The sequence below is a fragment of the Streptomyces sp. NPDC048278 genome, from assembly GCF_040652195.1.
Lineage (GTDB): Bacteria > Actinomycetota > Actinomycetes > Streptomycetales > Streptomycetaceae > Streptomyces.
In genome coordinates this window covers 136,342-332,323 of sequence record NZ_JBEZLP010000010.1, presented here as the reverse complement: position 1 = coordinate 332,323, position 195,982 = coordinate 136,342, and the positions used below count along the sequence as shown (strand labels likewise).

General features: G+C 71.1%; 159 protein-coding genes, 1 tRNA gene and 4 pseudogenes. 93 read left to right on the top strand and 71 right to left on the bottom strand.

Annotated elements, in window-relative coordinates:
* A pseudogene (locus AB0D74_RS20280) lies at window positions 1–247 on the top strand (hypothetical protein); the annotation flags it as partial.
* 24 nt (window positions 248–271) lie between these two features.
* Window positions 272–790 carry a DUF937 domain-containing protein gene (locus AB0D74_RS20275; protein ID WP_362588372.1) on the top strand — a complete coding sequence of 173 codons (519 nt, stop codon included), beginning with the start codon at window positions 272–274 and terminating at the stop codon, window positions 788–790.
* Between the two features lie 48 nt (window positions 791–838).
* Here AB0D74_RS20275 and AB0D74_RS20270 read toward each other — a convergent pair.
* The 7 genes and pseudogenes from AB0D74_RS20270 to AB0D74_RS20240 all read right to left on the bottom strand — a co-directional run.
* A pseudogene (locus tag AB0D74_RS20270) lies at window positions 839–940 on the bottom strand (DNA-binding response regulator); the annotation flags it as partial.
* Window positions 941–983: 43 nt separating this feature from the next.
* Window positions 984–1,109 (bottom strand): annotated as a pseudogene (locus AB0D74_RS20265) (sensor histidine kinase); the annotation flags it as partial.
* An 80-nt stretch (window positions 1,110–1,189) separates the two neighbouring features.
* A complete protein-coding gene (locus tag AB0D74_RS20260) occupies window positions 1,190–1,621 on the bottom strand; it encodes a tetratricopeptide repeat protein (protein ID WP_362588369.1) in 432 nt (143 codons plus the stop codon).
* Between the two features lie 38 nt (window positions 1,622–1,659).
* Window positions 1,660–2,766 (bottom strand): LLM class flavin-dependent oxidoreductase, encoded by a 1,107-nt coding sequence (locus AB0D74_RS20255; RefSeq protein ID WP_362588366.1) that lies wholly within the window; start codon window positions 2,764–2,766, stop codon window positions 1,660–1,662.
* Window positions 2,767–2,857: 91 nt separating this feature from the next.
* A complete protein-coding gene (locus AB0D74_RS20250) occupies window positions 2,858–3,262 on the bottom strand; it encodes a MarR family winged helix-turn-helix transcriptional regulator (RefSeq protein WP_362588363.1) in 405 nt (134 codons plus the stop codon).
* A 72-nt stretch (window positions 3,263–3,334) separates the two neighbouring features.
* Complete coding sequence (locus AB0D74_RS20245; protein WP_362588360.1) at window positions 3,335–3,673, bottom strand: GNAT family N-acetyltransferase; 339 nt, start codon at window positions 3,671–3,673, stop codon at window positions 3,335–3,337.
* Window positions 3,674–3,704: 31 nt separating this feature from the next.
* Window positions 3,705–4,649 carry a pirin family protein gene (locus tag AB0D74_RS20240; protein ID WP_362588357.1) on the bottom strand — a complete coding sequence of 315 codons (945 nt, stop codon included), beginning with the start codon at window positions 4,647–4,649 and terminating at the stop codon, window positions 3,705–3,707.
* 111 nt (window positions 4,650–4,760) lie between these two features.
* Between AB0D74_RS20240 and AB0D74_RS20235 the strand changes: the two genes are divergently transcribed.
* Window positions 4,761–5,249: a carboxymuconolactone decarboxylase family protein gene (locus AB0D74_RS20235; RefSeq protein ID WP_362588354.1), complete on the top strand. Its 489-nt coding sequence runs from the start codon at window positions 4,761–4,763 to the stop codon at window positions 5,247–5,249.
* Window positions 5,250–5,278: 29 nt separating this feature from the next.
* On the opposite strand, the gene AB0D74_RS20230 is transcribed toward AB0D74_RS20235, so the two are convergent.
* Together AB0D74_RS20230 and AB0D74_RS20225 are read right to left on the bottom strand one after the other, a co-directional pair.
* Window positions 5,279–5,746, bottom strand: coding sequence for a MarR family transcriptional regulator (locus AB0D74_RS20230; RefSeq protein WP_362588351.1), 468 nt, complete (start codon window positions 5,744–5,746; stop codon window positions 5,279–5,281).
* Between the two features lie 109 nt (window positions 5,747–5,855).
* Window positions 5,856–6,806 (bottom strand): NmrA/HSCARG family protein, encoded by a 951-nt coding sequence (locus AB0D74_RS20225; RefSeq protein ID WP_362588348.1) that lies wholly within the window; start codon window positions 6,804–6,806, stop codon window positions 5,856–5,858.
* Window positions 6,807–7,010: 204 nt separating this feature from the next.
* Between AB0D74_RS20225 and AB0D74_RS20220 the strand changes: the two genes are divergently transcribed.
* From AB0D74_RS20220 to AB0D74_RS20210, 3 genes are all read left to right on the top strand, one after another.
* Window positions 7,011–7,931, top strand: a complete 921-nt coding sequence (locus AB0D74_RS20220) for an NADP-dependent oxidoreductase (protein ID WP_362588345.1) — start codon at window positions 7,011–7,013, stop codon at window positions 7,929–7,931.
* Window positions 7,932–8,053: 122 nt separating this feature from the next.
* Window positions 8,054–9,079, top strand: a complete 1,026-nt coding sequence (locus AB0D74_RS20215; protein WP_362588342.1) for an LLM class flavin-dependent oxidoreductase — start codon at window positions 8,054–8,056, stop codon at window positions 9,077–9,079.
* Window positions 9,080–9,104: 25 nt separating this feature from the next.
* A complete protein-coding gene (locus AB0D74_RS20210) occupies window positions 9,105–9,806 on the top strand; it encodes an NAD(P)-binding domain-containing protein (RefSeq protein WP_362588339.1) in 702 nt (233 codons plus the stop codon).
* 107 nt (window positions 9,807–9,913) lie between these two features.
* Here the strand turns inward: AB0D74_RS20210 and AB0D74_RS20205 are convergent, their stop codons facing one another.
* The 4 genes from AB0D74_RS20205 to AB0D74_RS20190 form a co-directional block, all read right to left on the bottom strand.
* Window positions 9,914–10,471 (bottom strand): hypothetical protein, encoded by a 558-nt coding sequence (locus tag AB0D74_RS20205; RefSeq protein WP_362588336.1) that lies wholly within the window; start codon window positions 10,469–10,471, stop codon window positions 9,914–9,916.
* A 59-nt stretch (window positions 10,472–10,530) separates the two neighbouring features.
* Entirely contained in the window at window positions 10,531–10,911 is a 381-nt protein-coding gene (locus tag AB0D74_RS20200) for an SsgA family sporulation/cell division regulator (RefSeq protein WP_362588333.1), read from the bottom strand.
* A 158-nt stretch (window positions 10,912–11,069) separates the two neighbouring features.
* Window positions 11,070–13,922, bottom strand: a complete 2,853-nt coding sequence (locus AB0D74_RS20195; RefSeq protein ID WP_362588330.1) for an AAA family ATPase — start codon at window positions 13,920–13,922, stop codon at window positions 11,070–11,072.
* Between the two features lie 268 nt (window positions 13,923–14,190).
* The gene (locus tag AB0D74_RS20190) at window positions 14,191–15,930 is read right to left on the bottom strand and encodes a pyruvate dehydrogenase (RefSeq protein ID WP_362588327.1); all 1,740 of its coding nucleotides are present in this window, start codon (window positions 15,928–15,930) and stop codon (window positions 14,191–14,193) included.
* Between the two features lie 492 nt (window positions 15,931–16,422).
* Between AB0D74_RS20190 and AB0D74_RS20185 the strand changes: the two genes are divergently transcribed.
* From AB0D74_RS20185 to AB0D74_RS20165, 5 genes are all read left to right on the top strand, one after another.
* The gene (locus AB0D74_RS20185; RefSeq protein WP_362588323.1) at window positions 16,423–17,547 is read left to right on the top strand and encodes an MBL fold metallo-hydrolase; all 1,125 of its coding nucleotides are present in this window, start codon (window positions 16,423–16,425) and stop codon (window positions 17,545–17,547) included.
* 186 nt (window positions 17,548–17,733) lie between these two features.
* Window positions 17,734–18,921, top strand: coding sequence for a CE1758 family FMN-dependent luciferase-like monooxygenase (locus tag AB0D74_RS20180; RefSeq protein ID WP_362588320.1), 1,188 nt, complete (start codon window positions 17,734–17,736; stop codon window positions 18,919–18,921).
* 118 nt (window positions 18,922–19,039) lie between these two features.
* A complete protein-coding gene (locus tag AB0D74_RS20175) occupies window positions 19,040–19,768 on the top strand; it encodes a CE1759 family FMN reductase (protein WP_362588317.1) in 729 nt (242 codons plus the stop codon).
* Window positions 19,758–20,942 carry an NAD(P)-binding domain-containing protein gene (locus tag AB0D74_RS20170; RefSeq protein WP_362588314.1) on the top strand — a complete coding sequence of 395 codons (1,185 nt, stop codon included), beginning with the start codon at window positions 19,758–19,760 and terminating at the stop codon, window positions 20,940–20,942. The genes AB0D74_RS20175 and AB0D74_RS20170 overlap by 11 nt, the downstream gene beginning before the upstream one ends.
* Window positions 20,943–20,973: 31 nt before the next feature.
* The gene (locus tag AB0D74_RS20165) at window positions 20,974–22,110 is read left to right on the top strand and encodes an LLM class flavin-dependent oxidoreductase (protein ID WP_362588311.1); all 1,137 of its coding nucleotides are present in this window, start codon (window positions 20,974–20,976) and stop codon (window positions 22,108–22,110) included.
* Between the two features lie 179 nt (window positions 22,111–22,289).
* Here AB0D74_RS20165 and AB0D74_RS20160 read toward each other — a convergent pair whose 3' ends face one another.
* From AB0D74_RS20160 to AB0D74_RS20135, 6 genes are all read right to left on the bottom strand, one after another.
* Window positions 22,290–23,192, bottom strand: coding sequence for a sugar phosphate isomerase/epimerase (locus tag AB0D74_RS20160; RefSeq protein WP_362588308.1), 903 nt, complete (start codon window positions 23,190–23,192; stop codon window positions 22,290–22,292).
* 19 nt (window positions 23,193–23,211) lie between these two features.
* Window positions 23,212–23,472 carry a hypothetical protein gene (locus tag AB0D74_RS20155; RefSeq protein ID WP_362588305.1) on the bottom strand — a complete coding sequence of 87 codons (261 nt, stop codon included), beginning with the start codon at window positions 23,470–23,472 and terminating at the stop codon, window positions 23,212–23,214.
* A 365-nt stretch (window positions 23,473–23,837) separates the two neighbouring features.
* Window positions 23,838–24,938 (bottom strand): MBL fold metallo-hydrolase, encoded by a 1,101-nt coding sequence (locus AB0D74_RS20150; RefSeq protein ID WP_362588302.1) that lies wholly within the window; start codon window positions 24,936–24,938, stop codon window positions 23,838–23,840.
* A 177-nt stretch (window positions 24,939–25,115) separates the two neighbouring features.
* A complete protein-coding gene (locus AB0D74_RS20145; RefSeq protein WP_362588299.1) occupies window positions 25,116–26,456 on the bottom strand; it encodes an MFS transporter in 1,341 nt (446 codons plus the stop codon).
* Between the two features lie 117 nt (window positions 26,457–26,573).
* Window positions 26,574–27,353: a class II aldolase/adducin family protein gene (locus AB0D74_RS20140; protein ID WP_362588296.1), complete on the bottom strand. Its 780-nt coding sequence runs from the start codon at window positions 27,351–27,353 to the stop codon at window positions 26,574–26,576.
* Between the two features lie 136 nt (window positions 27,354–27,489).
* Complete coding sequence (locus AB0D74_RS20135; protein ID WP_362588293.1) at window positions 27,490–29,085, bottom strand: helix-turn-helix domain-containing protein; 1,596 nt, start codon at window positions 29,083–29,085, stop codon at window positions 27,490–27,492.
* 115 nt (window positions 29,086–29,200) lie between these two features.
* Between AB0D74_RS20135 and AB0D74_RS20130 the strand changes: the two genes are divergently transcribed.
* From AB0D74_RS20130 to AB0D74_RS20105, 6 genes are all read left to right on the top strand, one after another.
* Window positions 29,201–30,205, top strand: a complete 1,005-nt coding sequence (locus AB0D74_RS20130) for a 2-dehydropantoate 2-reductase (protein WP_362588290.1) — start codon at window positions 29,201–29,203, stop codon at window positions 30,203–30,205.
* Window positions 30,206–30,214: 9 nt separating this feature from the next.
* The gene (locus AB0D74_RS20125; RefSeq protein ID WP_362588287.1) at window positions 30,215–31,639 is read left to right on the top strand and encodes a fumarylacetoacetate hydrolase family protein; all 1,425 of its coding nucleotides are present in this window, start codon (window positions 30,215–30,217) and stop codon (window positions 31,637–31,639) included.
* A complete protein-coding gene (dapA, locus tag AB0D74_RS20120) occupies window positions 31,636–32,568 on the top strand; it encodes a 4-hydroxy-tetrahydrodipicolinate synthase (RefSeq protein WP_362588284.1) in 933 nt (310 codons plus the stop codon). Before AB0D74_RS20125 ends, dapA begins: the two co-directional genes overlap by 4 nt.
* A complete protein-coding gene (gene hpaE, locus AB0D74_RS20115; protein ID WP_362588281.1) occupies window positions 32,565–34,046 on the top strand; it encodes a 5-carboxymethyl-2-hydroxymuconate semialdehyde dehydrogenase in 1,482 nt (493 codons plus the stop codon). The genes dapA and hpaE overlap by 4 nt, the downstream gene beginning before the upstream one ends.
* Window positions 34,043–35,038, top strand: coding sequence for a 3,4-dihydroxyphenylacetate 2,3-dioxygenase (hpaD, locus tag AB0D74_RS20110; RefSeq protein WP_362588278.1), 996 nt, complete (start codon window positions 34,043–34,045; stop codon window positions 35,036–35,038). Before hpaE ends, hpaD begins: the two co-directional genes overlap by 4 nt.
* Before the next feature lie 256 nt (window positions 35,039–35,294).
* Entirely contained in the window at window positions 35,295–36,809 is a 1,515-nt protein-coding gene (locus AB0D74_RS20105; RefSeq protein WP_362588275.1) for a ferredoxin, read from the top strand.
* A gap of 131 nt (window positions 36,810–36,940) precedes the next feature.
* On the opposite strand, the gene AB0D74_RS20100 is transcribed toward AB0D74_RS20105, so the two are convergent.
* Window positions 36,941–39,856, bottom strand: coding sequence for an FAD-binding and (Fe-S)-binding domain-containing protein (locus AB0D74_RS20100; protein WP_362588273.1), 2,916 nt, complete (start codon window positions 39,854–39,856; stop codon window positions 36,941–36,943).
* A 459-nt stretch (window positions 39,857–40,315) separates the two neighbouring features.
* Between AB0D74_RS20100 and AB0D74_RS20095 the strand changes: the two genes are divergently transcribed.
* The 6 genes from AB0D74_RS20095 to AB0D74_RS20070 all read left to right on the top strand — a co-directional run bounded on the left by AB0D74_RS20095 (window position 40,316) and on the right by AB0D74_RS20070 (window position 46,725).
* Window positions 40,316–41,932: a helix-turn-helix domain-containing protein gene (locus AB0D74_RS20095; RefSeq protein WP_362588271.1), complete on the top strand. Its 1,617-nt coding sequence runs from the start codon at window positions 40,316–40,318 to the stop codon at window positions 41,930–41,932.
* Between the two features lie 244 nt (window positions 41,933–42,176).
* Entirely contained in the window at window positions 42,177–43,376 is a 1,200-nt protein-coding gene (locus AB0D74_RS20090) for an ABC transporter substrate-binding protein (protein WP_362588268.1), read from the top strand.
* Window positions 43,377–43,396: 20 nt separating this feature from the next.
* Window positions 43,397–44,170 (top strand): ABC transporter ATP-binding protein, encoded by a 774-nt coding sequence (locus AB0D74_RS20085; RefSeq protein WP_362588265.1) that lies wholly within the window; start codon window positions 43,397–43,399, stop codon window positions 44,168–44,170.
* Window positions 44,154–44,849, top strand: a complete 696-nt coding sequence (locus AB0D74_RS20080; RefSeq protein WP_362588262.1) for an ABC transporter ATP-binding protein — start codon at window positions 44,154–44,156, stop codon at window positions 44,847–44,849. Before AB0D74_RS20085 ends, AB0D74_RS20080 begins: the two co-directional genes overlap by 17 nt.
* On the top strand, window positions 44,846–45,706 hold the full coding sequence (locus AB0D74_RS20075; RefSeq protein ID WP_362588259.1) for a branched-chain amino acid ABC transporter permease: 861 nt from the start codon (window positions 44,846–44,848) through the stop codon (window positions 45,704–45,706). The genes AB0D74_RS20080 and AB0D74_RS20075 overlap by 4 nt, the downstream gene beginning before the upstream one ends.
* On the top strand, window positions 45,703–46,725 hold the full coding sequence (locus AB0D74_RS20070; RefSeq protein WP_362588255.1) for a branched-chain amino acid ABC transporter permease: 1,023 nt from the start codon (window positions 45,703–45,705) through the stop codon (window positions 46,723–46,725). Before AB0D74_RS20075 ends, AB0D74_RS20070 begins: the two co-directional genes overlap by 4 nt.
* Window positions 46,726–46,790: 65 nt before the next feature.
* On the opposite strand, the gene hppD is transcribed toward AB0D74_RS20070, so the two are convergent.
* The gene (gene hppD / locus AB0D74_RS20065) at window positions 46,791–47,996 is read right to left on the bottom strand and encodes a 4-hydroxyphenylpyruvate dioxygenase (protein ID WP_362588252.1); all 1,206 of its coding nucleotides are present in this window, start codon (window positions 47,994–47,996) and stop codon (window positions 46,791–46,793) included.
* Between the two features lie 165 nt (window positions 47,997–48,161).
* Between hppD and AB0D74_RS20060 the strand changes: the two genes are divergently transcribed.
* Window positions 48,162–48,677, top strand: a complete 516-nt coding sequence (locus AB0D74_RS20060) for an Lrp/AsnC family transcriptional regulator (RefSeq protein WP_362588249.1) — start codon at window positions 48,162–48,164, stop codon at window positions 48,675–48,677.
* A gap of 24 nt (window positions 48,678–48,701) precedes the next feature.
* Here AB0D74_RS20060 and AB0D74_RS20055 read toward each other — a convergent pair whose 3' ends face one another.
* Complete coding sequence (locus tag AB0D74_RS20055; RefSeq protein ID WP_362588246.1) at window positions 48,702–49,373, bottom strand: helix-turn-helix domain-containing protein; 672 nt, start codon at window positions 49,371–49,373, stop codon at window positions 48,702–48,704.
* Window positions 49,374–49,619: 246 nt separating this feature from the next.
* On the opposite strand from AB0D74_RS20055, the gene AB0D74_RS20050 reads away from it, so the two are divergent.
* The 5 genes from AB0D74_RS20050 to AB0D74_RS20030 are packed head-to-tail and all read left to right on the top strand — an operon-like array spanning window position 49,620 to window position 54,265.
* A complete protein-coding gene (locus AB0D74_RS20050; protein ID WP_362588243.1) occupies window positions 49,620–50,801 on the top strand; it encodes a homogentisate 1,2-dioxygenase in 1,182 nt (393 codons plus the stop codon).
* Entirely contained in the window at window positions 50,798–51,676 is an 879-nt protein-coding gene (locus AB0D74_RS20045; RefSeq protein WP_362588240.1) for a hypothetical protein, read from the top strand. The genes AB0D74_RS20050 and AB0D74_RS20045 overlap by 4 nt, the downstream gene beginning before the upstream one ends.
* Entirely contained in the window at window positions 51,673–52,869 is a 1,197-nt protein-coding gene (gene fahA, locus AB0D74_RS20040) for a fumarylacetoacetase (RefSeq protein ID WP_362588237.1), read from the top strand. Before AB0D74_RS20045 ends, fahA begins: the two co-directional genes overlap by 4 nt.
* Entirely contained in the window at window positions 52,869–53,624 is a 756-nt protein-coding gene (locus AB0D74_RS20035) for a CoA transferase subunit A (protein WP_362588234.1), read from the top strand. Before fahA ends, AB0D74_RS20035 begins: the two co-directional genes overlap by 1 nt.
* On the top strand, window positions 53,621–54,265 hold the full coding sequence (locus AB0D74_RS20030; RefSeq protein ID WP_362588231.1) for a CoA transferase subunit B: 645 nt from the start codon (window positions 53,621–53,623) through the stop codon (window positions 54,263–54,265). The genes AB0D74_RS20035 and AB0D74_RS20030 overlap by 4 nt, the downstream gene beginning before the upstream one ends.
* 48 nt (window positions 54,266–54,313) lie before the next feature.
* Here AB0D74_RS20030 and AB0D74_RS20025 read toward each other — a convergent pair whose 3' ends face one another.
* From AB0D74_RS20025 to AB0D74_RS20015, 3 genes are all read right to left on the bottom strand, one after another.
* Window positions 54,314–55,099: an MBL fold metallo-hydrolase gene (locus AB0D74_RS20025; RefSeq protein WP_362588228.1), complete on the bottom strand. Its 786-nt coding sequence runs from the start codon at window positions 55,097–55,099 to the stop codon at window positions 54,314–54,316.
* Between the two features lie 138 nt (window positions 55,100–55,237).
* Complete coding sequence (locus tag AB0D74_RS20020; RefSeq protein ID WP_362588225.1) at window positions 55,238–55,897, bottom strand: TetR/AcrR family transcriptional regulator C-terminal domain-containing protein; 660 nt, start codon at window positions 55,895–55,897, stop codon at window positions 55,238–55,240.
* Between the two features lie 284 nt (window positions 55,898–56,181).
* Window positions 56,182–56,877: a TetR/AcrR family transcriptional regulator C-terminal domain-containing protein gene (locus AB0D74_RS20015; protein WP_362588222.1), complete on the bottom strand. Its 696-nt coding sequence runs from the start codon at window positions 56,875–56,877 to the stop codon at window positions 56,182–56,184.
* A gap of 108 nt (window positions 56,878–56,985) precedes the next feature.
* Here AB0D74_RS20015 and AB0D74_RS20010 point away from each other — a divergent pair, with 108 nt between their 5' ends.
* From AB0D74_RS20010 to AB0D74_RS19990, 5 genes are read left to right on the top strand one after another with little or no spacing between them, the layout of a single operon-like run.
* Window positions 56,986–57,978 (top strand): zinc-binding dehydrogenase, encoded by a 993-nt coding sequence (locus AB0D74_RS20010; protein WP_362588219.1) that lies wholly within the window; start codon window positions 56,986–56,988, stop codon window positions 57,976–57,978.
* A gap of 53 nt (window positions 57,979–58,031) precedes the next feature.
* The gene (locus AB0D74_RS20005) at window positions 58,032–58,550 is read left to right on the top strand and encodes a VOC family protein (protein ID WP_362588216.1); all 519 of its coding nucleotides are present in this window, start codon (window positions 58,032–58,034) and stop codon (window positions 58,548–58,550) included.
* 23 nt (window positions 58,551–58,573) lie between these two features.
* Entirely contained in the window at window positions 58,574–59,083 is a 510-nt protein-coding gene (locus AB0D74_RS20000; RefSeq protein WP_362588213.1) for a carboxymuconolactone decarboxylase family protein, read from the top strand.
* A gap of 28 nt (window positions 59,084–59,111) precedes the next feature.
* Window positions 59,112–60,227 carry a hypothetical protein gene (locus tag AB0D74_RS19995; protein WP_362588210.1) on the top strand — a complete coding sequence of 372 codons (1,116 nt, stop codon included), beginning with the start codon at window positions 59,112–59,114 and terminating at the stop codon, window positions 60,225–60,227.
* Window positions 60,228–60,285: 58 nt separating this feature from the next.
* Window positions 60,286–60,951 (top strand): NAD(P)H-binding protein, encoded by a 666-nt coding sequence (locus AB0D74_RS19990; protein WP_362588207.1) that lies wholly within the window; start codon window positions 60,286–60,288, stop codon window positions 60,949–60,951.
* 42 nt (window positions 60,952–60,993) lie between these two features.
* Here AB0D74_RS19990 and AB0D74_RS19985 read toward each other — a convergent pair whose 3' ends face one another.
* Window positions 60,994–63,198 (bottom strand): 2Fe-2S iron-sulfur cluster-binding protein, encoded by a 2,205-nt coding sequence (locus tag AB0D74_RS19985; RefSeq protein ID WP_362588204.1) that lies wholly within the window; start codon window positions 63,196–63,198, stop codon window positions 60,994–60,996.
* Between the two features lie 165 nt (window positions 63,199–63,363).
* Here AB0D74_RS19985 and AB0D74_RS19980 point away from each other — a divergent pair, with 165 nt between their 5' ends.
* On the top strand, window positions 63,364–63,984 hold the full coding sequence (locus AB0D74_RS19980; protein ID WP_362588201.1) for a TetR/AcrR family transcriptional regulator: 621 nt from the start codon (window positions 63,364–63,366) through the stop codon (window positions 63,982–63,984).
* Between the two features lie 59 nt (window positions 63,985–64,043).
* On the opposite strand, the gene AB0D74_RS19975 is transcribed toward AB0D74_RS19980, so the two are convergent.
* From AB0D74_RS19975 to AB0D74_RS19950, 6 genes are all read right to left on the bottom strand, one after another.
* Entirely contained in the window at window positions 64,044–66,137 is a 2,094-nt protein-coding gene (locus AB0D74_RS19975; protein WP_362588198.1) for a SpoIIE family protein phosphatase, read from the bottom strand.
* Between the two features lie 184 nt (window positions 66,138–66,321).
* Complete coding sequence (locus AB0D74_RS19970) at window positions 66,322–67,263, bottom strand: LysR family transcriptional regulator (RefSeq protein WP_362588195.1); 942 nt, start codon at window positions 67,261–67,263, stop codon at window positions 66,322–66,324.
* Between the two features lie 4 nt (window positions 67,264–67,267).
* Window positions 67,268–68,629, bottom strand: a complete 1,362-nt coding sequence (locus tag AB0D74_RS19965) for an aminomethyl transferase family protein (protein WP_362588192.1) — start codon at window positions 68,627–68,629, stop codon at window positions 67,268–67,270.
* 234 nt (window positions 68,630–68,863) lie between these two features.
* On the bottom strand, window positions 68,864–69,790 hold the full coding sequence (locus AB0D74_RS19960; protein ID WP_362588189.1) for a LacI family DNA-binding transcriptional regulator: 927 nt from the start codon (window positions 69,788–69,790) through the stop codon (window positions 68,864–68,866).
* Between the two features lie 119 nt (window positions 69,791–69,909).
* Window positions 69,910–71,298, bottom strand: a complete 1,389-nt coding sequence (locus tag AB0D74_RS19955; RefSeq protein WP_362588186.1) for an NAD(P)-binding protein — start codon at window positions 71,296–71,298, stop codon at window positions 69,910–69,912.
* A 266-nt stretch (window positions 71,299–71,564) separates the two neighbouring features.
* Complete coding sequence (locus AB0D74_RS19950; RefSeq protein ID WP_362588183.1) at window positions 71,565–72,665, bottom strand: MBL fold metallo-hydrolase; 1,101 nt, start codon at window positions 72,663–72,665, stop codon at window positions 71,565–71,567.
* A 336-nt stretch (window positions 72,666–73,001) separates the two neighbouring features.
* Here AB0D74_RS19950 and AB0D74_RS19945 point away from each other — a divergent pair, with 336 nt between their 5' ends.
* Together AB0D74_RS19945 and AB0D74_RS19940 are read left to right on the top strand one after the other, a co-directional pair.
* Window positions 73,002–73,637: a TetR/AcrR family transcriptional regulator gene (locus AB0D74_RS19945; protein WP_362588180.1), complete on the top strand. Its 636-nt coding sequence runs from the start codon at window positions 73,002–73,004 to the stop codon at window positions 73,635–73,637.
* A gap of 141 nt (window positions 73,638–73,778) precedes the next feature.
* The gene (locus AB0D74_RS19940) at window positions 73,779–74,792 is read left to right on the top strand and encodes a cobalamin-independent methionine synthase II family protein (RefSeq protein ID WP_362588177.1); all 1,014 of its coding nucleotides are present in this window, start codon (window positions 73,779–73,781) and stop codon (window positions 74,790–74,792) included.
* On the opposite strand, the gene AB0D74_RS19935 is transcribed toward AB0D74_RS19940, so the two are convergent.
* The 6 genes from AB0D74_RS19935 to folP all read right to left on the bottom strand — a co-directional run bounded on the left by AB0D74_RS19935 (window position 74,680) and on the right by folP (window position 81,324).
* Complete coding sequence (locus AB0D74_RS19935) at window positions 74,680–75,879, bottom strand: chorismate-binding protein (RefSeq protein WP_362588174.1); 1,200 nt, start codon at window positions 75,877–75,879, stop codon at window positions 74,680–74,682. The genes AB0D74_RS19940 and AB0D74_RS19935 overlap by 113 nt on opposite strands.
* An 81-nt stretch (window positions 75,880–75,960) precedes the next feature.
* Window positions 75,961–76,824: a bifunctional 5,10-methylenetetrahydrofolate dehydrogenase/5,10-methenyltetrahydrofolate cyclohydrolase gene (locus AB0D74_RS19930; protein WP_362588171.1), complete on the bottom strand. Its 864-nt coding sequence runs from the start codon at window positions 76,822–76,824 to the stop codon at window positions 75,961–75,963.
* A gap of 252 nt (window positions 76,825–77,076) precedes the next feature.
* Window positions 77,077–77,985, bottom strand: a complete 909-nt coding sequence (gene purU, locus AB0D74_RS19925; RefSeq protein WP_362588168.1) for a formyltetrahydrofolate deformylase — start codon at window positions 77,983–77,985, stop codon at window positions 77,077–77,079.
* Window positions 77,982–78,854, bottom strand: coding sequence for a methylenetetrahydrofolate reductase (locus tag AB0D74_RS19920; RefSeq protein WP_362588165.1), 873 nt, complete (start codon window positions 78,852–78,854; stop codon window positions 77,982–77,984). The genes purU and AB0D74_RS19920 overlap by 4 nt, the downstream gene beginning before the upstream one ends.
* A gap of 83 nt (window positions 78,855–78,937) precedes the next feature.
* Window positions 78,938–80,284, bottom strand: coding sequence for an aminomethyl transferase family protein (locus tag AB0D74_RS19915; protein ID WP_362588162.1), 1,347 nt, complete (start codon window positions 80,282–80,284; stop codon window positions 78,938–78,940).
* Between the two features lie 149 nt (window positions 80,285–80,433).
* On the bottom strand, window positions 80,434–81,324 hold the full coding sequence (gene folP, locus AB0D74_RS19910; RefSeq protein ID WP_362588159.1) for a dihydropteroate synthase: 891 nt from the start codon (window positions 81,322–81,324) through the stop codon (window positions 80,434–80,436).
* 503 nt (window positions 81,325–81,827) lie between these two features.
* Between folP and AB0D74_RS19905 the strand changes: the two genes are divergently transcribed.
* The 10 genes from AB0D74_RS19905 to AB0D74_RS19860 all read left to right on the top strand — a co-directional run bounded on the left by AB0D74_RS19905 (window position 81,828) and on the right by AB0D74_RS19860 (window position 94,654).
* A complete protein-coding gene (locus AB0D74_RS19905; protein WP_362588156.1) occupies window positions 81,828–82,727 on the top strand; it encodes a LacI family DNA-binding transcriptional regulator in 900 nt (299 codons plus the stop codon).
* 437 nt (window positions 82,728–83,164) lie between these two features.
* Entirely contained in the window at window positions 83,165–84,511 is a 1,347-nt protein-coding gene (locus AB0D74_RS19900) for an aminomethyl transferase family protein (protein WP_362588153.1), read from the top strand.
* A 106-nt stretch (window positions 84,512–84,617) separates the two neighbouring features.
* Complete coding sequence (gene folE, locus AB0D74_RS19895) at window positions 84,618–85,223, top strand: GTP cyclohydrolase I FolE (RefSeq protein ID WP_362588150.1); 606 nt, start codon at window positions 84,618–84,620, stop codon at window positions 85,221–85,223.
* Between the two features lie 269 nt (window positions 85,224–85,492).
* A complete protein-coding gene (locus AB0D74_RS19890; protein WP_362588147.1) occupies window positions 85,493–86,992 on the top strand; it encodes an FAD-dependent oxidoreductase in 1,500 nt (499 codons plus the stop codon).
* 25 nt (window positions 86,993–87,017) lie between these two features.
* Window positions 87,018–88,058 carry an aminotransferase class I/II-fold pyridoxal phosphate-dependent enzyme gene (locus AB0D74_RS19885; RefSeq protein WP_362588144.1) on the top strand — a complete coding sequence of 347 codons (1,041 nt, stop codon included), beginning with the start codon at window positions 87,018–87,020 and terminating at the stop codon, window positions 88,056–88,058.
* 42 nt (window positions 88,059–88,100) lie between these two features.
* Entirely contained in the window at window positions 88,101–89,183 is a 1,083-nt protein-coding gene (locus tag AB0D74_RS19880) for a cupin domain-containing protein (RefSeq protein ID WP_362588141.1), read from the top strand.
* 26 nt (window positions 89,184–89,209) lie between these two features.
* Window positions 89,210–91,006, top strand: a complete 1,797-nt coding sequence (locus AB0D74_RS19875) for a pyridoxal-dependent decarboxylase (RefSeq protein WP_362588138.1) — start codon at window positions 89,210–89,212, stop codon at window positions 91,004–91,006.
* A 59-nt stretch (window positions 91,007–91,065) separates the two neighbouring features.
* The gene (locus AB0D74_RS19870) at window positions 91,066–91,896 is read left to right on the top strand and encodes a methyltransferase domain-containing protein (RefSeq protein WP_362588135.1); all 831 of its coding nucleotides are present in this window, start codon (window positions 91,066–91,068) and stop codon (window positions 91,894–91,896) included.
* A gap of 69 nt (window positions 91,897–91,965) precedes the next feature.
* Window positions 91,966–93,447, top strand: a complete 1,482-nt coding sequence (locus AB0D74_RS19865; RefSeq protein WP_362588132.1) for an APC family permease — start codon at window positions 91,966–91,968, stop codon at window positions 93,445–93,447.
* A 292-nt stretch (window positions 93,448–93,739) separates the two neighbouring features.
* Window positions 93,740–94,654 (top strand): helix-turn-helix domain-containing protein, encoded by a 915-nt coding sequence (locus AB0D74_RS19860; protein WP_362588129.1) that lies wholly within the window; start codon window positions 93,740–93,742, stop codon window positions 94,652–94,654.
* A 188-nt stretch (window positions 94,655–94,842) separates the two neighbouring features.
* Here AB0D74_RS19860 and AB0D74_RS19855 read toward each other — a convergent pair.
* Window positions 94,843–94,916 (bottom strand) — tRNA-Met (locus tag AB0D74_RS19855).
* A gap of 399 nt (window positions 94,917–95,315) precedes the next feature.
* On the opposite strand from AB0D74_RS19855, the gene AB0D74_RS19850 reads away from it, so the two are divergent.
* Together AB0D74_RS19850 and AB0D74_RS19845 are read left to right on the top strand one after the other, a co-directional pair.
* Entirely contained in the window at window positions 95,316–96,536 is a 1,221-nt protein-coding gene (locus tag AB0D74_RS19850; RefSeq protein WP_362588387.1) for a cytochrome P450, read from the top strand.
* Window positions 96,470–96,727 carry a ferredoxin gene (locus AB0D74_RS19845; protein WP_362588124.1) on the top strand — a complete coding sequence of 86 codons (258 nt, stop codon included), beginning with the start codon at window positions 96,470–96,472 and terminating at the stop codon, window positions 96,725–96,727. The genes AB0D74_RS19850 and AB0D74_RS19845 overlap by 67 nt, the downstream gene beginning before the upstream one ends.
* 208 nt (window positions 96,728–96,935) lie before the next feature.
* On the opposite strand, the gene AB0D74_RS19840 is transcribed toward AB0D74_RS19845, so the two are convergent.
* Window positions 96,936–97,268 carry a hypothetical protein gene (locus AB0D74_RS19840; protein ID WP_362588121.1) on the bottom strand — a complete coding sequence of 111 codons (333 nt, stop codon included), beginning with the start codon at window positions 97,266–97,268 and terminating at the stop codon, window positions 96,936–96,938.
* 302 nt (window positions 97,269–97,570) lie between these two features.
* Here AB0D74_RS19840 and AB0D74_RS19835 point away from each other — a divergent pair, with 302 nt between their 5' ends.
* The 7 genes from AB0D74_RS19835 (at window position 97,571) to AB0D74_RS19805 (ending at window position 106,684) form a co-directional block, all read left to right on the top strand.
* A complete protein-coding gene (locus AB0D74_RS19835) occupies window positions 97,571–98,779 on the top strand; it encodes an ROK family transcriptional regulator (RefSeq protein WP_362588118.1) in 1,209 nt (402 codons plus the stop codon).
* Between the two features lie 126 nt (window positions 98,780–98,905).
* Window positions 98,906–100,267 carry an extracellular solute-binding protein gene (locus AB0D74_RS19830; RefSeq protein ID WP_362588115.1) on the top strand — a complete coding sequence of 454 codons (1,362 nt, stop codon included), beginning with the start codon at window positions 98,906–98,908 and terminating at the stop codon, window positions 100,265–100,267.
* Between the two features lie 2 nt (window positions 100,268–100,269).
* Window positions 100,270–101,268, top strand: coding sequence for a sugar ABC transporter permease (locus tag AB0D74_RS19825; protein WP_362588112.1), 999 nt, complete (start codon window positions 100,270–100,272; stop codon window positions 101,266–101,268).
* Entirely contained in the window at window positions 101,265–102,122 is an 858-nt protein-coding gene (locus tag AB0D74_RS19820) for a carbohydrate ABC transporter permease (protein ID WP_362588109.1), read from the top strand. The genes AB0D74_RS19825 and AB0D74_RS19820 overlap by 4 nt, the downstream gene beginning before the upstream one ends.
* A gap of 27 nt (window positions 102,123–102,149) precedes the next feature.
* Entirely contained in the window at window positions 102,150–103,433 is a 1,284-nt protein-coding gene (locus AB0D74_RS19815; protein ID WP_362588105.1) for a 6-phospho-beta-glucosidase, read from the top strand.
* Window positions 103,426–104,427, top strand: a complete 1,002-nt coding sequence (locus AB0D74_RS19810; RefSeq protein WP_362588102.1) for a BadF/BadG/BcrA/BcrD ATPase family protein — start codon at window positions 103,426–103,428, stop codon at window positions 104,425–104,427. The genes AB0D74_RS19815 and AB0D74_RS19810 overlap by 8 nt, the downstream gene beginning before the upstream one ends.
* A 316-nt stretch (window positions 104,428–104,743) precedes the next feature.
* On the top strand, window positions 104,744–106,684 hold the full coding sequence (locus AB0D74_RS19805; protein WP_362588099.1) for an ABC transporter ATP-binding protein: 1,941 nt from the start codon (window positions 104,744–104,746) through the stop codon (window positions 106,682–106,684).
* A 49-nt stretch (window positions 106,685–106,733) separates the two neighbouring features.
* On the opposite strand, the gene AB0D74_RS19800 is transcribed toward AB0D74_RS19805, so the two are convergent.
* Entirely contained in the window at window positions 106,734–107,801 is a 1,068-nt protein-coding gene (locus AB0D74_RS19800; RefSeq protein WP_362588096.1) for a hypothetical protein, read from the bottom strand.
* 193 nt (window positions 107,802–107,994) lie between these two features.
* Here AB0D74_RS19800 and AB0D74_RS19795 point away from each other — a divergent pair, with 193 nt between their 5' ends.
* Window positions 107,995–111,081 (top strand): beta-N-acetylglucosaminidase domain-containing protein, encoded by a 3,087-nt coding sequence (locus AB0D74_RS19795; RefSeq protein ID WP_362588093.1) that lies wholly within the window; start codon window positions 107,995–107,997, stop codon window positions 111,079–111,081.
* Between the two features lie 64 nt (window positions 111,082–111,145).
* Here the strand turns inward: AB0D74_RS19795 and AB0D74_RS19790 are convergent, their stop codons facing one another.
* Window positions 111,146–111,910, bottom strand: a complete 765-nt coding sequence (locus AB0D74_RS19790) for an SIS domain-containing protein (protein ID WP_362588090.1) — start codon at window positions 111,908–111,910, stop codon at window positions 111,146–111,148.
* A 119-nt stretch (window positions 111,911–112,029) separates the two neighbouring features.
* Between AB0D74_RS19790 and AB0D74_RS19785 the strand changes: the two genes are divergently transcribed.
* The 6 genes from AB0D74_RS19785 to AB0D74_RS19760 all read left to right on the top strand — a co-directional run bounded on the left by AB0D74_RS19785 (window position 112,030) and on the right by AB0D74_RS19760 (window position 121,388).
* Entirely contained in the window at window positions 112,030–112,923 is an 894-nt protein-coding gene (locus tag AB0D74_RS19785; protein WP_362588087.1) for a MurR/RpiR family transcriptional regulator, read from the top strand.
* A 107-nt stretch (window positions 112,924–113,030) separates the two neighbouring features.
* Window positions 113,031–117,254 (top strand): NEW3 domain-containing protein, encoded by a 4,224-nt coding sequence (locus AB0D74_RS19780; RefSeq protein ID WP_362588084.1) that lies wholly within the window; start codon window positions 113,031–113,033, stop codon window positions 117,252–117,254.
* Window positions 117,247–117,963, top strand: coding sequence for a peptidyl-prolyl cis-trans isomerase (locus tag AB0D74_RS19775; protein ID WP_362588081.1), 717 nt, complete (start codon window positions 117,247–117,249; stop codon window positions 117,961–117,963). The genes AB0D74_RS19780 and AB0D74_RS19775 overlap by 8 nt, the downstream gene beginning before the upstream one ends.
* Before the next feature lie 154 nt (window positions 117,964–118,117).
* A complete protein-coding gene (locus tag AB0D74_RS19770; protein ID WP_362588078.1) occupies window positions 118,118–119,491 on the top strand; it encodes an extracellular solute-binding protein in 1,374 nt (457 codons plus the stop codon).
* A 2-nt stretch (window positions 119,492–119,493) separates the two neighbouring features.
* Entirely contained in the window at window positions 119,494–120,507 is a 1,014-nt protein-coding gene (locus AB0D74_RS19765; protein WP_362588075.1) for a sugar ABC transporter permease, read from the top strand.
* Window positions 120,504–121,388, top strand: coding sequence for a carbohydrate ABC transporter permease (locus AB0D74_RS19760; protein ID WP_362588072.1), 885 nt, complete (start codon window positions 120,504–120,506; stop codon window positions 121,386–121,388). The genes AB0D74_RS19765 and AB0D74_RS19760 overlap by 4 nt, the downstream gene beginning before the upstream one ends.
* Here AB0D74_RS19760 and AB0D74_RS19755 read toward each other — a convergent pair.
* Both AB0D74_RS19755 and AB0D74_RS19750 read right to left on the bottom strand, forming a co-directional pair.
* Window positions 121,378–123,630 carry a glycoside hydrolase family 3 N-terminal domain-containing protein gene (locus tag AB0D74_RS19755; RefSeq protein ID WP_362588069.1) on the bottom strand — a complete coding sequence of 751 codons (2,253 nt, stop codon included), beginning with the start codon at window positions 123,628–123,630 and terminating at the stop codon, window positions 121,378–121,380. The genes AB0D74_RS19760 and AB0D74_RS19755 overlap by 11 nt on opposite strands.
* Window positions 123,627–124,694 (bottom strand): BadF/BadG/BcrA/BcrD ATPase family protein, encoded by a 1,068-nt coding sequence (locus AB0D74_RS19750; RefSeq protein WP_362588065.1) that lies wholly within the window; start codon window positions 124,692–124,694, stop codon window positions 123,627–123,629. Before AB0D74_RS19750 ends, AB0D74_RS19755 begins: the two co-directional genes overlap by 4 nt.
* A gap of 100 nt (window positions 124,695–124,794) precedes the next feature.
* On the opposite strand from AB0D74_RS19750, the gene AB0D74_RS19745 reads away from it, so the two are divergent.
* The gene (locus tag AB0D74_RS19745) at window positions 124,795–126,009 is read left to right on the top strand and encodes a cellulase family glycosylhydrolase (RefSeq protein ID WP_362588062.1); all 1,215 of its coding nucleotides are present in this window, start codon (window positions 124,795–124,797) and stop codon (window positions 126,007–126,009) included.
* 52 nt (window positions 126,010–126,061) lie between these two features.
* On the opposite strand, the gene AB0D74_RS19740 is transcribed toward AB0D74_RS19745, so the two are convergent.
* Window positions 126,062–127,543, bottom strand: coding sequence for a glycoside hydrolase family 3 N-terminal domain-containing protein (locus AB0D74_RS19740; protein WP_362588059.1), 1,482 nt, complete (start codon window positions 127,541–127,543; stop codon window positions 126,062–126,064).
* 185 nt (window positions 127,544–127,728) lie between these two features.
* On the opposite strand from AB0D74_RS19740, the gene AB0D74_RS19735 reads away from it, so the two are divergent.
* Window positions 127,729–129,501, top strand: a complete 1,773-nt coding sequence (locus AB0D74_RS19735; RefSeq protein ID WP_362588056.1) for an ABC transporter ATP-binding protein — start codon at window positions 127,729–127,731, stop codon at window positions 129,499–129,501.
* 167 nt (window positions 129,502–129,668) lie between these two features.
* Window positions 129,669–132,668, top strand: coding sequence for a glycosyl hydrolase (locus AB0D74_RS19730; RefSeq protein WP_362588053.1), 3,000 nt, complete (start codon window positions 129,669–129,671; stop codon window positions 132,666–132,668).
* A gap of 22 nt (window positions 132,669–132,690) precedes the next feature.
* Here the strand turns inward: AB0D74_RS19730 and AB0D74_RS19725 are convergent, their stop codons facing one another.
* Window positions 132,691–133,272, bottom strand: a complete 582-nt coding sequence (locus AB0D74_RS19725) for a TetR family transcriptional regulator (protein WP_362588050.1) — start codon at window positions 133,270–133,272, stop codon at window positions 132,691–132,693.
* Window positions 133,273–133,377: 105 nt separating this feature from the next.
* Between AB0D74_RS19725 and AB0D74_RS19720 the strand changes: the two genes are divergently transcribed.
* The 7 genes from AB0D74_RS19720 (at window position 133,378) to AB0D74_RS19690 (ending at window position 142,309) form a co-directional block, all read left to right on the top strand.
* Window positions 133,378–134,574: an MFS transporter gene (locus tag AB0D74_RS19720; RefSeq protein ID WP_362588047.1), complete on the top strand. Its 1,197-nt coding sequence runs from the start codon at window positions 133,378–133,380 to the stop codon at window positions 134,572–134,574.
* A 328-nt stretch (window positions 134,575–134,902) separates the two neighbouring features.
* The gene (locus AB0D74_RS19715; RefSeq protein WP_362588044.1) at window positions 134,903–136,102 is read left to right on the top strand and encodes a substrate-binding domain-containing protein; all 1,200 of its coding nucleotides are present in this window, start codon (window positions 134,903–134,905) and stop codon (window positions 136,100–136,102) included.
* Window positions 136,103–136,206: 104 nt separating this feature from the next.
* Window positions 136,207–137,556: a sugar ABC transporter substrate-binding protein gene (locus AB0D74_RS19710; RefSeq protein WP_362588041.1), complete on the top strand. Its 1,350-nt coding sequence runs from the start codon at window positions 136,207–136,209 to the stop codon at window positions 137,554–137,556.
* Window positions 137,557–137,587: 31 nt separating this feature from the next.
* Window positions 137,588–138,568, top strand: coding sequence for a sugar ABC transporter permease (locus tag AB0D74_RS19705; RefSeq protein WP_362588038.1), 981 nt, complete (start codon window positions 137,588–137,590; stop codon window positions 138,566–138,568).
* Complete coding sequence (locus AB0D74_RS19700) at window positions 138,565–139,428, top strand: carbohydrate ABC transporter permease (protein ID WP_362588035.1); 864 nt, start codon at window positions 138,565–138,567, stop codon at window positions 139,426–139,428. The genes AB0D74_RS19705 and AB0D74_RS19700 overlap by 4 nt, the downstream gene beginning before the upstream one ends.
* A 23-nt stretch (window positions 139,429–139,451) precedes the next feature.
* Window positions 139,452–140,432 carry a hydroxyacid dehydrogenase gene (locus tag AB0D74_RS19695; RefSeq protein ID WP_362588384.1) on the top strand — a complete coding sequence of 327 codons (981 nt, stop codon included), beginning with the start codon at window positions 139,452–139,454 and terminating at the stop codon, window positions 140,430–140,432.
* Entirely contained in the window at window positions 140,429–142,309 is a 1,881-nt protein-coding gene (locus AB0D74_RS19690) for a DUF2264 domain-containing protein (protein ID WP_362588033.1), read from the top strand. The genes AB0D74_RS19695 and AB0D74_RS19690 overlap by 4 nt, the downstream gene beginning before the upstream one ends.
* Before the next feature lie 220 nt (window positions 142,310–142,529).
* On the opposite strand, the gene AB0D74_RS19685 is transcribed toward AB0D74_RS19690, so the two are convergent.
* The gene (locus tag AB0D74_RS19685; RefSeq protein WP_362588030.1) at window positions 142,530–143,765 is read right to left on the bottom strand and encodes a hypothetical protein; all 1,236 of its coding nucleotides are present in this window, start codon (window positions 143,763–143,765) and stop codon (window positions 142,530–142,532) included.
* Between the two features lie 263 nt (window positions 143,766–144,028).
* Between AB0D74_RS19685 and AB0D74_RS19680 the strand changes: the two genes are divergently transcribed.
* Window positions 144,029–144,856 (top strand): hypothetical protein, encoded by an 828-nt coding sequence (locus AB0D74_RS19680; RefSeq protein WP_362588027.1) that lies wholly within the window; start codon window positions 144,029–144,031, stop codon window positions 144,854–144,856.
* Between the two features lie 41 nt (window positions 144,857–144,897).
* Here AB0D74_RS19680 and AB0D74_RS19675 read toward each other — a convergent pair whose 3' ends face one another.
* Window positions 144,898–145,410 (bottom strand): hypothetical protein, encoded by a 513-nt coding sequence (locus AB0D74_RS19675; protein WP_362588024.1) that lies wholly within the window; start codon window positions 145,408–145,410, stop codon window positions 144,898–144,900.
* Between the two features lie 111 nt (window positions 145,411–145,521).
* Window positions 145,522–146,949 (bottom strand): MFS transporter, encoded by a 1,428-nt coding sequence (locus AB0D74_RS19670; RefSeq protein WP_362588021.1) that lies wholly within the window; start codon window positions 146,947–146,949, stop codon window positions 145,522–145,524.
* Between the two features lie 246 nt (window positions 146,950–147,195).
* Between AB0D74_RS19670 and AB0D74_RS19665 the strand changes: the two genes are divergently transcribed.
* The gene (locus tag AB0D74_RS19665; RefSeq protein ID WP_362588018.1) at window positions 147,196–148,569 is read left to right on the top strand and encodes a deoxyribodipyrimidine photo-lyase; all 1,374 of its coding nucleotides are present in this window, start codon (window positions 147,196–147,198) and stop codon (window positions 148,567–148,569) included.
* Complete coding sequence (locus AB0D74_RS19660; protein ID WP_362588015.1) at window positions 148,566–150,071, top strand: cryptochrome/photolyase family protein; 1,506 nt, start codon at window positions 148,566–148,568, stop codon at window positions 150,069–150,071. The genes AB0D74_RS19665 and AB0D74_RS19660 overlap by 4 nt, the downstream gene beginning before the upstream one ends.
* Window positions 150,072–150,090: 19 nt before the next feature.
* Here the strand turns inward: AB0D74_RS19660 and AB0D74_RS19655 are convergent, their stop codons facing one another.
* From AB0D74_RS19655 to AB0D74_RS19630, 6 genes are all read right to left on the bottom strand, one after another.
* A complete protein-coding gene (locus AB0D74_RS19655; protein ID WP_362588012.1) occupies window positions 150,091–151,083 on the bottom strand; it encodes a cobalamin B12-binding domain-containing protein in 993 nt (330 codons plus the stop codon).
* Complete coding sequence (locus AB0D74_RS19650) at window positions 151,080–151,694, bottom strand: sigma-70 family RNA polymerase sigma factor (protein WP_362588009.1); 615 nt, start codon at window positions 151,692–151,694, stop codon at window positions 151,080–151,082. Before AB0D74_RS19650 ends, AB0D74_RS19655 begins: the two co-directional genes overlap by 4 nt.
* A 142-nt stretch (window positions 151,695–151,836) precedes the next feature.
* Window positions 151,837–153,978 carry an MMPL family transporter gene (locus AB0D74_RS19645; protein ID WP_362588006.1) on the bottom strand — a complete coding sequence of 714 codons (2,142 nt, stop codon included), beginning with the start codon at window positions 153,976–153,978 and terminating at the stop codon, window positions 151,837–151,839.
* A gap of 177 nt (window positions 153,979–154,155) precedes the next feature.
* Complete coding sequence (locus tag AB0D74_RS19640; protein WP_362588003.1) at window positions 154,156–154,737, bottom strand: MarR family winged helix-turn-helix transcriptional regulator; 582 nt, start codon at window positions 154,735–154,737, stop codon at window positions 154,156–154,158.
* 96 nt (window positions 154,738–154,833) lie between these two features.
* Window positions 154,834–155,583, bottom strand: a complete 750-nt coding sequence (locus AB0D74_RS19635; RefSeq protein WP_362588000.1) for an SDR family oxidoreductase — start codon at window positions 155,581–155,583, stop codon at window positions 154,834–154,836.
* Between the two features lie 156 nt (window positions 155,584–155,739).
* The gene (locus AB0D74_RS19630; RefSeq protein ID WP_362587997.1) at window positions 155,740–156,645 is read right to left on the bottom strand and encodes an AraC family transcriptional regulator; all 906 of its coding nucleotides are present in this window, start codon (window positions 156,643–156,645) and stop codon (window positions 155,740–155,742) included.
* 142 nt (window positions 156,646–156,787) lie between these two features.
* Here AB0D74_RS19630 and AB0D74_RS19625 point away from each other — a divergent pair, with 142 nt between their 5' ends.
* The 3 genes from AB0D74_RS19625 to AB0D74_RS19615 all read left to right on the top strand — a co-directional run bounded on the left by AB0D74_RS19625 (window position 156,788) and on the right by AB0D74_RS19615 (window position 159,809).
* Window positions 156,788–157,105, top strand: a complete 318-nt coding sequence (locus tag AB0D74_RS19625) for an antibiotic biosynthesis monooxygenase (RefSeq protein WP_362587994.1) — start codon at window positions 156,788–156,790, stop codon at window positions 157,103–157,105.
* Between the two features lie 107 nt (window positions 157,106–157,212).
* Window positions 157,213–158,196: an alpha/beta hydrolase gene (locus tag AB0D74_RS19620; RefSeq protein ID WP_362587991.1), complete on the top strand. Its 984-nt coding sequence runs from the start codon at window positions 157,213–157,215 to the stop codon at window positions 158,194–158,196.
* Window positions 158,197–158,393: 197 nt separating this feature from the next.
* Complete coding sequence (locus AB0D74_RS19615) at window positions 158,394–159,809, top strand: glutamate decarboxylase (RefSeq protein ID WP_362587988.1); 1,416 nt, start codon at window positions 158,394–158,396, stop codon at window positions 159,807–159,809.
* Between the two features lie 102 nt (window positions 159,810–159,911).
* Here the strand turns inward: AB0D74_RS19615 and AB0D74_RS19610 are convergent, their stop codons facing one another.
* The 7 genes from AB0D74_RS19610 to AB0D74_RS19580 form a co-directional block, all read right to left on the bottom strand.
* Window positions 159,912–160,967 carry a cytochrome P450 gene (locus tag AB0D74_RS19610; RefSeq protein WP_362587985.1) on the bottom strand — a complete coding sequence of 352 codons (1,056 nt, stop codon included), beginning with the start codon at window positions 160,965–160,967 and terminating at the stop codon, window positions 159,912–159,914.
* Window positions 160,922–161,116 carry a hypothetical protein gene (locus AB0D74_RS19605; RefSeq protein WP_362587982.1) on the bottom strand — a complete coding sequence of 65 codons (195 nt, stop codon included), beginning with the start codon at window positions 161,114–161,116 and terminating at the stop codon, window positions 160,922–160,924. Before AB0D74_RS19605 ends, AB0D74_RS19610 begins: the two co-directional genes overlap by 46 nt.
* A gap of 48 nt (window positions 161,117–161,164) precedes the next feature.
* A complete protein-coding gene (locus AB0D74_RS19600; protein WP_362587979.1) occupies window positions 161,165–161,797 on the bottom strand; it encodes a hypothetical protein in 633 nt (210 codons plus the stop codon).
* A gap of 124 nt (window positions 161,798–161,921) precedes the next feature.
* A complete protein-coding gene (locus tag AB0D74_RS19595) occupies window positions 161,922–162,512 on the bottom strand; it encodes a TetR/AcrR family transcriptional regulator (protein WP_362587976.1) in 591 nt (196 codons plus the stop codon).
* A 15-nt stretch (window positions 162,513–162,527) separates the two neighbouring features.
* Entirely contained in the window at window positions 162,528–164,543 is a 2,016-nt protein-coding gene (locus AB0D74_RS19590) for a discoidin domain-containing protein (protein WP_362588381.1), read from the bottom strand.
* A gap of 253 nt (window positions 164,544–164,796) precedes the next feature.
* On the bottom strand, window positions 164,797–165,327 hold the full coding sequence (locus AB0D74_RS19585) for a hypothetical protein (protein WP_362587973.1): 531 nt from the start codon (window positions 165,325–165,327) through the stop codon (window positions 164,797–164,799).
* 619 nt (window positions 165,328–165,946) lie between these two features.
* On the bottom strand, window positions 165,947–166,579 hold the full coding sequence (locus AB0D74_RS19580; RefSeq protein ID WP_362587970.1) for a TetR family transcriptional regulator: 633 nt from the start codon (window positions 166,577–166,579) through the stop codon (window positions 165,947–165,949).
* A 260-nt stretch (window positions 166,580–166,839) separates the two neighbouring features.
* On the opposite strand from AB0D74_RS19580, the gene AB0D74_RS19575 reads away from it, so the two are divergent.
* From AB0D74_RS19575 to AB0D74_RS19565, 3 genes are all read left to right on the top strand, one after another.
* Entirely contained in the window at window positions 166,840–168,285 is a 1,446-nt protein-coding gene (locus AB0D74_RS19575; protein ID WP_362587967.1) for a cytosine permease, read from the top strand.
* Window positions 168,282–169,073 (top strand): MBL fold metallo-hydrolase, encoded by a 792-nt coding sequence (locus AB0D74_RS19570; protein ID WP_362587964.1) that lies wholly within the window; start codon window positions 168,282–168,284, stop codon window positions 169,071–169,073. The genes AB0D74_RS19575 and AB0D74_RS19570 overlap by 4 nt, the downstream gene beginning before the upstream one ends.
* A 77-nt stretch (window positions 169,074–169,150) precedes the next feature.
* The gene (locus AB0D74_RS19565) at window positions 169,151–170,416 is read left to right on the top strand and encodes an acyl-CoA dehydrogenase (RefSeq protein ID WP_362587961.1); all 1,266 of its coding nucleotides are present in this window, start codon (window positions 169,151–169,153) and stop codon (window positions 170,414–170,416) included.
* Between the two features lie 58 nt (window positions 170,417–170,474).
* On the opposite strand, the gene AB0D74_RS19560 is transcribed toward AB0D74_RS19565, so the two are convergent.
* Entirely contained in the window at window positions 170,475–170,981 is a 507-nt protein-coding gene (locus AB0D74_RS19560) for a MarR family transcriptional regulator (RefSeq protein ID WP_362587957.1), read from the bottom strand.
* A gap of 117 nt (window positions 170,982–171,098) precedes the next feature.
* Between AB0D74_RS19560 and AB0D74_RS19555 the strand changes: the two genes are divergently transcribed.
* Window positions 171,099–171,590, top strand: coding sequence for a cupin domain-containing protein (locus AB0D74_RS19555; RefSeq protein WP_362587954.1), 492 nt, complete (start codon window positions 171,099–171,101; stop codon window positions 171,588–171,590).
* A 31-nt stretch (window positions 171,591–171,621) separates the two neighbouring features.
* Complete coding sequence (locus AB0D74_RS19550; protein ID WP_362587951.1) at window positions 171,622–172,008, top strand: VOC family protein; 387 nt, start codon at window positions 171,622–171,624, stop codon at window positions 172,006–172,008.
* A gap of 87 nt (window positions 172,009–172,095) precedes the next feature.
* Here the strand turns inward: AB0D74_RS19550 and AB0D74_RS19545 are convergent.
* A pseudogene (locus AB0D74_RS19545) lies at window positions 172,096–172,302 on the bottom strand (mycodextranase); the annotation flags it as partial.
* A gap of 291 nt (window positions 172,303–172,593) precedes the next feature.
* Here AB0D74_RS19545 and AB0D74_RS19540 point away from each other — a divergent pair.
* From AB0D74_RS19540 to AB0D74_RS19520, 5 genes are all read left to right on the top strand, one after another.
* Window positions 172,594–172,908 carry a hypothetical protein gene (locus AB0D74_RS19540; protein WP_362587948.1) on the top strand — a complete coding sequence of 105 codons (315 nt, stop codon included), beginning with the start codon at window positions 172,594–172,596 and terminating at the stop codon, window positions 172,906–172,908.
* Window positions 172,909–173,047: 139 nt separating this feature from the next.
* Complete coding sequence (locus AB0D74_RS19535; RefSeq protein WP_362587945.1) at window positions 173,048–173,593, top strand: hypothetical protein; 546 nt, start codon at window positions 173,048–173,050, stop codon at window positions 173,591–173,593.
* A gap of 153 nt (window positions 173,594–173,746) precedes the next feature.
* Window positions 173,747–175,699: a hypothetical protein gene (locus AB0D74_RS19530; RefSeq protein ID WP_362587942.1), complete on the top strand. Its 1,953-nt coding sequence runs from the start codon at window positions 173,747–173,749 to the stop codon at window positions 175,697–175,699.
* A gap of 184 nt (window positions 175,700–175,883) precedes the next feature.
* Complete coding sequence (locus tag AB0D74_RS19525; protein ID WP_362587939.1) at window positions 175,884–176,783, top strand: NAD-dependent protein deacetylase; 900 nt, start codon at window positions 175,884–175,886, stop codon at window positions 176,781–176,783.
* A gap of 137 nt (window positions 176,784–176,920) precedes the next feature.
* Window positions 176,921–178,276, top strand: coding sequence for a mycothione reductase (locus AB0D74_RS19520; protein WP_362587936.1), 1,356 nt, complete (start codon window positions 176,921–176,923; stop codon window positions 178,274–178,276).
* Here the strand turns inward: AB0D74_RS19520 and AB0D74_RS19515 are convergent, their stop codons facing one another.
* Entirely contained in the window at window positions 178,277–179,296 is a 1,020-nt protein-coding gene (locus AB0D74_RS19515; protein WP_362587933.1) for an alcohol dehydrogenase catalytic domain-containing protein, read from the bottom strand.
* 181 nt (window positions 179,297–179,477) lie between these two features.
* Here AB0D74_RS19515 and AB0D74_RS19510 point away from each other — a divergent pair, with 181 nt between their 5' ends.
* Complete coding sequence (locus tag AB0D74_RS19510; protein WP_362587929.1) at window positions 179,478–180,050, top strand: TetR family transcriptional regulator C-terminal domain-containing protein; 573 nt, start codon at window positions 179,478–179,480, stop codon at window positions 180,048–180,050.
* A 148-nt stretch (window positions 180,051–180,198) separates the two neighbouring features.
* Complete coding sequence (locus AB0D74_RS19505) at window positions 180,199–181,521, top strand: epoxide hydrolase (RefSeq protein ID WP_362587926.1); 1,323 nt, start codon at window positions 180,199–180,201, stop codon at window positions 181,519–181,521.
* 33 nt (window positions 181,522–181,554) lie between these two features.
* Here the strand turns inward: AB0D74_RS19505 and AB0D74_RS19500 are convergent, their stop codons facing one another.
* From AB0D74_RS19500 to AB0D74_RS19475, 6 genes are all read right to left on the bottom strand, one after another.
* Window positions 181,555–184,710 carry a TIM-barrel domain-containing protein gene (locus tag AB0D74_RS19500; RefSeq protein ID WP_362588378.1) on the bottom strand — a complete coding sequence of 1,052 codons (3,156 nt, stop codon included), beginning with the start codon at window positions 184,708–184,710 and terminating at the stop codon, window positions 181,555–181,557.
* A 134-nt stretch (window positions 184,711–184,844) separates the two neighbouring features.
* Window positions 184,845–185,876, bottom strand: coding sequence for an ABC transporter permease (locus tag AB0D74_RS19495; protein WP_362587923.1), 1,032 nt, complete (start codon window positions 185,874–185,876; stop codon window positions 184,845–184,847).
* Window positions 185,873–186,835 (bottom strand): ABC transporter permease, encoded by a 963-nt coding sequence (locus AB0D74_RS19490; protein WP_362587920.1) that lies wholly within the window; start codon window positions 186,833–186,835, stop codon window positions 185,873–185,875. The genes AB0D74_RS19495 and AB0D74_RS19490 overlap by 4 nt, the downstream gene beginning before the upstream one ends.
* Window positions 186,828–188,345, bottom strand: coding sequence for a sugar ABC transporter ATP-binding protein (locus tag AB0D74_RS19485; RefSeq protein ID WP_362587917.1), 1,518 nt, complete (start codon window positions 188,343–188,345; stop codon window positions 186,828–186,830). The genes AB0D74_RS19490 and AB0D74_RS19485 overlap by 8 nt, the downstream gene beginning before the upstream one ends.
* Before the next feature lies 1 nt (window position 188,346).
* The gene (locus AB0D74_RS19480; RefSeq protein WP_362587914.1) at window positions 188,347–189,444 is read right to left on the bottom strand and encodes an ABC transporter substrate-binding protein; all 1,098 of its coding nucleotides are present in this window, start codon (window positions 189,442–189,444) and stop codon (window positions 188,347–188,349) included.
* 143 nt (window positions 189,445–189,587) lie between these two features.
* Window positions 189,588–190,601 carry a LacI family DNA-binding transcriptional regulator gene (locus tag AB0D74_RS19475; protein ID WP_362587911.1) on the bottom strand — a complete coding sequence of 338 codons (1,014 nt, stop codon included), beginning with the start codon at window positions 190,599–190,601 and terminating at the stop codon, window positions 189,588–189,590.
* Window positions 190,602–190,758: 157 nt separating this feature from the next.
* On the opposite strand from AB0D74_RS19475, the gene AB0D74_RS19470 reads away from it, so the two are divergent.
* Both AB0D74_RS19470 and AB0D74_RS19465 read left to right on the top strand, forming a co-directional pair.
* The gene (locus AB0D74_RS19470; protein ID WP_362587908.1) at window positions 190,759–193,365 is read left to right on the top strand and encodes a PA14 domain-containing protein; all 2,607 of its coding nucleotides are present in this window, start codon (window positions 190,759–190,761) and stop codon (window positions 193,363–193,365) included.
* A 266-nt stretch (window positions 193,366–193,631) separates the two neighbouring features.
* Window positions 193,632–195,982, top strand: a 2,351-nt coding sequence (locus AB0D74_RS19465) for a beta-L-arabinofuranosidase domain-containing protein (RefSeq protein ID WP_362587905.1), incomplete at its 3' end; no start/stop codon positions are given.

The window sequence follows — 195,982 nt, the reverse complement described above, 5'->3', positions numbered from 1 at the left end:
AGCGTGCCGTTGTGCCCCGCAAGCCGTCCTCGCCGCCCACGCCTCCGATCCCGCACTGGCGGCCATGCGCATCGGCTTCACCGACGCCCTGCGCCGCACCGCCCAGGTGACCGCGTCCGGCCTCCTCGCCCGCCAGGAGAACCCGAAGGCGACCGTGACCAGAGCGCGCTCCGGACGCCTCCCACCAGAGGGGCAGGCGCAGGCGCTCACCCACGGGCGATGCCCGGCGTGGCGCGGTATGTCATGAATGTGCCGCATTAGCGTTTGCGGCATGAGTGAATCTTCATTTCAGGACGACGTACTGGGCGAACTCGGCGACCAGGATCTGAACGAGATCGCCGGGCTCCTGGGCACCGACACCGACGGGGCCCGCCAGGCGGTGGCCGCGACCGCAGGCGCGATGAGCAGCCGGCTGCGGGAGCAGGCCGACGCGGACGACGAGGACGCCATGGAGGTACGCGAAGCCGTCGCAGAGGCCGCCGAACCTCCGCTGCAGGGCGTGGCCACCCTGGGCGGCGGGCTCGCCGGGGGCCTGATGGCCGGTCTGCTCGCCAAGATGAGCAGGCCCGTCGCGCAGGCGGTGTCGAAGAAGACCGGCATTCCCGCCGCGAACGTCGACCGGATCATCAGGGTGCTCATTCCCGTGGTGATGGCTGTCTTCGCCAAGCGTGCAGCCGCGGCCAAGGGGACCGCATCTGGGGATGCCCCCTCAAGCGGCACGGCTCCCGGCACAGGCCCGGGTGGCCTCGGTGAGCTGCTGGAGCAGCTCCTCGGCGGCGGCAAGAAGTAGTCGTTCCGGGCCGCGTCACGCGGTCGGAGGCCGGCCCGGATGCCCCCTCACCACGGCGTCGGCCCGCTCGGACGGGGCCAGTTGTACGGCTGACCGGCCGTCGGACGCCTCCGCGACTACCTTCATGTCCGGTTGTGCGTCGATGAGCAGCCGGAAGGTGCCGGGGACAGGGCAGTTCGGCGACGACGCGGAATCAGCACTTCGGCCGTGGACCGGCGGTGACGGTTCCGCCCACGGCCGTGGCGCGCTCGCGCATGCCGATGAGGCCGTGCCCGGTGCCAAGTCCCTTGGCCGCGTGGGGCGGACCGTCGTCCGTGACATGAGCCTGGCCCGGGATCCGTTTCAGGCTGATCGCAGGTGCGTGCGCATCCGCCGCTCGCACCTGCGCCGCCGCACGGCTCAGTCGTCGTCGGGGAACTCCCCGGCGAAGGCGGCGGCCATACGGAGCCAGGGCTGCGCCTCGTCGTGGCGGCCCTGGCGTTGCAGGGTCCGGCCCAGCAGCAGGTGGGCGTAGTGTTCCACCGGATCGCGCTCGACGATCTGACGCAACTGGTCTTCGGCGCGCCGCAGCTGCGCGGAGTGGTAGTAGGCGCGGGCCAGCAACAGCCTGGGGCCGGTCTGTTCCGGGACCTCCTGGACGACGTCGGTGAGCAGCCGTGCCGCGCCGATGTAGTCCCTGCCTTCGAACAGCAGCTGCGCCCGCTCCCAGCGCTCGGCGGTGCTCTCCTCGTGCGGTGCGCCGGCGCCGTTGTCGAACAGGTGCAGAGCGCTTGCCCACCGGTCGGGCGCCACTCCGTCGGTGGCCGGGTAGTCGTTGAAGCTGTCGGTCATCGTTTCCTCCGTTCCCGAGCTGCGTGCGCGGGGTGGTCTCAGACCGCCCGTGCGGTGGTCGGTGTGCCGGCCGCGTCGCGTGCGGCGAGGAGCGAGGCGTGGGTGGGGGCGTCGGGGACGCCGGCGGGCCGGTTCGCGGCGAATTCCTTCCGCAGCACCGGTACGACCTCCTCACCGAGCATGTCGATCTGTTCCAGGGCGGTCTTCAGCGGGATGCCGCCGCCGTCCACCATGAACAGCTGACGCTGGTAGTCCCCGGCGTACTCGCGGAAGCTGAGCGTCTTCTCGATGACCTGCTCCGGGGTGCCGACGGTCAGCGGGGTCTGCGCCATGTACTCCTCCATGGAGACTCCGCCGCCCATCACCGGTGAGTGGTCGAAGACCGGGCGGAACTCGCGTACGGCGTCCTGGGAGTTGCGGCGCATGAAGACGTGGCCGCCGAGGCCGACGATCGCCTGCTCGGGGCTGCCGTGTCCGTAGTGCGCGTAGCGCTGCCGGTACACGTCGATCAGCTTCTGCGTGTGCTCCCTGGGCCAGAAGATGTTGTTGTGGAAGAAGCCGTCACCGTAGTAGGCGGCCTGCTCGGCTATCTCGGGCGAGCGGATCGAGCCGTGCCAGACGAACGGCGGGACACCGTCCAGCGGGCGCGGGGTGGAGGTGAAGCCCTGCAGCGGCGTGCGGAACCGGCCCTCCCAGTCGACGACGTCCTCGCGCCACAGCCGGCGCAGCAGGGCGTAGTTCTCGACGGCGAGGTTGATGCCCTCGCGGATGTCCTTGCCGAACCACGGGTAGACCGGGCCGGTGTTGCCCCGGCCCATCATCAGGTCCACCCGGCCGTCGGCCAGGTGCTGGAGCATCGCGTAGTCCTCGGCGATCTTCACCGGGTCGTTGGTGGTGATCAGCGTGGTCGACGTGGACAGGATGATCCGCTCGGTACGGGCGGCGATCCAGCCCAGCATCGTGGTCGGGGAGGACGGCACGAACGGCCTGTTGTGGTGTTCACCGGCCGCGAAGACGTCGAGCCCCACCTCTTCGGCCTTCTGCGCGATGGCGACCATCGCCTTGATCCGTTCGTGCTCGGTCGGCGTACGGCCCGTGTTCGGGTCCGTGGCCACGTCACCGACGGTGAAGATGCCGAACTGCATCGTCTTCAGCCTTTCCATCTGGTTGACGCATCAACTACGCCATGGGAACACGGGCATCACGGCGCCTATTCCGCTGCCGCCGCGCGCAGCGCTACTCGTACCGCTTGTCCAACTGCTCGACGACACGGCCCGCAACCTTCGCGAGCGTGCCGAGCTCCTCCGGCGTGAGAAGGTCGACGAAGAGATCGCGGACCGTGGCCACATGGCCGGGCGCGGCCGACGCGATCATGTCCCGCCCTTGCGGGGTGACGACCACGAACGCGCCGCGCCCGTCCTCGGGGCACTCCACCCGGACGGCCAGCCCGCGCTTGACCATGCGGGAGATCTGGTGCGACATCCGGCTCTTCTCCCACTCCACCGCCTGGGCCAGGTCCGCGGAGCGCATACGGGCGCCGGGCGCCTCGGTGAGATGGACCAGCACGATGTAGTCGGCGGCGGACAGGCCGGAGTCCGCGTGCAGGCGGCGAGCCACCCGGCCGTGAAGTCTCTCCTGCATCCGGACCAGACTGCGCCAGGCATCGCACTCCGCGGGACCGAGGCGTCCCGGCGCCTCGTTCACCGGGACCACTCAGCCAAGCTGTGCCTCCAGCCACCGCAGGACGTCCGGTGTGACCGGGTCGGTGATGTCCGCGAACTCGGTGTGCCGCTTGAGGAACTTGGCGACGTAGGGGCAGACCGGGACGATCCGCATTCCGGACGCGCGTACGTCGGCGAGCGCCTGCTGGACCAGCTGCGCCCCCAGCCCCTGGCCGGCGAAGGCCTCGTCGATCTCCGTGTGGAAGAAGACACGCTGCGCACCCAGGTCGCGGTAGGCGGTCAGACCGGCGCGCCGGCCGTCGACCAGGATCACGTACCGGCGATCGGCGTCCGCACGCTCGACGACCGTGATGGTGGAGGACTCGCTCATGGTGGGCCTTTCGTAAGGGGGAGTCAGCGGGTCAGCGGGTCGGCGGGTTCCGGCGCGGTGTGAGCACGGCGTTCGGCAGGGCCGGTGCGGGGAGCCGGCCCCCGGGAAAGCCCTCGATGACGCCGAAGCGGTCGGAGGAGGCCTCCCAGTCCTCGCGGGCTTTCACGATGTCCTCGTGGCTGCGGCCGACGAAGTTCCACCACATGACGATCCCCTCCTCGAAAGGAGGGCCTCCGAGGAGGATGGTCCGCGCGGGGGCGTCGGTCTCGTTCACCAGCGTCAGGGCGTCCACGCCGCGGGGGACGTAGCCGAGTTCCGCGGGCCGCAGCAGGGTGTCGATCAGGCGGACGTCCCCGCTGTCCACGAGGAGGCCGTGCTCGAAGGTCTCGTCCACGGCGAGGGTGAGCGCCGCGTGCGGTGCGATGACCATCTGGGCGCCGAGCAGTGGCGTGAAGGCCCGGACCGGAGAGGTCCGGCCCGCAAGCGAACCCAGAAAGACCCTGATCTCGGCCCCGTCGACCTGCCCGGGTTCGGGCACGTAGTGCTGGAAGTCCCGGGCGGTGTCGCGGTGTTCCCCGGGCAGCGCGACCCACAACTGGACGCCGTGGACGACGGTGGTGTTCGGGGTGGAGACCTCCGAGTGGGCGATGCCGTATCCACCGGTCATGAGGTTCATCTCGCCGGGCCGGACCAGCGTGCGGGTGCCGAGGGTGTCGCGGTGCTCGACCTCGCCGCTGAACAGCCAGGTGACCGTCTGCAGGCCGGTGTGCGGATGCGGGGGCAGGTCCATGCCACCCGACTCGGCGACCCGGTGCGGGCCGTAGTGATCGGCGAAGCACCAGGCGCCGATGAGCGTGCGCTCCCGCTGGGGCAGCGTCCGCCGTACGTGCATCGCACGCGGACCGCCCAGCGGGACCTCACGTGCCGACAGGACGTCGACTTCCACGTTGCTCACCGAGAGCACCTCCCACACCATCTGGTTGTCACATCAACTATAATGCCATGGTGGTCGGCCGCTGACCACAACACCGTCCGAACACCGTCCGAACACCGGCCACTCCGAGCGTGGCCCGAAGGAGACCCCGACGTGAGCAACCGCCCCGGCAGCTCCCCGCCGCGCAGGATCTTCATCGACAAGCAGAGCCCCAAGGCCTTCCATGCGCTGGTACAGGCCGCCGAGACGGTCCGGGCAACAGCCGCCGAGGCCGGGCTCGACCGCACCACCGTGGAACTGATCAACCTCCGCGTGTCGCAACTCAACGGCTGCGCCTACTGCCTCGACGTACATACCCGGGCGGCCCTGCGCGCCGGCGAATCAACGCGGAGACTCGGAATCCTGAGCGCGTGGCGGGACACCGACCTGTTCACTCCCCAGGAGCGCGCCGCCCTGGCGCTGGCCGAGGCCACGACCGATCCGCTGAACACCGCGGCGCAGACATCCGCCTACGAGGCCGCGCGGCAGGCCCTCTCCGAGGACCAGATATCAGCCGCGATCTGGGTGGCGGTCACCATCAACGCGTTCAATCGCGTGTCGGTCATGAGCAGGCACCCGGTGCCGCCGGTTCAGGACGAGTAGACGAGTGGGGGCGGCCGGCGCTCGGCCCGTCAGGCCGGGTCCTCGTCCAGTTTCTCCACCACACGCTCGGAGACGCGGGCCAGCAACCGCAGCTCCGACGGCGTGACGTGGTCGAGGAAGAGCTCGCGCACCGCCTCCACATGGCGCGGGGCAGCGGCCTCGATCATCGCCCGCCCCTCGTCCGTGATCACCACGAACGCGCCTCGGCCGTCCTCGGGGCACTCGTCCCGCACCACCAGCCCGCGCTTCACCATCCGGGCGATGTGGTGGGACATCCGGCTCTTCTCCCACTCCAGCGCCCTGGCAAGATCGAGAAACCGCCGCCGCCCGTCCGGTACGTCCGTCAGCTCGACCAGGACGGCGAAGTCCGCAGGCGAGACGTTGGACTCCGCCTGCAACAAGCGGGACAGGCGGCCCATGAGCCTCTCATGCATGCGGACGAAGCTCCGCCAGGCATGCTGCTCCTCCGCCGTCAGCCAACGCACCGTCTGCTCCATGGAGCAAGTGTAAACGTAGTTGACAGTTCACCGAATAGGCGCCGGACACCAACCGCGTGCGCGCCCGCTTCAGCGGCACGCCGGCGTGCCGCTGAAGACGCGTGGCGGGTCAGCCCACCTGGATGTCCGCGGCGTTCTCGGCGAGCCAGTCGTCGAAGCTCTTCAGCGCCGGGTTGATCTCCCGCAGGAGATCAAGGTCACGGGCGCCGGTGAACTCCTGGTCGAAGTCGCCGTAGTACTGGAACATGTTGGCGATCTCGTCGCCCGCCGGTACGCCCAGGGAGCGGAAGACGTCGTAGGGCACCGACTGGAAGCGCACCGGCTCGCCGATCGCGGCGCCCAGCTTCTGCGCGTACTGGGCGCCGGTCAGGTGGTCGCCGGCGAGGCCGACGGTCCGGCCGACGAACCGGTCGCCGCCCTTGAGGATGGCGAGCGCGGTGCGGCCGATGTCGTTCACGTCCACACCCGCGAGCAGCTTGCCGTCCTCGAGCGGCAGGGTCAGGGTCAGCACGCCGTCCTCGGCGCGCTTGGGGCCCATCATCGACAGGAAGCCCTGGAAGAAGAAGGTGGTGTTCAGGAAGGTGGTCGGCACCCCGGCCCGCCGGAACAGCTCGTTGCCCTCGCCCTTGGCGTCGAAGTGCGGGACGTTGTACCTGTCCTGGAGGACGGGCATCCGCTCGTCCTCGAGCGGCAGCAGTTCGCGGGTGTCCTCCAGCGTGGACCACACCACGTGCCGCAGCCCGGTATTCTGCGCGGCCCGCGCCAGAACCCCGATCTCCTCCGTCTCCTTGGCCGCCGAACCGTGCGCCCAGAAGTTGGTGACGAGGAAGGCGCCGTAGGCTCCCGCGAACGCCTTGTGCACGGTCGGCTCGTCATGGAAGTCCGCCCGCACGACCTCGGCACCGAGCTCCGCGAGTTCCTTGGCCGCGGGCGAGTCGGGGTTCCGGGTGAGCGCACGCACCGTGAAACCCGAGTCCGGATCGGCCAGGATCGCCCGCGCGGTGCCGCCTCCCTGCGCACCGGCGGCTCCGGCGACCGCGATGACCTTCTGCTCACTCATGTCATTACCCCTGACGAAGGAGAGATCGTTGACACATCAACCGAAGCACATTCTGGTTGACGAATCAACTTGCGGGGTGGGATCCAGCCACGATCGACATGGAAGCCGCCCGAGCGGCGCAAGGTCGCGCGCCCAAGATGTTGATACATCACCCTCTTGCTAGCCTCGGACGGGCACATCCGCTGAAGAAGACGGAGCCACGAGATGTCCCTTGCAGTGCAGTTCTCCGAGTACGGCACCACGGAACGACTGCGTGTCGTCGACGTGACGCCCCCGGCTCCCGGGCCTGGCCAGGTACGGCTGGCCGTGCGCGCCGCCGGCGTCAACCCCGTCGACTGGAAGATCCTCCAGGGGGCGATGCGCGAGCAGATCCCGCTGACCCTGCCCGCGAGCCTGGGGTCCGACGTGGCCGGTGTGGTCGACGCCGTCGGCGAGGGAGTGACCGGGACCGAGGTCGGCGACGAGGTGCTCGGCACTTCGCTCACGCCCTCCTACGCCCAGTTCGCGCTGGCCGATCCCGCCGCGCTGGTCGCCAGGCCCGGAACGGTGCCGTGGCACGTGGCAGGCGTCCTCGCCGGCGCGGGCGGCACCGCATGGGCGGTCCTGGAACGGCTGAAGGTCACCGAGGGCGAGACGGTGCTGATCCACGCAGCCGCCGGCGGCGTCGGCACCTTCGCGGTCCAACTGGCCGTCGCCCGTGGCGCCCGCGTCATCGGCACGGCCGGCGAACCCCGTCACGGGCTGCTGCGCGAACTCGGCGCCCTGCCGGTCACCTACGGGCCCGGACTGGTGGAACGGGTCCTGGCCATCGCCCCCGGCGGCGTCGACGCCGTCGTCGACGCGTCCGGCCGCGGCGAGATCCCGGACTCGATCGAACTGGCGGGCGGCCCGGAGCGCGTTCTCACGCTGGTGGCATTCGATGCCGCCGGGACCGGTGTCCAGATCCATGCGGGCGGTGCGGCCGGACAGGGGGTTCGCGCCCTGAGGGAGATCCTGGGCCTGATCCAGGACGGCCGGCTGCGGGTGCCGGTCGCGCGCACCTACGGCCTCACGGAAGCAGCCGCCGCCCTGGAGGCGAGCCGCACCGGCCACGTGGCCGGCAAGATCGCCCTGGTGACGGAGTAGAGGTTCCGGGGTGGCGCCCACCCGGGCGCGCACGGTTGACGCCCCCACGGCCTTTGGTTGACACGTCACTCAAATATCCGGATGATTGACACCTCAACAATCGGCCTGCCCAGGAGCCCTCCATGTCTGATCTCGTCTTCGGTCTGGACACCTTCGGAGATGTGCCGGAGGACGACCTCGGCGCCCCGGTGTCCTACGCGAGGGCCATCCGCCAGGTGGTCGAGGAGGCCGTCCTCGCGGAGGAGACCGGCGTGGACGTCATCGCGCTCGGCGAACACCACCGCCCGGAGTTCGCGATCACCACCCCGGAGACCGTGCTCGCCGGCATCGCCACGCGCACCAGCCGGATCCGCCTGAGCTCCGGCGTCACCGTGCTCAGCTCCGACGATCCGGTCCGCGTGTTCCAGCGGTTCGCGACCGTGGACGCACTGTCCGACGGCCGGGCCGAAGTCATCCTCGGACGCGGTTCCTTCACCGAGTCGTTCCCCCTCTTCGGATACGACCTCGCCGACTACGACGTGCTGTTCGAGGAGAAGATCGAGCTCTTCGCCAGGCTGCTGGAGGAGAAGCCCGTCACCTGGAGCGGCAGCACCCGGGCTCCGCTGGAGAACGCCGACGTCTTCCCCAAGACCGAGTCCGGCCGCCTGAGGACCTGGGTGGGCGTCGGCGGCTCTCCCCAGTCGGTCATCCGCACCGCGCGCTACGGCTTCCCGCTGATGATCGCCATCATCGGCGGCAACCCGGAACGCTTCGCGCCCTTCATCGACCTCTACCGGCGCGCGACCGACCAGTTCGGCACCACCGCGCACCCGGTCGGCATGCACTCCCCCGGCTTCATCGCCGACACGGACGAGCAGGCCCGGGAACTGCACTGGCCGGGCTACAAGATCGTCCGGGACCGCATCGGCGCGCTGCGGGGCTGGCCGCCAGTGCGCAAGGAGGAGTACGACTCGGAGGTCGAGCACGGCTCCCTCTACGTCGGGTCGCCGGAGACCGTCGCCCGCAAGATGGCCCACGCCATCAAGGCACTCGGCGTAGGCCGCTTCGACCTCATCTACGGCAACCAGTCGATCAGCGCCCGGCTGCGTGCCGTCGAGCTGTACGGCACCAAGGTGCTCCCGATGGTCCACGAGATCCTGGCGGGCTGACACCGTGAACGGGCCCATCACCGCCGTGAACACCGTAGGCATCCTGGGTGCGGGCAAGGTCGGCACGGCGCTGGGGCGGCTGGCCCTGGCCGCCGGCTACCGGGTGCTCATCGCGGGTTCGGGCGAACCCGCCAGGATCGCGCTCACCGTCGAGGTCCTCACTCCTGGCGCGTCCGCGGTCACCTCGGCCCAGGCCGCGGCTGCGGCGGACGTCGTCGTCCTGGCGCTTCCACTCGGCAAGTACCGCGCTCTCCCCGTCGACGCGCTGCGCGGCAAGCTCGTGATCGACGCCATGAACTACTGGTGGGAAGTCGACGGCATCCGCGAGGACCTGACCGACCCGCTCACCTCCTCCAGCGAGATCGTTCAGGGCTACCTGGCGGATTCACGAGTGGTCAAGGCGTTCAACCACATGGGCTACCACGATCTGGAGGACGGAGCCCGACGCCCTGGAACACCCGGACGCAAGGCGATCGCGATCGCCGGCGACGATCCGAACGACCTCTCCACCGTCGCGCGCATCGTCGACACGGTCGGCTTCGACCCCGTCGTGGCCGGCCCCTTGGCCGAAGGGGTACGACTGGAACCGGGCACCGAGCCGTTCGGTGCCAACGTGGGCGCCGAAGAACTCCGTGCGATGCTCCTCCGCTTCCCGGAGTCGGAGCGCGGACGAGCCGTACTCGGCGCACGGGCCGCCGCCGCGAACTCGGCGGAGGACGCGGCCTGATCGGCCGATCCGACACTTTCGGCAGCCGGGCATCGGTCTACGACGGGGCCTCCCAGCGCGGCGACGCCGACTTCGAGCTCGCAGGCCTCCTGCTCCGGCTCCGGCTCCTACTCCGGCGGACGCCGGAACCGGCCCTCTGGTCCTTGGCAGGCGTTCGCCGCCTCCGCCCGTCGCTCCAGCGCCCACTCCGTGACCAGTACGGCCAGCAGGTCCACGGCACTGCGGGCGAGCCTGTCCCCTATCCGCGCCCTCCGGCACTCCGCCTCCGAGACGAGCGCGGTGAGGAAGCGGGCCACCCGCGCCCGCGCTCCCTCCGCGCAGGCCAGACGCATCCCGTGGATACGGCGCAGGTCGGATTCGGCGATGCCCAGGCTGCGCCGGGGAACGCGGAGGACGGTCATGGCGCACGAGTGGCCGCACCGGGTGACCTCCGACCGCTGCGGGTCGCAGAAGACGATGTCACCCGCGTGCGTGCAGGGCTCCTGTTGCCCCTCGCGAGCGGCAACCGAACCGTGACCGTGTATCGCCGCGTAGAGGGCGTCTGCGGCGTCGGGGTCGGATGCCCAGGGGGGAGCCGGGGCGGACCGGCCGTCCGAATGCAGAACATAGATCCTCAGGAAGCCGAGATCGTACGAACGCGTCGATGTATGTGTCACGAGTGGCATCGCAACTCCGAAAGGCAGGGGTTTCTTTTCGCAGAGGAAGGGCCGGACCGTACCGGAAGTCATTCGGCGCCTTCCAGAAGCTCGGCGACCGTGCGGTCCAGGTCCATATGGGCGCCCTCACTGCCCTCGGGCACCAGCGCGAAGGTCCGCAGAAGGAACGCCCTGACGATCGAGGTGCCCATGTCGACGGCCGCCTCCTGGGCACGCGACCGGAGCACGATGCGCACGCGGTCCTGTTGTCCGCGGTGCCGGGGGATCACCAGCACGTCTCCCGTGCCGGCCGACAGCCGCAGTCCCGTCGCGAGCAGACTGCGGGCGAAGAGCCAGTTGACCGGACTGGTGAGGGGCGCACCGAGTGAGAGGCACACGGCGTAGGGATCGGCGGTTCTGTAGCGCAGCTCCGCCGGGAGGAAAACCGCGGGCTCACCCCTGACGTTCACTTGAGCCGTCGTTCCGTACGCGACCGAGTGAATTGGCTTTCTCATTTCACCCCTCCGTCTATGGGGGTCTGACAGAGATGAGCGTGACATAACGGTGCGAATCGCCACATCACACGCCTTCTGGTCTGTTCCGCAGGCGAATGTGGGATACGGATCGGTTACTCCGTGTGTTCGCGCTCTCGCGCCAGCCGGGCCAGTTCGGCACGCGAGGTCAGACCGAGTTTCAGGAAGGCGTGCCGCAGGTGGGAACTGACGGTGTGCGGTGAGTTCACGAGGTGTTCGGCAACCTGCCGGTTGGTCATGCCCTGCGCCACCAGCCGCACCACGGCGACCTCTGACGCCGTCAGTTCCGGCCACGCGGTCACGGTGTCGGGGGGTGTCGTACGGCGTCGCGGTGCGCCCAGCGCCCGTAGCCGGCGGCGTACACGGGCGGCGTCGCGCTCGGCGCCCGCTTCGCTGTAGCGGTCGAGCGCCGCGCCGAGCACGGGTACCGCGTCGGTCGGGTGGGCGAGGGCCAGCTTTCGCCCGGCGTCCTCCAGGGCCGAGGCGCGTGGCAGGAGCCGTTCGATCCCGTCGTAGAGATCCACGGCGTGCAGCAGGTGCGCGGTGTCGTTGTCGAGCAGTCCCCGGGCGTGGGCGGCTGCCGCGGCGAGGACCGGGAAACCGGGGTTGCGGCCGGCTCGCCGCTCGGCGAGGGCGACCGCGGCGGCGGCGCGGTCCTGGGCACCCGCACGCAGCGCCATGCGTACGAAGACGGGGAGGTCGGCGGGGTCGTCGGGACTCGCCAGCGAGGGGCCCACCTGCTCGAACGTGGTGAACGACTCGTCGAGCAGTGCCATGGCCCGCTCCGGGCGGTCCTCCGCGTCGGCCGTGAGCGCCAGCAGCCAGGAACCCGCGTTGCGGACGAGTAGCGCCGGATCGTCGACCATGCGCCTGACCTCGGCCGCGTAGGCCTGCGCCGCGTCGCGGTCGCCGGTGTGCAGGGCGACCCGGAGCAGGGTGTGGAGAAGGGTCGCGTCGGCGAAGTTGCCCATGCCCAGTTCGTCGGCCATGGCTGTGCCCGCTTCCGCCTCCGCTCGGGCGTCGGACAGCCGGCCCGCGTCCAGCAGGACGCGGGAGCGGTTCATGAGCCACAGGCGCATCGCGGCGGCCTGGCCCTGCCGCTGTGTGTCCCTGATACCGGTCTCCGACTCGGCGAGCGACTCCGCCGTACGCCCTGCCGCGTTGAGCATGAAAGCCTTCCACAGCGCCTCGGGCACCCAAAGGGAGCGCGAGAAACCCGCTTCGGACGCGATGTTCTCGGCCTCGTCCGCACGTTCGAACGCCCGCGCCCAGTCGCACTGGTAGTAGAGCACGACCGAGTGGGCCGTCATGGCGGTGGCCAGCGCGGCCCTGTCCCCCACGTGCCGCGCGGACCGCAGCGCCTCGTCGACCGCGGCCCGGGCCGTGGCTCCGTAGTCCCCCACCAGTCCGAGATCGAGGCAGTGCAGGGCCAGAAGGTGAGCGCGCAGGCACTCCGGGATCCCCGGCAGGGCCGCTCCGATGCCGGCTTGGCGCGCTCCCTCCGTGAAGTCGTACTGGCTCGACACGCGCGCGAGGCTCAGGCGCACCCGCGCCTCCGCCTCGCGGGGCAGGGTGCCGGGCAGCGCCGTCGCACCGAGAGCGCGCGCCTGTGTGGCGCGCCCGGCGCGCCACAGGAGCACCATCGTCTCGGCGATGATCGTCGACCGCTCCGGTGCGTGGGCTGCGGTGAGGTCGAGTGCCTTGCGGCTCAGTTCTCCCGCCGCCGAAGGAGCGGTCTCCGCCAGCTCCGAGGCGGCGGCCCGCAGCAGTCGCACAGCGGACTGGTCGCCGGGTTCCGCGCTGTCCATGACGAGGGAGGCCGCCTCGCTCAGCGATGCTCCGCGGGCCAGGATGATCTCCGCCGCGTGGCGTCGCAGTGCCCTTCGTACGGACTCCGGAAGGCTGTCCGCCACGGCTTCGCGGATGAGGTCGTGGCGGAAGACCAGCCGGCCCTCGCGTTCGGTGAAGAGGTCGGAGTCGAGGGCCTCCTGCACCGGTGCGACCAGGGCGCCGACAGGCCGGTCGAGGAGCTCGGCGAGAAGCTCGACGGTGACGGTGTGTCCGATGGCGGAAGCCGCGCGGACGACTTCCCGGGTGGGCTCGGTGAGGCTGTAGAGACGCTGCCGGATGGAGGTCTGGAAGCGGGCCGGCAGGCGGTGGCCGACCAGGCGGGCGACGCCGTCCGTGACGACCACTCGGCCTTCGGCGGTCATGCCGTGCAGGAGCTCCACCAGGAGCAGGGGAACACCCTCGGCGCGCCGGACGACGTCCAGTGTCGCGGTGTCCGGAGGGGCCCCGAGAACGTCCTGGGTGATCTCCCTGACGGCGGCATCGGAGAGCGGGCCGAGGCCGACCCGGAAGGCGCCGTCCCGCTCCAGCCGGTCCAGTGTGGTGCGGACCTCCGGAGTGCTGCTGCCGCCCCGTACCGCCACCAGCCACAGGATGGCGTGGGCGGACAGCCGGGACGAGAGCGTGCGCAGGGCGAGGAGGGTCAGGTCGTCGCACCACTGGACGTCGTCCAGGATCACCACCAGGGGGCAGTCGAGGGCGGCCCGCTCCAGCTGGTCCTGGAGTTCCTGCAGGAGCCAGAAGCGCTGCTCGGGTGCGGTGGCCAGGGTGCGCAGCCGGACGGTGTCGAAGAGCGGTTTCCCGGCGGTGAGGGTGCCCTCCAGCAGCGGGGCCAGCGGTACGAACTGGCTGTCGGGGTCCGCGCCGCCCCGGAACACCTGGAACGCCCGCCGCCCGGCCGTCGAGCAGGCCTCCGTGAGGAGCCGGGTCTTGCCGCTGCCGGGCGGTCCCTCCAGGCAGAGGACCCCGCCGCGGCCCTGGGCCAGCGCGTCGAACCGGGTGCCGACCACGGCGCATTCCGCGAGCCGGCCCCGCACCGGGGGGCGACGACGCGCATCGTCGGCGGGGAACGGCGGGGGCTGCAGCCGGGTCGGTTTCACGGGCGGTCCTCGGGGCGGAAGCGAGGCGAGTCGCGTCACCTGAGGCTCGGGACGGCACACGTCCCATCAGGTGCATCCCAAAGTAATCGTCACAGGAGAACGCGACCACCGGCGCCCCCGCCACCAGGAAGGACCACCGGCACGCCCGCCACCAGGAGGAGCGCCTGCACCAGGCGGCGGCCGTGCACGGTCGGCGCGGCCCGCGGCGGGCACATGGCTGCTCACCGGGCGCGACCGGTGCGTCACCGGCCAGCCGGTGCCGGTGGTCTCAGGGGCGGGGGATGTTCCGCAGGTTGGCGCGGGCCAGGTCGAGCATCCTGCCGACACCGCCGTCGAGCACGGTCCGGCCCGCGGCGAAGGCGAATCCCTTGACCTGGGCGGCCGAGATGTGCGGCGGGATGGACAGCGCGTTGGGATCGGTCACCAGATCGACCAGGAACGGTCCGTCGTGGGCGAGCGCCCGCTTGAGTCCCTGGACGACGTCTCCGGGACGCTCGATGCGGATCGCCTCGATGCCCACGCCGCGGGCGATCGCCGCGTAGTCCACCGGCTCGTGGTCGGTCTCGTGCTCGGGCAGCCCCTCGACCAGCATCTCCAACTTCACCATGCCCAGGGAGGAGTTGTTGAAGACGATCGTCTTCACCGGCAGGTCGTGCAGCTTCACCGTGAGCAACTCGCCCATCAGCATGCCCAGTCCACCGTCACCCGACATCGAGACCACCTGGCGGCCGGGGTAGGCGAACTGCGCGCCGATGGCGTGCGGCAGCGCGTTGGCCATCGTGCCGTGCAGGAACGAACCGATCACCCGGCGCCGCCCGTTGGGGGTCAGATAGCGCGCCGCCCAGACGTTGGACATGCCGGTGTCGACGGTGAACACCGCGTCGTCGGCGGCGAGTTCGTCCAGAACCGAGGCCGCGTACTCGGGGTGGATCGGAGTGTGCCGCTCGACGTCGCGGGTGTAGGCGGAGACCACCGTCTCAAGGGACTTGGCGTGCTTGTGCAGCATCCGGTCCAGATAGGCACGGTCCCGCTCCGCCTCGACCAGCGGCAGCACGGCCCGCAGCGTCTCCCGGACGTCGCCGTGGACCCCGAGTTCCAGCACGGTGCGACGGCCGAGGCGGCCCGCGTCGTGGTCGATCTGCACGGTCCGCGCCTGCGGCAGGAAGTCGTTGTACGGGAAGTCGGTGCCGAGCAGGACGACCAGGTCGGCCTCGTGCATCGCGTCGAAGCAGGCGCCGTAGCCGAGCAGACCGCTCATGCCCACGTCGTACGGGTTGTCGAACTGGATCCACTCCTTGCCCCGCAGGGTGTGCCCGACGGGGGCGGCTGCCTTCTCGGCCAGCGCCATGACCTCGGTGTGCGCGTCCCGTACTCCCGCGCCGCAGAACAGCATCACCTTGCGTGCCGCGTTGAGCTTCTCGGCCAGCGCCCGTATCTGCGAGTCCGGCGCGAGGACCCGGCCGCGCTCGGTGACCAGGTCACTGCTGCCCGTCGGGTGGGTCGCCTCGTCGTGCGCGACATCGCCCGGTATCACCAGGACCGACACCGCGCTGTTGCCGAGGGCCCGCTGCATGGCGATCCGCAGGATCCTGGGCATCTGCTCGGGGGTGCTGATCATCTCGCAGTAGTCGCTGCACTCGGTGAACAGCCGCTCCGGGTGGGTCTCCTGGAAGAAACCGGTGCCGATCTGGCGGGACGGGATGTGCGAGGCGAGTGCCAGCACGGGCGCACCGGAGCGGTTCGCGTCGTACAGCCCCTGGATCAGATGCGTGTTCCCGGGGCCGCAACTGCCGGCGCACACCGCGAGCCTGCCGGTCAGCTGCGCCTCCGCTGCCGCGGCGAAGGCGGCGGCCTCCTCGTTCCGTACGTGCACCCACTCGATGCCGTCGGTACGGCGGACCGCGTCGACCACCGAGTTCAGGCTGTCACCCACCACGCCGTAGATCCGCTCCACGCCTGCCTGGCGCAGGATGTCCACCATCTGCTGGGCCACGGTCAGATTCCGCATCGCCGGACTTCTCCCCTCGGACTGCACACCGGTCTCATGTGACTCTCGACAGCCCCCAATGTAGTTGATGCATCCACCCTGGTGGCAGGGGCGCCCTTGCTCCCTCCTGGGGGCCGCGCAGGCGCCGGACCTCGGCGAGCCCCCGGAGCAGCATCACGCCGGTGCGCGGCCCATTCCCCTTGTCCTCAGCGGCAACTGACGCAATGTCGGATCGGACACCGCCGGAGCGCATTCGCTGTCGCCATCGATATTGGCCCGCGAGCGGCGTCACCCTCATGCTCCTGCACACCGAAGGCAGCGCCCCGCCCCCGTCGACACCCTGGGGCGACTGCCACGTCACAGGACCGGCCGGATCGCGCTCGGCCACAGCGCCTGATCGCCCGTCGACCGTCCTCGCATTCCTTTCCGTCAGCCCCCGAGCAGCACAACGGACGACCGCCGTCACCGCCCGAGGAAAACCCGAGACTCATCCACCAGCAAGGAGCCGCACGCATGAACGAGCCGCGAACCGAGAGCAACGAACCGGCAGCCCCCACGGAGCACGGATCCCTCACACGCCGCCGCTTCTGGCAGGTCGGCGCCGCCGCGGCGGTCACCGCCGGTGCCACGACGCTCCTTCCGGGGCACGCCGCCGGAGCCGCGACCGCCAGGCCTACGGGCAGGCCGTCCAGCACCCCCTCGATCACTCCCTCCAGCACCAGCAGCGGCGGCACGACGTCGCAGGACTACTTCGACCAGGCCACCGCACTGGCCGGCGACAACCCGATCCTGACGGACCTTGTCACCGCGCTCACCTCCGGTTTCACCCCGCCGCACCCCGACGCTCCGGACCCGACGATGATCTTCGACGACGTTGCGGTACTGAGCGTCGGCTGGGTGTCCGCCACGGCGATCCTCACCTCCGGGGGAATCATCCTGATCGACTCGCTCACCTCGCCCAGTGATGCCCAGAGCACCATCGTCCCCGGGCTGCAGGCCCTCGGGGCGGACCCGTCGACGATCAAGTACGTCGTCGTCACCCACGCCCACCCCGACCACTACGCGGGCGCGCAGTACCTCGCCGACACCTACGGCGCCCGCGTGCTGATGTCACCGACCGACTGGACCACCCTCGCCACCAGCTCGGGAGCCAACATCCCGACCCGGGACCTGGACATCACCGACGGCCAGCAACTCACCCTGGGCGGCACCACGGTCACCCTCCACTACACCCCGGGCCACACCCCCGGCACCGTCTCCCCGGTCTTCCCCGTCCACTGGCAGGGCACCGCACACACCGCCATGCTCTGGGGCGGCACCAACCCGCCCACCGCCACCACCGACAAACAGACCTACCTCGCCTCGGCGATCAGCTTCGCCTCGACGATGTCGCAGGCCGGAGTCGACATCGAGCTGAACAACCACCCGTTCAGCGACTACGGCCTGGAACGCATCGCAGAGCTGACCAGCACCGACAACCCGTTCATCGTGGGCACTTCCGACGCCCAGCTCTTCATGCAGGTCATGGAGGACATGCTGAACGGCCGCATCCTCCAGGACCAGGAGTCCTCCACCGCCACCACGGTCACCACGGCGGCGTACACGACAACGACCCACCAGGGGGGCTGCGGCTGCTGACGGAGAAGACCGCTGCCAGGGGCACGGCCGGTGCCGTCACACCGGCCGCGCCCGCGCGAGCAGGGCCCCCGGGAACGACACGGGCGGCGTGAGCAATGCCATAGCGGATTCACCCGGCCAGGGTTTATGTGACACGTCAACTTGATGAATCATGTGCACAGTCATGCAAACCCTAGGAGCCCCGCCATGCAGTTCGGCATTTTCAGCATCGGTGACATCTCACCGGACCCGACCAGTGGTCGGACCCAGAGCGAGGCCGAGCGGATCAGCAACATCGTCAAGATCGCCCGGCGCGCCGACGAGGTGGGCCTCGACGTGTTCGCGCTGGGGGAGCATCACAACCCGCCCTTCGTACCGTCCTCTCCTCCGGCCGTGCTCGCCCACATCGCGGCCCTGACGGAGCAGATCGTCCTCAGCACGGCGGTCACCCTGGTCACCACCAACGACCCGGTGAAGATCGCCGAGGACTACGCGATGGTGCAGCACCTGGCCAAGGGGCGCCTGGACCTGATGCTCGGGCGCGGGAACACCGTCCCGGTCTATCCCTGGTTCGGCAAGGACATCCGTGAGGGCGTGCCGCTCGCCCTGGAGAACTACAACCTGCTGCACCGGCTGTGGCGCGAGGACGTGGTCGACTGGGAAGGACGGTTCCGCACCCCGCTCCAGGGCTTCACCTCCACACCGCGCCCGCTGGACGACGTCCCGCCGTTCGTGTGGCACGGCTCGATCCGCAGCCCGGAGACCGCCGAGCAGGCGGCGTTCTACGGCAACGGGTTCTTCGCCAACCACATCCTGGCCCCGAACTTCCACTTCAAGCCGATCGTCGAGCTCTACCGCCGCCGCTACGAGCACTACGGCCACGGCACCGCCGAGCAGGCCATCGTCGGCCTCGGCGGCATGGCGTTCATCGCCCGGCGGTCCCAGGACGCGATCAACACCTACCGGCCCTACTTCGAGAGCCACTCGATGTTCCGCGGCATGAAGCTGGAGAACTACAGGGCCGCTACACCCATGACCGTCGGCAGCCCGCAGGAAGTGATCGACAAGGTCCTCACCTGGCAGGAGGGCTTCGGCGACTACCAGCGTCAACTCTTCGCGGTCGACTCCGGCGGCCTGCCGGTCGACATGGCACTGGAACAGGTCGAGTTGCTGGGCACCGAGGTGGTGCCGGTGCTGCGCAAGGAGATGGCTGCCCGCCGCAGGCCCCGCGTCCCCGACGCACCCACACACGCCTCACTGGTCAAGGCGAAGTACGGCGACGCCGAACCGCGCCAGCCGCGTCCGAACCCCAACCGGGGCGACAACCTGTCGGGTACCTCGCCGTACCAGGACAGCGCGCCGAACGTCGCGGCCGACTTCCCGGCGGCGTTCTGATGGCGGGCGTCGGCCGCGCACCCGCCCGGCATGTCACGGCCGCCGTGTCCTCGGCCCGCATCGCCGGGCCCACGCGGACGGCCACACCGACGACACGGAAGACGGCGAGGAACATCGCATGAGCGACCATCCGGCACCTGCCCCTGCGGTCACGCTCGTGATCGTCAACGCGGGTGTCAGCGACCCGTCGTCGACCCGGTTGCTCGCCGACCGGATCGCCCAGAAGACGATCGACGTCCTGCGGGCCGCGGGCACGACGGCGACCGTACGCTCGATCGATCTCGGTCCGCTCGCCGCGGACATCGCGCAGGGCATCGTGTCCGGCATGCTCACCCCGAAGGTCCAGTCGGTCATGGAGCTGCTGGCCGGTGCCGACGCGGTCATCGCCGCCACTCCGGTCTACAAGGCCGCCGTCAGCGGCCTGTTCAAGTCCTTCGTGGACCTGATCGACAACGACCTGCTGATCGCCAGGCCCGTCGTTCTCGCCGCGACAGGCGGCAGCGCACGACACGCCATGGTCGTCGACGAGCATCTCCGGCCCCTGTTCGCGTTCCTCCGGGCCCTGCCGATGCCCACCTCCCTGTACGCCACTCCCGAGGACTGGGGGTCGACCGACCTCGGCAAGCGCATCGCCCGTGCCGCACAGGAACTCGCCGTCCTGCTGCGCTCCGGAGCCGGCCGGCAGATCGCCGACAGCAACTGGGGCGGCTACCAGCACCAGTTCGGCGGGAACGCCACCGCCGCCGAGCGGTCCGTCGACGACGTCGACTTCGACACCGATCTCATGCGCCTGGCCACCGGAGGCGTCGCCCCCGTCCGCCGGCAGGAGCCGCGACATGACCTCTGACAAGGCAGGCCCCTACGGCTCGCAGTCCTCGCGGAGGGCCTCCGTCGTGGTCATCGGCGGAGGCCAGTCCGGGCTGTCGGCGGGCTACCACCTCAAGCGGCGCGGCTTCGTCAGCGCCCTGGACGAAGACGCCGCGTACGCGGACCGCACGTTCGTCGTACTCGACGGCGAACCCGCTCCCGGCGGGGCATGGCGCCACCGCTGGGAGTCGTTGCGCATGGCCACGGTCAACGGGATCTTCGATCTTCCTGGGTTCCCCAAGCCTCCGATCGAACCCCAGGAGCCCAGCCGTACCGCGGTACCGCGCTACTTCGCCGACTTCGAGCAGCGGATGGAACTGCCCATCCTGCGGCCGGTGCGGGTCACCACCGTACGTCGGGCCGACGCGGACCCCGACGGCGAACTGGTCGTCGAATCCGATCACGGCAGCTGGCTGACCCGGGTGGTCGTCAACGCGACCGGTACCTGGACCAATCCCGTCCTGCCCCACTACCCCGGGCAGGAGACGTTCACCGGACGTCAGCTGCACACCCACGACTACGTCAGGGCCGAGGACTTCACCGGCCTGCGGGTCGCCGTCGTGGGCGGTGGCATCTCCGCGCTCCAGCAACTGGAGGAGATCTCCCGGGTGGCGACCACCTTCTGGTACACCCGCCGCGAACCCTTCTTCCGGGACGGCGGGTTCAACCCGGAGGTCGAGGGCCGCGAGATCATCGCCAAGGTCCTCGCAGATGTCGAGGCGGGCAGCCCCACGGGCAGCGTCGTCTCCTACACCGGTCTGGCCTGGACCCCGTACGCGCTGGCGGCCAGGGAGCGCGGCGCGCTCGAACGCCACCCGATGTTCACGTCGATCGAGCCCGACGGCGTGCGCGAGGCGGACGGCTCCTTCACCGCCGTGGACGCGATCCTCTGGGCCACCGGCTTCAAGGCGGCACTCGCCCACCTCACTCCCCTGGTGCTCCGCAACGACCAGGGCGGCATCCGGATGGCCGGCACCCAGGTCGCAGGCGAACCCCGAGTGCACCTGGTCGGATTCGGGCCGTCCCAGTCCACCGTCGGCTCCAACCGCGCCGGCCGCAGCGCAGCAGTGGCGATCGCCAGGTACCTCGGCGGACAGCGGTCCACGCACCGTGCCGGGGCCGACGACGCCCCTGCCTCCGCGCAAGCCTCTTGAGCCGTCCGTCAGCCCACCATGGAGCAACCGCATGAGATTCCAGGTTCTTGACATCCTTCCGCATCTGACGAATCCGGTGTCCGGACGCCGGATCCGCACCGACGAGCGGTACGCCCAGGCACTGACGTCGGCCCGCTACGCCGAGCAGTTCGGATTCGACGCCGTCGCGCTCGGTGAGCGGCACGCGGGAGAATTCCTCAGCAGCGGTGTCACCGTGCTGCTGGGCGCGATCGCCGCGACCACCAGCCGGGTGCGGATCCAGACCGGCGTGTCCGTCCTGTCGATCCACGACCCACTGCGGGTGGCCGAGGACTACGCCACCGTCGACCAGCTCTCCCGGGGCCGCCTGGAACTGGTGATCGGCAAGGGCAACGAGATGCGCCAGCTGCCCATGTTCGGCATCGGGAACGGCGACCAGTGGGACGCGCTCGCGGAGAAGTACGAGCTGCTGCGGCGGCTGTGGCGTGAGGAGGAGGTCACCTGGGAGGGCCGCTTCCGGGGACCGCTCGACAAGGTCACCAGCCTGCCCCGCCCGTTCGCGGGCGCCCCCCGGATCTGGCACGGCTCGGCCACCACGCAGACCTCCGCCGAGCTGGCCGCCGAGTGGGGGGACCCGCTCTTCTCCGCCAACGCGATCCAGCCCCGCGACAACTACACGGTGCTCATCGACCACTACCGGCAGCAGTACGCGGCCCACGGCCACGACCCGCGGTTCGCCTACGTCGCGGCCGGCGCCGGATTCCTGTACCTGGCGGACACCACGCAGGAGGCCCGGGACGCCTTCGGCCCCACCTACGAGAAGATCGTCGCCTACTTCAACCAGGCCGGGAAGCACACGCCGGGCAACGAGATGACGTTCGGCACCATCGACGACGCGATCGCGCACGGGCCGGTGCTGGTCGGCAGCCCGCAGCAGGTCGCCGAGAAGATCCTGTGGTGGCACGAGGCGTTCGGCCACGACCTGCAGTCCTTCAGCCTGCCCACGATGATCCCGCACGAGCAGCAGCTCGACATGCTCGAACGCTTCGCGAGCGAGGTCATCCCGGTCGTCCGCAAGGCCGCCCCCACGGCCCTGTGGACCGACGCGGATCCCTACGGCGAACGCCCCGCGGTCCACGGCCGTAGCGTCGCCGACGCCGCGAGCGAGCTCGACAAGGCACGGCCCTGAGGCCGTGCACGAGCAACGGTTCGCGCAGCGCCCCGGCCTCCCGTTTCCCGGGACCGCTCGGCGCGTGACCCCAGGACGCCGACGGCCTCGGCACCGGGGTCGCGGGCTGCGCGCAGGTGCGCGGCCCGCGATCGTGCCGGTGCCGATGACCGCCATCCGGAGCGGTCAGGACCGAGCGCTCACCCGGCGCTCGCGGATCCGGCCGTGAAGTAGGGGTGCCGGCGCAGGAACTCCAGGGAGGCGGCGCTGCTCTCGGCGGGGGTGCCGAGGTTCGGCACGTCCACCTCGATGACGAACCAGCCGTCGAAGGCGTCGGGGAGCGCCGCGAGGACGGCGTCGAAGTCGATCGCGCCGCGTCCGGGTTCGGTCCACACCTTCGAGCCGCCGGTCGCCACCATGTAGTCCTCCCGGCGCTCTCGCGCGCCGTCCGCCGCCCGGGCGTCGACGTCCTTGAGATGGACGTCGAGCACGCGGTCGGCGTAGTCGGCGATCAGCTTCTCGGGTACGGCGCCCGCCCAGCGCAGGTGGCCGGTGTCCGGGCCGAACCGGAGTGCGCTGCCCGCGGTGGCGTCCAGCACCGTACGGACCTCCTGCTCGACTTCGACGGCCGTGCCGACGTGCGGGTGCAGGCCGTAGCGCACGCCCTCGGCGGCTGCCGCCTCGGCCGCGGCGGCGAGGCCCTCGGCCACGACCAGCGTGCGGTCGGCGTCCGCTCCGGCGCCGACGGCGGGCCGTGTCATGCGCTCGGGCAGCAGGTCGGCGGCGATGAAGGCGCTGTCGACGCCGAGTTCGAGATGGGCCTGGGCGTGCCGTTTGATCCCCTCGACGGCCTCGCGGTGGCGGTCGCGGTCGTGGAAGGCGGCGGAGAAGTACCCGGGCGCGGGTGCGAAGTCGTGGTCGGCCAGGAGCCTGCCGTACTCCGCGGGACTCGTCTCGGGCGGCAGTTCGATGGTGAGGTGCGTGTAGCCGACGGCGGACAGCTCGGTCATGGCGTCCGCCAGGACGGCGCGGTCGAGCCGGTATCCGGCCTCGCCCAGGATCCAGGGCAGCGGGTTGATCGCGGTACGGCGTGCGAGGGTCACGCGAAGAGTCCTTTCCGGGTCACCGGCTGGCCGGATCGCTCTGCTGGTCGTAGGGGTAGTCGACGAACGCGAAGGCCGAGCCGTCCGGGGCCCAGCTGGGCACGTTGATCGTGCCCTGGCCCCCTTCGAGCGCGACCAGTGTCGTGGGGTTTCGCCAGGCGCCGACCGACACCAGGCGCAGTTCGACGGGCAGGTCGGCGGGGTGTCCGGTGGTGCCCGGGGGGTAGCTGAGGTAGACGGCGACGTCACCGGTCGGGGCGATGTGCGGGAACCAGTTCACCCGCTCGTCGAAGGTGAGCTGCTCCAGGTCGCCGCCGTCGGGCCGGACCCGGGCGAGCTGGGCGTGACCGGGTTTCTCGCGCTCGGCCCGGCCACGCCTCTCAGCACCAGCGAGACAAGCTGACGGGACACCCCCAGATGGTCGGCGATGTCCTGCATCGTGGGCATCCGGCCGGAGCCCCTACCCTTCCTCTGGATCCGCGAACCCCCCACGCCGGTCGTCATACGCAACAGTCTCCCACGCGAGAGGACCGCGGCGGCCAGGCCGCTTCGGCACCCTGACCGGGGACGAGGCGAAACCCCGTGGGTCAGGTTCCGCCTCGGGACCAGGTCCCTCCCTGACGCAGGGTCAGAGAGCCCCGGCCGTCAGCAGTCGCAGCCGCCGGCCCGGCGCACGGTCGTCGCGGCCGACGCCACCACCGTGGTGGTGGCGGTGCCGGCAGCGGCGGAGTCGGCGAACTCCTGGTCCTGGAGGATGCGGCCGTTCACCATGGCCCGCATGACCTGCATGAAGAGCTGGGCGTCGGAAGTGCCCACGATGAACGGGTTGTCGGCGGCGTCCGGCGTGCTGATCAGCTCCTGCATGCGTTCCAGGCCGTAGTCGCAGAACGGGTGGTTGCTGAGTTCGACGTCGACACCGGCCCGCCTCATCAGGGAACCGAAGCTCTGGGCGGAGGCGAGGTAGGTCTGTTTGTCGGTGGTGGCGGTGGGCGGGTTGGTGCCGCCCCAGAGCATGGCGGTGTGTGCGGTGCCCTGCCAGTGGACGGGGAAGACCGGGGAGACGGTGCCGGGGGTGTGGCCCGGGGTGTAGTGGAGGGTGACCGTGGTGCCGCCCAGGGTGAGTTGCCGGCCGTCGGAGATGTCCAGGTCCCGGGTGGGGGCGTTGGCCGGGTTGGTGGTGGCGAGGGTGGTCCAGTCGGTCGGTGACATCAGCACGCGGGCGCCGTAGGTGTCGGCAAGGTACTGGGCACCGCCGAAGTGGTCGCCGTGGGCGTGGGTGACGACGACGTACTTGATCGTCGACGGGTCCGCCCCGAGGGCCCGCAGTCCGGGCACGATGGTGTTCTGGGCGTCGCCCGGGGAGGTGAGCGAGTCGATCAGGATGATTCCGCCGGAGGTGAGGATCGCCGTGGCGGACACCCAGCCGACGCTCAGCACCGCGACGTCGTCGAAGATCTTCATCGGGTTCGGTGCGGTGGGGTGCGGGACGGTGAAACCGGACGTGAGCGCGGTGATGAGGTCGGCGAGAATCGGGTTGTCGCCGGCCAGCTTGGCGGCACGGTCGAAGTAGTCCTGCGACGTGGTGGCGGTCGCGGCACCGGCGAACTGCCCCTGCAGGAGCGACGCCGCACCGGCGGAGACCGCTGCGGCGGCGCCGAACTGCCAGAGGCGGCGGCGTGTGAGGGACTTGTGACGGGGGCCTTCGGAGGGCGCCGGCGGGGGCGTGTCGGCCGTCGGATCGGTCATGAGGGGTGGCTCCTGGCTGGAGAGGGACGGGGATCGGGGGCCCATGCGGGGTGCGGAGAGGCGTTCCCCCCTCGGCCCGTTCGTCCGAGGGGGAAACACGTAGTTGATATATCACCTATGACTGTGGGGGCGGGCCTCCAGCTGCCCGGCGGAGTCCTCCGGGCGGTCAGCGGTCCCTCAGGCGGTGACGGTGGTCTGTTCGTCGTGCCGTTCGGCGGGCGCGTCGGAGGTGGTGAGGGGAGTGTCCCGGCGTTCCTTGAGGAAGAACGTGACGGTGAGACCGACGAGGGTGACGGCCGCGAGGTAGACGCCGACGGAGTAGACGGTGCCGGTGCTGGTCTGGAGGGCTTCGGCGATCATGGGGGCGAACGCACCGCCGAGGACGGCTCCCAGGGCATAGGACAGGGCGGCGCCGCTGTAGCGGACGGCGGTCGGATACAGCTCGGCGAACAGGGCGGACTGCGGGCCGTAGGTCAGGCCCAGGCCGATGCTGTAGAGGACGAGGCCGAGCACGATCAGGCCCGTGTTCGCGGTGTTGAGCAGTGCGAAGAACGGGAACATCCAGGCGAGCTGGATGAGGAACCCGATGCGGTAGACGCGGATGCGGCCGATCCGGTCCGACCAGATGCCGCCGGCCAGGGTGCTGGCCAGCCAGCCGACGGCGGCGATCATGACACAGATCAGGATGGTGGTGGGGTCGATCTTGAGGTGGTTGACCGAGTAGGCCTGCACGTAGCCGCCCGTGGTCATGTAGCCGACGGCGTTGTTGGCGGCGAACAGCAGGGCCCCGGCGACGACCAGGGGCCAGTGGTGGCGGAAGAGCGTGGCGAGCGGGGTGCGGGCGCGGTCGCCGGTGTCCTTCAGCTCCTGGTAGACGGGGCTCTCCTCGACCCGGCGGCGGATGACGAAGCCGGCGGCCACGAGGACGACGCTGAGCAGGAAGGGGATGCGCCACCCCCAGGAGAGGAACTGCTCGTCGGTGGTGAGGGCGGTGATCAGGGCGAGGACGCCGTTGGCGAGCAGCAGGCCGAGGGGCGCGCCGAGTTGGGGGAAGGCGCCGAACCTGCCGCGCTTGCCGGTGGGGGCGTGTTCCACGGAGATCAGCGCGGCGCCGCCCCACTCCCCGCCGGCGGACATGCCCTGCAGGATGCGCAGGAAGACCAGGATGACCGGGGCGGTCACACCGATGGAGTCCCGGGTGGGCACCAGGCCGATGAGGGTGGTGGACACGCCCATCAGCACCAGGGTGGCGATCAGCATCGCGCGGCGGCCCAGTCGGTCGCCGAGGTGGCCGGCCACAGCGGCGCCGACCGGACGGAAGAAGAAGCTGATGCCTATGGTGGCGAAGGAGATGATCAGCGAGTCCTCGCCGAATCCCGCGAAGAACACCTTGCCGAAGACCAGGCCGGTGCACAGGGCGTAGATGAAGAAGTCGTACCACTCGATGGTGGTGCCCGCCATGGCTGCCAGCGCGACCGTGCGGTGCTGGCGGCCTGTTGCCGTTGAGGGCTGGGACATGGCTGGTCCGATCGTCAGCGGGTCATCGTCGACCCGGAGCGGAGAGGGGAGCAGTGGGGGGTGGGGGTGGGGGGTGAGCAGTGGGGAGTGGGGATCGGGAAGGGTTCGGCTCCCGCGTCAGGCGGCGTAGTCCGGGGCGATCCGGTCGATACGCCGACGCAGCGCGGTGAACAGCGTCCGCCCCGCCTGGGTACGGTCGCCCATCTGGAAGGACTCCCTGGTCGAGCGCACCGCGGCCTCCGACGTCACCGGCATCAGCGGCTGTCCGGAGGACTGGGCGGCCAGCTGGATCTCGCAGGCCCGCTGCAGCGTCCACAGGGCGGAGAAGGCGGCCGGCAGGGTCGGGCCGAGTGCGAGCAGGCCGTGGTTGCGCAGGATCATCAGGTTGCGCTCGCCGAGGTCGGCCACCAGGCGTGGCTTCTCCTCGGGGTCCACGGTGACGCCCTCGAAGTCGTGGTAGGCGACCATGCCGTGCAGTTGGGCGGCGTAGAAGTTGTCCGGGTCCAGTCCGCCGCGCAGGCAGGCGACGCCCGTGCCCGCGGTGGTGTGGGTGTGCATGATGCAGTGGGCGTCGGGCCGGCCGGCGTGGATCACGGAGTGGATCAGGAGTCCCGCCTCGTTGACGGGCCAGTCGGAGTCGGACAGCAGGTTTCCGTCGAGATCGATCTTCACCAGGTTCGAGGCGGTGACCTCGTTGTACATCAGGCCGAACGGGTTGATGAGCAGGTGCCCGTCCTCGCCCGGCACCCGCACGGTGATGTGATTGAAGATCATCTCGACCCAGCCGAGGTGGTCGAAGATCCGGTAGCAGGCCGCCAGTTCGAGCCGCGTCTGCCACTCGGCCTCCTTCATGCCGGCAGGCTTCTTCGTGCTCGTGGGGAGGTCCAGAACGGTCACTGCCGTGCTCCTTGATCCATGGGTGTCGCCGCTGGGGGGAGGCGTACCTCGGTGTGCAGGAGCATGGGTGCGCGAGCCGTGGGCAGCCAATGTCGAGGCCGCCATCAAAAGCGCTCGCGCACTGTGCGATCCGACACTAAGGCTGGGTCAGCGCCGTCAGTTCCAGAGTCAGCAGGAGACGTCGCGTCGGGTCGGCGAGCCACACCCCGAAGAGTTCCTCGGCCCGGCGCAGCCGCAACCGCAGTGTGTTCTGGTGGATGTGCAGCGCACCGCTGGCCGCGACGACGTCACCGAAGTGCCGGAGATACGCGAGCAGGGTGGCCGCGTACTCGGTGGCGTGCTCGGCGTCGTGCGCCCGCAGCCGTTCCACGATGCCGGTGCGCAGTTCCCCGTCGTCGCGTACCGCGCGTACGAGCCGCCGCAGCACCAGCTCCGGCCGCAGGTCCTCGGTGCGGTACGCACCCGGATCCGCGCACCGCTCCCGGAGGTGGTCGAGGGCGGCGTCGATGTCGCGGCGGGCCCTGAGCAGGGGCGAGAGCGCGCCCACGGTCGGTGAGCCGACCGCGACGAACGAGCGGTGCAGGCTGTGCCGGGCCCGGTCGAGGAGGTGGTCCAGCAGCACACCGGTGGACACCCGCCCCGAACCGGCGGCGGGCAGCAGGACGTAGACATGCTCGCCGAGCAGGGCCGCCGCCGGTTCGTAGCCGAGGGAGCGGCTGTCGAGGACGGCGAGGTCGACGAGCCGCAGCAGAGCGGCGTGCCGCCGGGCCGCCGAGCCCGCGTCGCCTGTTTCGCCGCCTTCGCGGGCTGCCTCGCTCAGCCCCACCAGGACACCGGGGAGGCGGACGCCGCCGGGCAGGTCGCTCTGCCCCGACCGGCCTTCCAGCGCGGAGCGCAGGGCACGGTCCCGGCTCTCCTGCTCGGCGTCGACCTGGCGGCGCAGCGCCAGCATGTGTAAGGCCGCCACCCGGGCCGCCTCCTGCAAGGTGGGCCCGCAGTCCGGGACCGAGGTGTCGTCGGGGAACGCGGCCCACAGGGAGCCGAGCACGTCCTCGCCCGCCCGGATGACCACGGCCATGCGCGGCAGGCTTCCCGACCTCTGGTGGCGCACGACCGTTTCGCTCGTCCACACCTTGCGGTCCAGGTGATCGGCGATCGCGTCCTCGGGCACCCGGCGCCCCAGGATCCCCTGCCGCCGGATGTCGTCGATGGGCTGGTCGGGCAGGTTCGAGTAGGCGACGATGATCTGCTGCGTGTCCATGATCGCCACCGCTCCCCCGACGATGCCGGCGACCGCGTTGGCCAGGGAGAACAGATCACCTCCCGTCCGTGCGCCGTCGGGTTCGGAATCCACCGCACGCGCCGTCAGCACGGTGGTGACCAGGCGTTGGACACGCGTCCACGGCATCTGCGGATTGACGGCGAGTACGGGCACCCCGGTGGAGCGGATCCGGGCGAGCAGGGCGTCCCGCGCGGGAAGAGCGCACTTGACGGCGAGCGCGCACGACGTGTCCGCCGCCGTCCGAAGGGCGGTGTCCATCGCATCGGGATCCTCGATGTCCACGCCGACGCCGAGCAGCAGATGGCGGGAGGCGGTCGCCCGCACGACCTCGGGAGAGTCCAGCAACTCGACGCCGACAACCCGCGGTTCGGCCTCGGTACCCTCCGACAGCACGCTGACGACATCGTCCTGCAGTGCGACGACGAGCTGTTCGAGGAGCATGGCGGTCATACGGGGTCCTCCCGCACGTGAGAAATGAAGCGATGGCGGAATCTACATCAGAGGACGACCGCGAGTGTAGATACCGACATTGTCGTGGATGACGCCGCAGCGCATGCTCGCTGCCATGGGACAACGGATCACCATCGTCGGCCCGGGTGCCGTCGGCGCCGCCCTCGCCGGGGCGTTCGCCGCGTCGGACGCCGAGGTCTCCCTCCTCGGCAGGCCCGGCCCGCACTTCGACGCGATCGCCGCGCGGGGGCTCGCCCTGCGCGACCGGGTGGCGCGAACCGAGCACCGCCACTGGTTCCGCACGGCGTACGACGCCTGGCGGCTGCCCGTCCCGGATCTGGTGGTCCTGTCCGTCAAGAGCCAGCACCTGCTGTCGGCGGCCCGCTCCGTGCGGGCGTGGATCGATCGCGGTGCGGACGTCCTCGTCGTGGCCAACGGAGTGCCCTGGTGGCTGCTGTCCACTGTCGAGTACTCCAAGGCCGGCCATGTCCTGCGCTCGGTCGACCCCGACGGAGAGCTGCTGGCCCTGCGGCCCGCCGAGCGCGTGATGGCGGGGGTCGCGCACTTCAGCAGTGTCGTCGACAGCCCGGGCCGGGTGACCCGTGTCAGTGGTACGAGGCTGATCATCGGCGATCCCGCGGGGGGAGTCTCCAGCCGTGTCACACGGTGCGTCACCGCGCTGTCCGCGGGCTCCGTCCGCCCGGAACCCGCCGCGGACGTCCGCCGGGACATCTGGGAGAAGCTCCTCGGCAACGTCAACCTCAACCCCGTCAGCGCGCTCACCGGCGCCACCGTCCTGGACATCCTCGACGACCCCGACACACGCCGGCTGTGTGCCGTCATGTTCGAGGAGACGGCGGCCGTCGGCGCCGCGCTGGGCATAGACAGCGCCATGACGGCGGACGAGCGGCTGACCGTCGCCCGCGAGCTCGGCGCGTTCCGGACCTCGATGCTGCAGGACGCGGACCGCGGGCGCCCCCTCGAACTCGACGCCGTCGTGGGTGCCGTACGCGAACTCGCGCGTCACACCGGCGTCCCCTCCCCTTCCCTCGACACCGTGCACGGCCTGCTCGCCCTGCGCGAGCGCGTCCGCGGCCACGCCCGGACGCCCGGCACCTGAAGGAGTTCCGTGCCACACCCCCTGGGCACTCCCCCGTCGAAGATCATCGCCGTTCACCTGAACTACCCCAGCCGGGCCAGGGAACGCGGACGGGCCCCGGCCCACCCCTCCTACTTCCTCAAGCCGCCCTCGTCGCTGTCCGGCACGGGCGAGCCGATCGTCCGGCCGGACGGCTGCGAACTCCTGGGCTTCGAGGGCGAGATCGCCCTCGTCATCGGTTCCCGCGCACAGCACGTGGCGCCGGAGGACGGCTGGTCGCACGTCCGCTGGGTGACCGCCGCCAACGACGCGGGCGTGTACGACCTCCGGTACGCGGACCGCGGCTCCAACCTCCGCTCGAAGGGAGCGGACGGTTTCACGCCGATCGGGCCCCGTCTGCTGGACGCCGCCGCACTCGACCCCGCCGCCCTGCGGTTGCGGACCTGGGTCAACGGCGAGCTGGTCCAGGACGACACGACCGACACGCTGCTGTTCCCCTTCGGGCAGCTGGTCGCCGACCTCTCCCGGCTGGTCACGCTGGAACCCGGGGACGTGATCCTGACCGGTACCCCGGCCGGCGCCTCGGTGGTCTCACCCGGCGACACGGTCGACGTCGAGGTCACCGGGGGCGAGTTGTCGACCGGACGACTGGCCAACCCGGTCATCGCCGGGCCCTCGCTGGAGCCGTTCGGCGCGATGCCCCGGGTGGATCCGGCCGAGCGCGATGCCGCCTACGGCACCGCCCTCCCGTTGCTGGACCCGGCCCTCGGAGAAGGGCTCACCTCGGTGGCGGTCGCGACGCTCAGCGCCCAACTGCGCGCCCACGGGATGCCCCACATGTCCGTCGACGGTGTACGACCGCTGCGGCCGGCCTCGGCGAACCTGGTCGGCGTCGCCCACACCCTGCGGTATCTGCCGCTGCGCGAGGACCTGTTCGCACGGTACGGCACCGGCATGAACGCGCAGAAACGGGCGGTCGAGGAACTGCGCCCGGGCCACGTCCTCGTCATGGACGCGCGGCGCGACGCGACTGCGGGCACGCTCGGCGACATCCTCGCGCTGCGGGCGGCGATGCGGGGTGCCGCCGGGGTCGTCACCGACGGCGCGGTCCGGGACAGTGCCACCGTCGCCGACCTGGACCTGCCGGTCTACGCGGCCGGCGCCCATCCGTCCGTCCTCGGCCGCCGCCACGTGCCCTGGGACACCGGCGTGCCGATCGCCTGCGGCGGCGCCCTCGTCCAGCCCGGTGACCTGATCGTGGGCGACGCGGACGGCGTGGTCGTCGTACCCCCTGAGCTGGCCGCCGAGTTGGTCGCCGGCTGCCGGGAGCAGGAGCGGCAGGAGCGGTTCATCGCCGAGCAGGTGACCGCGGGCGAGAGCGTCGACGGTCTGTATCCGCTGGGTCCGGCCTGGCGGGACGCCTATGAGAACTGGTGCAAGGGAGACTCACAGTGAAGTTCCGCAGTGATCCGGCGGTCATCCGCGGGTCCATCGCCCCCGTCGTGACGCCGTTCACCGACGAGGGAGAAGTCGACCACGACAGCCTCGCCGCGTTGATCCGCTTCCAGCTGGACAACGGCTCGCACGGGATCTCCCTGGGCGGATCCACCGGTGAGCCGAGCGCGCAGAGCGTCACGGAGCGGATCGCCGGCATGCGCACGGCGGTGGAGGTGATCGGCGACCGCGTGCCGTTCCTGCCCGGAACCGGCTCCCACAAGCTCGGCGAGACCATGGAACTCACCGCCGCCGCCCACGAGTTGGGTGCCGATGCGGCCCTGGTCATCACGCCGTACTACGCGCGGCCCACCCAGGAGGCGCTGTACCAGTGGTACGCGACGGTGGCCCGGGAGTTCCGGGACCTGCCGATCGTCGCCTACAACGTGCCCTCGCGCACGGCCGTGGACATCGCCCCTGAGACGGTCAAGCGGCTGTTCACCGACTTCGACAACTTCGTCGGGGTGAAGGAGACCACCAAGGACTTCGAGCACTTCTCCCGCATCCTGCACGCCTGCGGACGCTCCCTTCTGGTGTGGTCCGGCATCGAGCTGCTGTGCCTGCCGCTGCTCGCCCTCGGCGGGGCCGGTTTCGTCTCCGCCGTCGCCAACCTGGCACCGGGCGCGGTGGCGCGGATGTACGAGCTCTGGGAGGCCGGGGACTTCGACGGAGCCCGTGACCTGCACTACCGGCTGCACCCGTTGGTGGACCTGCTGTTCGTCGAGACCAACCCGGCACCCGCCAAGTGGGTGCTCGCGCAGCAGGGCCGCATCTCCTCCCCGCACGTCCGCCCGCCGCTGACGACCCCCACCGACGCGGGCCTGACGAAGGTCCGCACGCTGCTCGCCGAAGGCGGCGACCTCACCGCACAGATCGGAGCCGGCCGGTGACCCCCGCGAACCTGCCCTCGGCCATCCGGCACTGGATCGGCGGCGACCTCGTCGACGCGGCCGACGGCCGCACGTTCGACGTCTCGGATCCGGTGTCCAACACCGTGTACGCACAGGCCGCGCGCGGTGCGGCGGCCGACGTCGACCGGGCCGTCACCGCCGCGCGGGCCGCCTTCCCGGCCTGGTCCCGTATCCCGAACCGCGAGCGCGCGGGCGTGCTGTACCGGATCGCGGACGCCGTCGAAGCCCGGCACAACCGGCTGGCCGCCTTCGAGACGTACGACACCGGGCTGCCCATCACCCAGGCGAAGGGCCAGGCGCGCCGGGCGGCGGAGAACTTCCGTTACTTCGCGGACGTGATCGTCGCGCTCGGCGAGGAGGCCTTCCGGCAGGGCGAAGAGCAGTTCTCCTACGTCGTGCGCACTCCGGTCGGGGTCGCCGGGCTGATCACGCCATGGAACACCCCGTTCATGCTGGAGAGTTGGAAGCTGGCCCCGGCGCTCGCCTCCGGCTGCACGCTCGTGCTCAAGCCCGCCGAGTGGACGCCGCTGTCCGCCTCCCTGTGGCCGGAGATCTTCGCGGAGGCAGGCGTGCCCGCGGGCGTGGTCAACATCGTCCACGGTATCGGCGAGGAGGCCGGCCAGGCCCTGGTCGACCATCCGGACGTGCCGCTGATCTCCTTCACCGGGTCCACCGACACCGGCCGGCACATCATCCGCTCCTCCGCCCAGCACCTGAAGACCACCTCGATGGAACTGGGCGGCAAGTCCCCGGCGGTCGTCTTCGCCGACGCCGACGTGGAAGCCGCCCTGGACTCCGTCGTGTTCGGGGTGTTCTCCCTCAACGGCGAGCGATGCACGGCCGGTTCACGAGTGCTCGTCGAGCGTCCGCTGTACGAGGAGTTCACCCGCCGGCTGGCCGAGCGGGCGGCGAACGTCCGGGTGGGCCTGCCCGCCGACCCGGCCACCGAGGTCGGCGCACTCGTCCATCCCGAGCACTACGAACGCGTCCTGAACTACGTCGAGATCGGCAAGAAGGAGGCGAAGCTGGTCGCCGGCGGAACCCGCCCCGGCCATCTCGCCAAGGGCAACTACCTCCAGCCGACGGTCTTCGCCGACGTCGAGCGCGAGGCCCGTATCTTCCAGGAGGAGATCTTCGGCCCGGTCGTCGCCGTCGCTCCCTTCGACAGCGAGGCCGAGGCGATCGAGCTGGCCAACGCCACCCGGTTCGGGCTGGCCGCGTACCTCTGGACCTCCGACCTCAAGCGCGGCCACCGCATCGCCCACGCCGTCGAGTCCGGCATGATCTGGCTCAACTCCCACAACGTGCGCGACCTGCGCACCCCGTTCGGCGGGGTCAAGGCGTCCGGCGTCGGCCGCGAGGGCGGCGCCCACTCCATCGACTTCTACACCGAGTCGAAGATCGTGCACGTGGCCCTCGGCCATGTGCACACCCCCCGCTTCGGGGCCGGCTCATGACCGCGCCCGATGTCGTCCGCTCCGTCTACGCCCAGCTGGCCGTCACCGATCTCGGCGCGGCCCGCTGGTTCTGGGTCGACATGCTCGGCTTCCACGTCCAGTACGAGGATCCCGGCACCCTCTGTCTGCGCGGCACCGACGAGCTCACCCACCACTCCCTGGTGTTGCGGCGGGGCGAGCAGGCCGCTCTCGACCACATCGCCTACCGGGTGCGCACCCCGGAGGACGTCGACAGGGCGGAGCAGTTCTTCACCGAACTGGACCGTCCGGTCAAACGCCTGAAGCGGGGCCAGGGCACACCCGGAATCGGTGACGCGGTGCGGGTGGTGGACCCGCTCGGCTTCCCGGTCGAGTTCTTCCACGACATCGAGCGCGCCGAACGCCTCATCCAGCGCTACGACCTGCGCCACGGCGCGGAGATAGCCCGCCTGGACCACTTCAACATCTGCACCCCCGACATCCCCGCCGCCTACGCCCACTACAAGTCCCTGGGCTTCGGCTGCTCGGAGACCATCGAGGGCGACGGGCACGAGCTGTACGCGGCCTGGATGTACCGCAAGCAGACCGTCCACGACGTCGCCTTCACCTGCGGCCCCGGACCCCGCCTGCACCACCTCGGCGTCGCCACCCACGAGTCCCACCAAGTCCTGCGCGCCGCGGACCTGTTCGGCTCGGTGCGCAAGGAGCACCACATCGAGCGCGGACCGGGCAGGCACGGCGTCTCCAACGCCTTCTACCTGTATCTGCGGGATCCGGACGGCCACCGCGTGGAGATCTACACCTCCGACTACTACACGGGCGACCCGGACCACGAGACGTACCGCTGGAACGTCCACGACGACCGCCGCCGCGACTTCTGGGGCAACGCCGTCATCGAGTCCTGGTACAAGGAGGCCACTCCGGTCCTCGGCCTGGACGGCGCTCTCCAGCCGGTGGCCGACGGTCTGCTCGACGAGTCGGCCGTACAGGTCGGCGCCGACGGTCTCGGCTGACGCCGGCCCGGCGGGCGGGCGGTGGTGCCTCCCCCACGCGCACCGCACCGCCGAGTCGGTTCCCACCACACCTGGGACATGTTCGTCCCGTTCTGCATGAAGGACCCCCCTTGCCCCTCCACGCCGTTGCGAGCGCACGGCTCCTGTGTCCCGTGGCGGCGGTGCCGCTCGCCGTCCCGTGCGATCGGCTCCTTGCCGGTCTCGGGGCACCGGCCTTGTTCCCGGACGCCGTCGAGGTGCCCCTGCCGTCCGCGTGGTGGCCCTGGTGACCCCGCCGTTCGCGCGGCGCCGCGCCCGGGCCGCCGCGCCTGATCCCGTCCCGGCCGTCCTCTCCCTGGGCCTCGACGCCACACGCCTGACCGCAGGCCTGCGGCCGAGACGCGCCCAAGACCGTCTGGACCACAGCGCCCACCTGACGGCACACGGCCCGCTCCCCGACCCTGGCGAGTTCGGACTTCACGATCTGCTCGCGCTCACCGAGCGGATCGCCCTGTGGGAGCGCGGCACTGCAGGCTCCCCCTTCCACCGGAAGCTGCGCGCCGTCATGGCCGCGGCCCGGCGAAGCGGACTGACCACGGCCGTCGTCGTCGACGCGGTGGAGGACGACCCGTCCTGCCGCAAGGACCAGGTGCTGCTCCGCCGCGCGCCCCATCTGGTCCTGGACGGCGCCCTGTTGACCGCGCAGGTGCTCGGCGCCCAGCAGGTGGTGATCGCGGTGTCCCACCCGGCGGCAGCGGCGGCGATGAAGGCCGCGGTCACCGAGCGGCAGCCGCGGCGACGCGCCCGGGGACCCGAGGTTCGGGTGACGCAGTCGCAGGAACGTTTCCCCGACGGAGTGGGGGACGCCCCATTAGGCGGCCTCGACGGGGTGCCGACGCTCCGCTCGAACACGGAGACATGGGCGCAACTCGCGGTCGCGGCCCGGATGGGCGCGGCGCGATTCGGCGCGATCGGGCAGCGGGACGAACCGGGAACCTTCCTCGCGACGGTGACCGCGCATGCGTCGGGCGCCAAGGGGCCCGCGCAGACGGTGGTGGAGGCGCCGCTCGGAGCGCCCCTGGCCACCCTGCTGGAACGCTGTGGAACGGACGCCGGACAAGGGGTGCTGCTCGGCGGCTACGCCGGAGCCTTCCTGACCCGCCGGGCGGCCGACACCGCGCTGATGTCGCGCCGCGGAATCGAGGCGGCGGGCGCCGTGTTCGGAGCGGGCTCCGTGACGCGGGTACCCGAGGAGACGTGCCCGCTGGGAGAGGTGGCGCGAGCGGCGCACTGGCTGGCTGCGGAGAGGGTCTCGCACTGCGTGCCCTGCTTCCGGGGGCTGTCGGCGCTCGCGACGGCCTTGGACGATGTCGTACACGACGGTGGTGCTCCGGTGCGGGACCGGCTGCGGGAGCAGGTGGCCGCGGTCCGGGGCCGGCCCGGGTGTTCGCATCCGGACAGGTCGGCGACGTTCGTCCTGTCGGCGCTGTCGACGTTCTCGGACGACCTGGCGGCGCATGCGCTGGGGAGCGGCTGCGGGCGGCGGGTGTGGGGCGCCTTGCCGTTGTCGAATGGGCCGCAGGCGGCGCAGACGGCCGAACGGTTCACGATGGACTGGACGCTGTGCGACGGACACGCGCTGTGCGCCGACGTGGTCCCGGAGTTGATCCGGATGGAGCAGGACGGCTATCCGGTTCTGTCCACCACGGCGGTCCCGCCACGTCTGGCCGCGCGAGCGCGACTCGCGGTGCGACGGTGCCCGACACTTGCCCTTCGGGTCGAAAGAGTCTGACAGGCGCAGCGCATCGGGGGGGTGCCCGGCCGCCCCGGATACCCCGCTCCGCGTCTCGCCCCTGCGGGAGCGATGGCCGCCGTACCCCTGCCGGGCAGCGTGTGCGCTGCCCGGCAGCGTGTGCTACCGCGTCAAACCGGCCGGGTGGCTCGCTCCAGCTGCTGGATGACCGAGGTGTACGCCGCCCCGGTGGCATGGTGGAGGCCGATCTCGCAGGTGCGGTTCGCGCTGAGATGGGCCTGGGCGTCGAGTTGCCCGACCTCTTCCGCCTCGGGTGCGGTCGCGCTCTCCGTCAGTTCCCGGTGCAGGAAGCCGCGGTCGCCGGCGAACCCGCAGCAGGACTCGGCGATCGGCTGGACAACGCTGTCGGCGACCGCCTGTGCGACGGCCTTCAGCGCCGAGCCGTGGTCGGTCTGCTGCATCGAGCAGGTGGTGTGGACCACCGCGGTCGGCACTCGTTCGGTGACCGTGAGATGCGGCAGCAGTTCCCGCTGCGCCCAGTCGACGGCGTCGTGGACGGACAGCCGGCTGTGGCGGTCCCGGTCGGCCGGGCTCAGGTGGGGCACCACGTCGCGCAGGGCGCCGAGCGAGCAGGAGGAGGCGTCCATGACGACCGGCACGCGTCCCTCGTCGCTCCACCGCCACAGCCGCTCCACGAGCACCCCCGCCATGGCGGCGTGCCCCTTCTCGTAGCCCTTGCTGTGCCAGATGGTGCCGCAGCAGGTGCCCGCCACGTCCGCGGGGATCCACAGTGGTCGGCCGGCCCGTTCCGCGAGCGTGACGAGGGCCTGCACCACCGTCGGCCCGCTCTCTCCCGAGGGGGCGCCGAAGATCCGGTTGACACAGGCGGGTACGTAGACGGCGTGCGCCTGCTGCCGGCGGGTGGCAGGGAACCGCTTCGGTGCGGCCTGCGGCATCTCGGGCAGCCAGGCGGGGATCAGTTCGGTGCCGAGCACGCCACGGGCGGCGGCGGTGACCGCGCGCAGCGGCGCGTCCCCCACGATGTCCGCGGTGCGCCGGGCGAGGCCTACGGCGACCCGGGCACCCCCTTCCAGACCTGCCCAGTGGCGTGCGGCCCAGGTGGCCGAGCGTTCGGCGAGGGGGCCGTGTCCGGCGTGCCGCAGCTTCTTCATCGCGGCGCCGGTGTCGATGTCGACCGGACAGCTCACCGCGCAGCTCGAATCCCCGGCGCAGGTGTCCACGGCGTCGTAGGCGTAGTCCCGGGTGAGGGAGAGCACGAGCGGGGAGTCGGCCCGGTGCCGGGCCATCTCCCTTTGCAGCACGATGCGTTGGCGGGGTGTCGTGGTCAGGTCGTGGCTGGGGCAGGCCGGTTCGCAGAAGCCGCACTCGATGCACGGGTCCAGGGCCGGATCGACCGGGGGCAGCGTCTTGAGGTTGCGGACGTTCGCGTCCGGGTCCTGGTCCAGGATCACGCCGGGGTTGAGGATGCCGCGCGGATCGAGGGCGGCCTTGAGCCGCCACATGAGTGCGACGGCGGTGCTTCCCCACTCCTGGGTGACGAACGGCGCCATGTTCCGTCCCGTGCCGTGCTCGCCCTTGAGGGCACCGTTGTAGGTGTTCAGCACCAGGTCGGCGAGAGCCTGCATGCAGGTGCGGTAACGGCGCACGTCCTCGGGTGCGGAGGGGTCGAGCATGAGCGGGAAGTGCAGGTTCCCCGCGGAGGCGTGCCCGGCGATGGGCGAGGCGAACCCGTGGTGCTGAAGGAGCAGGAACAGGTCGCGGGCGGCGTCGGCCACCCGGTCCGGGGGGACACAGACGTCCTCCACCAGCAGCACGGTGCCCGGGGGGCGGGTGCTGCCGACGGCGGCCAGCAGGCCCTTGCGGACCCGCCAGTAGGCGCCGGCGGTGGCCGAGTCTCGGGTGAACTGCCCCGTCACGGGGGCGGTGGAGCCGGCCAGGACCGCCTCGGCACGCGTCTGCTGGACAGTCAGGTCGTCCAGGTCGGCGGCCCGGAACTCGACCAGCAGTGCGGCGTCCTCCGCGTCCTCGGTGAGTTCGGCGAGCCAGCGGGGGGCTCCCGAGACGCCGGCGGTGGAGCGCAGGGACGGGGCGTCCAGGAGCTCGACGGCGTGAGCACCGGCCTCGACCAGGTCGGGGACGAGGGCAGCCGCGTCGTGCAGGCTCGGCAGGCGCAGCAGCGCGGTGGCGTGGTGGCGGCCGAAAGGAACGGTGTCGAGGACGACTTCGTCGAGGAAGCCGAGCGTGCCCTGGGAGCCGACCATGAGTCCGCGCAGGATCCCGGCGGGGGTGTCGGCGTCCAGGAAGGCGTCGAGGCGGTAGCCGTTCGTGTTCTTGATGGCGAACTTGGTCCCGATCCGGTCGCACAGCGCCGGGTCGGCCTCCAGTTCCTTCTTGATGGCCATGAGCTCGCGGACGAGGGCGGGTTCGGCGCGTTCCAGGTGCTCGTCGGCCGCGGGGTCGGCGGTGTCCACGACGGTGCCCGAGGCGAGGACGACGCGCAGGGACCGCACCGTGTGGTAGGCGTTGTGCACCACCCCGCACGACATCCCGCTGGCGTTGTTGGCGACGACGCCGCCGATGGTGGCCGAGGCGCTGCTGGCGGGGTCGGGGCCGAGCATCCGGCCGTGCCGCGCGAGTTGTGCGTTGGCCCGTGCGATCACGGTCCCCGGACGGGCGCGGAGGATCCGGCCGTCCTCCTCGACCACGGCGCCGGCGAAGTGCCGGCGCACGTCCACCAGGATGCCCGAGCCCTGGGACTGGCCGTTGAGGCTGGTCCCCGCGGCCCTGAAGGTCACGGGCAGATCGTGGCGGCCGGCGAAGGCCAGTACGGCCGCGACATCCGCCGCGTCGCGCGCCATCACGACGACGCGTGGCAGGTAGCGGTACGGGCTTGCGTCGGAGGCGTAGCGGGCGAGGTCGGTGGGACGGGACAGCACCTGCTCCGCTCCGACCACTGCGGTCAGCCCCTCACGCAGCCACTGCGGGGTGGCGACGGGAGCGCCCTCCGCTCCCCCGGTGTCCCGACCGGTGGGCAGCGCGGCACGCAGCCGGGCCAGTTTCTTCATGTCGTGTCTCCTGAGATGTGCGTGCCGGCCGGTGGTCGCGGGTCGGTACGTCGGCTGGGCCCCCGGTGGGCCTCGTGAGCCCCGGTCGGAGCGGGGGCCGCCGGGCGGCTGGGGCGTCCGCGCGGTGCCCGGGCGGGCGAATCGCCCGGCTCGGCGTTCGTGGCCCGCGACACCCTTCCGTTGAAGCCGACGTGCGGGAACTGGGCGGCAGGGCTCACCGGGAGAAGGACCGACGGTCGAGGACGAGGGCCGTGGTTGTCCCGTGGACGCAGCGCTCGTACCTCTCGATCGTGGTGCCGACACTGCTCACCGCGGTCATCGAGCTCCTCGTGGACGGGTGCGGAATGCGGTTGTTCGAGTGTGTCTCCCGCTTTCCCCTGCTGCTATGTTGCTTTCACTCAAGAGCGCGGGGTTTGTTGGAGCAATGACACAAACCCGCCGCCCCTGGCAGGAGTGAGCATGGCCCGATCAGAGACAGGTGCCGCGGAGAAGCCGGGCGCGGAAATGCCGGCTTCGGCGACGCTCGCCTCCCTGCTGGACGCGGTCGGCGACACCCTGCTGAGGGCGCTCGAGACCCCTCTCGGACTGGACGTCCCGGTGACCGAGTTGGAGATCCTCGATCCGCCGCACGCGGTCAGCGCGGCCCCGGACACGATGCTGTTCGGCATCGGCATCCATCCCGCCTCACCGGAGGCCGAGGCAGCCCTCCACATGGCCGCCCGCGCCCGGTGCACCGCCCTGGTGGTCAAGCTCCACGGGGAGGACCCGGCCGGGTTGCGCGCCCTCGCCCGGGAGCAGGGCATCGCCCTGTTGGCGGCGGACGACGAGGCGAACTGGCGCCATCTGGACACCCTCCTGTCGGCGGTGCTCGCGACCCGGTCCGGACAGACCGCGACAGGCGGCGACGGCGGAGAATGGGACGACCTGTTCGACCTCGCCAACGCGACCGCCGCCCAGCTGCGCGGCGCGGTGGCGATCATGGACGACCGCTACCGGATCATCGCCTACTCCACGGTCTCCGGTCAGCCCACCGACGAGGTGCGGCGCCAGGGAATTCTCGGCCGGGAGGTACCGGAGGCCTTCCAACCCCTGCACGCCGACCCCCGGTTGCGGCAGCGGCCCCAGCCCGTGCGGTTCACCGGGCACGGAGCTCTGCCTCGCGTCGCCGTCGGCATCCTCGCCGGTCGCGTCATGCTGGGATCCCTCTGGGTCATCGACGCCGACAGCAGTCTGGGAGCGGAGGAGGAGCGGACGCTGCGCGATGCCGCGGACCTCGCGGCGCTGCGCCTGCTGCGGCACCGCAATTCACGCGACATGGCTCGCCGGGCCCGTGAACAGGCGCTGCGCGGCGCCCTCCAGGGCGAGGACCTGCCGCACGCCGGCTCGCTCGACTCGCACGGCACCGGATTCGTCGTCGTCGCCTTCGAGCACGCGGAGACCGAGACCGATGTCAGCGAACCCGACATGGCGCACATCATCGAGCTGATCACCAGCAGCGCACAGGTCCAGCACTTCAGGGCGAGCACCGTCCAACTCGACGGAGTGGTCTACTCGCTGCTGCCGGCCGACCCGTCGGCGGCCGGCGTGGTGGGCGGAGAACTGGCGGGCAGTGTCCTGGAACGCATCCGGGTCATGCTGGGGGTCAGGCTGCGCGCCGGGATCGGCGGCCACGCGCCCGTCCTGTCCGCGGTGCAACGTTCACGCCAGGAGGCCGACGCCGCCCTCGACGTGCTGGCCCACCGCGGGCAGGACCACGCCGTCGCGGACTTCCAGGAGGTGCGCGCGGAATCCTTCTTCCTGCGGCTCCGCGCCGACCTCGACGCTTTCGACGCCGTGCAGCTCTACGCGCTGGAGGCGATGCGGGAGCACGACGAACGCAACGGCACGGACTACACCCGCACCGTCTACGCGTACTTGCGGTGTCTGGGCGACAGCACCCGGGCATCCGCCGAGATGTACGTGCACCCCAACACCCTGCGCTACCGCATCAAGCGCGCGGGGGAACTCTTCGGCATCGACCTTCACGACCCCGACGAGGCACTGCTGCTCTGGCTCCGCCTCCGGCTCCGGCACTGACGACGCGTTCACGGCGTCCGACGGGCGCGGTGCGGCACTTGTGCAAAACCACCAGGTTCACCTGGTCCGATGAGTGAATCCACCATGGCCAACAGCAGTGGCAGCGGCCATTCTTGGTGCACCCCAGCGAGGGGCATTGCGGGACAAGTCAAGTCACCCCTCGCCTTCCGTGACCGCGCCGAGCCGTGACCATTCGCTCTTCGGGCGCCGGTGAACCGGACATGTTCAAGTGGAGGATGCACTCATGCCGCACAACAGACGTCTCACCGCGATAGGTGCGATGCTCGCCCTCACCGCCACCGCCTGCGCCGGCTCGGGCGGAGGATCCGGCAGCAGCGGCGGCACCATCGAGATCGGCCAGATCGCCTCGCTGACCGGGAACTTCACCCCGCTCGGCCAGAACGACAAGCTCGGAGCCGCCCTCGCCGTCCAGCAGATCAACGCCGCCGGCGGCGTCCTGGGCAAGAAGCTGCACATCACCGTCAAGAACGACGAGAGCGACCCCCAGCAGGCCATCACCGGCTTCAACAACCTGGTCAGCGGCGGCGCCGTCGCGTTCGTCGGGACGCCCGTCTCGAACGCGGCCCTCGCCGTCGAGCCGCTGGCGAAGCAGCGGCAGGTGCCCTACGTCTCGACCGCCGCCGTGGACCAGCAGGTGCAACCGCCCTCCCCCTACATCTACATGACGCCGCTCACCGCGGGGGCGGTCTCCGAACAGCTGCTGAAGTACTTCAAGGCAAGCGGCATGACGAAGATGGCGGTCGCCTACGACACCCAGAACGCCTTCGCCAAGACGGGCTGGGAGGACATGAAGGCGAAGGCCGCCCGGTACGGCATCGACTTCGTGGACGCCGAGACGTTCACCACCACCCAGACCAACTTCACGTCCGTCCTCCAGCACGTGCGGGGCAGCGGCGCCAAGGGTCTGATGGTGTGGGCCACCGGCGCGCCGGCGGTCATCCTCGCGAAGCAGTTCGCCGGCGCGGGCATGGGCGGCATGAAGCTCGTGTACAGCCACGCCGAGGCCAGCTCCCTGTTCACGGAGCCGGTGGGCGCCGCGGGTGAGGGCATCATCCTGGCGAGCTCGCTCGCCGTCATCGGCAACGACCTGCCGACGTCCGGAGTCAAGACGGCCGCGCTGAAGATGGCGGAGCCGTTCCAGAAGGCCAACGGCTCCTACCCGCCCGGGTTCGCGTTCGACGGCTACAACGCCGTCCAGCTCATCGCGGCGGCCATCAGGAAGGCCGACAGCACCGATCCCAAGAAGATCGCAGCCGCGCTCGACACCATGACCCTCCAGACCCCTGTGGGCACGTACAAGTACACCTCGGGCGATCACGCGGGTCTCGGGGTCGATCAGGTCGCCGTCAACACGATCAAGGGCGGCCACATCGTCCCGACGGACTGGACCACCGTGCAGCTCAAGGCCAGCCTGACGCCTTGATCGGGCAGGAGACCAGACACATGCTCACAACCGAGAACCTGGCGCGGTCCTTCGGCGGCGTGTTCGCCGTGAACGACGTCACCATGTCGGTGCCGCAGGGCGAGTTGCGCGGGATCATCGGCCCCAACGGGGCGGGCAAGTCGACGCTGTTCAACCTGATCAGCGGACACCTGGCACCCACCCGTGGCCGGATCACCTATCGCGACAAGTCCCTCGCGGGCACGGCTCCCCACCGCCGTGCCCGGGACGGCGTCGCCATCGTCTTCCAGGGCGCCCGCCTCTTCCACGGGATGACCGCCCTGGAGAACGTCATGGTCGGGGCACACGCCCGGACCCACCACGGATTCGTCGCGGCGGCGCTGCGGCTGCCGGGCCACCGGCGCGAGGAGCGGCTGATCGCCGAGCGCGCCAGGGAGGCTCTGGAGCAGGTCGGGATGGCCGACTTCGCCGACGTCTCCGCCGAGTCCCTCCCGCTCGGCCAGCAGCGTCGGCTTCAGGTGGCGCGCGCCCTGTGCGGCCGGCCGGATCTGCTGCTGCTCGACGAGCCGGCCTCCGGACTACGGCTCGGGGAACGGCAGATACTCGCCGACCTGCTCCGTCAGCTGCACGACAAGGGCATCACGATGCTCCTCATCGAGCACGACGTCAGCATGGTGATGAGCCTCGCGGACCGGATCACCGTCCTCGACCTCGGCAAGGTCATCGCGGAGGGCACGCCCGAAGCCGTGAGCCGCGACCCGCGAGTCGTCTCCGCCTACCTCGGTCAGGAGAGCTCCGATGCTGCACGTCGATGACCTCGTCGTCCGTTACGGGTCGGCGGTCGCCCTCGACGGCGTCAGCCTCCGGGTCGCCCGTGGCGAGATGGTCGCCCTCGTCGGTCCCAACGGGGCCGGCAAGTCGACCCTCGTGAACGCGCTGTCCGGCATCGTGAAACCGGCCGCCGGCACCATCCGTGTCGACGGACGGCTCGCGCAGGTGCCGGAGGGCCGGCAGCTCTTCGCCGACCTGTCCGTGGAGGACAACCTGCGGCTGGGCGCCTGGCGTTCCCGCAACCGTGATCCGCGGCGCGTCTACGAGGTCCTGCCGGTCCTCGCCGACATGCGGCGGAAACCGGCCGGGACGCTGTCCGGCGGGCAGCAGCAGATGGTGGCGGTCGGCCGCGCGCTCATGGCCGACCCCGACGTGCTCGCGATCGACGAGCTGTCGCTGGGCCTCGCGCCCATCGTGGTCGCGGACCTGGCTCGCCACCTGACCCAACTCAACTCCGAGCAGGGCACGGCGATCCTGCTCATCGAACAGAACGCCAGGCTCGCCTTCGACCTGTGTCAGCGGGCCTACGTGATCGAGTCGGGACGGATCGTCGCGGACGGGCCCAGCGGGGAACTCGCCCGCAGCCCGGAGGTCGCGCGCGCCTACCTCGGCGGCATCACCGGCTCCGACACGGAGACTCACCTGGAGAGAACGGCGGAATGAGTTCCTTCTTTGCCTATCTGGTGTCCGGCATCGCGATCGGCTGCACCTACGCCCTGGTCGCCAGCGGCTTCGTGATGATCCACCGGGTCACCCGCGTGGTCAACTTCGCCCAAGGCACCTTCGCCGTCGTGGGAGGCATGGCCACGGCGTCACTGCTGAGCCACGGTCTCCCGCACGGCGCCGCGGAAGTGGTGGCCCTGGCGGTGGCCGGCGCACTGGGACTGCTCATCGGGATCATCGCGATCGGCAAGCCCGGCACCCCACCCCTGTCCTCGGTCATCATCACCCTGGGCCTCGGCATCGGCGCCTACGCCGGCGAGGTGATCGCCTTCGGCGACCAGCCGTTGTCGTTCTCGATGGCGCGCGGCTCCACGACTCTCCTCGGCGCGCACGTCGACCGACAGCTGTTCGTCATCATCGGCGTCGCCGTGGTCAGTTACGCCCTGCTGGGGCTGTTCTTCGGCCGTACCTACGTCGGCAAGGCGCTGACCGCCTGCTCGTCCAACCCGTACGCGGCACGGCTGTCCGGCATCAACGTCACCCGGATGGGCCTGCTGGCGTTCGTGATCGGCGGGGTTCTCGGCGGGCTGGCCGGCGTCCTGATCACCCCCATCCAGCCGGTGTCGTTCGACTCCGACGCGCAGCTCGCCGTCAACGGTTTCGCGGCGGCCATCTTCGGGGGGCTGATGCACCCCTGGACGGCACTGCTCGGCGCGCTCGTCCTGGGTGTCTCCGAGTCGATGATCGGGGGCTACATCGACGCGTCCTACGAGATCGAGGTGGCCCTGGTGCTCATGCTCGCCATCATGGTGTGGCGCGCCGCCCGCACCCCGGCCCTGGCCGAGGAGGTCGCATGACCGGCCGCCTGACACCGGCGAGGCTCGCGGGCACCGGCGCCGTGGCAGTGGTGGCCGTCGTCACCGCGGTCCTGCCGCTGCTCCTGGACACCTCGCAACTCACCGTCTACACCGAACTGCTGCTCTCCGCGGTGGTGACGACCGGGGTGTCCCTGCTGCTCGGATACGCGGGACAGATCTCCCTGGGCCACGGCGGGTTCTACGCCGCGGGCGCCTACACCGCGGCGCTGATGGCGACCCACGGCCTGCCGAGCCTGTTGGGGCTGGCCTGCGCGCCGCTCGTGGCGGGACTGCTGGGCCTGTTGGTCGGCATGCCGTTGCTGCGTCTGCGCGGGCACTATCTCGCCTTCGCGACGCTGGCCTTCCAGCTCATCCTGCTGGCGGTGATCGGGCAGCAGTCCTCGCTGGGCGGGGACATCGGCCTGAGCGGCATCCCCGGCCTCGGGATCGGCTCGCACCGGATCAGCGGCTTCCGGGGCTACGCGTGGGTCGCCTGGCTGGCCCTGGTGGTGGTCATGGTGATCACCCGGAACATCGTGCGTTCCCGTCCCGGCCGTGGGCTGCGCGCGCTGGCCACCAGCGAGATGGCGGCGTCCTCCTCCGGTGTCCCGGTGGGCCGCTACAAGCTCGTGGTCTTCGGTCTCTCGGCGGCGTTCGCCGGGCTGGCCGGCGGGATCTTCGCGTTCTTCATCGCCTACGTCGCCCCCGGGTCGTTCGGCGTACTGGTGTCCTTCCAGTTCGTCGTCATGGCCGTGGTGGGGGGACTGGGCACGCTGTGGGGGCCGTTGATCGGCGCCTCCGCCATCACGGTGCTGCTGCAGTGGCTGAACGAGGTCGGAGCACGGCCGGGCATGCCCGACTACGCGCCCCAGGTCTTCTCCTACGCCGTCTACGCACTGCTGCTGGTGCTCGTGGTGCTCTTCCTGCCACGGGGTCTGGTGCCCGCCGGCACCGGCGCGCTGCGGCCACTGGCACGACGGCTCGCCCGGGAGCGGACGGAATCCGTGAACGGCACGTAGGAAGGCCCGGTGCCCCGGTGTACGAACCTCGGGTTCGTACACCGGGGCACCGGAGTCGTACAGCCCTAGAAGTTGCCGCGCCTGGCCTGCTCGCGCTCGATCGCCTCGAACAGGGCCTGGAAGTTGCCCTTGCCGAAGCCCAGGGAGCCATGGCGCTCGATGAACTCGAAGAACACCGTGGGCCGGTCGCCGATCGGCTTGGTGAAGATCTGCAGCAGGTAACCGTCCTCGTCGCGGTCGACGAGGATGCCGCGCGAGGCCAGTTCCTCGATGGGCACGCGGACATGGCCGATCCGGGCGCGCAGTTCCGGGTCGGTGTAGTAGCTCTCGGGTGTGTCGAGGAACTCGACGCCCCTGGCCCGCAGCACGTCGACGGTCTGGAGGATGTCGTTGGTGGCGAGGGCGAGGTGCTGGGCGCCCGGGCCCCGGTAGAAGTCGAGGTACTCGTCGATCTGCGAACGCTTCTTACCGACCGCCGGCTCGTTGAGCGGGAACTTCACCCGGTGGTTGCCGCTGGCGACGACCTTGCTCATCAGCGCCGAGTACTCGGTGGCGATGTCGTCGCCGATGAACTCGGCCATGTTGGTGAAGCCCATGACGCGGTTGTAGAAGTCGACCCACTCGTCCATGTGCCCGAGTTCCACGTTGCCCACGACGTGGTCGAGGGCCTGGAAGAGGCGTTTGGGCGCATCGTCGGGCTTGCTGTATCCCGAGGTCCGGGCCGCGTATCCGGGCAGGTAGGGGCCGGTGTAGCGGGAGCGGTCCACCAGGGTGTGGCGGGTGTCGCCGTAGGTGGCGATGGCGGCGGTCCGGACGGTGCCGTGTTCGTCGGTGACGTCGTGCGGTTCGTCCAGCACGGTCGCGCCCTGCGCGCGGGCGTGGGCGATGCACCTGTCGACATCGGGCACTTCGAGCGCGATGTCGATCACGCCGTCACCGTGGCGGTGGTGGTGGTCGAGCAGCGGGCTGTCCGGGGCGACACCGCCCTTGATCACGAACCGGATCGCACCGGAGCGGAGGACATACGCGTGGTGGTCACGGTTCCCGGTCTCCGGACCGGAGTAGGCGACCAGCTCCATCCCGAAGACCACCTGGAAGAACAGCGCGGCCTGCGTCGCGTTGCCCACCGCCCAGACCACCGCGTCCCAGCCGGTCACCGGGAAGGGGTCGCCCTGCGCGTCGTACTCCACGAGCCCGACCAGCTGCTTGAGCTGCTGAAGGTCGAGTTCCGCCAGCCGTTCCTGGCTCGTGAGGGTCTGTTCCATGCTCATGCGTCGTCCTCCTGGGTGTCCTGCTTCCAACGCGTGGCGCTCAGGAGACACCGGCCCTGCTGACCTGCACAACAGTCACCTTCTGAGCTGTTCAAGCTGCTCACTTTGTCCGCCGGACGGCGGCATTACCTGTGCAATATGCCTAGCTGGGAGAGGGTGATCGTCGTGACCGAAGGGCAGCCGCTGGACTCGCTGGACATCGACCTGCTCCGCCTGCTGCGGGGCAACCCGCGCGCCGGTGTACTCGAACTGTCGCGGACCCTGGGGGTCGCCCGCGGAACCGTCCAGGCGCGGCTCGACCGGATGGAACGCACGGGCGTCGTCGTCGGGTTCGGACCCGAAGTGGACGTGGGCGCGGCGGGGTTCCCGGTCCAGGCGTTCGTGACCCTGGAGATCGCCCAGGGTGCGCTCGACGATGTCGCCGCCGAACTCACCGCCCTGCCCACCGTGCTGGAGGCGTACGCGACGACGGGCGCCTCCGACGTGCTGTGCAAGCTGGCGGCCTCGTCCCACCAGGACCTTCAGGAAACCCTGCTCGCCCTGAACCGCTCCCCCACGGTGGCCCGTTCCACGAGCGTGATCGTGCTGTCGGTGGTCGTGGCCCCCAGAGTTCTGCCGCTGCTGGAATCCCGTCAGCACCAGGCGCCCCGGCGCTCTCCCGCCTACAACGACCCCCGGTGACACGGGCGTCGACGTCCGGCGCCGTCAGGACCTGCTGAGCAGTGCCAGCCGCGAGGCCGCCTCCCTCACCTGTGCCGCCACCCGCTCGCCGTCGAACTCGTGCATGGCGACCACACCGACCGAGGCGCCCGCCGTGCCCGGCACCTCGAACCCCGCCGCCACCCCGGTGGCACCCTGCTGGAGCTGTCCCGAGGTGATGCTGTAGCCCAGCTCCCGGGCGAGCGCGATCTCTTCGGACTCATCGGGCGCGGGCGGCTGCAACGCAAGGATGGCGACGCCGTTCGCCCCCCTCTCCAGCGGATGCCGCACACCGATGCGGTACCCCACCCGGACCGGGCCGTGCTGGACGACCGGCTCCGCCCCTGCCACCGGGACGCACTCCCGCGCGCCATGGGCCACCGTCAGAAACGCGGCGGCACCCGTGACGTCGGCAAGCTCCTGCAGCACCGGCTGGGCCGCCGACACCAGCTGCCCCTGGAACCGCCCCGCCAGCGTGGCGGCACCGGCACCGAGCCGCACCCGCTTGCCCTGCCGGGAGACCAGGGCGTGCTCCTCCAGCGTCTCCACGATCCGGTAGGCGATGGACCGGTCGATCCCGAGCTGGGCTGCGAGGTCTGCCACCGTCAGGCCGTCGGCCGTCAGCGAGATCACGTCCAGAGCCCGAAGCCCGCGATCCAGACCTTGCAGGGTGGCCATCGACACCTCCTTGATCCCGGGACCGCACTCGGCACCCGCGAAAACCGACACATCTTCTTCTGGCGCCACGTTAGGGCACGGGCACCCGACCGCACATGATCACGGACGCGCAGGGGCGGAGCGCGACCTTGACGGGGCCGCCACCGGGACCTAATTTCGGATTGTCGCTTCCATCGCACAAAAATGTGCGCTCAGCGCACATTTCCGTTGCATGGCACCGCGACTCCGAGCCACGAGGAGAGAGACTTGCCGTACTACCACCGGGCGGGCGCGGTCCCGCCGAAACGTCACACGCAGCACCGTGACCCGGACGGGAACCTCTACTACGAGGAGCTGATGGGCGAAGAGGGCTTCTCCTCGGACTCCTCGCTGCTCTACCACCGGCACATACCGTCTGCGGTGCGGGAGTTCCGTGTCTGGGACCTCGGCGACCAGTCGCTGGTGCCCAACCACCCCCTCCTCCCCCGCCACCTCTCCACGCACAAGCTGTTCGCGGAGGGCGAGTCCGGCGTCGACGCGGTGACCGGGCGCCGGCTGCTGCTGGGCAACGACGACGTGCGGCTGACGTACGTCGTGGCCGACACGGTGAGCCCGTACTACCGCAACGCGATCGGCGACGAGTGCCTGTACGTCGAGGCCGGGCGAGCCCGGGTCGAGTCGGTCTTCGGCGACCTGGAGGCCGCCGACGGCGACTACGTGATCGTCCCGCGGGCGACCACGTACCGGATCGTGCCCGACGGTGTCGTACGCGTCTACGTGATCGAGGCGAACTCGCACATCGGGCCGGTGCGGCGCTATCTCTCCCAGCACGGCCAGCTCCTGGAACACGCCCCCTACTGCGAGCGCGACTTCCGTCTCCCCGACGGGCCGAGGACCGTCGAGGGGGAGAACGTCGACGTGTACATCAAGCACCGGGGGCCGGGCGGCGTCGCGGGCACCGTCCACACCTTGCCGAACCACCCCTTCGACGTGGTCGGCTGGGACGGCTGCCTCTACCCGTACGCGTTCAACATCCGTGACTTCGAGCCGGTCACGGGCCGGGTCCACCAGCCGCCGCCGGCCCACCAGGTCTTCGAGGGCCACAACTTCGTGGTCTGCAACTTCGTCCCGCGCAAGGTGGACTACCACCCGCTGGCCGTGCCGGTGCCGTACTACCACTCCAACGTCGACTCCGACGAGGTGATGTTCTACTGCGGCGGGGACTACGAGGCACGCAAGGGCTCCGGGATCGGGCAGGGCTCGATCTCGCTGCACCCGGGCGGTCATCCGCACGGTCCCCAGCCCGGTGCGACGGAACGGTCGATCGGGGCGGAGTTCTTCGACGAACTCGCGGTCATGGTGGACACCTTCCGGCCCCTGCAGCTCGGCGAGGCCGCGCGTGCGACGGACGACGGAACGTACGTCTACTCCTGGGAGCGGAAGCGATGAGCCTCCCCCCGACGCCGGGGATTCCTCCGCTGCTCGCCGGGTTGTTCGACGACGCGGCGGTCTTCCCGCCCGGCAGCCTGCCGATCGAGGAGGCGGTCCCGGCCCACGTGGCGCACACCCGCAGCGCGCACGCCGGGCTGGTCGGGCCGTTCGTCCTCGCCGCCAAGGACCTCGACCGGCTCGCCGAGCTGACCGGCGGTCTCGCCGAGGAGTCCTTCGACCTCTCGGTGACCGTGCCACTGCCGGGCGTCTCCGACGCGGTCGCCGCGGCGGACCGGATCCCGGCCGTACGGCTGGTCGCGCTGGAGGTCACCGTCCCGGACCGGGCCGCCGCCGAGGAGGTCGCACCGGCCGTGGCCGAGGCGCTCGGCGAGAACAACTCCGTCACCGTGTACGTGGAGGTACCGCGCGACGGCCGGCGCGACGCGCTGCTCGCCGAGCTCGCCGGGACCCCCTACCTGGCCAAGTTCCGCACCGGAGGCGTACGCCCCGAGCTCTACCCGGACGAGCGCGAACTCGCGGCGACCGTCCTGGCGGCGGCGCGGGCCGGGGTCGCGTTCAAGGCGACCGCGGGGCTGCATCACGCGCTGCGCAACACCGATCCCGAGACCGGTTTCGAGCAGCACGGCTTCCTCAACCTGCTGGTCGCCGTCGACGCGGCGCTACTGGGCGCCGAAGAGGCGGAACTGGTGCGGCTGTTGGCCGACCGCGACGGCAAGCGGGTCGCCGAACGGGTGCGTGCCCTGTCGCCCCGCGTCCGTGACCTGTTCCGCTCCTTCGGCACCTGTTCCGTCGCCGAACCCGCCGCCGAGTCGGCCGCGTTGGGGCTGCTGCCCGCCGCGGCCGTCGCCGATCTGACCGAGGTGTCCGCATGACCAGCACCATCCAGTTGACCGTCCCGGCCGACTCCCTGTTCGGCCTGGCCAATCTGCCCTACGGCGTCTACTCGGCACCCGGTCAGCTGCCGCGCGTGGCGATCCGTTACGGCGACCACGTCATCGACCTGGCCATGCTGCTGGACGACGACGTCTTCGACCGGCCCAGCCTGAACGCCTTCATGGCCCAGGACCACACCCGCTGGGTCGAGGTCCGTACCGCGATCGCCGAACGGCTCCGGGGCCCGGTTCCCGCGGCGGCGGTCCACGACCTGGGCGCGGTGACGCTGCACCTGCCGTTCGAGGTCGCCGACTACGTGGACTTCTACGCCTCCGAGCATCACGCCGCCAACCTGGGCCGGCTGTTCCGGCCCGGCAATCCCGAGCCGCTGATGCCGAACTGGAAGCACCTGCCGGTCGGTTACCACGGGCGGGCGGGCTCCGTCGTCGTCTCGGGCACCGACATCGTCCGGCCCTCGGGGCAGCGCAAGGGCCCCGACGACCCGGCGCCGGTCTTCGGTCCCTCGACCCGGCTCGACATCGAGGCCGAGCTCGGCTTCGTCGTCGGAACCGGCAACGCGATGGGCGAGTCCATCGGCGCGGAGGACGCGGAGCGGCACATCTTCGGGGTGGTGCTCTTCAACGACTGGTCCGCGCGCGACATCCAGGCCTGGGAGTACGTCCCGCTCGGCCCCAACCTGGGCAAGTCCTTCGCCTCCACGATCTCGCCGTGGGTGGTTCCGCTGCTCGCCCTGGACGCCGCCCGGGTCCCGGTCCCGCCCCAGGAGCCGCCTGTCCTTCCGTACCTGCGGATGGCCCGGCCGTGGGGCCTGGACGTCGACCTCGCGGTCGAATGGAACGGTCAGGTCGTCTCCCGACCGCCGTACGCCGCGATGTACTGGTCCCCCGCCCAGATGCTGGCCCACCAGACCGTGAACGGCGCTCCCTCCCGCACCGGTGACCTGTTCGCCTCCGGCACCGTCTCGGGACCGGAGAAGGAGCAGCGCGGCGCCTTCATCGAACTGACCTGGGGCGGCAAGGAGCCCGTCACGGTCAACGGTCACCAGCGCACGTTCCTGGAGGACGGGGACGAGATCGTCCTCACCGCCACCGCCCCGGGCGCGGACGGAATCCGGATCGGCTTCGGCGAGGCCCGCGGCCGGATCGTCAGCAGCAAGCGTCGGGAGGCGTGATGAGCAAGACGGTGGCCTCGGCCGCCGAGGCGGTTGCCGACATCGCCTCGGGCAGCTCGCTGGCTGTCGGCGGGTTCGGGCTCTCCGGGATCCCGGACCGCCTGATCGCGGCGCTGGCCGAGCAGGGCGCCGACGACCTGGAGGTGTTCTCCAACAACTGCGGGGTGGACGGGGTCGGGCTCGGCATCCTGCTCGGCCTCGGCCGGATCCGCCGGGTCACGGCGTCCTATGTCGGGGAGAACAAGGAGTTCGCCCGCCAGTACCTCTCCGGTGAGCTGGAGGTGGAGCTCACCCCGCAGGGCACGCTCGCCGAGCGGCTGCGGGCGGGCGGCTCCGGCATCCCCGAGTTCTACACCCCGGCGGGCGTGGGCACGCCGGTCGCCGAGGGCGGCCTGCCGTGGAGGTACGACCGGACGGGAAACGTCCTGGTCGCCTCACCGCCCAAGGAGGTCCGCGAGTTCCGTGGCCGCCGGTACGTCCTGGAGGAGGGCATCGTCGCCGACTTCGCCCTCGTGCATGCCCGGCTCGGCGACACGGACGGGAACCTCGTCTTCAACAAGGCGACGCTGAACTTCAACCCCCTTGCGGCGATGGCGGGGCGGATCTGCGTCGCGCAGGTCGAGGAACTCGTCGAGCCCGGTGAGATCGACCCCGCCCGGGTGCATCTGCCCGGCATCTACGTCCAGCGGATCGTCCACACCGGCCCGCAGTCCAAGCACATCGAGAAGCGCACCGTCCGGGAGAGCGTGGCATGAGCGAGCAGCGGACCGGCTGGTCCCGGTCACAGATGGCGGCGCGTGCCGCGCGGGAACTCCGGGACGGCGAGTACGTCAACCTCGGCATCGGCCTGCCGACCCTGATCCCCAACTTCCTCGCGGAGGGCGTCCGGGTCACGCTCCACAGCGAGAACGGCATCCTCGGAACGGGCCCCTACCCGACCGACGACGAGGTCGACGCCGACCTGATCAACGCGGGCAAGGAGACCGTCACGGTCGGCCCGGGTGCGTCGTTCTTCGACTCCGCGCAGAGCTTCGGCATGATCCGCGGCGGCCACATCGACACCGCCGTGCTCGGGGGCATGCAGGTCTCCGGCACGGGTGACCTGGCCAACTGGATGGTGCCCGGGAAGATGGTCAAGGGCATGGGCGGCGCGATGGACCTGGTCCACGGCGCCAAGCGCGTCATCGTCCTCATGGAGCACGTCGCCAAGGACGGCTCCCACAAGATCGTCGACAGGTGCACGCTGCCGCTCACCGGGCAGGGAGTGGTGCAGCGGATCATCACCGACCTGGCCGTGCTCGACGTCTCGGCCGACGGGTGCCGGCTTGTCGAACTGGCGCCCGGTGTCTCCCTCGACGGGTTGCGCGAGAAGACGGGCACTCCTGTCGCGACCTGACCTGCCTGACGCAACTTCACGGGGTACGAGCAAGGCTCCCGGCCTCCGCTATGCCGTGGCGCGCGCCGTCTCCAGCAGTAGCGGGTCGTGGGCGTTGACGACGAGGAGGTCGGGGTCGGAGCGTCGGTGCAGTTCGGCGAGGCGGTCGTGGTTGGCGCGCACCTTCCTGCCGTCGTACGCGATGAGCGCCTCCATGCCCCGCAGGGAACCGGGGACGCGGGAGTGCCCGTCGAGCGTGCCGTGGTGGTAGAAGGCGTCACCGGCGTGCAGCAGCCAGCGGTGGCCGGCGTCGACCGCGACGGCGGCGTGGCCGCGGGTGTGGCCGGGCAGCGCGACCAGGACGATGCCAGGGGCGATCGCGTCGAGTTCGCGGGCGGCGGCGAACCCGCGCCACTGCTCGCCGTGGGGCCGGTGCTCGACAAGCTTGGGACGGTGCTCCCATTGGGGGCTCCGATAGCGGATGCGCTCCCGCCAGGAGGGGGCGTGGACGGCGCCGAGCGCCTCGTCCGCGGTGAGGTGGACCTCGGCCCAGGGGAAGTCGGACAGACCTCCGATGTGGTCCGCGTCGAAGTGGGTGAGGACGATGTGCCGGACGTCCTCGCGGCGGAAGCCCAGCCTCTCGACCTGGCGGGCGGCCGTCTCCTCGGCGTCGAGGACCGGCCGGACGAAGTGCCGGGCGGGTCCGACGCGCCGCTTCGGGTCGGCGATGTCGTCGAGGCCGTAGCCGGAGTCGACGAGCACCAGACTCCCGGGCGTCTCGATCAGGAGGACATGGCAGACGAGGGGGGCTCCGGGAGGCCGCATCGTCCCGCAGTTGAGGTGGTGGACTTTCACGGGGGGGTGTCCTTGGTGTCGAGGGGTGCGTCGGTCAGCACCACGAGACGATACTTACGTCGTATGTCTACAGTCGCCAAGGCTGACTTACGACATAAGTAATGTCAAGGTGACCCAGGACGCGGGAGTGCCCGAAGGTCAGGACTGTTCCCCGACGCGGTGGCGGATCGCGTCGAGGAGCATCTCCAGGCCGAACTCCATCTCCGCCTCGTGGTCGCAGACCGCCAGGTCCGCAGCCGCCGCGGCGACCGCCGGCAGTCCGCTGTCGACGAGTTCCTGCTCCCGCATGGCCGTCACCGCCGGGATGGCACCGGCGTAGGTCGGCGCGAAACCCACCTCCCGGGAGAGCGTCCCGATCAGGAAGGCGATGAAGGCGCGCAGCACGTGGACGGCGGCAGCGCCCTCCAGTCCCGCACGGTTCAGCACCAGCAGTGCGGCCTCCACGACCGGCATGGCCGCGGGAGCGTTGAGACGCCTGGTCAGCACCAGGGACGCGGAACGGGGGTACTCCAGGGCTGCGGCACGGAAGGACCTGGCCAGAGCACGGAGTCCGTCCTCCCACGGCATCTCGTCGACCTCGGGGATCCTGATCCCGCTCAGGATCAGGTCCGCCATGGCGTCGAGCACGTCGGTCTTGTCGTCGACGTGGTTGTACAGCGACATGGTGCGCACGCCGACCGCCGCCGCGATCTTGTGGAGCGACAGCTTCTCCATGCCCTCCGTCTCGGCCACGACGAGGGCCTGGCGCACGATCTCCGCCCTGGTCAGTGGCCCACGGCGGGTCATCCGCTGTGCCATCGCCTCTCCTCCGGTCAGCCGTAGTGCCTGGCAGCAGGCTTCAACCTATCCAATGCGCCTCAAGCGGTACGGCCGCGCCGGCGACGGTCCCGGTGACGGCGCCGGCAAGGATCGCCGCCCGAGTTCGGGCGAGAAGCATCGCGCGGGCATCCGGATCGGCGCACCGGAGAGCGACGGCGACGCCCTGGACGAGGATGCGGGCCGTGAACTCGCCGGCCTCGCCCGCGGGCCCAGAATGCCGGCCAGGGCGGTCGAAAGGGCCTGGAGCAGGCCGCCGGTGCGGGTCACCGGTGCATCGCCTGCGGCCCTCCGCCGTAGGGCACGCCCACGCGTGCCGCCAGTCCGGCGATGAGCAGTTCGACACCGTGCCGGAACTCGGCCTCGTGGTCGCTGACGGCCAGGTAGGGCGCGGCAGCCGTCAGCACGGGGTCGCCCACGGCCGCGATCTCGTCGACGCGCCGCCTGACCTGGTCGGGTTCGACCGCGCCCAAGGTGATGGCCGAACCGAGCTCCCTCATGATCATGCCGACGGTGTATCCGGCGAAGCTCCGCACCACATGGACGAGTTCCCGAGGGGAGAGGCCCAGTTCGGGGAACCCCGCCAAGGCGCAGCGGATGCTCTCCAGGGCCGCGGGTGACTGGGTGGGCCGGGTCAGGACCAGCGTGAACGCCTTGGGGTGGCGCAGGGCGGCGGCGCGGAAGGCGGCGGCATGGGCGCGGGCCCGCTCCTGCCAGGTGCCGAGGCCGGCCCCGGAGAAGTCGACACCGCCCAGCAGCACCTCGGCGACGCCGTCCAGCAGGGCGTCCTTGTTCGGTACGTGGTTGTAGAGCGACATCGCCTCGACTCCCAGCCCACCGGCGAGTTTTCGCAGGGAGAAGGAGTCGGGACCGTCCCTGTCGATCATCTCCAGCGCGGCGTCGACCACCTTCTCCCGGGTCAGGCCGAGCCGCCTGCCCCGGCCACTGCCCTGGACCTTCATCGCACCGCTCCCTCTCCCGCAATCGAGCCTTGACATCACTTATTGCGTAAGTCTAGCTTGATGAAACAATGAACATACGGTGTAAGTATTAATCATCGGAGAACACTCATGACCAGCACCATGCGCGCACTCATGGGCGGCGCCGGCCCCGAATGGGAAGCCCGCGACGTCGCCGTCCCCGAGCCGGGGCCGGGGCAGATCCGGGTCCGGGTACGGGCAGCCGCCGTGAACCGGGCCGACCTGTACATGCTCCAGGGCACCTACACCCCCCGGGCGAAGACCAGCGACCTGTTCACCGCCGGCCTCGAATTCGCCGGCGAGGTCGACGCGATCGGCCCCGACGTCCCGTACCCGGCCGTGGGCGACCGGGTCATGGGTGTCACGCTCGGCGCCTTCGCCCCGTACGCGCTGGCCGACCACCGCCATGTGATCGCGGTGCCGCCGTCCCTGTCCTGGACGGACGCGGCGGCCCTGCCCGTGGCCCTGGCGACCGAGCACGACGCCCTCACCCAGGGCGGGTTCGGTCTCAAGGACAGCGTGCTCGTCGTGGGCGCCACCTCGTCCGTCGGCCTCATCGCCGTACAACTGGCCAAGGCTCTCGGCGCGTCCAGGGTCATCGCGACCACCACCTCGGACGGCAAGGCCGGGACACTGAGGGCGATCGGCGCGGACGTGGTCGTCAACACGGCGTCGGAGAACCTCGCCGAGGCCGTGGCAGCCGCCAACGACGGTGCGGGAGCCGACCTCACCCTCGATCACGTGGGCGGGCGCCTCTTCGCGGACACCTTCCTGGCCACGCGGATCGGCGGCACCGTCGTCAACGTCGGCCGGCTCGCCGGTGCCGAGTCGACCATCGACCTCAACCAGCTGTCGTTCCGCCGCCTGCACGTCATCGGTACGACGTTCAGCGTGCGCACCCCCGACGAACTGGCCGACGTCTGCACCGCCCTCATGACCGACGTCGTTCCCGCCGTGGCGGAGGGCCGGATCCGCGCCGTCGTCGACAGCGTTTTCGCCTTCGACGACGCCAGGGCGGCGGCCGACCGCATGCGTTCCGACAAGGCCGTCGGAAAGATCGTTCTGGAACTGCCGGAGTCCTGATCCGACCCGGGGGTTCCCTCCCCCGGCCCTCCCAGAGAGAAGTGAGCCGCAGCATGAGCCGTGTTTTCGGGCAGATCGCGCAGATCGGATACGTCGTCCGTGACCTGCACTCCGCCATGGAGTTCTGGGTGGCCCAGGGCGTGGGCCCCTGGTTCTACCAGGACCCGGTGCAGACGGACTGGTTCAGGTACCGGGGTGTGGAGTCCGGCATGAGGATGGCCGCCGCGCTCGCCAACTCCGGTGACGTCCAGATCGAGTTGATCCAGCCGCTCGACGACGAACCGTCCCTCTACAAGGACTTCCTGGACGCCGGGCACGAAGGCGCCCAGCACGTCGCCTACTGGACCACGGACTACCAGGAGCTCTACGACCGGGCCCTGTCCCTCGGCTACACCGTCGCCCAGGAGGGCGCGATCCAGGGCGGCCGATTCGCCTACCTGGACACCGAGACGCACCCGGGCACGGTCATCGAGATCTCCGACATCGGCGGCACCAAGGGCGAACTCTTCGCCGCGCTGCGGGAGATGGCAGCCCAGTGGGACGGCACCAACCCCATCAACAAGGTCGGCTGACCCGACCCTGCGAAGGACGAACCATGGACTACCCCGACCTGACCGCCCTGCCCGCCGAGTTGCAGAAGCTCGCGGCCGAGCGGTCCGCCGTCAACGTCTACCGGATGGCGTTCCACTCGCCCGCCCTGGCCCCCGCCTTCCTTCAGATGGCCGACGCGATCTTCCAGAGCGCCCTTCCGCACCCCCTGCGCGAACTCGCCATCCTCCGGGTCGGACACACCTACCGGGCGCCGTACGAGATCCACCACCACGAGAACATCGGCCGTCTCCTCGGCCTCGACGAGGCCGGCATCGCCGCCGCGAGGTCCGGCTCCGCCGAGGACCTGACGGCGGAGCAGGTCGCGGTCCTCTCCCTCACCGACCGGCTGCTCGCCCGGCACACCCTCACCGAGGCCGACCGCGCCGAGGCACTGGGGTTCCTCACCGTGGGCCAGCTCACCGACCTGGTCCTCACGGTCGGCTTCTACCAGCTGGTCTGCAACTTCCTCAACACGTTCGACGTGACGACCGAGGGCGAGAAGGCCCCCTACTGACGCCCTGCACCGAGTCCCGGGAGGACCCATGAAGCTCGCCTGGCAGGACTCCGACGTCCTCGACATGCCCACCCTCGGCACCCGTGTCCCCGCCTTCGACGGCCTGCACGAAGTCCCCGGCGGATACGGCGCCAAGCTCGCCTGGGCCCGCAGCCAGGCCGCGGTGTTCCGGTCCGAGTTCGCCGCGACCGGCACCCCGGACACCATCGCCACCTGCGACCTGATCACGCTCCCCTACCCCACCAGGTTCGGCCTGTTCCGGGCCAGTCGGGCGATCGCGCCGTTCGTCAGCATCACCAACCGCATGCTCGTCGTGCGGTGGACGGAGAGCGACGGACGCAAGCGGGTGCTGCTGTTCGAACCCAGCGACCACGAACTCGGCCAGAACACGCCGTACTTCGCCGCTCTGCTCCGCCGCACCCCCAAGCCGTTGCAGTCGCTGCTCACCACCGAACACGGCGCGGTCCTGAGTCACTTGGACCAGCTCGGGATCAGTCCGGCGGACGTCGACTACCTGCTCTTCGACCACCTGCACACCCAGGACCTGCGCCGCTGGGTGGGCACGACAAGGCCGCAGTCCGACCTGGGCGGCGCCACCGTCGTCCCCGCCTTCCCCAACGCCAAGGTCATCGTGCAGCGTCACGAGTTGCTCGCCATGTCCCAGCTGCACCCGCTCCAGCAGCCCTGGTACCAGCCGGGGACCTACCAGGACGTACGGCCGGACGCCTTCCTCGCCATCGACGGCTCGCTGATCCTCGGGCCGGGCGTGGCCGTGGTGGAGACCCCGGGGCACGTCCTCGGGAACCAGACCCTGGTCCTCAACACCTCCACCGGCATCTGGGCGTCCAGCGAGAACGTCATCGCCGCCGAGTGCCTCACCCCCGAGCACTCCCGCATGCCGGGCATCGCCCGCTGGTCCCGCACCTGGGGCCAGGAGGTGGTCCTCAACGCCAACACCATCGAGACCACGGCCGAGCAGTACAACTCGCTGATCATCGAGAAGACCCTGGTCGACCGCGCCCAGGCCGACCCCCGCTTCCTCCAGTTCTTCCCCTCCAGCGAACTGACCGCCTCCTGGGCCAACCCGGGAACCACCCCCACCTTCACGCACAAGGCGATCACTCACGCCAGTACGAGCCGCTGACAGGCCGGCGGCGAGGCTCACAGGGTGGCCGCCGGCCCATCACCGTCAGGAGACAGAAATGAAGATCGCCGTCCTGGGCGCCACCGGAAACATCGGCTCCCGCTTCCTCGACCAGGCCCTTTCCGCCGGCCACGAAGTCGTCGCCTACGTCCGCCGCGCCGATGCCCTCGCCCCACGGGCCGGGCTGACGGTCGTCCAGGGATCGCTGGACGACGAAGCCGCCCTGTCGAAGGCCTTCGTCGGAGCGGATGCCGTGGTCTCGTGCCTCGGCGTGCCCCTGCGCGCGAAGAAGCCGATCGACCTGATGCAGCGCACCCTGCCGGTCATCACCCGCGCGACCCGCAACGCCGGCATCCAGCGGTTCGTGCTGGTCTCCGCGTTCGGTGTCGGCGACACGGCGCGGAAGGGGTCGTTCCTGGCCCGGCTCGTCTACCGCACCGTCGTCGCCCCCATCTTCAAGGACAAGGAAATCGCCGAGGAGATCCTCCCCTCGACCGGCCTGAACTGGACGACCGTCTACCCGGTCAACCTCAAGGACGCCCCGGCGGCCCCTTCGGCCGCCGTCAAGCGCCTCGACCAGGTCGCCAAGGTCCCCGGCCTGCCCACGCTGCCGTTCGCGAACGTGGCGACCGCGCTGGTCGACATCGTGACGACCAACGATCCTTCCGAGCAGCGGCTGCTCGTCACGACCGCGAGCGGGTGGCAGCCGCTGCACGGCGGTTGAGGAGAGGGCGTGACCGTCGGGACGCGGGCGAACGGCCGGCGGTCAGGGGTCAGTGATGTCGAGGGTGACCTTCGACAGAGGACGGCTCACGCACGTCAGCACGTACCCGTCGGACTTCTGCTGTGGGGTGAGGCAGTTGGGCTCGTCCTGGGTGACCTCGCCGCCGCGGAGCCGCACCACGCACTCGCCGCAGGTGCCGACCGTGCAGGAGTACGGCAGCGGGAGCCCGGCGGCGAGTCCCGCGTCGAGCAGGGTCCGTCCGGGTTCGACCACCGCCGTGCCGACGGGGTGCCCGTCCTCCTCGACGGCCATCTCCTGCGGCGCGGTCACGGGGGTACCGGTGTCCGCGCCGCTGGTGTAGCGCTCGTGGTGCACCTGTTCGTCCGGGACGTCGAGTCCGGCGAGGGCGGTGCGGACGGCGTCGGTCAGCGGGTCGGGGCCGCAGACGTAGTAGTGGGCGTCCGGGGCCGCGGACAGGCCGGTGACCCAGCGGCGTACACCGTCCGCGTCGAGGCGTCCGTCCCGGCGGGTCAGGACGTGGGTGACCGACAGCCGCCCGTGGTGGTCCTCGGCCAGGCGGGTCAGCTCGCCGCCGAAGATGATCTCGGCCTCGCTGCGGCTGCTGTAGAGCAGTGCGATCCGGTCGCGGTCCGACGGGACGGCGAGCCGGGTGCGGATCATGCTCATCAGGGGGGTCACCCCGCTGCCCGCCGCGACCAGCACGAGCTCGTCCGGGGGTTGCGGTCCGGCGTGGAAGGACCCCGACGGGCCGCGCACCGCGAGGCGGTCCCCGGCGCGCAGGGCGCGGTGTGCGTGCGTGGAGAACCGGCCGCCCTCGACATGCTTGACGGTGACCTCCAAGCGGGGGCCGCCGGGCACGGAGGAGGCGGAGTAGGCCCGGCGCACGGAACGGCCGTCGATGTCGGCGACGAGGGTGAAGAACTGGCCGGGCCGGAAGTCGAACGCCCCCTGTCCTGCGTCGGCGTCTTCCAGTACGAGCGTCACGGCGCTCGGTGTCTCCCGGCGCACCTCGGCGATGCGCACCTGGCGCAGACCGTGGTGCTCCATGCCGGCGACGGGGGCAGGGCGTCGGCCCCGGCGCGCGCGCCGACCCCGGCCGGGATCGCCCGCGCCGGCACCGGGCTCGATGTCCTCGTAGCCCTCCTTGCCGAGTCCGGACCGGTAGGCGCGGTTCATCGCCAGCCGGAGCAGCCGGGTCACCCCCGGGATCGCGCCGACCGCCCGCACCAGGAAAGCGGTCGAACCACCCCCGGATTCCGCCGAGTTGGCGGCGAGGTGCGCGCCTCCGAGCGCCAGGAGGTCCGGCACGGTGGCGCGGTCGAGGTGGGCGCCGGGGGTCCAGAGCCGGGCGCGGGCCACGGCCTCGTTGCCGGTCACCTCGGCGTGCTCGACGTCGACGAGCAGCGCCAGCTGCGGGGGCATCCCGCGCAGTGCCATGGTCTCCAGCAGCGCGGGATCGTCGGTGATCGTGCCCCTGCCCCGGACGTGCAGCACACCGGCGCGCCCCGGCACCAGCGCGGCGAACGAGAGCCGGTCGTCCCGCAGCAGGTTGTGGAGCGTGTCGGCGCGTTTGTTGCCCTGGCGGTCGGGGACGACGAGCGTGCGGCCGTCCAGGATCCGCGCCGCCGCCTGCCGGTCCCCGCGCGGACTCGTGTCGCTCCCGCCGGACGCGTCCCACGTGGACAGCGCGAGGAACGGCGCCGCCGCCAGGAACTCGGCGACGCCGGGCCGCCCCAGCGGGCCGTCCGCAGTCGTGGTCCCGGCCACCGTCCCCGCCAGGGCGGGCGACTGCCACAGCCGGGACCGGAGAACGGCCTGCGCGCAATGGACGTACGCTTCCTGGATCTCGACCGTCGTGCGCGTGCCCTTGTTCGTCGCCACCGTGCCGTTGACGCGCAGGATCTCGCCGATGCCCGGCAGCAGGAAGAAGAACGAGACCGGGCCGTGCGGGGCGCCGGGCCCGTGCCAGGAGAACGAGATCCGCGTGGGCGAGTGGACCCGCGCGAACCCGGGTGTGCCGCCGACGAAGGTCGTCCTGCTGGTGCCGTCGGCGTTCCGGTACCCGAAGGCCGCGATCGGGCACCGGGCGAGGACGGTACGGCAGCCTTCGTCGAGGGCGCTGATCTGCTTGCGCATGATCATGGGCGCGGGGCGGCCGATGGCCGTCTCGATCTCGTCCGCGGCGGTCAGCCGACGCGGGATGCTCGCTCGGTCCGCTTCCTGCACAGGGGTCCCCTCCAGTCGGCGAACGCGGTGATCGCCCTTGATTCCGCCACCATGCATGACCCTGCATGACCTTCCATGACCTTGTTTCCGCAGGTCATGGCAGTATTGTGAGCAATAACTCAACTCCTTGGCTACTCGCATTTCATGCGTCGGGAAGGACTCCGGATGCCGTCGGCCGACCGCCACCTTCAACCACGTCGCAGGCCCCGCCAGGTGCGTGCCGAGCTCACCCGGGAGCGGATCCTCACCGCCGCTGCTCACGTTTTCGCCGAGTACGGCTACGCCGCAGGCACCACCAACCGCATCGCCGAACAGGCCCGTATCTCCATCGGCTCGCTGTACCAGTACTTTCCGAACAAGGACGCGATCCTGGCCGAGCTGATGGTGCGGCACATCGACCGCGGTACCTGGACCCAGGCGGACCGGCTCGACCTGTCCCCCGGGAGCCTGGAGACCACGGTTCGGGCCCTGGTCCGGGACGCGATCGACAACCACCGTGACGATCCCCAGTTGTTGCGGATCATGATCGAGGAGGCGCGGCTCTCCCAGGATCTGCTCGACACGATCGAGCGGCACGGGCGGGCGCGCGTCGCCCAGGTACGCGACCTCCTCGCCCGGCACCCGGACGTCCGCGTAGGCGATCTCGGCACCGCCGCCGAACTCATCGTGTTCACCGTGGAGACGAACACGCACAAGCTCATGGCCGATCCGCGGACCATCCCGGTCGAGACCTTCGAGAACGAGCTCGTCGACATGGTCACGCGCTATCTGCGCGGCGGTGGGTAGCTGCTCGCACCGGTCACACGCCGTTTCGACGCCAGGTACCACGGCTTTTCAACGCCAGGTCACACGGGCGCGGTCCGCTCCGGGAGGTCCTGCTCGGTCCAGATGCACTTGCCGTCCTGGAGGTAGCGGGCGCCCCAGCGGCGGGAGAGGGCGGCGACGAGTTGCAGGCCGCGTCCGCCTTCGTCGGTGTGGGTGGGGTGGCGGATGCGGGGAGTGGTGAGGCTGCCGTCGTAGACCTCGCAGGTCAGGGCGCGGCTGCGCAGCAGGCGCAGATGGACCGGGCCCGTGGCGTGGCGCACGACGTTGCCGACCAGTTCGCTCACCAGCAGCTCGGTGGTGAGCACCAGGTCGTCGAGGTCCCAGTTGCGGAGCTGCTTGCGGATGTGGTCCCGTGCCTGCCCGGCGGCCCGGGGATCCACCGGAAGGTTCCAGGAGATGACGTCTCGGGGGGCGGTGCACCGGACACGGACGATGAGCAGCCCCGCGTCGTCGTTCATCTGCTCCCGATCGGGCAGCAGTGCCGAGACGACCCGGTCGCACAGGTGCTCCAGGTGCCGGATGTCGTCGTCCTCCCCGGCGGCCGTGGGGTGTGGGGCGTGGGCCGCGGTCGCGGCCTCGGCGAGGATCCGCCTGAGCTGCGCCATTCCCTGGTCCACGTCCCGGGTGGCGGATTCGACGAGTCCGTCGGTGCACAGCGCGAGCATGCTCCCGTCCGAGAGGCGCAGCCGGTGGAGCCCGAAGGGGGGCTTGGCGGCACCCAGCGGCGGGTCGGGGGTCGCGTCGGCGGTGTGGACGGTGCCGTCGGGGCGGACGACGATCGGTGGCGGGTGACCGGCCAGGGAGTACGAGAAGGTGGCGGCGACCGGGTCGAAGACGGCGTACAGGCACGTGGCGTAGGTGTCCTCGCTGACCTCGCTGACCAGGTCGTTCAGACGGCTGAACAGTTCGTCGGGCGGGATGTCCAGATCGGCCAGCGTGCGCACCGCGGTGCGCAGCCGTCCCATCGTGGCCGCCTCCGTGATGCCGTGGCCCATCACGTCGCCGATCACCAGGGCGACCCGGTCGGCCGGCAACGGAATCACGTCGTACCAGTCGCCCCCCACCTCCTCGCCCCGGCCCGCCGGCAGATAGCGGGCGACGGCGCAGACGGCGGGCAGGCAGGGCAGGGCCTTGGGGAGCAGGCCGCGCTGCAGCTGCTGGGCGCGGGCGTGCTCCATGTCGTACAGGCGGGCCCGCTCCAGTGCCTGGCCGACCAGGCCGCTCAGGGCCATCAGCCAGATGCGCGCGCCTTCGTCGAAGGAACGCGGCCGGCTGAAGGACACGACGCACAGGCCGATGACGCGTCCGGAGGCGAGCAGGGGGAGGAACGCCCAGGCCTCCTTGGGGGACAGCTCGTTCACCGCCCGCAGCGCCGGGTAGCGCCGGTAGATCTCGGCGCGCGACTCGATGAACCGCGGCGTGCGCGTGCTCACCACGTCGTGGACGGTCTCATTGGCTTCGAGTGGAATTCCTTCGACCACGCGCAGGAACTCCGGTGGGTAACCGGCGGAACCGACCACGTGCAGCCGGCCGGCTTCGAGCACTTCGAGGACCAGTCCGTCGGCTCCGAACGGGGCCTGGATGTAGTCCGCGACGGCACGGGCGACGTCCTGGGTGGTGATCGCCTCGGCGAGCGCGACCGTCAACTCGCTCATCTGGGCGGAACGGGCCGCCGCGGAGACAGAGCCCGGACCGGGTGGCGTGCCCGGCGGGCCCATGAGGCCCGTGCCGACCCACTGCGCCACCGTGCGCAGAAAGGACCGGCGCACCTCGCCCGGTTCGCCCGGTCCGGCCACGAGCCCCGACAGCACGCCGATCGGCCCGTCGGTACCGCCCAGAGGCATCGCCACGGTGCCGGCCGCACCGACTCCGAGGCGGTCTCCGCTCACCCATGTGTAGGCGCCGCGCCGTAGAGCGAGGACCGGCGCCTCCTTCTCGTCCCCGCCCAGTTCCGCCCACGGCTGCATGTCACCCGAGGCGGGTCCGTCGGCGGCGACGAGAACCAGCCTGTGGGCGCCGGGATCGAGCCGGTACACGGCCGCGCCGAGTCCCCCCAGGCATGTCGTCACCTGCTGGAGCGCCACCGACAGCGTCTCCGCGTCTCGCGGCTGCACAGCCGAGACCGCCGCCAGACAGGGCCACGACGGCTGCGGCCTCTCCGCATGGCTCCCGAGGCCGCCGGGCTTCCCAGCTGCCACTGTCTCGCCTCCTGCCCGTCCGCAGGAACACTCTGCTCAAGTGGTTACAAATAAGCAAAATAACCCATACCGCACCGCCACGTGAACACCTGCCACCCGGTCACCGCTGCGCCGCTCGCCCGGTCCCCGCCCGCTCCGCACCGCCGGGGACCGGGTTGTCCTTGTACCAGCGGGCGAGGAAGTCGAGGAACACGGTGACCTTGCGCGGGGCGGGCTGCCCGGGGCCGTAGACGGCGTAGAGGGGCCGGTCGGGGACCGTGCGGCCGGGAAGCAGTGCCCGCAGCCTGCCGGAGAGCAGGTCGTCGTGGACCGACCGCTCCGGAAGCAGGGCGACGCCCCGGCCGTGCACGGCGGCCTTCTGCAGGGCGAGGTAGGAGTTGGACGCGTAGGCGACGTTGCGGATCTTGTGCAGGGTCGAGGCGGACCCGTACCCGAAGCGCCAGACGGGCTCGTTGACGTGCACGAGGCAGTCGTGGGCCGGCAGGTCGTCCGGGTGGGTGAGCGCCCCGTGCCTGCCGATGTACTCATGCGACGCGCAGAGCACGAAGGGCAACGACGTGATCTTCCTGAGGTGGACGCTGGAGTCCCGCAGGTCCCGGGTGTGCAGGGCGATGTCGAAGCCGCTGTCCAGGAATTCGTAGGTACGGTCGGACAGGCCGCCCAGCTCGAACCGCACCGAGATCCTGGGATGGGCGACGGAGAAGGCGGCGATCGCGTCGCCGAGGTCGAGGCAGCCGATCCACTTCGGCGAGACGATGCCGAGGCTCCCCTCGGCGCGGTCGTGGACGCACGCGATGCTGGCGTCCTCGGCCTCGATCTCCTTGAGGATGCGGGTGGCGAACTCGGCGTACCGCACGCCGGCTTCGGTGAGGCTGACCGAGCGGGCCGTCCGGTTGACGAGCCGGACGCCGACCTGCCGCTCCAGCTCCGCCACATGGCGGGAGACCAGCGATCCCGAGGAGCTGAGGGACCTGGCCGCCTGACTGAAGCTGCCCACCTGCGCGACGGTCACGAAACTCTTCATCAGGAGCATGCGGTCCACGGCGTCACCCCGCCGACACGTCGGTGCGCCGGCGGTCCGGCTTGAAGGGCAGTGCCGCCACCGTCGCCCTGATCTCGCGCTGCGCGGTCCCGGGCCTGCCCCACACCACGACGACCTCGGTCCCGGGGGTCGCGCGGCTCTCGTCGATCACACAGAGCGAGATGGTCGACCGGAGGTTCACGCTGACGGTCCGCCCCGTCGAGACGCCCACCGGGCGTCCGTCCGCGAGCACCTGGTCGAAGACGGGGCCGCGCCCGCGCGGAAGCTCCATGGGGTCGGGCAGGTCGCCCTCCCCCAGAGCGGCGGTGAGGACGCCGACGACGTCCGCCGTGTTCCAGCGCAGCCCCACCAGCGTCCGCCGGGGTCCGTAGGCTGCCGCGTCCGCCGCCAGGGCGTCCCGCCCGAGGAAGTCCCGGCCGGGCAGCCCCTTGCGGAACCCCCAGCCGAGCTCGGCCGGCTTGCGGAAGTAGTCCGTGATGCCGTTGGCCGGTACGTAGCTGCCGCCGGGCCTGCCGGTCCTGAACTGGGTGGGCGCACCCGGGGTGAGGATCGAGGCGGGGAGGTAGTCGAGGCCGTTCGTCGCGATACCGGCCTCGATGTGCTGCACCGGCTGGGACCGCAGGCCGAGCTGGCTGATCCCGAGCGGGCGGCCGGCCTCGACGGTCGCCGACCAGATCTCGCCGGCCTGTTCGGCGGGACCGTGGATCTCGTAGCCGAGCTCGCCCGAGATCCCCGTGCGCAGGATTCGCACCGGCACTCCGGCAAGCCGCGACGCGCGGCTCCGGCTGAAGCCGATGTCCCGGAGGCTCTCGCCGGTCAGCTCCTCCAGCACCGCCAGCGACACCGGCCCCTGGACGCCGAAGATGAACCGCTCGGGGCTGACGTCCAGGGCCTCGGCGTCCCAGTCGCCCCGGCCGAGCTGCCAGATCAGCCAGTCCCCGCTGCCGGCCGTGTACAGGAACTCCTCCTCGGCCAGGCGGCACAGGACGCCTTCGGAGGCCACCCGGCCGTGTTCGTCGAGCTGGACATGGTGCTTGATCTGCCCGTACTCGAAGCGGGTCAGGTCGCGCATGCCCAGCCAGGAGAGGAAGTCCCGGGCTCCCCGTCCCCTGACGAGCACCTTGTGCAGGCTGGACCAGTCCCCGAGGTAGCAGGCGCTCACGTGCGCGGCGCTCTCCTCGGTCCAGTCCGTGTACTCCAGGGGCAGGAGGGTCTGCGCGAACTCGCCGAAGCCGCCCCGGGTGTTGCCCGCGTCCTGGGCCGCCGCGGCGGGACTGAAATAGGCAGGCCGCTCGGCGATGAAGGGGGCGCCCTTCGACCGCCGGACCGCGTCGTACGTGGTGCGCTGGATGTCGGCTGTACCCATGACACTCTCCTGCTCGCGGGCGCTGGTGACTCTCGCCGCCCGGGCCCGGCCGTACCGGCCGCGGCGCGGGTCGCGCGCGTGACCTCTTCGTTCGTCCATGACGAAGAAGCCACCGGATGCGTTACTAGAACGATTAAGCGCGACGGTAGCAGACGATCCCACCGACGGCGAAGAACCCGTCGGAGGCCAGTTTTTCCGAGCAGTGGTCAGAGCAGCGGGGCGGGCGGTACGGGGTCAGGCCGACTCGCGCACCACGATCCGGCCCGGCACCGGGGAAAGCCCTGCGGTGTCGAGGCCGAGGGCCGCTCGCGCCGCGATCCGCCCGAGGACCTCGGCATCGATGCGGACGGTCGTGAGCGCGGGAGTGGACAGGGAGCCGTACTCCGTCTCGTCGAAGCCGATCACGGCCACGTCGTCGGGCACCCGCCGTCCGAGGTCGCGCAGGGCCGTGAGGCCGCGCAGCGCGATGTCGTCGTCGAACGCGGCGAGAGCGGTCACCTCCGGGTGCGCCGCGAGCGCCGCCGCCACTGCGGCCTCGCCGGCCTCCCGCGGCTGCGGTACGACGAGACGCTCCAGGGGCGGAAGCCCCAGCCGCCGGGCCGCCTCCCGGGCGAATCCGAGGCGTGCCCCGGTCAGCGGGAAGTCGTGGTCGGGCATGGCCATGGCGATGTGGCGGTGTCCGCGTTCGGCGAGGTAGCCGATCTGCAGGCCGGCGTTGAAGGCGAATCCGCGCTCCCAGTCCTCGTCGGCGGGCCGGTCGCCCCGCATGTACGCCTCACCGAGCCGGAGGACCGCCCGCGGGGCGATGGTGTCGAGGATCTTCTTCAGGTTCTCCGGCGCCGCACGCCCGTGCCGGACGAGAAGCACGTGGTCGTGTGCGGCCAGTTCCTCGTCGAGGCCCAGGATGTAGCTCCGGGAGAAGTTGCCCTCCAGGCCGTGGTCGACGCTGAGCACGACGATGCGCGAGGCCCCCTCACGCAGTGCCCGGGCGATCCCGTGCGGGACGTACCCGAGGTCGCGGGCGGCTGCCAGGACGCGTTCGCGGGTGGCGGCGGAGATGGTCTGCCGTGGGTCGTCGTTGAGCACGAAGCTCACGGTCGCCCGCGACACCCCGGACGCCACGGCCACATCGGTCAACGTCACCCGGCCAGAACGGGCCATGTCGGACGGACTCCCTCTCCCGCGAGCGCATCGGCTGCCCACCGTGCATCGGCTGTCCGTCAACCTTACGGGACTGGATCGTTTCAGCCGCGGGCGCTGCGCCCTGCCGGGCGGTCCCGTCAGCCCTGCGAGGGGAGGAAGGAGGACGCCGGCCCCTCCCCTCGTGTCGCGGACGGGTGCCCGCAACGGGCCCGGGCGGGCAACTCGCCACGTCTGAAGTAGTCCTCGGTGTCGTGCAGATAGATGTACTCCCGGTGGGCGACGACTCCGGCGACCGGCTCGCCGAGGAGGCGGGCGACGACGTAGGCGGCGGCCATCCCGGTGACGTCCCTGACCGTTCCCATCGGCAGCAGCGAGCGGGTCTCGGCGATGGCCTCGTGTTCACCGGCCCTGATGAGGACACGGACGTGGGGAGCCACCCCGTGGGCGGCGATGGCGACGGCGATGTTGTCGAGGTCGTCGGAACCGACCGCGGCGAGTGCGCGGGCATGCCGCAGGCGCAGCCGGTCCAGTACATGGCGGTCACCGCCGTTCCCGGTCATGACGGGAACCCCCAGGCTGCGCGCCAGCCGCGCGGCGGAGGCTTGTGGGTCCCGCTCGACCCCGACGACGGGGACGCCCAGGCGCCGCAGCTCGACGCAGAGGCGCATGCCCACCTGGCCCATGCCGACCACGATGACGTGTCCGGTGCGCGGCAGGGTGCGCGGCCCGATGAGCCCGATCAGCCGGGGACCGAGCATCCGCTCGACGACTCCGGCCGTGAACAGCGCGGTGAAGGCGATGGTGGCGAGCATGGCGAGGGCCGAGAGCACCTGGTACTCCCGGGCCTGCGAAGGCGCCACGGCGGGACCGACACCCGAGACCACCCGCGCCGCGTCGAAGAACGCCTCCGCCGCGGGGTGGCCGTGCCCGGCGAGCCATGCCCAGTCGGCGGCCAGGACCGTCAGCATGGCCAGCATCCCGAGGACCAGCAGGCGGGTGCCTGCGTCGTGCGGTCGCAACTGGCTCAGCGCCCTGCTCGCGCGGTTGCGCCATCGCGCCTGCGACCGCTCCTGCCAGTCCTCGACGTACAGGACGCCCTTGTCCTGACGTACCGCCCGGACCTGCCCGTCGTGCCGTCGGATCGCGACGATCTCCGGGTCGAGGGACGGGCCGGCCAGCGCGGGCGCCACCAGGTCCGCCGGCGACGTGATGTCGCACTGCGGCAGCAGGCGGCGCAGTTCGTCGGCCACGGTGCGGTCGAAGACCGTGGCGACCAGGGGGGTCGCGGATGAGAGGTGCGCGATGGCGAGGGCGTAGCGCAGCGCCGCCACGTCGTCGTGCAGGAGGACGGCCACGCCCCGCGGGCGACCGCTCAGCGCGGTGCGGAGGTCCTCGTCTCCGGGCCGGGCGAGATGGTCGACCGTCCGGTGGCCGGCGCGCAGCGTGGCACACACGCGGCTTGCCACATGCGTTTCACCGATCACGATGTAGTGGTCGGCACCGGGGACTGGCGAGTGCGTGGTCACGTTCCGGGCTTCCTGCGTAAGAGGGCTTGAGCGGGCCTCGCCACGCCGGGCCTGAGCCACGTCGGCCGTGAGCCGCGTCGGTGTGCCGACGGGGTGTCCGACGGCGGTGTGCCGACGGGGGTGTCCGACGGCGGTGTCCGCGCGTCGTCGACGTGCCGGGCTGTCGCCGAGGGCGAGGTTGTTCGGTCACTCTTGCGGTGGGGAGATGGTAAGGGTGCTGGACGTGCGACGGACGAAAGCTGAGTTTGCGCGCGGCTGGGCGGGATTCACCTTCCGACGGGCAGGTGGAGCAGGTCCTCGCCCAGGACCATCCGGCCGGTGAAGCCGCCTCGGCGTGCGCTGTCCTTGAGGAGCCTGCGCCAGGTCGTGTCGGGGACCACCGCCGGGTCGCCGGGGCCGAGATGGGTGGCGACCAGCGTGCGCACGTCGGCCTGCGCCGCGATCCGCCCGAGGCCGGCGACGTCCGTGTGGGTGGCCAGGATGTGGTCGATCAGGGCCTGGGGCAGCCCAAGGCCCGCCAGTCCGGCCGGGTAGACCGCCTCATGGACCAGGACGTCCGCGTGCCGGGCGAGTCGGACCACGTTCGTGGTCGGTGCCGTGTCTCCCGAGAAGACGACGCTGCCGTGTTCGGTGTCGAACCGGTAGGCGTACGCCGGGAACACCGCACCGTGCGGGACCAGCACCGCGGTGACCTTGACGTCGTCGTCCTCCATGACGGTGAAGGGGGCCATGTCCGGTGCGGTGTCCGTGGTCGACGCGCCGGTGCCCGCCGGCGGCAGCACGTCGTGGACGCGCAGCAGCGTCATGGGGTCGATGCCCGCGTGCTCGCTCATGAAGAAGGTGGGGGACGCGGCGTACGCCCGCGCCGCCAGCTCCGTCATCTCCACGGTGCCCGGAACCTGGCCGGGGGCGGTGGCCACGGTCGAGTCGACGCCCGCCGGGCCGGGCCCGTGGACGGTGATCGGGGCGGCGAAGCCCACGCCGCCCGCGGCGCCGGCGGCGAGCAGGGGGAAGGCGAAGTAGTCCACGACGTGGTCGGCGTGCAGGTGGGTCAGGAAGATGCCGGTGAGCGACGGCATCGACAGGCCCGCGCGCAGGTACTGGCCGACGGCTCCGCGTCCGCAGTCGACCACGTAGGTCCTGCCGTTGACGACCAGGGCGGAGGAGATGCCGTACCGCGTGCCCAGCGGCGCCGGGCCGGCGTTGGTGCCCAGCAGGGTCAGGGAGAGCGGCGCGCCGGGCCGGGACGCGGATCGTGCCGTGGCCGCGACCGCGGTCCGGGTACCGCTCCACTCCCCTGCGGTCGCCGCCGCGGTGGCGGCGAGTCCGGCGAGCATCGTCCTGCGGGTGGCCGACTGCTGCGGCACAGGGCCTGCTTCGGCTGCGTCACGGCTCTCGGGTGACATGGAATCCGTGGCCTGGCACATACGCGGGACCTTTCCTCGGCTCACCGGAGCAGGCGTGGGCGCGGAGGGCGCGCACGGCTGCGTCGACGCGACGGGAGGGATCCGTGATCTCTCCCGTCGCTGTGCCACGGTGTCCAGGGGCCGTCGGTCTGTCCACAGCACGGTACGAAACGGTCCTTCCGGCAGCGCAACATTAGGTACCGCGTTTGCCGCTTGCGCCTCCGAGCCGGCACGCCGGGGGCGGGCCGGGCCGCACCGTGGGAAGGCGGTCCTGAGCCGTCCCATAACATCCAGGACATGGCAAGCGAGCGGAGAATGACCGCGACGGACCGGCGGCGACTGATCGTGCGGGCAGCCGGCGAGCTGTTCATCGTGCGTGGCTACAGCGGTGTCTCCATGGACGATGTACTGGCGGTGGTGGGCGGGTCGAAGGGAACGCTCTACCGGTACTTCTCCGACAAGAGCGCGCTCTTCCGCGCCGCCGTGGAGTCGCTCTGTGACGAGTGGTCGGATCCCCTGCACGCCTTCTCACCGAGCGGCAGGAGCCTTTCCGACACCTTGGTGGCCCTCGGCGAGCACTTCGCCTCGATCGTCCTGACCCCGCAGGCCATCGCCCTGCACCGGCTGGTGACCGCCGAGGCGGGGCGCATCCCGGGGATCGGGGACGCGTTCTTCGAGCACGGGCCCGCCGCGGGGTACGGGGTGCTCGGGCGCAGCCTGCGGCAGGCGTGCGACGACGGTCTGATCGAGGTCGAGGATCCGCTCCGCGCGGCGGCGCAGCTGTACCAGGCCATGCTGGGCGACGCCCAGATGCGGCTGCTCACCGATGCTCCGTACAAGCTGACGGAGGCGGAGGTGCGCGCGTCCGTCGTCGCGGCGGTGCGGGTCTTCCTCCGCGGGGTGTCCGTCCCAGGGGCCGACGTCCGGGGCTGATGTCCTGGGCCGACGCCAGGGGCTGGTGTCGTCCGGCGGCCTGCCTCTTGTCCTCGGTTCGTACCGTACCGTACCGTACGGTCGCTGCCATCGTCGGCAGACGTCGGCGCGCGCTTCGGGCACCGCACGGAGGGATGACCCATGGGTACGACGACCATCAGGGCCGAGCATGTGGGAAGCCTGCTGCGTCCTGCCGAACTCGTGGCGGCCCGGGCCGGGTTCCGGCGGGGCGCGATGACGGCGGAACGCCTCCGTGAGCTGGAGGACGCTGCCGCGACCGCCGCGCTCAGGCTTCAGGAGGACGCCGGGATGCAGGTGTTCACCGACGGCGAGGTGCGGCGCGACGACTCCATGGCCTCGGTGGTGGAGATCGGCGCCCCGTTCTACCGGCGGACGCCGTTGTCGCTGGCCGAGGCGCGGTGGCTGGCCGGGAACGCCCGCGGACCGTACAAGATCACCATGGCGAGTCCCACCGTGGCGGCGGGCTTCTGGCGGCCGGGAGTGTCCAGCGCCGTCTACCCGCCCCCCGAGGACGCGGTCGCCGCGCCGGCCGGGATCTACCGGCAGGACATCGCCGACCTGCTCGGCGCCGGGGTCACCTGGCTCCAGCTCGACTCCCCGGCCTACTGGGCCACCGTCGGCCCCGAGGCCGCCCGGATGCGCCGGGTGCAGGATCTGGACGGCCGTCTCGGCCATGTCATCGACACCGACAACTCCCTGATCCGCGCGGCGCGTTCGCACCGGCCCGGGGTGACGGTCGCCATGCACTTCTGCCGCGGGAACGTGCGCAGTGCCGGGTCCGCCCTGGGCGGCTACGAGCACATCGCGGAACGCGTCTTCGGCGAGGTCGAGGTCGATCGTTTCCTGCTGGGGTACGACACCGAGCGCTCCGGTGGTTTCGAGTCGCTGCGGTTCGTTCCGCCCACCAAGACCGTGGTGTTGGGTCTGGTGTCGTCCAAGGTGGCGGAGCTGGAGTCGGTCGACGCGCTGCGCCGCCGTATCGACGAGGCGTCCCAGTACATTCCCCTGGAGCAGCTCGCTCTCAGCCCGGGGTGCGGGTTCGCCTCGGCGGGTCAGGGGAACCCGCTGACCGTCGAAGACCAGCGACGGAAACTGGAGTTGGTGGCCGAGACGGCTCGCCTGGTGTGGGGCTGACGGGCGTTCGAGGACCGTCGTGCGGCCCCGGTGACAGGGGGTCGGCCGGTGTCCGTGCCGGCTCGACGTGGGATGCGAGGGCCAGGAGCCTGGACGCCTTGAGTTCGGTCTCCTCCCACTCCCGGTCGGGATCCGACCCCCAGGTGATGCCCGCCCCGGTCCCGAAGAGGAGCCGGCCGTGTGCCCGGTCGATCCAGAACGTGCGGATGCCCACGGCGAGTTCGCCGGTGCCGCGGTCGGCGTCGACCCACCCGAGGCCACCGCAGTACGGGCCGCGCGGCGCTGTCTCCAGCGCCTCGATGATCCGCAGGGCGCTCGCCTTCGGCGCGCCGGTGACCGAGCCCGGCGGGAACGAGGCCGCCAGCAGGTCCGCCCAGCCGGCGCCGTCCCGCAGCTCGCCCCGGACGGTGGAGACCAGGTGCACGAGGCCCGGGTGCTTCTCTACGGCGCACAGTCCGGGGACGGTGACGCTGCCGGTCGCGCAGACCCGGCCGAGGTCGTTGCGGACCAGGTCGACGATCATCACGTTCTCGGCGTGGTCCTTCTCCAGGAGGTCCGCCTCGGTGCGTCCGGTGCCCTTGATGGGACCGGACTCGATCACCCTCCCCGTCCGCCGGAGGAACAGCTCGGGGGAGGCCGACGCCACCTCGATGCCGTGCTCCGGCAGCCTGATCATCCCGGCGTACGGCGCCCGGTGGCGCGAGGCCAGCAGGTCGGCCAGGGCTTCGATGTCCGCGCCGGAGGCCACAGGGGCGGACAGGACACGGCACAGATTGGCCTGGTACACCTCGCCGGCCGCGATGTGCTCACGGATGCGCCGAACCCCGGCGGTGTACGCGGCCCGGTCCAGGGACGTCGACCACTCGGCCCGTCCTGGCCCGTTCCACCGGGTGGCCGGGGCCGCGCGTCGCGGCAGCGGCCGTATGTCTCGGATGTCTCGGAAGCGGGCACAGGTCAGCCGGCCTTCAAAGCCGGCCACGACGGCCCACCTGCCCTGCGAGTCGAGTGCCGCCGGGTCGGAGGTGACGTCGAGGAGTCCGGTCATGACACGGCCACCGAACCGGGCCACGGGTGGGAGATCCTTCATGTCCGGCGCCTTCCTGTGCGCATGAGGGGGGACGGCTCGGTGGTCCCGCATGGTGCCCGGCGACGCGCGGGCGTGCGCCGACTACGCGGGAACGGCGTCAAGTCCGGCGCTCCATTCGGCGGCCTGGAGTGTGTTGACCAGGAGCATGGCTATGGTCATCGGGCCCACTCCCCCGGGAACCGGGGTGATGCGGCCGGCGATGCCGTCGAGTTCGGCGGCGCGCACATCGCCGGTCAGGCCGCCCGGCGTGCGGTGGATGCCGACGTCGACGACGGTCGCGCCGGGCTTGACGTGCTCCTGGCCGATCAGGCCGCGTACGCCGGTGGCGACCACGACGACGTCGGCCGGGCGGGTCACGGCGGCGAGGTCCGCGGTGAACTCGTGGGCGACGGTCACCGTCGCCCCGCGGCGCAGCAGCAACTGGCTGAGGGGACGGCCGACGAGTTCGCCCCAGCCGACCACGGCGACGCGGGCGCCCTTGAGTTCGACGCCCTCGGTGTCGAGGAGTTCGATGACACCGCTGGGCGTGCACGGGCGCAACCCGCGTTCTCCGCGGGCCAGTCGGCCGGCGCTGGCCGTGGTCAGGCCGTCGACGTCCTTGGTGACGGGGATGCGGTCGATCAGCGGCGGGGCGTCGAGCTGTGCGGGCAGGGGCAGTTGGAGGAGGATGCCGGAGACGTCCGGGTCGGCGGCCAGGTCGTCGAGGACCGCCGCGACCTCGTCCTGTGCGGCCTGGTGCGGTAGATGGCGGTGGATGTCGCGCATGCCGGCTTCGCGGATGGCGCGGCGTTTGGCGGCGACGTAGACGGCGCTGGCGGCGTCGTCGCCGACCAGGACGGTGGCGAGTCCGGGTACCGGTCCGGTGGCCGCGGTCGCGGCCACCCGCTCGGCGACCCGGGTCCGTATGGCGCGGGCGATCTCCGCGCCGTCGATGGTGTGTGTCATGGTGGCGAACCGCTTTCTGTCAGCGAACGATTCGCCCGGCGGAGAGGACTGCGTGCGGGGACCGCGGCCTGGTGCGGCCACGGTGTACGGCGCCGGAGGTCGGGGCGGCGGCGAGCACCGCGGCGGATCGTGCGGAAGTCCGCCGCGTCTGCCGCGTCCGCCGCCCCGACGGCCTGTTCCGGCGCACGACAAGACCACCTGTCCCTGTTCCGGGCGGGTTTCCCTGTCGGGGGGTACGAGTGAAACGGTGATTCAGGCGAAGACGATGGTGTGGTTGCCGTCGCGGATCACCCGGTCCTCGGCGTGCCACAGCACGGCGCGGGAGAGCACCGCACGTTCCACGTCGGCGCCGCGGCGGGTGAGGTCGGTGGCGGTGTGGGCGTGGGTGACGCGGACGACGTCCTGCTCGATGATCGGGCCCTCGTCGAGGTCCTCGGTGACGTAGTGCGCGGTGGCCCCGACCAGCTTCACGCCCCGCTGCTTGGCCTTGGCGTACGGCCCGGCGCCGATGAAGGCCGGCAGGAAGGAGTGGTGGATGTTGATGATCGGCACTGCGGCCTTCGCGATGAAGTCGCCGGACAGGATCTGCATGTAGCGGGCCAGGACGACGAAGTCGACGTTGTCCTTGAGGAGCCGCAGATGCTCGGCCTCGGCCGCCGACTTGTCGGCCCCCTGGCACGGGACGTGGAAGAAGGGGATCCCGAACGACCGTACCTCCTCGGCCAGATCGGGGTGGTTGGAGATCACCATGGGGATGCTGACCGGGAGTTGGCCCTGCCGGTGACGCCAGAGCAGATCGAGCAGGCAGTGGTCGGACTTGGAGGCGAAGATCGCGACGCGCTTGGGCGCCGACATGTCGCGCAGGGTGTAGCTCAGCCCGAACTCCTTCGCGAGGTGCTCGTCCAGGTCGGTGCGCAGCGCGGGCAGGACGGCCTGGAGGCCGGGGAGGGTGAAGACGGTGCGCTGGAAGAAGGCGCCGCCCTGCGGGTTGTCGGAGTACTGGTCGAGGGAGACGATGTTCGCGGCGTGCTTGCTGAGGACCGAGGTCACCGCCGCGACGATGCCGGTGGCGTCGGCACCCTGGACGATCAGCGACGCCTGGTGGTCCGCCTCCTTGCCCTTGTCGGCGTTGCCGGTGGGTGCGGCCTGCGTGATCGTCATGCGAGGGCGTCCTTCCTGAACTGGCCGATCCATTCGGAGGTGGCCCTGAGCCCGCCGAACGTATAGAAGTGGATCTTCATCGTGCCGTGCCGGTCCGGGTCGTAGCCGTCCGCGAGGGCGTGCAGGAACCGGTCGGGGCCCGCGGTGCCCATCAGGTTGGTGAGCGACAGGCCGTACTTCTTGGCGATGGAGGCGCTGGTCCCGACGCCGAACCGGGCCGCGTAGCCCATGAGTCGGCGTACCCCGGCCGGGCCGGGGACGCCGATGCGGATCGGCAGGTCCATGCCCTCGTCGCGGACGCGCTCGACCCAGGTGAGGACCGGATCGACGTCGAATCCGAACTGGGTGATGATGCTGCCGTCCAGTCCCTGGGCGGCTATGGCCGCGCTCTTGTCGCGGAGCGCCGACCACAGCTTCTCCCCGCTGATGGCGGGGTGGCCCTCCGGGTAGCCGCTGATACCGACGTGCCGTACGCCGTGTTCCCGGAGCAGGCCGGACTCGATCAGGGCGAGGGAGTCCTCGTAGGGGCCCTCGGGGCGGGCGGGGTCCCCGCCGATGGCGAAGACGTCGGTCTCGGTCCCGTCGGCCCGGAGTCCGGCCAGGAACTGCTCGAAATCGGCGCGCGAGCCGAGGCGGCGGGCCGAGAAGTGCGGGACCGGCACGAAGCCGAGCCTCTTGACCGCGCGAGCGGCGTCGAGGCGCATCGGCAGGTTCTCGTTGCCGAGGAAGGTGACGTTGATCCGCGTGCCCTGTGGGATGAGGTGGCTGGCCTCCTCCAGTTTGGGCACGTCCTTGCCGGTCATTTCCAGGGAGAAGTCTTCCAGCAGCGATGTCCTGACCGCCGCGGAAGCCGTACTGAGCTGGCTCATCGTGCTCCTAGTGGTGAGGGACGCGGTCCGGCCGGCAGCCGTGCGCCGAGGCGCCGGCCGGACCGCGGGGGTACTGCTCCGCGTCAGGCGTTGCGGCGGTACTCGGTGCGGGCGTGGCGGTCGTACGGGCTGGGCTGGACGGTGGCGCGGATGCGCGGGAACCCGAGGTCGGCCTCGGGGTCCGTACCGGTTCCGGGGTGCTCGCCCCAGACCACCGCGACCTCGGTGCCGGGCTCGGCGTGCGCGGCGTCGATCAGCGTCTGCGACAGGAGCGTGCCGACCGGGTCGATGGACGCCGTCTGCATGGTGACGCCGGCCAGACCCGCGGCGGTCTCCACCCGGTGGCGGGCGTAGCTGAGCACGAAGCCCGGGTCCGCTCCCCCGCCCAGGACGCGGCGCACGTCGTCCGGGTCGAAGACCAGCGTCACCTTCCTGCGCAGGCCCGTGCTCTCCTTGGCCGCGAGCAGGGCGTCGCGGCCCAGGAAGTCGTGGCCGAAGTGGATCAGCTTGCCGTAGCCCAGCTCGTACGGGGAGACGTAGTAGTCCTCGATGTCCTCCGAGAAGTAGCTGCCGTTCAGGGGACGCTTGCCCTCGATGCCGAACAGCGGGAGCCACGTGCGGTATTCCGCCAGCTCCGGGTCGGAGTAGATGCCGGGGACGGGCGAGGGGATCCAGCCGCTCTCCACGCTCGGCGTGGCGTACGCCAGGGCGCCGACCTGGATCAGGCCGAGGGGCTCGCCTGCCGTGAGGAACGCGTCGTGCACGTGTGCGGCGTGCTCCCAGGGGCCGATGAACTCGTAGCCGGCCTGGCCCGCCATGCCGTGGCGCAGCGCCTTGAAGGCACGGCCGTCCAGGGTGACCGGGGTGGCGTGGAAGAACTTCGTCTCGGGGATCGGGGCGCCGAAGACCTTCTCGATGAGTTCGAGCGCTCCGGGTCCCTGGATCTGGTAGCGGAACAGCTTCGGATCGCCGCCGCCGGGCCGGAAGGCGCTGGAGGCGTCCGTCTCGAAGGCGACGTCGTAGCCGCCCTGCTCGGCGTGGTACTGCACCCAGTGCTGGGCGGCCGGGATGCCGCTGAGCAGGTAGGCGTTCTCGGCCTCCCGGGCGAGGATGCCGTCGGTGACGATGTGCCCGTGGCGGGTCACCGGCACGTACTGCTTCGCCTGCCCGATGGCGAATTTCTCGAAGTTGTTGGCGCCGTGGTCGGCGAGCAGCCGGGTGGCGTCGGGGCCCTCGATCCGCAGGTCGTACATGTGGTGCGACAGGTTCAGCAGCGCGACGCCCTCGTGCCAGGCCGTCTGCTCCTGCCGCCAGCCGTGGTACTCGCGGGCGACGACCTCCGGGGTCCACGGCTCGGCGCCGGGCTTCCACAGCAGGTCGATGGGCGAGCCGGCCTTGTCGATGCCGTCCTGGAGGCTGGGGATTGCCATGCGGCTCCTTCTTTCATGGAGATCCATCAGGTGGTTGAAACGAGTGCTAAATCGATCTAGCTATCGGCCGAGGGCGGCTCGCTCGGCTGGGCGAACGCGGGAAGCGGAAACGTGGAAACGCGGGGAGTCGAACGGGGAACTAAATCGATCTAGCGCAAGCTAGCAGAGGGCGCATTCCCCGGCGAGACCCATGCGGGACCTTCTTCGCCCGGCGTCCGGCGGGCCGCTCCGGGCGAGAGCGTCCGGCCGCCGTCGGCCCAGGCCGCGGCCATGCAGACCGCGTGGAGACTGGAGCGGACGTCGTGCACGCGCACACAGGCAGCCCCGACGGCCGCCGCGAGCGCGGAGACGGCGGCGGTCGCGGCGTCCCTGGCGCGGGGCACGGACTCGCCGCCTCCGTACCCGGTCAGCGCCGCGCCGATGGAGCGCTTCCTGGAGGGGCCGACGAGCACCGGGAAACCGGCGGCCCGCACGGTGCGCAGCTCGGCGAGGAGGCGCCAGTCGTGGCCGGCGTGCTTGGCGAAGCCCAGGCCGGGGTCGAGGATGATGCGCCCCGGATCCACCCCCGCCGCGACCAGCACGTCGACACGCCGAAGGAGCTCCGAGACGACCTCGCCCACGACGTCCCGGTAGATCGCGTGACGATCCATCTCGCGACTCGGCGCCCGCCAGTGCATCACGACGTAGGGGACGCCCAGTTCAGCGACGGTGGCCGCCATCGCGGGGTCCGCGAGACCGCCGCTGACGTCGTTGACCAGGCACGCCCCCGCCTCGACGGCGGCGTACGCCACCTCGGCGTGCATGGTGTCGACGCTGACGGACACTCCGGCGCGCGCCAGTTCCCGCACCACCGGCACGACCCGGGACAGTTCCTCCGTCACCGGGATCGGCTCGGCCCCGGGACGGGTCGACTCCCCGCCCACGTCGACGAGGTCGGCGCCGTCGCGGGCCATGCGCAGACCATGGCGAACGGCACGCCGGGTGCCGACATGACGACCGCCGTCGGAGAACGAGTCCGGCGTCACGTTCAGTATCCCCATCACGAGGCACCTGCCGGGACGCGGAAGCCCGTCAGGGAGCTCGGATGCCGGTCGGCGCGCGGCAGGGGATTCCATCTCGATCACGGCTCGGGAACCTCCTCGGCCCGCGGATCGGGGCCTGCGGGCTGGCACTGCTCGATCGATATGGCGGACAGGTTACATGAGTTCACTAAATCGATCTAGTCCTTTTCTTTCGGCTTCTGCCGAGCTGCCGGAAGGACGACGCAAGGACGACCGGAGGGATGAGATCGGCGGCAGGAGGAAAGAAGGCGGGGCACCGGTGTCCTGCGTCCGACGGGAAGCCGTCGGGCGTCGACAAGCCGCTGCGGGCGGTGTCGGGCCGGGTGTCGACGAGCCGCTGCCGACGGTGGCAGGCCGGGTGTCCGCGCGGGTGACGGGCGGGTCCCTAGAATGGCGGCGCGCCGGCCCGGAGGAGGATGCGGCGCTTGGACCGCATCGGAGCAGGGGTGATGGGCGCTTCCCGGAGAGTGACGCTGAAGGATGTGGCCGCGGCCAGCGGTGTCTCACGTGCCACCGTCAGCTTTGTCCTCAACGACGATCCGCGCCAGACGATCTCCGCCGCGACGCGTGACCGCGTCCAGCAGGCCGCCCGCGATCTCGGCTATGTGCCGCACGGAGTCGCCAAGGCCCTGCGCGAAGGCTCCTCACGTGTGGTCGTCCTGAACATCGACACGGGTATGGAGGGCACCTACTCCTCCAGTTACGTGCGCGGTCTCGATGCCGAACTCGCCGCCCACGACCATGTCCTGCTCGTCCGCCACGGCCGCCACACGCCGCGCTCCACCCAGCAGGTACTCGACGCCATCGCCCCTCGCGCGGTCATCCGCTTCGGGGAGACGTATCTGACGGGTGACGACCTCCACGACCTCGGAGGGGGATGGCGTGACGGGCTCGCGGCCCACTCCGCACTGCAACTCCGTCACCTGGTGGAACACGGCCACACCCAGGTCGCCGTGGCCCTGCCGGACATCGAGGCCCCACTGGCCGCGGCCCGGCTGAAGTTCACCGGTCACGCCGCGATGAACATGGACATCCCCGTCCCGGTCTCCTTCGCCGCCCCTCGGGACCGGGCCGCCTGCGCCGAGGCCGTCGGGGGGTTCCTCGCCGGCGCACCCGGTGTCACCGCCTTCGCGGCGTTCAACGACGATGTCGCCCTGCGCGTCCTCATGGCGCTGCGCGACCTCGGCCGCCGTGTACCGGACGAGTTCGCCGTCATCGGCTTCGACGACAACGGGTTCGGCGCGTACTCCAGTCCCGCGCTGACCACGGTCGGCATCGACGCCGAGGCGCACGGCCGGCTCAGCGCCCGCCTCGCCCTGGGCCTCGAAACCAGCGGCCTCCGCCCGCCGCCCGCCCGGGTCGTCGTGCGCGAGTCGGTCTGACCGCCGGCCGACGGCTCGGCTCACCCCCGTCCGTGGCCCTTGCCCGCGCCGGCCACGGCTAGCGGCTTCCCGCCTCGGATCCGCGCCGCAGGACGCACCCCTCCACGGAGCGCAAAGTAAGTCTGCGCCGGGCGCAGACTTCGCCATCCGTGCAGCTCAGAGGAGGGAAAGCCGGGCGGAAAGGCAGCACTTGGATCTCGGTGCGCGCCTTGTGACGCCTCGGATGCGTACCGTACCGTACGGTTCCACGCCGACGTAGACACCTCCGCGGCGGCCCCGCCCCATGGGGTGACGTGATCGCAGTCGGACACCCCCGCACCGGTTCGTCCAGGACTTCCGGACGACCTGCCTGGCGGGGGCCGTCGGTCGCGTCACGCGGCGACCGCCGCCGCGCCTGCCGCCTTCCCCGCACACCGCGCGATGACATGGAGAGCTTGATGGCACATCTCGAAGACCAGATCCAGGCGAGCGGTGGCCCGCTGGCCCTCATGCGCAGCGGCCGTTCCGGCGCATACCCCTTCCCGATCAGGGCCGAGTTCACCAACTGGCGTGACGAGCAGGAGTCGTGGCGCAACTCGGCGGCGCTGATGGACCTGTCCCACCACATGACCGACCTGACGGTCGAGGGCCCGGACTGCTACCGGCTGCTGTCGGACGTCGGCGCCAACACCTTCGCCGGTTTCGGCCCGATGAAGGCGAAGCAGTTCATCGCCGTCAACCACGACGGCTACATGGTCGGCGACTGCATCCTGTTCTGCCTGGCCGACAACCTGGTCCGGCTCGTCGGACGTCCTCCGGCGCTCAACTGGGTCCAGTTCCATGCCGAGACCGGCGGCTACGACGTCACCCTGCGCCGCGACGAGCGCACCGCGCAGAACCCGAACGGCCGCGAGTTCTTCCGTCTCCAACTCCAGGGTCCCCACGCGGCGGCCGTCTTCGAGAAGGTCAACGGCGGTCCCATGCCCGACATCCCGTTCTTCTCCATGGGGAAGTTCCACATCGGAAAGCACGAGGTCACCGCCCTCAACCACCGCATGTCCGGCTTCCCCGGCCTGGAGTTCTTCGGCCCCTACGAGCACCTCGACGACGTCCGCGACACCATCCTGGAGGCCGGCGAGTCCTTCGGGGTCCGTCAGGTCGGCGGGCGCGCCTACGCGTCGGTGGCCACGGAGTCGGGCTGGATCGCCAACACCGTCCCCGCGGTCTACTCCGGAGACGCGATGAAGCCCTACCGCGAGTGGGCGAACGCGAGGAGCTTCGAGGGCAGCCTCTCCCTCGGCGGCAGCTTCGTCTCGGACCGGGTCGAGGACTACTACGTCACCCCCTGGGACCTCGGCTACGGCCACATCCTCAAGTTCGACCACGACTTCATCGGCCGTGCGGCCCTGGAGACGATGCGCGGCCAGAAGCATCGCAGGAAGGCGTGGCTGTCCTGGCACCGCGACGACGTCGCCCGGATCTTCGCCAGCCAGTACGAGCAGGGCGAGCGGCGCTTCAAGCACATCGAGATGCCCGCGGCCTTCTACGCGGCCTCGCAGGTCGACCGCGTCGAACGCGACGGCCGTCTCATCGGCGTGTCGACCCTGTGCAGCTACACCGCCAACGTCCGGGGCTGGATCTCCGTCTGCATGATCGACGAGGACGAACTCACCTACGGCCAGGAGGTCGAGCTGGTGTGGGGCGAACCGGACGGCGGCTCGGCCAATCCCACGGTGGAGCGTCACTCCCAGACGAAGATCCGGGCCACCGTGTCCCGGCGGCCCTTCGCCGGCGACAAGCACTGACACCATTTCCCGGCCCGTGAACAGCGGGGCGAGTCGCCCGGCGGACACCGTTCCGGTCAGCCGTCGCCGTGACTTGGCCCCGCCCGGCCCTAGAGACGAGAAGCCCATGACCGAACTCGCCCTGCCCCTCGTCGGCGCTCACACCGGCCGATTCGATGCCCGCCGAGCGGAGAACGCCGTTCGGGAACTGCTTCTCGCCGTCGGCGAGGACCCGGATCGCGAAGGGCTGCGGGCGACGCCGGCCCGCGTGGCACAGGCGTACCGGGAACTCCTCGCAGGGATGCGGCAGGAGCCCGAGGATGTCCTGGCCACGACCTTCGAACTCAGCCACGACGAGATGGTCCTGGTCAAGGACATCGAGATCGTCAGTCTCTGTGAACACCATCTGCTGCCGTTCCGCGGTACGGCCCACGTCGGTTACATCCCCGCCGAGGACGGCAAGGTCACCGGACTGTCCAAACTGGCCCGCCTGGTGGACGTCTACACGCGGCGTCTCCAGATCCAGGAACGGCTCACCGGGCAGATCGCCGACGCCCTGATGCGCATCCTCCACGCGCGCGGCGCGATCGTGGTCGTCGAAGCGGAGCACATGTGCATGTCGGCTCGCGGCATCCGCAAGCCCGGTGCGCGGACGACGACCTCAGCCGTGCGCGGCCAACTGCGCAGACCGGCAACCCGCGCCGAGGCGATGAGCCTGATCCTCGCACGCTGACCGACGGGGAGACAGCGGCGAGACGGGGCGGCGATCTCGTACCGATCGGTGTCGTGGCGCGTACCGACAGAAAATCGTGCACTGACTGACAAGTATATGGAAAAACAACATGGCAGCATACACGGAGTAGACACAAGTTGCCCTTTCGCATTACTGCGACCGGACTGGCGAGCGAGTTGCGCGAGCTGGACCGGTCCGATGCCTGCACCGTTGCGGTGCATTGCGGGGCAGTTTGATTCTGTCGTTCCACCACTTCCGGGAGCTGCCTTATGGCCGGTCAACGTAGCGTGGATATCGCCGTCGTAGGGAATGGCGTACTCGCGCTGTCGATCGCTGTCGAAATCGCGCGCCGGGCACCGAAGATGAAAATTGCGGTAATCGGCCCTCCGGGACGGACCCTCTCTGCCTCCATGGCGGCCGGCGCAATGCTGAACTGCTTCGCCGAAGTGACGAAGTACACCCATCAACACCCCGCCTCCGAAGCCAAGTTCGCCCTCGCACGCCAGGCCCTCGACGAGTGGCCCGCGTGGCTGGACAGGCTCTGCGACGACGTCGGAGACGACGCCGCGGCGCTGCGCACCTCGCGGACAGGGAGCACGTTCGTGCTGCTCAGCGGCAGGTCGGGGCACATCGCGCAGGGCAACTTCCAGGCCATGCGCACGGCGCTCATCAAGTACAACGAGCCGCACGAGGAGGTCGACCCCCAGGACATCGAGGGCCTGGATCCCAGCCCGGGCGCACGCCCCTCCCACGCCGTGCACCTGCACCGCGAAGGCGCCGTCGACGCACGGGCCGTCGTCGCCGCGCTGGAGACAGCAGCCCGCCGACACCGCATCGACATTCTTCCCGCCACGGTGCAGGCCCTCCTGGCCGACGCGGACACGGTCGCCGGTGTGCAGTTCGCCGACGGCAGCACGCTCAGCGCCGGCACCGTCATCCTCGCGGCGGGAAGTACGAGCACCGCTCTCGCCGACAGCGTCCTGCCTCCCGGCGAGACCCCGCCCATGCTGCACGGCAACGGTCTGGCGCTGCTCACCCGGCGCACTGCCCCCCACAGCGCCCGCGCGGTACTGCGCACCCCCATTCGTGCCGGATCATGCGGCCTCCATCTCGTGCCCCTGGCCGGAGAAGGCCGGCAGTACCTCGGCGCCAACAACATGGTCACCCGCCATCCGGCACAGGGACTCGGGATCGGCGACTGCCAGGCGTTCCTGCACCAGGTGTCCGAGCAGATCGACCAGAACCTCGCGTCCTCGCACGTCACCCAGTGGCTGCACGGGGTGCGCCCGATGTCCCTGGACTGCTTCCCCCTGATCGGTGAGAGCAGCCTCCGTGGGCTCCATTTCGCCACCGGCACCTATCGGGACGGCTTCCACTGCTCACCGGTCATCGCCCGCCACATCACCGATACCGTCCTGAACCAGGCCGCCACCAACGCAGGCTTCGACTGGTTCACCCCGAAGCGCCCGCCGATCCAGACCATGACCGTCGGGGAAGCCATAGGGGAATTCGCGGCACACGAAGTGGATGCCGCCTACGAATACGGCCTGAACCTCCCCTTCTGGCTCGACAGCGAAACGGTCGCCCAGCACTCGAAGCAGCGGGCTCGGCGAGTCCACGAACAGTTGGACGAGCTCGTCGCCGTGCCTCCGGAGATCCTCATGGCTCTCCAGAGCCTTCCGGCCCCGGACGGTCTGGCCGACCTGCGCCTCTACCTCCATGCGGCGCGCGCCTACCACCAGAAGCCTGCACAGGCTGCGGCCATATAGCGCCGCCCCGTAAAGGATCGGACCAGTGCGAGAATGCATTCAGTCCTTGGGGTTACCAGGCCCCTCAGGACGTCGCCCTGAAGAATCCGGGTTTGTCAACCTCCGATTCAATGAGAATCCTTTCGGTGGAACGTACCGCCGCTACCCCGAGCATTCACCGGATTTCCTTGCCCCCCTGTATCTGAGCGCACTGGAAATCCTCGATCCTGCCGCCTTTCCGCAGGCAGCGGCGGATGCAGTGATCACTCGCGGCGCCACGGAAGCGCTTGATCTCGTACTGCGGGCACTTTTCGAACCGGGAAAGGATGCCGTAGCGGTCACCTGGCCAAGCTTTGGCTTCTTCGAGCGACTCGCCACACTGCACGACGTCGCACAATATCGTGTGGCACTCGGAGGGACACGGTACGACCGATTGGATGTCGACCGCCTCCTGTCGCTTCCGGTCAAGGGGATTTTCCTTTGCGATCCCAACAACCCGACCAGTACCTGTCTGCACGCCGGCGACCTGGACTGCCTGTTGGCTCGCTTCGACGGAGTCGTCATCATCGATGAGACCTACTCCGAGTTCACCGGCCGGCCTTCGCACCGGCACAAGCTGGGCTCCCATCCCAACCTGCTCTCGGTGCGGTCGATGTCAAAGGCCCTGGGCATGGCAAATCTGCGGCTCGGAGCCTTGCTCGGGGCGCCTGCCATCCTTGACGCAGTACGTAAGGTTCGGCTGCCCTTCCCCATCCCGAGCCTGGTCACCGAGGCCGCCACAGCGGAGTTGGCCAGACCCGCGGAACTCGCGTCCAGGGTCTCTTCCTGCGTGGCAGAACGCGACCGGTTGGCGAAAACCCTCATGGAGTGTCCTGAGGTGCTCGACATCTTCGCTGACGCCGGATTCGTTTCCGTCCGGGTCGCCGACCGGGACCGCGTGATGGCGAAACTGCACGATGCGCGCATCGCCGTGACACCCGAGCCGGAAGGCTGGCACGACCATCTACGGATCTCTGTCGGATCCCCGTCCGAGAACGCGCAGTTGCTCGCCGCTCTCCAGCGGAACGCTCAACGCACCACCCCCTGACTTCCCTCCGTCCCATTCACGTTCACAGGAAGGTGAACACACGTGAGCGAAGAACTCACCATCGAGGACCATCAGTCGGACACCGCGGTCCTGACCGTCTCACGCAACGACATCCGACAGATCTCCTCCGTCATGGTCGAGGGCAATGTCCACCATCTCGGAGAGCAGCGGGACTTCCGGCGGAACGACCTTCTGGCGAACTTCCTCCCGGAAGCCGGCCGTCTCTCGGTCTCCTGGGTGCGCCTGGCCGACGGTGAGCAACTCGACGTCCACCAGCATCCGATCAAGTCGATGATCCTTGTCTGCAAGGGCTCGGTCCGCCTCCTCGGGGACAAGGAGCAGGAGCTGACCGAGGGGGACACCGTCGCCGTTCCGCCGGGCGCCCGGCACGGCTTCGTGACCAGGCCGGGTGAAGAGTTCTGCGGGCTCTCGGTGCAGTTCGAGGGAGGCGGGCTCTACGAGAACGAACATGCGGCACGGGTCACGTTCAGCGGGGACTCCACGCCGCTGGCCGAACTGGAAGAGCACAACGCCGAACGCCTGCGCAAGTTCAGCGAGCACCCCTTCTTCGACCTGTTCGACGGCGGCCATGTGGGAAGGGACCGCGAGATGCGCGAGCGTTTCGTGTCCGCTCTCTACGTGTGGTCCGTGTACTTCCAGCGCATGCTCTACGCACGGCAGGCGGCCTGCGCCGATCCGCAATTGCGTGAGGTGTACGCGGGCCATCTGCGCGAGGAGTTCGGACACGACCTCCTGCTCAAGGAGAACCACGGCGTCAGCGAAACGGTCTACGACCCCATTCTGGAAGCCGTCGGCAACTGGTTCGTGATGCAGATGTACGGAACGGACGAGGCGTCGAAGATCGTCATCGTTCACATGGCCGTCGAGACGTGCTGCCAGGTGTTCGGTGAACGCACCGGCGTGGCCTTCAGCGAGGAGAGCGCGGCCGGCACCTCCTACTTCGATCTCCATTTCGAAGTGGACGAGGATCACCGGGAACTGGGCCGTGACTACCTCAAGGGGCTGTCTGCCGCGCAATTCCCGCAGCTCATGCAGGTGTGCACCCAAGCATGGGACCAGATCGACCTGCTCTTCGATCGTATCTCCGCTCACATGGTGCGCTGACCGGACAACGCGGGAAAGGAGAGCCGATGCGGCACACGCACTCGGGCGGGGGACTGTTTCCGCACGCGGAGAACCACGACGTGTTCACGGGACTGCTGCGGCAGGTCATCGACGACTACTACCGCTGGCACGCGCAGTGTGCGGAAGCTGCCGCACCGGCTCTCATCGACTCCGTGCCCGAGACCGCAGCGCAGTGCACCGCGGGGCCGGCGGGGAATCTGGATGCCGTCGCGAACCTGGTGCGCGAGTTGTCCGGGCGACTCGCGCACCAGGCGACGCCCATCCCCTCGCCGTTGTATCTGGCCCACATGACGCCGGACATCCCCGTGGCGGCAAGCCTCGCTCACCTCTGCGCGATGCTCTACAACCCCAACAACGTGACGCCGGAGACCGCTCCGGTGACCACCGAGCTGGAACACGAGGTCTCCGAAGACCTCTGCCGCCTGATCGGCTACCAGCCCGACACCGGGTGGGCGCACCTGTCCTCGGGGGGCAGCGCGGCGAACTTCGAAGCCATGTGGATCGCCCGGAACCTGCGCAGCGTGCCCTCCGCAGCCGCGGCCCACCCCGCCGCGGCCGACCTCGTCTCCGACCGCTCCCCCCTGGTGCTCGCCAACATGCCGGTGCCGCAGGTGCTGGATCTCGTCGAGGCCCTGTCCGCGCGCGGGCTTCTCCCCGAGGTGGCGCGGCTGGCCGCCGAGCAGCGGCGGAAGGCGCACACGTCAGGCACGCTGCTCCTCGCCCGCAGCGCGCACTACACGTGGGACAAGTGCGCCGACCTGCTCGGGTTGGGCCCCGCCGATGTGCAGGAGGTGGAACTGACGCCGTTGCACAGGGTGGACGTGCACGCACTTGGCAGGCGGGTTCGCGCCCTGCTGGCGGACGGGCAGCCGATCCTGGCCGTGGTGGCGATGTGCGGCAGCAGCGGAGAAGGCGCGGTCGACGACCTCGACGCCATCCTGCGGTTGCGGGCCGATTGTGAGCGGCGCTTCGGCGCATCGTTCTACGTCCATGTCGATGCCGCGTTCGGCGGATACTCCCGCAGCCTGTGGCTGCGCCCCGACGGCACGATGGCTCCTTTCGAGGACCGGCCGTTGGACGGCAGCGGCACCCGCATGAAACCGGAGGTCCACGCCGCCTTCCGGGCGCTGCCCCGCGCCGACTCGGTCACCGTCGACCCCCACAAGAGCGGCCACAGCCCCTATCCGGCAGGCGCCCTGGTGTTCCGTGACAGACGAGCCGTCTCCCTCGTGGCCCGGGAGTCGATGTACTTCGGTCACGGGAACGGCAGTCGAATCCCCTTCGGTCCGCACACGCTCGAAGGGGGTCGCCCCGGAGCGGCGGCTGCCGCCGTATGGGCTGCGCACCGACAGATCGGGCTGCACTCCCAGGGCTACGGCCGATTGCTGGGCGGCTGCATCGCGACGGCTCAGAGACTGCACGAGCGGTTCTCTGCTCCGCGGCAGACACAGCCGGCCGCGGGCTGCGACATGGCATCCGAGGTCATCAGCTGCTTCCCCCCGGACCTGAACATCCTCAATCTGTCCGTCAGACGGGGGGCTGGCGAATACGGGCGCGTCCCCGATGGCGCCCTCGGCCGCTTGGCACTCGACTCGATCCTTGCCGAGGCCGCCGGTAAGCCGCTGACCAGCCTCTACGTCTCAGGAAACACCCTCTCCGGCCGTCCCCTGCCCGGCGGGGTGGAGCAGGTGCTGCGGTTGTGCACGATGAAGGAGCTCGGGCCGGCGACCTTGGACGTGGTCGAGCGACAGCTGCGGGCTGCCGTCTCCCGGTCCGTGGCCACGGCGGTCGCCCCGCTCTGACGGACAAAGGCGTCGAGCGCTTCTGTCCGTATGCGTATACCTCCGGCGAAGGGGTGGCAGTGACCGCTGCACACACCGAAGACAGTGACAGATCGTCAGAAGTCAGCTGGGACCCGCAGTTGTACCTGCGTTTCCCGGAACACCGGATGCGCCCGGCGCTGGAACTGCTGGACCGCGTTCCGTTCGACGCACCTCCGGCGGTTGTGTACGACCTCGGGTGCGGCCCAGGGACGCTCACGCGCGTGTTGACCGAACGCTTCTCCGACGCAGAGGTTCACGGCGTCGACAGCTCCCCCGAGATGTTGCGGACCGCGGCCGAGGTCGCGCCTGCGGCGCGTCTGCACCGGGGGGAGATCAGCACCTGGCGCCCACGGCACCGCCCCGATCTGGTGTTTGCCAATTCGCTGTTCCATCTGGTCCCCGACCACGACGACATCCTTCGGCGCATGGTCCGCGACCTCGCTCCGCGCGGCGCACTGGCGGCGCAGATGCCGGTGTTCCACGACGCGCCGTGGTTCCGGCTGATGACGGAAACGCTGGAGGACGGTGGGCCGGGCGGTACGCCGCTGGGCGCCCCCGCTCTGCGTCGGTCGCTGTGCCCCCGGCACACGTTGGATGCGGCGGGCTACTACGACCTGCTGGCCGGCCCGAACACGGAAGTGGACATCTGGAGCACCGAGTACCTGCACGTCCTGGACGGTCCCGATCCGGTGTGGGCCTGGGTCGAGGCCGCCGGCCTGCGGCCCGTCATCGACGGGCTGACCTCGGCCGAGTTCGGTGCGTTCCGTGGCGCCTACCTGGACCGGCTACGCGCGGCCTACCCGTCCCTGCCGGACGGTCGCACCCTCTTTCCGTTCCAGCGGCTCTTCCTCGTCGTTCACCGCACCTGAACCCCATGCCGTTGCGGTGGGACACCGTCTCCACGTCTTTCGTCTCTGCGCACACAACGAGGTTGTGACATGAGTGAAGAGACCGACTCCCATCCCGTGGTGGACACCGCCTCCGGGCTCGGCACCCAGGCAGGAGCGAGGCCTCGGCTCCAAGGACGTATGGGCGTCATCGCGGTCGCGTTGACCGTCCTGGCCTTCGCAGCTCCCTTGGCCAGTGTCGTGGGCGTGATCCCCCTGGTGATCAGCTCCGCCGGCGCGGGGGCTCCACTCGCGTTCGTTGCGGCGACCCTGGTGCTCGTGATCTTCTCGGTCGGCTACACCACGATGAGCCGGTACCTCCCCAACCCCGGTGCGTTCTACGCCTACATCACCGCCGGGCTGGGCAGGACGGTCGGGATGGCCGCGAGTCTCCTTGCTGTCCTCGGGTACTTCATGATCGGCACAGGAGCCTGCCTGTTCTTCGGCATCGTCTCCAACGACCTGGTCGTCAACACCTTCGGCGGCCCGTCGTCGCCCTGGTGGCTGTACTCGCTGGCCCTCGTCGTGATCGTCGGGATCTTCGGGTACTTCCGGATCGACCTGTCCGCCAAGGTGCTTTCCCTGGCGATGGTCCTCGAAGTCGTGGTGGTCCTGGTCTTCGACCTGGCGGTCGCCGTCCGAGCGGGGCCGGAGGGGCGCTCACTCACCCCGTTCGCCTGGGGCTCCTTCAAGTCGGGAGCGGTGGGGGTCGCCCTGCTCTTCGCCGTGATCACCTTCATCGGCTTCGAAGCCACGGCGATCTTCCGTGAGGAGACCAAGGATCCGCGAAGGACGATCCCTCGGGCGACCTACCTGGCGGTGCTCTTCATGGGCGTCTTCTACATCGTCGTCACCTGGCTGCTCGTGGGTGCCTACGGCAGGGCGCATGCGAAGGCGGTGGCCACCGCCGACGCGCCGGCAATGTTCTCGGATGCCATGGGGCGGTTCGTCGGAACGTGGGCACGGGATGTGATCTCGGTGCTGGTGGTGACGTCTGTGTTCGCCGGGGTGCTCTCGTGCCAGAACATCATCGCCCGGTACGGGTATTCGCTGGGCACGGACCGGGCGTTGCCGTCCTCCCTCGGTCGGGTGCACCCGCGCCACGCGTCGCCATACGTCAGTTCTCTCGTCGTGAGCGTTGTCTTCTTCGTCGCTGTACTCGCGTTCACCGGCAGCGACCCGGCGATCGCGTACGCCTGGCTGTCGGGAGCAGGTGGCTTCCCCATCCTGCTGCTCATGTTCCTGACGAGCCTGGCCGTACTTGTCTTCTTCCACCGGTCGCGCGGCGAGATCGATGACTCGACGCGCTGGCACACCGTGATCGCTCCAGCGCTGGCGACAGCGGCGCTGGGGGTGGCGCTCTACCTGTCCTTCACCAATTTCGTCCTCCTGACCGGAGGCAGTCGCGGCACGGCGATCGCCCTGCAGGTGGTCATCTGGGTCGTCTTCCTTGCCGGGATCGTCCTCGCCATCGTCTACCGGTCTCGACGTCCGGACATCTACGCACGGATCGGCCGGCAGTCGATCACCTGACGCCGCTCGTTCGAGGCGACAGGCACACCCTCACTAATTTCGGAGACCACTCATTCCATCCTCTTGATTCATAGAAAGTTTATTTGCCACACGGTAACCATATATAGATGACGGGATGGGGTAGATTTTCCCTACCATTACATCAGTGCATTCAATCACATACAGTCGGAGGATGGCCGAAAATCACCTTCACGCCATCGATCAAATTCCGAAAGAATCATGTCGTTGAACGTTAAAAAACGTTCGGAAGTAAGAAAATGGGCTGGGTCTTCACGTTGAGGGGTGATCCTCCGTGGTCAATACTGAGAAACTTCCTTTCCTTGCCAGCGGGCATCCTTACGGAAGTTACTCCCCCATCCCGAGACCGCGCATGAAAATACATTCCATCAATGCGGACGGACTTGAAGTGACGGCTGTGGACTGCGGGCCGGTCGACATCACGTTCGAGAATGGATGCGGCGATTCATTCAATCCGCCGCAGTGTGTCATATTTTGCATTCTGTCAGGGATTGTATCCGCGGTCCACGAGGGACACGGTGTGGAGGCCGATGCAGGCACCCTGGTTGCAGCCGTTGGCAGTGCTGCCTTCTCGTTTCGCGCGCTGACCGCCTCACGGCTGCTCGTCTTCCGCGTCCCGGGAGAGACGATGGACAGAATGACGACCGCACGCCGGGGGATATTCCGCGTGGTGCGGAGCCCTCATAAGTCACAGGCCGGTTCCTTATTATTTCCCCTCCTCGGGACTCTGGCCACGGAAATCTGGAACGTCGACGGTGAGCTCAGTCCTGGCCTTGAGCAAACCGTGTACTTTCTCGGGATGTCCACGGCAGAAATCGTATGCACCGAGATGCGCGACCGCCATCCGGCCGGCAGCGTCTCCCTTTTGATCGACGTAAAGGAAACCATCGAAAGACAGCTCGGCAGCCCCGGGGTCAGTCCGGCAGCGCTTGCTGCCGAGCATCATATATCGGTACGACAGCTGCACCGGCTGTTCGAGTCCACCGGCGAAAGTGTCATGCAGTATATTAAGCGCCGACGTCTGGAGAGTTTCGCACGCGACCTTGCCGATGCTGATCTGAGGCACCGCAAAATCAGTGAACTGGCCGCCGTCTGGGGTATGCCGGACGCAGCGATGCTGAGCAAGGATTTCCGGTCCGCCTACGGCGTGCCGCCTCGGGAATACCGCAAAACAAACTGCCCCGACTGAGCCGGTGCCGGCCCGAACCCGGAGTTCATCGGAGCTGCGCCGCTTCGGCGGACTCCGCCGGCCGGGGGCGGGGTCGGGGTCGTCGGAGTGGGTGAACGGGACGCGCGCGCCGCGGTCGCCGACAGCACCGTCCGTCCCTGTACAGGCGTTCGGCCCCCTCGGCATGCGCTGAGGGGGCCGAACTGTCGTAGCGGGAGCCGGATTTGAACCAGCGACCTCTGGGTTATGAACCCAGCGAGCTACCGAGCTGCTCCACCCCGCGTCGATGACTTGAGCTTACGCGATGAGGAACGGCCTTGCCGGGAATTACGTGAGACCGCCGTACGCGCTCACCTCACCTCACCTCACCGGGCGGGGATCACGCGCCGACGCCAGGACGGGTGGCGATGCCGCGAAGTTCAGCTGGATGTTCCGCGCGGCCCTTGCGCGTCAGCCCTCGACGCCCGGAAGCACCGCCGAGTCCGTGGCGTGGCGCGTACCGACAGAAAATTGTGCACTGACTGACAAGTATATGGAAAAGCAACCTGGCACCATACACGGGGTGGACGCGAGTTGGTCTTTCACATTACTGCGACCGGACTGGCGAGTGAGTTGCGTCGGTGCCCCTTGTCCGCAGGGGCTCGGTCTGATTCCTCGGGGGCAGGGAGTATGAGCTGTGGATATGAATGCGACTCCGTTCACCCCGCACGATGCGGGTCACGTGGCCGATCCCGATGACGCCCTCGAAGCCGCGCGCCGTGAGTGCCCCGTCACCCAAGTCAGCGATGTCCTGTTTGTCGTGACCTCTGACACGGATGTCCGTGCGGTGTTCCAGGACACTGTGGCTTTTTCGAACAGGGGGAACTTCACGATCGGCCACGAAGACCGGAATCACGCATTTCCTGGCCTTACAAACCTCGACCCACCCGTACACACGGAACTGCGGTCTCGGCTTCTTCGGAACATGGCTCCCAAGAAGCTGCGCTCGCTCGGTCCGCGCGTCGCTCAGGTCATAGCAAGGGCGCTGGACGGACTGCCGCCCTCCGGCGAAGTGGACCTCCTCAAGGACTACATATCGCACGTCCCGTCCGCCGTGACGTACTCCATGATCGGCCTTCCCGAGGAGTACTGGTCCGAGGTCGAGGTCCTCGCGGACGCGCTGGTCGAGGCGGTCCCCGCGCCCGAGACGAGCATGCCGGAATACGACAGGTTGATGGAGCTGATGGGTCAGGTGGTGCGCGACCGGCGCGAACACCCCCAGCATCGCCGGGACGACGTCCTGGACAATCTCTGTTTCGCTGCTCCGGGGGAACGTGAGATGGACGACCTCGAGGTCGTCATGCACCTGAGGCAGCTGTTCGCGGCGGCGACGGACACCACCCGTGCGTTGATTGCGAATTGCGTCTACCGACTCCTGGAGCACGGTGACTGGGCGCGCGTCGTAGCCGACCGATCGCTGCTCAAGAACGCGATCGAAGAATCTCTACGGTTCGACTCGCCGGCGCAGTTCATGACGCGATCCGTAGTACGGGACACCGTCATCGGCGAGTGTCCTGTGCCCGCTGGTCACAAGGCCTACCTCAGCATCCAGTCGGCCAATCACGACGAAGCTGCCTGGGGATCGACAGCCCGTCAGTTTGATATCGCCCGACAGGTTGCCGTGCAACATATCGCCTTTGGACGCGGTATTCACAGTTGCCTCGGGGCGCCGCTGGCCCGCATGGAGGCGTATATGGCGATCGACTCCCTCATGGATCACTATCCGCGCATGACTGCCGGCCGCCGAGCGACGTGGGAGAAGTGCGAGGGGCTGCTTCTGAGGCGCCCGAAGGAAGTATGGGCCCGACTTGTCGAGGAAATACCCGCGGTGACCGGCAGCGACTCCGGGCAGGTAGCCGAATGAAGCGGGTGCTGCTGGACCGTGTCACATGCGAGGGACACGGCATGTGCGAAGTTGCGGCACCGGCTCACTTCGAGCTCGATGACGAAGGCAAGCTGACGGTACTGGAGCCGCAGGTCAGCGCTGACGACGAACTGCGGGTCCAGGAGGCGGTTCGAAGTTGCCCAGTCGCTGCCCTGCGACTCGAAGCATGAGACCGAGCGAGGCTGCGAGTACAACTGGCTGAGATAGACGCCGCACCACCGTACGACGAGCCGTCGCTGTCACAACAGGCTCTCCCCCACGAGACGCCCACCCTTGCCCTCGCCCTCATCGACGACGGTGTCTCCCCTTACGACGCCGTCACCGGCCTCGTCCGCCATGCCGTGCACGTCCCCGAGGGCCTGCTCCCGCTCCCGCCTGTCACAGGCCGGCGATGTCCCCGGCCTTCTTGAGCGCGGATTCGAGCCTGTCCACCACGGCGTTGTGGCGCCTCGCGCGCTCCGCCCGGTCCGCCGGCACGAGTCGCGCGGCAGTCTCCACGGCGTAGGCGTCGGGGTCGCCGAAGGCGGTCCGCGGGTGCTCTCCCGTTTCGGCGCAGTGCGCCGTGACTTCCTTGACCGCCTGGAGTATGACTGCCCGGTCCACGCCCGGCTGCACGACCAGCCGTACCTGCAGGCGCGCCATCCACCTCTCGCGGTCCTTCTCCCTCGCCGCGTCCGTCGTCTGGTCCTTCTTCTGGTCCTTCTTCGCCATGTGCTGTCCCGGGTGATCGGCAACCGTCCGTCATGCAGTGGGACGCCCAGGCATCGAAGCAGGTTGCACAAGCAGGGATCTGAAGGGTTTCAGGCGACTCGACGCCCTCGGCCAGGAAGCCCCGGTGGCAACAGCCTCGGCGCCTCGCGAGCGGCTCCTCGCTTCGCCTGGCGTACCGACCGCGGAGGTCGCCCCGGGAGGGTTGATCTCGGCCACATCCGAGCGTATAAATAAGCAACTTTCTTTCTTACAGGCACCAGTAGGCCTGTCTCACAGGCCGTCGATGGCGAGATGAGGGCACCGTGACCCGCCGTTATCCAGCAGGTCCGCAGCGGTTGCTGCGTTCGCTCAACGGCCGTGCCGTCCTGGAGGCGATCGACGAGGCGGGGCCCGTCACGACCACCGATCTGGCGGGCCGGATCCCGCTCTCCCGGCCGACGGTCGCCGCCGCGGTCGGCCTGCTGCTGGAGCGCGGGGTCATCACCGAGGTGGGCCCGGCGACCGGCCGCAAGGGTCCGGCACCGGCGCAGTACGGGGTGAACGCCGACTGCGCCTTCGCGATCGGCGTGGACGTCGGGCACCGCAGGATCCGTGCCGCGGTCGCCGACGTCACGGGCCGGGTGCGGGCGCGGGCCGAGACCGAGCAGCACGGGGAGCGGGGCGCCGAGGCGTTCGTCGGGCAGATCCTGGACATGTGCGTGGACCTGGCCGGGCAGGTCGGGCGGGAACTGGGAGAGATCACCCAGGTCGTCGCCGGGCTGCCGGCCGCGGTCGGTCCCGACGGACGTCAGCTGTCGTACACCACCGGGCTGCCCGACGCGGGGAGCGGTCTTGGCGAGGCGCTCGGGCGGGCGATCCCCGTGCCGCTGGTCCTGGAGAACGACGTGAATCTCGCGGCGCTGGCCGAGCGCACCCATGGCCTCGGCACCGAGACCGACGACTTCGTCCTGGTCAGCCTGGGCGTGGGCCTCGGTCTCGGGCTGGTGGTGGACGGCAGGGTCCGGCGGGGCGCCACGGGTGTCGCGGGTGAGGCCGGCTATCTGCCCAGCGACCGCATGACCGCGCCGGTGGGGCAGCGCCGGGATCTCCTCCAGGAACACCTGGGCGCCCGCCACATCAGCGCCGAGGCCCGCCGGCTGGGTCTGCCGGGCGACGGCAGCCCGCTCACCGTTTTCGGACTCGCGCGCGCCGGCGACCCCGGCGCGCGGGAGATCGTGGAGGACACCGCCCGCAGTGTCGCCTACGTGGTGGCCTGTGTCGTACCCCTGATCGACCCGGCGCTGATCGTGCTGGGCGGTGCCATCGGGGCCAACGGGGATCTGCTGCTCGAACCCGTCGCCCGTCATCTGGCCGATTTCAGTACGTTCCGGCCACCCGTCGTCGCCTCCGGGCTCGGCCAGGACGCCGTGCTCACCGGAGCGACCACCATGTCGGCGGAGCTGGCCCGCGAGACCGCCTTCGCCGCCGCCACCACCCCGGTCCCCCAGGGCGAGCCCTCGGCTCTGTCCTGAGAGACACCGCGGCGACGCCGTCTTGCCGGACAGCGCCGCCGCTCAGGGTCGTCGGGCATTGCCGTGCCCGTCGACCGACGACCGATCCGTCACCCAGGGAATCCCGTCTCCGAGGAAGGACGATCAGTGTTCAAACCTATCACCGGGCCTGTCACCGGGGCCGTGTCCGTCACGGCCGCCGGAGTGCTGCTGCTGGCCGGCTGCACGTCCACCGGGCCCTCGTCGTCAGAACCCGACACCGCCATCTCCGCGGGCGCCTCGCACCAGCCCACCACCGTCACCGTCTGGACCTTCAACCACCTCCCCAACGAGGTGGCCGCGTTCAAGGCGACCCTGAACCGGCTGCACACCAAGTACCCGTGGCTGACCGTGAAGTTCGTGCCGAACAAGGACGACGCGGCCTACGCCAAGGCGGTCGCCGCGGGCGATCCACCCGACGTCTTCATCAGCTCGGCGCCCGACAACGTGGCGAAGTTCTGTTACAACGGCACGGTCGCCGACATCAACCCCTACCTCACCTCCGCCAAGATCGACACGGCGAAGACCTTCCCGGCCGCGACCCTCGCCTACACCCGCTACCAGGGCAAGCAGTGCGCGCTGCCACTCCTCACCGATGCCTTCGCGCTCTACTACAACAAGCAGATGTTCAAGGCGGCCGGCATCACCAAGCCGCCGCAGACCCTCGCCGAACTGACCGCCGACGCCAAGAAGCTGACCGTCAAGAACGCGGACGGCTCGATCAAGACGTACGGCTTCGTGCCCCGCTCCGACTACGACGTCAACCGGTACCTGTTCACCGGCGCGCACAGCGGGACCGAGTTCTACGGCAAGGACGGGAAGACCACCTTCGCCGCCGACGCCAAGTGGCAGCAGCTGCTGAAGTGGGACCAGGACCTGATCGGCTACTACGGCGAGGCCAACGTCCAGAAGTTCGTGGGCCGTTACCAGCCGCACGCCGACGACGCCGGCAACCCGCTGCTGACCGGGGCCGCGGCGATGGAGTACGACGGCGAGTGGCACGTCGGCGAGATCGCCTCGGAGAAGAAGGACTTCGACTACGGCGTGGTACCGATGCCGGTGCTGGACAACTCGTCGGGCACGTACGGCGCGGGCAGCACGCTCGGCACGGTCGCCTACCTGTCCGCCGGCTCGCAGCACAAGCAGGAGGCGTTCTTCGCGCTCCAGCAGCTCACCACCGACACGACGTTCCTGAACACCCTCGCGGACACGGTCTACAACATCCCGACCACGTTCGCCGCGCTCAAGGCCTGGGACAAGCGGGACGACCCGCACTGGAAGCCGTTCGTGGACGTCTTCGAGAACAAGAACTCCACCTACAAGACGCTCACCCCGGCCGGCATCGAGGACATGGACACCTGGCGGGCGTTCCTCCTCGACTTCGAGCAGTCCAAGGTGAGCAGCGCCGCGAGCGGTCTCGCCGGGGTCGGGAAGAAGATCGACGACCTCAACTCCGAGAGCGGGCAGTAGAGATGACGACCACTCTCGCCCCCGTCGGCGAGGCCCCGGGCGGCGCGCGCACGCGCGCCGCCCGGGGCGGGCGGCGGCGCGCGAGCGGGGCCCGCTGGTGGGTCGTCCTGGCCTTCCTGTCCCCGTTCGTCATCGGGTTCTGCGTCTTCGTGCTCTACCCGGTGGCCGCCACGCTCTACTACTCGCTCACCGACTTCCAGGCCGGCTCCTACCGCCCGGTGCAGTTCGTCGGACTGCGCAACTACCGCGCCCTGTTCACCCAGTCCGACACCTTCTGGGTGGCCGTGCGCAACACCCTGTGGATGGTCGTCGTCATGGTGCCGCTGCGCACCGCCTGGGCCATGTTCACCGCCTGGGTGATCATCCGGGTCAAGCGCGGCCGGGCCGTGTACCGCACGCTGTTCTTCCTGCCGTCGATGGTGCCGGTGGTGGCCGCGGCTCTGTCGTTCATCGTGCTGCTCAACCCGGTCGGCCCGCTCAACCGGATGCTGGGCTGGGTCGGCGTCGACGGTCCGGGCTGGTTCTCCGACCCGGCCTGGTCCAAGCCGAGCCTCGTCCTGATGGCGCTGTGGGCGAGCGGCAACGTCATGGTGATCTTCTCCGCCGCCATGCTCGACGTACCGCGCGAGCTGTACGAGGCGGCCGAGCTCGACGGCGCGGGCACCTTGCAGAAGTTCCGCAGCGTCACCCTCCCGGCGATCTCACCGGTGATCTTCTTCGCGCTGCTCACCGGGATGATCTACACGTTCCAGTACTTCACCGAGGCGTTCGTCGCCTCCAGTTCCGCGAACGCCACCTCGTCCAGCAACGACCTGATCGGCTACCCCGCCAACTCGCTGCTGTTCTACTCGACCGAGCTGTACCGGCAGGGCTTCGCCTACTTCAAGACCGGCTACGCCTCGGCCATGGCCTGGCTGCTGTTCCTCGTCATCTTCGCGGCGACCGTGGTCTTCATCCGTGCCTCGCGCCGTTTCGTGCACTACTCGGGCGGTGGCCGATGAGCACTGTTCCCCTGACGAAGCCGCGTGCCGGGCGCCGGGCGCTGTACCTGCTCGCCGAGCACGCGCCCGCCGTCGCCGTCGCGCTCTGCTTCCTCCTCCCGCTGACCATCGGCGTGCTCACCGCGTTCATGACGCAACACCAGGCGGGCACCGGCTCGTTGTGGCCCTCGCCCTGGGAGTTCGGCAACTTCGGCGAGGTCTTCAAGGCCATGCCGTTCGGCCGTGACCTGCTCAACACCATGATGTACGCCGGGCTGTCCACGATCGGCGTGGTCGTCTCCTCGGTGCCGGTGGCCTACGCGCTGGCCCGGCTGAAGTGGCGCGGCCGGGAGGCGGTCTTCCTGGTCGTGCTCGCCGCGATGATGATCCCGGCCCAGGTCACCAGCCTGCCGCTGTACGTCATGTACGCGCACGCCGGCTGGATCGGCACGCTCAAGCCGCTCATCGTGCCGTCGTTCTTCGGCGACGCGTTCAGCATCTTCCTGCTGCGCCAGTTCTTCCTCACGATCCCGGACGAGTTCACCGAGGCGGCCCGGGTGGACGGCGCGGGCGAACTGCGCATCCTGTGCCGGGTGCTGATCCCGATGGCCCGCCCCGCGATCGCCGCGGTCGGCCTGTTCGCCTTCCTCTACGCCTGGAACGACTTCTACAACCCCCTGCTCTACACGGGCAACAGCGACACCGGCCAGACCCTCGCGGTGGCCCTCAGCCAGCTCGCCAAGAACGGGCACCAGAACGCCTACCAGCTCCAGATGGCGGCCTCGCTGATGTTCCTGCTGCCGGTCCTGGTGCTGTTCTTCCTGGCGCAGAAGGTCTTCGTCGAGGGCATCGCCCTGACCGGCGTCAAGGGCTGACCCCCCACACACCTCTTGGGAGCACGAGTGAAGATCACCGTTGTCGGCGGTGGCAGTACCTACACGCCCGAACTCATCGAGGGCTTCGCCCGGCGCGCCGACGTGCTGCCGGTCGACGAACTCGTCCTGCACGACATCGACGCCGGACGCCTCACCGTCATCGGCGACCTGGCCCGCCGTATCCTCGCCCGCCAGGGCTTCCCCGGCCGGCTGACCACCACGACCGACCTCGCCGAGGCGGTCGACGGGGCCGCCGCGGTCCTGATCCAGCTTCGGGTGGGAGGGCAGGCCGCCCGGCTGGTCGACGAGACCCTGCCGAACCGGTTCGGTCTGCTCGGTCAGGAGACCACCGGCCCCGGCGGCTTCGCCAAGGCGCTGCGCACGGTGCCGGTGGTGCTCGACATCGCGGAGGAGGTACGGCGCCGGGCCCTGCCCGGCGCCTGGATCGTCGACTTCACCAACCCGGTCGGCATCGTCACCCGGGCCCTGCTCGACGCGGGGCATCGCGCGGTCGGCCTGTGCAACGTGGCGATCAAGTTCCAGCGGCAGCTGGCCGCCCGGCTCGGCACCGACCCCGGCCGGGTGCGCCTCGGCCACGCGGGCCTCAACCACCTGTCCTGGATCCGCTCGGTCACCGTCGACGGCGTGGACCGCCTGCCGGAGCTGCTGAGCGGGCCCGCCCTCGACCAACTCGCCGCGGAACTCCGCATCCCCGCCGGGGCCCTGCGCGACCTCGGCGCCATCCCCTCGTACTACCTCCACTACTTCTACTGCACGGACCAGGAGATCCGTGCCCAGCAGGCGGGCGGCCACCGCGCCGAGCGGGTCCTCGCGATCGAGAAGGAGCTGCTCTCCCTCTACGCCGACCCCGCCCTCGACCACAAGCCCGACCTGCTGGAGCAACGGGGCGGGGCCTACTACAGCGAGGCGGCGGCCGCCCTGGTGACCAGCCTGCTCACCGGTGACGGCGCCCATCACTACGTCAACGTCCGCAACGACGGTCTGGTGGCCGGTCTGCCGGACGAGGCCGTGGTCGAGGTGGCCGCCGACGTCGACACCGACGGTCCGCATCCGGTGCCCGTACCGCCGTTGCCCCCCGAGATGCTCGGGCTGGTCCAGGCGGTCACCGCGTACGAGACGCTCGCGATCGAGGCGGCCCTGACCGGGGACCGTACGGTGGCCCGCAGGGCGCTGGTGGCCAATCCGCTGGTACGCGAATGGGGGCTCGCCGCCGAGCTCCTCGACGCCCTGCTGGAGGCCAACCGCGCCCACCTGCCCCGGTTCCTCGCGAGCGAGGCCGCCGATGCCTGAGCTGGTGGTGGGCGTCGACGGCGGGAACTCCAAGACCGACCTCGTCCTCGCCGACACCGAGGGCCGGCTGCTGTCCTGGGTGCGGGGCGCGGGCACCCGCCCGCACACCGAGGGCATGGAGACCACCACCGAACGGCTCGCCCGCCTCGGCCGGCACGCACTCACGCAGGCGGGCCTGCCCGCCACGACCCCGGTGGCGGTCGGCGCGTACTTCCTCGCGAACGTCGACCGCCGGGCCCAGGAGCGCCTCGCGCTACGGCAGTTGACCGCACTGGGCGCGGCGGACCAGGTCCTGGTCCGCAACGACACCCTGGCCGTCCTGCGGGCCGGGGCGCCGGACGGCTGGGGGGTGGCGGTGGTGTCCGGCGCCGGTATCAACGCCGCCGCCGTCCATCCGAGTGGCCGCACGGCCCGCTTCCTCTCCCTCGGTGACATCACCGGGGACTGGGGCGGCGGGCTGGCGGTGGCCCGGGCCGGCCTGGGCGCCGCGGTGCGCGCGGGCGACGGACGGGGGCCGGCCACCCGGCTCCGCCAGGAACTGCCGGCACCCTTCGGCATGGACAGCGTGGAAGCCGTCGCGCTGGCCGTGAGCGCCGGTGACATCCCGGTGACCGCACTGCACCGCCTGGCACCCGTGGTCTTCGCGACCGCCGAGAGCGGTGACGCCGTGGCGCGGGGCATCGTGGCACGCCTCGGCGACGAGATCGTCGCCATGGTCACCGCGCTGCTCCGCCGCCTGCGCCTGCTGCGCACCCCGACCCCGGTGGTCCTGGGCGGCGGCACCCTCCAGAACGACCAGCTGCTGCTCCGGGACCACATCGGCGCCGGCCTCGCCGTCGAGGCACCGCTGGCCCGGCCGCGGGTCCTCGACGTGGCCCCGGTCGCGGGCGCGGTGGCGCAGGCCCTGGTGACCGCGGACGCCCCCGCCGACGCGCAGGACCGCCTCCGCAAGTCCATAGCCGCCCGTCGACCACCGGCCGTCCGCGCCGACTGACGCCGCACATCACGATCCCCTGCCGGGAAACGGCTGACGGCCTGCCGTGGAGCCGGGCGAGCCGGTGAAGGGCGGGACCGTGCAGCCGTGCCCGGCCAGGAGGGTCTGGACCTGGTGCACGGCCCCGTCGGTGTCGGCGTTTCGGCCATTTCCGGCACGGAGCTGCCGCGAGCCGGGCCAAGGGTCACCGGCCCGCCGGGGCCGCGCGTGCCGGAAACCACGGGGTGCCCAGCACGACCGAATGACGTGTGTTCGATATCGCCCCCGTGTCGTTGGACCTCATGACTCTGCCGCAGCGACCGTCATAGGGGGAACGATGACCTCGGCCATCACGCAGGATCAGACGCCACAACCGCCGAACGGCAGTCCGCGGGACGACGACCCTCAGGAGGCCGGTGTTCGAGAGGAGGAATACCTCTACCGCGACGAGTCACGACAGCGGGCCGGGTCTCTGCTGACCTCCCGCACCATGGCCCGGCGGCTGCCCTCGCTCGTACGGCGCTCGGTGCGGATGGCCTGGCGGGTGGACCGCGGCGCCACCGTCGGACTGCTGGTGTGCCAGATCGCGACGGGCGTCCTCGCCGCCCTCGGCCTGCTGGCCGTCACGGGCACGATCACCGCGCTGATCTCCTCCGGGGACATCGCCGACCGGCTGCGGGACGCCGCTCCGCAGCTGGCCGTCATCGCCGCGGCCACCGGTCTGCGTGCGCTGCTGGGTATCGCCGTGGTCTGGCTGACCGGCCGGCTGCGCCCGGTGCTCGGCCGGGCGGCGGAGCTGACGATGGTGGAGGCCGCGCTGGGCGCGGAGCTGGCCGCCAACAACAAGCCCGGCTACAACGACGCCTACGACATCGCCGACCGCGGCGCCCTGGCCACGCCCGATCTCGTGGAGGAAGCGCAGGACGTACTCGCGGCGACCTCGACACTCGCGGCCGGCGCGGCCGTGCTGACCGTGCTGCACCCGCTGCTCCTTCCCCTGCTCTTCCTCGCGTGCCTGCCGCAGGCCGCCGCCTACGTCCGTTCCGCACGCGTGATCTACCTCGCCGGGCTGGAGACCTCCGGGCGGCGCCGGATGCTGGGCAAGCTGCGCTGGCACATGGCGTACACGGAGTCCAGCGAGGAGATGCGTGCCTGCCTGGCCGGCCCCTTCCTGGTCGGCCGGTACCGGAAGCTGGCCGCCTCGGTCAACGCGGCCGAACGCACGGCCGCGAACACGGGCGCCTGGATGGGCCTGGCCGGCGCCGTCGCCGGCGGGGTCGCCTCGGCCGCGGTGTGGGCGGCCCTGCTGTGGCTCCTGGCCTCCGGCCGGATGAGCCTGGCGGCCGGGGGCGGCGCCGTCTTCGCTCTCCAGACGGCCACCACCTCGGTGCGCGGCATCATCAACGGCGGGGCCCGCCTGGTGCGCACCGGCTGGTACGTACAGGACTGGCAGAACTTCCTCGACAACGCCCACGGCCAGGCGATGACCGACTCACGCGGGACCGCGGCCCCGACCGCGGCCCCGGAGCGCTTCGAGGTCCGCGACGTCACCTACCGCTACGACGGCGCCCCCAAGGACAGCCTGAGCGGCGTCTCCCTCCACGTGCGGCGCGGCGAGATCGTGGCGCTGGTCGGGGAGAACGGCTCCGGCAAGACGACGCTCTCCCGTCTCCTGTGCGGTCTGCTGCTGCCCACCGAGGGTGACGTGGCCTGGGACCACGCGTCCACGGCCGACCTGGACCCCTGGCGGTCGTGGGAGCACGTCGCGGTGGTCCCGCAGAAGTTCACCTACCTGCCGCTGACGATGCGTGACAACATCACCTTCGGGCAGGGCGACACCAGCGACGCGGCCCTGCTCGCCGCCTGCGAGGCGTCCGGTGCCGCTGAGATGCTGCCGGGGCTCCGCTCCGGCCTCAACACCCTTCTGACCAGCGAGTGGTTCGGCGGACAGCAGCTCTCCGGCGGGCAGTGGCAGCGCCTGGTCCTGACCCGGGCCTTCCATCGGCAGGCGGCGCTGCTTGTGATGGACGAACCCACGGCGGCGCTCGACGCCCGTGCGGAGCACCGGATCTTCTCCGGACTGCGGGAACTGGCCAAGGACCGCGCCGTCCTGCTGATCACGCACCGGCTGACCAATGTCGCCGTCGCCGACCGGATCGTGGTCCTGGACGAGGGCCGGATCGTCCAGGAAGGCAGCTACACCCAACTGACCCGGGAACCGGGGCTCTTCCAGTCCCTGTGGGAACTGCAACGCCGGATGAGCACCGGCAGCGCCTGACCTCCACGATCCCCGATCCATGACGTGCCGCGGCTGCAGTTCGTCAGAGCTAGGAGACAGGGAGGAAAGTCCAGCTCATCTGGCCCTGGGTGAGGCCGGTGCTCCAGGAGGTGACTGCGGCGGGCTGCACGGGTGCGGCGGTGTAGCCGTTGAGGTTGAGGTCGGTGTTGCCGGAAGGGCGGAATGCCGTGTAGCCGGCGTCGGTGGTCGTCGGGTTCCACCACTCGTAGGACTGGAGCGGGTTGGTGTAGAACGGCTGCATGTTGACGGGGGTGGGGTCTTTCAACGCGCTGCTGCTGTTGATGTCGAGAACCTTGCCGGTGGCGGGGTTGTACAGGTAGGTGATGTTCGACGGGGTTCCGTCCGGCTTGCCCTGCTGCCACAGGCAGTACGGGTTGAGGGCCGGGCTGAGCACTTGCAGCTGCACGTTGCTGTCCCCCGTGTCGGCGCAGAGCGCCATGTCGGGTTGGGGAGAGCCGTCGATCGGTCGTGCGGATCGATCCACCAGCAAGCCGGAGGTCCCGACGGTGAACGGTGCGGGGGTGAGTGTGGCCGTGGGTGCCGTCGCGGCCGGGTCCATCATGGTCAACTGCCAGCTCATGGACCGCTGGTCCTGATCCCACGTGGTGAGCATGAGACCTCTGGCCCCGGAGTCGTTGCCGTTCATGTTGATGTTGAGATCGAGGTTGGTGGTCGGGCGTATCGCCACACCGCCGTTGCCGGTCTGGCTGCTGAAGTTGAACTGCTGCAGGGTGACCGCCGACGTACCGGAGAGCTGTGGTTTGAGAGTGAAGCCGACGCCCTGGGCAGGGTTGCCGAGCAGGGTGAGGTATTCGTCAAGGCCGGTGTTGTACAGGTAGTAGTCGTCTCCCACCGGCTTCAGCAACCACTGGCAGTTGGCGCCCAACGTGGTGGTGACGCGCTTGACGGCCGCGAAGTGCTGAGAGTTGGGGGAGCCGTACCCGCACAGCGACCCGCCGCCGGCGGTGAGGACGAGGGTGAGCGAGACGGCGTGCGCGGACGCCGCGGCCACGATCACGGTGCTGACGCTCAGGGCGGCTGCCACCAGGCAGCGCAGGACATGCCCAAGACGGAGGCAGGTGACTAACAGAGACACGTCGGACGCCTTTCGCAGGAGGAAGGATGGTTCGGTGTCGGCTCGCCCGGTCACCGCCGTGGCGTCGCGCGGCACTGAGATATTAGGGACCCGGACAGGTTGCGCGTGACCGGTCGGCGCCGATACAGCCAGGGCCGCTCGCGCAGGACGCCCCTGTATTGAATGAAGCATTCAACATCCTTAACATCATCAGGTGGCTTCATTCATCAGACTCAGATGCGCGGCCGCCCTGTTGCTGGCCGTCGGACTCGCGGCCCCGGCGGCACCCGCCGCGGCCGAACCGTCTCGGCCCGTTCCCCAGGTCTGGCCGACCCCGCAGAGCATGCGCACCGTACCCGGCCGGATCCCCGTCCCCGACCGGGTCGTCGAGGTCGTCGGCCGCGGTACCGACCCGTCGGCCCGGAAGGTCGTCGAGGCGGCGCTCAAGGCCGCCGGCGCCGGCCGTGTCACGGCTGTCGACGCCGGTGACCGGCCGCCGGCCGCCGCGCTGACCGTCTACGTCGGCGGTCCCGGCGAGAACGGCGCCACCGCCGGGGCACTGAAGGAGCTCAGGGCCGGCTCCCCCACCGGTCTCGCCTCCGGCGGCTACGTCCTCGCCTCGGGCCGCAGCCGGGGCAGGACCCTGCTCGCCCTCTCCGGCGTCGACACCACCGGCACCTTCTACGCGGCCCAGACCCTGCGCCAACTCCTCGACGGCACGCACGCGTTGCCGGTGACCACCGTCCGGGACTGGCCGAGCGCCGCCCTGCGCGGGGTGGTCGAGGGCTTCTACGGAACCCCCTGGACCCACGCCGAGCGGCTCAGCCTGCTCGACTTCTACGGCCGGACGAAGCAGAACGTGTACGTCTACTCCCCCAAGGACGACGACTATCTGCGCGCCCGCTGGCGGGACGAGTACCCGCCGGCCGCGCTGGCCCGGTTGAGGGAACTGGTCGACCGGGCCACCGCCGACCACGTCCGCTTCACCTACGCGCTCTCCCCCGGCCTGTCGGTCTGCTACTCCTCCGGCGCCGATGTCAAGGCGCTGACCGCGAAGTTCGACTCGCTGTACGCGATCGGCGTCCGCTCCTTCGCGGTCCCGCTGGACGACATCAGCTACACGCGCTGGAACTGCCCCGAGGACGAGAAGGAGTTCGGCACGGGCGGCGGTGCGGCCGGTGCCGCGCAGGCGCGTCTGCTGAACACCGCGTGGCAGGAGTTCTCCGCCGGGCACACCGGGCTCCAGCCCCTGGAGATGGTCCCCACCGAGTACTCCGACCTCGCCGACTCCCCGTACAAGAAGGCGCTGCGGGAGCGGCTCGACCCGTCGGTGGTCGTGGAGTGGACCGGCGTCGGGGTCATCGCGCCCACCATCGGCACGGACCAGGTGCGGCAGGCCCGCGAGGTGTACGGCCACCCGATCCTGGTCTGGGACAACTACCCGGTGAACGACTACGTGACCAGCCGCCTGCTGCTCGGCCCCTACACGGGCCGCGAGGCGGGCGTCGCCACGGAGGCGGTCGGCGTCACCGCCAACCCGATGGTCCAGGGCGAGGCGAGCAGACTGGCCCTGTTCACCTCGGCCGACTACCTCTGGAACCCGGCCGCGTACAACCCGCGCCGGGCCTTCCTCGCGTCCGTCCGCGACCTCGGCGGTCCCGGGGCCGCCTCATGGCTGCGGATCTTCGCCGAGAACAACTACTCCTCCCAGCTGGACGCGACCGAGTCCCCGACGCTCGCCGGGCTGATCGCCGTCTTCCGCAAGGCGTACGGGGAGGACCGCGGTCTCGACCGGGCCTCGGCCGCGCTCAGGGGCTACTTCGCCGACATGGCCGCCACACCCGCCCAGTTGCGCGCCCGTCTCGGCAACCCCGGGTTCCTGGAGGAGACGTCGGCGTGGCTGGACAAGCTCGGCAGGTACGGCAGCGCGGGCGAGACGGCCGTGGACCTGCTGCTGGCGGACAAGGCGGGGAACACGGACGCGGTGTCGACGTACTGGACCCGGCTGCGGACCGAACGGAAGGAGCTGGACGCCGTCCCGCAGCAGGTCTCGCCAGGCGTGATGGACCAGTTCCTCTACACGACGATGCTGGAGACCGCCCCCGACCCCGGGGTCGACGCCTCCTTCTCCCCGTCGTCCCTGTCGCTGCGCCCCGGCGCCTCGCAGACCGTGACGCTCGGACTCTCCGACAAGCGGTCCACCGTGGCGAAGACCGTCGACTGGCGGCTCGACGTGCCCGACGGGGTCACCGCGTCTCCCGCCGGGGGAACCGTGACCGTCCCCGCCGGGGGCAGCGCCTCGGCGACCGTCACGCTGACCGGCGGCACGCAGGGCGTGCACGCGGTGGTCGCCGAGGGCACCGGCGTGCTCTCCCGGGCACTCCCCGTCCAGGTCACGGACGGCTCCGGGGACTACCGCGCGCTGACGGCGGACTTCAGCGGCGCGTCGGTCAGTTCGATCGACCTTGCCACCGGGACCACGACGGACATCGCGGTCGGCGACAACCCGGGCGAGGTCGTGGTGAGCGCCGACGGCCGGACCGCGTACGCCGCCGACCAGGGCTCGGACACGGTCAGCGTGATCGACGTGGCGAAGGGCAAGGTCACCGCCACGGTCGCCGTGGGCAGGGTCCCCGCCGGCCTCGCACTCACGCCGGACGGCGGGACGCTGTGGGTGGCCGACTACACCGACGGCACCGTGGAGTCGATCGACACGAACACCCTGAAGACGAGCACGCCGATCACCGTCGGCTCCGGCCCCGAGAACATGGCGGTCACTCCGGACGGCAGGACCCTCTACGTGGCGAACATCCACGACAACACGGTCACCCCCGTCGACCTCGCGACGCGGAAGGCGGGCACGGCGATCCCCGTGGGCCCCGGCCCCTTCAACGTGGTCGCCGCGCCCGACAGCGGAACGGTGTACGTCTCCGACTCCGGCGGCTCGACGGTCACCCCGATCGACACCGCGACGAACGAGCCCGAACCGACCCTCCTGGTCTCCGGCCAGGCGTACGGGCTCGCTCTCTCCCCGGACGGCCGCACCCTCTGGGTCAGCCCGAGCAACGGTGACCATGTCACCCCGGTGGACACGGTGACCGGCACCCCCGGCACCAGCGTCCCGGTGGGCAGGTCGGCCTTCGACGTGGCCCTGGACTGGAACGGCACCACGGCGTACGTCACCACGGCGGACGGAAACGCACTGGTGCCGGTCGACACGGCGACCGGCACCACCGGGTCACCGCTGACCACAGGCGCCTATCCACTGGCGGTGGCCCTCACTCCGGTGCCCGTGCCGTAGGGACCACCCGCCCGGGCGGCGGAGCCGCAGCGATCTGCGGCTCCGCCGGCTTCGCCGCGGCCCCTCAGCTGGCGGTGCGCCGGATCCGTCCCGCGTACTTCTTCTCCAGCTCCAGATTCCCCTCGAAACCGCCGGGGACGTTCGCCGACACGTAGACCGGCGGCCGTTCCCCCGCGGTGAGCAGCAGTCCGGACGCCTCGGCGACGGCCATCTGCACCAGCGTCACCCCGGTCAGCGTGGACAGCGCGGACACCGCCCCGCCTCCCGGCAGTTCGAGCAGCGCGTCGCCCACCGGCGCGGCGTTGTCCAGCACCACGTCGGCCAGATCGAGGAGCTTCTTCCCGCTCGCGTGGCCCGCGGGAACCGCGCGCGTGTGCGTGAGCGAGGTGATCGCGAGGATCCTGTGCCCCTGCTCCTTGGCATGCAGGGCCATCTCCACGATGACGTTGTTGACACCGGAGTTGGAGACGATCACGAACAGGTCCTCGGCATGCGGTGCGGCCAGGTCGTAGAGACGTGCGGCAATCCCCGGCGCGCGCTCCAGCAGCGGGTCGTCGAGGACGCTCGGATCGTCACCGCCGAAGAGGACGAGGTCGGCCATCTGGAGCCGGTTCGTCGGCACCAACCCACCGGCCCGGCCGGCGACTTCGAGGACCATCGCCTGGGAGTGCCCGGTACCGAACGCCTGGATCACACCGTCTCCGCGCACGCAGTCGACGATGAGTTCGGCGGCGCGGCGGACGTCGTCCCGCGCGGACTCGGTGACGTGACGGAGGACGGCCAGGCTCCGCTCGGCGAAGCCCTGGGCGCTGACTGACTCGACGGACACGCTGCACTCCCTCTTGATGGCTTGAACCACCACACAGCCAGAGATAGATGAATCAATAAACCATACCACGGTCCTGGTATTCAATAAGTGGACAGAAGGGTGGCTGATACCTTCTCTGCATGCCTGCGACGGACGTCACCACACTGATCCGCACCGAGCTGCCCCGGCTGGCCGGTTCCCTGCGGAAGGTCGGCGAGCTGATCCTGGAGGATCCGGCCGCCGTCACCCACTGCTCGGCCGCCGAACTCGGCCGACGCACCGGCACCTCCCAGGCCACGGTGACCCGGTTCTGCCGGGCCATAGGGCTCGAGTCCTACCAGCACCTGCTGATCGAACTGGCCCAGGAACGAGGCCGCAGCGAGGTCTCCGACTGGGGCAGCGCCGAGATCGGCCCGGACATCTCCCCCGACGACGGCCTGGAGCGGGTCGTGCAGGTCGTCGGCAACGCCGACCTGCGCGCGGTGCAGCAGACCATCGACCGGATCGACCTGGACGCCGTCGAGCGCACCGCCCAGGCGATGGCCCGGGCCCGCCGGATCGACGTGTACGGCGTCGGCGGAAGCGGCGCGGTGGCCCAGGAGACCGAGACCCGGCTGTTCCGGATCGGCTGCTCGGTGCGCGGCTGGTCCGAGGTGCACGGCGCCGCCACCTCCGCCGCCCTGCTCACCCCGGCCGACCTCGCCATCGGCATCTCGCACTCGGGCGCCACCCGGGAGACCATCGAGCCGCTCGAACTGGCCAGCGAGCGCGGCGCGACCACCGTGGCGATCACCTCGGACCCGCGCTCGCCGCTGGCCAGGGTCGCCGACATCCGGCTCATCTCGGCCTCACCCGCGGAGACCGGCTTCCCCGGGCGCACCGGCAGCATCGGCGGCCGGCACTCCGTGCTGGTCCTTCTCGACTGCCTCTACGTACGGGTTGCGCAGCTCACCTACCAGCGCTCCAGCGCCTCCCTGGCGCTGACCGACCACATCACGCCACAGCACGCGCTGAAGAGCCGCCGGGGCCGGTGACCCTGACGCGAAGCGTATGAATGAACCACCCGAGATCGGCGAAGGTGGTTGTTTGAACCATCCCATCGGTGCAGGATGGGGCTCTTCCACTCACCGGTAGGAGCCCCATGCGCGTCACCTCTGTCGAGTCGACCGAGTTGTTCGTCGGCAGCCCCGAGCAGCCGCACCAGGTGGTGGCGGCCGAGGTCGAGCACATACCGGGCCGTACGGTCCGGCTGACCGTCGCGGGCCGGACCGTACGCGCTGTCGGGGAGATCTCCGCGACCGTCGGCGAGGACGGCACCGTACGCGCCGAGATCCCCGTGACGGGTGGCAGCGGCCCGATGACGGTCACCGCCGTCGACGGTGACGAAGTCGCGAGCGCGAGCGGTGAGTTCACGGTCGCCGAGCCGGGCTGGACCATGTTCATGGTCAGCCACTTCCACTACGACCCCGTCTGGTGGAACACCCAGGCGGCGTACACCGAGACCTGGGACGTCGCCGACGACCCGGCCGCCACCGGACTGCCCGCCCGCACCTTCGACTCGCGCGGCCAGTCCGGGATGAGCCTGGTGCGCGCCCACTGCGATCTCGCCCGGCGCGACCCGGCGTACACCTTCGTGCTGGCGGAGGTCGACTACCTCAAGCCGTACTGGGACGCCTTCCCGGAGGAGCGCGCCTTCCTGCGCCAGCTGATCCGCAGCGGCCGGGTCGAGATCATGGGCGGCACCTACAACGAGCCCAACACCAACCTCACCGGCGCCGAGGCGACCGTACGCAACGCCCTGTACGGGGACGGGTACCAGCGGGCGATCCTCGGGGCGTCCCCGGAGACGGCCTGGCAGCTGGACGCGTTCGGGCACGACCCGCAGTTCCCGGGGATCATGGCGGACGCGGGCGTCTCCTCCAGCTCGTGGGCGCGCGGGCCGTTCCACCAGTGGGGGCCGACGCTCTCCGTGTTCGGGGAGGAGCCGCGGGATCCGAAGCGGATGCAGTTCCCCGCGGAGTTCGACTGGATCGCCCCCTCGGGGCGCGGCATCCTCACCGCGTACATGGTCAACCACTACGGCGCGGGCTGGCGGATCGACAACGCACCGACGCTGCCGGCGGCGGAGGCCGAGGCCCTCAAGCTGTTCCAGGGGCTCAGGCAGGTCGCGCTCACCCGCAACGTGCTGCTGCCGGTCGGCGGGGACTACGCGCCGCCGTGCCGCTGGGTGATGGCCATCCACCGTGACTGGAACGCCCGTTACGTCTGGCCGCGCTTCGTCAGCGGCATCCCGCGGGACTTCTTCGCCGCCGTGCGCGCGGAGCTGGCCGCCGAGGGACGCCGGGCCTCGCCGCAGACCCGGGACATGAACCCGGTCTACACCGGCAAGGACGTCTCCTACATCGACACCAAGCAGGCCCAGCGGTACGGCGAGACGCTCCTCGCCGACGCGGAGGCCTGGGCGACGCTCGCCTCCCTGGTCACCGGGCACGCCTACCCGGACGCGGCCCTCGACAAGGCCTGGCGGCAGCTGGTCTACGGCGCCCACCACGACGCCATCACCGGCTCCGAGTCCGACCAGGTCTACATCGACCTGCTGACCGGCTGGCGGGAGCTGGCCGACCTCGCCGGGACCGTGCACGCCGACGCCACGCAGGCGCTCGCCGACAGCGTGGCACCCGGTACCGGGGCGGACCTGGTCGTCTTCAACTCCGCGACCTGGCAGCGCCGGGACGTGCTCACCGTCGACGACCCGGGCCTCGTCCCCGTCGACGACGACTCCGGGCCGCTGCCCGCCGTACGCGAGGACGACGGCACACTCAGGGTCGTCGTGCCGGAGGTCCCGGGCCTCGGCCTGAAGACCCTGCCGCTGGCCGCGGGCTCCGTCCCCGGGTGGGTCACCGGCGAGGGCGCGACCATCCGCAACGAGTTCTACGAGGTGACGGTCGACCCGGCCCGCGGCGGCGCCGTCAGCGGCCTCAGGGCCCTGGCCGAGGGCGGCCGGGAGCTGCTGCGCCCCGGCGACATCGGCAACGAGCTGGTCGTCCAGGAGGAGTTCCCCCGCCACCCGCGCTTCGGCGAGGGCCCCTGGCACCTCACCCCGACCGGCACGACCGCCGCACGCAGCGGTGACGTCACCGCGGACATCGATGTCGAGCACTCCCCCGCCGGCTCCCGGATCACCGTCCGGGCCGACCTCGGGCTCTTCAGGTACACCCAGCGGCTGACCCTGTGGACGGGCGTCGACCGGCTGGACCTCACCACCACGATCGACGGGTACGACGGCGCCGACCGCCTCATCCGGGTGCGCTGGCCGTCCGACGTGCGGGGCGGGCTGCCGGTGCACGAGGTCGCGGACGCGGTGATCGGACGCGGGTTCGGGTTCGTGGAGGTGGACAGCGAGCGGTTCCCCTGGACGCTGGACAACCCCGCCAACACCTGGTTCGCCCTCGGGTCCACGGCCCGCGTCGCGGTCCACGACGGCTCCGGGACACTGCTGGGCCACCGGTCGGTCGGGGTCGCGGAGCTGGTGTACGCCGGCTGGGACGAGGCCGGTGAACTGGGCGCCCCGCTCGCGGCGGCCCTGGTCCGCACGGGTGTCACCGCCACCTCGACGATCGCGGGCGGCCCCCGCTACGGCGACCTGGAGGTCGACTCCAACCTGCCCGATCTGCGCATCGCGGTGGGCGGGCCGGAACGCAACTCCCTGGTCGCCGAGGCGCTCGCCATGGACCCGGCGGCCGGCCGCGAACTGCGCCGGCAGCTCGCCGAGCGGGGCACCGCCTCCGTCTGGGTCGCGCCCCGCGCCTCCCTGCGCGAGGAGTGGGTGCCCGGCGCGGACCTGCGTGACCTGGAGCGGCTGCCGCTGCTCGTGATCGCGGGCGCGGACGCCGAGGGCGACGCCAAGGCGGTCGACGCGCTCGTCGCCGACCTCGGCGACTTCACCGTCTCGGCCACCGCCGCGGGCGGCGGCGAGGCCCTGCCGCCCGGGGACGCCTGGGACGGGCGCGGCTTCGCCGTCCTGAACCGGGGCACACCCGGCTGTGTGGTGACCGCGTCCGGCGATCTCTGCATGTCCCTGATGCGGTCCTGCACCGGCTGGCCCTCCGGCATCTGGGTCGACCCGCCCCGGCGTACCGCGCCCGACGGCTCGGCGTTCCAGCTCCAGCGCTGGTCGCACACGTTCGAGTACGCGGTCGTCGCGGGCGAAGGCGACTGGCGGGCGCTGGAGCTGCCCGCCCGTGGGCACGCGTACAACCATCCGCTGACGGCACGTGTGCGGGGCGGGGGCGGGAGTCCCGTGCTGCCGCGCACGGCCTCCCTGCTGGTGGTGGAGCCCGCTCGCGAGGTGATCCTCGACGCGCTGAAGCCGGTGGGCTCACCGCTGGCCCGGGGCGGTACGGGCCCGGTGGACCCGGGGCGCGGGGTCGTGGTGCGGGTGCACGAGGTGAACGGGCAGCCGGTGCGGGCGCGGGTGCGCGGCCCGGTCGGGTGGGCCGGGGGCGCGCGAGCCGACGTACTGGAGCGGGCCGGGGAGCCGCTGGCGCCGGAGGACGGCGGCTCGCTGGCCGTGCAGCTGACCGGCTTCGAGGTGGCCACGGTGCTGGCGACGCCGGTCGCCGCCGCCGGGTGCCCGGGTCCCGGGGTCGCGGCGCACGAGCCGGCCCAGCCGGTGCAGACCCGGTACTGGCTGCACAACTCGGGCCCGGCGCCGCGCGGCAACATGCCGGTCGCGCTGTACCTGTCGCCCACGTCCCTGACCGCGGCCGGTCCGGTCACGGCGACGGTCCGGGTCAGCTCGGAGCTCACGGACGCGCCGGTGTCCGGCACGGTGGCCTTCGAGGTGCCGGACGGCTGGGCCGCGGAGCCCGCGTCGCTGCCGTACGCGCTGGGTCCCGGCGGGTTCACGCTGGCCGAGGTCACGGTGACACCGGCGCCGGACGCCGAGCCCGGACGCCACCGGCTCGCCGCGCGGCTGTCGTACCGCGGGCAGACGTACGAGGACGTGGTGGGCCTGGACGTGCCCGGCGGGCCGCCGGCGGGGCCCGGCCTGGAGTGCGCGCTGGGCATCGAGCGGGTCACGGTACGACGGGGGGAACGGGTCCGGGTCCCGGTCGCCCTGCGCAACACCACCCGGGGCCCGGTCACCGGCCAGTTGTGGGCCGTCTCCTCGTGGGGCACGTGGTCGGGGGTCGTCCCGGGCCTCCAGGGCTTCGCGGTGCCCGCCGGGGAGCAGGCGGAGGCCGTGATCGAGGTGGACGGCGCAGCCGTGCCGCCCGGCGCGTACTGGCTGATGGCGAAGGCCGCGTGGCACGGCTGCGTGGCGTACACGGAGGCCGTGGTGCTGGAGGTGACGGATGAGTGAGGAAGTACGGCCGGCCGGCGGGCGGCATCCCCGCGGAGCACCGCACGGTCACCCCCGCACCGGCCCCCCGGCGGGCGCCGGCGGTGCCCACGCCGCCCTCATCGGCGCCGACCCGGTGCCCAGGTCCCGGGTGGACGCCCTGCTCGCCGCCGTTCCCGCCCGGGACCCCGAGAGCTCCAGGACCGAGTCGCTCGCGCGGGCGGAGCGGCAGCGGCGGCGGTGGGCGACGCAGGTGGTCGTGGCCGACGAGCTCGCCCGGCGGGAGTGCGCCGCGCGGGGGCTGGAGGTGCCGTGCGAGGTGTCCGGGGAGCGGCTGCTCGCGGTCGCCGGGAGCGAGGTCGCCGACCTGGGCAGCATCGTCGCCGCGGCGCTGGCCCACTCGGCGGCGGCGCGGGCCCTGTTGGCGGCTCTGGAGGCCGAGCGCGTGGTGCCCGAGGCCGACGTGCGGGACTACTACGAGCGCAATCGGGACCGCTTCCTGACCCCGGACGCGCTCAGACGCGGGGTCGACCCCTTCGGGAGGACCGCGCCCGGTGACGTCCTGCCGTACGAGAACGTCCGCGAGGGCGTCCTGCGCGAGTTGCGCCGCGCGGCGGGCCGGCGGGCGTTCTTCGGCTGGCTGGACCTCGCCCGCAGCGCCGTCGTGTACGCGCACGGGCACGAACACCCGGGCGATCCCGCCCATCCGGACCACGAACACCGTCACTGACGCGCCTCCGACAGCCGTACGGAACCTAAACGCAACACGGCCAGGCATTGACCTCCGATGACTTCTGGTCCACATTTTCATCAATCGGAGTCCAAGTTGGTGATTTGAACCAGCTGTATTTCCTGACTCGCCCGGTCGCAGGAGGGCCCATCACATGCGCGCAAGAAGACTGACCCGCACCCTGACCTGTATCGCCGTGCTGTCGCTGGCAGCCGCCGGCTGCGGTCTGTCCGGCGGCTCCGGCAACGGGGAGGCCACCGCGGGTGGTTGCAAGGTCGACAAGGGGAACGTCGGGTCGGGGAAGCTGACCGGCGACGTCAAGGGCACGATCACCTTCCAGACCACCAACCTGAAGAAAGACTTCGGTGACTTCTTCAACGGGGTGATCGCCGACTTCCAGAAGGCGCACCCCGGCACCAAGGTCAAGTGGATCGACGACCCCGGCGACAACACCTTCACCAGCCGGACCGTCGCCGACGCCCAGGCCTGCACGATGGCCGACGTCATCAACGTCAACGCGCCCACGGCGACCGCCCTCACCAAGGCCGGCTACCTGCTCGACGTCGGCACCAAGGACCCCGACGCGGCCAAGCCCTTCGTCCCGTCGTTCTGGAAGACCGCCACCTTCGCGGACGCCTCGGGCACGTCGGTCCACACCACGCTGCCCTGGTACACCGGCGGCGTGCTGCTGACGTACAACAAGGACCTGCTGGAGAAGTCCGGCATCGACCCGGCCAAGGCGCCGACGACCGTCTTCGGGCTCTTCGCCGACTACGAGAAGATCGCCAAGGCCGCCGACGGCAAGTACTTCGCGACGATGGCCAACCCCGTCTGGCGCATACCCGCCGACTTCGACCAGATGGGCATCAAGGTCCTCTCCGGCGACGGCAGGTCCGCCGTCTTCGCCGACGACCCGCGCACCACCCAGTGGGTGGAGTGGATGGCGAAGCTGTACAAGGAGGGCGCGATGCCGAAGGACTCGCTGTCCTCGAGCAACGACCCGTCCACCCTCTACAGCCAGGGCAAGGTCGCGTACGGCTCGACCAACCCGAGCTTCGTGCGGTTCGTGAAGCAGAACAGCCCGTCGGTGTACGCCAAGACGGCGGTCGGTCAGCAGCCCTACGACGCCCTCGGCGTCGCCTCCGCCGGCGCCCCGCAGTACATCTCGGTCGCCGCGACCAGCAAGCACGCCCCGGTGGCGCTCGCGTTCGCGGAGTTCCTCACCGACGCCGAGAACCAGACGGCCTGGTGCAAGGACCCCGATGTCGTAATCTTCCCGACCACCACGAAGTCGCTGGACGACCCGTTCTTCCAGAACGTCACCGGCACCGACCCGTTCTCGCAGGCCCGCAAGCTCGTCGCCGACCAGCTCAAGACGGCCTCCACCAACCAGACCAACCTCTCCCCGGCCGTGCAGAACGCCATCGTGGCCCAGGTGCAACTGGCCATGCAGGGCAAGAAGAGCGCGGCGGACGCCGTCAAGGACGCCCAGGACAAGGCGAACGAGCTGCTGAAGCAGGGCAGCTGACGGTGACGGCACAGATCACGAACCCGGTGTCCGGCGCGGTGCCCCAGACCGCCGCGCCGGCCCCGGCCCCCTCCCGCCTCCGCCGACTCGCCAAAGCCGTGCTGCCCGGTCCCGCCCCCGGGGCCAACGGAGCGGCCATGTACCGCCGTTGGTGGCTGCCGTGGCTGTGGACCGCCCCCGCGATCGGGTGCGCGGTGGTCTTCGGGGTGTTCCCGTTCCTCAACACGGTCATCCTGTCGTTCACCGACGCCAAGCCGCTGGGCGGCGCCGCGGGCTTCGTCGGACTCGACAACTACACGCGGATGCTCCAGGACGACGACTTCTGGCTCGCCACCCGCAACAGCGTCCTGTACGCGGTGATCGTCGTGCCGCTGATGGTGCTGCTGCCGCTGATGCTGGCCGTCCTGGTGGAGAAGAACCTGCCGGGCATCGGCTTCTTCCGATCGGCCTTCTACACACCGGTGTTGGCCTCCAGCGTGGTCGTCGGCCTGAGCTGGCAGTGGCTGCTGGCCGACGACGGACTGGTCAACACCTGGCTCCAGAAGGCCCACCTGATCAGATCGGCGATCCCGTTCCTGTCGGACTCGTGGCTGATCCTGCTGTCCGCGATGGGCCTGACCCTGTGGAAGGGCCTCGGCTGGTACATGGTCTTCTACCTGGCCGCCCTCGGGAACGTGCCCAAGGAACTGCACGAGGCCGCGCAGATGGACGGCGCCGGTGCCGTGCGCCGCTTCTGGCACATCACGATCCCCGGGGTACGGCAGGCCATGATGCTCGTCGGCACCCTCACCGGCATCGGCTCGCTGCGCGTGTTCACCGAGATCTACATGCTCGGCAGCTCCACCGGCGGCCCCGGCGGCGCCGACCGCACCCTGCCGTTCTACATCCGGGACGTCGGCCTGGACCCGATCACCGGCAACGCGGGATACGGCTCGGCCGTCAGCGTGGCCCTGTTCGCGCTGACGTTGGGGCTGACCCTGCTGGCGCAGCGCCTCACCAAGGAGGACGAGTCATGACGGCGAGTGTCGTCGAGACCAAGGGCCGTCGCCTGATGCCGCGTTGGCGTGACTACGGCCGTCCGCGCGAACTCCTGGTCCGCTACCTGCTGTTGCTCCTCGTGCTCGGCCTCACCGTGGGCCCGCTGCTGTGGCAGCTCCTCGCCTCCCTGAAGGGCACGAGCGAGGACGTCTTCGGCGCGGACGCCACGCTGCTGCCGCACCATCCGACGCTGCGGGCCTACCGGACGGTCTTCGACCAGGTGCCGGTGTGGTCGTACATCAAGAACAGCCTGATCGTGGTCGCCCTGTCGATCACCAGTCAGCTGGTCTTCTCCACGACCGCCGGCTACATGCTCTCCAAGCCCGCCTGGAAGGGCCGCAAGGCGGTCTGGGTGGTGCTGGTCGCCTCGATGATGTTCCCGTTCGAGTCGATCATGGTCTCGCTGTTCATCAGCATCCGCGACCTGGGCCTGGTCGACAGCCTGGCCGGCGTGTGGCTGCCCGGCTTCGTCGGCGCCATCAACGTCCTGCTGATGCGCGGCGCGTTCCTCGCGGTCCCGCGCGAGATCGAGGACTCGGCGATGCTGGACGGCGCGAACGAGTGGCAGCGCTTCAGGTACCTGTACCTGCCGTCCGCGTGGGGCGCGATCATGGTGGTCGTCATCAACACCTTCATCAGCGCCTGGGACGACTTCCTGTGGCCGCTGATCGTGCTGCGCTCCGAGAGCAACATGACCCTGACGCTGGGACTTTCCCGCCTGCAGAGCTCGTCGTTCGGCTACGACCAGCGGATGGTCATGGCCGGTTCGGTGATCTCCGTGATTCCGGTGCTCGTGCTGTTCGTGATCACGCAGCGGTGGTTCTACAAGGGCGTGTCCTCCGGAGCGGTCAAGATCTGAGGTCCAGGGTCAGCGGTACGGCGGTGAGGGCCGCCCGTGCCGAGCAGGCGACCCGGATCTCCGCGACGTCGGCGCCGGCCAGTCGGTCGGCGCCGAGTCGTGCCACCACCGTGCGGCACTCGCCCGGGGCGAGGTCGACGCCCTCGAACGCGCACAGTTCGAGGGTGCGCGGCCAGGTGGCGGTGATCATCCGCCGCAGATAGACCTGCACGACCGAACGCCCTTGCCGCACACCGGCGTTGGTGACCTCGACGGACACGGTGCGGCCTTCGAGCCGGGGCGTGCCGAACACGAACTCCGTGTACGCCAGTCCGTGCCCGAAGGAGTAGGCGGGCTCGGCGCTCTCGTCGACGTAGCCGACGTACTCGGTGTCCTTGTGGTTGTAGTAGACGGGGAGTTGGGCGGCCGACCGCGGCACGGAGACGGGGAGCCGGCCCGTCGGTTCCGCGAGCCCCAGCAGCACCTCGGCGATCGCCTCGCCGCCCCAGGGGCCCGGATACCAGGCGGTGAGCAGGGCCGGCGCGGTGTCCGGGACGACATGCGGGCGCCCCTGGACCAGCACGACCGCGGTGGGCGTACCGGTGGCCACGACGGCGTCCAGCAGCGCGTACTGGGCGGCGCCGAGCCGGAGTCCGGCAAGGTCCACGCCCTCGCCGCAGGTCATGTCCGAAACGGCTTTGCGTGCGGCCCCGTTGGCGTCGAACTCGGTGTCGGTGCCGCGGGCGCTGCTGCCGCCCAGCACCAGCACGGCGAGGTCGGAGCCGGCGGCCTCGGCGATCGCGGCCGGGATCCCGGAGCGGTCGTCGCCGGTCAGTGCGCAGCCCCGGGCGTGCCGGATGTCGAGGCCGGGCGGGGCGAGGCGGCGCAGGGCGTCGAGGACGCTGCTGCCGGTGCCGGGGAGCTGTGGGGCCGTGTAGTCGCCCGACTGGTGCGCGGTGGTGGCTGCCTGGGGTCCCAGTACGGCGATGCGGGAGACGTCGGCGCCGATGGGCAGCACGTCGTCGTTGCGCAGGAGGGTGACGGCGGCGCGGGCGACTTCCTTGCTGATGTCCGCACCCGCTTCGGGCGCGAAGGACATGCGGGACGTTGGAGACACGGAGGACGTGGGGGACGTGGGGGTCCCGTCGAAGAGCCCCAGACGGAACTTGAGCCGCAGGACCCGGGCGACGGCGGCGTCGAGCACGGCCTCCTCGACGAGCCCGCGCTCGACCGCCTCCTCCAGCCGTGTGAAGCCCTCGTCCCACAGGCTCAGATCGACACCGGAGTTGAGAGCGAGCGCGCCCGCGGACACCGTGTCACCGGTGATGCGGGCCAACCGGTCGACGGCCAGGCCGTCCGCCATGACCAGGCCCTCGAAACCCCAGTCGTCGCGCAGGAGTCCGGTGAGGAGGGCGCGGTTGCCGGAGCAGGGCATGCCGTCGACCTCGTTGTACGCCGACATGACGGCGGCGGCGCCCGCGCGTACGCCGGCCCGGGCTGCGGGGAGGTGGATCTCGTGGAGCTCGCGCCGGCCGAGTTCGGACTCGGCGGAGTTTCGGCCGCCGACGGTGGCACCCTGGCCGGCGAAGTGCTTGAGGACGACGGGGGCCTTGTCGGCGGCGAAGGGCCCGCCCGAGCAGGCCGCGCCCTGCATGCCGCGGACCAGCGCCTGCGTCAGCCGCGCGGCCAGGTACGGGTCCTCGCCGAAGCACTCCTCGGTGCGGCCCCAGCGCGGGTCGCGGGAGATGTCGAGCGCGGAGACGAGGGCCACGTGGCCGCCGCGGGCCCGGAGTTCGGCGGCGGCGTGGGCGGCGGCACGCTCGTACAGGGCGGGGTCCCAGGTGGCGCCGACGGCCAGGTTGACCGGCAGGACCGTGCCGTCGAGTGCCATGAGGCCGTGCGGGACCTCCTCCACGAACAGCGCGGGGATGCCGAGCCGGCTGCGTTCCACTACATGCCGCTGCACCGACTCGGCGAGGGCCGCGCCGTGTTCTGCTCGCGGCCCGTTGGTGTGGTCGACGCCGGACCAGGCGTCGGCGCGCTGAAGTCCGTACAGGGCACCGAGTCCCGCGAAGCGCTCGGTCTCGGCGTGGAGGGCGCCGGTGAGTTCGAAGCCGCCGTCGGCGGTGCGCCGGTAGGCGTCCCAGCCGTACATCCGCTGGTTGAGCTGCCCCGCCTTCTCCCGCAGGGTCATCCGGGAGAGCAGATCCCGGACGCGGGCGTCGACGGGGGCGGTGGGGTCGCGATAGAGGACGTCGTTCACCGGTGCCTCCCGTCGTACATGATCCGGGCCAGCGCCACCGCGCCCGGTCCCCCGTCGGCCACCCAGTCGAGGCTCAGGCCGAGGAGGTGGAGGCGCTCGGTCAGCGGGGCGGTCAACGGGCCGTCCGGGCCGAGGAGGCCGCCGGTGGCGACGATGCGCTCGCCCGGGCCGGGCTCCAGCGCGCGCACGGTGTCGAGGAGGTGGTCCGCGGCTTCGTCGAGGATCTCCGACGCGACGGCGTCCTTCTCGGCCGCCGCCCCGGCGACCAGCGGGGCGAACCGGGCGAGCCGGACCGGCGGGTCGGCCAGCACGGCGGGCAGCAGGTGCCGGCGGAAGTCCTCACGCCGGGCGCGGGACCAGCCGGGAACGTCGGTGCCCGGGGCGTCCGCGCCGACCGGACCGGGGGCGCCGTCCTGGTCGTACGACGACACGTCCGCCGTGGGCAGGGCGTCCGCCGGCAGGCCGAGCGCGCGCCCGACCCGCCCGGCCAGTGCGGTCGCCCGCCCGCGCCCGTCCGCCATGCGCAGGGCGGCCCGTACCGCGCTGCGTCCGATCCAGAAGCCGCTGCCCTCGTCGCCGAGGAGCCAGCCGTCGCCGTCCACGGTGGTCGTGGCCCGCCGGCCGGCGATGCGTACGGCGACCGCGCCGGTCCCCGCGACCAGGGCGAGTCCGTCGGCCGGGGCACCGGGACCCGCGGCGAAGGCGGCCTCGATGTCGCTCCAGATGCCGACCGGTCCCTCGGGCACCCCGAGCCGGCGCAGCGCCGCGGTGAGGGCGGTGCGGGCCCGGACGGTCCCGGGATCGTCGTCGGCGGCGGCCGTGGCGCCCGCGAACCCGGCGGCCACGGCGACGACCCGGGTCCGGGCGCCCTCGGGCAGGACCCCGGCGAGCGCCTCGGCGAGGTCGTGGGTGAGCTGCCGCGGTGGCACGGTCAGTGCGTTGCCCGGACCGGCGGCGGCCTCGGCCAGCACACGGCCGTCGGCGGCAGCGGCGAGGACGGCGCGGGTGCGGGTGCCACCGGCGTCGAGGCCGATGACCAGATCCTGGTTCAAATAATTGCCCATCGCTGACTATGGTGATTGATACATTCTCGCAGGACAAGAGCGAGCCGCGAGCAAGCGGACGACAGCACGAGGAAGCCGGCCCCGGGAGGATCCCATTTCCATGCTCCGCTTCGGCGTCAACTACACGCCCCGTCACGGCTGGTTCCACTCCTGGCAGGACTTCGACCCCGCCCGGGCCCGCGAGGACCTGGCCCAGATCGCCGGGCTCGGTCTCGACCACGTGCGGGTCTTCCACCTGTGGCCGCTCCTCCAGCCGAACCGCACCCTGATCCGCACCGCCGCCGTGGACCAGCTGGCGCAGCTGGTCGACCTGGCCGCGGAGGAGGGCCTCGACGTCCTGGTGGACGGCGTGCAGGGCCATCTGTCGAGCTTCGACTTCTACCCGGAGTGGACCCGCAGCTGGCACCACCGGAACGTGTTCACCGACGCCGAGGCGATCGCGGCCCAGGCGGAGCTGCTGCGCACGCTGGGCAGCGCCCTGGCCGGCCGCCCGAACCTCATCGGCCTCCAGCTGGGCAACGAGATCAACAACCTGGTCGAGCACAACCCGGCGACGGTGACGCAGGTCGACCACTACCTCGACACCCTGCTGGCGGCGGCCCGCGAGGGGCTGGGCGCGGCGGGCGGCCTGGTCACGCACTCCGCGTACGACGCGGCCTGGTACGGGGACGACCACCCCTTCACCCCCGAGGCCTCGGCCCGCAAGGGCGATGTGACCACGGTCCACCCCTGGGTCTTCTCCGGAGGCTGCGCCCGCCTCTACGGCCCCCGTTCCCCCCAGGTCCGGCACCTCGCCGAGTACGGCACGGAACTGGCCAAGGCCTACGCCGTCGACGCCGGCCGCCCGGTCTGGGTCCAGGAGACGGGCGCCCCCGAGCCCCACATCCCGGCGGCGGACGCCCCCGGGTTCGCTCGCGAGACGGTCCTCAACGTGTCCGGCTGCACGAACCTGTGGGGGGTGACCTGGTGGTGCTCCCACGACGTCGACCGCTCCCTGGCCGACTTCCCGGAACTGGAGTACACCCTCGGCCTGTTCGACTCCGGGGGCCGCCCGAAGCCGATCGCGGACTCGCTGTCGGCCACGATCGAGGAGGTGCGGGCGAAGCCCTGGGCTCCGGAGCAGCGGGAGACGGCCCTCGTCCTGGACTGCACCCCGTCCACCCGCTCGACGTCGGGGCCGGGAGGCGCGTACTTCGAGACCTGGATGAACCTGCGCCGGCAGGGCGCCCGCCCGGCGGTGGTCCTGGCCGAGCGGGCGAGCGACGACGCCTACCTGGCGTCGAGGGGGATCAAGGAGATCGTGCGAACGCCGTGACGGGATGCCGCCGGGGGCGCGGGCCGTGCCGGTGTGCGGCCCGCGGCGAACCTCACCGCGCGCCGACCAGCGCCTCGGCCACCACCCGCAGGTTGACCTTCCCCCGTCCGTAGGAGCACACCACCGCGTCCTCTTCCGGCAGCCCCGTGGCGACGCGCACCGCCTCCGGCCGCCGGGCCGTCAACGCGTCCCGCAAACCGCCCTGCCACGGATACAACCCGGCATCACTCGTGGCGACGACCAGCGGCCGGTCCCCGGCCCGTCGCAGGATCACATCGACCAGCGCCCCGGGGTCGGCCGGCTCCCCCGTCACCGCGGTCCCCGCAGCGGAGGGGTCCAACTCCCCTACCGCGGCCGTCAGATCCTCCCCGCCCCAGTTCAACGCGGGATGCGGCGCCGGAAACAGGTCGACGACGAACGCCCCGGTCGTCCCGGCCGGCACGCCCCGCCCGCCCACAGCGCGCCGAGCGGCCTCAAGACCGGCGTGCACATCCCACGCGCCGACGACGGCAGAGGGCTCGGCGTACCGCGAGGAGAGCGTCCGGACCCGCTCGGCGGCCTCCCGCACCCGCGCCTCGGCCAGCGCCCCGGAGTGCAGCGCTCCGAGCACCTCGTCCCGGCACGCCAGCGTGACGCCGAGATCGGGGACGGCGACGATCACCTGGTCCGCTCCCGCGGCCAGCGCGATCCGCGCCCCTGCCGCCTCCCCGTACCGGTCGGCGATCGCCTTCATCTCCAGCGCGTCGGTGACGAGCACTCCGTCGAATCCGAGGTCGAGCCTCAGCAGATCGTGCAGGATCCGGCGGCTGAGCGTCGCGGGACGGTTCTCGTCCAGCGCGGGGAACACGACGTGCGCGCTCATCAGCAGCGGCACCCCCGCGGCGATCGCGGCCCGGAAGGGCGCGAGGTCGAGTTCCCCGTACGGTCGCGGGTCGACCGCCACATCGTGGTGGCTGTCGGTGAGCGTGCCCCCGTGGCCGGGGAAGTGCTTGGCGCAGGAGGCGACGCCCCGCGCCTCGGTGGCCTCGATCCAGGCGCGCAGGTGCCGGGAGACCCGCTCGGTGTCGTCGCCGAAGGCACGGGTACGGACGATCGGGTTGCCGGCCTGCCGCTGGACGTCGGCGACGGGAGCGTAGGAGACGGTGATGCCGAGCGTGGCCAGGTGCCCGGCGAGCGCGTCGGCGCAACGCGCCGTCAGCGCGGGGTCGTCGACCACGCCGAGCGCGTAGTTGCCGGGGACCTCGGGAGCGCCCGCGGTCACCAGGTGGCCGATGCCGCCGCCCTCGTTGTCGATGCCGACCAGCAGGTCGGGACGGAGGGCGCGCAGGGTGTCGGTGAGCCCGCGCACCTGCTCCGCGTCCCTGATGTTGCGGGTGAACAGGATGACCCCGCCCAGGCCCCGGTCGATCAGCCGCTTGAGCGTGTCGGGGACGCCGGTGGTGCCCTCGAATCCGGCGACCAGACAGCGGTGGGCCGCCTCGTCCAGCTCGACGGGGAGGGCCGCGCGGGCGGGCGGGGGCTCGGTAGGTGTCACCCCCGGAATACTCTGGCTGACTGAGCCGAAAGTCAACAGTGGGTTGGATCGGTCATTCACCCCGGTCCGCGAACCCGCCCGGTAATTGCCGCGCCCGCGCCGTCCGGGCGGGGTACGGTGGCCCGCGGACCGGGGGAAAGCGGTTGCTCATGGTCGGGGACAGGGACAAGGGAGGGTCAACGCCGATGGCGTCGACGTCACAACGGCCGCTCGACCACCGCTACCGGGGCGAACACCCCGTCCGGACACTCGCCTACCTGATGCGCGCGGACCGCAGGAAACTGGCGGCGGCGGTCGCCGTGTTCACCGTCAAGCACAGCCCGATCTGGCTCCTGCCCCTGATCACCGCGTCCGTCGTGGACACGGTCGTCCAGCACGGGCCGGTCTCCCGGCTGTGGACGTCCGTCGCGGTGATCATGGCGATCCTGCTGGTCAACTATCCGCTGCACGTGCTGTACGTGCGGCTCCTGTACGGCAGCGTCCGCCGGATGGGCACCACGCTGCGCTCGGCGCTGTGCACGCGGATGCAGCAGCTGTCCATCGGCTACCACTCCCGGGTCAGCGCGGGCGTGCTCCAGGCCAAGGTCGTACGGGATGTGGAGACCGTCGAGCAGATGGTCCAGCAGACCGCCGAACAGGGCCTCGGCGCGCTGACCGTGCTGACCGGCGGGCTGGTCATCATCGGTGTCCGCACACCGGAGTTCCTGCCGGTCTTCCTCGTCGTGGTGCCGGCGGCGACGCTGCTCGTGGCCCGGTTGCGGGCGCGGCTGCGGACCCACAACGAGCACTTCCGCCACGAGGTGGAGACGCTGTCCTCGCGGGTGACCGAGATGACGCGCCTCATCCCGGTCACCCGGGCCCACGGCCTGGAGGGCAAGGCGCTGCGCCGGATGGACGGCACGCTGAGCCGGCTGCTCACCTCGGGGATGCGGCTGGACCTGGTCAACGGCCGCTTCGGGTCGCTGGCCTGGGTGGTGCTGAACGTGATCGGCGTCGCCGTGCTGGCCGCCGCCGCGCTGGTGTCGTACTACGGGGTGTGGGGCGTCACGCCCGGCGACGTCGTCATGCTCAGCGCCTTCCTCACCACGCTCACCAACTCGACCACGACGCTGACGAGTCTGGCGCCGGTCATCACCAAGGGCCTGGAGTCGGTGCGTTCGGTGGGCGAGGTGCTCCAGGCGCCCGAACTGGAGGACAACGAGGGGCGGACGGAGGTCACCGCCGTCCGTGGGGCGGTCACCTTCGAGCGGGTCGGCTTCGCGTACGAGGACGCCGGGCGGCCGGCCGTGGCGGAGTTCAGCCTCGACGTCGTGCCGGGCGAGACGGTCGCCCTGGTGGGCGCCTCGGGGGCCGGCAAGTCCACCGTGCTGAACCTGGTCATCGGGTTCATCCGGCCCACCTCCGGCCGGCTGCTCCTGGACGGCGCCGACATGAGCGGCCTCGACCTGCGCACCTACCGGCGGTTCGTCTCGGTCGTGCCGCAGGAGTCGATCCTCTTCGACGGCACGGTCCGGGAGAACGTCGCCTACGGCATGGAGGACGAGGCCGACGAGGAGGCGGTGCGTGCCGCGTTGCGGGACGCCAACGCCCTGGAGTTCGTGGACCGGTTGCCGCACGGCCTGGACACGGTGGTCGGCGAGCGCGGCGCCCGGCTCTCCGGCGGCCAGCGTCAACGCCTCGCCATCGCACGGGCGTTGATCCGGGACCCGCGCGTCCTGGTGCTGGACGAGGCCACCTCGGCGCTGGACACCCGCTCGGAGGCGCTGGTGCAGCAGGCGCTGGCCCGCCTGCTCCGCGGCCGAACGACGTTCGTGGTGGCCCACCGGCTGTCCACCGTGCGCGGCGCCGACCGGATCGTGGTGTTGGACGACGGCCGGATCCGCGAGGTCGGCACGCACGAGGAGTTGCTGCGCCGGGGCGGCGCCTACACCGCGCTGCACGGCGGCCAGGTGGCCTGACGGGGAGTCAGCCCAGGGGTCGCGGCGCCGGACCGGCCGGTATCCCCGGGCGGTCTTCATCGTCTTGAATCGTTGTCACATCTCTTGACCTCGGCTTGAGGCCGGGATTAGCGTTCCCGCGTTCACGTCGTTTGAAACGTTTCATTCCACATGGCTGGGGTCGCACCATGCTCGAATCCTCCTCTCAGCGCGGCGGGGCGACCCGCCGGACGGTGCTCGCGGCCGGTCTGGCGGCCGGTGCCCTCGCCGCCCTCGGGCCGGCGGCGGACGCCTTCACCGGCGGGGCCGGACCCGCCGCCGACTGGTTCGCCCGGCCCGCCGGGGCCGTTCGGCCGAAGTTCCGCTGGTGGTGGCCGGACGGGCTGGTCGATCCGGCCGAGATCGCGCGGGAGATCGACCAGATGGCGGACGCGGGCTTCGGCGGGGCCGAGATCGCGGCCGTGCACCACAGCATCGCCGACACCTCCGTGCTGGACACCGGCCGTCACGGCTGGGGCAGCGCTCCCTGGCGCGAGGGCGTGCGGGCCGCACTGCGGCAGGCGGCCCGGCGCGGACTGACCGTCGACCTCACCCTCGGCCCGAGCTGGCCCGTCGCCGTACCGGGTGTCACCCCCGACGACGACGCGGCGGTCAAGGAACTCGCCTACGGCAAGGTCACGTTGACGGGCGGCGCCGGGTACGACGGGCCGGTGCCTGCCCCGGTCTACGCGGCGGCTTCCGGAGTCACCGTGCAGCGGTTGGTCGCGGTGCAGGCCGCCCGGGTCGACACCGCCTACTCCAGCGGCAAGGCGACCGGCCTGGACGTCGACAGCGTCACCGACCTGACCGACCGGGTGTCCGACGGCAGGCTGGCCTGGACCCCGCCGGACTCGGCGACCTGGGTGATCCTGGCGTACTGGCAGCGGGGGTCGGGGCAGCAGCCCGAGGCGGGCCCGCACTCGTCCCCCGCCGCGTACGTCGTCGACCACTTCAGCGCGGCGGGTACCGCGGCCGTCACCCGGTACTGGGACCGCGAGATCCTCGACGCCGGCCTGCGCAGACTGCTCGGCTCGGCGGGCGGCGCCTTCTTCGAGGACTCCGTCGAGCTGGAGACCAAGGGCCTGCAGTGGACGCCCGCGCTCCCCGACGCGTTCCGCCGGCACACCGGGCGCGACCTGCTGCCGTACCTGCCGGCCGTCGTCCTCGACAACGGCAACCAGATCTTCGCCTTCGAGGCCCGGCTCACCCAGGAGATCCGGCACGACTTCTGGGAGACCGTGTCGAACCTGTTCAACGAGCACCATCTCGGGGCGCTGCGGGACTGGGCGCACGGCCACGGCATGCAGCTGCGCTCGCAGCCGTACGGGCTGCAGACCGACGCCATCGCCTCGGCGGCCCTCCTGGACATCCCCGAGGGCGAGTCGCTCGGCTTCAAGAACCTGGACGACTACCGCTGTCTCGCCGGCGGCCGGGACATGGCCGGTCACCGCGTCCTGTCCTGCGAGGCGGGCGCGTACGCGGGCGGCGCCTACAACACGACCTGGGACAGGTTCCTGCGCACCATGGGCGGCGCGTACGCGGCGGGCGTCAACCAGACCGTGGTCCACGGCTTCTCCTACGCGACGGCGCCGGGGGTCGCCTGGCCCGGGTTCGCCGCGTTCAGCCCCTACAACGGGGCGGTGGGGTACGGCGAGTCCTGGGGGCCGCGCCAGCCCACCTGGCGGCACGTCCCGGACATCGCCCGCTACCTCGGGCGCGTGCACCAGGTGCTCCAGTCCGGCACCGTCCGCGCCGATGTCGCCGTCTTCCGGCAGACCGGCTACAGCGCGACCGGCATCGGCGCGTCCTGGCTGACCTCCACCGGCGTCCCGCTCGGCTGGACCCACCAGTTCCTCAGCGGGCCGCTGCTCGACCTGCCCGCGGCCAGGGTGTCCGGGGGGCGGCTCGCGCCGGACGGGCCCGCCTACAAGGCGCTGTTCCTCGAAGGCGACTTCTTCTACGGCTCCAGCCCGACGCTGGCCGTCGCCGACGCCCGCAAGCTGCTCGCGTTCGCCCGGGCCGGGCTGCCCACCGTCCTGTTCGGCGCCTTCGACCAGGCCCTCACCCCGGGCCTCCCGGACGACGCCGAGACCGACGAACTGCGTTCTCTCACGGCCCGGTTGCTTGCCCTGCCGAACGTCCGCAAGGTCGCCGACAAGACCCTGGTCGGCGCGGCCTTCGCGGACCTGGGTGTGACGCCCGACGTCGTCTACGGCGCGTCCTCGACCCTTCTCAACGCCCACCGGGCGACCGACGACGCCGACTTCTACTACTTCTGCAACGGCAAGCACGCCGAGACCGTCAAGCCGCCGGTGGCCGCCGTCGACCACGACGTGACGGTCCGCAGCACCCGGCGCGCCGGCTCCGGCACGGTCCCCTACCTCCTGGACCCCTGGACCGGGCGGGTCACCCGGCTCGCCCAGTACACCCGGGACGGGGACGCGTTCACGTTCCGGGTGGCGCTCCAGCCCGGGGAGACGCTCGTCGTCGCGCTGGCGCGGCCCGCCGCGTTCGGGGACCGTACCGGAGCCCGTCCGCACGCGGTGGCGACCGAGGCGGACGGCGTGCTGTTCGCGGACGGCTCGCTGACCGTACGCGCGACGGCGGCCGGTACGTACGCCACCACCCTGTCGGACGGCCGCACGGTCACCGCACGGATCCCCGAGGTGCCCGCGCCCGTCACCCTCGACCGGTGGACGCTCACCGTCGACGACTGGCGGCCCGGCGCCGACGCCACCGGCACCGAGGTCGTCGGGCACACCCTCGTCCTCGACGCGCTGCTGCCCTGGTCGCAGCTCCCGGAGCTGGCCGACGTCGGCGGCATCGGCCGCTACCGGACGGCCGTCACCCTGCCGGGGAACTGGACCTCCTCCACCGGGGCCGTGCTGCGACTCGGCAGTGTCGCCGACACCTGCCGGGTCACCGTCAACGGCACCCGGGTCGGCCCCGTCGACCGCCTCAACCCCGAGGTGGACCTCGGCGGCCTGCTCCGCCCGGGCGCCAACACAGTCGAAGTCGAGGTCGCCACCCCGCTGTTCAACCGGCTGCGGGTCAGCAACCCGGCGGTGTTCGGGACGGCGGCACGCCAGGCGTACGGTCTCGTCGGACCGGTCCTGCTCGTCCCCTACGTCCAGCGGGCCGTGGCCTGAACCGGGGAGAGGGCGACGCCGTTCAGCGGGCGTCCGTGGACAGGCGCGGGTCGGCGGCGACGATCGCGCGGACCGTCTCGGTGACCAGCCGGCGGTCCAGGGGCGCGTCGGCGAAGGCCCGGTGCATCGGCCAGCCCTCGATCAGCGCGTCGAGGGCGCGGGACACTCCGGGCGTGAAGTGCAGGGCGAGGCTGTCCCTGCTGCGTTCGAGCCAGGTGCGGGTCGTGGCGGAGACGGCCTCGTTGTGGTTGGCGTAGGCGTACATCTCGAAGATGAGGGTCATGTCGCGTTCCGTGGCGTAGGCCGGGCCGCAGATCAGCTCGACGACGGCCGCCTCGGCCTCCGCCGTGGACGCGGCGGACTGCAGCGTCCGCCGGTAGAGCCCCGACATGGTGTCCGACAGCCGGGCGAAGGCCTGGGCGAGCAGGTCCGCCATGCCGTCGAAGTAGTAGGTGAGCGAACCCAGCGGGACGTCCGCCCGCGCCGCGATCCTGCGGTGCGTGGTCCTGTGGACGCCGCTCTCGGAGATCACGTCCAGGGCTGCATCGAGGATCCGCTCCTTGCGTCCGGGATCGTTCGGGACCTCACGTCGTGTGCCGCTCACGCCCTCAATGTGCCATGGGTTGCCCACCGCCGAGTGTGTACAGACGTACAAGTAGTGTGTACGGTCGTACAGACTTGTGTACGGACCCCGCTGGAGCCACCGACCATGACCTCTGACCTCGCCCGGCGTCGCACCGCCGTCTTCGTCCTCTTCTTCGCACCCGGGCTGACCATCTCCTCCTGGGTCACCCGCACCCCGGACGTGCGCGACCTGCTCGGCGCCTCCACGGCGCAGATGGGCCTGATCCTGTTCGGGCTCTCGGTCGGCTCGATGCTCGGCATCCTGTGCTCGGGCACGGTCGTGGCCCGCTGGGGTGCCCGGCTCGTCATCCTGGCCGGCACGTCGGCCGTCGCCGCCGGCGCCGTGGTGGTCGGGGTGGGCGCCGCCGTCGGTTCGGGGGCCTGTGTCGCGCTGGGCCTCGGGCTGTTCGGTCTCGGCATGGGCGGCGGCGAGGTGGCCCTCAACATCGAAGGCGCCGAGGTGGAACGGCTGCTCGGCCGCTCCACGCTGCCCGCCATGCACGGCTTCTTCAGCCTGGGCACCGTGCTCGGGGCGGTCGCCGGCATGTGCCTGACGGCGGTCGACTTCCCCGTCCTCGTCCATCTCCTCGTCGTCGCCGCGGTGGTGCTCGGCGCACTCGCCCTGGTCATCCGGCAGGTCCCCGTCGAGGTCGGCCGGCAGACGGCCGCCGGACGCCGTACCACGGGCGCGCCGCGCGCGGCGGTCTGGAAGGATCCCGCGCTGCTCCTCATCGGCTGCGTCATCCTCGCGCTCGCCATGGCCGAGGGCACCGCGAACGACTGGCTCCCGCTGGTCATGGTGGACGGCCACGGCTTCGACGCCGCGCTGGGCTCGGCCGTGTACGCCGTCTTCGCCGCCGCGATGACCGTGGGGCGCTTCGTCGGCGGACGGTTCGTCGACCGGTTCGGGCGGGCGGCGGCGCTGTGCGGGAGCGCGGTCGTCGGGGCCGCCGGACTCGCCCTCGTGATCTTCGTCGACAACCAGGCGGTCGCGGCTGCCGCCGCCGTCCTGTGGGGCCTCGGAGCGTCCCTCGGGTTTCCCGTGGCGCTGTCCGCGGCCGGCGATTCCGGTGCCGACCCCGCCGCCCGCGTCGCACTCGCCGCGACCGTCGGCTACGTCGCCTTCCTCGTGGGCCCGCCCTCCCTCGGCTACCTCGGCGAGCACTTCGGACTGCGGCACGCCCTGATCCTGGTGCTCGTCCTCGTCGTCGCGGCGGCCTTCGCCACCCCGGCCGCCCGGTCGCCCCGGGAGACGGGCGAACCGGAACCGGCGGGTGCCTGAGGGCGGTGCCCGACAGTTGGCCGGACGCGAGCCCGGGGTGTGGCGGGGGCGGGGGCGCGGGCGCCGGGTGCCGTCCTGGTCGCAGACCACCAGGTCACCGTCCTCCTGCATGCCCAGCCTCCCGGCCCCGGTGCCCACGGACTCTCCCGGTGGGGCTCCCGCACCCCGACGGCACGCCGTACAGCCCCGGCGTCGCCCCTCCGCATGACCCGATCCCGCGCCCTCATGTCCCCCGGCGCGGAGGACGGCGCCGGGACAGCGCTGGGTATGCTGCCGACGAAGCGCTCAGCGACTCGCTCAAACGAACAACGGGTGTGGGGGTGCCATCATGCGCGAGCCGGCCGACCTCAGACGGCAGCGGATCCTTGCCGCGGTGCAGGCGCGCGGTGCGACGCGGGTCACCGATCTCGCCGCGGAGCTCCAGGTGTCGGTGGCGACGCTCCGGCGCGACGTGGAGGAGCTGGCCCGAGAGGGCAGGCTGCGGCGGGGCCATGGCGTGGCCCGGCCGTTGGTGGCCGAGGCCGAACCGGCGGAGGCGCCGTGGCCGCCGTCCGTCGACGGCGGTCCGATCGCGGTCGTGGTGCCCGAGCGCCACGCGTATCTGTACGAGGCGCTGCACGGCGCCCGGACCCTGTTCGAGGAGGCGGGGGTCAGGATCGCGCTGCACATCGCGCCGCCCGTCCCGGGGGCCGAGCAGCCGCTCGTGGAGCGGGCGCTGGCGGACGGAGCGCGGGGTCTGCTGATCGCTCCGCGCTGGCGCAGGCGCGACACGGAGGAGGCGGACTACGCCTGGCTGTCGCGGCTGGACGTGCCCGTGGTGCTGATGGAGCGCAGGCCCCGGCGCGGCAGCGCGCTGCACGCCGTGGACACCGTGTGCACCGACCACTGGTACGGAATCCGTCTCGCCGTGGACCACCTCGCGGGGCTGGGGCACCGGCGGATCGTGCTCGCCGCCCGCGACGACAGCCCGACGGCGCGCGCCGTCCGTGCCGCGTTCACCGAGATCGCGGCGGGCCACCCGGGCGTCGACAAGTGGGCCGTGACGCTCAGTTCACCGGGGGCGGTACCGGACCGTGCGGCGGCGGCCGGGGAACCGCCAGTGGAACTACGTCCGCTGATGGCCGAATTGGGGGCGACCGCGGCCGTGCTGCACGGCGACGTGGACGCGCTGATGCTGGTGCAGTCGCTGCGGGACAACGGCGTACGGGTGCCGGAGGACTGCTCCGTGATCGCGTACGACGACGTGGTCGCCGCACTGGGCAGCACACCGCTGACCGCCGTGTCCCCGCCGAGGGCGGCCGTCGGCCGCGCGGCGGCGGAACTGCTGCTGCGCAGGCTCGGCCCACGGGATCCCCGCGGGGCCGACGCTCCGGTGCAACGACTGGAGCTGCTCCCGGTATTGAAGGTCCGCGGGTCGACCCAGGCACCGCACACCGCGGCGGCATCCGCGCCAGCTGCGGCCTCTGCGGCCCCTGCGGCCCCTGCGGCCCCTGCGGCCCCTGGTGAGTCAACTCTCCTGCCGGAATGAGCGTTTGCGCGTTTAATTCATTTGTGAGCGATCTATTGACCATATTCGCTCAGCCGATCAGTATTCCCGTGACTCGAACACGCTAGGAGCCGCGGGAGGCACCCATGCCTGGTCGACAGAGCCGTCGATCCGTGCTCGCCGCGATCACCGCGCTGCCGTTGTCAGGAGCCCTGAGCGCCTGCAGCGGGAACGACAGCGCGTCCGCCCGATCCGGCAGCAGCAAGTCCGGTACCAAAGCCACGACCACCATCACGTTCTGGTCCGCGCTGCGCGGCAGCCAGCAGGTGGTGGACGCGTTCAACAAGACGCACGACCACCTCCGGGTGGACTTCGAGCAGATACCCTCCGGCGCGCAGGGCGGGTACCTGAAACTCAGCAACGCGGCACGGGCGGGCAACGCGCCCGACGTCGCCACCATCGAGTATCCCCAACTGCCGGGCTTCGCCATCGACGGCGTCACCCGCGACATCACCTCGCTGATCAGCGACGGCCTGCGGGCGAAGCTGCTGCCGCAGTCGCTGGGCCAGACGACCTTCGAGGGGCGCACCTACAGCGTGCCGCTCGACATCGAACCCATGGTGATGCACTACCGCAAGGACCTGTTCGACAGGTTCGGGCTCGACGTCCCCACCACCTGGGACGAGTACGCCGAACTGGCCCGCGCGGTGCGCCGCACGGGCGGGGACCGCAGGATCACCACCTTCCCCACCGACGGCATGACGCAGATGGCCGCCTGGTGCTGGCAGGCCGGGGCGCAGTGGTTCGACACCTCCGCCGGGGCGTGGAACGTCTCCCTGGCGGACGCGCCGACACGGAAGGTGGCCGCGTACTGGCAGCGGCTCATCGACGAGGACCTCGTCTACTGCAACGCCTCCAGCGCCCGTGTCTCCGACGCCCAGATCGGCAACGGCCTGGTGCTGACCCGGCTCAGCGGCGCCTGGGACGCGGGGGCGCAGATGAACGCACGTCCCGAGCAGAAGGGCGAGTGGCGCATCGCCCCGCTTCCCCAGTGGACCCCCGACCGGCCGGCGCTCGGCACCCACGGCGGCTCGACGTTCGCCGTCACCAAGGACAGCAGGCGCCCCGAGGCTGCCATGGAGTTCATCGAATGGCAGGTCGCGCATCCCGATTCCCTCAGGGCCCGGCTGTCCAGCGGCGCGAGCAGCCAGTACCCGGCCGCGACCGGACTCGTCCCGGTCGGACGCGCCGCGTTCGACCGCTCGTACTACGGCGGCCAGGACATCTACCAGTTGTTCGAGCAGGAGGCCCACAAGATCCGCGACGGGTGGGTGTGGGGCCCGCGGATGACCGCCACCGGCTCCGTCATGCAGGACGCGTTCGCCCGGGCGGGAGCCGGCTCCGGAACGATCCTGTCCGCCATGCGGGCCGCGCAGGACGGCACGATGCCCGACCTCAAGGCGCTGGGCCTCGCCACCAGCCGGCACACGACGTGAACGCCCGCACCCCGAAAGGCAGGTGACCCCCATGACCGCGACAGCACCCACGGCGAGCGCCCAGGCCGCCGCAACTGCGGCGGACGTCTCCGGACGCAGGGCACGGCGCTCGGCGCAGCGCCGCCGCAACGGCGCCGCGGGCGTCCTGATGACACCGTTCTTCGTTCTCCTCACGCTCGTCTTCCTGATCCCGGTCGGCACCGCGGTGTGGCTGAGCTTCTTCAGCGCCGACGAGCCGGGCCTCGGATTCGGCCCGGAACGCACCGTGTTCGTGGGCCTGCGCTCGTACGCCGCCGTGCTCACGGACCCGACGTTCCTGTCCGGACTCGGCACCGTCGGGCTGTACTGCGTGATCTACATCCCGCTGATGGTGATCGGGTCGCTGGCGCTCGCCCTGCTGCTCGACTCCGGTGTCGTACGGCTGCGTTCCTGGGCGCAGTTGGGCCTGTTCCTGCCGCACGCGGTGCCCGGCATCATCGCGGCCCTGATCTGGCTGTACCTGTACACGCCCGGCATCAGCCCGGTGATCGAGGCGCTCGGCAAGGCCGACGTCACCGTCGACTTCCTCGGCCTGCACACCACCCTGCCGTCGATCGTGAACATCGCCCTGTGGAGCAACCTCGGCTACAACATGGTCGTCTTCTACGCGGCCCTGCAGGCGGTCCCCGCGGAGGTCTTGGAGGCGTCCGTGGTCGACGGCGCCGGGCCCGTGCGCACCGCGCTCCAGATCAAGGCACCTCTCGTGCGCTCGTCCGTCGTCATGGTCGCGATGTTCACCCTGATCTGGGCGTTGCAGTTGTTCACCGAGCCGATGCTGCTCCACCAGTCCTCGCAGATGATCAACAGCCGGTTCTCGCCCAGCATGTACATCTACGACGCCGCCTTCAGCCGCAACAACTACTCCCTGGCGGCTGCCGCGTCGGTGGTCCTGCTGCTCATCACCATCGCCCTGTCCTACGGGGTCACCCGCTGGACCAACCGCGTCGACTCGGCCAAGGAGAACGCCCGATGAGCGTCACGGACTCCCCGCTGCCGCGCCCCCGTCTGCTGGGCCGGGCGACCGTCAACGTCGTCGTCGCGGTCTCCGTCCTCTACACGCTGCTGCCGGTGCTGTGGCTGGTGCTCGCCGCGTCCAAGTCCCGGGACGCCCTGTTCAGCAGCAGCATCCTGTCGTTCAGGGACTTCTCCCTCGTCCAGAACGTCAAGGACCTGTTCGCGATGGACGGCGGGCTGTACGGCCGCTGGTACGGCAACAGCCTGCTGTACGCCGTCCTGGGCGCGGCGCTCGGCGCGCTGATCAGCATCGCCTGTGGGTACGCCTTCGACAAGTACCGCTTCCGGCACAAGGAGAAGCTGTTCGGCCTGGTGCTGGCGGCCGTCATGGTCCCCCAGACGGTCCTCGCGCTGCCCCTGTACCTCATCGCGTCCGAGACCGGTGTCGTCAACACCTTCTGGTCGGTGTTCATCCCCGTCCTGTTCAACCCGTTCGGCGTCTATCTGGGCCGCATCTTCACCCAGGGCTATGTGCCCGACGAGGTCCTGGAGGCGGCACGCGTCGACGGCGCCGGCGAACTGACCACCTATGTACGGGTGTCGCTGCGCATGCTCGGCCCCGGCCTGGTCACCGTCTTCCTCTTCCAGCTGACGGCGATCTGGAACAACTTCTTCCTGCCGATGGTGATGCTGTCCAACCAGGACCTGTATCCCGTCAGCCTGGGTCTGTACCAGTGGAACAGCCAGGCGACCGTCTCGCCCGAGTACTACCCGGTGGTGATCATGGGTTCGCTTCTCGCCGTCCTCCCCCTCATCCTCGCCTTCGCCTTCCTTCAGCGGTTCTGGCGCTCCGGCCTGACGGCGGGGGCGGTCAAGTGAACAAGCCCCGAACCGCGTTGGCCATGTCCCCCGCGGCGGCGGCAGCGGTCTTCGCCCCGCCGTCACCGGCCGCGCTCGCGGAGGTCTGCGACCTGGCACCGGGTCCGGTCCTCGACGACCTGACGGCACCCCGCGCGCGGGAAGTCCTCGCCGGCGTCGAGGTGCTGGTCACCGGCTGGGGCTGCCCGCCGCTCGACGCGGCCGTGCTCGCCGCGGCGCCCCGGCTCAGGGCCGTGGTGCATGCGGCCGGTTCGGTGCGGGGGCACGTCACCGACGCCTGCTGGGACCGGGGCATCGAAGTGTCGTCGGCAGCCGCCGCCAACGCGCTGCCGGTCGCCGAGTACACGCTCGGCATGATCCTGCTGCACGGAAAACACGTACTGGAACGCGCCCGTGACTTCCGGCGGGCCCGCAAACGCGAGGACTGGCTGCGCGTCCCGGACACGGTGGGCAACTACCGCCGCACGGTGGGCATCCTCTCCGCCTCCCTGATCGGCCGCCGCGTCATCGAACTGCTGCGGCCCTTCGACTACGAGGTGCTGCTGCACGACCCGTACGTCACCGGGCCCGAGGCCACGGCACTGGGCGTGGAGTGGGTGGAGCTGCCCGAACTCTTCGCCCGTGCCGACCTGTTGACCGTCCACACACCGCTGCTCCCCGCCACCCGCGGACTGGTCGCCCGCGACCTGCTGGAGGGGATGCGCCCGGGGGCCGTACTGATCAACACCTCGCGCGGCGCGGTCGTCGACCAGGACGCGCTCGTCGACGTGGCGCGCGCGGGCCGCATCCGGGCGGTGCTCGATGTGACGGACCCCGACGAACTGCCCGCCGACCATCCCCTGTGGGACTGCCCGGACATCCTGATCACCCCGCACCTGGCCGGTTCCCAGGGCAACGAGTGGCGCCGGCTCGCCGACACGGCCGTGGGCGAGGTCGCCCGGTGGGCCGCGGGCGACGGTTTCGCCCATCCCGTACGACGCGAAAGGCTGGCGTTCCTGGCATGAGCATCCCGTTCGCTCTTCCCGCCGAGGACCGGGTGCTGAGCCCGGGCACCGGATACACCCGCGCGCACTGGGAGGCGGTCGCCGACGGACTGCTCGGTGCCGCCTGGTGCTGGGCCACTCCGGGCGGCGCCCTGCTCGACCTGCCGGGGCGCCCCTCCAAGTCCGGCGTCAGGTCGGACGGGTTGGAGGGCTATGCCCGTACGTTCCTGGCGGCCGGCTTCCGTGTCGCGGGCGCCGGCGGCAAGGACCCGCGCGGCTGGCTGGAGCGGTACGCGGCCGGGCTCGCGGCCGGCACCCGCACCCCGGGCCGGGACGACGCCGAGTCCTGGCCGTCGGTCCTCGACCATCATGTGCAGGGCCAGCCGATGGTCGAGTCGGCGTCGGTGGCCCTCGGCCTGTCCCTGACCCGGCCGTGGCTGTGGGACCGGCTCGACGGTGACGTACAGGACCGGGCCGAGGCCTGGTTGCGCGGCGCCCTCACGCACACTCCCGCGCCGAACAACTGGTACCTCTTCCCGTTCACGGTGGCGTCGTTCCTGGAGTCGGCCGGCCGTGGCGACGAGACGACCGCGCGGGCCAGGGAGCGGGCGCTCGACCTGATGGAGACCTGGTACCGGGGCGACGGCTGGTACGCGGACGGCGACGGACGGGCCTTCGACCACTACAACGGATGGGCCCTGCACCTGTATCCGCTGCTCCAGGCCCATCTGACCGGCGATCCGGTGCTCGCACAACGGTTCGGGCCCCGGCTGCGCGAGCACCTGGAGGGCTTCTCGCTGCTCTTCGGCGCGGACGGGGCCCCGATCCACTTCGGGCGCTCGCTGACCTACCGCTTCGCGGCGACGGCGGCGGTCGGCCTGGGCGCCGTCACCGGCCACACCCCTGTGTCCCCGGGCGCGTCCCGCCGCCTGATCAGCGGAAGTCTGCGCTACTTCCTCGACCGGGGCGCGGTGACCGACGCAGGGCTTCTCAGCCTGGGATGGCACGGCCCGCACTCCGCCACCCTGCAGGACTACTCCGGACCCGCCTCCCCCTACTGGGCGTCGAAGGCCTTCGTCGCCCTGCTCGCGCCACAGGATCATCCACTGTGGACGGCGACCGAGGAACCGGCGCCGAGCGAGGGCCCCGACCGGGTGCTGGCGCTGCCCGCGCCCGGGCTGCTCGTACAGTCGACCGGCTCGGACGGGATCGTCCGCCTCCACAACCACGGCAGCGACCATGTCCGGCCGCACGAGGGCGAGTCCGCGGCAGCGGACGACGCGCTGTACGGCCGCCAGGCGTACTCCACCCACACCGGTCCCACGTCCCGGGCCAACATCGCCGACAACCATCTGTCCGTCGAGGTCGACGGCGTCGCGAGCGTGCGCCGGCGCATCCGTCCGCTCGGCGCCGGGCAGGGTGACGGATGGGGCTGGGCGGCCTCCTCGCACCGGCCGGTGTTCGCATCCGGCCCGCCCATGGTGCCGGGGCTGCGCGTGGAGAGCGTGACCGTGGCACGTGGCCGCCACGAACTGCGGATCCACCGGGTGGTCGGAGCACCGCCCGGAGCACGGGTCACCCTCACCGGCTGGGCGGCCGAAGCGGTGCGCTCCGAGTTGACCGGGCTGTACGGCTGGAGCGGGCGCGACCAGGTGCGCGCCCCCGAGGGCACCGCCTACGAGCCGTGGGTGCAGGTGCCCCGGCTGTCGGCGGACGTCCGGGGAACCGCGGTGTTCGCCGCGCTGGCCGCCCTGGGGGGCGACGCGGAGGCGCCGCCGCTCGCCGACGCCGTGGCCGAAGTCGTCTGCGCGGACCACGAGTTGCGCGTGCGCTGGGCCGAGGGACCGCAGACGGTGGTGTCCTTCGAGCCGTTCCGCGTCACAACGACCCGCGAGTGACGGCCCGCCCGCGGCCGGCACAGCCTGCCGTCCGTACGCACCGATCCCGACCGCGGCCCCGGACCGCGGTAGCCGTTGTCGGCGGTGGGACAACGCCTGGGCGCCCCGCAGCACGCGGCTGCGGGGCGCCCAGTGGGGTTCAGTCGGCCGTCTGCCCGTCGAGCGTGCCGCCCTCTCGGGGTGGAGGGTCTGGGACTGCCTGCTTCCCGTGAGGATCCGCTCAGTTGGCGAGGCTGAAGTCGCCGCCGACGGGGGCTGCGATCTTGTCGACGCCGGTCAGGGCCGTGAGCGTGGTCACCGGGGTGCTGCTGTCGGTGGTGGTGCCGTTGCCGAGCTGGCCGGAGCTGTTGTTGCCCCAGGAGCGGACCGTGTTGTCGCCGATCAGGGCGATGGTGTGCTCCCGGCCGCCGGCCACCAGCTGGACGCCCTTCAACCCCGGCACCGGGACGGGGGTGATCCGGTAGTCGGTGGTGCCGTCGCCGAGCTGCCCGGACGTGTTCTGGCCCCACACCTTGAGCTTGTTGTCGCTGTCGGTCACAGCCATGCTGTGGTTGCAGCCCGCGGCGACCTGGGAGACGCCGCCGAGCCAGATGCCCTGGGTGTCGACCGGGGTGTAGCGGTTGATGGTGCTGTTGTCGCCGAGCTGGCCGGTGGCGTTGTAGCCCCACGCCTTGACCGCGTTGCCGCTGGTGGGCCTGCTGCCGCTCGGGGGTCCGACCAGGGCGAGGTTGTGGTTGCAGCCGGCGGCGATCCGGGTGACGCCGGTCAGGCCGCTGACCGGCGCGGGGACGTTGCGGCTGGCGGAAGTGCCGTCGCCGAGCTGGCCGTTGATGTTGTAGCCCCAGGCCCACACCGTGCCGTCCTCGCGCAGGGCCAGACTGTGGTTGAGGCCCGCCGCGATGGCGACCACCTTGTTGAGGCCCTCGACCCGGACCGGGACGCTGCTGTCCATGTTGGTGCCGTTGCCGAGCTGCCCGTAGTTGTTGCGGCCCCAGGCCACCACGGTCTGGTCGTCCAGCAGCGCCAGGCTGTGCCAACCGCCTGCGGCGATGTCCCGGGCGTTGGAGAGGTTGACGACCTGGCCGGGCGCGTTGTGGCTGAACACCGAGCCGTCGCCCAGTTGCCCCGACCCGTTGGCGCCCCAGGACTGCACGGTCCGGTCGGTCAGCAGGGCCAGTCCGTGACCGGTGGCGGAACCACCACCGCCCGCGGCGATCTTCACCACCTCGGCGCTCGTCAGCCCGAGCACCGTGGTCGCCGTCGTACGGAAGTCGGTCCAGGTGCCGTCACCGAGCTGCCCGGCGCGGTTGTTGCCCCACGACTTCAGCCGCTTCTCCTGCTTCACCCGGGCGTGGTCGGTGCCGTGAGCAGCCGCGTGGGCGGTGACCGGGGCCAGTGCGACGGCGAGCGAGCAGAGCGCGGCAGCAAGCCTGCGTCCTGTGCGAGAGAGGTGCACGAACGGGTCCTTCCGAAGATCACGAACCTGACGTGATCTTCGTAGCGGCCCCGGTGGGCACCGCAGGTGCGACTCGGCTCCGGTTCACCCGGTCAGCGGAGATACCCGCGAGCCGAGCGGAGTGATCTGTGCCGCTTGAAACCGGGCTGGTCACCAAGCCGCCACCGAACCCGCCCCGCGGACAGACGCTTTCCCCATCGGTTGGTGTCATGCGCCTGCAACGCTGGCTTCTCCGTGACATCAGGAGAAGGGGGAAACCTCCTATGCGCACAAGGACATCACGTATCGCGGTGGCGGCGGCGTTATCGGCGGCGCTCGGGGCGGTCGTCGTACCGTCCGCCGGGGCCGCGCCGCGGACGGACGAGGGCGGGTCGCTGCCGGCCGCGGCGCAGACCTGCACCGACGCGGCCACGAAGGTCGTGCCGGGGTCCGCGCGCAATGCCCACGTCGCCTGCACCGACGACGTCCTCACCGCCACCGTCCCGTCCCGCGGAACCACGCGGACGCTCGTGTACGGCCTGCACACCGGCCGCACGGCCGACGTGACGGGCCTCGGCCCGGCCGCCGAGCAGCGCGAGGCCGCGGACGTGGCGGGCACCGACGCGGGGGACGGCACCGTACGGCCGATGTACGGCGACTGGTACATCGACGACCAGTACCACGCCCACACCGACGAGAACCTGTTCTACGCCATCGTCACCAACGGGGAGGTCGAGTTCATCAGCTGGGTCAAGATGACCAGCCGGATCGGCCTGCAGTTCCGCCACCACTACTTCAACCTCAGCTGGACCCAGCTGGAGAACCGCTCGGTCACCGTCGACGTCGACGTCCGCAGCCGTGAGGACATCTCCTTCTGGCCGGACCGCACGGTCGAGGAGGACCTCTACGGCAACGCGAGTTACCAGACCAGCTGGTCGCAGGACGGCTATCTGACGACCGACGGGCCCGGTGTCTTCTACTGGGACCTGCACGACCGCTCGGTCCGGGACGCGGAGTACGGCTACTTCAAGGTGATCGACGACTTCGAGAGCCCGCACTACCGCTGCTACAAGACCGTGCCCTGCAAGTACCCCAACGGGCAGGAGGCGTAGACCGCACCCGGCAGGGGGGCGTCCCGGCCGGGACGCCCCCCTCAGGTCTGCCAGCGGGCCGGGTCGGGCGGCTCGTAGGCGAACGACGTCACCGTGACCGTCACGCCGGGCAGCAGCAGCGCCGCGAGGTGACCGTGCTCGGCGTCGAGGACCAGCCGCCCGCGGTGCCCGGCGGGCCGGATGCTCTCCACCGCCACGACCAGCCGCCCGTCCTCGGAAGCCGGCCCCTCGCACAGCCGCCAGTCGTCGCCGCGGCGCCCCCACACCGGCGCCGCGAGCGGGAAGAACGGCTGTAAGGGCAGCGGCACCCAGCCGGCCCGCGCCGGCCGCTCCTCGCGTATGCCGCCGGCCGCAACGGTGGTCACGAGCGTGGAGCCGTCGCACACCCACCGCTCGGTGCCGTCGTCCGCCCGCCAGCGGTCCGGTTTCAGGAAGTCGACGTCCCAGAGGGTCGCGGGCCGCCCGGCCACCTCGGTCCGGACGGTTCCCGTCCCGTACCGCGGCCCGCCGTCCAGCAGCCTTCCCACGACATGCCCCAGATGCGTCCCGGACATCGCGCCCCTTCCGTCGCATGAGCCGGCGCCCCAGGGCTCCTGCCCGCACCGATGGCGGTCAACCACCGTCGCTGAACGCGGGAGCGGGCTTCGCGGACCGCTACGACGGTCTCATGACGTCCCGGGTCTTCGCGGTCGTGTCGGTACGCACAGCCACGCGAGGCCCGCTGCGGTCAGGTAGGCCAGCGCGCCGACGGCCATGCTGGTGCGCAGGCCGCTGTTGTAGTCGGTGGCGGTGGCGAGCAGGCTGCCGCCGAGCGCGACGCCGGTGGCGCTGCCGATCTGCCGGGTGGTGTTGAACAGGGCGGAGGCGGCACCCGCGTACGCCGGAGGCGCGGCACCCATCACGGTGGCCGTGGAGCCGGTGAGGGCGAAGGAGGTACCGAATCCCGCGGCCATCATCGGGGCCACCAGCAGCGGATAGGCGGGGTCGGCGCCCGCCGCCGCCCAGCCGGCCAGGCCCAGGGCGGCCAGGAGCATGCCGGAGACCACCAGCGGACGGTCGCCGGTACGGCGGGTCAGCCGCCCGGACAGGACGGAGGCGAACATGGTCATCGCCACCGCGGGGAACAGCGCCAGCCCCGTGCCGAGGGCGCTGAAGTGGCGCTGGTGCTGGAATTCCAGGCTGGCGGTGAACACCATGCCGTAGAAGCCGAAGTTGAACAGCAGGCCGATGACGGCCCCGCCGCTCATCGCCCGGGACCGCAGCAGGCTCGGTGGCAGGACCGGGGAGCAGGCGAGCCGCTCACGCACCGCGAAGGCCGCGGCGGCCAGGACTGCCAGGCCCAGCCCGGCGAGTACGGCGGGATCGGACCAGCCCCGCCGTCCGGCCTCGTTGAGCGCCGCGGTCAGCAGTGCGGCCGTCGCGATCACCGCGCACTGCGCCGGCCAGTCCAGGGCCCGGTCGGCGCGCCGGGGTGAGCGTGCCACGTGCCGCAGCGTCAGGAGCAGGCAGGCCACGCCGACGGGCAGGTTGATGAGGAACACCCAGCGCCAACCGAGCGTGGAGACGAGCAGCCCGCCGAGGAGCGGGCCGGCGGCGGCTGCGATGCCCGCCATCGAACCCCACAGTCCGAAGGCCCGCGAGCGTGCGGCCGTCGCCGGGTAGGCCTGTTGGAGCAGGGCCAGTGAGCCGGGCACGATCAGGGCCGCGCCGAGGCCCTCCGCCAGCCGGGCCCCGACCAGGACCGGGGCGGTCGACGCGAGCGCGCAGGCGGCCGAGGACAGCGTGAACACCGCCACGCCCGCACAGAAGACCCGCCGGTTGCCCAGCCGGTCACCCAGCGCGCCACCGGTCAGCAGGAACCCGGCGAAGACCAGGGTGTATCCGTCGGTGATCCACTGGATTCCGGTGAGCGAGGCCGACAGTTCCCGGCCGATCACCGGCACGGCGACGTTGATGGCCGTCACGTCCAGGATCACCATGAAGTACCCCGCGCATACCGCCAGCAGCGGTGCCCAGGACCGTTGCCCGGGTTCCGGGGCCGCATCGGGAGAGGGCTTCGTCCCACCGCCGTCGGCCGACTCCGCGAACGCCACGGCCCCAACTCCATCCCCATCCGCAGAGGCACACCACAAAAGCCACAATAGGGCGCATAGGCCCACTTCAAGGTCATCCGGTGGCAGCTCGTGGACCCGTCCCGCCCGGGCTCGTGATCCGTCCGACGGTCCGCCGCTCCGCACCATCACCCGAACGGGGGTCTGACGGCGGCCCGCCGCATCCGGCAGAGGCCCGCGGGGCGAAACCCTTCGAGAAGGACTCCACCGGAAGCGAAAGTGAGCCCCATGCAGACCTCGGTCGTCCTCTTCACCTGCGATCTGCGCCTGTCGGACCATCCACCACTGCGCGCGGCGCTGCACGGCGGGGACCGGGTGGTGCCGCTGTTCGTGCGGGACCGGTCCGTGGACGGGGCGGGTTTCGGCGCACCGAACCGGCTCGCGTTCCTCGCCGACTGTCTGCGGGACCTGGACGCCCGGCTGCGGGAACGGGGCGGCCGGCTGGTGCTGCGCGAGGGTGACACGGTCACGGAGGTGTGCCGGGTGGCCGCCGAGGCGGATGCCGACGAGGTGCACATGGCGGGCGACGTGAGCGCCTTCGCGAACGCGCGCGAACGGCGGCTGCGGCGGGCCCTGGAGGCCGACGGGCGGCGCCTGTACGTGCACGACACGGTGAGCACCGCCGTGGCTCCGGGCGCGGTGACGCCGGCCGCCTCCGACCATTTCGCGGTGTTCACGCCGTACTTCCGGCGCTGGTCCGCCGAGGGGCTGCGGGACGTGCTGGAGGCGCCGCGCGCGATCAGCGTGCCGGAGGAGGTGGGCTCCGCCGCGCTGCCGGAGCGCGGCGCCGTGAGCGGGGTGTCGCCCGGCCTGTGCGCGGGCGGCGAGACGGAGGGGCGGCGCAGGCTCACCGCGTGGCTGCGATCCGGCGTGGACGCCTACGAGGAGCGGCACGACGACCTGGCCGGCGACGCCACCTCCCGACTCTCCCCTCACCTGCACTTCGGCACGCTGTCGCCGGTCGAGGCGGTGCAACGGGCGCGCAAGGCGGGCGGGACGGGCGCGGAGGCGTTCGTACGGCAGGTCGCCTGGCGCGACTTCCACCGCCAGGTGCTCGCCGCCCGCCCCGACGCCGCCGGCCACGACTACCGGACCCACCGTGACCGTTGGCGTACCGGAAGGAGCGCGGAGGCCGACACCGAGGCGTGGCGGGCGGGCCGTACCGGCTATCCGGTGGTGGACGCGGCGATGCGGCAGCTGAGCCACGAGGGCTGGATGCACAACCGGGGCCGGCTGCTGGTCGCGAGCTTCCTCACCAAGACGCTCTACGTCGACTGGCGGGTGGGCGCCCGGCACTTCCTGGACCTGCTGGTCGACGGGGACGTGGCGAACAACCAGCTCAACTGGCAGTGGATGGCCGGCACGGGCACCGACACCCGGCCCAACCGGGTGCTCAACCCGGTCGTCCAGGGCAAGCGGTTCGACCCGGACGGAGCGTACGTGCGGCGCTGGGTGCCGGAGCTGGCGGACGTGCGGGGGTCCGAGGTGCACGAGCCGTGGAAGCTTCCGGGGCTGGAGCGGGCGAGCACGGACTACCCCGAGCCGGTGGTGTCCCTGCCGGAGGGCCTGGACCGCTTCCGGCGGGCCCGGGGACGGGCATGACCACCCCGCACTGGATCTTCGGCGATCAGCTCGGCCCGCACTTCCTCACGCCCGGCGGCGCGGACGGGCCGGGCCGCGGGGCGCCCGTGGTGATGATCGAGGCCAGGTCGGTCTTCCGGCGGCGCCGATTCCACCGGGCCAAGGCGCACCTGGTGCTCTCCGCGATGCGGCACCGGGCAGCGGAACTGGGCGAGCGGGTCAGCTATGTACGGGCGGAAACCTATCGCGAGGGCCTGCGGCGTGCGGTGGACGGCCGGCCGGTCACGGTGTGCCATCCCACCTCGTACGCGGCGCTCCGGCTGGTGCGGTCCCTGCCCGGGGTACGGGTGCTGCCCGCCCGGGGCTTCCTGGTGGCGCACGAGGAGTTCGCGGACTGGGCCGGCCGGCGCACCGGGCGGCTGCTCCAGGAGGACTTCTACCGCTGGGTGCGCCGGGAGCACGACCTGCTCATGGACGGCGACCAGCCGGCCGGCGGCCGGTTCAACCACGACCACGACAACCGCGAGCCCCCGCCGCGGGGCGCCCGGGAGCTCGACGTGCCGGGCCCGTACCGGCCCCGGGAGGACGACATCGACGCCGAGGTCCGCGACGACCTCGACCGGTGGGAACGCGAGGACGGGGTGCGGTTCGTCGGCCGGGACGGGCCGCGCCGCTTCCCCGCCACGCGCCGGGAGGCGCTGTCGGCCCTGCGCCGTTTCCTGGGGCACCGGCTGGCGTCCTTCGGACCGTACGAGGACGCGATGCTCGCCGGCTCCCCGGAGATGAGCCACAGCCTGCTGTCGTCGTCGCTGAACCTGGGGCTGCTGGACCCGGCGGAGTGCGTGGAGGGTGCCGAGCGGGCCTGGCGGGACGGTGCCGTCCCGGTGAACAGCGCGGAGGGCTTCGTACGGCAGGTCGCGGGCTGGCGGGAGTACGTCTGGCAGCTGTACTGGCACTTCGGCGAGGAGTACCGGCACGGCAACGCGCTCGGGCACACGCGCGAGCTGCCGGAGTACTTCGCCGAGCTGGACGCGGACGCGGTCGGCGCGCGGTGTCTTTCCGGCGTGCTGGCGCAGGTGCGCGACACCGGGTGGACGCACCACATCCCGCGCCTGATGGTGCTGGGCAGCCACGCCCTGCAGCGCGGCTGGGACCCGGCCGCGGTGACCGACTGGTTCCACCGCTGCTTCGTCGACGGCTACGACTGGGTGATGGTGCCGAACGTGGTGGGCATGTCCCAGTACGCGGACGGCGGCCGGATGACCACCAAGCCGTACACGTCGGGCGGCGCCTACCTGCACCGCATGAGCGACCTGTGCAACGGCTGCGCCTACCGGCCCACCGAACGCACGGGTCCGCGCGCGTGTCCCTACACCGCCGGGTACTGGGCCTTCCTGCACCGGCACCGGCGGCTGCTGTCGGTCAACGCCCGCATGCGGCGCGCGGTCCAGGGGCTGGACCGGCTCGGCGACCTCGACGAGGTGCTCGGGCAGGAGCGCCGGTGGCGGACCGGGATCCCGTGAGGCCGGGGGCGGCCGTCGCTCACCCCGCGCCGCACAGCGCGCGCAGCGTGTCCACGGCCTGGGCCAGTCCGGCCGGTCTGAGCACGCCTGCGGGCTGGGCGCGGCCCCAGCCCGGGCCGCCGAGCAGGACCGCCGGCCCGCGCCGCGCCCCCTTCATGCCCCAGCGCTGTCCGGCGACGTGCCGGGCCAGGGCCGGAGCCGCCCGGGCGCTCTCCTGGGCCCACAGCACGACCGCGACCGGACCGAGCCTGCGCACCGCCGCGTCCAGCGCCTCGACGGGTACCGCGGCTCCCAGCATCCGCACCGGCAGGCCCTCACGCCCGAGTGCCGCGTGCAGCGCCTCCAGGGGCAGTGTGTGCTGTTCGCCGGGCGCGCAGGCGAGCAGGACGCAGCCCCCCGTCGGGGAGGGCACCGGGAGCGCGGGCGGCGCGCTGCGGCGCAGCACGGTGGAGACGTGCCAGGCCAGCAGGTGTTCCACCTCGACGTACTGGTCCGTGGAGGAGGCCCAGCGGCGTCCCACGGCGTGCAGGGTGGGCACCATCACCTCCTGCCAGGCGGCCACGACGCCGTACCGCTCGACGACGGCGGTGAGCTGTTCCTCCAGGGCCGGGGCGTCCAGCCGTACGGCGGCGCGGGCCAGCCCGCGGCACTCCAGACGTACGTCGCCGAGGGGCAGCGCGCCGGCGGCCCGCGACCGTCCGGCGGGGACGGTCTCCGCCGTGGGCGGCGCTCCCGCGGCGGCTGTGCGGGCGGCGCGCGCCGCGTCGGCCGGCGGGATGCCGGTCGCCGTCAGCCGGCACATCTCCTCGACCGTCGCCACGTCCGCCGCCGTCCAGCGACGGTGGCCGCCCTCGGTGCGTGCGGTCGGTCCGATGCCGTAGCGGCGGTCCCACGAGCGCAGGGTCATGGGCGAGACCCCGAGGCGGCGCGCGAGCACACCGGTGGTCAGCCCGGCGCCGCCCGGGACGGCGGACGGCTCGGGCGGCGGCGCGTCGACACCCACGGTGGTCATGCGCTCCTCTCGTCGGGCTGTTCCCCGGCCCGCGTCCCGGCCAGGCTCCGCTCCATGCGCAGCAGTCCGCGCCGGGCGTGGCTCTTGACCGTACCCAGCGGCCAGCCGGTGACGTGGGCGATCTGCGTCTGTGTCAGGTCACCGTAGAAGGCCAGGCACAGCACCCGCCGCTGGGCCTCGGGGAGCCGGCGCAGCGCCCGGGTGACGTCCACCCGGTCCAGGACCGCGTCCTGCGCGTACGACGGGTACGGCGGGCGGGTCGACTCGCGGGCCGCCACCGCCGCCGCGACGTCCGTGCGCCGGGTGCGGGCGGACAGGGCGTCGGCGACCTTGCGGCGGGTGATGCCCACGAGCCAGGCGGGCAGCGGGCCACGGCAGGGCGAGTAGCCCCGACGGCCGCGCCAGGCCGCGAGGAACACCGTCTGGGTGACGTCCTCGGCCTCGCTGCCGTCGCCCAGCGACCGCCGCGCCAGGGAGAGGACGAGGGGCGCCCAGCGACGGTAGACCGCCTCCAGGCCGCCCTCCTCCCCGGCCGCGAACCGCAGCGCCAGATCGTTCTCCGGGTCCGCCCCGGGCACGGTGGGGACTTCGGCCTCGGCGATCGCGGTCATCCGGCTGCTCCTTGTGCGGGAGGCTTCCTGCCTCACCACCACCGTCCGTCCGGCGCCCCGGCGGCGGCAACTCGCATCGAGTCTGCATCGAGTCGCCGCCATCGCGGCCGGAGCCCTGCCGTTCACCCCGCCCGGACGGCCCTCAGGTGCTCGGGCCGCCGTCCTCCCCCTGGAGGACGGCGTGGGGCCGCCGCTCCGGTGCCGGGGTACGGCCGTCCGGTTCCCCGGCGCCGGGCCGGGTGGGCCACCACACCCGGTCCCCGGCGTCCCGGACCAGCGCGGGCACCAGCAGGGAGCGCACGACCAGGGTGTCGAGCAGTACGCCGAAGGCGACGATGAAGGCGATCTGCACCAGGAAGGCCAGCGGAATCACGCCGAGCGCGGCGAAGGTCGCGGCGAGCACCACGCCCGCGGAGGTGATGACCCCGCCGGTGGTCACGAGCCCGCGCCGGATCCCTTCGCGGGTGCCGTGCCGCAGGGTCTCCTCCCGGACCCGGGACATCAGGAAGATGTTGTAGTCGACGCCGAGGGCGACCAGGAAGACGAACCCGTACAGGGGTACGGACGGGTCGGTGCCGCTGAAGCCGAACAGGTCGTGGAAGACCAGCGCCGCCACGCCCAGGGTCGCGGTGAGGTTGAGGGCGACGGTCAGCACGAGCAGGACGGGCACCGCGACGGAGCGGAGCAGCAGCACGAGGATGGTCAGGATGACGGCGAGCACCACCGGGACGATCACCGTACGGTCGCGTTCGGCGGCGCGCAGGGTGTCGTACTGCTGCGCGGTGTAGCCGCCGACCAGGGCGTCGGCGCCGGGCAGCCGGTGCAGCGCGGCGCGCAGCCGGGCCACGGTGTCGCGGGCGGCCTGCGTGTCGGGGGCCGCCTGCGCGGTCGCCTCGAACCTCACCCGGCCGTCCGCCACCTGCGGCCGGGCCGCCGGACGGCCCCCGGGGCCGGTCGCGGTGACCGCCGCGATGCCGGCGGTGTTCCGCACGGTGCGCGCCACCCGGTCGGCCGAGGCGGCGTCGGCGAGGACCACCACGGGGGTGCCCGCACCGGCCGGGAAGTGCTCGGCCAGGGTCTGCTGGGCGGCTACGGACGGCACGTGCCGTACGAACGTCTCGTCCAGCGGTACGCCGCGCGAGTCCAGGGTCAGGGCGCCCGCCGAGCAGACGAGCAGTCCGGTCAGCGCGAGGGCCCACACCCGGCGCGGTGCCCGGTCGACCAGGTGGGCGACGCGCTCCCAGAGCCGGGTGGTCGTGCCGGCCCCGGTCGCGGGCCTGGCGGGCCAGTAGGCGCGGCGGCCGAGGAGGGCCAGGACGGCCGGCAGGAAGGTGAGGGCGCTCAGTGCGGCGCAGGCGATCCCGACGGCGCCGACGGGTCCGAGCGCCCGGTTGTTGGTGAGGTCGCTCAGCAGCAGCGCGATCAGGCCGAGGGCGACGGTGCCCGCGCTGGCCAGGACGGCCGGGGCCGAACGGCGCAGGGCGGCGCGGGCGGCGTCGTACCGGTCCCGGCCCGCGGCCAGTTCCTCCCGGCAGCGGGCGGTGACCAGCAGCGCGTAGTCCGTGGCGGCGCCGATGACGAGGATCGAGAGGATGCCCTGCACCTGTCCGTCCACGCGTACCAGGCCATGGTCGGCGAGGGCGTAGACCACGGCACACGCCAGTCCCAGGGCGAACACCGCGCCGGTGATGACCACGAGCGGGAGCAGCAGGGAGCGGTAGACCAGCAGCAGGATGAGGAGTACGGCGGCCAGGGCGACCGCGAGCAGCACTCCGTCGATGCCGGAGAAGGCGTCCGCCAGGTCGGCCTGGGTGGCGGCGGGGCCGGCCAGCTGCACCCGGGTGCCGTGGATCTCGGCCGCCGCCCGGACCCGTTCCAGCGCGGGCGCGAGCCGGTCGCCCAGGTCGGGGCGGAGCGGCACGACGGCCTGGAGGGCGGCGCGGTCCTTCGAGAGGAGGGCGGGGGACGGCGTTCCGGCGGTGGCGGACGTGCCGGCGAGCGCGGCCGTCGCCGCGGTGGCCGCGCGCTGCTGCGCACCGGCGATCTTCTTGCCGTCGGCGGTCCACACCACGATGACCGGCAGGGTCTCGCGCTGCCGGAAGGCCGCCTGGTCGCGCAGGACACGCGTGGACTCGGCGCTGCGGGGCAGGAAGGCGGCCTGGTCGTTGGTGGCGACCTCGCCGAGCCGTCCGGCGAAGGGTCCCAGCAGGGCCCCCACCACCAGCCAGACGGCGACCAGGACGAACGGGACGAGCACGCGGGTTCGGTGGTGCGGCGGTGTCATGCGACTCCTCGGGCGAGCGGGGGCGGCAGGGGCCTACAGGGGAGAAAGCTCGACGATAAACAATCTCAATGATTGAGTAATGTAGATCCCGAGGTATCTCACCGCTGCTTCCGCCCGGGCCGGCCGATCGGATGCAGGCGCGGATCCCGGGGTCGCCGCCGCGGCCCGGACCGCGCCTCAGCGGCCGGCGGGTTCCCCGGGGACCCGGGCCAGGATGTCGTTGAGCTCCGTCAGGAACCGCAGGGCCACGGCCAGTTCGTGTTCGTCGAAGTCCGCCCCGGCCTGGCGCAGGGCGTCGGCGAGGGGCCGGAAGTGGCTTCGGGCGGCGGCGCGGGCGTCGGCGACGTACTGGAGGTGCACCACCCTGCGGTCGGCGTCCTCGCGCACCCGGCGGACGTGTCCGGCGCGCTCCAGCCGGTCGATGCAGGCGGTGACGGCGCCCGAGGTGAGACCGAGCAGCGTCCGCAGCCTGGTGGGCGTGACCGGCTCGGGGGCGTCGAGGATGGCGGCCAGCGCCTGCACGTCGGTGGCGTGCAGGTTCTGCCGGGCCGCGTACTGCTGGATGACCCGGCCGATCTCACCGTGCATGCGGCGCAGTTGCACCGCGAAGGCCGACAGGTCGCCCGCGAAGGCGGGGAGTTCACCGGCGGAGGCGGAGCGGTCCGTGGCGGAGGCCGACGGCGCTCCGGCCGGGGCCGGACCCGCGGCGCCCCCCGCGCGCCGCCGCGCCGGGGGCCTTCCGCTCGTCTCCGTGTCCACCGGCGCATCGTACCGGGGTGCTCGCGGATCACGGCCGAGGTGCGTGCGGGTGGGGGGCGGAGGACGCCGACGCCGCCCGCGGTCAGGCGTTTGCCGTCACTTGGCCTGGGCGAGCCGGACCGCGTCGGGGCCGGCCGGGAAGCGGAGCTGGCCGGTGGTGTCGTGGACGGCTCGCCACACGGTCTCGGCGACGTCGCTCTCCTGGGTGAACAGGTCCTGGCCCGTGAACTCGGCCATGGTCTTCTCCGCCCAGCTCGCGTACGGCGCCGGGACCAGCTGGTCGAGCGGGGTGCCGTTGGTCGCCCTGGCAGCGAAGTTCGTCGTCAGGCAGGCACCCGGCTCGACGGTCTTGGCGTACACGCCGAACGGCGCGAGTTCCAGCGCCAGGGAAGCGGTGAACCCCTCGACGGCCATCTTGCTCGCCTTGTAGACGGCCGAGAGCGGCATGTGCCCGAGCACCACGCTGGAGGTCACGTTGACGATCACGCCGCTGCCGCGCTCACGGAAGAGGGGCAGGACCGCCTGGGTCGTCGCCATCACACCGAAGGTGTTGGTCTCGAAGACCTCCCGGACGCGGGCCATCGGGGTGCCCTCGAACACGCTGATCGAGGGCACGCCCGCGTTGTTGACCAGAGCGTCGACCGGGCCGGCCGCGTCCAGCGCGGCGGCGATGCTCTGCGGGTCGGTGACGTCGAGTGCGACCACCCGCAGCCGGTCCGAGACGGGCAGCACGTCCGGCCGGGGGGTGCGCATCGTGGCGACGACGTTCCACCCCTGCTCGTGGAAGTGCAGGGCGGTCCGGCGTCCGTAGCCGGACGAGGTGCCGGTGATGAGTACGGTCTTCATGGTGCGGTCCTCACGACGAGAAGGGATCCGGGACCGAACAGGCACATTCCTGCTCCGCCACGGAATCGGTAATCCCATTGAATCGCCCTGACCTGCACAGACAGTAGAACTATCCTCGCTTCCTCCTGCACGATCCTCTCTGGGCTTCCAGCCCGTTCAGAGGAGAGCGCTCGCCGGCGCCTGGGGGGTGCCGCGCAGCTGGGCGGCGTCCCGGCTCGGGGGCATGCCGAACTGGCGGCGGTACTCCCTGCTGAACTGCGAGGCGTTGTCGTAGCCGACACGCCGGCCGACCCCGGTGACGTCGCCAGGGCGGGTGGCCAGCAGCAGCCGGGCCTCCTGGAGCCGGATCTGCTTCTGGAACTGGATGGGGCTCATCGCCGTCACCGCCTGGAAGTTGCGGTAGAAGGCGGAGACGCTCATACCGGACATGCGCGCCACGTCCTCGACGCGGAAGGACTGCGCGTAGTGCTCGCGGATCCAGCGCACGGCCCTGGAGACATGGCTGAGGCCGCTGTCGGCCAGGCCGAGTTCGCGCACCGTCGCTCCCTGCTCGCCGGTGATCAGCCGCCACAGGATCTCGCGTTTGACCAGCGGCGCGAGCACGGCCCGGTCGCGCGGCTCGTCGAGCAGCCGCAGCAGCCGGACCACCGCGTCGAGCAGTGCGGCCGGAGCGTCGCTGACGGCGATCCCCGACGGAACGCCGCCACCGGCCCGCGGAAGATCGCCGGGGCCCGCCTGCAGCAGCAGTTCGGCGACGGCGGACGGCTCCAGGGCGAGACCGAACCCCAGGGCCGGGCACTCGGGACCGATCCGGGTGAACTGGCCCGTGACAGGCAGGTCGACGGAGGCGACCAGGTACTGCCCCGCGCCGTACTCGTAGACCCGGTCGCCCAGGGCGAGACGTTTGGCGCCCTGGGCGATGACCGCGAGCACCGTTCCGGTCATGGAGGGCGCCGGCGGGTCCGGCCGGTCGATCTTCGAGATGAGGACGCCGTCGATGGCGGTGGTCCAGTCGGGCCGGGCGTGCCGGTCCAGCAGGCTGCGGAACTCGTCGAGGAGCATGCCGCCATTGCACCACTCCCGCCGCCGATCGCTCCCGCGGTCGCGAGGATCGTGCAAGCGCAAGCGAGGATCGCTCTAACGTTTACGCAGGTCAGGGCGCTTGAATGGAATCACCGCACTCCCCCATCCGGAAGAGGACTCCATGATTGCCGCATACGGCTTCAACGCCACCCTGACCGCCGCGCCCGGCAAGGGTGACCAGCTGGTCGCCCTGCTGCTGACCGGCCTGGACGAGGGCAGCCCCGGCGCGAGCGAACACTGCGTCGTCTACCTCGTCTCCCGCTCCGCGTCCGACCCGGACGTCGTCCACGTCACCGAGGGGTGGACCAGCGAGGAGGACCATCACCGGATCTTCGCCGGCGAGGCCGCCCAGGCCATCGTGGCACGGATCGGCGGCCTGCTGGCCAAGGAGGCCGAGTACACCGACTACGTCCCGGTCCGCGGCAGGGCCGCGTTCTGAACCCCGCTCCCCGCGGCCCTGTCGCCCTCGTCGCCCCTGCCGTCCTCGTCGCCCCTGTCGCCCACGTCACCCTCATCGCACCGCGTCACCCGGAGAAAGGCCCGACCATGACCGCCGCCCGCCCCGCCCTCGACCCCGAACTGAGCGAACTGCTCGCCGGTATGCCTCTCATGTCCCGGCTCACCCCGGAACTCCTCGCCCAGCTGCGGCTGCTCCCCTCCACCCCCGTCGACGACCTCCTCGCGCACCGCCGGGCCGACCGGCGGGAGATCACCGTCCCGGCCGCGGACGGTGCCGAGATCCGCCTGTCGGTGCTCAGCCCCGCGCACACCGGCCCCGCCGCCGACGCCCCGGCCCCCTGCGTCTACTGGATCCACGGCGGCGGGATGGTCATGGGCGACCGCTTCTCACAGATCGACATCCCGCTGGAGTGGCTCGACGAGCTCGGCACGGTCGTGGTCTCCGTCGACTACCGGCTCGCGCCGGAGGCGACCGGCACCACGCTCGTCGACGACTGCTACCAGGGCCTGCTCTGGACCGTCGAGCACGCCGCCGAACTGGGCATCGACCCTGCCCGGATCATCGTCGCCGGTGCCAGCGCGGGCGGCGGTCTCGCCGCCGGCCTCACCCTGCTGGCACGCGACCTGGGGACCCCGGCGATCGCCGCGCAGGTGCTGGTCTGCCCCATGCTCGACCACCGCAACACCACCGTCTCCAGCCGCCAGTACACCGGCATACCCGGGGTCTGGACCGGCGAGATGAACGCCTTCGGATGGCAGGCCGTCCTCGGCGACCTCAGCGGCGGCGAGGTGCCCGCCCATGTCTCGCCCGCGCTGGCCGACGACCTCTCCGGCCTGCCCGCCACCTACATCGACACCGGCTCCGCCGAGGTCTTCCGCGACGAGGACACCGAGTACGCCACCCGCATCTGGGCGGCCGGCGGGCAGGCCGAACTGCACGTCTGGGCCGGCGGCTTCCACGGCTTCGACGCCCTCTACCCGCAGGCCCGCATCTCCGCCACGGCCCGCCGCACCCGCACCGACTGGCTCGCACGGCACCTGTCGGCGCACCGCGCCGACAACGCCGAGTAGGCCCTGCCGACAGAGCCGGGATGGGTGACGGGCCGGGCCGGAACCGCCCTCCGCCCGTATACGCGAGGGAAAATTCAGTTCATCGGTCTGCAAATCGGTCGCTGGATCGGTGTAATCGGCACAGATGCCGCCCCGCTCGGCGATCTAGCGTCGAAAGTGCACGGGGGCCACACGGACCAGAAAGCACCGAGACGCACATGCCCATCCCGGATACCGCCGACGTCATCTCCACGACCGACCTCGGCACCCTCACCCCGCCCGCCGCCACCTACCTTCCCGGACCCGCCGACGAACTGCCGCCGGTCGCGTCCCCGCCCGAGCTGGTACTGCAGCAGGTGCGCGACGAACTCGCGCTCGACGGCAACGCACAGCGCAATCTCGCGACCTTCGTGACCACCTGGATGGAACCGCAGGCACGGCAGCTGATGGCGGACACCGCGGAGAAGAACCTCGCAGACCGCGCCGAGTACCCGAAGATCACCGCCATGGAGGAGCGGTGCGTGCGGATGCTCGGCCGGCTGTGGCACGCACCGCACCCGGAGCGGGTCCGCGGCTGCTCCACCACCGGCTCCAGCGAGGCGGCCATGCTGGGCGGCCTCGCGCTCAAGCGCCGCTGGCAGCAGCGCCGGCGCGGGCAGGGCAAGGACACGGCCCGCCCCAACCTGGTGATGGGCGCGAACGTCCAGGTGTGCTGGAAGAAGTTCGCCAACTACTTCGAGGTGGAGCCGCGTTACGTCCCGATGGAGCCCGGCCGCTACCACCTCACGCCCGACACCCTGACCGCCTACTGCGACGACAACACCATCGGCGTCGTCACCGTCCTCGGCTCCACCTACGACGGTTCCTACGAGCCCGTCGCCGACATCTGCATGGCCCTCGACGGCTACCAGGCCGCGACCGGCACCGACATCCCCGTGCACGTGGACGGCGCGTCCGGCGCGATGGTGGCGCCGTTCCTCGACCCGGGTCTGATGTGGGACTTCCAGCTCGAACGCGTCGCCTCCATCAACACCTCGGGGCACAAGTACGGGCACGTCTTCCCCGGTCTCGGCTGGGCCCTGTGGCGCGACACCGAGGCCCTTCCGGACGACCTGGTCTTCGAGGTGGACTACCTCGGCGGTCGCTCCCCCAGCTTCACCCTCAACTTCTCCCGCCCGGGCGCCCACGTCGTCGCGCAGTACTACAGCTTCCTGCGGTACGGCTTCGAGGGGCTGCGCCACCTCGCGGTCCAGAACCGTACGACGGCCCATGACCTGGCGGCCCGCATCCGGGCCATCCCGCCCTACGAACTCGTCACCGACGGATCCGAACTCCCCGCCCTCGCCTTCCGCCTGGCGCAGGGATCGCACGGCTTCACCGTCTTCGACGTCTCGCAGGCCATGCACGCACGCGGCTGGCACCTGCCCGCCTACACCTTCCCCGCCCCCTGCCAGGACGTCTCCGTCCTGCGCCTCGTCGTCCGCACCGGGTTCACCGCCGAACTCGCCGGCTCCTTCCTCACCGACCTGGCGGACGTCACCCGGCAGCTCCGGCCCCGCCGGTCCATGCCGGCGCCGAGCGGCAGGCCACCGGCCGGCACCCCGGAGCCGGCGCACGCCGGCGCCTCCGCGTAGACGCGGAAGTTCCGCACACCACCCGCCACGACCGCCCGTGCGCGCGCCTGCCCCGTTGTCCCCGCAGGCGACCGCATGAACCTGCGTGGGACGTCAGGGACATCAGGCCGGGGCGTCCCAGAGCACGTGCAGGGCGTCCGGCTTGCGGAAGACCAGACCGTGCGGCGTGGCAGGGCGTTGCGGGTCGGGGCGGAGGCCGGGGAGGCGTTCGAGCAGGCGCTGGAGGGCGATGCGGGTCTCCAGGCGGGCGAGATGGGCGGCGAGGCAGTGGTGCGGGCCGTGGGCGAAGGCCAGTTGCAGGCGGGCCTCGGCGCGGCGGACGTCGAAACGGTCCGGGTCGGTGAAGACGGCCGGGTCGCGGTTGGCGCCCGTCAGGGAGACGCTGACGAGGTCGCCGCTGCGGATGGTGGCCGGGCCGAGGACGGTGTCGCGGGTGGCGTAGCGGTCCACCACCGCCGCGCCGGGCTCCAGGCGCAGGGACTCCTCGACGGCGCCGTCCAGCAGACCGGAATCGGCCTGCACGAGGGCGAGTTGGCCGGGGTTCTCGAGCAGGTGGAGCAGCGCGTTGGTGATCATCGCCTCGGTGGTCTCGATGCCGCCGAACATGAGGACCGCCGCGTTGGAGGCGACTTCGGGCAGTTCCAGTTGCTCCGCGGCCGAGACGAGGAGCGAGGAGGCGCGCCGGTCGGTGACGGTGGCCTCGACGGCGGCCCGCAGTTGTGCGTACGCGGCGGGACCCGCCGGGCCCGCCGCCAGGCCCGCGGTGATGTCCGAGACGGACCGCACGATGGCGTCGTACCAGGACAGCACGGTGTCCGTGGTGGCCCCGACCAGTCCGAGGGCCTCGGTCACGACGGCCACGGCGAGCGGTCCGGCGAAGGTGCGGCGCAGTTCGGCGGCGCCCGCCGGTTCCAGGGCGCTGAGAAGGCGGTCGGTCTCCCGTTCTATGAACGCGGCGAAGCCGTCGTGCACCCTTCGGGGCCGGAAGGGTGCCGCGAAGGGCTCCCGGTGGCGGGCGTGCGCGGCGCCGTCCAGGGACAGCATGCTCGGCCCGACGACCTGGGCGGTGCTGAAGCGGGGGTCGTCGACGGTGAAGGTGGTGGCGTCCCGCATCACGTCGAGCGCGTGACCAGCCAGCCGTTCAGCTCGGGCAGCCACGACACCGGCTCGTGGGCGCGCAGCAGTGCGAGGCGCGGGTGCGGATCCCGGGCGAGTTCGGCGAGCGTGGTCGAGGCGCCGAGCGGGAAGGAGACGGCGGTGCTCATCACGCCGTCCGGCCGGGAGGAGGGAAACGGTTCACGTGTCATCGTAACCACTGGCCACGGCGGGCATGAGTTCCCGGGTGCGGAAGCGGATCACTCCGCCTCGACCGTCGTGGTGACCCGGGTGAGCGCGGGTCGGCGCGGTACCGAGCCGAACCCGAAGCGGACGGGGGGTTCGACCGGAGCGAGCGCGCCCAGGCTCTCCTCGTCGTAGGCGCCGGACAGGTCACGGATCGCGAGCAGGTCCCGTGCGCCGTACCACTCCCTGCGGCCTCCGCCCGCGCTGCCCCGGGTCCGTACGCCGGGCAGCAGCACGCGGGCGACACCGTCCGTGACGACGGACCAGGCCGGCCGGCGGGCGAGCGGGCCCGGGACGGCGTGCAGCAGCCGGCCGAGCGGCGTGCGGCGGCCGGTGGTGAAGCGCAGGCGGAGCAGGCCTGCCGTGACGGTCCAGGTGTCCGCGACGACGGCGACGTCGACCGGTACGACGCGCACGGTGTCGAAGTGGTAGGTGCCGCTCACGAATTCCGCCGTCCGCGGGGTCGGGGCGAGCAGCATCCGTTCCCCGTCGCTTCGTTCCAGCATCACGTCGCTGAACGGCCCGAACGGCGAGCGGAGCCAGTGGCCGAGCACGACGCGGGTGCCGGAGGTGGTGCCGAGGCCCGCGATCCAGCCGTCGAAGCGCAGCCGCGGACGCCGGGGGCCCGGCCGGAACACCTGCCTCATACGTCCGCCGCCTGCCCCTCGTCGTCCCGGTGGAGGTCGCGCGTGGCCGGACCTCGGTCGTGGTGGTCGGGACAGTGTGACCGCACAGGGTGCGCGTACGTGAAGCCGCCGCGCCGCGTGGTCGTCAGGCCACGAGACCCGCGATGTGGGCGGTGACGGTGTCGAGGATGTCGTTCCAGGCCGACTCGTCGCCCAGGACGAGGTAGTTGAGGGTGAGGCCGTCGGTCACGGCGGCGAGATAGCGGGCCAGCACGGAGACGGAGACGCGGAGTCGCAGGTCGCTGCTGCCGCGCAGGTGCTCGATCAGTTCGGTGTAGGCGGTGCCGTACAGCTCGTACTGGCGGCGGGCCAGGTGCTCGAAGCCCGGCTCGCGCAGCGCGTACTGGGTCAGTTCGTAGGTGAGCATGTGCTCGTCGGGGCGGTCGCGGACGTGGGCCCAGTACGCCGCGAAGCCGGCCCGGACGGTCTCCTCCAGCGTGGCCCTGGGCCGCAGCGCTTCCCGCACGACGGTCACCGAGTGGTCGGTGAGGGTGGTGATGACGGACTCGATCAGGGCCTGCTTGGACTCGAAGCAGTAGTGGAAGACGCTCAGCGACACGCCCGCCTCGGCGGCGATGGCCCGGGTCGTCGCCTTGGCGACGCCGTCCCGGGCCATCGTCCTGATGGCCGCTTCCGTCAGCTGTTCGCGCCGCTGTGCCGACGGCATGCGTGCCATCCGTGAACCTCCGCCTCAGGCGCTGTGGACCCCGACCTCGTAGAGCGAGTATCCCCAGTCGGTGCCGCGGTCGAGTCCGTGGACCCGTACGTAGCGGGCCGGGGTTCCGGTGAACCTGGCCGTGTCCAGGCCGCCGTCGCCGCTCGTGGTGGACCAGGCGGTCTGCCAGGTGGTGCCGTCGGTGGAGAGTTCGATGCGGTACGACTTGCCGTACGCGCGCTCCCAGTCGAGCGTCACCCGGGAGACCAGGTGGGTGGAGCCGAGGTCGACCTGCCACCACTGGTCGTCGCTCCAGTCGCTGGCCCAGCGGGTGCTGTCGTCGCCGTCGGCGGCGCGGCCCGGCTGGTAGCTGGTGAACGGGTTCGACTCGGACGAACTGGCCGTCGCCGGCTGCCCCTTGGCGAGGTTGACCGAGGCCTGGTGCTGTTCGGTGGCCCCCCAGGTGTCGAGGTAGGACTCCGCGCCGCGGAACAGGTCGTTCACCACGTCCTGGCCGCCGACCTTCCGGATGTCCTCGATCCAGTCGGGGATCATGCCGGCGTGGGCCGCGCCGTCGGTGTTGATGTCGAAGGTGCGCTCGCCGGAGGTCTGCTTGTCGATGACGGAGCCGCCGTCGACGCTCGTGAAGGGGTACGTCACCTTGTTCGCGGCGTCCGCGCCGCGCGGGGCGGGGTGGTCGCCGATGCCGTTGAAGTCGGTGCCGTAGCCGTAGCCCACGTTGTACTTGTCGCGCAGCGCCTTGGTGCGGGCGGCTTCCGCGACGAAGCCCTCGGAGCCGTGCATGTACTGGGCGACGAAGCCGCCGAGGGCGTAGACCCGCCCGGTCCAGTCGAGGTCCATCCAGCTGTGCGAGGAGATCACGCCGGGGTAGGAGGCGGACTCCAGGATGTCGAGGGCCTGGCCGACGGCCTTGACGCCCATGTGGTCGATCTCCAGCATCATCTTGCGCTTCATCATGCCCCGCACCGCGTACTCGCCGAGTTCGGTGAGGCCGCGCTTGTTGCACTGCGCGTCCGAGTCGTACGCGGGGACGTCCACGCCCGCCGGCAGGTCGGACTCGGCTTCCGAGGAGGCGCTCCCGATGGGGTTGTCGTGCTGCGGGCCGGTGCACTTCTCGGTCTGCCAGAAGGTGCCGGTGGAGAGGAACTGGCCGACGTTGATGGCCGTTCCGAGGCCGCCGGAGTCGAACCGGACGCCGCACAGCGCGTTGTCGAACTTGTGGCAGAGGAACATCGAGCGGACGCCGAGCGCGTAGAGCTCGTCCAGCCCCTTGTCGATGTCCTCCTTGCTGCACTGCGGGATGTCGAGGATCTGCTTGCAGCCGAAGGGTTCGGAGGTCTCCACCCCGAGGACGACGGCGAGTTTGCCCTCCTCGATGACCTGCCGGGCCTGTGCGCTGTCGGTGACGATCCGGAACCAGCCCTTGCCGGTGCCGCCGTACATCGTGTCGATGTACGCCTGGAGCGCGTAGGTCATCTTCGCCTGCAGCCGGATCGAGGTCATCTCGTCACAACTGCGGTCCTTGAACGGGTAGATGGAGCAGATCATGCCGTTGGTGACGAGGTCGTTGACGAGCACGCGCTGTCCGCCGCGCCAGGCCCGCTCCACCCAGGCGTAGTAGTCGGCCTGGTGGGTCATCGAGTCGTACGCGGGCCAGTCCTTGAAGGTGGGCCAGCCGACCGGGTCGTGCTTGCCGTCGCCGCCGTGGGTGATGTAGTCGAAGAGGGCGAGGGTGCCGTCGGGGTAGTGCTCGGGGCAGTCCTTCAGGGCGTCGGCGACACCGGCCTCGGAGAAGACCTTGCCGCAGATCAGCCGGCCGCCGAAGGCCTCGTTGCCGAAGAGGTGGTTGTGCGCGTCGACGAACCCCTGCACTTCGCCTGCGGAGTTGGTCCCGGTGAACGGCTCGCCGGTGACGTCGATCTGGACGTCCGGGGCGGGTCGGGCGGTCGGGTCCCACCAGTTGTTGCCGGCCGCCGAACTCGGCGTGGGCCCGAGGGCCATGGTCAGTACCAGGAGCAGCAGCGACAGCATGGTGACGTGCCTGCGTCTGCGGTACGAGCGTCGAGTCGGCGTCACGGCCACGTCCCTCGGTCGACGGGGGCGCGGTTGACGAAACCATGGCGTTGTCATGAACCGCGCAATACCTGGGACGAGGATCGGGCCGCGCACCGACCGAGTCAAGTGTCCGGGACGCTTGACCTGAAGTACCCGATCTTCATGAGGACGTCGCACTGCGGCCCGCGGTGGGGCGGATCACGTTGGCCGCCCCACCGCGGGCACGGGTTCAGCAGCGCTTGCTGGAGTACCCCCCTACCGGTGCGGGGTCGCCGGCGGCCCGTACGGTGCCCGAGCCGGCCGTGCATTCGCTCACGGTGCCGGTGCCGTTGGACCAGAACTCCTGGGCGGTGGTGTTGGTCCAGGAACGCTTGCCGAGGACCTCGTCCTGGGAGTAGCTGTAGACGGCCGCGGTGACGTCGTAGTCTCCGACGGCGTCGCGGAAGCTCTGCCACACCCAGACGTAGCCGTAGTTCTTGCCGCAGGACGGCGAGTAGAACTGCTTGACGGAGGCGGCGGTCCTGCCGGCGCGCGTGATGTACCCGGTGGTTCCGATCTGGTGGGCGTCCGCGCACACCCCGGCCGCCCTGGCCCGCGGGCTTGCCGGGTTACCGTCGGCGGACGGCGCGGTGGAGGCCGCCGCGGTGGCCGTCCGCGCGGCCGGTGCGGGTGCCGGGCCGGTCCCGGCGGTCGCTACTCCGGCCGGGATGAGAGCGAAGGCGCAGGCCAGCGCCGCGGTGGCGGTCTTGAGATGCCGCATGTGATGTTTCCCCCTGGTCGTCGTGGTCGAGCCACACGTCATGACGCGTGCAGAGACGCGTTCCGAAGCGGGGGAAGCCCAAGAGGCATGCGTGGTCGGTGCAGTTCCCCGTGGCGCGAAGCGACCGCCCCCGGACTTCCCGGAGCACTTCGGACATAAGGTGAGACCCGTTGGACCCGCAGAGGGTTGTACGGCAGATGTCCCGCACCTCGCGGGCCGCCTCCCACCGGTGGCGGCGGCCCTTGTCCCGTGACGGCGTGACCGCTTCAGCGGCCGTGCCCCACCAGGGCGCCGGGGCGGGCGGCGGGACCACCGGGGGCCGGTCGTCGCAGGTGATGGTGTTCGGCAGTTCCCAGGACGCCGGCCAAAGGCCGGCGCCGGCGCGGTCACCGCCGACGTGACGATCCCCGCGCACAGCACGGCCGCCCGCCGCCGCACCTTCCACCGCGTTCCGCCAGGGGCCGGTCAGTTGTAGCGGCTCGGTGCGGCTTGGCGGCCTCGGGCTGGAACCAGCCCTGGAACGGGGACGGGTCGTGGACACAGACATCGCAGAAGGACCACGTCGCCCGCGCTGGTGCACGCCCGAGCCGGCGCGGCTTCGGCGGCGAGTGCCGCTCGGTCAGGGGGCCGTGACCGGCCCGCCAGGACCGCTGAGGGTGCCGGCGGTGAGTCCGACCTCGCGTTCCACCGTTTCCCAGACGAGCCTGGTCACATCGCCATAGGACTTCTCGGCGCGCATGGAGATCTGCACGAGGACTCCGTCGAGCAGCACGAGAATCCGGAAGGCGCTCGCACGGGGGTCGGTCAGCCGGAAAACGCCCTCGCCGTTCCCCCGGGTGAGCAGGTCCGTCAGCAGGTCCAGGCCATCCACCATCCGCCGGTCGACCTCCTCCGCCAGCTCGGGCCGCCGCGGGGCCGCCACCCAGGCGCTCATCCAGACACGTGCGTAGCGGAGAGGGGCGTTGAGTTGGCGTGCCACCAGTCCGCACAGGGCCGGAAGTGCCGGAAGCGGTTCGATGATCGAGCGCAGTTCGTCGTGTTCGGCTCCGGTGAACTGGGCGAACGCCTCCACGATCAGTTCGTCCATGGAGGCGAAGTAGTGGTGGACCAGCCCCGGGGCCACGCCGACGGCGGCTCCGATGTCCCGTGACGTCAGCCGATCGAGCCCCACCTCGTCCGCCAGGTCCAGGGCGGCGTCGAGCATCTCCTGGCGCCGCTCCTGCGGGCTCAGCCTCCGGCCTCTGGTCCCCACGCAATCCCCGCCCTTCGCTTCGGGCGGCCAGTGTATCCGGGCCGCCCGAAGCACGCTATTGGGCAAACAACCAACACTTCATCCGCAGAGCAGAACTCGATCATGCCGACGAACTGAGCAGGTCAGAGGAATTTTCATGCTCGACCATCCGCATCCCAAGACGCCGTGCGCGAGCCATTGACAGGCCGGTGACTCTGTTGTTGGCTCCCTGCCCAACGGAACTATTGGGCATTTGCCCAACGGAAGGCACGGTGACCTTCATGTCTGACGCCTCGTATCTCGCCGCAGAACCCAGTCCCGCACCGCCCGAGGAAGCCGTCGACCGGTTCGGCAGGATCGAAAGCGTCGGCGTCGAGTACATCGGCCCGGCGGACCGGCACGGCCGCCCGCGCGAGCTGTTCGCCGTGTGGCTGTCGTCGAACCTCGCGTACTTCTACATCCTGGTGGGCGGGCTGCTCCCGGTCCTCGGGCTGTCGATCTGGCAGTCCTTCGCGGTGCTGGCCGCGGGCCACCTCTTCTGGGCTCTCGTCGGCCTCCTGGCCGTCAGCGGCCCGAGTACGGGCTCACCGAGTTCCGTCGTCACCCGGGCGATGTACGGCGTCCGGGGCAACCGCGTCTTCGGGGCGGGCGCGGTGTGGGTCCTCTGCATCGCCTACGAGGGACTCAACCTGGCGATCGGCGCCGACGCCGGGTTCTCGCTGGCGTCCTTCGTCGGAGCGGGGACGTCGGCCCCCGTCAAGGTGGCCGTGACCGTGCTCATCGGCGTGGTCACCTTCGCGATGGGCGTGTACGGGCACGCGACGATCGTCCGCCTGAGCGTGTGGTTCTCCGCGCTGCTGGGCGCCAGCACGGTCGCCCTGGGATTCTTCGTCGTACGGCACGCGACGCTGCACCCCGCCGGCTTCCATTCGCTCGCCGGCAGCAAGCTGTGGGCGTCGGTGCTGATCGGCTTCACCGCAGTGGCCGCCCTGCCCCTGGGATGGCCCGGCAGCGCCGACTACGCCCGCTACCTGCCGCGGACCGCCGCGCCGCGCGCGGTGGCCGGATGGACCGCGTTCGGCGGCTGGATACCCGCCATGGCCCTGGGAAGCATCGGGATCCTGGCCGGTTCCGCGATCGACATGTCCGACCCCCAGACCAACATGAGGGCCATCCTGCCCTCCTGGTTCTACGCCGTCTTCCTCCTCGTCCTGGTCGTCGGGTCGATCACCAACAACGTCCTGACCGTCTATTCGTCGGGGCTGGCCCTGCAGGCGATGGGCGTGCGGATCAGCCGGGCCAGGTCGGTGATCGCGGACGCGGTGCTCGGCGGCGCCCTGTGCGTGACCGCCCTGGCCTCCACCAGCTTCCTCACCTCGATGAGCAACGTCCTCGCCCTCTCCGTCGCTCTCCTCGGACCCTTCCTGGCCGTCTACGGGACCGACATCCTGCTGCGGCGCAACCGGTACGACGGCCCCGCCCTGCACGACACCTCCCCGTCCGGCCCGTTCTGGTTCCACAACGGTGTCAACTGGTCGGGCGTCCTGGCCCTGGCCGGCGGGACCGCGGCTGCGCTGCTCTGCGTGAACACGACGGTATTCGTCGGCCCGGTGGCCACCGCGATCGGCGGCGGGGACCTCTCCGCGCTGGTCGGCCCCGCCGTCGCCGCTCTCCTCCACACCGGCGGCAGCCTGCTGCTGGGCAACCACCGCAAGGGAATCCTGTGATCACTCCGCCCTGTCCTGTGGCCGACCGGTGGTTCCAGGTCATTCAGGTCACCGACGAACTCTCCGTGAGCATCGAGCCGTACGTGCACCCGTTCCTGCGCGCGAACATATGGCACCTGCGCGGCAGCCGACGCGATCTCGTCGTGGACGCGGGCCTCGGGGTGCACTCCCTCCGGCAGGAACTGCCGCAGCTCTTCGAGCACGATCCGGCCCTGGTGGTGACCCACGCCCACCTGGACCACTTGGGGGGCGCCCACGAGTTCGACCGGTGCTACGCCCACCCGGCGGAGGCACTCCACGCTCCGGCACCCGGCACCCTGCGCGGCGGACGCCTCGCGGACCTGCTGGGGCTGCGGGCGGCGTACGCGGCGGAGTTCCCGGAGCTCATGGTGGACGCCGCGCCCGGCCCGGAGTTCGACCCCGACTCGTACGAACTGCGCCCGCCGAAGCGGTGGCTGCCCCTCGGCGACGGAGATGTCGTCGATCTCGGCGACCGCAGGCTGACCGTCCTCCACCTCCCCGGCCACAGCCCGGGAAGCATCGCGCTGTTCGAACCGGAGACGGGCGCACTGTTCTCCGGGGACGTGGTCTACGACCTCCAGGAGGGCGAGGAACTCCTCGACGCGATCAACGGCGCGCACGTGGCGGACTACGTCGACTCGCTGAACCGCCTCGCCGACCTGCCCGTGACCGTCGTCTACCCGGGACACGGCGAGCCCTTCGGACGTCCGCGTCTTCTGGAGCTGATCCACGCCTACGTCGCCTCGCGTTCGTCGACGTCGAGGTGATCCGTACCGCTGCCCCTGCCACCGCCCGCCACGCGTGACCAACCGCGACACCACCTCCGACCGGATGGAGAGAACCCATGGCCGTCGATTTCACACTGACCCCGGAACAACTCGCCGACCGCGCCGCCGCACGTGAGTTCGCCGAGAAGCACCTCGCCGGGGTGGAGCGCCTCGTCGCCGGAATCCCGACCCCGGAGGAGCGTCTGCTGGCGACCCGGCCGATCTACCGGGAGATGGTGCGAGCGGGCTACCTCAGAGCCATGATCCCGGCCGACCTCGGAGGCACCTTCAGGTCCGTCCTCGACCTCGTGATCGTGGGAGAGGAGATCTCACACGGCGACATGAGCGTGTCCTGCAGTCTGTTCTCCTCCGGCCTCGGCTTCTACCCGGTGCTGATCGGCGGCAGCCCGGAACAGCGCCGACGCTTCCTCGCTCCCTTCCTTGCCGACGACGGCACCCCGATGGCCGCCCTGGCCTTCAGCGAGGACGGCGGCAGCGCCAACTTCGACGCCCCGGACCCGTCCGCCGGCTTCACCACGACCGCGCGCCGCGACGGCGACCAATGGGTGATCAGCGGACGCAAGGCGTTCACCACCAACGGATACGGCTGGCAGGGCGAGGGCCCGGAGTTCTTCTCGGTCGCCTGCCGGGTGGGCGACGGACCTTCCGAGCAGACACTCTCGGTGATCGCGGTCCCCGGTGACTCCCCGGGCATCTCCTACGGTCCGTCCCTGGACACGATGGGGCACCGTGCCTGTCTGTCGCCGCGCGTGGTGTTCGACGAGGTCCGGGTGCCCGTCGAGAACATGGTCGGGCGCCCGGGGGACGGGATCGACCTCCTCACCCGGACCTTCGCCTGGTCGGGAGTCACCGTCGGAGCGGAGGCGGTGTGCGTGATGCAGCAGGCGTTCGACGCGGCCCGCGCATTCGCCGTGACCGAGCGCCGACGCGGCGCCGTACCCGTCGTCGAGCACCAGAACGTGGCCTACATGCTCGCCGACATCAAGATGCGGCTGGAGGCCGCACGCTACCTCGTCTGGAAGGCCGCCCACCGGCTGGACGAGACCGCGGGCGCCGACATGGAGCTGTCGAACATGGCCAAGGTCCACTGCTCCGAACTGGCCGTACAGGTCGTCTACGACGCGATGCGTCTGGTCGGCGTCGAGAGCTACGCCAATGAGCGCCCCTTCACCCGCATGCTGCAGGACGCCCTGGCACTGCCCCTCTACGACGGCGGCAACATGGGGATACGCCGCCGCGCGATCGGCCAGGCGATCGCCGCCGGCGGTTACGACTCCCGGGCAGCGGCGGAGAACCGGCCCATCGCGGACTCCCGACGGTGAGAGCGACCGTGGTGCTCGGCCTCAACCTGCCCCGCTGCCCGTTTCTCCCTTGTCCTGGTCAGTCGAGTGCGGTGTCGCCCCGGGCCTCCAGGACCTTGCGGAGGCTCTCGGTCATCTGCCCGCGCTCCGTGGGGGTGAGGACCGAGAGGATCTCCTCGTAGTCCCGCAGGTGTGCCACGATCGTCTCGTCGGCCAGGTCCTTGCCACGCGGTGTGAGCCGGATCTTCACCGTCCGCCGGTCTTCGCCGTCACGCAGTCGCTCGACCAGGCCCTTGGCCTCCATGCGGTCGATGCGGTTGGTGATGGCGCCGGAGGTCACCATGGACGCACGGAGGAAGGCTCCGGCGGTGAGCGTGTAGGGCGGCCCTGAGCGGCGCAGGGTGAACAGGATGTCGCACTCGCCCATGTTCACGCCGTACTCGTCGGCCAGCTTCTTGTAGTGCCGGTCCACGACCCGCTGCATCCGCTGGACGCGCCCGAACAGCTCCATGACGCCCAGAGCTTCCGCCAGGTCGGGCCGCTGATCGCGCCACTGTTCGGTGATCCGGTCCACCGCATCGGCCATGCCCCGCTCCTTTCAACGTGAACCATCTGAACACTAAGAGGTTTGACATTGACCCAGCAAACGGGTTTCCTCTTAACGTTAAGATAATCAACCTTGAGAGGAAGGGAGACCGTCACCATGTCCTACCCCGAGCCCCGCTACCTCGGCGAAAAAGGCCAGGTCACCGCGTTGTTCCGCCCCGCCCCTGCGCAGCCGGACACCGGCTTCGTCGGCTCCACCAGCATCAGCTACGTCGCCGACCAGGAGACCACCGGCGGCGAGTTCGGCCTGTACAAGGTCGACATGGGCCCCAAGACCATCGGGGCCAAGGAGCACTTCCACCGCACCATCTCCGAATCCTTCTACGTCCTGTCCGGCGAGGTCCGCTTCTACAACGGCGACCAATGGATCACCGGCGGTGAGGGCGACTTCCTGCACGTCCCCGCCGGCGGCCTGCACGCCTTCCAGAACGACAGCGACGACCCCGTGTCGCTGCTGATGATCTTCTCGCCGGGAGCCCCCCGGGAGGAGTACTTCGAGAGGGCCGCGGAGTACGCGGAGCGCAGCCGCGAGGAGTTGGAGGCCTTCCGGGTGCGGCACGACAACTACTTCACCGACATGCTCGACTGACACTCCCCGACGCAACCCTGGAGAACCCCTCATGCGCGTCAAAGCCTTCGACCACCTCGTCCTCAACGTGACCGACGTCGACCAGGCACTGGACTTCTACACCGGGCTCCTCGGCCTCGCGCCCGAGCGGGTCGCGGAGTGGCGGGCCGGCAAGGTGCCGTTCCCGTCCGTCCGCATAGACGAAGGCACGGTCATCGACCTGTTCTCCCGCCCGCGCGGCGAGTCCAACGTCGACCACATCTGTCTCGTCGTGGACCCGCTCGACTGGCAGGACACCATCGACTCCGGCACGTTCGACGTCGTCGAGGGCCCCGTTCCCCGGTGGGGCGCCCGAGGCGAGGCCCAGTCCGTCTACGTCAGGGACCCCGACGGCAACACCGTCGAACTGCGCTGGTACCCGCAGGACGTCACCGACTGACGCGAAGCCGGACCGCCGCCGGGGCGCACGGCATGGTGCACGGGCTCCGCGGAGTTGACCCACCCGGACGCGCGTCAACGCGCCGACGTCGTCACCGGTGTTGCGCACGAAGGTGTCCGAGACGCTGGAATCGCTCACGCCGGTACGGAAGTTGAGGCCGTCGATCGTCGAGTCGCCGAACGCCCCGCCGATGGCGTCGACCTGGTCGGTGTCGATGCGTTCGCGTACGTCGCCCTCGACGGCGAAGCCCGAGAGCTGGACGTCGTGGCTGCCGCCGTCCGCGGCGTCCTTGCCGCAAACGGTTCTTTCGATCAATAGGTTTCAATCCTGCAAGACAATGTCGACTACTTGCAGCAGCTCAGGCAGCCCCGAACCGTTGCTCGTCGGTCGGTGACCTGCGATGATCCAACCCCGATGCGTGATCACGGGGGGAGAACAACGAGCATGCGGCCTTTCAGAGTGGTCGGTCACAGCACGCGGTCCCGGCGCGGCGTGGGGCGGCCGGGTACCGCGCTCCTGGCGGCACTGGGCGTCACCGCCGTCTTCCTTACGGGGTGCGGGAGTTCAGGTGACGAAGGACTTCCGGTGCTGTTGGTCAACGAGTCGGCCTGGGGTGCTCACGTGCTCGGCTGTCCGTCATGCGGAGAGCGCGGTGTCGTGGTCGAGGGCGACCCTGACCGGAGGCCGGACGGGGACGGCGGCACCTACTTCGGGTGGACCGAGGAACGCGCGTGGCCTGTGACGTACAAGGTGGTCGTCCGGGGAGTGGAGTCGGTCTGCCCGGTCATCGACACCGAGCCCGGCAAGGCAGCCGGCGAATTCGGTACCCGGGACGTCATCTACGTGGTGGACAGAACCGGGACGTGCGTCGCGGGCCCGCCGAGCATGGACGACATCTGACGTCGGGGAAGTCCTGCGGATCACAGCCCCTTCGCACGCTGGGGTGCGGGCGACGGAGGCCGGTGGGATTCTGTACTTCCTGGAAGCCGACACACGACAACACGGCCCTGGACGGCGGCAGCTGCCCGAGGTGGTTGAGGTGATGGGCATCATGGGAACTGGACGTCCACGGCGCCGGGCTCTCACGCCGCTGGCCGCCGTCATCGAGGGCATCGCCGCCGGCGTCGCGGGGACCGTCTGCATGGATGCCACGCGCTATCTCCTGTACCGCCGCTCAGGAGGCACCGAAAGCCCCAGGGACTGGGAGTTCGCACCGGTCGAAGGCTGGGAAGAGGCCCCGGATCCGGGCAAGGTGACGAAGCGGCTGCTGGAGGGGTTCACCCAGCGCGAGATCCCTGACCGGTGGGCGTGGCTCATGAGCACCGCGACGCACTGGTCGTACGGCTCCGCCTGGGGTGCGCTGTACGGGATCGTCGCCGGATCGGTCCGGCGCCCGAACCCGTGGCTCGGCGTTCCGTTCGGCGCGGCTGTGTGGGCCAGTGCGTATCTGGTCCTGCCGCAGGCCGGGCTCTATCAGCCGATCTGGAAGTACAGCCCGAAGACCCTGGCCGAAGACCTGGGCGCACACCTCGCGTTCGGGCTGGGAACGGGCACCTGCTTCTGGCTCACCAGCGCGCATTGCTGACGGCGCGCTCTGCGAAAGTCCCGCGTCGTACAGATCGGTGGCAGCGGCTGTCGGCCCGGCCCCGGACGGGACGGTGACCCGTACCGGGTTCACTCGTTTGACGGAGCGGCGTACCACCGCGTCATCTCATCCCGTCCGAAAGCGTTCCGCTCCATGCACCTTCGCCCGCTCAGTCGTCCCGCCCGCGGTGCCAGGCCGCCGGTCCAGGAGGTCGAGTCCGTCCTCGTCGAGCAGTACGGGGATCTGGTCCGCCTGGCCCACCTCGTCCTGCCCGCCGCTCTCGGCCGCCATCGCCGGGTGGTCGTCGCCCACTCCCTGGTGCAGCGGGCGCTGACGGCGGCGCGGCCGGGTGCCGGCGCGGCGGTCCCACCCCCGCGCAGGGAGCGGCCGGGCGGCGCGCCCGTCGCGCAGGCGCTGCTCGTGGCGGTCGTGCGCGGCGCGCTCTCGTACGACGGTGGTCCGCGCCGGTACCTGATACCGCTGCTGCCCCGGCTGCCGCTGGTGATGGGGCTGCGGCTGTTCCCCAGGTCCGGCGGCGCCGACGAACTCGCCCTCGCCCTGCGGCTGTCGGGGGTGGCCGCGGCCGACCGCGCGGCGTTCCTCCTGCGCACGATGCACGGGCTGGCCGACGACACCGTGCGCGAGATCCTGGCGGCGGCCGGGGTGCGGCACCCCGACGCCGCCGTGCGCACGGCGGACACGCTCGGCGAGAGTGCCGGGCCGTCGGCCGCCGGGCTGCTGGCATCGCCGGAGTTCAACGCCTGTGCGCTCCAGGCGAGCCCCACCGACCTGCTGCGGCGCAGGCGCCGGGTACGGCTGGGCCTGGCCGCCGCGGCCATCTGCTCGGTGACGGGAACGGTGCTGGCCACGACCCTGTCCGCCGGCCCCGCCCCCTCCGGCGGCACGCCCACGTCCGCCGCGCGGGCCGGCTACGGCCCGGCCGACCTGCTGCGCACCGGGGACACGGTGTGGGACAACACCTCGCGCGTCGACTTCACGGCCTGGCCGGCCCGCGGCTCCCGGCTGCACGACGAGGCGCTGCTCGGCCGGGCCCTGTCCGCGTGGACCCGCCCGGCCGGTGCCGGAATCCGGCCGGCCCTCGCCCCCGGCACGAGCGCCGACGCCCCGAACACCGCGCCCCGGCTGCTGTACGCGGGCGATGTCGGCGGCACTGCCGTGGTGGTGCTGTACGACGGTGAACGCCTCGCCCGCTACACCGAGTCCGCTCCGGGCCGGGGCGAGCTGAGCGTGGCCGCGGTCGACGAGGCGGACGTGACGACCGCGGCGGCCGTCACCCTGACCGCCTCGCAGGGGTCGGCGCGGTACCTGCTGGCGCCGTGGGTCGCCGAGGCGCAGACCCGCGATCTGCTGCGCCCGGACGTCCTCGCCCGGCCGCTCGGGGTGGCGAGGGACGGGGTCACCGCCCCGGTTCCCGCGGTACCGGCCGGCGGCGGCTGCGCGAGCCGTCCGGTGCTCCAGCTGCGGTCCTCGGAGCGCATCGCCGAGCACCACGCCTTCCTGCTCGCCCCACTCGGCGGCCTCTCCCCCGTGCACCTGACCTACACGCCTCTGCCCGGGCACGGGAATCCGCCCCGGCAGCCCCGGGAGGCGACCGGCGGCGCAGCCCTGGTGGCCTGGGCGCACCAGGCCTGCGCGCTGACGTCGCTGCGCGGGGCGGGCGTACGGGCGGTGAACGCGTGGGACTTCGCCGAGCAGGACCTGCCCGACGGCGGCGGACAAGCCGTGTGGACCTGCGCCCGCGCCGACTCCTGGCGCGGCCCCGGCGATGTCACGGTGGGACTGCGCACGAGCCGGGACGCCCCGGCCGAACCGGTGCGGACGGTGGCACGCGCCCGGTCCACCGCCGCGTGCAGCCGGTTCGGCCGGCACGTCGTGGCCGTCACCGGCTGGCGGTCGCCGCGGAACCACTGGTTCGTGCTGGCCGCGGGGAGCCGAGCGGTGACGGCCCTGCTCGTGACCGGCGACGTCTCCGCCGCCCGGGACGGCCGCACCCTGGCCCTCCCCGCGCCCGAGCGCCCGCACGTCGCGGTGCGGGCCCGGCTCGCCTCCGGGGAGGACCTGGACGGCCTGGACCAGCCCGGCTGACGACCGTCGAGGGCCCCGCCCGGCAGGGGCGGGGCCCTCGCCCACGGACGCGGACCTCACGGCCGAGGCCGACGGTCCCCGCAGTCCCGGCTCGCGGCACACCGCGGTGGGGACGGATCCGCCTGACCGCGGGGAATCCCCGCGAGCGGGCCGTGGGACACCGCCGACTCCGTACCCTGGCGGCATGCGCATGCGCCCCACCCTGAGCTGGACCCCTGCCGCGGATCTGCCGCCGGGTACCACCGATCTGGAACCGGTCGTCCACGCGTTGAGCGCCGGCGGTGTGCTGGTGCTCAGCGGCGCGGGAATCTCCACGGAGTCGGGCATCCCGGACTACCGGGGCAAGGGCGGGAGCCTGAGCCGGCACACCCCGATGACCTACCAGGACTTCACCCGCAGCGCCCACGCGCGGCGCCGCTACTGGGCGCGCAGCCACCTCGGCCGGCGCACCTTCGCCCGCGCCACCCCCAACGCCGGGCACCGGGCCGTGGCCGCCTACGCGCGGCACGACCGTGTCTCGGGTGTGATCACCCAGAACGTCGACGGCCTGCACCAGGCCGCCGGCAGCGAGGGCGTCGTGGAACTCCACGGCAGTCTCGACCGGGTCGTCTGCCTCACCTGCCGCGTCTTCAGCCCGCGCGGCGAACTCGCCCGGCGGCTGGAGGCCGAGAACCCGGGCTTCGACCCGGTGGCCGCGGGGATCAACCCGGACGGTGACGCCGACCTCACCGACGCACAGGTCGGGGACTTCCGCATCGTGCCCTGCGCCCGCTGCGGCGGCGTCCTCAAACCGGACGTGGTGTTCTTCGGCGAGACGGTTCCGCCGCAGCGTGTCGAGCACTGCCGGCGGCTGGTCCGTGAGGCGTCCTCGCTGCTGGTCCTGGGATCGTCGCTGACGGTGATGTCCGGGCTCCGGTTCGTCCGCCAGGCGCACCAGGAGGGAAAGCCGGTGCTGATCGTCAACCAGGACCCGACGCGGGGCGACCCGCTCGCCCTCACCAGGGTCGCGCTCCCCCTCGGGCCGGCCCTGACCACCGTGGCCCACCGGCTGGGCATCGCGGTCGGCGGCGGCTCCGCGGACTGAGGCGGCGTGCCCGGCGGTGCCTGGCGGTGCCCGGCGGTGGTGGAAAGCGGCGCATGCGAACAGAATTGTGACCCGTGGGACCGTCTTCTCACAGCCACGCCGCAGGGCCGGTGTCCGGCCGACGGAGGGTGGAGGACATGCGGCACTACGATCTCGTCGTCCTCGGGGCCGGCAGCGGCAACATGCTGCTGTCCGAGGAGTTCGACCGTCTGCGGATCGCCATCGTCGAGCCGGACCGTTTCGGCGGCACGTGCCTGAACCGGGGGTGCATCCCGAGCAAGATGTTCGTCGTCGCCGCGGACGCCGCCGAGGGAGCGCGGGAGGCGCGGCGTCTCGGTGTCCACGCGAGCGTCTCGCACGTCGACTGGAAGTCCGTCCGGGACCGCGTGTTCGACCGCATCGATCCGCTGCACGGGAGCGCGGTGGAATACCGCCGAAGCCAGGGCGTCGACGTGCTGACCGAGACGGCCCGCTTCGTGGCCCCGAAGGTGCTGGAGGTCGGGGCGGAGCGGATCACCGCCGAGACGTTCGTCGTCGCGGTCGGGTCACGCCCGGTGGTGCCGGACATCCCGGGGCTCGACACCGTGCCCTTCCACACCTCGGACACGATCATGCGGATCGACGGCCTGCCCGGCTCCATGCTGGTGCTCGGCGGCGGCTTCATCGCCGCCGAGTTCGGCCACGTGTTCACGTCGTTCGGCGTCGACGTCACGATCGTGCAGCGCGGGCCACGCCTGCTCATGGCGGAGGACGAGCAGGTGTCGCGGCGCTTCACCGAACTCGCCGCACAGCGGCACCGTCTGCTGCTCGGTGCCGAGGTCACCTCCGTCCGACCGCAGGGGGACGGTGTCGCGGCGCGGGTGGCGGGTCCGGACGGTGAGCACGCCGTAGAGGCCGACATGCTGCTGGTGGCCGTCGGCCGCAGGCCCAACACCGACCGGCTGCGGGCCGCCGACGGCGGGCTGGAGCTGGACGAACACGGTCACATCGTCACCGACGACGCCTACCGCACGTCCGTGCCGGGGGTGTGGGCCCTCGGCGACGTGGTCAACCACTTCCAGCTCAAGCACGTGGCGAACGCCGAGTCACGGGTGGTACGGCACAACATCCTCCATCCGCAGGACGTACGGACGCTGCCGAACAAGGTGGCCCCGCACGCGGTGTTCACCCACCCGCAGATCGCCGGTGTCGGCCTGACCGAACAGGAGGCACGGCGGCGCGGCATCGACTGCCTGGTCAGCGTCCGCGACTACGCCGAGACCGCCTACGGCTGGGCCCTGGAGGACACCACCAGTTTCGTGAAACTCCTCGCGAGCCCCGCGGACCGCATGCTCCTGGGCGCGCACATCATCGGGCCGCAGGCCGCCACGCTCATCCAGCCCCTGATCCAGGCCATGTCCCTGGGACTGACGGTGGACCGGATCGGGCAGGACGTCATGTACATCCACCCGGCTCTGACGGAGGCCGTCGAGCAGGCGCTGCTGGAGCTGTAGTCAGGCGGTGACGTCGAGGACGACGCGGAACCGTGCCTTGCCGCTGAGCATCCGCTCGTAGGCGTCCATGGCCCGCTCGAAGGGCATCGTCTCGATGGAGGGGTGGATGCCGTGGGCCAGGCTGAAGCCGAGGTTGTCCTCGTTCTCGATCGACGAGCCGGTCAGGCTGCCGACGATGCTCCGGGTGCCGAAGATCAGGTCGGCGGTGGCCACCGAGAGCGGGTCGGGTGCCGCACCCACGACGACGAGCTTCCCGCCGGGGGCCAGGCCGCGCAGCAGCGGGTTCATGGACGCGCCGCTCGACGCCGTGGCGACGACGAGCGAGGCGCCGCCCAGGGCGGCCAGCGCCGCACCGGGGTCCGTCTCCGAGCTGTCGATGTACTCGTGGGCGCCCAGCTCACGGGCGAGCGGCTCCTTGTCCTTGCCGCGGGCGACGGCGGCGACCCGGTAGCCGAGGCTGCGCGCGTACTGGAGGGCGAGGTGTCCCAGCCCGCCGATGCCCTGTACGGCCACCAGGCTGCCCGCCCTGACGGAGTCCTGCTGGAGGGCGGAGAAGGTGGTCAGTCCGGCGCACAGCAGCGGGGCGGCCTCGGCCGCGGACATGCCGTCGGGGATGCGGACCAGTCCGCTGGCGCGGGCGTAGGTCACCTCGGCGTAGCCGCCGTCGACGTTCGTGCCGGTCTGCGCCTGGTCGAGGCAGTTGACGAAGTCGCCCCTGCGGCACGGCTCGCACTCCCCGCAGTGCCCGTTCAGGAAGCCGACGCCGACGCGGTCGCCGGGGTGCCAGGCGGTGACGCCCGGCCCCACGGCGTCGATGACGCCGACGATCTCGTGTCCGGGCACGATCGGGCTCGCCGGGTCGGCGCGCAGGCCCTCCACGGCGAGGACGTCGGTGTGGCAGACGCCGCAGGTCTCCACCCGGAGGCGGACGTGTCCGGGCGCCGGGTCGGCGAGCTCGCGCTCGACCAGCCGCAGGTTGTGGACCCCGGTGGCTTCGAAGGCTCGGTAGGTGGTGGACATGGTGGCTCCTCGGTACCGCCCGCCGGGCGTGGGCCGGCGGGGCTCGATGGGACGACGCCAAACCAATATGACCGGTCGTCTTAGACGGCGTCAAGCCCGGCCACCGAGGGTGCGCGGACCCCGCCTTCCAGGCTTGACAGCAGTCAAGACGACCGGACATATTGAAGGAGAGGTGATCCGAATGGCACGTGCGTCGAAGCGCGAGGAGATAGCGCAGGCGGCACTGGAGCAGTTCCGCACCCGGGGCTTCAACGCCACCGGCATCAGCGACATCACCTCGGCCGCCGGCGCCCCGAAGGGTTCTTTCTACAACCACTTCGCCAGCAAGGAGGACAGCGCCCTGGAGGCGCTCGACCGCTATGCCGCCGGCCTGCGCTTCGACATGCTCGACGCGGCCGGGCACCCTCCGCTGGAACGCCTCAGGGCGCACTTCGAGTTCATGGGCGCGGACACGGTGGACAGCGGCTTCGCCCGCGGCTGCCTGGTCGGCAATTTCGGCGCCGAGGTGGCCGACCACTCCGAGGAGATCCGCTCGGCCGTCCGGCGCGGCTTCCGGCAGTGGGCCGCGCACATCGAGCGCGTGCTCACCGAAGCCCAGGAATCGGGCGAGGTGAGCGCCTCGCTCGACGTGCAGGCCACGGCGCTCTTCGTCCTCAGCGCCTGGGAGGGCGCCCTGATCGCGGCCCGCGCCGACAAGTCCGCCGCCCCCATCGACGCGTTCTTCCGCATGGTGTTCGACGTCGTGCTGCGCTGAGCCGCCCACGCCGAAACGCAGCCCGCAGGGTCATTCACCCGAGTTGCGCAGTCACTCACGGATAGCTAGCGTTACCGGCAGTGACATTGGCTGCCGCGCCGAAAAGCGGACTCGGTGAATCAGGGGAAATCCTCCAGGGAGATCCACTATGCCCGAATTCCTTCGTTCGTACTCCCGCAGGAAGTTCATCTCCACGTCCGCGACCGCGGTGACCGCCGCGACAGGTGCTTTCGGTCTGCGCGCCTGGAACAATTCCGAAAAGCCCGCATCAGCGAGTGAGCGGCAGAGCATCCGCCCCTTTCACGTGAACGTCCCGGAGCAGGATCTGGACGATCTCCGTCGGCGCATCAAGGCGACACGATGGCCCGACCGCGAAACCGTCCGTGACCAGTCCCAGGGTGTCCAACTGGCCACGATGAAGGAGCTCGCCCACTACTGGGAAACGGCGTACGACTGGCGGAAGATCGAGAAGACGCTCAACTCCCTGCCGATGTACGTGACGGAGATCGACGGACTCGACATACAGTTCATTCACGTCCGCTCCCGCCACAACGACGCCCTCCCGGTCGTCCTGACCCATGGCTGGCCGGGTTCGATTCTGGAGTTCCTGAAGGTCATCGGCCCACTCAGTGACCCGACCGCCCACGGCGGGCGTGCCGAGGACGCGTTTCACCTCGTCATACCGTCGATGCCCGGATACGGCTTCTCGGAACGGCCGACGACCACCGGCTGGAATCCCGACCGCATCGCGCGCGCCTGGGCCGTGCTGATGGAGCGTCTGGGATACCGGCACTACGTCTCCCAGGGCGGGGACTGGGGTGCCGTGATCTCCGACAGGATGGCCGTGCAGAAGCCCCCGGGACTGCTCGGCATCCACGTCAACTTCCCGGCCACCGTCCCGCCGGACATCGCGAAGAGGCTGGCCTGCGGCGACCCGGTGCCCGCCGGCCTCAGCCCGGACGAGAAGGCGGCCTACGGCCAACTGGCCTCCTTCTACAAGACGGGATCCGGCTACTCGGCCATGATGGTCACCCGTCCGCAGACCGAGGGATACGGACTGACGGACTCGCCCGTCGGACTGGCCGCCTGGATGTACGACAAATTCGCGGCATGGACCTACAGCGGCGGCCACCCCGAGCGCGTACTCACCAAGGACGAGATGCTCGACGACATCACTCTCTACTGGGTGACGAACACCGCGGTCTCCTCGTCGCGTCTGTACTGGGAGAACAACGCCAACAACTTCAACGCCGTGTCCGTGTCCGTCCCCGCCGCCGTCACGGTGTTCCCCGGCGAGATCTACCAGGCCCCACGCAGCTGGGCGTCCCGGGCTTATCACGACCTCTTCTACTACCACCGTGCCCGCAGCGGGGGCCACTTCGCCGCCTGGGAGGTCCCGGGTATCTTCACGGACGAACTCCGGGCCGCGTTCTCCCCCCTGCGCGGCTCGCGCCAGTCGGCCGGCAAGTAGGCGCCCACCGGGCCCCGTCGTCTCCCCCCCTTTCTATCGGTACGAGACGGCCGTGGCAGTGCGGATGCTCCGTGGGGGCACGGTGATCCGCAGTACGTGGGTGTCGGCGTCCCAGTGCCAGGCCGAGGTCGCCAACCGGGCGCCGTCCGCGCTCACCCGGCTCGGTGCCGCGCCGACGCCGAGGAAGGACACGGTCCAGGTGCGGCGGCCTGCCTGTCCGGGGAAGGTTCCCCTGGCGGGTGCGATCTTCAGCAGGTGGGTGCCCGCGTGTTCGGCGTAGCGGATCCGGGTGGTCGCCGTACGTGCGGGGTCGGCGGTCGTGCCGTCGTCCTCGTAGAGGGAGAACGTGCCGGACGCTCCGGGGGCCACGCTGACGCTGACCTTGTCGAGCGGGCTCAGGCTGTCGTCGGGCACGTTGTCGGACCGGGTGGTGACGATGCCGCCCGCCCGGACGAAGACCGGCATGGTGTCCAGGGTGGTCGTGATGTCGTACGTGGCTCCGCCGGCGGGTGCGGTGTAGGTGCGGCCGGTGAAGTAGTCGGTCCACCGGCCCGGCGGGAACCACACCGGGGTGGTCGTGTCGGTGCCGGGGGTGGTGACGGGGGCGACCAGCATGTCGGGGCCGTAGAGGTACTCGGAGTCCGCCTCGGTGTAGGCGTGCTCCTCCTCCGGGTACTGGAAGTACAGCGCACGGACGATCGGGGTGCCGGTGGTCTCGGCCTGCTGCGCCAGGGTGTACGTGTACGGCACGAGCGCCTCGCGCAGCCGGAGGAACTTCTCGGCGGAGTTCTGTGCTTCGGGGCCGTACTGCCACGGCAGGCGGTCGCTGTGGTTGCTGTGCAGCCGGTCGACGGGCTGGAAGGTGCCGAACTGCACCCATCGTGCGTAGAGGTCGTCGGGCAGTCTGGTGGTGCGGTGGGTCTGGCCGTTCGAGGTGTAGGTCTCGGCTCCGGGGATGCCGTACCCGTCGTTGTGGCCGCCGATGTCGTGGCTGACGGCGGCGAGGCCGGTGGCGGCCGACTCCCCCGGCGTGTAGCCGACCTCGGCGCGCAGGGTGCCCCAGTTCGAGGTGGTGTCACCGGTGAAGTGGAGGGTGCTGCGCTTATCGGCCCAGGGACCGGTGGGCAGGCCCACGCCGCCGCTGTAGCCGCCGGCCTGGAGGGAGCCGTAGGCGCGGGACAGGACGAAGCCGCGGTCGCCGGTCTCTGCGGAGGTGAGGTCGGCGTACTTCTGGTTGATCCAGGCGTCCGGGGTGACCCCGGACCGGGAGGAGCGGGAGGCGTCACAGCACCAGTCGAGCCACCAGAAGTCGTTGCCGGCCTGGTCCAGCGGCCGGTGCAGGTCGAGGTAGGCCTTGAGCTGGTCGGGGTCGCCGAAGTCGAAGGTGTAGCAGTCCGGGCCCGCGCTTCCGGCACAACCGCCCTTCTGCAGCTTGCCCTTGGCCGTGCTCTGGGCCTGCGCGAACTGCGGGTCGGTGCCGAGGATGCTCGGGTGCACGTTCAGGGTGTTGTGCAGGCCCTGGCCGGCGGACCAGTCGAAGAAGGCTTTGGGGTCGGGGAACTTGGCCGGGTCGAAGTTCCAGCCGCTCCAGGTGTTGGGCGACTTGAAGTCGGTGTCCGTGACCAGCACGTCCAGGGGGACGTCGGCGGCGCGGAACGCGGGCAGGATGGTGTTCTCGTAGTCGTCGGCGGTGCGGTCGATGTATTCGGAGTACCAGACGCCGTAGGCCCAGCGGGGCAGCAGCTGTGACGGGCCGGTCAGGGTGGCGAGGTCGGCGAGGCCCTGCCGGTAGTCGTGTCCGAAGGCGAAGAGGTAGCCGTCCTGGTAGGGCCGGCCGCCGTGGCCGGGGCGTGCAGCAGCCTCCCTGGTGCCGGTGTCGTAGACGGCGGAGGGGGTGTCGTCGAGGAGGTACCAGCCGTCGCGGTGCAGGAGTCCGGGCGTGGTCCAGGGGGTGGGGTCGTCGTCCCCGTTGAGTCCGTCGAGGCTGCGGCGGTAGCCGCCGAGGGCGAGGTGGGGTGCGGGGGCGGGCTCTCCCGGCCGGCTGAGGGCGAGCGTGTCGAGGTTGACGTGGCAGCTGGTGGACTGCGGGCAGCTCAGGGTGACTTGGTCGGTGCCCGCCTTCAACTCGACGGGCACGGAGGCCGTCTGCCAGGTGTCCCAGTCGTCGGTGGCCGGGAGCGTGAGGGTGGTGGGGGAGGTCCCGTCGCCGGTGCCGACGTCGACCGTGCGGGGCTGGTGCAGGCCGTCGCCGCCGGTGCCGTTGGCGTACCGCAGGTTCAGCAGGTAGGTGCCGTCGGCGGGCACGCCGGTGATCCGGTCCGAGACACCGGACCCCTGGTTGAGTTCGGCGGTGAAGCCGTAGCCGGCGTGGCCCCGGTGATCCGTGGCGATGACGGCGGAGCCCGACAGGAGGGCGTCCTCGGCCTCGCAACCGGTGCCGAAACGGCAGCCGTTGACCACGGTCGCGGCCCGGCCGGGATAGGCGGCACCGGAGTCGAGGAGGGCGAGGCTGTCGATGTTGACGCTTCCGGAGTCGGCGGCGGCGCGATGGAGCCTGACGGTGTGGGGGCCGGCGCCGAGCGTCAGCGGCAGGCGGGCCACGGCCCAGGTGTTCCAGTCCGGGGTCGCCGGAAGCGTGAACGTCCTGTCGCTGCCGCCGTCCACACGGAGACTCAGGGTGCGTGCCTCGTGGTGGCCGTCGCTGCCCACCGCGTTGGCGTAGCGCACGGCGAGGTCGTAGGTGCCGGCGGACGGTGTCCGCACGTCCGCGGCGAGGGAGTTGCCGTCCACCTCGAACCCGGCGAGGAAGCCCTTGCCGGTGAAGTCGTGGTGATCCGTGGCCAGGCCGGGACCGTCGTACTGCTGGTCCTCCGCCTCGCACAGCGCGCCGACGGTGCACACGTCGTGGCTCCAGGGTGCCGCGAGCACCGGCGTCGGCCCCGCCTTGAAGGAGGTCGTCAGGTTGTCGGCGTCGAAGGGTCCGGAGCCGACGCGGTAGCGCAGGGTCATGGCGCTGGTGGTGATGGTCAGGACGCCGCCGCTGACGGACGAGGTGTAGGGGGGCGGGGTGAAGGAGTCCCGGCCGACGGCGTTGAAGGTGGGGCTGTCCTCGAAGTGGCCGTCTCCCGCGTATTCCGTGCGGATCAGGGTCGGTGACAGGACTTCGAAGCGGGCGTCCCGGACGGTCACGGCGGAGGGGTGGGGCGACCGGCCGCCCGTGTCCGCGGCCCCGGCTCCGGGGGTGCCCAGGCAGAGTCCCAGTACGGCCAGGTGGGCCACGGCGAGGATGCCCAGTCCACGGCGGGTTCTCGGCAGGGAAGGTTTCACAGCACTCTCCGTCTCCGGCCCAGCCACGTCTGGGCGACCACCACCAATGCCAGGAACGCCCCGCTCACGACCTGCTGGTAGGCCGAGTCGAGCGAGCCGATCTGATTGATCACGTTCTGGATGACCTTGAGCAGCAGCACCCCGACGAGGGAGCCGCTGACGAAGCCGGAACCGCCGCTGAGCAGGGTGCCGCCGATGACCACGGCCGATATGGCGTCCAGCTCCATGCCGTTGCCGAGGATCGTCACACCGGACAGCAGCCAGGCCGCGTTGAGCGCGCCGGCGAGCCCGGCGCACAGGCCCGAGAGCGTGTACACGGAGATCTTCGTACGGGCCACGGGCACGCCCATCAGGGCACCCGCGTCCTCGTTCCCGCCGACCGCGTAGACGTACTGCCCGAATCTGGTCCGGCGCAGCACGACGGCCCCGAGCACGAACAGCGCCACGGTGATCCACACGGGCACTCCGACGCCGCCCGGGGAACCCTGTCCGAGGGTGGCGAGGAAGGAGTCCTTGTCGACCAGGTACGTCGTCGAGCCCTCGTCGGTGACGGCCAGCAGGATGCCCCGGGCGCCCAGCATCGCCGCCAGGGTGACGATGAACGGCGCGAGCCGGACCCGGGCGATCAGCACACCGTTGACCAGGCCGATCAGTCCGCAGACGGCGAGCGGCAGCAGCAGCGCCACCGCCGTGCCGTACCGCGAGCCCCAGGCGGCGAGGACACCGCCGAGGGCGAACAGCGAGCCCACCGACAGGTCGATGCCGCCGGTGACGATCACGAACGTCATGCCGAGGGCAACCACGGCGAGGAACGCCGAGGACAGCGCCATGTTCTCCAGGTTGTCGCCGGTCAGGAAGGTGTCGAAGCCCAGCGACGCCGCGGCCATGGCGATCACGAGGGTGACCAGGGCGCCGTGTTGCTGCGCGAGCCCGCTCAGCCGCTCGGCGCGGTTGGTGCGCCCGGCACCGGCGCTCCCGCGGCTCGCGGTGCCGGCCGGCGTTCCGGCCTCTTCGGTCCGCGTGGTCATCGCCTGCCTCGTTCCCGGGCCGCGCAGACGGCGAGGACGATCACCACGGCCTGGGCGATCTGGGTCCACGACGGCGGCAGATCGTGCTTGATGAGGGTGGTGGTGAGCAACTGGATGAGCACCGCACCGGCGACGGTGCCGCCGATCCGCACCCGGCCGCCGCTGAGCGGGGTGCCGCCGACGACCACGGCGGTGATGGCGGACAGTTCCATCAGGGTGCCGAGGGAGGTCGGGTCGCTGGCGGCGAGGCGGGCGGTGGCCAGCACGCCCGCGATCGCGGCGAGGGCGCCGGAGCAGACGTAGACCACGACCAGCACCCGGCGTACGGGGAGTCCGGCGAGCCGGGCGGCCGGGCGGCTGTCGCCGACGGCCAGGACCTGCCGTCCGAAGGTGGTGCGGCGCATCACGAACGCGACCAGCACCGCGAGCGCCGCGGCGACGAGGACCAGGTAGGGCACGCCGAGGACGCCACCTGAGCCGAGTGCCGCAAGGCCCGGATCGCGTACGTCCTTGAGCTGGGGCAGCAGGACCAGGGCCAGACCGCGTCCGCCGACCATCAGGGCGAGGGTGGCGACGATCGGCTGGACGCCGACGAACGCGACCAGCGCGCCGTTCGCGACACCGACCGCGGCACCCGCGACCACCGCGATCAGGGTGGCGGTCCAGGGCCCGTAGCCGAGGTAGAGCGAGAGCAGGGAGGTGGCCAGGGCCATCACCGAGCCCACCGACAGATCGACGCCTTCGGTGCCGATCGCCAGGGCCATGCCCAGCGCGACGATCAGCACCGGGGCCACCTGAACGGCCTGGGTCCGGAAGTTCTCCGCGGAGGCGAAGTGGGGGGTGAAGGCGAGGTTGAACAGCAGCAGCACCAGGACGCCGGTGTACACGCCGTACTCCTGGAGCAGGCGCAGCAGCCGGGCGCGGTCCGGTGTGCCGCGGGCGAGGGTGAGTTCAGTCATCGCTCCCTCCGGCGGGTACGGCGGCGATGGCGCGCATCAGTTCGCCCTCGGTGACGGCGTCACCGGTCAGCTCGCGGACCACGGCGCCGTCCTTGAGGACCACCACCCGGTCGCTGCCCTCGATCAGTTCCTCGGTGTCGGCGGAGATCAGCAGCACGGCGAGGCCGTCGTCGGCGAGTTCGTCGACGAGCGCCTGCACCTCGGCCTTGGCGCCGACGTCGATGCCGCGGGTCGGCTCGTCCAGGAGCAGGACCTTCGGGTGCAGGGCGAGCCAGCGGGCCAGCAGCACCTTCTGCTGGTTGCCGCCGGAGAGTTCGCCGACCTTCTGGTGCGGGCCCGCCGCCTTGATGCGGAGCCGTTTCACGAACGTGTCCACGATCCGGTCGACGCGGGCGTCGTCGACGAGGCCGAAGCGGGACAGGCCGGGCAGCGCGGCGAGCGCGATGTTCTCGCGGACGGACAGACCCGGAAGGATGCCCTCGCTCTTGCGGTCCTCGGGCAGCAGGCTGATGCCCGCGCGGACGGCCGCGGCGGTCGAGCCCGGCCGGACCGGGACGCCGGCGACGACGACCCGGCCGCCGTCGGTGGGCAGGGCCCCGGCGATGGCCCTCGCGGTCTCGCTGCGGCCGGAGCCGAGCAGTCCGCCGAGGCCCACGACCTCGCCGGGGCGGACCGAAAGCGACACGTTCCGAAGTCGGTGACGGACCGTCAGACCTGTTGCGGTCAGTACCGGTTCGGCGTCGGTGTCGTGCGAGCCGGAGAACTTGGTCAGGCCTTGCTCGCGCACCTCGCCGGTCTCCCGGCCGAGCATCATGGCCACCAGGCGCAGCCGGTCGAGTTCGGCGAGTGGGCCGGTGTGCACGACGCGGCCGTCGCGCAGGACGGTGATCGTGTCGCAGAGTTCGTACAGCTCGTCCATGCGGTGGCTGACGTAGACGACGGCGGCACCCCGCTCGCGCAGCATGCGGATCACCTCGAACAGGGTCCGCACCTCGCGTGGTTCGAGGGAGGAGGTCGGTTCGTCCATGATGACGACGCGGGCGTCCCCGGCGACGGCGCGGGCGAGCGCGACCATCTGCTGGGCGCCGACGCCGAGTTCGCGCAGCGGCCGGTGGACGTCGACCCGGATGCCGAGTCCGCGCAGTGCCTCGTCGGCCTCGCGGTGCATGCGCCGGAAGTCGATCAGGCCCAGCCGGCCGAGCGGTTCGCGGCCGAGGAACAGGTTGCGGGCCACGCTCATCAGCGGGACGAGGTTGACCTCCTGGTAGATGGTGGAGATGCCCGCCTCCTGGGCCTGGAGCGGGGTGGTGAAGCGGACCGGTGCGCCGTCGTACGTCACCTCGCCGTGGTCGGGGCGGTACACGCCGGTGAGCACCTTGATGAGGGTCGACTTGCCGGCGCCGTTCTCGCCGACGAGCGCGTGCACGTGTCCGGCGCGCGCGGTGAAGTCCACGTCGGACAGTGCGCGCACGCCGGGGAAGCTCTTGGACAGCCGGGTGACCGAGAGCACGTCAGTAGGCCTTGCCGAGGTCCGACCGGGCGTTGCTGCTGTCGTAGGCGCTGTCCTTGATAACGATGTCCTGACCGACCTTCCCGCCCTTGGTGAAGGTGTCGAGGGTCTGGAAGGCGAGCGGCCCGAAGCGCGGGTTGGACTCGATCACCGCGTGGATCCAGCCGTCCACGATGCCCTGTACGGCGTTGCGGGTGCCGTCGATGGTGACGATCTTGACGTCGCCGGGTTTCGTGCCGGCGCCCTTGAGGGCGTTGACGGCGCCGAGGCCCATCTCGTCGTTCTCGGCGTAGATGCCGGTGATGCCGGGCTTGGACTGGATGAGGTTCTCGGTGACCGACTGGCCTTTCTCGCGGGCGAATTCGCCGGTCTGGCGGAACACGATCCTCAGGCCGGGCGCCTTCTCCTTGATGCGGTCCTCGAAGCCCTTGGTGCGCTCGGTGGTCACGTTGTTGCCGGCGGCGCCGAGGAGGACGGCGATCTCGCCCTTGCCTCCGGTCGCCGCGATCATCTGGTCCGCGGCCCGTTCGCCCTGCCGGGTGAAGTCCGAGCCGATGAAGCTCACGTAGTCCTTGCAGGCCGTCGCGTTGATCTTGCGGTCGATGGTCACGATCGGGATGTGCCGGGCAGCCGCGGTGCGCAGCACCGGTTCCCATCCGTCGGAGTTGAGCGGTGCGATGACCAGCAGGTTCGCGCCCTTGGCGATGAGGTCCTGGACGTCGCTGATCTGCTTGGAGAACTGCGACTGGGCGTTGGCGGTGAGCAGCCTGACGCCCTGCGCCTTGGCTTCGGCCTTGATGGAGGCGGTCTCCGCGATCCGGAAGGGGTTGGCTTCCTTCTCGGACTGGGAGAAGCCGACGGTGGCGGTCTTCAGGTCCAGTCTCTTGCCGCCGTACGCGTCGACGGTGCAGGTCGGGCCCGAGGCGGTGCCGGGAGAGGCGACCACCTGGCCGGCGTCGTCCTGCCGGGCGGCGGAGGGCTTCGTCTCCGAGTCGTCCTCGGACTTGGTGCAGCCGGTCGCGAGCGCGAGGCCCGTCACGAGGCCGGCGGCGAGAAGTGTGCGAGCGGAGGTGCGACGGGCAAGTGCGGTGGGCTTCATGAGTGTCCCCAAACGGCACGGCCCCGGAGCTTGAGAGCGCTCTCGGGGAGGCTTGCTCTTGCGTCAACTCGGCGTGCTCGTCGTTCAGGGGAGGTTTTTACATCGTTGGAAGGGGCGTGTAAAGCCTTCCGTCCGAAATCTCGTCACCGCCGGCCCAGGGTGCTCTCCCGCTCCACCAGCTCGAATTCCGCGGTCAGTTCGCGGCCTCCGGGCTCCGCGCGGCCGGACAGGCTGCGCAGCAGCGAGGCCACGGCCATCTTCGCGATGGCCCGTTTGTCCGGGGACACCGTCGTCAGGGTGACGGCGCCGAAGCGCCCCTCCGCGATGTCGTCGAAGCCCACCACCGCCACGTCCCAGGGCACCCGCAGACCCCGCTCGTGCAGGACCCGCATCGCGCCGATCGCGATCAGGTCGTTGAAGGCGAAGACGGCGTCCGGGCGCACGCCGGAGTCCAGCAGTTCGGCCATGGCATGCGCGCCGTCGTCCCGGTCCCAGCCGCCGACCGGCACCACCAGGCTGTCCGGCGCGGGCACCCCGGCCGCCGCCAGCTCGGCGCGCCACCCGTCCAGCCGCAGGTGGGCGGGCCGGTTCACGGAGTCGGTGCGCACGCCGAGGTAGGCGATCCTGGTCCGGCCGCGGCCCAGCAGGTGGCGCACCGCGCACCGGGCCGCCGCCACGTTGTCGATCGCGATGTGGTCGAAGGGCAGGCCGTACTCGCGCTCCCCGAGCAGCACCAGCGGCACGTCGCCCGGCCGGCCCCGCAGGTCCGCGGCCTCCAGGGTCAGCGGGCTGAGGATCAGCCCGTCGATCACCCCGCCGCGGAAGCCCTGGCTCACCAGGATCTCCTGTTCGCGCTCACCCCGCGTGTGGTCGAGCAGGACGGTGAACTCGTGCTCCGCCGCCGCGTCGATCACCGCGCCGGCCAGCTCCGCGAAGTACGGGTTGCCGAGCTCGGGAACGGCCAGCGCGATGATCCCCGTCCGGCCCTTGCGCAGATGCCGCGCCGTCAGGTTGGGCCGGTAGCCGAGCTCGTCGATCGCCGCCTGCACCCGGGCGCGCATGGCCGGGGTGACGTGCGGATAGTTGTTCACCACGTTGGACACGGTCTTGATCGAAACGCCCGCGCGTTCCGCCACGTCCCTCAGGCTGACCCGCAAGGGATCTCCTCAGCGTCGATGAGTGCCCCGCGCCCCCGGGATTGTCATGTCCCTGGACACAGGCGGAGAGCCGTGCTCTCATGCCAACTGCCGTTCCTTCCAACGTTGTACAGACAGAAGCAACGAGCCGCCACCCTTCCTCACCCAAGGAGGATTCGTGCGCATCAGACCCCTCGGGCATCGCCTCGCCCTGCTGCTCGCCGCGGCCCTCGGCCTGGCCGGCCTCACCGCTCCGCCCGCGGCCACCGCGGCCGACGATGCCGTCGAGGTCCACGGCCTCAAGGGCGACTACTACACCCAGTCCGCCCCCGGCGCCTTCGACTTCCACGAGCTCAAGGCCACCGGGTTCGACCCGAACCTCGACTTCGACACCCTGGAGCCGCGCCTGAACTTCGCCACCGGCCAGTCGGACGACGTCAGCGTCCGCTGGACCGGCAAGATCGTCCCGGAGAAGACCGGCCCCACCACCTTCTCGATCATCGGCGACAACGGCTTCCGCCTGTGGGTGGACGGCCGCCTGGTCATCGACCACTGGGTGGACGACTGGGACATCGAACAGACCGGCCAGCCGGTCGAGTTGACCGCGAACCAGGCCTACGACATCAAGGTCGAGTACTTCGAGCACTACGGCGGCTCCAACCTCCACCTGCGCTGGACCCCGCCCGGCGGCACCAAGACAGCCGTACCGCAGTCCGCGTTCCGCCTGCCCGACGGCTTCGACTACGACGGCGCGATCTCCACCGCCGTCCAGGCGAGCGGCCGTACCCTCGCCCTGGAGTTCGCGCGACCGCTCAGCGCGCCGCCGGCCGGACTCGGCGAGCATCTCGACGCGGTGATCGGCGGCGCCACCTGGCCGCTGGGGACGGCTCGCCTGGACTCCGCCGATCCCCGCAAGCTGCTGATCGCGCTCAAGGAGCCCGTCGTCGGCAACAAGACAGGTACCGCGTCCGGTCTCGCCGACGTGCGCTACGACGGGCAAGGCGGCCTGGCCGGCACGGATGGCAACGTTGTCGGATCCTTCTGGAGCAGCGGTGCCAACAAGTCGACCTACGAGTTGCGCACCAAGTGGGCCGACCAGGTCGGGCCGGACAACGCCCACCCCGAGTACCCGAGGCCCCAGCTCACCCGCGCCGACTGGCAGAACCTCAACGGCACCTGGCAGTTCGCCGCCGCCACGGCGGGCGAACAGCCGCCGGTGGGCAGGAAGCTCGGGGAGAAGATCCTCGTCCCGTACCCCGTCGAGTCCCAGCTGTCCGGGCTCGAACGGCACGAGGACCGCATGTGGTACCGGCGTACCTTCACCGTCCCGGCCGGCTGGAAGATCGGCTCCGGCAAGCGGCTCCAGCTGAACTTCGGCGCGGTCGACTGGCGGGCCGAGGTGTACGTCAACGGCACCAAGGTGGCCGAACACCAGGGCGGCTACGACAAGTTCAGCGCCGACATCACCGACGCGCTGAAGCCGGGCCGCACCCAGGAACTCATCGTCGGCGTCTACGACCCCACCGACGCGGCCGACGGCGAGAACCCGCCGGTCGGCAAGCAGCGCCTGGACCCGAGCGGCATCTGGTACACGCCGACGTCCGGGATCTGGCAGACGGTGTGGATGGAGCCGGTGGCCGCCGACCACGTCGACCAGCTCAGGCTCACCCCGGACGTCGACGCCGGCACGCTCACCGTCGAGCCGCAGGGCGTCCGCGCCGGCCTGCCGGTCACGGCGACCGCCTACGCGGGCAAACGCGAGGTCGCCACCGCCACCGGCCGCAGCGGCGGGCCCCTGACCCTGCACATCCGGAACCCGCGCCTGTGGTCACCCGACGACCCGTACCTCTACGACCTCGAGGTGAGCGTCGGAGCCGACCGCGTCGGCAGCTACTTCGGTATGCGGTCGGTGAAGGTGGAGAAGGTGAACGGCGTTCCGCGCACCCTGCTCAACGGCAAGCCGGTCTTCATGATGGCCACCCTGGACCAGGGCTTCTGGCCGGACGGCCTGTACACCGCCCCGACGGACGAGGCGCTCGCCTACGACCTGAGGATGCACAGGAGCATGGGCTTCAACGCGGTGCGCAAGCACATCAAGGTCGAGCCCGACCGCTGGTTCTACTGGGCCGACCGGCTCGGACTGATGGTGTGGCAGGACATGCCCGCGATGACGGCCGGGGTGAACCCGTCCGCGCAGGCGCGCGCCGAGTACGAGCGCGAGATGAAGCAGATGATCGACGAGCACTACAGCAGTCCTTCGGTCGTCATGTGGGTCACCTTCAACGAAGGCTGGGGCCAGTACGACATGGCCCGCATCGCCGACCAGGCCAAGTCCTGGGACCCGACCCGGCTGGTCAACTCCATGTCCGGGCTCAACCTCGGCGAGGACGGCGGCACCGGCGACATCATGGACGAGCACGGCTATCCCAGTCCGGCCCTGCCGCCGCATCCCGACGGCCGGCGTGCCCTGGTCAGCGGCGAGTACGGCGGCCTCGGCCTCGCGGTTCCGGGGCACGCCTGGTCGGTGCAGCAGTCGTACGTCGACGTCGACCCGGCGACCTACACCGACGACTACCTGGCCAAGCTCGCCGAGGTCCACGCGCTGGCCTGCCAGGGCGGCAACGGCGCGGTGTACACCCAGATCTCGGACGTCGAGGGTGAGCTCAACGGCCTCATGACGTACGACCGCAGGGTGGTCAAGCCGGACGTCCAGCGGCTCAGGACGGCCCAGCAGGCGCTGATCTCGGACGCCTCACGGGCCACCCCGGCCGGGTGCGCTCCCTGACGCCCGCCCGGAGCCGGCGCACGCCTCCCCGCGCCGCGCCGCGTCTCCCAGGCCGGCGGTGAGGAGGGTGCGGTCCGCCGTCGTACGAGCGACGGCGGACCGCACGGACCGCCCCGGCTCCTGCGCACCCTCTGGACACGGCCCCCGAACCGTGCTGTCATGCCGATTGGTCCGTACCTTCCAACGTTGAAATACCTCAGGTGCCTCGCCGATCAACTCGTGGCCCCTGGTCCCCGCACGTCCGGATCGTGCCAGGAGGCTCCCCCATGCCCCTGAACCGCAGACACTTCGTCGCCGGCGCGCTCACCGTGGCCGGAGCGAGCGGTCTCCCCCTCGCCCTGGCCGGCACCGCAAACGCCGCGGCGGCGTCGCGAGTGCCCCCCGCCGCCGGCGGACTCTACTCGCCCAACGCCGCACCCCTCTCCCCCACCGCCTTCCTCCGGCTGCCGCCCGGCGCGGTCACCGCACGCGGCTGGCTCGACGCCCGGCTGCGGCAGCAACTCGCCGGTCTGTGCGGCCAGTACGCCGCGATATCGCATTTCCTGGTGATGTCCGACTCCGGCTGGGCGCACCCCGAGCGCACCGGCTGGGAGGAGGTCCCGTACTGGCTGCGCGGTTACGTGGACCTGGCGATCCTCACCCAGGACGCCACGGCGCTGGCCGCGGTCCGTCAGTGGATCGACGCGATCATGGCCACCCGGCAGTCCGACGGCTGGTTCGGTCCCACCGCCCTGCGTACCTCGCTCGGCGGCGGCCCGGACTTCTGGCCCTTCCTGCCGCTGACCTGGGCATTACGCAACTGGCAGGAGTACAGCGGCGACACCCGGATCGCCCCCCTGCTCACCGGCTTCCTCCGCTTCATGAACGCGCAGGGACCCTCGGCGTTCGACCAGAGCTGGGTGTCGATGCGCTGGGGCGACGGCCTGGACAGCGTCTTCTGGCTCTACAACCGCACGGGCGACCCGTTCCTGCTCGACCTCGCCGACAAGATCCATGCCAACGGCGCCGATTGGGTCGACAACCTGCCCTCGCTGCACAACGTCAACATCGCGCAGGGGTTCCGCGAGCCCGCCCAGTACGCGCTGCGCTCGCCGTCCGCCGCGCTCACCCAGGCCGCGTACCGGAACTACACGTCGGTGATGACCTCGTACGGCCGGTTCCCGGGCGGCGGGTTCACCGGCGACGAGAACGCGCGGCCCGGCTTCGGCGACCCCCGGCAGGGTTTCGAGACCTGCGGCATCGTCGAGTTCATGGCCAGCCACCAGCTGCTGACCCGCATCACCGGCGACGCGGTGTGGGCCGACCGCTGCGAGGACCTGGCCTTCAACTCGCTGCCGGCGGCGCTCGATCCGTCCGGAAAGGGCGTCCACTACATCACCAGCGCCAACAGCGTCGACCTCGACAACACCGCCAAGACGCAGGGCCAGTTCCAGAACGGCTTCGCCATGCAGGCGTTCATGCCGGGCGTCGACCAGTACCGCTGCTGCCCGCACAACTACGGCATGGGCTGGCCCTACTTCACCGAGGAACTGTGGCTCGCCACCCCCGACAACGGGCTGGCGACAGCGATGTACGCGCCCAGCAAGGTCACCGCGAAGGTCGCCGACGGCACCGCGGTGACCGTCACCGAGACCACCGACTACCCCTTCGGCGACACCGTCACCCTGAGCGTCTCCACGCCGAACCCGCTCGCCTTCCCGCTGTACCTGCGGATCCCCGGCTGGTGCGGATCCCCGCAGGTCAGCGTCGCGGGCGCGGCGGTCTCCGCGGCGGCCGGCCCGTCCTGGACCGTGGTCCGGCGTACCTGGCACGACGGCGACACCGTCACACTGCGCTTCCCGCAGTCGACGGTGCTGCGCACCTGGACCGGTGACCGCGCGGTCACCGCGGTCGACCGCGGACCGCTCACGTACGCGCTGAGCATCGGCGAGAACTACGTGCGGTACGGCGGCACTTCGCAGTTCCCGGAGTACGAGGTGCACGCGACCTCGGCGTGGAACTTCGGACTCGCGCCGGACGACGGTCCCTGGACGTTCAGCCGCGGCGACGGCCCGCTGCCGGACGATCCCTTCAGCCGCGACACGACGCCCGTTCACATCACCGCGCCCGCGCGGAAGATCACCGAATGGCAGGCGGACGACCAGCACGTGGTCTCCCCGGTGCAGGACTCTCCGGCACGCAGCACCGCCGCCGTCGAGACCGTGACGCTGATTCCGATGGGCGCCGCCCGGCTGCGGATCTCCGCGTTCCCCACCACCTCACCGACCGGCCACCCGTGGCAGCCGGTCGCCGTCCACCGGCTGATCCGCAACCAGAACTCCGGCAAGGTCATGGGCGTCGACCTGATGTCCACCGCCGACAGCGCACACATCGTCCAGTACGACGACAACGGCACCGCCGACCACCTCTGGCAACTCATCGACAACGGCGACGGCTGGTACCGCATCCGCAACAAGAACTCCGCCAAAGTCCTCGGCGTCGACCTCATGTCCACCGCCAACAGCGCACACATCGTCCAATTCGACGACAACGGCACCGCCGACCACCTCTGGCAACTCATCGACAACGGCGACGGCTGGTACCGCATCCGCAACAAGAACTCCGCCAAAGTCCTCGG

Bases quoted from the DNA above. Each gene is read 5' to 3' on its own strand.
- AB0D74_RS19810 (WP_362588102.1), top strand. From the start codon at position 103,426: ATGCCTGAGCTGGTGGTGGGCGTCGACGGCGGGAACTCCAAGACCGAC.
- AB0D74_RS20135 (WP_362588293.1), bottom strand. From the start codon at position 29,085: ATGACCGCCATGCTCCTCGAACAGCTCGTCGTCGCACTGCAGGACGAT.
- AB0D74_RS19590 (WP_362588381.1), bottom strand. From the start codon at position 164,543: ATGCTGTCGCTGCTGCTCCTGGTACTGACCATGGCCCTCGGGCCCACG.
- AB0D74_RS19615 (WP_362587988.1), top strand. From the start codon at position 158,394: ATGCCCATCCCGGATACCGCCGACGTCATCTCCACGACCGACCTCGGC.
- AB0D74_RS19805 (WP_362588099.1), top strand. From the start codon at position 104,744: ATGACCTCGGCCATCACGCAGGATCAGACGCCACAACCGCCGAACGGC.
- AB0D74_RS19695 (WP_362588384.1), top strand. From the start codon at position 139,452: ATGTCCCCCGCGGCGGCGGCAGCGGTCTTCGCCCCGCCGTCACCGGCC.
- AB0D74_RS20075 (WP_362588259.1), top strand. From the start codon at position 44,846: ATGAGTTCCTTCTTTGCCTATCTGGTGTCCGGCATCGCGATCGGCTGC.
- AB0D74_RS20225 (WP_362588348.1), bottom strand. From the start codon at position 6,806: ATGAGTGAGCAGAAGGTCATCGCGGTCGCCGGAGCCGCCGGTGCGCAG.
- AB0D74_RS20020 (WP_362588225.1), bottom strand. From the start codon at position 55,897: ATGGCACAGCGGATGACCCGCCGTGGGCCACTGACCAGGGCGGAGATC.
- AB0D74_RS20170 (WP_362588314.1), top strand. From the start codon at position 19,758: ATGACCTCTGACAAGGCAGGCCCCTACGGCTCGCAGTCCTCGCGGAGG.
- AB0D74_RS20085 (WP_362588265.1), top strand. From the start codon at position 43,397: ATGCTCACAACCGAGAACCTGGCGCGGTCCTTCGGCGGCGTGTTCGCC.
- AB0D74_RS19555 (WP_362587954.1), top strand. From the start codon at position 171,099: ATGTCCTACCCCGAGCCCCGCTACCTCGGCGAAAAAGGCCAGGTCACC.
- hpaD (WP_362588278.1), top strand. From the start codon at position 34,043: ATGACCGCGCCCGATGTCGTCCGCTCCGTCTACGCCCAGCTGGCCGTC.
- folE (WP_362588150.1), top strand. From the start codon at position 84,618: ATGACCGAACTCGCCCTGCCCCTCGTCGGCGCTCACACCGGCCGATTC.
- AB0D74_RS19495 (WP_362587923.1), bottom strand. From the start codon at position 185,876: ATGACCACGCGGACCGAAGAGGCCGGAACGCCGGCCGGCACCGCGAGC.
- AB0D74_RS20275 (WP_362588372.1), top strand. From the start codon at position 272: ATGAGTGAATCTTCATTTCAGGACGACGTACTGGGCGAACTCGGCGAC.
- AB0D74_RS19630 (WP_362587997.1), bottom strand. From the start codon at position 156,645: ATGCTCCTCGACGAGTTCCGCAGCCTGCTGGACCGGCACGCCCGGCCC.
- AB0D74_RS20095 (WP_362588271.1), top strand. From the start codon at position 40,316: ATGGCCCGATCAGAGACAGGTGCCGCGGAGAAGCCGGGCGCGGAAATG.
- AB0D74_RS19655 (WP_362588012.1), bottom strand. From the start codon at position 151,083: ATGACCACCGTGGGTGTCGACGCGCCGCCGCCCGAGCCGTCCGCCGTC.
- AB0D74_RS19995 (WP_362588210.1), top strand. From the start codon at position 59,112: ATGAAGCTCGCCTGGCAGGACTCCGACGTCCTCGACATGCCCACCCTC.
- AB0D74_RS20190 (WP_362588327.1), bottom strand. From the start codon at position 15,930: ATGCGGAATCTGACCGTGGCCCAGCAGATGGTGGACATCCTGCGCCAG.
- AB0D74_RS20035 (WP_362588234.1), top strand. From the start codon at position 52,869: ATGAGCAAGACGGTGGCCTCGGCCGCCGAGGCGGTTGCCGACATCGCC.
- AB0D74_RS19945 (WP_362588180.1), top strand. From the start codon at position 73,002: ATGGCAAGCGAGCGGAGAATGACCGCGACGGACCGGCGGCGACTGATC.
- AB0D74_RS19845 (WP_362588124.1), top strand. From the start codon at position 96,470: ATGGGCCCGACTTGTCGAGGAAATACCCGCGGTGACCGGCAGCGACTC.
- AB0D74_RS19565 (WP_362587961.1), top strand. From the start codon at position 169,151: ATGGCCGTCGATTTCACACTGACCCCGGAACAACTCGCCGACCGCGCC.
- AB0D74_RS19785 (WP_362588087.1), top strand. From the start codon at position 112,030: ATGCCTGCGACGGACGTCACCACACTGATCCGCACCGAGCTGCCCCGG.
- AB0D74_RS19480 (WP_362587914.1), bottom strand. From the start codon at position 189,444: ATGAAGCCCACCGCACTTGCCCGTCGCACCTCCGCTCGCACACTTCTC.
- AB0D74_RS19620 (WP_362587991.1), top strand. From the start codon at position 157,213: ATGACCGCCGCCCGCCCCGCCCTCGACCCCGAACTGAGCGAACTGCTC.
- AB0D74_RS19635 (WP_362588000.1), bottom strand. From the start codon at position 155,583: ATGAAGACCGTACTCATCACCGGCACCTCGTCCGGCTACGGACGCCGG.
- AB0D74_RS19770 (WP_362588078.1), top strand. From the start codon at position 118,118: ATGCGCGCAAGAAGACTGACCCGCACCCTGACCTGTATCGCCGTGCTG.
- AB0D74_RS20205 (WP_362588336.1), bottom strand. From the start codon at position 10,471: ATGCCACTCGTGACACATACATCGACGCGTTCGTACGATCTCGGCTTC.
- AB0D74_RS19650 (WP_362588009.1), bottom strand. From the start codon at position 151,694: ATGACCGCGATCGCCGAGGCCGAAGTCCCCACCGTGCCCGGGGCGGAC.
- AB0D74_RS20090 (WP_362588268.1), top strand. From the start codon at position 42,177: ATGCCGCACAACAGACGTCTCACCGCGATAGGTGCGATGCTCGCCCTC.
- AB0D74_RS20215 (WP_362588342.1), top strand. From the start codon at position 8,054: ATGTCTGATCTCGTCTTCGGTCTGGACACCTTCGGAGATGTGCCGGAG.
- AB0D74_RS20175 (WP_362588317.1), top strand. From the start codon at position 19,040: ATGAGCGACCATCCGGCACCTGCCCCTGCGGTCACGCTCGTGATCGTC.
- AB0D74_RS19490 (WP_362587920.1), bottom strand. From the start codon at position 186,835: ATGACTGAACTCACCCTCGCCCGCGGCACACCGGACCGCGCCCGGCTG.
- AB0D74_RS19585 (WP_362587973.1), bottom strand. From the start codon at position 165,327: ATGCGGCATCTCAAGACCGCCACCGCGGCGCTGGCCTGCGCCTTCGCT.
- AB0D74_RS20030 (WP_362588231.1), top strand. From the start codon at position 53,621: ATGAGCGAGCAGCGGACCGGCTGGTCCCGGTCACAGATGGCGGCGCGT.
- AB0D74_RS19990 (WP_362588207.1), top strand. From the start codon at position 60,286: ATGAAGATCGCCGTCCTGGGCGCCACCGGAAACATCGGCTCCCGCTTC.
- AB0D74_RS19875 (WP_362588138.1), top strand. From the start codon at position 89,210: ATGCGGCACACGCACTCGGGCGGGGGACTGTTTCCGCACGCGGAGAAC.
- AB0D74_RS19850 (WP_362588387.1), top strand. From the start codon at position 95,316: ATGAATGCGACTCCGTTCACCCCGCACGATGCGGGTCACGTGGCCGAT.
- AB0D74_RS19510 (WP_362587929.1), top strand. From the start codon at position 179,478: ATGGCACGTGCGTCGAAGCGCGAGGAGATAGCGCAGGCGGCACTGGAG.
- AB0D74_RS19915 (WP_362588162.1), bottom strand. From the start codon at position 80,284: ATGGCAATCCCCAGCCTCCAGGACGGCATCGACAAGGCCGGCTCGCCC.
- AB0D74_RS20250 (WP_362588363.1), bottom strand. From the start codon at position 3,262: ATGCAGGAGAGACTTCACGGCCGGGTGGCTCGCCGCCTGCACGCGGAC.
- AB0D74_RS19900 (WP_362588153.1), top strand. From the start codon at position 83,165: ATGGCACATCTCGAAGACCAGATCCAGGCGAGCGGTGGCCCGCTGGCC.
- AB0D74_RS19530 (WP_362587942.1), top strand. From the start codon at position 173,747: ATGCACCTTCGCCCGCTCAGTCGTCCCGCCCGCGGTGCCAGGCCGCCG.
- fahA (WP_362588237.1), top strand. From the start codon at position 51,673: ATGACCAGCACCATCCAGTTGACCGTCCCGGCCGACTCCCTGTTCGGC.
- AB0D74_RS19920 (WP_362588165.1), bottom strand. From the start codon at position 78,854: ATGAGCCAGCTCAGTACGGCTTCCGCGGCGGTCAGGACATCGCTGCTG.
- AB0D74_RS19865 (WP_362588132.1), top strand. From the start codon at position 91,966: ATGAGTGAAGAGACCGACTCCCATCCCGTGGTGGACACCGCCTCCGGG.
- AB0D74_RS19520 (WP_362587936.1), top strand. From the start codon at position 176,921: ATGCGGCACTACGATCTCGTCGTCCTCGGGGCCGGCAGCGGCAACATG.
- AB0D74_RS20145 (WP_362588299.1), bottom strand. From the start codon at position 26,456: ATGTCCCAGCCCTCAACGGCAACAGGCCGCCAGCACCGCACGGTCGCG.
- AB0D74_RS19680 (WP_362588027.1), top strand. From the start codon at position 144,029: ATGCGCACAAGGACATCACGTATCGCGGTGGCGGCGGCGTTATCGGCG.
- purU (WP_362588168.1), bottom strand. From the start codon at position 77,985: ATGACGATCACGCAGGCCGCACCCACCGGCAACGCCGACAAGGGCAAG.
- AB0D74_RS19730 (WP_362588053.1), top strand. From the start codon at position 129,669: ATGCTCGAATCCTCCTCTCAGCGCGGCGGGGCGACCCGCCGGACGGTG.
- AB0D74_RS20165 (WP_362588311.1), top strand. From the start codon at position 20,974: ATGAGATTCCAGGTTCTTGACATCCTTCCGCATCTGACGAATCCGGTG.
- AB0D74_RS19890 (WP_362588147.1), top strand. From the start codon at position 85,493: ATGGCCGGTCAACGTAGCGTGGATATCGCCGTCGTAGGGAATGGCGTA.
- AB0D74_RS20230 (WP_362588351.1), bottom strand. From the start codon at position 5,746: ATGGAGCAGACGGTGCGTTGGCTGACGGCGGAGGAGCAGCATGCCTGG.
- AB0D74_RS19745 (WP_362588062.1), top strand. From the start codon at position 124,795: ATGCTCCGCTTCGGCGTCAACTACACGCCCCGTCACGGCTGGTTCCAC.
- AB0D74_RS19700 (WP_362588035.1), top strand. From the start codon at position 138,565: ATGAGCGTCACGGACTCCCCGCTGCCGCGCCCCCGTCTGCTGGGCCGG.
- AB0D74_RS19595 (WP_362587976.1), bottom strand. From the start codon at position 162,512: ATGGCACGCATGCCGTCGGCACAGCGGCGCGAACAGCTGACGGAAGCG.
- AB0D74_RS19960 (WP_362588189.1), bottom strand. From the start codon at position 69,790: ATGGCCCGTTCTGGCCGGGTGACGTTGACCGATGTGGCCGTGGCGTCC.
- AB0D74_RS19820 (WP_362588109.1), top strand. From the start codon at position 101,265: ATGAGCACTGTTCCCCTGACGAAGCCGCGTGCCGGGCGCCGGGCGCTG.
- AB0D74_RS20045 (WP_362588240.1), top strand. From the start codon at position 50,798: ATGAGCCTCCCCCCGACGCCGGGGATTCCTCCGCTGCTCGCCGGGTTG.
- AB0D74_RS20005 (WP_362588216.1), top strand. From the start codon at position 58,032: ATGAGCCGTGTTTTCGGGCAGATCGCGCAGATCGGATACGTCGTCCGT.
- AB0D74_RS19690 (WP_362588033.1), top strand. From the start codon at position 140,429: ATGAGCATCCCGTTCGCTCTTCCCGCCGAGGACCGGGTGCTGAGCCCG.
- AB0D74_RS20080 (WP_362588262.1), top strand. From the start codon at position 44,154: ATGCTGCACGTCGATGACCTCGTCGTCCGTTACGGGTCGGCGGTCGCC.
- AB0D74_RS20000 (WP_362588213.1), top strand. From the start codon at position 58,574: ATGGACTACCCCGACCTGACCGCCCTGCCCGCCGAGTTGCAGAAGCTC.
- AB0D74_RS20130 (WP_362588290.1), top strand. From the start codon at position 29,201: ATGGGACAACGGATCACCATCGTCGGCCCGGGTGCCGTCGGCGCCGCC.
- AB0D74_RS20245 (WP_362588360.1), bottom strand. From the start codon at position 3,673: ATGAGCGAGTCCTCCACCATCACGGTCGTCGAGCGTGCGGACGCCGAT.
- AB0D74_RS19605 (WP_362587982.1), bottom strand. From the start codon at position 161,116: ATGACACGTGAACCGTTTCCCTCCTCCCGGCCGGACGGCGTGATGAGC.
- AB0D74_RS20100 (WP_362588273.1), bottom strand. From the start codon at position 39,856: ATGAAGAAACTGGCCCGGCTGCGTGCCGCGCTGCCCACCGGTCGGGAC.
- AB0D74_RS19715 (WP_362588044.1), top strand. From the start codon at position 134,903: ATGCGCGAGCCGGCCGACCTCAGACGGCAGCGGATCCTTGCCGCGGTG.
- AB0D74_RS19675 (WP_362588024.1), bottom strand. From the start codon at position 145,410: ATGTCCGGGACGCATCTGGGGCATGTCGTGGGAAGGCTGCTGGACGGC.
- AB0D74_RS19940 (WP_362588177.1), top strand. From the start codon at position 73,779: ATGGGTACGACGACCATCAGGGCCGAGCATGTGGGAAGCCTGCTGCGT.
- AB0D74_RS19825 (WP_362588112.1), top strand. From the start codon at position 100,270: ATGACGACCACTCTCGCCCCCGTCGGCGAGGCCCCGGGCGGCGCGCGC.
- AB0D74_RS20150 (WP_362588302.1), bottom strand. From the start codon at position 24,938: ATGACCGATCCGACGGCCGACACGCCCCCGCCGGCGCCCTCCGAAGGC.
- hppD (WP_362588252.1), bottom strand. From the start codon at position 47,996: ATGAGCATGGAACAGACCCTCACGAGCCAGGAACGGCTGGCGGAACTC.
- AB0D74_RS19660 (WP_362588015.1), top strand. From the start codon at position 148,566: ATGACCACCCCGCACTGGATCTTCGGCGATCAGCTCGGCCCGCACTTC.
- AB0D74_RS20220 (WP_362588345.1), top strand. From the start codon at position 7,011: ATGTCCCTTGCAGTGCAGTTCTCCGAGTACGGCACCACGGAACGACTG.
- AB0D74_RS20260 (WP_362588369.1), bottom strand. From the start codon at position 1,621: ATGACCGACAGCTTCAACGACTACCCGGCCACCGACGGAGTGGCGCCC.
- AB0D74_RS19775 (WP_362588081.1), top strand. From the start codon at position 117,247: ATGAGTGAGGAAGTACGGCCGGCCGGCGGGCGGCATCCCCGCGGAGCA.
- AB0D74_RS19720 (WP_362588047.1), top strand. From the start codon at position 133,378: ATGACCTCTGACCTCGCCCGGCGTCGCACCGCCGTCTTCGTCCTCTTC.
- AB0D74_RS20240 (WP_362588357.1), bottom strand. From the start codon at position 4,649: ATGGTGTGGGAGGTGCTCTCGGTGAGCAACGTGGAAGTCGACGTCCTG.
- AB0D74_RS20070 (WP_362588255.1), top strand. From the start codon at position 45,703: ATGACCGGCCGCCTGACACCGGCGAGGCTCGCGGGCACCGGCGCCGTG.
- AB0D74_RS19965 (WP_362588192.1), bottom strand. From the start codon at position 68,629: ATGGGTACAGCCGACATCCAGCGCACCACGTACGACGCGGTCCGGCGG.
- AB0D74_RS20255 (WP_362588366.1), bottom strand. From the start codon at position 2,766: ATGCAGTTCGGCATCTTCACCGTCGGTGACGTGGCCACGGACCCGAAC.
- AB0D74_RS19550 (WP_362587951.1), top strand. From the start codon at position 171,622: ATGCGCGTCAAAGCCTTCGACCACCTCGTCCTCAACGTGACCGACGTC.
- AB0D74_RS19735 (WP_362588056.1), top strand. From the start codon at position 127,729: ATGGCGTCGACGTCACAACGGCCGCTCGACCACCGCTACCGGGGCGAA.
- AB0D74_RS19710 (WP_362588041.1), top strand. From the start codon at position 136,207: ATGCCTGGTCGACAGAGCCGTCGATCCGTGCTCGCCGCGATCACCGCG.
- AB0D74_RS20055 (WP_362588246.1), bottom strand. From the start codon at position 49,373: ATGGCCACCCTGCAAGGTCTGGATCGCGGGCTTCGGGCTCTGGACGTG.
- AB0D74_RS19560 (WP_362587957.1), bottom strand. From the start codon at position 170,981: ATGGCCGATGCGGTGGACCGGATCACCGAACAGTGGCGCGATCAGCGG.
- AB0D74_RS19625 (WP_362587994.1), top strand. From the start codon at position 156,788: ATGATTGCCGCATACGGCTTCAACGCCACCCTGACCGCCGCGCCCGGC.
- AB0D74_RS19705 (WP_362588038.1), top strand. From the start codon at position 137,588: ATGACCGCGACAGCACCCACGGCGAGCGCCCAGGCCGCCGCAACTGCG.
- AB0D74_RS19750 (WP_362588065.1), bottom strand. From the start codon at position 124,694: ATGGGCAATTATTTGAACCAGGATCTGGTCATCGGCCTCGACGCCGGT.
- AB0D74_RS19600 (WP_362587979.1), bottom strand. From the start codon at position 161,797: ATGAGGCAGGTGTTCCGGCCGGGCCCCCGGCGTCCGCGGCTGCGCTTC.
- AB0D74_RS20015 (WP_362588222.1), bottom strand. From the start codon at position 56,877: ATGAAGGTCCAGGGCAGTGGCCGGGGCAGGCGGCTCGGCCTGACCCGG.
- AB0D74_RS19575 (WP_362587967.1), top strand. From the start codon at position 166,840: ATGTCTGACGCCTCGTATCTCGCCGCAGAACCCAGTCCCGCACCGCCC.
- AB0D74_RS19645 (WP_362588006.1), bottom strand. From the start codon at position 153,978: ATGACACCGCCGCACCACCGAACCCGCGTGCTCGTCCCGTTCGTCCTG.
- AB0D74_RS19525 (WP_362587939.1), top strand. From the start codon at position 175,884: ATGCGCATGCGCCCCACCCTGAGCTGGACCCCTGCCGCGGATCTGCCG.
- AB0D74_RS20010 (WP_362588219.1), top strand. From the start codon at position 56,986: ATGACCAGCACCATGCGCGCACTCATGGGCGGCGCCGGCCCCGAATGG.
- AB0D74_RS19760 (WP_362588072.1), top strand. From the start codon at position 120,504: ATGACGGCGAGTGTCGTCGAGACCAAGGGCCGTCGCCTGATGCCGCGT.
- AB0D74_RS19840 (WP_362588121.1), bottom strand. From the start codon at position 97,268: ATGGCGAAGAAGGACCAGAAGAAGGACCAGACGACGGACGCGGCGAGG.
- AB0D74_RS19780 (WP_362588084.1), top strand. From the start codon at position 113,031: ATGCGCGTCACCTCTGTCGAGTCGACCGAGTTGTTCGTCGGCAGCCCC.
- folP (WP_362588159.1), bottom strand. From the start codon at position 81,324: ATGGGGATACTGAACGTGACGCCGGACTCGTTCTCCGACGGCGGTCGT.
- AB0D74_RS20180 (WP_362588320.1), top strand. From the start codon at position 17,734: ATGCAGTTCGGCATTTTCAGCATCGGTGACATCTCACCGGACCCGACC.
- AB0D74_RS19515 (WP_362587933.1), bottom strand. From the start codon at position 179,296: ATGTCCACCACCTACCGAGCCTTCGAAGCCACCGGGGTCCACAACCTG.
- AB0D74_RS19980 (WP_362588201.1), top strand. From the start codon at position 63,364: ATGCCGTCGGCCGACCGCCACCTTCAACCACGTCGCAGGCCCCGCCAG.
- AB0D74_RS19665 (WP_362588018.1), top strand. From the start codon at position 147,196: ATGCAGACCTCGGTCGTCCTCTTCACCTGCGATCTGCGCCTGTCGGAC.
- AB0D74_RS20185 (WP_362588323.1), top strand. From the start codon at position 16,423: ATGAACGAGCCGCGAACCGAGAGCAACGAACCGGCAGCCCCCACGGAG.
- AB0D74_RS19930 (WP_362588171.1), bottom strand. From the start codon at position 76,824: ATGACACACACCATCGACGGCGCGGAGATCGCCCGCGCCATACGGACC.
- AB0D74_RS19505 (WP_362587926.1), top strand. From the start codon at position 180,199: ATGCCCGAATTCCTTCGTTCGTACTCCCGCAGGAAGTTCATCTCCACG.
- AB0D74_RS19935 (WP_362588174.1), bottom strand. From the start codon at position 75,879: ATGAAGGATCTCCCACCCGTGGCCCGGTTCGGTGGCCGTGTCATGACC.